This is a genomic window from Hyphobacterium marinum (assembly GCF_036330325.1).
Lineage (GTDB): Bacteria > Pseudomonadota > Alphaproteobacteria > Caulobacterales > Maricaulaceae > Hyphobacterium > Hyphobacterium marinum.
This window is the reverse complement of record NZ_JAZDRO010000001.1, coordinates 57,672-281,410: the sequence shown is the minus strand read 5'-3', so window position 1 is coordinate 281,410 and position 223,739 is coordinate 57,672. Positions and strand designations below refer to the sequence as shown.

Here is a 223,739-nt window from a genome sequence, read left to right as displayed (position 1 = left end):
GCCGCGCTCGATCCGAGCCTGAAAGTCATCGCCCCCTGGCGGGAATGGGACCTCAATTCGCGCACCAAGCTGATCGCCTATGCCGAACAGCACGGCATTTCAGTCCCCGTCGACAAGCGTGGCGAGGCCCCGTTCAGCGTCGACGCCAATCTCTGGCACACCTCTTCGGAAGGAAAGGCGCTGGAAGACCCGGCCGAGGAAGCACCTGATTTCGTCTATCAGCGCACCGAGGATCCGCAGTCCGCTCCCGATACGCCGGAATACGTCACCGTCGGCTTTGAGCGCGGCGATGCGGTTTCGCTCAATGGCAAGGTGATGAGTCCGGCCGAACTCCTGACCGCCCTCAACGAGATAGGCCGCAAGCACGGCGTTGGACGGCTCGATCTCGTCGAGAACCGCTTCGTCGGCATGAAGTCGCGCGGCATCTATGAAACGCCGGGCGGGACGATCCTGATGGCGGCCCACCGGGGTATCGAGCAGATCACGCTGGATCGCGGCGCGATGCACCTGAAAGACGAGCTGATGCCGCGTTATGCGCGCCTCGTCTATGAAGGCTTCTGGTTCTCCCCCGAGCGCGAGATGCTCCAGGCCGCCATCGACGAAAGCCAGCGTCACGTCACCGGCGAGGTCCGGGTCAAGCTCTACAAGGGTTCGGCCAATGTCGTCGGGCGGTCCTCGGCGGAAACCCTCTACTCGCTCCAGCACGTCACCTTTGAAGAGGACGAGGTCTATAACCAGAAGGACGCGGAAGGCTTCATCCGCCTCAATGGCCTGCGTCTGCGCCTGATGGCGGATCGCAAGAAGCGGCTGGGGAAGAACGACTAGGTCCGGACTTGGCGGGATATCTCCCCCGTGAACGGGGGAGTAAACCGGAGCTTCCCCAACTGACATCTGACGAAATCGTCAATCGCCATTTCCGGGCAAAGCGGCCAGTCTCTCCCGCCTGAGGGAATCAAATTTGGGGAGCCCACCATGATCCGCCATTTGCTGGCTTCGGCCGCCTGTGTCCTGTCCGTGTCTGCCGCACCCGCGTTTGCACAAGACGATGAGGCTGCCTTCTCGCCGCAAGCCACGGCCACTGCGCTGGCGGGCGAAGCGCGCCGCGCGCTGGGCGCGGGCGATGCCGAAAGCGCGCGCCGGGCCATGGAGGCCGCGCTGGCCTTGAAGCCTGCCCACCCGTCCTACCTGCTGGGCCTGGCCCAGATTGGCCTGACCAGCGGCGACCAGGACCTCGTCTTTACCGCGCTGGAACGCTATGCGGCGGGCGGCATGGCGTTTGACCTGTCCCGTCTGGGAGAGGCCGACGCCGCGATGCGCGAGGCCCAGCCCGACCGCTATGCCGCGCTTGATGCCGCGCTGTCACGCAATGCCAGCCCGGTGGGGCAGGCCGAACGCGCCGCGCGAGTCGATCTGGGCGGCACGCTGATCGAGGGCGTGGCGGTCGATATCGAGACCGACCGGATATTCCTTTCCGATGTCACCGGACGTGCCATCCACCTGGTTGAACCCTTCGACCGGGAAAGCGCGAGCGTCTTTGCCGACCGCGAGGACGGGCTGCTCTCGGTATTCGGAATGACGGTCGACAGCGTCAATCGCCTCCTGTGGGCGACGACGGGCGTCCTGCCCCAGACCGGTCTCGCCGAGGGCGAAGAGGGGGGTACGGCCATCGTCGCACTCGATCTTGTGACAGGCGATCTCTACCGGCGCTTCGAAATCGAAGGCGCGGACCGCTTCGCCGATGTCGTGGCGCGCGACGGATACGTCTACATATCCGATTCCGGGGCCAATCGCGTCTACCGGCTCTCCAGCCTGTCGGACGGGTTCGAGCTGTTGAGCGACGATCCGCGCTTTGCCGGTCTGCAGGGCATCGCCCTGTCACACGGCGCACTCTACGCGGCGGATTATGCGCTGGGTCTGTGGCGGATCAGTCTCGACGACGGCTCGGCAAGCCTCGTGACAGCGGGCGATGAAAGCCTGATTGGCATTGACGGTCTTGGCCATACCCGCGAGGGTCGCTTGATTGCCGTCCGGAACGGCATGAATCCGAACCAGGTCTTCGCCATTGACCTCAGCGAGGATGGCCGTTCGGTCGCCGGGACCGAAACGCTGCTGCGTGGTCACGGCGATTTCGGAGAGCCAACGCTGATCAGCGTCAATGACGGCCGGGTGTGGCTGGTCGCCAATTCACCCTGGCCGCTATATCCCGAAGACGGGTCGGGCCCGACGGAGACGCCGGACCCGCTCACCGTCCTGGAAATCGATCTGGACTAGCTGGCGTCCTCGATCCCGCACTCGTCGCGCATGCGCGGCGAGAGGGCCTGCATCTTCTGGCCCATCATCATGATGTCTTCCATCGTCATTTCGTGTTCGGCGGCGATGGCCATGACCGCGTTCGGGTCATTCTCGCCGGCATCCATGGCGGCGATCATGAAGTCCATTTCCGCATCGGTCAGCTCGTCGCCGATCAGTTCCGCCGCACACCGGCAATCGCCGGCATCATTGCCGGCTTCGGTGCAGGCCGCGACCATTGTGTCTTCGGCATCTTCGGCAAGGGCGGCAGCGGGCAACGCCGAAAGGGCGAGGGCGGCAACAAGGATACGGACCATATCTAGAAACTCCGGTGGGAAGGATGGATTGCAGGCCGCCACCATGCCCGCTTCAATCTGAACGGACAATGACGGGGTTCGCCTGACTGGTGAAAATGGAACGACAGGCGCATAGTATCCGTTGCAGGGACGGCACAAAACAGGGAGCACGCCGATCATGACCAGGACATTTGTGGCCGGCGCGGCGCTGATCGCACTCGCGGCCTGTGCCTCGCCCACCCCCTATCAACAGGCCGGAACACCGGGTGGCTATGGCTTTGAACAGAGCCAGATCGAATATGACCGCTACCGGATTTCCTTCTCCGGCAATTCGCTGACCGACCGCGACACGGTGGAGACCTACCTCCTCTACCGCGCTGCCGAACTCACCCTGGAAAACGGGTACGACTATTTCTGGGTGACCGAACGCGCGACCGACGAGGATACCCGCCGCTACGGCACCGGGCCGGACTATTACGGTCCGTGGCGGGCGCGCGGCTTCTTCGTCAATTACAGATACTACCACCCGGCCCATGGCTGGTACGGATGGGACGACCCGTTCTGGAATCCGCGCCACTACCGCGAAGTCACGCGGTACGAAGCCAATGCCGAGATCGTCCTTGGCCGTGGCCCGGCCCCGGATGAACGCGCGGCCTTTGACGCACGCGACGTGCTCGAAAATCTCGGCCCGGACATCGTCCGGCCCGCGCCTGACGCCTAGTCCGGCCGGTCAGAACTCCGCCGATATCCCGAACAGGACGGCGCGGGGTGCGCCGGGGCGAAGCCCGGCCGGACGGCGGGCGACGGCATAGGTCTCATCGGTGAGGTTGCGGACCGACACCCGGGCGCGCACGCCGTCGGTCAGGCCATACCAGGCCGACACGTCGGCGACGGCGTGGCTGTCGATCAGCTGACCAGCCGGAATCGCGCCCTGCCCAGCCGTTGCGCGGGTTTCGCCAACCCAGCTGACGGCGATTTGCCCGCCGAACCGGTCCGCCTCGACGCCAATGGCGGCGTAAAGCTGGTTTTCCGGGATGTAGGGCAGTTCGTCGCCGACCTGGACATTGCCCCAGGGGCCATAGGAGGAATTGAAGGCGGTCTGGAATTCCGCATTGGTGTGCGTCCAGGCCAGTCGGACCGGGATCGAGACCGGTGCATCGGCCGCTTCGCCAAGATCGGCTTCGACGGCGAATTCGAGGCCGGTTACGTCAACCTCGCCACCATCGAACTGGGCCCCGATCGTGCAGCCGCCGCCTGTGGAATTGGTGCAGGCGCCCAGGAGGTTGGTATAGGCGTTGTGGAAGCCGACCGCTTCCAGCGACCAGAACCCGTTCTCGTATCGCGAACCGAATTCGAAATTGATCGCGTCTTCAGGTTCCTGCGTGACCGAGCCAGGCGCGGGCGGGGCGAAACCGCGATGCACGCCGCCAAAGACGGCAAGACGCTCATTGACGTCATAGCGCACGCCAAGTCCGGGGATGATCGCGTCGACCGTGTTCTGCGTCACCGTCGGGGCCCCGGTACGGGCCAGATCGCCGCCCCAGTTCTCGCGCTGCAGCTCGACCGTTTCAAACCGGACACCCGGAACGAAGGTCCAGCGCCCGGTCATGATTTCGTCCTGGATATAGATCGCCACGGCGTCAGCGGAATCGATCCGGTTGGAATCGCTGCCCGGCAGACTGGCGCTGGTGAACACCATGGATCCATTGTCCATGCGGAAGCGCTCGACCCATTGATAGCGGTCCATCTCGTCATGGTGGAGACGTGCGCCGACGCGCCAGTTGTGGACGGTTCCGCCGATTGAAACCTCACCAGAGAGCTCGCCCTGGAGGCCTTGCGCATAGTATTCGCGGTTGTTGTGCTTGACGATCAGCGCATCATCGGCGGACACGAAACCGGCATCGCCGCGCACGATCTGGAAGGCCGCCGCATTGCCTGCCGGATTTTCCAGAAGCGAGGAAATGCTCACCGAGCCGAGCGGTCCGGCCCCGTCCGGGTCAACCCGGTCAAGCTTGAACCAGTCGCGCGCGAAATCACTGCGATACCCCACGACCGCCAGGCGCGTTCCGCCGTCAAAGCGGGCATTGTAGGTCAGCGACCACAGCGAATGTTCGGCGTCCATCTGGTCGAGCGCACTGCCGGCATAGCGCCGGAAAGGGTCGGCGGCGAAATCGGCTTCGGTTAGCCCCAGATAGGTCTCGTTGGAGAGCTCATCGGAATACTGGCCGCGCAGTTCAAAGCTGTGATTAACCGCACCGCCATCGATTTCGAGGCGCAGCTTGCCGACATAGTCCTCGATGTCATAACCGCTGTCCTGACCGGACGGGCCGTCAATATCCTTGAAGCCGTCTGCGGAGTCGGTGAAGGCTTCCAGAAGCCCGCCAATGCGCACACCGGTGCCGACATCGTGCATGCCGCCGGCAAAGGCATGGACACGGCGGGTATTCTCATCACCGAACCAGACATCGACCTGGCCGCCCGGCGCGTCAGGCACCGGCGTCGACAACAAATTGACCGATCCACCCTGGGTGCGCGGTCCGTAAGGCACGCCCGCCGCGCCCTTGATGACCTCGATACCGGCCATGCGGCCGGCATGCGGGAAATAATAGGCTTCCGGCGCGGCGTAAGGGGCCGGAGCGATGAGGATGCCGTCTTCCATCAGCGTGATGCTGGCCGAACGGTCAACGCCGGTTCCGCGCAAACCGATATTCGGACGCAGCCCGTAGCCGTCCTCTTCCTGGATATTCACGCCCGGTACGGCGCGCAGCGCGCGGGTAATATCGGAATAGTCCTGGACGTCCAGATCCGCAGCGGTCAGCACTTCGGCCGAGCCGGGCACGTCACCCGGCGTACCCGACAGACCGATGACAACAATCGTGTCCTCGCGCGGCGCGGCGGAGTTGGTGGAGGCGGCTTGCTGGGCACCGGCGGGGGCGGCCAGCACGGCCAGGGCCGCACCGGACAAAAGGACAGAACGCATGGGCTGGGAAACTCCGGTATGAGAATGCGAATGGCACGCACTTACCGGAGGGGCCACCTCGAGTCCATCCTTCTAAGAATGATTGTCAGTTGCTGTTGCAGTTGTGCCGCGCCCCTTGCGCGGATGCGCAAGGGAAAAGCCGGTCATGCGGCCCGTCTATTTCGGGGGCATGCGGGCACCCGCATCGAGGCGGACGCATTCGGCATTGATATAGCCATTGGTCACCATGAAGGCGACGAGGTCAGCGTATTCCGCCGGAGTCCCGAAGCGCTGCGGGAATTGCAGATGGCTGGCCAGGTTGGTTTTCACTTCCGGCGGCATCTGTTCGTAGATTGGGGTCTCGAAGAAACCGGGAAGGATGGTGTTCACCCGAACGCCTTCGCGCGCCAGGTCGCGCGCCATGGGCAGGGTCATGCCGTAAATCCCGCCTTTCGAGGCCGAATAGGCGACCTGGCCGATCTGGCCGTCCTGCGCCGCGACCGAGGCGGTGTGAATGATGACGCCGCGCTCGCCGCCATCCATCGGGTCGGTCGAGAGCATGCCTTCTGCCGCAATGGCCGCGCAGTTGAACGAGCCGATGAGGTTGATGTTCACGACCAGGGCAAACTTGTCGAGCTGGTGACGGACGATATCGCCGGAGGAGGAGCGCCGGGCGGTTTTCTCCGCCCAGCCGATCCCGGCGCAATTGACCATGATGCGTTCCTGCCCGTGGGCGGCGCGGGCCTTCTCGAACCCGGCCTGGACGCTGGCGGCATCGGCGACATTGACCTGGCAGAAGACGCCGCCGAGTTCTTTCGCGACCGCTTCGCCGCGTTCCGCATTGAGGTCGAACAGCGCGACTTTCGCACCATCGGCGGCCAGGCGGCGGGCGGTTCCCTCACCGAGGCCGGAGGCCCCTCCGGTAACGATGGCGGCGATATCCTTGGACAGTTTCATGGGCTCTATGTCTCCCTCGAGGTCTCGGTCAGTGTGCCTGCGCTTCAGGCCTGTCCTGCGGGATAGCCCGGACGGCCCGAAAAGGAAACGGTCCAGCGGTTGCGCCGGGGCCGGTATGCGCGAACGGAGGCTTGATCGCGGACGCGTCCGGGACTAGCGATCAGGCGAGCCGGGATTTACCCGGCCGCTTATCGGAGTCCAATGGTCCTGCCATGACCCAGTCAAAGACAGCCCTCGTCCTGCACGGCGGTGCCGGTGTGCTCGCCAAGCGCAGCTATGACCGCGAGGTCGAGCACATGCGCGGCTTGGCCGAGCGCGGCCGCACGCTTCTAAAGGACGGCATGTCCGCCATGGATGTCGTCACCGACATCATCAAGGCGCTCGAGGCCTCCGGGCTTTATGTCGCGGGCAAGGGCTCGTCGCCGAGTTCCGACGGCCGCTATGAACTCGATGCCGCGATCATGGACGGCCCGACCCGCATGGCCGGGGCGGTTGCCTCCATTGAAGGCTTCATCCATCCGATCGAAGCGGCCCGCACCGTGATGGAAAACACGCCGCACGTCCTAGTCGCCGGCGATGGCGCAGCGCGTCTCGCCCGCAAGCATGGCATGAAGGAAGTGTCCGACCCCGTGAACTATTACAAGCCGGCCGCCGTGCCGGACGGACGTGCCATCGCGACCGGTACGGTCGGGTGCGTCGCACTGGATACGCAGGGCCGGCTTGCGGCCGGAACATCCACGGGCGGAACGCTCAACAAGACGCCGGGCCGGGTCGGCGATTGCCCGCTCATCGGTTCGGGGACCTGGGCGGATTCCTATGTCGCGGTCTCCTGTACCGGCCAGGGCGAATATTTCATCCGCGCCCTGGCGGCCGGTACTGTCGCCTCGCGCATTCGCTATCTGCACGAAAGCCCGGAAGAAGCTGCGATCTATGCCCTGAAAGACGTCAAACGCCTGGGCGGCGACGGCGGCATCATCGCGGTCGGCGCGGACGGGCGCATCGCCTTCCCCTATAATTCGCAAGGCATGAAATTCGCCGCCGTCTTCACCGACGGGCATATCGAGGCCGGAGTGCGCGCGGCGTGACCCGCCCGGTCAAGGCGGTCCGCGGCTATTTTGGGGTCGGCGTCGAGGGAATTTCCAAGCCGATGAATCTCGGTGCGATCCTGCGCACCGCCCATGCCTTCGGGGCCAGCTTCGCCTTCACCGTCGACGCCCATCACAAGGCGCGCGACGTCTTCCGCTCCGATACGGCGAAATCGCTTGATCATGTGCCCTATTATGGCTGGGACAGTCTTGATGACATGGTGCTGCCGCAGGGCTGTGCGCTGGTCGGGATCGAGCTGACCGATGACGCGGTCGAACTGCCAAGCTTTCGCCATCCGCGTGCAGCGGCCTATGTGCTGGGCCGCGAGCGCGGCTCACTGACCCCGGAGATGCTGGTGCGCTGCGAGCATGTTGTGCGCATCCCGACCAAATTCTGCGTCAATGTCTCGGTCGCCGCTGCGCTCACGCTTTATGATCGCACGATCTGTCTGGGCGGTTATCCCGACCGTCCGGTCATGCCCGGCGGGCCGGAACTGGGAGATGCGGAGGGTTGGGCTGCGCCCAAGTCGCGTTGAATTGCCCCCCACCCCAACCCTCCCCCGAGGGGGAGGGAGATTCGTATTTTTCCCTCCCCTTGAGGGGAGGGTAGGGGTGGGGTGGGAAGATCAACCGCCAAACAGGCGCTGGACCGCGCCCAACGGGCCCTTGAATTTCAGCGACCCTTCCGTCACGGCGAGCGCATAACAGACCTCGCCGGGGTCGGCGATCGGACGGTGGGTTGTTTCCGGCCCCGTCTCGCAGACTTCTCCGGCGCGATAGCGGTTGTGGCCGTCAAAGAAGGAACCGGTCAGGACCAGCGTAAATTCACGGCCTGTATGGGTGTGACTGGGCGAGCCATGACCGGGCTCGATGCGCAACAGCTCCGCCTTGGCGTCCCCGGTTTCGTCCAGCACCAAGCGGCGCACGCCCGGCGCGGCAAAGCGCCAGTCAGCCCCGGATTCCACAATCCGGTCGCGCAGGCTGTCCGGCAGGCGGATCAGCTCCGCGCTCATGTCCGCGGCCCGGCCGGCGGCAGACAGGCGATCGGGCGCGGTAGCGGATCCTGCTTCTCCAGCCCCGGCTTCGAGCGCGTCGATCATCGCCAGGGCCGTCGCCAGCGCATCATCGTCCAGCTCGGCCGGCTCCGCTGATTCGAGCAGGGCCGCCCCGGCGGAGTCCAGGCGCGACAGCGCGTCACCCGCGGCCGGATTGGCCTCGGCATAGCTGCGCGCCAGCAGGGTGAGCGGTGGGGACAGACGCCCCGCGGCAAGTCCTTCGATCAGTTCCATATGCACGTCCGGGCGCGTCATGACCCGGTCCTCGTCTTTGCGGGGGAGGACATGGCGCAGCGAAATAAAAGATCAAGGCGGCGTGCGCGATCAGATATCATCGGCATCAAGGCCTCCCCTCAACTTGTCGAATGCGAGCCTCAGGCGGGATTTGACCGTGCCCAGCGGCAAGCCCTCCCGCTCGGCGATTTCGGTGTGTGACAGCCCGTCAAAGAAGGCCAGGCGCAAAAGCACGACCTGTTCTCCGGGCAGGGCTTTCAGCGCCTCGCGCACGCGTGCCTCGCGCTCACCGGCGTGGGCGGCGTCATCCGGCGCGGTCTCAGCGGTCGGCTGCAACAGCGGTTCTTCGGGGTCGAGGGCCGGCTTGGCGGCGCGCCGGGCCGCGTCTATGCGCCGGTTGCGCGCAATCCGGAAAATCCAGGTCGAGGCCGATGCCTGGCGCGGGTCAAACAGTTCGGCCTTGCGCCAGATGGTCAGCATGACTTCCTGTGTCATGTCCTCGGCCGCCGCATCATCGGTCGCCAGCCGTTTCAGATAGTTTTTGATTCGCGGGGCAAAGTGCGCGAACAACCGCGCAAAGGCTGTACGGTCCTTGTTCGCGCAGCCGGAGACCCAAGCGTTGAGCGCATCGCGGTCGGGCGTATCGGGCGGACCTGTCATGAAGCGCTGTATCGGGCCTGTCGCGGAAAAGGGAAAGCGGCGAAGCGGAATTGAACCCTGTTTGGGGGCGTCAGATCAATGGCGGACCAGATGTTCCGCCTTGAATCCGCCGCGAATTCTGCGTTGAGATGGCGCAACACGCCCATCCCCGCCAGCCGCCGAGTTGCCAGACCGATGATCCTCGTCAGAACTGTAATTGCCGCCGCCTTGTCCGCGACCGCCATCACAGCCGCAGCCTCGGCCCAGACGCCGACCTCACGCGGCAGTTTCTCCGACTGGCATGTCTTCACCGTGGAGAGTGACCGGGGCCTCGTATGCTACGCGCTGACACAGCCAACCGATTCCACCCCGTCGAATGTCGACCATGGCGAGATTTTCTTCATCGTCTCGACCTGGGCGTCCGGCGCGGCCGAGGAGCAGCCACGCTTCGCCGCCGGCTACGTACTGCGTCCGGACAGCCCGCCGACCGCGCGGGTCGGGTCCGACCGCTTCCCGATGTTCGTGACAGAAAGCGACGGCTTCATCGAGGACCGCCAGGACGAAAGACGGCTCGTCAGCGCCATGCGACGGGGTGCAACCATGCGCGTCGAAGCGACCTCCCAGCGGGGCACGGCCACGGCCTATGAGTTTTCCTTAAGCGGCGTCACGGCCGCGCTGGAGCGTGTCGAAAGCCTCTGCTGACATGTCCTGTCATGGCTTGAAGGGTTTGACGCGCAACTTGATTTTGTGGTCGGGCGGGCCTTTCCCGCCATCGGGGTTGAGACCGCGATAATAGGTTTTCTGCCATTTCTCGCCGACCGCCTCGCTCTCCTTCATCGCCAGTCGCTGGGCGAAATCGCTGCGCTGCTCGCGCCACAGCATGAATTGCTCATAGGTGTCGGTCTCGTCGTGCAGGCTGCCGATTTCCGGCTCGACGGACTCGAACAGGTCGCGCCGCACCGGGAAGAATGTGGCGATAGCATCACCGGCGGAAAACCGGACCTTGCCGGGCCGGGTGAAGCGCCAGTTCATGGTGAAGGTATAGGGTGACCAGTCGGTCTCGATCACGCCCGACAGTGGTGCAATCCCGTCTTTCACTCCGTTCAGCGGGCCTGTGAGGAAGATATTCCAGCCCTTCGGCGTGCGCAGCATCACCGACAGTTCGAACGTCAGAACGCCTTCGCCGAAATTTGCCATCGGCGCACCCGGCGCGCCCGGCGCAATTGGGGTCTCGGACCGGACGATGACGTCCTGGGGCAGGACGCCGCCAGTCCACTCCGCCTCGAAATCGAACGGGGTGAAAAACTCCCAGCCGTGCTGGTTGGCGAGCGCCAGTGGCAGGCAGCGATAGGGAAAGGCCTCACGCGCGCTGTCCATCCAGTCGCGGCGGGGGTCAGCCGGCCGGACGGGTATCTCGCCGGTCGTCAGGGGATAGAGTTTCAGCTTCATGGGGAGGAAGTTAGCGGCGTCCGCGTTGCAGGTGAACTGTGGAGCGTCACTCCACTGACGTTGATGTCATCCCGGCTGACCCGTAGGGGCAAGGCGGGACCTGAACATGAAGCGCCTGGGTTTCGGGTCCCGGATCGCGTCGCGTCCGGGATGACAGGCTCTCCGATTTGCGGCGCGAACACCCCGCCCCTCGCAAAATCGCCTGATTTGCATTAGATGACGCCCGCCATGACGACGACGCTTGATCTTTCTGCGGCCAACCGCCCCGCCCCGCCCCGGCCATCGCTCGCCGGGCTGGACCGCACGCGCCTGCGCGATGCGCTGATCGGCTCGGGCTTGGTTGAAGAGCGCAAGGCCAAGATGCGCGCCGACCAGATCTGGCGCTGGGCGCACCATTTTGGCGTCACTGATCTCGACGCGATGACCAATGTGTCCAAAGACCTGCGCGAGCAGATGAAGGATCATTTCACGCTCGACCGCCCGGAAATCGTTGAACGCCTCGTCTCGGTCGACGGCACGCGCAAATACCTCATCCGCCTCGCCCCCGGGGTGGAATGCGAAACCGTCTTCATTCCCGATGTCGGCAAATCGGGTGCGCTCTGCGTGTCGAGCCAGGTCGGCTGCACACTGAATTGCACCTTCTGCCATACCGGTACGCAGGCGCTGGTGCGCAATCTGACGGCCCAGGAAATCGCCGCCCAGGTAATCGTCGCGCGCGACGATCTGGCCGAATGGCCGACCTCGAACGAGAACCGCAAGATCACCAACATCGTCTTCATGGGCATGGGTGAGCCGCTCTACAACCTCGACGCGGTTTCCGACGCGATCGACACGATTTCGGACGGGGACGGCATTTCGATCGGGCGGCGGCGTATCACCGTCTCGACCTCGGGCGTGGTGCCGAAAATCAGGGAGCTGGGCGAGCGCACCGCGTCCATGCTCGCCATTTCGCTGCACGCGACGAATGACGATCTGCGCAACGAGCTGGTCCCGCTCAACAAGAAATATCCGCTCGCCGAACTGATGGACGCGATCCGCGCCTATCCGGGCCTCGGCAATGCGCGCCGCGTCACCTTCGAATATGTGATGCTGAAGGGCGTGAACGACTCACTCGCCGAGGCGCGCGCGCTGGTGAGCCTCCTCAAGGGCGTGCCCGCGAAGATCAACCTCATCCCGTTCAATCCCTGGCCGAATTCGCCGTATGAATGCTCGGACTGGGAGACGATCGAGGCCTTCGCCGAAGTGGTGAACCGGGCAGGCTATGCCAGCCCCATCCGCACGCCGCGCGGCCGGGACATTTTCGCCGCCTGTGGCCAGCTGCGGTCAGAATCCAAGAAAATGCGCGCGAGCGAAAGGAAGAAGCTGCAGGACGCCACATGAGCCAATTGTTGTTTCATTACACGAGTGATATTGGGCTCAAAGGTATCATTGAGAGCAACAAAATCTGGGCGACAAGCTTTAAAAACAAGAATGACCTTTCCGAGTTTGACTATGGTTCGAGGTTGTTTTCAGAGACCATTATATCTATTTCGGAAAAAAACTTATTTATTGGAGAAAAATATAGAACCCTTTTGTTCGAATACCTTTCGACGGAATTAAAAAAAATTACGCATAATTTTACAACATCATTTTGTACACACAATGATCATATAGAAAAACAGTATGGCATTCTATCTCAGTGGAGAAATTATGCTGGAATTGGAGGGTATGCTATTGGTTTTGACCAGGAAGCAATAATAGAAAGATCAGGCGATTACACCAATCGATTCATATCGAATACTGAATCAGCGCTTGCGTGGACGATGGAAGAATTTTGCACGTATGGCACGGTTCCACACGCGTATTTGAGTAATTTTTACCATTTTATTCCTAATATTGTACACTCAATAATTAATAATAATGTTGACCCTATCAGAAACGAGGCTTGGTTTCAAAATTTTGTTATTTCCGGTATTAAATGTGCTTCTCTAATTAAACACCCGGCTTTTCGGGAAGAAGCAGAATTTCGTATTTCTTATGGTATATTTAATAATCGCCAACTAGTAGATCTTCATCAAAAGAATTTTAATGGAAATGTTATTCCAGTTTTAGAATTGTTTGGTAGTTGTGGCGTTGTTGATTTGATTCGTGAAATCATCGTCGGTCCTCATGTCGATTCTGGTGCTAAAGTTGATTTACTCGATGATTTTTTGAAAGGGCATGGAATTGATTGGGTTCGTATCCGGGAAGTCGACTTGCCGTTACGGGTATGACCTCAGCCGTTCAGTATCGCTGGCGATTAAGCCGATTTAATCGTCAATTCACGCCGACCCAGCCCTCGCCGCGCTATTGACCGCTTTCGGCATCGGTCGGAAGGGACAGGCTTGAGCGGTCACACACGCATACTCGGAATTCTGGCAGCCTGCCTCATACTGTCCGCCTGCGGCGACCCTGTGACCGACGCCGCGCGCGACATCACCGATGCCCGCGTCGACGGCCGTATTGGCGGAGACGCCGTGATCTGGACCGGCGACGGACCGGTGCATGTCGACCCTGCGCCCGGCCATGACCCGGAAGGCGCAACGGCCTTCCGCGCCGGCTCGCTGACCAAGGTCTTCACTCAGCTTGCAATCCTGCGGCTCGTTGACGAGGGCCGGCTTGATCTCGACCAGAGCCTCGCCTCAGTCCGGCCCGGATTTAACGCCGCCTGGGCTGAAGCCGTTACGCTGCGCCAGTTGCTGACCTTCTCTGCCGGCCTGCCCGGCGAAATTTCGGACGATCCGCTCAACGGCGTCGTATTGGATAGCGAAGGCCGGGGCCTCGCCTTCATGGACGGTCTCGTCGAGCCGGGCCCCGAAACCGGGCCAGGCGAACGCACGCGCTACTCCAACCTCTCCTACTTCCATCTTGGCGCGGTGATCGAAGCGGTCACCGGCCTCGCCTATGCCGAAGCCGTGTCGCAGCTCGTCATCGAGCCGCTGGGGCTGCGCGATACCGGCTATGGCGGTCCGGCGGACGGTCAGGAGGGCCGCGCCGGAGGCTATGTGTTGGCTGAAACCGGGCGGGAGCTGGTTTCGGACCACCCCGTCGAACAGCGCTATGCCTCGGGCGGGATGCATGTCTCGGTGCGCGATCTCGCCACGACTTCCCAGGCGCTGGTCGTACCCGGCTTCCTCTCAGCCGGCTCACTGGACGAATATTTCACCCAGTTCGGCAGGCCCGGTGGTGAGAACCCCGCCTTTGTAGAGGCGGGCGGTCATGTTCCCGGCTTTGCAAATGGCTGGATCATCTCGCGCGAGCCGGTTTTCGCCGTGGCCGTTCTGAACAATGTGCTGTCAGAAGACCCGCGCGAAGTGGTTGCGTTGACCCGCCGCATGGCGGGCCGTCTCGGCGCACCGGTCGAGACCGGTGAACGCTATAGGCCGACGACGACTGATGGCTGGACGTTCGTGGAGACGCCGGAGGCCATACCCGCTCGGGCCTTTCTTCCCGCGGCGCTCGACTTCATCGCGGCGCTGCAGGCCGGTGACGCGGAGGACCAGACACGGGCCTATACCGCCCTTGTTGAGCTGACCCCGGACGCCCTGACGGGCGAGGAACGCAACGAGATGCGCGATGTCGCAGCCTTCTACCGGGGAATATTCGACCGTTTCGGCCCGTTCCATATCGTTGCGTGGCGCGAGGACGGGGACCGGCTGCTCGTCTTTCTTGAAGGTGACACCGGTGAACGCGCCATCCATCTCGGTTTCGAGGCCGATGCCGACGCGCCCGCGCGGGTGGAAACCATATCGCTGGGCACATACGGCTTCCGGCCATAAGAGAACCCCGGCGCGAGGGGAGGAGACGCGCCGGGGTCTGACCGGCGGGCACGCTCCCTCTCTCGGGAAGCGGCCACGCCGTGCCATCGTGCAGATTGTCCAGGACGAGTGCCCGCTTACTGCGGGTCGTCGTCGTCCTCGTTGCCGGTCTCGATGTCCGTCTCGATCTCGATGGCCGGATCCGGATCAGTGGTCAGGTCCGGTTCCAGAACCGGCTCGGGGTCCGCTTCGAGTTCGGGCGCGACCGGTTCGATATCGAGATCGATGTCGCTCTCGATATCCAGGTCCGGCTGCGGGCTGTTCTCGCCCGTCATCCCGTCTTCAACCGGCGTCGGATCGAGGGGCGCGTCCGCGTCGGTCGAGACCTCGCTCTCGGTGGTGATCGCCTCGTCCTCGGTCACGACAGATGCGTCAGTGTCGATTTCGGCGTCTATCGTGGCGCTGGTCCGGTCCTCGTTCCAGGCCGCGTATTCAGTCGCGGACAATTCGCCATTGGCGTCGAGATCATACAGGTCGAAATCCGTCTGCGTGACCGCGGGGTCCGCAGCCTGCGCTTCGGCCAGCGAGACCGTGCCATCAAGATCGGTGTCGATGTCGATGGCGCTCTGGGCCTGGGCGGCCGCCGTGCCGATCAGGGTTGCGGCGGTAAGCATGAGAAGGCGTTTCATGGTGCATACTCCGTGTGGGGCCGCCCCGCCGGTAGTCAGACAGGGGCAAGGGGCGGCAGACGGACATCAAAGCGCGCCAGGGCCCGTACCGGTTCCCTGCGCAATCGGGGCGATTCCGTGGCGCACCGGAACGGACCACCCGCTGACCACTCGGGCGGTGTTCAAATCGCGAGGGTCTGCCTAGTCTCCTCGCAGACATTAAAAAGGGGTCCCGTCATGAGCGCAGCCGTCCTCTATCGCTGGCAGATCAAGCCCGGCCGCGAGGACGACTTCCGCGCGGCCTGGACTGAGGGCACGAAGCTCATTCACAAGACCTGCGCCTCCTATGGCGCGCGCCTGCACCGAGCGTCAGACGGCCAGTTCTGGTCCTATGCCCGCTGGCCGGACGAGGCGGCACGCAAGGCCTGTTTCGACAGCCACGACTTCTTCTCGATGGACTGTTTCAAGACCATGCAGGACTGCATCGAGACAAGGTTCGATGAGGTTGTGCTGACCCTCACCGATGACGAGCTCGCCGAGCGCGGCAAGACCCACCCGGTCCCGGAACTCGAGACCGGCCGCCTGATCCTCCGGGCGATGCGTCCCGAAGACGCCGGACCGCTCTTCCCGGCGCTCAGCGATGCCGCCAACATGCATTACTGGTCCAGTGGCCCGCTGGAGAGCGTCGACGCGGTTCGCGACTATCTCTCGTGGAATATCCATGGCGAGGGGGTGCAATGCTTCGTCTTCGCCCCGAAATCCGATCCCGATGACGCGCTGGGTTGGGTAATCCTGATGGACCGCAAACCCGGCACGGCCGAGCTGGGCTATATGCAGCGCCCCGATGCGCACGGGAAAGGGTTCGCGCGGGAAGCCGCGGCGCGCGTGATCCGGCACGGCTTCGAGACGCGGGGGTTCCGGCGCATCTGGGCGGATGCCGATATCGACAACGCTGCGTCCATTCGCCTGCTCGAAGCGCTGGGATTTGAACGCGAGGGCCATCTGCGCGGCGAGTGGGAGACCCATATCGGTGTCCGGGATTCGCTGATCTTCGGCCTGATGCGCCCATAATCTCGCCATAAGGGCGCGCATAACCGGCTCTGATATGACCGGGACACCGCCAAAACCCGTTTTCGGACCGCCCCACCGTGCGTCGGAGCCGCGCCGCAAGCCGCCCGCGAAGAAGCGCTGGTCGGGTCTGCCGCTGGCTGCGCATATCGCCGCGCGCGGGTCGATCCTGATGCTCGGGATTCTCGGCGTCATCGCGGTTATCCTGCATATCGACCGCTTGCCCGAAGGCGACAAGCCCTGGGGCGAGGCCCGGCTTGATGAAGGGATTGGCACCTTTACCTATGCCCATATCGCCGCCCTGCGCGACGACCCGACGGCCTGTTTCGCCGCGCTCGACGGGTCGGAGATGGATTTCACCCCGGCTGAACCTTCAGCCCAGACGGTCCGCGCCGAATGCCGGGTCGACTCCGGCGTGAGGATCAACCGGTCCAATATCGGATACGCGGTTCAGCCCGAGGTCGCGTCCTGCGCGCTGGCGGCAGCGCTTTATGTCTGGGAACGTGAAGTCGTCCGGCCTGCCGCGCTGGAACATCTCGGCAGCGAGGCCGTCGAGATCATCCACTACGGCACCTACAATTGCCGCCGGGTCAACAATTCGGCCCGGGGCCGCTGGTCGGAACACGCCGGGGCGAACGCCATCGACATTGCCGGTTTCCGTCTTGCTGACGGCCGGCAGGTCCCGGTGACCGACTGGGACAGTGATGATGCCCGGTCAGCCTTCCTCGAAGAGGTGCGGGACGGGTCCTGCCCGCTATTCCGGGGCGTGCTGGGGCCGGACTACAATGCCGCCCACCACGACCATTTCCACCTCGACATGGGCCGCTGGACTATCTGCAGCTAGCCGGGCGGGGTACAGCCCAGCTCGGCCCGCCTTGTCTCGACGCCGGCCAGAGAATCGCTGTTTCCCGATCGCTGGTAGAGCTCCCGGGCATTGGCGAGATGCGCGCAGGCCGTGTCAATCTCGCCCCGCTCCACGGCGAGCGTGGCCAGCCGCCGGTCCTGTTCGGCGGTCTCACCGGCCAGCCCGGCTTCGGCATAGGCCGCGCGTGCAAGGCGGGACTGGTCAAGCGTCTCGGCGGCATCACCATCGCGCCAGGCCATCAGGCCCAGCGCCGAATGGACATAGCCGCGCGTATCGGGTGGGGCATCAACAGCATCAAACAGCTCGAAGGCCCGCATGGCATGGCTTCGCGCCGCGACGTGATGGCCGGTCTCGCCATTGGCCCCGATCAACAGAACGCGCGCATCGGCTTCTGCCGCATCATCGCCCATACGTTCGGCGGCCTGTAGGGCTTCCTCGCCCAGAACAATCGCTTCTGCGGCATTGCGGCGCTGCATCTCGACCCAGGCCAGCCGGCGGGCCGATGACTGGATGAAGCGGACATAATCATACTCGCGCGCCCGCTCGAGCGCACGCCGGTAGAAACGTGCGGCCTGGTCGAAATCACCCCGGTCTTCCGCCGTTGAGCCGAGATTCTGCAACACCAGTGCGCCCAGTGGGCGCCGGCCCGCGGACTCCAGCGCGGCGAGCGCGATCCGGTAATTGTCTGCTGCGGTGTCGAACTCACCTGATTCCCGCTCGAAATTCGCCAGATTGTTGCGCGCCAGAGCCGCCCCGACCGGATCGTCGGCGGACTCAAACAGGGACAGCGCCCGTGTGTAAAAGCGACGCGCGGCCTCAGACTCGCCCCGTCCCTGCGCGACATAACCGCGATTGCCCAGCATGTTCGCTGACAGGCGCAGATCGCCAACGCTGTCAGCGAGTTCCAGCGCCTCCTGATAGCGGGCATCCGCCTGGTCATACCGGCCGGTATTGGAGTCCAGCGAGGCCAGCCCGGCCAGGGCGGCGATTTCCTCGCGAATATTCCCGGTCTCGCGGGCGCGGTTCAGTGCCTCGGTGTGCACATTACCGGCCGCGTCCGGTAAGCCTGTCCGGGCATAGGCGTCGCCCAGCCGGTTCAGCGCCCGCAACAGGGCGGGATCGGTATCCAGTGCACGCCGGTAGAAGTCGATGGCCCGGCCCGAATCGACCCCTTCCGCGATGACGCCGAGATGGACGAAGCGCTGGGCGGCCAGTTCCGGGTGCCGGCGCAAAAGCCGGCTTGCTTCGGCGTCCAGCCTGTCCAGCGCCTCCTGTCCATTGCCGGCGTCGAGCATTTCCAGGGCGTCGCGCTCACGGCGGCTTCCGTCGCGGGCGATGACATGAAGGGCGTCGGCCAATTCATCACCGCTTGCCGCACCGGTATCCATGCGGATGGCGACCCGGTCGGCCAGCATTTCGGCCTCGGCGGCGGACATGGTCGAACCGAAGATCAGGCCCTGGATGTCGGCGAAAAACCCCAGCGTTGCGGCCAGCACCGCAGCTGAAGCCGCTGCTGCGCCCCAGCGCCGCCGCAGCCAGTCCGGTGTCAGTGCCGTCAGCCGGTTGGCGAATGTTGGTCCTGCCACGTGCCCTCCTCCCGCTGGGCCCAGTGTGCCGTCTTTTCGCCTCGCAGGCGAGCCAAATACACGTGCGTCATGCTCCCGTGTTAACTATAACACCCGCGTCGGGAGGGGTAGGCGAATGCATCTGATGTATGTCGACGAGTCGGGCGACCCCGGTCGCTCCACCGAGCCGACTCCGGCATTCGTGCTCGCCGGTCTGATCGTTCCGGGCAATCGCTGGAACCAGACCGAGGCCGCCATCCTGAAATTGCGCCGCGACCTCAATGCCCAGTACGGGCTGAAACTGCGCGACGAAATGCGCGGCTCGAACATCATGAAATCCGGCCCCGGCCCAATGGATGCCCGGGTGGCGATGATCGAGACGGCGCTGCAGCGGATCGGCAAGCTGCCGGACGTGAAAATCCTTCTGACCGTGGTCCGCAAGAAGAGCCTCCCGCCCGAAACCGACGTTTTCCGGGCCGGCTGGGCGGCCCACCTCGCCCGCTTCGATGCCTGGCTGGCGCGGACCAATCAGAACCGTCCGCCGGAAAAGTCCACGCCGGGTTTCATTGTCAGCGACGATACCCATGGCGGCCAGCTCAACAGGCTGGTGCGCGGCCTGCGCAAGGAGCGCCCGGTTCGGGTCACGCGCGGTATGTGGTGGTGGAAGCGGTCCGAAGTGGTCAACCGCCCGCTGCGCTATGTGATCGAGGATCCCCAGCGCAAGGATTCACGGCAATCCCTGCTGATCCAGGCTGCCGATCTGTGCGCCTATGCGGTCTACCAGACCGAGAAACCCCATGGCGCGGTTCGCGAACACAAGGGCATGACGCGTTTCATGAAAGCGCTCGCCCCGGCCATAGACCGCACCGGCGGCACCGACGATCGCGGTGTCTTCGTCATCAGGTACGACTGAGGCCAGTGACAAGAACGGGCGGCTCTGGGTTCACCATGGCCGCCCGCTCGATTGTCGAACCTAAGCCGGATCGGGTCCGGTTCAGTCCACGGGACCGACTATAGCATCACGGCCCATTCGCCTCAATTCGGTTTGCGATAGCGCAGGACAAAGCGGTCCGTCCGGCCCCGGATCGAGGGGTCAAAAACGCCGATATCGCGCGTGTCCTCGGCATTGGAGAGCAGGTCGCTTTCCCCGTCGAGCTGGAAGCCGGCGGCCTCGATCTCCTCGCGCACCATGGCCTCACCGATGCGGTGAAAGGCGTCGACATCCCGGTCCATCGATCCATCCTCGGCGCGGTGGTCGATGATGATCAGGACCCCGCCCGGACGGAGTGCGTCATAAATGAGCCGGTTGCTGGCGATCCGCTCTTCGCGCGTCAGCGTCTGGATATCCGGCTGTTGCCAGATCAGGTCATGATAGCCCAGCACGATGAAGGCGGCGTCGAGAGGCGCGTCCACACCCGACATCACGTCTGCGGCTGTCGCGACGTAGTAGTCAACATTGTCATATTCGCCAGCAATCGCGGTCAGGGCGGTGTCGGCATTCGGGAAACGGTCAACGACCCATTGATAGTTATGGGCATAGACCGTGCCGTTGGCCCCGACCGCACGCGACAGGATGCGGGTGTAGTAGCCGCCGCCCGCGCCGATGTCCGCGATCGCCCAGCCCGGCTCGACACCGGCGAAATTCAGTATTTCCGCCGGATGCCGCGTGGCGTCCCGCGCACGGTCCTGTTCGGGGCGGGCCGCGTCATTGACGGCGGCCTGGTTTGCATTGGCATACTCGGCCTGATCGCCGGAACCGGGCGCGCTGTCGCCGCTGTCTTTTGCAGTGTCCTCTGCCGCGGACTCGTCGATGGCGGCATCACGTGTATCGGCCGCGTCGTCTGCCGGCGTACAGGCCGCGATGGCAAAGGCGGCCATCAGGCTGATCAAATAGCGCATGATATTCCCTCAGATAGCTCCGGCCCTCCCGCCGGAGACTGCGATGATGACCGCTTTGCCCGCCGAGGCAACGGCATCACGCAAATGTCAGGGCCGATTGCCGCTTCCCGATCCGTATAACCGGGGCTAGATTGGCGCACGGGGAGGGTGTGCCATGCATGTGATACTCGCGATTTTCAGGGCGCTGGGCGCGATCGGCGTCATCGTCTGGCGCATTTCCATGGCCATCCAGGGGGCCCGCGTGATCGGCGAAGCGGCCGGCGAGGTCGCCAATTTGCCGCGCAAGATGCGCTTCCGGTCAAAAGCGAACCGCAAAGGGCTCGCCGTGGTTGACGATCCGCGCGAGGCCGCCGCCATCCTGCTGTTGGGGATTGCCCGGACGGGTGGCGAAGTCACGGCCGAGGACAAGGCGGCCATCCGCGGCGAAATGGTGCGCCGTTTCGAGGTCGACGAGGCGCGCGCCGAGGAATTGCTTTCCCGCGCGGCCTGGGCGTCGTCGGGCCTGTCCAACCCCGAAGACGGCATCGCCCGCATGACCAACCTCATTGCTCAGCGCCTGTCGCCGCGCGAACTGGGCGAACTCGCCGCCATGCTCGAAGTAGTCGCCGCTGCGGACGGTCGCGTCAGCCCGGCCCAGGACTCCTATCTGGCGTAATACCGCCGCCGCGCCGGTCTCGCCTGAAGGCTTGCGCCGCAGGGCCCGGCCCGGTTACCTCTCGCGCAGACAGCACGACAGGACGAACACCCATGCAACTCCATCAGGCCAGCTGGCCGGAAATCGAAACTTATCTGACGCGGTCAAAGGGCGTCATCGTGCCCATTGGTTCGACCGAACAGCATGGGCCGAACGGTCTACTGGGCACGGACGCGCTGTGCCCGGAAATCATTGCCAGGGAAGCCGGGGACGAGTCCGGCATGCTGATCGCGCCGACCTTCAATGTCGGCAATGCCCAGCACCATCTCGGATTCCCCGGGACGATCACGCTGCGCCCCTCGACCATGCTGGCCGCTCTGCAGGACTGGATCGATTCGCTGGCGCGCCACGGCTTTGAACAGATATATTTCCTCAACGGCCATGGCGGCAATGTGCCGACCATCAACGCCGCCTTTTCAGAGAGCTATGCGCGCTGGTCACTGACCGGAGAGCCCTGCCCCTACAAGCTGAAAACGCGGAACTGGTGGGAATTGCCGGGTGTGATGAAGACCTGCCGTGAGATATTCCCGGTCGGTGACGGCTCCCACGCGACGGCCTCGGAAGTCGCGGTGACCTATTACGGCTATCCGGACTCGGTGAAAAACGTCGAGATGACACCGAAAATCGCGCCCGAAGGTGATTTTTCCGACGCCGACAATTACCGCAAGGTCTTTCCCGATGGCCGGATCGGATCCGACCCGGCGCAGGCGACCCCGGACAAGGGCGCGGTCATCGTCAAGGCCGCGAAGGATGCGCTGATTGCCGAGGCCCGTGCCTTCTTCGGAGCCAATGCGTGAGCAAGCCGCCCGTCTCCGACGCCGCCATAAGCGAGGCGACGGGACGGGATTGGGCCGGCTGGCGCGCCGAACTGGACGGCTGGGCGGGCGAACTTGATCACCGCGAGATCGCGAAACGCCTGAAGGATGACTACCGCCTTTCGCCGTGGTGGGCGCAAACCGTGACCGGCGGCTGGGAAGTCCTCACCGGGCGGCGCGAGACCCATGAAATGCCGGGCGGCTATCAGGCGACGGCGTCGAAGATCATCGCCGCCGACCCTGAAGTCATTACCGCGGCTTTTACCGAGCCCGCCGTCTTCTCCGGCTGGGGGCCGGACGGAAAGCTGGCCGTCTCCACCTCGAAGCCGGGGCGCACGGTCAATGGCCGCTGGGAAGCGCCGGAAGGCGGGCGCGTCTCGGTCCATCTTGCGAGCGCGGACGGCAAGACCAGGATCACGCTCAGCCATGAGAAACTGGCGAATGCGGCCGACTGTGAACGGCTCAAGACGGCGTGGCGCACCGCGCTGACCACGCTGAAGGAAAGACTGGAATCATGATGTTGCGTCCCCTCGCCCTTCTGGCAGCCCTGGCCGTTTCCCTGTCGGCCTGCGCGGAAAAGGGCAGCCGCCCGTCTACCAGCCGGGGCAGCGACGAGGCCTGGGCGCATCTGCCCGAATCGGTGACCAACAATGCTGTCGCCGCAGCCGAGGTCGACGGGCGCACCATCGCCTATTCCTTTGCCGGGCTGCATGCAGGCAAGACCTGGGAAGACGTCACCGCCGACGCCTATGCCTGCGACCTCGAAGCGCGCGAATGCCGGGGCATCGCCGGCCTGCCGGACGGCATCGGACGTCTGGCGAGCGTCGCCGCGACGGTGGAAAACCGCATCCATATTTTCGGGGGCTACACGGTGGCCGAGGATGGAACGGAGCATTCCACGCCCGAAGTCTGGATATTCGACCCGGTCAGCGAGACCTATGCGCGCGCCGCCGACATGCCGGTCCCGGTCGATGACAGCGTCGCCTTCGTGCTGGACGACCGCTACGTCTACCTCGTCTCGGGCTGGCACGAGACCGACAATGTCGATCTCGTCCAGGTCTATGACTCCGCCGAAGACCGCTGGTTCCAGGCGACGGCCTTCCCCGGCGACCCGGTCTTCGGGCATGCGGGCGGTATTGTCGGGCGGGATATGGTCGTTTGCGGCGGCGCAGCGGTCGTCCCGCCGGAAACCGAGGGCGGACGGCGCAGCTTCGTCCATTCGAACGCCTGCTGGCATGGCGAGATCGACGTGTCTGATCCGGCCGTCATCACTTGGACCGAATTCTCCGGCCATCAGGGCCCGGCCCGCTATCGTGCGGCGGCCACCGGGTCGGAACGAGCCGGCAGGGTCTATTTCTCCGGCGGGACCGACAATCCCTATAATTATAACGGGATCGGCTATGACGGCGTGCCGTCCCGCCCGCTCGATTCGGTCATGTACCCCCGCGAATTGCGCCCCGGTGCGGAATGGGGGTTCGATATCGGCTATGCCACGTTCGGCACGATGGATCATCGCGGCCTGGTCGAATGGAACGGGGCCTTCTTCACGCTCGGCGGCATGAATGACGCGCAGGAGGTGATTTCCGACGTCCGCGCGATAAATTTCGACTAGGCTGCGAGGATCAATCCGTTTTCAACGCGCACCGGAACGGGTTTCAGGGCGTCACCGCCCACCAGTGCGCCATCGCCCTTGCCCGTCAGAATGTCGAAAATCGCGCCATGGGCGGGACAGATCAGGTGGGTGCCGGCGTGGGCGATGACCCGCCCGTCGGGCAGGTTCAGCGGCCGTCCCGCATGCGGGCAGACATTCACATAGGCCCGCACCTCATCGCCCTTCCGTGCGAGGATGATGGGCAGGCCGGGCCAGTCCGCCACCCGGCCGCCCGGGTCGGGAATGGCGTCAACCCGCCCCAGCTCGGTACCCGCAGGCGGCAAGGTCATAGGGCCGCGGCCATCGGGCCGAAGAGCGGCTTGACCGCCCGGATCGTGACGCGCTCGAAGAGGCCGGCCGCGCTGTAGGGATCATCCTCCAGCCAGCGCGCCAGAGTCGCCCTGTTCTCCGCCTCAAGGATGAGCAGCGAGCCGCACATCCCGCCTGCGTCGTCGAGCAGCGGCCCGGCGAATTTCAGCCGGTCACCGGCATCGGTGAGAAAGGCGATATGCGCCTCGCGATGCTGTGCGCGCAGGGCGAGGCAATTTGGCCGGTCGAGGGCGTGAACTGCGAACAGCATGGGCTTAATCCCCCTCGCTGGTGAAGGGGCGGGCGAGCAGCGCCTCGAGCGCGTCATCGACGGTCAGATCGCCTGACAGGATGGCGTTGACGGCCTGGCAGATCGGGAGATCGGCCCCGTGCTTCTCCCCGAGCGCGACGATAGCCGGGGCGCTGGCGACGCCTTCAGTGACCGCCCGGCGTCCCCCGAGAATGGATTTCAGGCTCTCCCCGCGCCCCAGTGCCAGGCCGCAGGACATGTTGCGGGACTGCTCGGACGAACAGGTCAGGACGAGATCACCCAGCCCGCAAAGCCCGGCGAGGGTTTCGCGTTCCGCTCCCATGGCCAGGGCCAGGCGCGTCATCTCGGCAAACCCGCGCGCGATCAGCGCGGCATGGGCTGAACGCCCGAACCCCTTGCCTTCGGAAATCCCGCAGGCAATGGCGAGCACGTTCTTTACTGCGCCGCCAACCTCCGCGCCGATGAGATCGCCCGACCAGTAGGGCCGGAAGCGCGGCGTGCCGATGGCGTTCATCAAGGCCACACCGAGCGGTTTGTAGCGCGTGGCGAGCGTAACAGCCGTGGGCAGGCCCTTCGCGACATCGGCGGCAAAGCTGGGACCGGAGAGCACGGCGGGAATGGCCGACGGGATCGTCTCGTCGAGCACTTCGGTCATCATTTTCAGACTGCCCTGCTCGATGCCCTTGGAGCAGAGCAGGACCGGCTGCGCATTCCCGGAATGGGGCGCGAAGGCTTCCAGGACACCGCGCATGTGCTGGGCCGGGGCGACGGCAAGAATGGCGTCGCAGTCTCCGAGTTCGGATATATCGCCCGTCGCGGTGACGGTATCGCTCAAGGTAATACCCGGCAGGTAGAGCGTGTTCTCGTGCGCCGCATTGATCGTGTCGGCGACGTCGGCCTCGTGCGCCCAGAGCGTCACGTCGCGCCCGGCTTTGGCGCAGGTTTCCGCCAGCGCCGTGCCCCAGGCTCCAGCACCCAGGACGCCGATATGTTGCAGCTCGCTCATGCCTTGGGCCCTTTCCGTCCGGCACCGATCACCGGATCCAGCTTGGCCGAGGCCGCGTCCAAAGGCCAGCGCGCCCGTGCCGGGGCGTCGAGACCATCCGTGTCCCCGCGCGCCAGCCGTTCGACACCGGCCAGCGCGATCATCGCCGCATTGTCTGTGCACCATTTCATCGGCGGCGCGGAAAGCGTGAAACCGTGCTCTGCTGCTTCGGCCTCAAGCGCGGTACGCACAGCCGTGTTCGCCGCGACCCCGCCCGCGACCACAAATGTATGCGAACCCGGCCCGAACTCACCGGCGAATTGCGCCATCGCCCGGCCCGAACGCTCGGCGAGGGAGCGCGCAATCGCGGCCTGCACGCCGGCGGCGAGATCGGCGCGGTCCTTGTCGGTCGGTGTATCCAGCCCGTCCCAGATCTGACGCGCCGCGGTTTTCAAACCTGCAAAGGAAAAATCGCAGCCCGGACGTCCGGCGAGCGGGTGCGGAAGCTCGAAACGGGACGCGTCCCCGTCCTTCGCACAGCGCTCCAGTGCGGGTCCTCCCGGAAAGCCAAGCCCCATCACCTTGGCCGTCTTGTCGAAGGCCTCGCCCGCCGCGTCGTCGAGCGTCGAGCCGAGACGCTGATAGTCGCCAACGCCGCGCGCGGCGAGGAGCTGGGTATGGCCGCCGGAGACCAGCAGGAGGAGGTAGGGGAATACGAGCGCGCCCGACAGACGCGGCGAAAGCGCGTGTCCTTCCAGATGATTGACCGCGATCAGCGGCTTTCCCGCCCCCAGTGCCAGCCCCTTGGCCGTCATCAGCGCGGCCATGACCCCGCCAACGAGGCCCGGCCCGGATGTCGCGGCAATCGCGTCCATGTCATCGAGCACCAGGCCACTTTCGGCCAGCGCCCGGCGGGCGAGATGGTCCATCGCCTCGGCATGGGCGCGCGCGGCGATTTCCGGCACCACGCCGCCATAGGGCGCATGGGCGTCTTCCTGCCCCAGAACGCAATCGGCGAGTACCTCGATCCGGCCATCGGCATTACGGCGCACGATCGCCGCCGCGCTTTCATCGCAGCTGGATTCCAGTCCCAGCACGGTGAGCGCTTGCGCCGGGGGGAAGGCAGGGGCTAAGTCCGTCATTGCCGTTCGATACTCCCGCCGAAGGGACAAGTGCAACTTGCCGACACTGTCCGCTGCCTCCCCGCTGCCGATCGCCACGCGCGGTTCACCCTTGGCGCTTGCCCAGGCGCACCTGACGCGCGACCTTCTGGCGCGCGCCCATGGCCTGTCCGCCGACGAGGCCGAACTGGTCTTTCCGGTGCGGACCTATCTGACCACAGGCGACAAGCTGACCACCCAGCGCCTGACCGAAGCGGGCGGCAAGGGGCTCTTCACCAAGGAAATCGACACCGCCATCCTGAACAAGGAGGCGCGTATATCGGTCCATTCCATGAAAGATGTGCCGGTCGAGCCGCCCACCGGAATCGACTTTGCCGCCGTGCTGGAGCGCGAAGATCCGCGCGATGTGCTGCTGACCGCCTCGGGCAGTGCGGCGCTCGCCGATCTGCCGCAAGGCGCAACGCTGGGCACGGCGAGCCTGCGCCGGCAGGCCCAGGCCCTCCACGCCCGGCCCGATCTCAACGTCGTCACCCTGCGCGGCAATGTCGGCACACGCCTGTCCCGGCTGGAGGCTGGAGAGATCGACGCGACCTTCCTGGCGCGCGCCGGGCTTAAACGCCTCGGACGTCCCGAAGCGAAGCTCGGTCCGGTCGATGTCGATGCCATGCTCCCGGCGGGCGGGCAGGGCGTCATCGGTATCGCTGTCCATGCTGAAGATGAGGATGCCCGGGAGATCGTTGCAGCCCTCAATCACGACCCCACGGCGATTGTCCTGGAGGCCGAACGCGCGGCTCTGGCGGCCCTGGATGGGTCCTGCCGCACGCCAATCGCGATCCACGCCGTCCGCGAGCGTGAGACGCTCTGGCTGCGGGCCGAAGCGCTGATGCCGGACGGGACCGACCGCTGGCACGCCGAAGGGCGGTGCGCATTCGCGGCGGACGCGGCCCGCGCGCTGGGCACGCGGATCGGCAGCGAAATCCGGTCGGCCGGCGGTGACAAGCTCGCGCGCGCGGTGGCGGCGTCATGAGGGCGCTTGTTACCCGCGCCGAACCGGGGGCATCCCGCACCGCCAAGGCGCTGACAGCGCTGGGAATCGAGCCTGTAATCGCGCCCTTCCTGACCATTCGCGAAGCGGAAGCCATCATCGCCGATTTGAAGCGGGTCCAGGCGCTGGTCTTCACCAGTCCCAATGGCGTGCGCGCCTGGGCCGCGCTGCGCCCTGAACGCAAGCCGGCGGCCTGGTGCGTCGGCGATGCCACCGAGGCCGCCGCGAAGGACGCAGGCTTTGAAAAGACCCGCTCGGCCGGCGGCGATGCCGAAGCGCTGATCGAACTGATCTGCAGGGGTCTCGAGCCGGAAAAGGGTGCGCTTCTGCATGTGCGCGGCGCGCATACGGCTGGCGACGTCTCCGGCACGCTCATGCGCAAGGGCTATCACGTCCACGAAACCATCGCCTATCGCGCCGAGGCGGCACCGGTCCTGCCGGCGGCGGCGAAAACCGCACTGGAAGACAAGCGCCTCTCGGCGGTACTGTTTCACTCGCCGCGCGCGGCGGCTGCCTTCACCGCGCTGGTGGACGATGCCGAACTCAATGCCAGTCTCAAAGGCCTGATCGCGGCGGCGATCAGCCTTGCTACCGCCGACAATCTGATCGCCTCGGACTGGGGCGCTGTGCGCATCGCCGATACACCCGACGAGGCTGCGCTTCTTGATCGCGTTGGCTCAACGCGCCGCGCCCCCTAGACTGACCGGGCAGACGCGAATCAACGCCTATCGCCAAGACGGGGAAAATGACCAAGTCCAGTGAACCCGAACCGGTCGACGCCGAATTCGAACCGGCTCCGGTCGAAGACAACGACCGGCCCCGCCGCGGCGGGTTCGGCGGTGGTCTGTTGCTTTTCCTGACTGCGGCCATCGCCGGCGGCGCGCTGGGCCTTGCCGGGGCTTGGTGGCTCGACGGGCAGCAGGCAATACCCGAAGCCACCGACCCGTCCGGCACGCTGGCCGCGCTAGAAACCCGCCTTGCCGCGCTGGAATCCGCCGACCCGGCAGGCGATATCGCCAATGACTATGCCGCGCTGCGCGATCGTGTGGAACGGCTGGAATCGGCACCGCCCGTCGTGATTGGCGAGGGCGATCCGGAAACGATTTCTGCACTTGAAACCCGTATCGCGGCGCTTGAAGCCGCCGGGTCCGGTGACGCGGGACCGGCCTATGACGACAGTGCGCTGACCGAGCGTCTCGATACCGTCGCGCAGACTGCCGAACGGGCCGAAACGCTCGCCAACCAGGCGCTCGACGGCGTCTCGGCCTTACCCGAAGGCGGCGGCGATTCGTCTGAAGCCATCACCGCGCTTGAAGCCCGCATTGCAGCGCTGGAGAGCGCCGAACCGGATGAAAGTCCGGCGGTCGACCTGTCGGGTCTCGAAGCCCGCATAGCGGCCGCCGAGACGCTGGCGCAAGTAGCCTCGGACCGGGCAGCCAGTCTGGAAGCCACCCGCGAATCCGGTGGCGACAACGACAATGCCCGGACGCTGGCCGCCCGCACGCTTGCCCTGATGGCGCTTGCCGAGATCGCGGAAACGTCCGACCCGTTCGAGGCTGAACGCGCGGCGCTGGCCCGCCTCTGGCGCGGACGGACCGAGCTGTCGAGTCTGCAATCGCTGGCGCGGGCCGGTGTGCCCGACCGCGAAAGCCTTGCGGCCGATTTTCCGCGCGCGGAGATCGAGGCTGCCGCCGGACCCTCGCGCGCCTTTTTCGGCCTCATTGAGGTGCGCCGCACGACCGGCGCGGAAGACGGCGACGGACCGCTTGCACTTGCGGCGCTGGCCGATGCGCGTTTGCAGCGCGGCGACCTGGAAGGCGCGGTCGCGGCCACCGAACGCCTTGAAGGTGAGGCCCTGGACGCGGCGCGGCCCTGGCTTCTCTCCGCGCAGGCCCGGCTCCAGGTCGAGTCCGCGCTCGATAGCCTTCGCGCCGCACTCGTTGAGGATGCCGCCTCGCAGGGGGAGGACCCGCGATGATCCGTCTCATTCTCGTTGTCCTGGTGATCATCGCGGCCTGTGCGGTCACCGTCTTCGTCACGCTCAATCCCGGCTCGGCGAGTTTCGAATTCATGGGCGTGGAAGGCCGCATGCCCTTCGCACTGGCCGCGGCGGGCCTGCTGGTCCTGACCTTCATTCTCCTCGTCATCTGGCGGCTGGTGCTGGGCGTGTGGACCGCGCCTGACAATCTCCGCAAGTTCAACCTTCGCCGCCGCAAGGAGAAGGGATTCGATGCGCTCGAACGCGCCCTCATCGCTGCGGCCGCAGGGGAAGGCGAGAACGCGGTGCGCCAGGCCGCGCGCGCTGATGCCCTGCTCGACCGGCCGGCGCTATCACGTCTTCTGGCCGCCCGCGCCGCGGAAGCGGCTGGAAACCTGCCCGGGGCCGAAGCGCATTACGAGGCGATGCTGGAAGATCCGAAAACGCGGATCGTCGCGCGCCGGGGCCTCGCGCAGATCGCCCATGAGCGCGGCGAACATGCCACCACCGCGGCCCATGCCGAGGACGCGTTCAACCAGTCTAAATCGGTCCGCTGGGCGTTTGATGCCCTCTTCGATGCGCAGGTCGCCCAAGCCGACTGGCTGGCGGCCCTGGCCACACTCTCGGAGGGCGAGAAACGCAAGCAGATCGCGCCCGATCCCGCCCGCCGCCGTAAATCGGTACTCCTGACAGCTGCTGCCATGGAGCGGGAGGATTCCGATCCGGACAAGGCGCGCAGCCTGGCCGAGCAGGCCGCAAGCGCTGCGCCCTCCTTTGCCCCGGCGGCCGCGCTGGCCGCGCGCCTGCTTGCGGCGAACCGCAAGCATTCGAAAGCCGAAAGCGTTCTGAAAAGCGCCTGGTCGGCGGCACCCCACCCGGCGCTGGCCCGCGCGCTGGCCGAATTGCGCAAGAGCGACACCAAGGCCAAACGCGCCGAACGACTGAAGGCGCTCGCCGCCATTCGTGCCGAACACCGCGAATCCCGCCTGCTCCTCGCCGAGGCCGCTCTGGAAGGCGGGGAGACGGGCGAGGCCCGCGCCGCGCTCGACCCTCTGCTGGAATTCGGAACCCCCTCGGCCCGGCTGTGCGCATTGGCGGCGCGTCTGGCCCGGCTGGAGGATGACGACAAGGCGGCCCGCCGCTGGATGACGCGCGCGGCCCATGCACCCGGTGAAGCCGACTGGTCGGACATTGATGGCGAGGGCCGCGCCTTTGCCTTCTCGCCCGATGACTGGAAGCGCATGGTCTATGCGTTCGGTGATGAGGGCCGCCTCCTCCACCCCCGCTATGAGCGTTTCGAAATCGCGGCCGAGGCCGTCCCGGAAACTGCCCTTCTAGAAGCCCCGAAACCCGTGCGGGTACGCCCGGCACCGGGTAAAAAGGGCGAGACCGTCTTCCATGATACGCCGCGTCCGCCGGACGATCCCGGCGTGGGCGATGATGACGACGACGATGATGACGACATCGAGTCCATCGCGGCACGGGGTCATCGGTGAGCCGGCTTCTCGTCGCCATTGCGGGCGGATCGGCCTCGGGCAAGACCACGCTCGCCGAAGCGATCCGGAGACTGCTCGAACCGATGGAGGTCCGCCTCATCCGTGAAGACGAATATTATCGCGATCACGGCTACGACCCGGCCTTCGACCCGCTGCGCTATAATTTCGATGATGTGACCGCGCATGACCACGCCCTGATGGCGAAACAATTGTCATCGCTCAAGAAAGGCAAGGCGGTCGACGCCCCGCTTTATGATTTCGCCACGCACAGCCGGAAAGACGAGACCCGCCGCGTTCAGCCCGCCGACATCATCATCGTGGAAGGCATCCACGTCCTCGCCGATCCGGACCTGACGCCGCTCTACGATCTGACCGTCTATGTCGATGCGCCCGCCGACGTGCGCCTGGCGCGCCGTATATTGCGCGATGTGCGCGAGCGCGGCCGCAGTGTGGAATCGGTGGTGATCCAGTATCTGCGCTCGGTCCGCCCGAGCCATCTCAAATTCACCGAGCCCGGCAAGGCTATCGCCGACATTGTCGTCACCAATGACGCGGCGGCCGCCGAACCCGAGCTTGAAGCCCTGCGCCCATCCTTCAACGCGCTCGCCGAACCGGTCGCAGCGCGGATCAGCGCGATGCTGAAAGAAGGCTGACTTCCGCGGACAAAGTGATATTGCGCTGGCCAAGGTTCGCGGTTAGGTTCCGCGCCCGCATGTCCGGGGCCGCTTTAGCTCAGCTGGTAGAGCACATCATTCGTAATGATGGGGTCGCGTGTTCGAGTCACGCAAGCGGCACCACTTCCCCACCCCTTGGGCAGACCATATCTCGAATCACAACGGGATTTCTTGGGGTCGGGCGATTGGTTCCAGAACAGAGACTTCGCGGAATAATAGTCTCGATTTTTGATTTGCCGACTATGTAGGGTTAGTCTCTCTCTAAGGGAGGTTGCCATGTTCAGAGCGATGTTGGTCTTGGTATTTGTTTTGGCGACGAACGAAGTTGCGGACGCCAGAGAGAGTGGATGCTCGCCCGCCGATATCAATTCTCTGCCGGATGTGCCTGAAGAATATGAAATCGATGATTCACTGACCCAGTATATTGGGTTCTTCGTCTATGTCCCGGTCTGCATGACCAATATCAACCGGCAAGTTGAACACATTGATCTGGATTGCCGGGCCACTCACATGGACAATACTCAGATCGCGTCCGAAACGATAATGATCTGGCGACAGGGAGATGGTGAAGAGGAGCCTGCCTCCCGCGACGTTGATGCACTGGTACGCGTGGATTTCCAGAACGATATTGCAAACCCCTTGCTGATTGAACGTATCGAGTGCTTTGCCACTTTTGATACGCCTTATCAAAGGTTTACAGACTGGGATACGGTCGATTACTGCGCAGTCGATGTATCCGACGCGGAAACGGTGTGTGCGCGCCCGGGCACCACGCGCCGCCGGGTGTCCAACTGGATCCGCGGAGTGGAGTAGGCATTGACGATCCGCTCTGCCTTTGCCGTCCTCCTGCTATCTGCGTCTGCATTGGCACAGGAGGTCGTGCCTGTCGGGCCGCCTGCGACCCTGTTCGTTCTCGAAGACCCCATTGAATTTCACGGCGAGCGATTTGACTTCCCAGTCTACCTGCTGACAGACCCGGTCGAGTTCCACGGTGATCGATTTGACTTCCCAACCTACCTGCTCACAGATCCTGTTGCCTTTCACGGTGCTCCCGAACTTGATCTTGCGAGATTGAGAGACATGCAGGCCGAGGTCGCTAGGCTCGATGGATTGCTCGAGAACTGGTATACGCAGCATTCCATGAGTGTGAGCCTGACCGGCTCCGAACTGGCCCCGGAAGATGCCCAAACACCAGAATTCCGATCCTGGTTGAGAGGCTACGTCGGCGCTGCCTTCTGGGATTACAGTCAGGAATCGAATGTCCGGTCGTTTTTCTGGGGCCACCATGAGGCCCTGCAGGCTGCCATCGACGAGTTAGATCGGAGCCGCGACCCGGAAGGATTGCGACGGGCTATCGACTATTTTGACCGTGGAATGGAACGCTGGCGCGAGCTTCGCGCAACATTCGATGGTTTTTACTTTGACTGTTATCTCAATGGTATGCTTGAAACTCGCGGACTCTTCGAAACCTACGACGCCTTGGACTGGAATGATGATCGCCGGGACCCGGCCTATGAAACCTTTCGGGCAACCCAGCGATACTCGAATGCCTGTGTCTCGGCCGAAGCCCTAGCGAATCTGACGGAAACACCGGCCTTCACCTGGCCGCCTAATTGAAGGTGTTCGTATTGTTCGGACGGAACGCGGCTCACACCGTGCGGATCACGCATACACAACGCTGACAAAGACGATGCCGGCGATCTGGGCGCTGATATTGGCGATGACGTTCAGCGTCAGGATCGCGACTGCCAGCAGCCCGGCGCGCCATAATCGCGCGAGCCCGTCGACGGCGGGAAACGCGCCCCGAAAACCTGTCACCGTATCAAGCAGCAGGGTCAGAAGGCCGATCAGATAACCGAACGCCGTCAGGAGACTGACCGGGATCAGGGCCATGGCCGGAAGAAGGAGCGTCATCGCGGTCGCGCTCGGCATCATGATCGCGAACAGATTTCGGAGGCGCAGGCTGTAGCTGGTCCGTTCGCCCCAGAACGGAAAGAACCCCAGGACAGCGAGAAAAAGCACGAACTGGACCGCCGGCGCGAAGGCATAGATCCATAGCGCGGCGCGTTCGCCCAACTCCTGAAACGTCATGCCGGGGGAAGGCGTGACACCGGCGTCCTCGAACCCCGCCGCGTAAGCACTGACGAGCGGAGTGTCGGTGCCGATCCAGAGAAACTGCAGCAGCGACGCCAGCGCGATCAGCGACAGCCAGAGGCGGATGGACGGCGTATAACGATTATCCCAGTCCGGAGACCGCGCTGACTGAAAATAGCGGCGGGGATGGATCCAGATCGTGGCAATTGACCGAATACCGCGAATGTTCAGACCGAAGACATCTTCGGCCAGATCGTCAATTGCCACCTTGTTGGTCAATATGATGTCTCCCGCCCTCTCCCGAGTGTGGCGGCTTCTGGCACGAATGCCAGTCAATTATTGGCGGGGGACCCCCGGACCAGACAGGCTCTCGACACATCGGGTGGGTGTCGTGGCCTCGCGCCCGGTCTTCGCGTCGCCGTCACGGATCCACAGCAGACGAGGGGGTCTCATGTCCGGGGTCGAAGGCTTAATTGTGCGCTCCCGCTCCCGGGCTGGACGGATCCTGTAGCGATCGACCCTGCCAATGCCGCCTCCCAATTTCTTGAATTCAAAAAATAAATTACGATTTCGGCGTGAGACGTGCCCAAGTTTTCGCTGGACTCACCCCCTGTCCGGTCGTCTCCTGCCGGACCAGAACAGCCGAAAAAGCATCGGGGGGTGGCCATGTTCGCACGAATTTTCCTGTTATTGGCGTTGGCAGCGGCCGGTACGCCAGCCGGTGCCCAGTCCCTGTTCGAGGCCGGCGACGGCCTGATCGCCGAGGCCCACGCCACGGCACCAGACCGCCCGGCCGGCCAACATTTCACCCGGCTCAATCCCGCCGTCATGGAGATGCAGCCCGGTGAAACGGTTGCGATTAATCTCGGGCCGGGCGGCGAGGCGGTTCTCGACCGACTCAATGTCACCGAGGCGGGAACGCTGGTCTGGACCGGGCGCATGGATGGCGGCGGGCTGGACAACCGGGTGATCCTCACCCGCACGGGGCGCGATGTCTTCGGCCGCATCCAGACCGATAGCGGGATGTGGGCGATTGTGCCGGATGGTGCGGGCGGGCATGTCCTTTTTCAGCATGGCGAGAACGCCGTGACCCCGCCCTGGGGCGATGACGGGATTTCCCTTCCGGCGGCCAACGACCTGATCGCGGCCCGCGTACCGGTCATGCAATCGGATGGGACAGGCAGTCCAGCGGTCGATGCCGGGTCACTGGGGACGATCGACATAGCGGTTTTCTATACGTCCAGCGTCGTCGATACGTGGGGTACGGCCACAGGCGGGCGGATCCAGTATTTAATGGCGCTGCTTGACCAGGCGCTGATCGATTCCGATACCGGTCTGCGCGCGCGGCTGGTCCATACCGGCCTTATTGCGGCGAACAACACGACCGGCAATTTCCCGACCGTAGAGGACATGCGGCAGGGCGCCGGCCTCAATGAAGCCGGTGATAACGGCCAGGACTTCCGGGCGATGTACCCGATCCGCAACGCCAAGGGGGCCGACCTTGTCGTCCTACTGCGCAACTACCGCCTGCCCAGCATGGCCAATTGCGGTAATGCCTTCATCCCGAACGGGACGGGTGATTCCATTACCTTCCAGTACAATACGCTCGGCGTGGCTGCGGTCAGCGACTGGATCGACGGCAACGACGGAGACTTGTCCGATGGCTACGGCTTTTGCGCGGACTTCACCTTCGCGCACGAGATCGGCCACAATCTCGGCCTGGCCCACGATGAAGCCAACGCGGCGGGCACCAATGAAGGCGTGCGTGACTATGCGCGCGGCTATCGGCGCAACTGTTTCACACGCACGATCATGGCCTATGATTCCACGAATAATTCATTTCCCTGCCTGGGCGGTGGCGCGCCGGGTTCGGGGCCCGGCAATGAAGCCGAAGCGCCATACTTTTCCAATCCCGCGATAACGGACTGCTATGGCGGTATTTGCGGTGTCGCCGATCAGGCTGACAGCGCGCGAACCCTGCGTGAGGAAGGCCGGAACGTTCAAATCTTCCGCGACCCGGCTGGAAACCTGCGCTCGGCTGTCCTGCCGCTGACGCGGGCGGTCGGGATTGGCCAGACGGCCACGGCCTTCGCGACCGTCATCAACCCGGCCGGCAATGGCGACACGGCGACCAATTGCGGTCTCCAGGTCCCGGGCGCGGGCACCCGCTTTTCCTATCAGACGACGGATGCCACCAACGCGCTGACCGGCACGGCGAATACGCCCGTCGATATTCCGGCGGGCGGCGCGCAGAGCTTCCTGTTCTCGCTGACAAGCCCGACGTCTTTCATCGACAATTCCCAATCCTCGGTCGATTCCGGCAATGACGAGACCGCGATCTTCATCGAAGCGTTTTGCGACAATCGCCGGTCAGCGGATTACACGGCGGGCGTGAATTCCTTCCGTTTCCAGTCGGAACTCTTTCCCGGCCCCGATATCGTCGCGGTCGCTGGAACACCCAGCGTGCCGGGCATTGTCGAAGTGCCCCAGACCGGCAGTTTCGTCGGCTTCTTCGTGGTTGCGATATCCAATCTGGGCGCAGCCTCCATCGTCACAGCGGAGGCCGTCGCGGGGCCGAACGCCAGCAGCGAGATCGCCAGCGTGGAAATCTGTCAGACTGATCCTGTGACCAGTGCCTGCCTCGCACCGCGCGGAGATTCGGTAGCGACCAATCTCGGGCAGAATGCCACGGCAACCTATGCCGTTTTCGTGCGCGGCAACGGAAATGCGATTCCGAACGGCCCGGCCGACAACCGCATCTTCGTACGGTTTACCTCGCCCGGAACGCCGATCCAGGCTGGCGGTCTGCGCGGTGAAACCTCTGTGGCTGTCAGGACGCCCTGACGCCAGGACCTTGGTGATCTACCGCTCCGGCATGGCCGTGGCCGGTGTTGACCGCGCACCGTCGTCGGGCGTGCGCATCGAGCAGGACCCCGAACAGATGCGCCCGCCATTGCCGTCATAGGGCGAACAATGCAGCGCGTCGTCCTCAACATAGGAACCGCAACTGCCCGCCCCGCTGCACTGGCAAAGATACTCGCCGCGGTCGCGGATCATGGCGTCCTGGCCGTGAGAGGCAGCACGTCGGTCAGCATCACCCTGCACTTCCCAACCGGGATCACCACCGCCGAGCGAGGCGTCCGATCCGTCCGGCTGACGCGCCCAGCTAGGCTCGTCGCCCCCGAATTCGTCGCGGGCCTCGCCGCGCACCTCCCACCCTGGGTCGCCCCCGCCAAGTGAGTTGGTGCCCGGATTGTCGACACCTCTTCGGCGCAATGGCTGGCTGCGCGCATCACGGTCCGCGTCGGGCCTGGCGCGCATGGCCTCGCCCGTCTCGCGCTCTTCCTCGGCCTGGCGCGGCATCTCTGCGTTATCGTCGCGCCCTGCTTCTGTCTCGGTGTGGCGCAGTGAATTCGATTGTGCGTCCAGCGCCGGGGCGGACGGGGGCGTCAGGGTATCGGCCTCCTGTGCGCTGGTGGACAGCATGGCGGCGGCAAACAGGCTGATCAGATTCATGATGGCTTCCCCTTGTTGGACCGCATTGTAGCACAACAGGCCGGTTATCCGGTTGCGCCCTGCCACGCCACCTTGCGGTCTCGTCATGTGACATGATTACATTGTCTGTGCGATAGTGACCGTGTGCACGTAAGACTGAACTGGATGTCATGGCCCGAGCCATTGCCCATCGCCGCATGCTGACACCCGCCCGATGGCGGGCGTTCTCCGTTGGGCTGCTGGCAGCACTGGCGCTCTGCCTTCAGGGCGGGGCGGCCCTGGCCCACACCCATTCCGGAGACTACCAGTTTGCCGGCCCGGCGATGGCCGAGATCCTGACTGCCATGGACAGGGATGGCTCTGGCGGGCCGCATGTGCCGTCCGAAAGCGGGACTCCATGTCCGCTGAGCCACTCTCCGCTGGGCCATGGCGGGCTGCTCGCCCCCGCGGAAACCTTGCTGGAAAGCGGCGTTCTTTATGCCGCCGACAATGTCGCGCCACCTGGGCAGGCTCCGCCTGCTGCCGCCGAAGCGCCGCGCCCGCCTGCGCGTGCACCGCCCCAAACCATCTGACGCGCCCGACGGTGCGCTGAATTCACGCCGCTTCGTCCCGCCCGGCTCTCCGGCGGTGTCGCGGCCTGATCCGTCACCCGTCCGCCCATGTCCGGCCCTCCGGACACGGCGCGACATACGACGCGACAGTTTTCAGATGGACGACCTGACCCATGACCCGAGTTTTCAAGACCTCCCTCCTGTCCGGGGCCGCAGCCCTGGCCTTCACCGCCCCGCTTGACGCCCAGACCGCGCCGCAACCCGAGGAACGCGACCGCATCGTCGTGACGGGCAGCGCCATCGAGACCGCGAGCGGCGAAACCCTTCAATCGGTCGATGTGCTCGATATCGACGATATCGCGGACTCGTTTGACGGGTCCCTTGGGGCCTCACTCGCCGATCTGCCGGGCATTTCCACCACCTCCTTCGGCCCGGCCGTCGGCCGGCCGATCATCCGGGGGCTGGGCGGTGATCGCATCCGCATCCTCAATAACGGTGTTGGCTTGGTTGATGCCTCCGCGATCAGTGTCGACCATGCCGGCACCAGCGAAGTCCTGGATGCCGAACAGATCGACATTCTGCGCGGCCCGGCGGCCATCGCCTATGGCGGCGGCGCGATTGGCGGCGTCATCAATGTCATCGACGGGCGCATCCCGTCGCGCCCCATTGACGGCCCCGTCGAGGGTCAGGTCTATGCCGGCTATACCAGTGTCGATGACGGCTTCCAGTTCGCTGGCCGGGCGCGCGTTGGCACCGGCCCGATCTCCTTCCAGTTCGAAGCCTCTCATCGCGAAGCGGATGATCTTTCCATTCCGGGCTTTGCCGAATCCGCCCGCCTGCGCGCGCTGGAAGACGATGATCACCACCACGAAGATGATAACGACGATCATGATCACGACGACGAGGAAGAAGCCTACGGCTCGGTCCCCAATTCCGGCTTTACCTTCCAGACTGTCGGGGGCGGAGCCGCACTGAACGGCCCGTGGGGTTATTTCGGGATTTCGGTTCGCAGCTATGAGGCCGATTACGGTCTGCCGGGTCACGAGCATCACCATGATGACGACGATCACGACGATTCCGCCCCGCTTTTCGCCTTCGATGACGATGACGAGGATCATGACGAGGAGGGCGATGCCCGGATCGACATGGAGCAGACCCGATGGGATGCGCGCGGCGAATTCAATCTCGCCGTCGGCCCGTTCGACCATCTCGACGTCTCGGTCGGCGTTGCCGACTACAGCCATGCCGAGCTGGAGCCCGATGGTGCGATCGGCACCCTGTTTGAAACCGAGGGCTGGGAAATGCGCGCCGCGCTCGTCAACGAACGCGGCGAAGGGCCGTGGAACGGGTCGGTCGGCGTCCAGGCCTTGCGCACCGATTTCTCGGCCACCGGCGAGGAGGCATTCGTTCCGCCCGTGGAGTCCCGCGACTTCGGCGTTTTCGCCGCCCAGAGGCTCGACCTCGACACGCACGGGTTTGATTTCGGTCTCCGCTTCGAACATCGCGAACATGACGCGCTGGCCAACCCGGATCGTGACTTTGACACGGTGAGTGCTGCGGCAGGGGTCTTCCTGCGCCCTGCGGACAACCGTTTCGTTGGCTTTTCGTTGGCCCGCACCGAGCGTGCGCCGACGGCCGCCGAGCTGTATTCCGATGGGCCGCATGCGGCGACCGAAACCGTTGAAGTCGGGGATGCCGATCTCGGCGTCGAAACCGGCTGGGCGTTTGATTTCACCTACCGGGCGACCGGGGCGGCCTGGCTTGTCGAGGCGGGACTCTTCTATTCCATGTTCGATGGCTTCATCTATCTCGCGCCGACCGGGATGGAAGACCCGGTCGAGGAGTTGCCGATCTTCCAGTATCTCCAGGATGACGCGACGCTGTGGGGCGGCGAGATCTATGTGGAACGCGATATCACCGAAATCGGGCCGTGGGCGCTGGTCGGCGATCTGACGGTCGAATATGTCCGCGGCGAGACCGACAGTTTCGGAAACCTGCCGCGACTGCCCCCGCTGTCAGCGACGGTCGGGGCCGAGCTGCAGCGTGACATCGTCGATCTGCGCGGTGAAGTCGTCTGGGCCGCCGATCAGGACCGGACCGCCGCGTTCGAGTTGCCGACGGACGGTTATACGCTGGTCAATTTCTCGGCGACGGCGCATCCCTTCGGCGACAACACACGCCTGATGGCCGAGGTCCGCAATGTGACGGACGAGGAGGCTCGCCTGCACACCTCACAGCTGAAGGACATGATCCCGCTCGCCGGGCGGTCCTTCCGCCTTGCGGTGCTGCACAGCTTCTAGACAGGAGATCCGGCCGGACCGTGTTCGTACGGTCCGGCCGCGCTCTGTAATGAGGCCTAGAAAATCGAGGACTGTGTCGCGTCGGTGAAGGCTTCCAGCGCGGCCGTGCCCGGCAGGGAATTGCCCAGCTCATCCAGCTCGGGCGACCAGACACAGATCGAATACCGGCCCGGAATGACGGCAACGATCCCGCCGCCCACCCCGCTCTTGGCGGGGATCCCGACCCGGAAAGCGAAATTCCCGACCCCGTCATAAAGACCGCAGGTCAATAAAAGGGAATTGACCCGCTTGACCCGAAGGGGCGGGATCAGCGACCGGCCATCCAGCGTCTGTCCCTTGTTGGCCAGCGGAAGGAAGGCGCGCGCCAGATCGAGACAGGACATGGCCAGTGCGCACTGCCGGTAATAGACGTGCAGTACGTCCTCGACCTTTGACTTCAGATTGCCCTGGCTTTTCAGGAAATGCGCGATGGCGGCATTGCGATGGCCGTGTTCGGCTTCGGACCGTGCCACGCTTTCATCAAAGGCAAGATCCGGATTGCCCGACCAGCGACGCGCCATGGTCAGAAGCTGGTAGGCCGGTGAAACGGTCTGGGCGGTCAGGCAGTCTGTGACGACCAGCGCACCGGCATTGATGAAGGGGTTGCGCGGAATCCCCCGCTCGCCTTCCAGCTGGACCAGCGAGTTGAACGGCGTGCCCGAGGGTTCGCGGCCCACCCGCGACCACACGGCATCCGGGCCGATTGTCTCCATCGCCAGAAGCAGGGTCAGGACTTTCGAAATACTCTGGATAGAAAAGGCTTCGCGGGCATCGCCGGTCGTCCACTCCGCGCCATCGACCGCGCAGACCGCTATGCCGAACTTGCCGGCCGGAATGCGGGCCAGCGCCGGAATATAGTCCGCGACCTGCCCCTTGCCGATTTCGGCGCGCGCGGTCGCGGCGATCCGGTCAAGCAGGACGTCAAAGTCCGCTGGAGTCTGTTCGGGCATTCAGGCCCGTTCGCGCAGCCACAGGCTGGCCAACAGCTTCAGGCCCCGCGTGACTTCCTCGCCCGAATGCAGCGTGCGGTCATCGCCCGTTCCATCGGAATGGACATTGGCGAACGTCAGCGCCTCACCCGGTGCCCCGGCCCAGTTCAGGTCAAGCTTGGGAAAGACCGTCGCGCCGCCTTCGAAGCCGTCATTGAGCCGGATCAGCGTTGTCGCGATGCGCTGGCCCCGCCGATCCAGGTCGGCCGAAACCGGCCCGTCATCGGCGGTCATGTAGTCGAAATGCGGCTTGTAGGCATCGCCCGGCCGGTAAGCCAGCACGCTCAGCGCTTCGCCTTGCTCATACCCGCAGCCGGCCAGCGCGGCCATGCGCGCCTTGATCGCCCACAGGACGATGTCGAACACGCCATCAGGCAGGCTGGCGGTCAGCGAATTGCGATAGGGATCTTCCCGGCTTTCGCCCGTACCCGGGTCAAGGATGCGGGCAGGCTGCAGGTGCGGGGCCGCATTCGCAACCAGGTAATCGCAAATGGCGGGCGGCATGAAATGCGGTGCCCGCGCCACGGGCGGATCCTCGCTGAGGACCCGCGTCTCTTCAGGCGCGCCGGGCAGCCAGCGGGAAATCGCCGCAATGGCCGTCTCGTCGAGATCGGGAATGGTGTCCGCATCGGCCAGTTCGCGGACTTCGAGGTCTGCTGTCGTGGCTTCAAAGGCTGCGCCGAGCGGGTGGCCGCTGCGCGCCAGGGCCGGGGCCTTGGCGTGGGCGACGCCAGGCACATGACCGCGCTGAAAGCCAAGGCGGAGCAGCGCCGCGATGGCGTGGGCCTGGCCCTCATTGGCCGCCCGGATCAGGGCTTTCTCGGCGATCGTATCCTCACCGGCCCACAGGGCGAGCAATGCCAGCTCGGTCAGCGCCTGCATGTCGCCGTCCTCGGCGTCGCCGAGACGAAGCGCGAGCGCCTGATCGATATCCGTCTTGCCACCATAACCGGACGCCAGCAGGAAGGCGTGGTGGCGGTGGATGACAGCACCGGCGGGGGCATCCTCGATGGCCTTTCGCGCGGCGTCAGTTGCCCCTTCGGGGGCTTCGGGTTGACCTGCGAGGGTCAATAGCACGCTGGCAGAAGCCAGGTCGCCACCGCGGGTCGCGGCGGCAAGATCGTCGAGGGCGGGGCCATGACGTCCGGCGAGCCAGTCATCATAGGCTTTGCGTGCCGCGTCCTGGACGGGTTTGGATCGTGTTGTCATGAGGTCAGCTTATGACATTGCGGCCAGCGAAGCGCAAAGCCCGGCTGTCAGCCCCGGCGATAGCGCCCGATCCGGCGGACATGCCTGTCGAGATAGTCCGGTCCGACACGGACCGAGAAGGGCGGGCAGGCACAGCCCGACGCGCTGAGATGGGCAATCAGTCCGCCCGTATTGCGTCCGAAATCGATCATCGCCTCGTCCAGCCGGATGATGATCTCGTAGTGCCGCGAACAGGTCTCCGGGCAGAAGGTTTCGGCCTCGGCCATGCGCAGCACTTCGCTGTCGATCCCGCCGATCTCGGCGCGGTCATACCGGCGCGGCGCGAAACCGGGATAGACATCGTCATCCTTGCGCACGACCAGGACATGGTCCCAGCCCTGATCGCCGTAACGGGACTCGATCCGGAACGCCCCCACGACCGGATTGCCGACCTGCGGCCCCGAAATGACCAGATCCGAACCCCTCCCGGGATGGGAGGCGCACCCCGGCAGCACGCCTGCGGCCAGAAGGGCCAGAAGCGCGGCGGCCAGCACATGGGGTCGAAATCCGCTCATGACCGCTTAAGTCTGCGCTCGCCGCCCCGGACGGCAAAGCGGCTTCCCCTGTGGCGCTAACTGCCCTAGGCCGGTTCGCGCCTGTTGCAGCACGACGAAGAGGCCCGAAACCCCATGACCTCAACCATGCCCACTAAGGCCGATGTGGTCGTCATTGGCGCGGGTGCGGCCGGCCTTTTTTGCGGTGCCCGAATTGCCGAAGGCGGGGTTTCGGTCCTGGTGATCGACCATGCGAAGAAGCCGGCGGAAAAGGTTCGCATCTCCGGTGGTGGTCGGTGCAACTTTACCAATATCCACACCGGCCCCCACGCCTTCTTGTCGGACAATCCGCATTTCGCGAAGTCCGCACTGGCGCGATATAGGCCAGCGGACTTTATTGCCCGGCTCGACGCGCGCGGTATTGGCTGGCACGAGAAGACGCTGGGCCAGCTCTTCTGTGACGGGCGTTCGGGTGCGATCATCGACATGCTGACCGGTGATCTGCTGGCCGCCGGTGGTCAGCTGGCGCTGTCGACACCCATTACCGCTCTAGACCGGACCGAAGACGGATTTTCCATCGCGACCCGTGCGGGCCCTGTCGAGGCCCGGCGGCTGGTCGTCGCCACCGGCGGTCTGTCTATCCCGAAAATGGGCGCGACGGGTTTTGCTTACGACATTGCCCGCCGGTTCGGCCACGACGTGATCGACCCGCGCCCCGCACTCGTGCCCTTTGTGTTCGAGGGCCGGGACAAGACGGACTTCGCATCCATTTCGGGCGTCTCGCTGCCGGTTCGCGCCCGCTTTGGCGACACGGTGTTTGATGAGGCGATGCTGTTCACTCATCGTGGCCTTTCTGGCCCGGCCATCCTGCAAATCTCGTCCTACTGGCGCGAAGGCCATCCGGTCGCCATCAACCTGTTGCCGGGGAATGAGGCCGCCGCCGCGCTCAAGTCTGCCAAGGCCGCGCATCCAAAACAGTCCCTCGCCACGGCCCTGGAATCGCTCTTGCCCAAGCGCCTCGCCGGAATGCTGGCCGCGCGCGGCGACCTGCCGGACATACCCCGCCTGGCCGATCTGTCCCACGACCGGATCGAGGCTCTTGTCCGGACGCTCTCGGACTGGATGCTGAAACCGGCGGGGACGGAAGGCTGGCGCACGGCGGAGGTGACGGCAGGCGGGGTCGACACTGCTGGCCTGTCCTCGCGGTCGATGGAAAGCCGGACCGTGCCGGGCCTCTACTTCATCGGCGAATGTGTCGATGTGACCGGCTGGCTCGGGGGCTATAATTTCCAGTGGGCCTGGGCCAGCGCCCAGGCGGCCGCCGCCGATTGCCGCGAACAATTGGGCGGATATCCCTTGACGGAGTGAACGTTACGGCCCTGTAATGAGCGCCACTCTTGGGGAAGGGGCTGAACATGAAGGCGATCCTGGGGCTCGTCGGCCTCGGATTTGTGTGCGCAGGCGTGATGGCCTGCCCGGCACATATCCGGGCGGAAGCAACCGAAACCGTTCAGATATCCGACGCGACGCTCGATGAATTCGCGCGTCAGCTGGACCTGTTTACAACCTACATGCAGGGCGAGACGCCGGATTTGCCGGCCGCTCAGCGCGGTGAGACTGTCACCGAATAGCCGCTGAACCGCGACGCCAGGCGCGGCTCGCGGGTTTCGATACGGACCAGAACCGGTCCTTCTGCCTCGACATCGAGCGAAACGGCATGGCCGTCTTCACGGGACCGTGCCAGACGGCGCCCGGTCTCCGCGTCGTAGACCTCGACGCCGTAGCGCATCTCTTCGTTCTCGAAAGATACCGCGACGGTCACCGGGCCACTTGTCCCCGCCCGCCAGATATCAGCGAGATCGTCATGGCCGACATGGCCCGCTCCGGTCTCGCCGGGCTGCAGGACCGGGTGCTCTCCGTCCCGTGTGTCATCCGCGTCGCCTCCTGTCCCGTCATGGGCGGGTTCGATGGCGATTTCGAACAGGGCGTCGGCGGCGGTGCGGTCGTAATTGTCGCCCACTGCGATGATGAAGCCCTCACCCGTCGTATCGGCATAATAGCCGGTCAGGCCCTCGCCCGGCAGGTTGCGGACACGCGGGAAGCCCGACCCGGCCCGCTCGCCATCGGGGTTCAGCATCCGGATCGTCATCGCGCCGAGCGCTGCGCTGGATTCGGTCAGATCGTCGCCCTCGCCGTGCCAGGCATGGGACTGTAGCAGGCCGCGCACGACACCCAGCTCACCTTCCTGCGTCGCGATCCGGTAATAGCGGTACTCGCCGCGCGGTACGAATTCCCCCAGCGTGTAGATGCCCGGCTCCAGCGGAATGGCGTCCGCCGCGCTGTGGCCTCCGAGAACCGGGTTCTCGCATTTCAGGACCGTGCGCTGCGACCGCCGTACCGTCATGCCCACCGCTTCGCGCATCGCTTCGGCAAGGGCGTCCGCGTCCGGCGCGTCCAGATAGCGGCCGCCTCCGGCCTCAGCGATGGCGCGCATCTGGGCTTCCTGGTCGGCATCGAGGTCGAAGCCGACGACATAAGCCGACAGGTTGATGCCCTGCTCACGCAAGGAGGCCGCCATGGCGACCGGATCACCGCCACAGGTTTCCTCGCCATCGGAAATCAGCACGATCAGACGTTCGCGCGCCTCGACGCCCGCCAGGTCCGCGCCCGCCGCCTCCAGACTGCCGGCGATCGGCGTGTAGCCATAGGGCACCAGGCCGCGTGCCGCTGCAGTCAGGCCGGATGCGTTGTCGCGCGCAAATTCGGTCAGCAATTCGGTGTTGGGACAGGACGCCTCGGCACTGTGCTCCAGAGAGCTATCGAACCCGTAGGCGCGCAGTGCCGCGGTGACATTCGCCCCATCGAGGGCTTCAGCGGCGGCTTCGAAGGCCGCCAGGGCAATGGCCATTTTCGACCGGCCCCCGCCGTCCGCGCCCATCGAACCACTGGCATCGAGAATGAATTCGGCGGCTACCGGACCGTCTCCCTCCGGTGAGACCTGCCCGGTACCCGGCGTGACGGTCCCACGAACGACTTCGAGAATGCGTTGCTGGATGATGTCATAGGCCGGACAAGCTTCGACGCCGGACTCCGCGTCGACAATCTCCGTCTGCGCCAGCGCGGTGCTGGCAAAGAGCCCAGCGGCAACAGCTCCAAACGTCCGCGTCAATACTGTCATGATCGCCCTCCCTTTGTCCTGACAGACAACCTAGCACGCTTCACCGGCAATGCGTGTCTCCAAAGAGACCCGTCGCGCCACTGACATAAAACTCCGTACACCCCCTAAAGAGGGTTCCACGCCAGCACGGCAAGTTGTTGATCCATCGCGGTAAATTAGATCGTCAAAAAAACTTCACAAAGCCGCTTTCCAAATTTTCCGCGTTATATTACAGTCCTGTGACAGTTTGTTGTCGGAACGATAACACCCAATGGGAGGACACCATGAAATTCAAAGCCGCTCTCGCCGCCGGGGTCCTTGCCTTGGGCCTGACAGTCCCCGCTCTCGCACAGGACAGCGGGTTCAACCTGTCCATCGACTCTGCCGCGCTGGCGACCGAAGCGTCGGCGCGCGAGGCCTATGACCGCCTCGAGACCCGCATTGCGGACTATTGCAGCCAGTTCGTTGAAGCCGAACAATGCACCGACCAGGTGATGACGGCCGCACTCGAGCAGATCGGCAGTGACATGCTGACCCGGATCCATGCCGAGGCTGTGGCAGCGGAGTCCGAACCGGTTATCACGGCGGCGGTCTACGAGACCCGCTAGCCGGTAACGCCATCACAGGCCAGTTCAGGGGCCTTCCACCGGCGGTGGAGGGCCTTTGCCGTTCTGGCGGACTTCGTTCCGTCCGCTCTCCGCGCTAGTCTGTCACCAGACCGGGACGGAGACCGCTCATGACGCAACATTCACACGTGCTTGTTACAGGGGCGTCAGGCTTTATCGCCCTGCATTGCCTCGCCCAGCTGCTGACGGCCGGGCATCGCGTGCGCGGCACGCTGCGCAGTCCCAAGCGTGAGGAGGAGGTCCGCCGCGCCCTCACGGCCGCCGGGTGCGACGTGTCTAGCCTGGACTTTGTTCATTGCGACCTGATGGAGGACGCCGGCTGGGATGAAGCCGTTGCCGGTTGCGACTATGTTCTGCACGTCGCTTCACCCTTCCCGGCGGTCCAGCCGAAGGACGAGAACGAGCTGATCATTCCGGCGCGCGAGGGCGCACTGCGTGTGCTGCGGGCTGCTGCGAAGGCCGGGGTGAAGCGGACGGTGATGACGTCCTCGGTCGCGGCGGTGTCCGCCGGTCACGACAAGTCGGGCGGGCGCGTCTTCAATGAAGACGACTGGTCCGACCTCGATGGCCCGGGGGTCAGCCCCTACGAGAAGTCCAAGACGATCGCCGAACGCGCGGCCTGGGACTTCATGGCAACGCCGGACGCCGGTGCGATGGAACTCGCCGTGATCAACCCCGGCGCGGTCCTGGGGCCTATCCTGTCGCCGGACAGCGGGACGTCGGTTGAAATCGTCCGCCGCCTGATGGCGCGCGACATGCCTGCCGTACCCCGGATCGGCTTTGTCGTGGTCGATGTCCGCGATGTGGCTGCGGCCCATATCGCGGCCATGACGGCACCCGGCGCGGCGGACAAGCGCTATATCTGCGCCCTCCCGCAAGCCTGGTTCAGCGATGTCGCCGCCATTCTTGACCGCCATTTTGGGCCGCGCGGGTTCAAAATCCCTACCAAGCAGCTACCTGACTGGGTGGTGCGGCTGATCGCCGTCTTCGACCCGGTTATTCGGGGCATTACCCCGCTTCTGGGCGTGGAGCGCAAGATCGACAATTCGCGCACCCTGGCGGATCTCGGCTGGCAGCCGCGTGACCTCGACACCATGGTCGTCGACTGCGGCGAAAGCCTGATCACCCAGGGTGTGATCAAAACGCCCTAACGGTTTTTCGCTCGGTCGAGAATCGAACGAGCGGCCTCGCTGCCCGGATCGAGACGCAGGGCGAGCCGCGCGCGGGCTTCATCCGCCCCGTCCGAAGCCAGCAGATCGTTCGCGAGATCGCGATCCCGCGCCAGCCCGGCGCTGACGGTCGCATAAAGTTCGCTGGCAAGCCTGTCCCGCTCGGAAAGCTGCGGCAGGATGCCGGCAAGGTAGTCTGCCATGGCCTTGTCCGGGCTGACCGGATGAACCGGTTCCAGACCGGGCAGACGGCGATAAATCTCCTCCCAGGCCTCCACCACCCGGTCGAAACCGGCTTCGGCGCGGATCCGCGCCGTGACCAACGCGGCGTCATTCCAGTCAATCGCCTCCAGCCATGACCGGATGGAGTCCCGCCTTGGCTCGTCCGTTATCCGGTTGAGGCCAAAATTATAGGCGCGCAAATCGTCGAACCGGTCTGAGGTGACAAGGCCCCCGGTCCGGCCGTAGTCGGCCAGGATCACCGCACACCCCATTGCCAGGGCTTCGATCGCCGCCCGGCCCTTGGCGAAGACAACGCCATACCGGGCAAATTCGGTTTCCGGGCTCTCCAACACGCGCCCGAGCTTGGCGCCGGCAAGGTCGAGCGTGAAACCGGCCTGGCGGCAGGCCTGTTCGAAGGGCAGGACCAAGGCGCGGTCGGCGACATTGGAGAGGAGCAATGCCCGTGTCTGCCGGGACGGGTCATCATGGGCGACGCCTCGGTCCGCGAATCGCTCGAAATCAACCCCGTTCAGGATCCGCACGATCCGGTCCGCCGGAATCCCGTCACGGGTGACCAGCGCGTCACGGCAGGCTTCGTCGACAGCCGTATAAGTGCGGATAGTGGGGAAACGCGCCAGCGCCGCCTCCTGCCAGGGCAGAACACCGTGACAGACCTGCACGGCAGGGACATCGGGAAAGGCCAGATAGGCCAGCACGGCGGCATTGTGATGCTGGCCATGGATCACGCCGGGCCGGGTCATGCCGTCCAGCGTGTCAGTCACGGCTATGCCGGCTGTGCGAATCTCCTCCGCCACCTCGCCCAGGACTGGCGCGAAACAAATGACGTCGTGCCCGCGTGCTGTCAGTCCGAATGCCAGGTCGCGCACATAGAGCTCGGTACCGGCCCGCGCGGCGAGCCCGTGATTGGTGATCAGGATACGCATACGGGCGACAGCAGTGTTTCCAGAACCGGCTGCAAATGGGTCTCGAGCGTCAGCGCCTGCTTGTACTTGCCTTCGGCGACCCGGGCGCGGCCATGGCGTTCGAAAAAGGGCGGGGTACCGGAAAACGCGTTCAGATAGGCGTCGAACCCAAGGGCGGGCCGGAGGATTTCGCGGGCTTGGCCGGCCGCGCCATACCGGTCGAGAAGCTCGACCGCCTCACGCCGCAGGAACGGGCCGGCGCGCTCAGTGTAATCCTCGATCGCCGCCAGCTTGCGGGCCTGATCCTGCGCATCGAGATCGAAGACGCGGCAGTCTCGCGGCCGGGCATGGGCGAAGTCTGAAGGGTCGTCATTCAGCGCGATGTCGAAGACCGGGGCGTTCAGCCGGGCGCGCTGTGCCGCCGCCAGAACGAGGAAATGGCACAGATCGTGTGCCGGATTATAGCCCTCTGCGGAATCGGTGATCAGGAGGGCAGGAACCTCCCGCGCAATGAGGCTGGTCAACTGGGTCAACACGCGTTCCAGGACAGCGGCGTCGCGGTCCAAAAGGGCGTTATAGAGCGCGCGGTCCGGCAGCGGCTCGAACCCGCAATGCCGGGCAATCTCAGCGCCCGCCAGCGTGGCATCGGACAGGTGGAGGCGTGACTCTCCTGTACTCGCCGATGCATCGGTCAGGAAAACAATGCGCGCATCAAGTTCGTGAAGGGCATGCAGCGCCCGCAATTCGTGTCCCGGATGGGCAAAGATGGCGAGGGCGGGGGGCTTGTCGTCACAGGACATGCCGCTCCTTATGGCAAAACCGGTCCGAAGGGGCCATATGCCCAACCGTATTTCCCGGTGTATGGCCGGGCAGGCAGCAGGGAACACTGTGATGGGCGCGATCTGGCATGGCGGGACATTTCCGCTCGACGACTTCAATCACCGTGCGGCGGGATGCCTCAACGGGCATCTGGGCATGGAAATCATCGAGGCCGGGGATGACTGGATCAAGGCCCGCATGCCGGTCGACGAACGCACCAAACAACCCTTCGGCCTCCTCCATGGTGGCGCATCCGTGGCGCTCGCCGAGACGCTGGCCTCGCAAGGGGCCTTCGCCACGGTGGATCCGGCGACAAAGGCCGTGGTCGGCATGGAGATCAACGCCAATCACGTCCGCCCGGCGCGCGGCGGTTTCGTCTTTGGCGAGGCCCGGCCCGAAGCCATTGGCCGGACGACGCAGGTCTGGTCGATCCGCATCACCGATGAACGCGGAAAGCTGGTCTGCATCTCACGCTGCACGCTCGCCGTGATCGACCGGCCGAAAGACTGATCAGGCGGCATCCGCGATTTCGCCGGATCCGTCGAGAACGAAGCTGGGTGGCAAGACCGCCTTGCCGGGCTTGCGCCTTTCCAGGGCCTTGAGCGCCCGGGTGAAAGCGAACTTCCAGACCCAGGACGGGGAGAATCGGTCTTCCAGGCCGCCCTGATATCCAAACCGGTTGCGCAGCCACGCATTCGCATGGACCGCATTGGCGCGCATCAGGGCCAGCGGCGTCATGAATTCGATCGACAGGGAAACATTCAGGCTATTGCCATTATCGATCCGGTGCGGAGCGTTCTGAGGCCAGTGAACCATGTCGCCGGGCTTGAGGTCGAAGACGCAGGCACCGGAATCGAGGTTCGCTGAATAGGGAATCTCTTCTTCGGTCTTCCGGGATACCACGTTTTCAAGAGCGGTCGGGCCGACATAGGGCTCGCGACGCGGATAGATCCAGACCCGCTTTTCGCCGCGCACGTGCCAGAGCATCACGCGCGGCGTATCAAGGTGATAGAAAACGCGGGCGTTGGGCGATGAAATCAGCAGACCAAGATCGGTCCGGAAGGGGTGGAAGTTTCGGACCTTCGTCTTCAACTCGGCAAAGATGCGGCGGTTGAGTGTGCCAATCTCGGCATCATTGTCGCTCGCGCCCCGCAGGTTGAGCCAAACCCGGCCTGATTTCACGGCGTCCAGCAGGCCGGGACCCGTCACATCGCCCAGACGCCCCCGGCGCCAGCTCCCCGGTGCATCACCCATGGTGAAGACACCGATCCGGTCTTTCGGATAGCGGTCGAGCAATGCTGCCAGCCCGTCATCGGTAAACAACGCGTCTGTGTGCAGCGTGTGGCGGAAGGCCTGAACCTCCCGGCCAAAGTCCCTAACGGCGGAATCAGGAAACCCGCCGGGCGCAAAAATACTGCCGTTGATGTCAGGCATGGGCAACTGTCCCGTGGCTGGACGACCGGGTCCGGGACCCGGATTCGAGATGCAGAAGGAACAGGAAGGCCGCGAACGCCACGACAAATTCCGAATACTCCTCGAAGAGTTCGTGTTGCAGGAGGACTCCGGCCGACAGTGTCAGGACAAGGCCGGATCGGCTGTCGCGCAACCAGCGCCCGGCGGTGCTCAACATGCGGACAGGAAACCATTGGTCAGCCGCGGGTGCACGGCGGAAGCCGACATAGGCCAGCCCTGCCGCGAACAGAATGCCAAATCCGATAACCGAATAGATCAAATCATAGATGCGCGGATCGACGAGGTTGTGGGCATTGGTCTCGTTCTGAAGATTGACGGCGGCGAGCGCATCGGGCGTGTCCCAATGGAATATCCACTGCCCCCAGCTCAGTTCTTCGCCGGCTATGACAAGACAGGCGGCTGCGGCGGCGGCAAAGGGCAGCCGATTCCAGCCAGCCTCGCGGCTGCCGGTTACCCCAAACAAGACGGCGCAGCCGGCCAACAGGACGACAACACCGTATTCGGACAGGCCGACATCCCGGGTTTCTGATCCAAACAGGAATCCCAGCACTTCGCCGTTGCGGTTATGCCAGATACTCAAGCCGGCAATGACAGCCAGGACCAGACCGGCCAGAATCGGAACCGCGAGCCGGACCGCGCTGTCGCCTTGCCGGTGCCGTTGCCACAAATGCCAGAAGCCGAACAGGGCGGCGATGAACGCCGCACCAGTAAAGGCGAGAAACGGCCCGGCATGCTCGATGTCAAAGGTCATGATTTATCCTTTCCGGGTGATCAGCCCGCGCGCGGCCTGGGCTGCTCCGCCGATCCGTCCAGGCAGGCCGGTTTCACTGAGCAGGATCTGCTCCCAACGGCGCACGACCTTGCCGGCCAGTCCACCGGTACCAGGCTGGAACAGACCGGGCGCAAGCCGGGGCCGGGCCGCGAAGGCCCGCCCGCTTGACAGGCCGATGGTTTCATTGGCGAACAACGACTTGTGAGGCTCGTCGCCGCTGCCCAAATCGTAGACGGCAAAGGGGGAGGCCGGTAGCGCCTCCAAGAATTCACACACCAGAAGGTGGCCTGGCGAATAGGGTTCAAAAGCCGGATCAAAGGCCGCGATCCACGGATGAAAAATACCGTTCCAGCTGAGCCCGAATTCCGACGCGACGGGCCGGCCAGCCACAGTCAGCGTCATCTGGAACGGGCTGATATCGCCAACGCCACCTTTGCGGAGCAAGCCCAGCATCTGGCGAGTCCACCGTGTCTTGAGAACATTGTGACGCCCGGAGCGCGCAAACTGGCGGTCTTTCCAATCCAGCAGCGTGTCGAATGCGCCTTGTGACCTGTCGTCGAGTACGAGCGCGACGTCACCATGCTCGCGTTCCAGCTTGCGTTTCAGTCGCCGGAAGGTCTTGGCCCGCCTCGGATGGCAATCCTTCAGGTCCGCCAGCGGGTCTGTTCCGGATGAGAACCGATACCGGTGACCATATAGGTCGCCACCGCCCGGTTCGATCAGATTGAAATACCGGAATCCGCGCAGACCGGCAGTACCCAGCACATGCTCGATCGTCCCGTCAAAACCGGGCTCTGCGATCAGGGCGTGATAGTCGGAAAAGGTCGAGCCGATGGGCCGGGCAAGACCCAAAGGGCGCTTGTGAATCGGCAGAAAGGCGCGGCGGCCAAACCGGTCCTCGGCGCGGACTATACGGACATCGCTGCGGCAGCTGGCCACCAGGCGTGCGAAATCGGGATGGAGCAGTGGCGACGGCCAGTCTGAACTCCGGACCAGATCGATCCACAGTGCGCGATCGGCACGGTCAAGTCTGCCGGGATGAAATGTCTCTGCTTGGCGCATCAGCGGCGGCCTCCCCGGCATGCGTTGCACCATCCGGGCCAGCTATCAAATCAGTTGGTACTGTGGATGCCATAGAATTGCTGCGAGAACGGACCGCCCCAGAAAACCTTGCCCAGACCGCGCATAGCCTTGTCGAGCATGCGGGCCCGGCGCGGTGCGCGGACCAGCCACAGCGCCAGGGCGGCGATCCCGTAGATGGCGAACTGCGCAGCTCCGACCAGCATCCAGAAAACGACGCCGAGCGGATTGGCCGGGCGCGACGAGGCGCAGGCCGCGCTGGGGCCCTGGCCATAGGCGAAGGCGCGGCGCAGCGTGTATTTCAGGCTGGCGCGCGACAGGGACGGGTCTTCCCACACCCAGGCTTCCTCGCACCAGACAAAGCGCGCATGAGCCGCTTTCATCTGGCCGAAGAGGAGGTCGTCCTCACCGCCAATGGCATTGCGTTCCACCGCGAACGGGGCCTCGGCGTTCGGCAGGGCGGCGCGGCGGACGAGAGAGTTGCCGCAGCCATAATAGTCCGCAATCGGCCCACTTTCCTCAGGCCCGAAGCGGGAGAAGAATTCCGCGTAATAGTCTCGGTGGGCGCGCACATCCTCCGGCACGCGGGCACGAACGGGCCCGAACACCGCGTCCGCGCCGTGAAAACGCTGCGCCCCGACCAGCTCACAAAGCCAGGTCCGGGGGGCTTCCTCGTCATCATCAAGAAACGCAATGAGCGGAGCCGAGGAGGCGGCCACGCCGGCATTGCGCGCATTGGCGACACCGGGTTCGGGCATGTGGACATAGTGGACCGGGAAGGGCGCATCTGCGGCGATGGCCTGACTGCGCTCGCGGGCCGAGCCCGCAGGGTCATTGTCGACGATCAGGAGTTCCAGCGACAGCCCGCACGGATTGGCCTGGCCGATGACGCTGTAGGCCGCTTTCGACAAACCTCCGGGGCGGCGGAAAGTCGGGATGATGATCGAGACATCGGGGCTCATGCGGCGCTCTCCTGCGGACCATGGCGCGGAGCGGAAAACGCACGGAGCGTGCCCGCAATGCGGCCGGGAAAATCGAGATCGGCGGCGGAAATCTGGTCAAACCGGCGATGCAGGCTGGCAGTCCGTGCCGCCAGACCGGTGAGCGGAAAATGCTCGCCCGCTGTCCACAGCATCGTGCGCAGACCGGTGGCCCGGCGCGCGGCACCGGGCGCGGTTTCCAGCCCGGCCACGACCGGAATCGCGGCATTGGCATAGTATTTCTTGTAGTGGCCGTGACCGGCGCCGAGGTCGCAGCGTTTCAGCCCGAGAGCGGGCATGGCTTCGACAAGACCATGCAACAGCGTTTGTCCGGGGGACCACGGCGCATAAACGGGATCATAGGCGGCGACCCAGGGATTGTACCGGTCACCCGTGCGCACGCCGAACAGGCCTGCGACCATCCGGCCGCCGGCTTTCAGGCTGACCATCAGCCCGCGCGCCTCGCCGGTTCCGCCATTGAACAGGCCCGTCATCAGCTTGCCTGCCCAGGCCGGTTTGAGAACGTCATGCCGGCCGGTCCGCGCAAACTGGGTGTGTTTCCACTCCAGAAGCTGGTCGAAATGGCGCGGGTCGTGGTCGTCGGTAATAAGGTCGAGCGCACCGCGTTGCAGTTCCATCTGACGGGCCAGGCGCCGGTGATTCTTGAAACGTTTCGGGTTGGCCGCGCGCAGGCCTTCCAGGAAGGCATTGATGTCCGGTCCCGGTATAATGGCATGCACATGACCGCGCGCCGTGACGCCGCCAAACCGGCGGCGCGGGTCGGTCAGCGCGTCAAAACGATACGCCCGCAGACCGGCCAGGTGCAGCGCCTCGGCCCCGGACATCGTACATCCCGGCGCACAGACGAAGGCCTGCAGATCACTGAAGGGCGCAGCCAGGGGACGGGCAAGGCCTCCGGGCCGGGCATGGTAGGCGAGCACGGCTTCCAGACGCCCATTCTGCCGGTAAAGCGCGACGCGGGCATCGGCGCGAACCTGGCCCACGGCACAGGCAAAGTCGGGATGAAGCAGGGCCGAGCCGAATTCGGCGGACGCGGTCAGCGCGCTCCACGCCTTGCGCGTTTCTGCGTCCAGTTCGCCTGGGTGAACGACCTCGCAGCGATACATCAACTCGTCCCTCCACGGACCCTTGTCCGGGACAGAACGCAAGATTCACGCCACGATGGTGGTGTCAGGCGAAGAGGTCAGATGGCTTCAACGTTATTGGACTCGGCGGTGTTGCGGATCATGCCGGCAAGGTGGACCGGGGCCGTATCGCCCATGCCGCACAGATGCTGGTTCTTGTCCAGCGCCGCGACATGGTCGGGCAGGACGAAACCGTCCACACGCATTGATCCGGACAGAACCAGAACCGGCGTATCGCCGCAGCAGTCCACGACCAGGTCATAGGTCTCGCGCGGCTTTGCCGAATCGGGCAGGCGCAGATCGAGCAGAACCAGGTCAAAGCTCCCGCTTTTCAGCTTGCGCTTGGCTTCGCGCAGCGTCCGAGCCACTTCAAAGGAAATGTCGAAATCGCCGGCTTCGCAGACCGCATTCTGAACCAGAAGCGCGTCAGCGAAATCGTCCTCGACATGCAGGACGCGAAGCTGGGTCGGTATGGTCATGGCCTGTCCCCTTCGGCGGCAATGGGCTCGCCCTTCCGGAGATAGACCTGCTTTCTTAACTGGTCGTTACAATTGGCCCGGCGCTTCGAGCCCTTCACGGTGCGAGGCCGCTGTCACGGTATTGACCAGCAGCATGGCAATCGTCATCGGACCGACCCCGCCCGGGACCGGCGTGATCGATCCGGCCGTCTCCTTCGCCGCGTCAAAGTCAACGTCGCCAACCAGGCGCGTCTTGCCCGCGCCGCGTTCGGGCGCGTCGATCCGGTTGATGCCGACATCGATGACGCAGGCCCCCGGCTTGACCCAGTCGCCCTTGACGAGGCCGGGCCGCCCGACGGCTGCCACGAGAATATCGGCCTGGCGGCACAGCGCCGGCAGGTCCTTTGTGCGCGAATGGGCGAGCGTGACGGTCGCATTCTTTTCCAGGAACAATAGCGCGGCAGGCTTTCCGACCAGGATGGAGCGGCCGACGACGACGACATACTTTCCGGTCAGATCACCGACGGCCCGTTCGGCGAGTAGGACGCATCCCGCCGGCGTGCAGGGACGCAGGCCCCGCTCACCCAGCAGCAGGCGTCCGGCGCTGACCGGGGTCAGCCCGTCGACATCCTTGTCCGGGTCAATCCGCCCGATCACGGCATTGGTGTCGATATGGTCGGGCAGCGGCATCTGGACGAGGATCCCGTCGATGGCCGGGTCGGCATTGAGCCGGTCGACAATGGCCAGCGCCTCGTCAGTCGTCAGGCTGGCGGGTTTGCGGATTTCCACCGAGTGGAGCCCGGCGGCGGTGGCGCGTTTCACCTTGTTGCGGACATAGACATCACTGGCCGGATCGTCGCCGATCAGCACCACGGCCAGGCCCGGCTTGCGCCCGATGATCCGCGCGATGGCCCCGGCGGCCTCGCCCGCCTTGGCGTCGATCAGTTCCGCCGTCTTCTTGCCGTCGATCAGCTCCGCCGCCATCTCAGCCCCCGCTTTCCAGTCTCGCCCGCACCGTGTCCGGCGCGAGGTCTGCGTCCACCCGAACGGTCTTGATACGCGCCGTCGCGCCGCTGGCAAGCCCGAGCGCCGATTTCGGCACGCCGATTGCCTTGGCCAGAAGCTTGAGAAGGGCGGCATTGGCCGCCCCGTCTGCGGGCAGGGCACGGACCCGGGCTTTCAGCCAGGCGGTGCCATCCGCGCCGGATTCCACACCCTCGATCCGGTCGCTGGCGGATTTGGGCGTCAGCCGGACACGGATCAGAAGGCCGGAGCCATCAGACCGGAGCCAGCCCATCCTCGCGTCAGAAACCGGCGCGCAGATAGATCCACTGCACCAGGACTTTCAGGAACTGGATCAGAAGGAGCAACACGATCGGCGAGAAATCCATGCCGCCCAGTGCCGGCAGGATGCGCCGGATCGGCCGCAGGCCAGGCTCGACCAGCGCCCCGGTGCCGCGGATGATGCCGCTGACGATCTGGTTGTAGGGATTGATCACATTGAAGGCGACGAGCCAGCTGAGGATCACCCAGATAAAGATGATGAGCTGGTAGAGGCTGAGAATGTTCGTGATCAGCCAGTAGATCGGATAAGGCATCGCGCGCGGTCTTCCCTCTTGGATATACCGCCCTGTCTATCCTTCTGCGGCGTGCGCGGGCAAGCGCAGCCCTGTCGCTTTTTCAACCCACCGGACCGACAAATGCAGGTGTGCGGGTGCGCGGCGTGGACGCTTCGCCTCCGCCCCCCTAATCTCTGAAGCGACAAGAGGCGTGTGGCCTTTAAGGGGTGTGAGTACGATGCGTGTGTTTCTGTTTGTCGCCGGCCTGGGACTGATCGCGTCCGCCGCCGAAGCCCAGACCTCGTCCTACGAGGCCGTCGAGCGCGCGCGCTACGAGGCCTGCCTGCAGCGCGTCGAGACCGATCCGGAAAACGCCTATGAGGACGCGCTGGCGTGGAAATATGACGGCGGCGGCTGGCCGGCCCTGCATTGCGAGGCCCGCGCGCTCGTCACACTGGGCGAGGAAGAAGAAGGGGCCCGCCGCATGGAAGCCATGGGCATGGCCTCCGATGGCGGCACCGACGCCATGCGCGTGCTCGTGCTGGCCGAAGCCGGTGAAGCCTTCCTGCTCGCCAATGCACCCGAAGAGGCCCGGCGCGCCTATACCAATGCCTTGAGCTTCAATGAGAATTCCGCCCCGCTCTGGATGGGCCGCGCCCGGGCCGCGCTGGTCCAGGAGATGTGGACGGCTGCCGAAGCCGATGCAACCGCGGCAATCTCGCACAATGCCGGTCTGGCCGAGGCGTGGCGCACCCGTGCCGAAGCGCGGCTGGAACTGGGACGGCTCGACGGTGCGGAAAGCGACATGAACCGGGCGCGCGAGCTCGACCCGGCTGATATCGAAACACTCGTCATCCGGGGCCGCATCCTCGAAGCCCGGCGGCTCGGGGGTTAGGGCCCTTTTCTCCTTCCCCGTGAGGGGGAGAAGCGTGGATTACTCAAGCTTGCCTCTCCCGACGGAAGTCGGGGCCCAGCGGTCCTTTTCTGGATCCCGGCATTCGCCGGGAAAACAGACTAAGCGCGTCATCCGCCGGCTTGTCCGGGGGATCTTTCTTTCGAGATGCCCCGAATAAATCGGGGCATGACGCTTAAAGAACCACTTTCTCCTTCCCCTTGATGGGGAAGGCCTGCCCTCGACTGGATCGGGGGTGGCTGACGCGAAGCGTCAGACGGAAGGGGTGGACGAATACCAGCCTTTGCGTATCCCACCCTCTCCGTCCGCTGCGCGGACACCTCTCCCCTCAAGGGAGAGGAGGGTGTTCACCCGCACGCCCTTATTATTGTCATCCCGGCTGACCCGAAGGGACAAGCCGGGACCTTGAACGTCAAACTCCCGGTTTCGGGTCCCGGATCGGCTTCGCCGTCCGGGATGACAGGTGTCAGGGATACACACATCCCGCAAAGCCCTCGCGGCGGACGACGCCGGCGCGGGCTTCCAGCGTTCCGGCCCGGCCCGCCACGTATTGGCCCGGCGGGTCGACACGCCATTCGTTCGGGTTGGGCAGGACCGCGGCGAGGAGTGCCGCTTGCCGGGGGCTGAGATCGGCGGCGGACACGCCGAACCTTGCCTGCGCAGCGGCTTCGGCCCCAAAGAGCCCGTCGCCCCATTCGGCGATGTTGAGATAAGCCTCCATGATCCGGCGTTTCGGCCAGCCGGTCTCGATGAGCAGGGTGAACCAGGCTTCCATGCCTTTGCGCACCCAGCCGCCGCCATTCCAGAGGAAGAGATTCTTCGCCGTCTGCTGGCTGATTGTGGAGGCCCCGCGCCGCCGCGCGCCGGAGCGCAGATCGGCGAGCGCCTCGCGGATCGCCTCGGTATCGAACCCGTCATGACTGCAAAAGCGGGAATCCTCCGCGCCGATGACGGCATGAACGAGATGCGGGCTGATCCGTGTCAGCTTCACCGCCTCGCGGCGCACGTCCTGACCCTGCAGGGCGCGCTGGCCCATCAGGATGGAGGGCGGCACGCCAAAACTGCCCGCGAGATCGACCAGCAGGACAGAGCCGAGCATGAAGACGCTCGCCGCCAGCGCGCCGCCGCGCGCCAGACGCAGCGTGAGCCAGCCCAGCGAGCGCCAGGGCCGCCGCGGACCGCGTCGCCGCAGATAGCTGAGGCGGCGGGCTAGCGAGACCATTCCGCCCTCACGTCGGGATCGGTTTCGGCCTCCAGCGCGCCGGTCTTCAGTGCCGCGAACCGGGCTGGATCAAGGCGTGACAGCGCCCACACCGCTGCGCCGCGCACCAGCGCGCTGTCGTCTCTTGTCAGGTTCTCGGCGGTCGCCACCAGTCCCGGATCGTCCGAATTGCCGATGGCGATGAGGACGTTGCGGACAAAACGGTCGCGCTTGATCCGCTTGATCGGCGAGCCGGAAAAAAGCGCACGGAAGCCCGCATCATCCAGCCGGGCGAGATCGGCGAGGGCGGGTGATTTCAGGTCTTCGCGCGCGATCAGCATGGCTTCGGAAGCTTCTTCAGCAAACTTGTTCCACGGACAGACGGCAAGACAATCATCGCAGCCATAGATGCGGTTGCCCATCGCCTCGCGGAATTCGGGCGGGATCGGCCCGGCATGTTCGATCGTGAGGTAGGAGATGCAGCGCCGCGCATCGAGCTGATAAGGCGCGGGGAAGGCGTTCGTCGGGCAGATGTCGAGACAGGCCCGGCAGGAGCCGCAATGGTCGGCTTCGGGCAGATCGGGTTCGAGCTCCGCATCGGTCAGGATCACGCCGAGGAAGAACCAGCTCCCGAGATCGCGGCTGACGAGATTGGTGTGCTTGCCCTGCCACCCCAGCCCCGCCTTCTCCGCCAGCGGCTTTTCCATCAGCGGCGCGGTATCGACGAAGACCTTCACCTCAGCCCCCGTCCCGGCCGCGAAGTCGCGCGCGAGGGCTTTGAGGCGTTTCTTGATCAGGTCGTGATAATCGCGGTGGCGGGCATAGACCGAAATATTGGCGCTGGAGCGCTGCTCCAGATCGGCAAGCGGGTCTGTGTCCGGCCCGTAATTCATCGCCAGCACAATGGCCGATTTCGCCTCCGGCCACATCGCGGTCGGCGCGGTGCGGCGCTCCAGCGTTGTCTCCATCCAGCCCATTTCGCCATGCCGGCCCTGATCGACGAATTCTTTCAGCCGCGCGCCCGCCGCCCACGCCTCGTCCGCCCGGCACACACCCACCGCGTCAAAGCCGAGGGCTTGGGCTTGTGAAATTACGCCCGACTTATTCGTAGAAGGCATCAAGACGAGCCTGGGCATCATCTACAGCAGAACTGGTCCGGGATATCGCCTGAAAGGCGTCGAAGAACTCCGCCTGTGGCTCATCCATATGACCCAGAAATTCGTCGAGACCCGTTGCCTGTCGGCTAATCGACATCATCGACATAAAAAGCGGCGCAGTAGCCTCATAGGCTTCGAATAATTCGGCATAAGCTTCGGCGAGTTCAATGCTGGCTTGATGTTGATCTGGCCGGTCATTGTCTTCGTTTAGCTCAGACCGCCAACGCGTAGCCGTCATGGAAGCGAAATTTCCATAGCTTCTAGAAAGGCGGTTCAACCGTTCAGCATGATCGCGAAGTTCCGACGCAAGCACAGGAACTTGCTCAACATTGCCTGTCTGAAAGACCGCTTCAATTGCCCTCAACCGGTTTTGGCATTCGGTAAACTCGATATCGGCGATGAGGCCCCTGTGTAGGAACTGCTGATCATCGGTGAACAGTAACCACAATCGACTGTTTGCGAGATAGACATCCGCCGCAGTGCGGGCCGTGGTCAAATTTGCCGCCGCGTCTTGGCGTTCAAGTTCTTCGGGGAAGGAACGAAAATGCTCGGCCATCCGAGCGTCCAAGGCAAAAGCCTGTTCGGCTTCCACCAGAAACATGCGGCTAGCAGATGCGACGGCATCAATGCCTGAATCAAGCCGGGCGTCTCCCGTAGACGGTTCCTGCTCAAGCAGAAACTCGATCTGAGCCGTGAATTCCGCATACATGCGCTCACGTTGCTCGATGATATCTGCAATGGTTGCGCTCGCCTCGGCTTCGGTGATGTCGCCAGCTTCCAGCAAGTACCCTTCCTGAGCAATTTGCCAACGGTCTGAAAGCTGATCCGCAAAGTCCGAAATCGTATAGGAAAGCTCTCCTGACCAACTCAGCTCGGATTGATAATCCTGCCAATCATACTGCTGCGCAGCCGCTTCAACGTTCCCAAACACAAAAATGACAAGGGCGGCCAGGCGGAGCATCTGCACCCCCTAAAAATCCAGGTCCGCATAATGGCTCGCCGGTTCCAGCCCCGGCAAGCGGTCGGCGAGGAGGGCGCGGAAGGCCGGGCGGCATTTCACCCGCGCATACCAGGCGCGCACCGGCTCGAATTCCTCCCACGGCACATCGCCGAGATAATCCGCACACGAGAGATGCGCTGCCGCGACGACATCGGCGAGCGTGTAGCGCGGACCGGCGAGCCCGTCGCGCGCTTCGAGAAGTCCTGAGAGATAGTCGAGATGCCCGCGCAAGTGCTCGCGGCCTAGCCGCAGCATGGCCGGATCGGGCGCGCCGAGGCCCTGCGCGCGTTTTTCCAGCTTCTCATGCAGGAGATAGGCGTTGACCTCGCCGTCATATTTCCGGTCGAACCAGCTCATCAGGCGGCGCATTTCCGCGCGCTCCGCCACGCCCTTCGGCATCAGGGCGGGTTCGGGATAGGCCTCTTCGAGATAGGCGAGGACGGGGCCGGATTCGCACACGGTCAGGCGCGCGCCTTCGCGGTCATCGACCAGCACGGGCAGCGTGCCAGCCGGATTGACGGCGAGAATGCTCTCCGGGTTCGACCACGGTTTTTCGAGGCGCGTATCGATCTCCAGCCCTTTCTCGGCGAGGGCGAGGCGGACCTGACGGGAGAAGGGATCGAGCGGCCAGTGATGAAGGATGCGCATGGGGTGCAAGCCTAGTGTGCTTCGCGGCCCGGTTTAAGCGCTTTCGTCTGCCGCGTCGTGGTCGGCGCGGAAAAAGTCGGAACCGTGCGGTTCGGCGCGCCCCTTCGGATCGGGGTGGATGATGATGTCGGCGGCCGGATAGACCTCCATCAGCCGGCGCTCGCAGGCGACGAGAATCTGGTGGGCGGAGTCCAGTGTCAGTTCCGGATTGAGGTCGGCGTGGAACTGGATATGGACCAGAGGTCCGGCGGCTCGGGTGCGCAGCTGGTGAACGCCCAGCATTTTGGGGTCCTGCAGGGCGATCTCGCGAATGCGGTCGCGTTCCTCGTCGGGCAATTCGTGGTCGAGGAGGTGGTCGAGTGCGCCCTTTGCCACGCCCCAGGCCGACCAGAACAGCCACAGCGCCACCGCGATGGCGATGGCCGGGTCGGCGCGCCCGACGGCGAAAAAGGCGGTCAGCGCGATCCCCGCCATGACGGCGAGGTTGGAGGCAAGGTCGGCGACGTAATGGGCGCGGTCGCCGGTGACGGCGACCGAGCCGGTCTTGGCGATGGCCCGGCTCTGCGCCCAGATCAGAAGCGCCGTCAGCACGATGGAGAGCACCATCACGCCGATCGCCCATCCGCCATGGCGGATGGGTTCAGGATCGATGAGCCGCTGCCCCGCCTCCCACATCAGCCAGCCGGCTGACACGGCGATGAAAAGGGCTTGTAAAAAGCTGGCAAAGGCTTCCGCCTTGCCATGACCGAAACGGTGTTCCCGGTCAGCCGGCGAGGCCGCATAACGCACCGCGAAGAAGGTCGTCAGCGAGGCGGCAAGGTCGAGCGCACTGTCAGCAAGCGAGGCGAGCAGGGCGATAGAGCCCGAGGCGATCCACGCGGCGAGCTTGGCTGCGACCAGCGTCAGCGCAATCCCGACCGACAGAGTCGTGGCCGCACCGGTGATCTTGCGCGCGTCGGCCGGATCGAGCTTTCCCGGTCCGCCAGCGTCGTGATGGGGCGCGTCATGGGGCATGCCCGCGACTTAGGGCGGCGCAGGGCCGGGCGTCAATCGGGGAGGCGCGAGGAAATTATGCGGTTCTTCTAATGCGAATTATCGTCTAAGTTGAGATCATGCGCAGTTTTCTCGCCCTGATAATTTTTATTGTCGGTGTCGGATCGGTGTTCTGGATATACCCGGACCCAATAAACTGGCTGAGCAATGCAGGTGGAAACCTGTTAGCCGGCATACGCAGTTTCTGGGCCGGCTTGTCAGGGTCGGATCAGCAACTCGCTGTTGTTGCGTTGGGGGCCCCCCCTGCTCTGGCTGCAGTCATCGGCCTTTGGCGCATGTTTTTCCCTGCCCGGACCCGCGAAACCCGGCAAGTTGTTATCAGGGAGGGGAAGCCGGAATTTCCCTTTCACATTTACTCTACCGAACGGATTTCAGAACTGAAGAAGTCGCGTGGAGAGAAGCACGACGACTTCCCTTATCAGGAAAGATTTTCGGCGGGCCTCCAAGGCAAGTTTCTCGCAGAGATCAACACTCCCCTTCTCATGATGACCGGGCGGCGGGGCTTGGGAAAAACCCGCGAGTGCATTGAACACATTCAGCGGATCGCTGAGAGAAAAGGTGAAGAAGTATGCATTCTCTATCCCAAGGGCGAATTTGACCGTCCCAAGCCAGATTCCATTCCGGACGATTTCGTTCCACGCACGCTCATTCTGTTCATAGATGAAATCGAGACGCGCCTGGGTACGGATGCTCTTAAGAGCCAGACAGGGGATGAACAGTATCGGGGCTTTGAAGACAGGCTCGCCGCCACGATAGAATGGATGCGCGCTCGCCAGGGAAATCGCGACTGGCGCGTTATTCTCACGGCATCCGACGAGCCGGATTCACTCGAAAAAATAAACGCCGGATCCGGAATATTGTCCGAATTCAAAACCTATCAATTGCGGGCGATTCACAAGCGCGTCCGGTATCGTTTCATAAAGGCTGTAGCGACGTATTTCGGTTTTGAGATTGATACCGAAGCCGTGGCGGCCATCAGCCGAAAGAGCGACGGTACGCCGCGCGGCATCATGATTCCTTTCTCCGATCTCGCACGAAAAAAACAAGACCGGTCCCACCCGATACAATTGTCCGATACAGTCGATTACTCCTTCAGCTATCCGGCTGACTGGACCAACGAAGTCTATCGAACAGCGATTGCTCCCTATCCCGAGCGGGCCAGCGTCTTTCGGGCCCTGTCCATCCTGTACCGGTTACGGATTCCCCCCCAGCAGAAGCTCGCTGTCCATCTGGCAACTACATTGGGGCCCTCGGGTGGCGTATTTGCGCGATCAGGAGCGAAGATTCAGCGCGCAATTCGCCGGGATTTGCTGGCCTGGGTTTTCGAATTTGACGACGAACTGGTTTGTCCGTCGGCCTATTTGGAATCCGGCCAAGTCAGCCGCGATGATTTCACCAGCTTCCTGAAGTCGCTGGACTATGGGCTGCAACGACGAAGCCTGTCTCCGAAACTCCTAGCAGGCATCCCCGGATTGTACTCGGTCGCGATTTCTCTGGGGTTGGAGCGGGAGACCCTGTCAGTCCTGCGCCGGGCTGTGCGAAAGCGGCGCAATCGTTGTGCTGTACTTTGGCTATCCATTTCACTGATCCAAGAATCTCTCGGTGAACGGGATTCAGCCATTATCTCGGCAGAACAGGCGGTCAGGGTTGATAAACGGCATGTTCCGGCTCTGTTTCAACTCGCGTATTTGCAAGGCGATACGGCCAATCCACGTGCCAGCCTGGCAACAGCCCGCCAAGCGGCAGAAGTGGCCCCCGATAATGACTTCGTTTGGCTGAATCTGGGCATTCTCCAGGGCCGGTTCGGCAATCACAAGGAGTCGGTTGAATCCTTGAAAAAGGCCTGCGGCCTCAATCCCCAAAGCCCGCGCGCTTGGTACAGTCTTGCCATTGCTTATGAGCGCTCCGGGAAGCAGCCTCAATCAATTGATGCGGCGCGCCACGCCGTCAAACTTGACCCTGATGATGCGCGTGGTTGGCAGACACTGGGAATCGCACTCGATCGCGCCGGCAAACATAAGGAAGCGTTGCCAGCTCTGACGAAAGCAAAAAAACTGAATCCGGGGGATGGCGCGATATGCCTGAGTCTGGGACGGGTCTATGCGAGTCTTGAAGAGCGGGGACAAGCCGTCCGCCATTTTCGGCAAGCCGAAAAGCTGTCTGGTGACGATGCCGGTCTGTTGACGGCGATCAGCATAGCATTTGGAATCAATGGCTATGCCGAGGACGCGGTTGATGCGGCGCAGAAAGCACTTCGTATTAGACCCCGCGATGTAAATGCGATGCGCAGTCTGGCGCGGTCCGTTGAACAGATACCCGGCCGCGAGGGGGAGTCCATCGAACTCCAGAAGCGTCTCGCCGAACAGATTGATACGGCCGCGGAGTGGGCTGGCTACAGCGTTGCGTTGGGGAAGGCCGACCGTCACGAGGACGCAGTGAACGCTGCAGAATCTGCATTGGCGAAAGACCCGGATAATGAGGATGCCTTGCGCAGCCTGTCCATCAACCTGTCGCATCTGGAGCGCCCATACGCTGACCGCATAGAGGTGATGGCAAGGCTGGCCAAGATTGCTGATAGTGCAGGGGATTGGTCGCGGTTGGGCAAGGCCTATAATGCTATCGGCGTTTTCGATAAAGCCGCCGAAGCTCATGCACGGGCTGTTGAGCTCGACCCGGACAATATCGAAGCGCGCCGTCTTTTTGCCGTGCAGACCACGCGATTGCCTGATCGTGTTGAAGAAGGCATTCAGGCATTGAATGATTTAGCTAATGAAACAAACGAAAGTACGGACTGGTATCGGCTGGCCGCCACCCAGGGGCGCTCCGGTCAGTATCAAGATGCAGTCGATTCTGCGCAGAAAGCCGTGACGAATGACCCCGGAAATTTGGAAGCCCGTCGTGTCCTTGCTTTGAATCTGGCCAACATTCCAGGAAAAGAATCGTCGGCTGCACACCATCAAGAAATCGTTTGCGAACAAGGTAACCAAGCCGATGATTGGTACAGGCTGAGTGTAACTTTGGGGCGCCTTAGCCGAACAGATGAAGCCATTTTGGCAGCTGAAAAGGCGATCCAGATTGATCCGGAACATTACAGGGCTGGCGTGAGTCTGGCGATCAATCTGTCAAAATCGCCTGGCCGCGCCCATGAAGGCATACCCCTTTTGAAGGAGATTGCCCCACGAACGGGCCGTGCTGAAGACTGGATACGGCTGGCGGCGGCGCATCACGGCGCTGGTGAAACAGATGCTGCCGCTAACGCTTCGCGAAAAGCTGTCGATATCGATCCCGAGAATGAGTCTGCCCTTCGCATGCTGGCCCGCAATCTTGAGAAGCTGGATCGATTCGGAATGGAAACACTCGAAGCTTATCAAAAATTAGCAGAGGTGTCCGACAAACCTAGTGATTGGGAACGCTATTCACTGATCTTGGGAAAACACAACCGAAACCGGGAAGCGGTCAACGCGGCCAGTAAGGCTCTCGAAAAGGAACCGACCCGCGTTCTCGCCCGTCGAGTATACGTCAGCAATCTGGACAGAATGGAAGGGGAGGAAGCCGCCGCGCTCGAGGCCGCTCGCGAGTTAGCGAGTTTGACGGCTGCTGCACCGGACAATTACCGTTTGGCCAAAATGCTTGTGAAAGCGGGCGATGATGCCGGTGCTCTCAAGGCAATAGCAGCGGCGCGCTCCACCAAGCCCGGAAAACTCGAATTTCGTCGCTTTGAAATCTCTGTTCTTGTGCGGATACCCCAAGAAACGGAAAAAGGTCTGAGCTTGGCCCGTGGGCTTGCTGAAGAAACAGGCACACCGGGAGATTGGAAGCGGCTCGCAAAAGCTTGTGAGCATCTCCAGCGCCACGAAGAGGCGGCGAATGCACGGCAGAAAGCGCTTGAAGCCGAAGCGGAAACAGCCGGATAGATTGGGGAGTTGATCGGAAAACGAGAGTAAAGCGAAGTCCCCCATGGCCCTCTCCTACCTTGTCCTCCTCGCCCTCGTTCAGGGACTGACCGAGTTTCTGCCTGTCAGTTCCTCGGCGCATCTGATCCTGGCGGGGATCGTGGTCCAGCTGGAAGACCACAGCCCGCTGATCGATGTCATGGCCCATCTCGGCAGCCTCTTCGCTGTGCTGGTCTATTTCCGCCGCGATATCTGGGAGATCGGTCTGGGCAAGTTCGCCCTGCTGACCGGAAAGATGACGCCCGGCGGACGGCTGGCCCTGCTGGTCGCCGTGGCGACTCCGCCGGTCATCATCGGCGCGGGCGCGCTTTATTTTACCGGCATGGTCGAGGCGATCCGCACGCCCGCCATCATTGGTGCCGCAACACTGATCTTTGCCCTGCCGCTCTGGCTCGCGGATCGCTATGGCCGCCGCGTGACAACAGCGGAGACGCTCTCCTGGCGCGATGCGTTTCTCATTGGCGTGGCGCAGGTCTTCTCCCTCATTCCCGGCGCGAGCCGGTCAGGCACGACCATGACTGCGGCGCGTGCGCTGGGCATGACCCGGCCCGAAGCGGCGCGCTTTTCCATGCTGATGGCGATCCCCGTGATCGCCGCCTTCGGTCTCGTCGCGGGGTTTGATCTTTTCCGTGGGGTTGATACGGGCGCGAGCTTTGCCGACGGCCTCGTCGTCGCAGGCCTGTCCTTTGTCTCGGCGCTGGCCTCGATCTTCGTGCTGATGCGGGTGGTGGAACGGCTGGGATTCCTGCCCTTCGTCCTCTACCGCCTCGCACTCGGCGCAGCGATTTTCGTCTTCCTGGTTTAGGGGCTAAATTCAGTTTCCTCCCCCGTTCACGGGGGAGGTGTCAGCGAAGCTGACGGAGGGGGGATAGAATAAAAATCCCCCCCTCGGCCTTCGGCCACTCCCCCCGCAAGCAGGGGGAGAAAACAGAGCTAGGCTTCCCGCTCGTGGAACTGGCCGTGGCGGCGATAGCGCCCGAGATAAGTCGGCACGATGGATTCCACCGTTTCGGGCCGGACACCGAGATCTTCCAGGCCGCGCGCGCGCGGATGCACGACATTATCGACCTTCAGCTGGCGAACCTGGTCGCGGGTCAGGAAGGGTTCGGCAAAGGGCAGCGCGCCGAACATCTCCCCGCCCATCCCCATGACCGTGGCGATCGGGAAGGGAAGCGGCACCAGGAAGCGCTGGCGGTCCACCGTGTCGAGCAGATAGGCCATCAGCTCCTTGAACGTGTAGACTTTCGGTCCGCCGAGTTCATAGACCTGACCCATTGTCTTGGGGTCGGCGATGGCATTGGCGACCGCCTCGGCGACATCCCCGACAAAGACCGGCTGGAATTTCGTCTTGCCGCCACCGATCAGCGGCAGGGCCGGCACGAAACGCGCCATGGCCGCGAAGCGATTGAAAAACTCGTCCTCGGCCCCGAATATGATCGAGGGCCGCATGATGGTCGCGCCCTTGAAGGCTTTAGCCACGGCGGCCTCGCCTTCGGCCTTTGACCGGGCATAGCGCGACTCCGATCCGGCATCCGCGCCGATGGCCGACACATGGATCAGGCGCTCGACGCCCGCGCGATCCGCGGCGGCGGCGACGGCTTTCGCCCCGGCCGTGTGCAGACGGGTGAAGGTCTGGCGGCCGGATTCTGACAGCACACCGACCAGATTGACCACGGCATGCGCGCCTTCGACGGCGCGATCGACAGAGGACTCAACGCGGATATTGGCCTGGGCCAGCTGGATCTGGCCGACCACGCCCATGACTTTCAGATCGCCAGCCAGATGCGGGCGGCGGGTGGCGACGCGGACGCGATAGCCGCGCCGGGCGAGCGCACGCACCACATAACGTCCGACAAAGCCCGATCCGCCGAAGACCGTGATCATCTCGTCGCGCAGCATGGAGGCCCCCTGGATATGGTCCGGAGCCCGCGAGCGGCCCCGTTTCTCACCCCGCATAGACCAAAATTTGCGCCGTCTGTCCATGCGCGGTTGCGCCTGGCTGCGTCCCGCTTCGCGCCAGACGCGAACCGACTCCCCAGCCCCGCGTGCGCGCGCTAGTAAGGGTTAACGCGTAAAAGTCTCCGGGGGGAATGGGCGGGATGACCGCAGAAGTCGCACTTCTGAACAAGCAGGCGACCGCGCTTGCGGCCGATTCGAAGGCGACCTTCGGATCGGGCATGACGGTGAAGACCTATGACAGCGTGGACAAGCTGTTCGCCCTGTCGCGCAATCATCCCGTTGGCGTGATGATCTACGGCAATGCCGAGTTCATGCGCGTGCCCTGGGAGGTGATCATCAAGGAATACCGCGAGCGTCACGGCGCGCGGTCTCACGCCACGGTTCAGGCCTGGGCGGACGATTTCTTCGCCTTTGCCGGCAAGTTTCACGATTATTCCAAGCGCGACATGGAGCTCGCCGCGCTGACCAAGACCGCCCCCTTCCTGAAAGCGATCGAGGCCTGTGCGCTGGTCAACCGTTCGCTCGAGCCGCTCATTCGCGATGTCGCCGCACGGGCGCCTCACCCCGCCCTCGCCGACATCACCGAGGCCGAATTCGTGCGCGCCTATCCCGGGCTGATCGAACGCTTTGAGGACATCTTGCGCAGCCATATCGGCGACAAGCTCGACAAGGCGATGCGTGACCAGCTGCGCACGCTGCTGCATCGCATCACCATCGCCGATATCGAGACCGTGGCGCGCTCCGGCGTGGTCATTTCCGGGTTCGGGGAGCGCGAGACCTTCCCCGCCCTGGTCAATATGGAAAGCGACGGCGTCATCGCCGGCCGGCTCGCCGTGTCGAAACGCACCACCAGCGAGATCACTGTGGATCACCCGTCCGATGTGCTGCCCTTCGCGGTGCGCAATGTGATGATCTCGCTCGTCCACGGGGTCGATCCGGCCTTCCTCGATTATGCGCTGACCGTCTTCCGCGACCTAATCCGTGCCAATGGCGAGCGGGTGATCGAGGAATTGGCGCGCGGCGAGGAACAGCGCGCCCGGATGTATGCGGAAAATATCGGCATGTCGGATGATTTCATCCGCGTCTTCCTCGACTATCTGCGTGATTACATCCACGATATGCATCTGGGACCCTTCGCCGCGACGCTGCAGGGCATGCCGCCCGACGAGATGGCCTGGCTTGCCGAATCGCTGGTCCATCTCACCTCGGTGAAGATGCGCATGTCGCTGGGGCCGGAAGGCGTGGGTGGCCCGGTCGATGTCGCCGTGATCACGCGGCGCGAAGGGTTCAAATGGATCAAGCGCAAGGCCGATGATGGTTTCCATCCCGGCCGCGACGAGGAGGCCGACTAGGATGATCAGACGCCGCCGCTACCGCCACGGGGCCGCTTCGAACGAAGCTGCCTCCGCCACGAAAGCCCCGGACCGGGCCCGCGAAATCACGCAAGGCACGGGCCGTACGGGCTTCTACAATGATGCGCCGAAAGCCCTGTTCCAGGACGATCTCGCCGCCCAGCGCCTGTTCAACCGGGCCGCGCTCGAAGAGATGGGCGATTATGGCGCGGTGATCCTGGCCTCGGACTCGCTGCGGCCTGCCTGGTCGGAACCGGGCGATCTCGTCCATGTGCGCCGGGGTGCGGAAGATGCCCGCGCCATCACCCGGAAAGTCTCCGGCAAGGGGCTGAAGGACTGAGCCAAAACGGGCGCGGAAATTATCCTGCGGGGCTGCGTTGACAGGCCCGCATGGAAAAGCGTATTCCCCGCCTCCTTGCCGAACACCTGCCCAGGTGGCGGAACTGGTAGACGCGCCAGCTTCAGGTGCTGGTTTCCGTATGGAAGTGGAGGTTCGAGTCCTCTCCTGGGCACCATTCCTTGAGGGTTGGCCAAAGGCCAAAAAATCGATCCGGCGGAACGATTTTAGTCAAGGAATGCCGCAGTAGGGGCCTTGTGGTGGGGCACATCGCTATTTTCGGTTTGGTAGACCATTTTATTTCTTCGAGTGAATTTAACAAATTTCAGACTGATTTTAGGCAATGACCTAGCTGTCGCCTATCGCTGTAGAAGGCTCATTGTTACCGGACTATCGGGCGGTCTTTGTTGAATGTTGCTGCACGAAATGCTACCTAAGGTCGAGACGGTTTTCGCTAGGAAAATAGCAGCAAAATCAACTAGAACAATTCGACTGGCCATAACATAAATAAGCGAGCCGATGAGGTTGTCGAGAAAACCGGCATTAGCGTGTTTGCTGAAATCAAGGTCTTTCCAGAAGCGATGATTCGTGAAGGTACGATGCCATTTGAAGCCGAAACAGGTCGATCACCACTAAAAACGAAACCTGGAAACGCGACGCTAAATCGAGCGTTCCTTGTGAAAAAAGATGACTTCTATACGCAATACGATGATATCGCGAAGGAGATGTCGCAGCATCAAGATCAGTTCAATGGCAAAGTTGTCCTCTGCAACTGCGACGACCCTTACGAATCCGCGTTCTTTCGGTTTTTTGTATCCAACTTTGAAAAATTTGGTTTAGCCAAACTGATATCTACCTGTTACGCAGGGTCTTCACTTGCAGGAAAAGAGTGCCCGCTTAAAGAATCGACCACCGCCTACAAAGCAGTCGTAACTGACACTCCAGACATCCCTCTGACAAGGCCAGATGGCTCGTTGGACATAGAGGCTTTGCTTGCTCTAGAAGGGAACTCTTTCACCTATTTAGCTGGTGATGGCGATTTTCGATCTGAAGAGTGCAAAAATTTACTTCAAGAGGCCGATATTGTTGCGACGAACCCGCCTTTCAGCCTTTTCCGAGAGTTCATAAACCAACTTGAGCAGTACAAAAAACAGTTCGTAATTCTTGGAAACATGAACGCTGCAACTTACAAAGAAGTGTTCCCCCTCTTTCGCGACAACAGAGTATGGTACGGAGAATCTATTCGTTCCGGAGATCGAAAGTTCCATGTGCCAAATGATTACCCTCTCAACGCCGCTAACTGCGGCGTGGACGAACTAGGCCGTAGGTTCATTAGGGTGAAAGGCGTTCGCTGGTTCACAAATTTGGAGTCCAAAGAACGAAAGGGTTCGATAGAGCTGACCCGCAATTATACGCCGGACGCATACCCCTCTTATGAGAACTACGATGCTATCGAGGTCGGACGCACCCAAGACATTCCTTATGACTACGATGGGGTTATGGGAGTGCCGATCACCTTCCTAGACAAATATAACCCGCGGCAATTCCAGATAGTGATGCTAGCTAACGGCAATGCACGAACCAACGTGCCGGCTGAAACCCTCGCTGAGGTCAATTATCGACCACACACTGACGACAGAGGAGGGGTTGGGATTGTCAACGGACGCAGATCCTATGCTCGTATCCTGATACGTAGGAAAACGCTGTGACCCAACAACTACGTGTGCCCTGTGCCTATCAGGGTGGCAAACAGCGAGTATCTGCTCAGATTGTTGACCACCTTCTCAACGCCGCACGGGGGCCGAATACAAGCTTCTACGATCTCTGCTGTGGATCGGCAGCTGTATCAATTGAATTGGTCAATAGAGGCGTCTCTCCTTCGCAGATATGTATGCTCGACATCAGCTCTTGGGGGACGTTCTGGTCAGCCATCGGATCGGGCAGATTTAGCCAAGACGTTTTCAAGCAAATTCTGCGGGGATTGCCCCAAGACAAGCGAGCACTAAAGGCGCATGTGTCAGAGTTGGCCGCACTGCCGGTAGGCGACAATGAAGCGGAACTCTATCCTGTTCTCCAAGCTTGCTCATTTGGAGGCAAGCAGATTTGGCGAAAAGGTAATAGTTGGGCAAATGCTTGCTTCCGCGACTATTGGGAGCCAACAGCAACAAGCGTTAGACGTAGCCCCGCAAATCCGATGCAGCCGTCGCCAAAGGAACTTCAACGCCGAATTGAGGCCCTCGTAGTAGGGATGAAAGGCGTGACGTGCCTCAACGATGATATCATAACCACACTCGATAAGGCATTTCCTGAAGACGCCGTCGTTTATGTTGACCCTCCATATCAAGGTTCAACAGGATACGCTTTCGGTTTCGATGTGATACGATTCATAGAGCGTTTCAGCGAATTGAATGCGGCCCCTCTGTTCGTATCCGAAGGTGTTCCCCTAAATGCTGACGCCATAATGCTTACATTCGGTGGGGCAAAAGGCGGAATAAGCGGCAACAAAAAGAACAAGCATGAAGAATGGCTTAGCCGATTCTAAAGCAGCCCGAGCAGCCTGGCGTCGGCTGTTTGGCCATTGCGGGCTAGAATGTAAGAAGCGGATTTGAAATGCTCTAGGTCGTTTTCGGGGAACACCGACATAAAGTAATAATCGCCCACCACCTTTGTAAAAGTTATTACCTTCCCGACCAAATAGTGTTCCTCACCCTTAGCCCTAAAAGCTTCAGTGATTTTGACTCCGGATGAGCTTTCGCCCTTGATTTGAATTCGCCATGTACCGTTGGCTTTGTCGCCGTCAGGGTACTTTATCGTGTTACCAGCGTAATCAACTCCATCAAAATTGATTGTTATGTCTTTCGATTCATGAGTTGAATCAGGATCTAAGCCAAAAAACTCAACGCCGCCGCGCATGAATTTTTTGTCGCCCAGGTCGAAAGCCGTATTGGTCGGGTCCCCGATTTCTATTAGAGATTTCTTTGATAGGTCGAGGATGTTTCGCGATCCGCCAGTCATTTTTCTTGTTTCAAACCATATGGTGTCGCCCTCATCACCTTGAGGAACGAAGATTAGGTTTGGCGAAGGGTCGCTGACTTCTTCTTTCTTCTTTTTCGTGGCTACTATTTTGGGGAGTTTGACAGGAATTCCTTTTCCAAATAGCTCTTTCTGCGCTCCCTTCTTTGGTTTGGATTTTGCGTGACGAACCCGTTCTGCAATCTCCTTAGTAATATAATTGTTTGCTAGTAGAGCCTCGATGGCGTCTTGATCACCTATCGGCATAAACGATTTATCTAATTGTCCCAGTTTTTCGAAGTGCTTCTCCACAGCTTTGAAGGCTTTAGCTTCATGATCTGCAACGAGAATGGAGGCTTCGAAGTTGGTCCATAGGCCGCCGCCCGTAAGATTGTGAGAACCCACAACAACTAGACCCTCGCCATCGCCTACAAACTGATAGACCTTCACATGAAACGTCTGGGCCTTCTCTGCGTGGACTACACTCAATGTGTCGGTATAAAGGAGCAGGGCTGTGAGGGCTTCATAAGAAGTGCCACCAAGGTCAACACCTACAATAGCGTTTATCTTTCCACCGCGCGCTCTAAATCTTTGAAAAGAATCTTTTAATCGGAGGACGCCGCTATTCTTTGCAAAAGCCACGGCGATATTCATGGTGTGATACTTGTCAGATTCGAGATTTTCTATCAGCCGATTTCCAAGATACCCGGTAAAAGGCTGGCTCATTAGCTCCATGTTCCGTTCCTCCACAGACGGAAGCTAGAAGAGGCTAGAGGCGGCAGCCTCGAATCAAAACTTCTCTCGCGCAATCTCACACTTTTGCGGATAAGCGTCGAGCCGTACTTCGTACAGGTGAAGCCATCCACCTCTTGGGCTGAGTGCGGTTCAAAGCGTCGTATAAAGCCTTCGTGCCAAGGGCGCTAAGGCTCCCCAAAAAAAATGCGGCGGTAGGGGCCTTAACGCTCGCCTCTAAGACCGCAAGATTTTCTCCATCGCCTTGCCGCGAGCGAGTTCGTCGATGAGTTTGTCGAGATAGCGGATCTCGCGCATGAGCGGTTCCTCGACCTCCTCGACACGGACACCGCAGACAACGCCCGTGATCAGGGCGCGATCCGGGTTTGGGCGCGGGGCCTCGGCGAAAAAGCTCTCGAAGTCACTTTTGTCGTCCAGCACTGTTTTCAGACCGGCCCGGTCATAGCCGGTGAGCCATTCGATGATGGTGTCAACTTCGGCCTTTGTGCGCCCCTTCTTTTCCGCCTTGGCCACATAGTGCGGATAGACGCTGGCAAAGCTCATTGAATAAATGCGGTGCGCGGCCATCCCCCTAAACCCCCAACCACTTTTCCGCATCTTCCTGCGTGCCGAACACGTCGACCTCGAGACCTTTGGCGAAGGCAGCGGCACGGATCATCATGAAGTGGCGCGCGATGCGCATTTCTTCGGAGACATAGGCGATCTTCATGCCCGTGGGGGCATGGTCGGCGAAGTGTTCGACTTCCTCGATCAGGGCGCTGGGCGGGAAGTCCGGCGTCGCCTTGTCGACGTCGAGCAGGATGCGGCGCACGCCGTCTTCCCGGGCAAGGCGCACCATTTCCAGCATCCATTTGCGCGTCGTGGGCAGATCGATATCGTCCAGATAGACCGCGCGCAGATAGGTGTCGCTCTCGCGAATATGGGTCACCGAACCCCGCTCTCCATCCGGAGCCGGTGCGGGACTGGACTTTCCTCTGGCCATGGCGCGGTCCTGCAGCGGCCGGACCCGTTTTGTCCGGCCATTCCGGCACTTTAGCCCTAAAAACCTCTGATGTGGCCCCCCGGTCCGGAAGAGCAGCCTTGCGGGATTTCAGGACTCCAGGATGACCTCGAACCCGCCGAATATCATTCGCTTGCCGTCAAAGGGCATATCGGCGGGCGCATTCATGTGCTTGCTCTCCATCATCTTCTTGTGTCCGGCCTCGCGCGTGGCCTTGTCCGGCCACCAGATCCAGGAAAACAGGACCGTTTCGCCGGGCTCGGCTTTCACCGCCATCGGGAAGGAGGTTAGCTTGCCGTCGGGCACGTCATCGCCCCAGCATTCCACCGTCTTCGTCGCGCCCCAGTCGCGGAACAGGGCCGCCATTTCAGTGGCAAGTTTCAGATAGGCGTCCTTGTTCTTTTCCGGCACCGCCAGAACAAACCCGTCGACATAGGCCATCAGCTCTTCTCTCCTTCAGTGTGTCCGCTTGCGACGATTGCGGCCAGCTTGATGTGGTCACTGCCGACCGTCAGCCGGCGTGAAATTCAGGACAACATCGTCGGGCAGAAACAGGTCGTGAACCGCGTCTCCGGCCACCCGCGTCCAGACGGCCGTCACATCATGGAACCGGCCGTCGGCATAGCGACCTGACCACACAACGATATCGCCCTCCGGTGTCATGTGTTCGGCGTGAAATTCTATCACCCCGGTACCCGGCCGGGTGCTGTAGGGGCCGGAATCCACCTCTCCGCGGGTCGCCCAGAAGAGGTCTCCGTCCTCAAAGGACAGCGTGCCGGGAACGCTGAACAACCCGATGATGCCGCGCGCCCGGATACGCCCGTCTACAGAGAGTCCGTCGAGACTGCCGTGCGCTTCATCCGTGGATGCCGCGGGAACCTGGCGGCCGCGATCATCCGCGAAAGACGATGCAGGGCCAATTGCAACGCCGGAGATCAGGGCAAACAGCAAACGGCAGGGCAAAGCCGGACGGTTCATGGCGCAATGTATCATTTTTCCGGTGAAAATGTCGATGTCCGACCCGCCCGGAGAGAACAGCGCTAGCGCGTCTTGAGCGCACCCATGCGTTTTTCCAGCCGAGCCGAGAACCAGTCGATCAGGGCGCGCCAGAGCGCGTCCTTCAGGACCGCGCCTTCGACCTCGGTGTCGAGATTGGGATTGTCGTTGACCTCGATGACGAAAACGCCGCGCTCGTTTTCCTTCAGGTCGATGCCGTAAAGCCCGTCGCCAATGAGGCGCGCGGCCTTCAGCGCGGTCTCGATCACGGCCGGCGGGGCATCGTCCACGGAAAGCGTTTCCGACCCGCCCTCGGTCACCTTGCCGTCCGCGCCATGGCGCATGATCTGCCAGTGCCCGCGCGCCATCTTGTACTTGCAGGCATAGAGCGCCTTGCCGCCCAGCACGCCGACGCGCCAGTCATAGGTCGTCGGCATGTATTCCTGGGCGATGACGAGGGCGGTGTCCTTGAAGAGGGCCTTCGCCCTTTCGGCCAATTCGGCCTCGGTCGAGACCTTGTGGACCTGACGCGAGAAGGACCCGTCAGGGGCTTTAAGGACCACAGGACTGCCCAGCCGGTCCATCAGCCCGTCGAGTTTCGCGCCCTCGCCGATGACCTCGGTGCGCGGTGATGCGACCCCGGCGAGATCGAGGAGCTCTTTCAAAAACACCTTGTTGGTGCAGCGGATCATCGAGGCGGTGTCGTCGATAACCGGCATGCCTTCCTGTTCGGCGCGGCGGGCAAAACGGTAGGTGTAATTGTCGATCGCCGTAGTCGCGCGGATAAAAAGCGCATCGTATTCGGCCAGGCTCGCCAGATCGCCCGGTCCGATGGGTTCGACCTCGACACCCATCTTGTTCGCGACGTTCGCCAGCCGCTTGATCGAGGTCTGGCTCGAGGGCGGTGTCTTCTCTTCCGGGTCCAGCAGAACGGCGAGCGACCAGCGCGCCTGCGCCTTCTCCTTCGCCGGTGACCATTTACGCCGCGTATGGCGCTCCAGGCTGTCGAGGAAAAAGTCCCGCGTCTCGCCTTTCAACGTATGCGGCGAGACGGCGCGGATACGGTCGATCTCGGCTTTGCCGGCGGCGAGCGTGACTTCCAGAACCGGGACCCGGAACCAGTCAAAGAGAAGTTTGGAAAACCGCCCGATTCTGTCGTCGCGGCTGCGACCAAAGGCGACCAGCAGCGGACGCTCCGAGACGTCGCTACCTTCCAGATCGCGGGTCAGCGCGGCGTTCAGTTCCGGCAGGGCCTGGGCGTAGAGCGTCTTGCGCGACAGTTCGACCATCGCCTGGACGCTGGGGGCAACGCGGTGACCGCGCGCCTCGGCGAGCAGCGAGGCGTAATAGCCTTCGGACTGATAGCCATAGGTCCGCGCCAGGTTGAGAATGTTCGGCCGCCGTCCGGAAAACAGGCCCGGATTCGTCAGGTAATCGCGCACCCGCATCACCTTGTGCGGCGTCTCGTGCTGGGCCAGGTCGCTGGCATGGTCGACAAGAATGAGCCAGTCGCTCAAGGGGCGGACTCCTTCACGGTCCCGCTGATCGCGCGCTCGTAAAGAAGCGCGGCTTCTCCGTCCTCGTAGTAGGCATTCCGCCTGCCGCGCAAGCGGAAATTCTCACGTTCATACAGGCCGCGCGCCGCCGTGTTCGATGCGCGCACTTCCAGACGCAGGACGGTGCATCCCGCCTCCGCCCCGAGGTGCTGTGCGCCCTCCAGCAGGGCGGCGGCGACACCCTTGCCCCGCGCCTCAGGTGTCACCGCCAACGAATAGAGCCGGGCCACCCGGCTGCCGCGTTTCAGGCTGATCGCGGCATAAGCGGCGGGCGCGTCCCCGAGCCGCGCGAGCAGAAACCGCGTGCGCCCGCCGGTGAGCATCCGCGAGAGATTGCGGCGGGGAAATCGATCCCGGTCAAAGGCTGCCGTCTCGATGGCATCGATCACATCGAGGTCGTCAGGACTGGCGGTGGCAAGGGCGAGTGTCAGGTCCGGCTCCGCTTCGGGGCTGCGCGCCACCATGACGCGGCCGCATTCTGCGAACAAGCGGGAGACAGGCGCGGAAAACTGTTTCATCTTCGCGCCCGACCATGCGCCGCTATGCCCTCATCTTCACCGCTGTCGCCTTTGGCGTCCTCGTCCTCTTCGCCGGGTTCAACCTTCTCGTGGACCCGTTTGCCGTCAGCGGTGCGCCACGGATTGCCGGGTTCAACGCCGAGAAGACACGCCTCTATCAGGATGGCGGCCGGATATACGCCGCCGATGCGCTGGCGCGTGGCAGTGCAACCAGCTTCATCCTGGGATCCTCGCGGACGGTCGACGGGTTCCCGGCCGAGCCGGAAAACTGGCCGGGCGGCATCGTCAATGCCGGCATGCGCGGCACCAACATGTTCGAACTGGCCCGGGCGATGATGCTGGCCGCGCGCGATCCGGACCTGCGCTGTCTCGTCATCGGCATCGATCTCGACGAGTTCGGCACGCATTCGAAAAGCAAGGCGAGCTTTGCCATTTCCGCCCTCGCCGACGGCAACCGGCCCCTGTCACTTCTGCGCACGGCGCTATCGCCAAACACCTTCGCCGCTTCGGTCCTGACCGTGGCCGACAATCTCGCCGGAAATGGCCCGGATACACCCTGGGCTGACCAGTATGAGCCCGGCGTTCAGCGGGGGCGATATGAAAGCGGCGCGCGCGGCATATACAGCTATTATCTTGGCTATCACTATGACGGCGAGCGGGAATGGTATTTTAATTCAGCGCTTTCATCGTTGACGAGAAATGGCGTTCAGGTCGTGGCCTTTATCCATCCCTATCATGCGTGGCGGGAAGAGGCGCTCTTCCGCGCCGGTCGCGAAGACGCGTATTTTGCCCTGCGCCGCGACCTTGCGGACCTATTCGCCACCCAGAACGACCGGCAGGCCGCCAACCCCTGTATCGACGGCGGCGCGGCTGTGCTGTGGGATTTTTCCGGCTTTCAGGGTTTCGCGACCCGGCCCGCCCCATCTTCCGATGCAACCGATCCGCACGAAACGTTCTACGAGCCCTCTCACTACCTGCCCGATATCGGTCAGGCCATGCTCGACCGGATGCGCGGTGAGCCGGGTTCGGAAACGCTATTCGGCGAGCCCTTCGGTCTGCGTCTGACGCGGGAAACGGCCCGGGAGAGCGAAGCGGACATCCGCGCCCGGCGCGAAGCCTGGCTGCAGACCCCGGATGGCCAGGCGGCGACCGCGTTTCTCGATCAGGTGATCGCCGGCGACCCCGCACCGGAATCTCCGCCGCCGCAATTCTTGAACCGCGATGACTGGAACGCACTTGAGCGTCGCGCCGAACGCTTGCCCGACCGGGGCGAGGCGGGCTAGACCGGCCTGAGGCCTTCAAAGCCGGGCTGACAATTCGGAACACATCCATGACCGTGCATTTTCACAAACATGACCTGCCCGCCGGGCTCAATCTCGGCAAGGCGGTCGCGGTCGACACCGAAACGCTCGGCCTCTCGCTGACGCGCGACAAGCTCTGCGTCGTCCAGCTCTCGGCCGGGGATGGTGACGCCCATGTCGTGCAGATGGACCGGCAGTCCTATGATTGCCCCAATCTGAAGGCGTTGCTGGCAGATGGGGCGGTAGAAAAAATCCTGCATTTCGCCCGCTTCGATCTCGCCATGGTCGAACACTATCTCGGCGTGACGATGGCCCCGGTCTTCTGCACCAAGATCGCCTCGAAACTGGTGCGCACCTATACCGACCGGCATGGCCTGAAGGACGTGACGCGCGAGCTTCTGGGCATTGACCTGTCCAAGCAGCAGCAATCCTCCGACTGGGGCGCAGAGAGCCTAAGCGAGGCGCAAATCGAATATGCTGCCTCCGACGTCCTTCACCTGCACAAGCTGCGCGATGGGCTGGCAGCGATGCTGGAGCGCGAAGGCCGGATGGAGATGGCGAAGGCCTGTTTCGACTTTCTGCCGTGGCGCGCGCGGCTCGATCTGGCCGGATGGCCGGAGACCGACATTTTCGCGCACAGCTGAGATGCGATGACGTCCCGCCTTGAAACGGCCCTTGTGACCCTCTTCCCTGCCAATCGGCCAGCCAGAAGGCAAAGATGACCACGACGACGGCAGACGGTTACGGCGCATTCGGCACGTCCCATCACGGGGGGTGGGAGCCGAAACGCGCGACGACGCTGGCGCAGGCGCGCCGGAGGACCGCATTCGTGCGTACACTGCGCTTCGCGCTGATGGCCGCCGTTGGGGCGATTGCCGGTCTTGTCGTGGTGCAGATTGCCCTGTCGATGATGGGCGAGGTCGAGCCGGACGCGATCACGGTTGGCGAGGATGCGCGCATGATCAATCCGCGCTTTACCGGCCGGGACGACGGCGGCTCCCCCTTCACGGTGACCGCCGACGCGGCCATCCGCCGACAGGGCGATGCGCTGAACCTGACCGAGCTGGAAAACCCGCGTCTCGATTATGTCGCGATCGAAGCGCTGGACGCGGCGGCTGACGGCGTTCTGGCCGAGCGCGGCTATTACGATTCGGAAAACCGGGTGCTGGACCTGGAAACCGATGTCCGCTTCCGCACCCAGTCCGGCTATGAATTCATTTCCGAAGCCGCCCGCATTCTCCTTAGCGAGGATCGGGTGGTCGGCGAGTCCGAAGTCGAGGGTACCGGCCCGATGGGCGATATCCGGGCCGATTCATATGAAATACTGGACGGCGGCGACCGCGTCGTGTTCACAGGGAATGTGGTCGCGCATATCGAGAGCCGCCGCACGCCCGATCAAGGAGACCAGCCATGATGTCCCGCCTCTGTCTTGCCCTTGCGGCCCTGGCAATGTTTGCCGCCTCCGCCGAGGCCCAGATCGGCCGCCAGGGCGGCCCCATGGATATCACGTCTGACCGGCTGGAAGTGATTGACGCGGAAAGCCGCGCCATTTTCTCGGGTAATGTCGATGCGGCCCAGGGCGATACGCGGCTGCGTGCTGACGAAATCCAGGTCTTCTTCGACCAGAACAGCCGGTCCGCGGCGTCGGCGGCCAGCGGCTTTGGCGAGGTGCAACGCGTTATCGCCACTGGCGAAGTTTTCTACGTGACGCCCGAGGAAGTCGCGCGCGGTGATCGCGCCGTTTACCAGATCGCGACCGAGACCATCACCATGACCGGCAATGTCGTGCTGACGCGTGGCGAGAATGTCATCACCGGCAGCTGCCTTGTCGCCGACCTCGCCACGGGCCGGTCCCAGGTCAATCCGCCGCAATGTGGCGGGTCGGACGGTGAACCCGCGACAACGTCCGCGGGCCGCGTGCGGGCCGTGCTCTTCCCGTCCAGTAGCGGTGAAGAGGAAAACGAGTCCGACGGAGACACCGGCGAGTGACCGATTTCGCCCAGACCCTCGTCCGCGATGCCGCCGCGGATGCCGCGGCCGGTCTTTATGTCGAGAATATCGGCAAGACCTACCGCAAGCGTCCGGTGGTCAAGGGCGTGTCGCTGCGCCTCAACCGGGGCGAGGTTGCGGGCCTCCTGGGCCCCAACGGTGCCGGCAAAACCACCTGCTTTTACATGATCACGGGCCTGGTCGAGGCCGACTATGGCCGTATCCTCCTTGATGGCGAGGACATCACCCGGCTGCCCATGTACCAGCGTGCCCGGCTGGGGATTGGCTATCTGCCGCAGGAAGCCTCGATCTTCCGCGGCCTGACGGTGTTCGAGAACATCATGTCGGTCGCTGAAGTCGTCGAACGCGACCGCACGGCCCGGCGCGAAATCGTCGACCAGTTGCTGGAAGAGCTGCGGATCGCCCATCTGCGCGACGCGCCGGCCTTGTCGCTGTCTGGCGGTGAGCGCCGCCGCGCGGAAATCGCCCGCGCGCTGGCAACCCGTCCGTCCTTCATGCTGCTCGACGAGCCGTTTGCCGGGATCGATCCGCTGGCCATCACCGATATCCGCGACCTCATCCGCTTCCTGAAGGACCGTGGTATCGGTATCCTGATCACCGACCATAATGTCCGCGAAACGCTGGAGATCACCGACCGCGCCACCATCATCCACGAGGGCGAGGTTCTGTTCGAGGGCGCGCCCGACGCGATCCGCAACGATCCGGACGTGCGCCGCGTTTATCTCGGTGAAAGTTTTCGCTGATTAGACTGGCCCCGATTTCGCAATTCGCGTGAGGGGCGCGGTCAAACGTGGCGTCACAATACCAGAAACTGGAGATGCGCCAGGGTCAGTCCCTGGTGATGACCCCGCAGCTGCAACAGGCGATCAAGCTGTTGCAGCTCTCCAATATCGAGCTGACCGCCTTCGTCGAGGAAGAACTCGAGCGCAATCCGCTCTTGGAACGCGACGATCGCGATTCGGCTGGCGAGGGTGATTCGCAGGAGCTTCCCGCCGCTGACAGCGGCGAAATGAAGGAGCTTTCGCTCGACCATTCCTCCTCCCAGGCCGCCGATGATGCTGTCGATGCCGACCGCGAGGTGATGAATTCCCATGTCTCCGGGTCTGACCTCGCCGGGGCAGGCGGTCCGTCGACCGACTGGTCCCGCGCGGGCAAGGGCGGCTCCTTCTCCGATGGCGAATATGACGCGGCGGCTAATACCAGCCGCGAGATCTCGCTCGCCGAACACCTGCACGACCAGCTGACCATGGCGACCGCCGATCCGGTCGAGCGCCTGATCGGTGCCCACCTGGTCGATCTGGCTGACGAGGACGGCTATCTGCGCGCCGATCTCGATGAAATCACCGAGCGTCTGGGCGTCGATCGCGGCCTTGTCGAGCGGGTGCTGTCCCTGACCCAGACCTTCGAACCCGCGGGCGTGATGGCCCGCACATTGCCCGAATGCCTGGCGCTGCAGCTCAAAGAGCGCGACCGGCTCGATCCGGCCATGGCGACCCTGCTTGATCATCTCGGCCTTCTGGCCAAGCACGACTACACCACGCTGCAATCGCTGTGCGATGTCGATGCGGACGATCTCGACGACATGGTCGCGGAAATCCGCGCGCTGACGCCGAAACCCGGCCTCGCCTATGGCAGCGACACGGCCCGCGCGGTCGAGCCGGATGTCTATGTGCGCGAAAACCCCGATGGCAGCTGGCGGGTGGAGCTGAACTCGGAAACCTTGCCGCGCGTCCTGGTCAACCAGCAATATGCCGCCGAAATCAACGCCGTCGCCAAATCCGACGCGGACAAGACCTTCATCTCCGAATGCTCCCAGAATGCGTCCTGGCTGGTCAAATCACTCGACCAGCGCGCCCGGACCATCCTGAAAGTCTCCAGCGAGATCGTCCGCCAACAGGATTTGTTCCTGGCCAAGGGTGTCGCCTATTTGCGCCCGCTGAACCTGAAGACCGTCGCCGATGCCATTGGCATGCACGAATCAACGGTCAGCCGGGTGACGTCGAACAAATACGTTGCCACGCCGCGCGGCCTGTTCGAGCTGAAATACTTCTTCACCTCGGCGATTCCCTCCGCCGGCGGCGGCGAAGCCCATTCCGCCGAAGCCGTGCGCCATCGCATCCGCATGCTGATCGAGGCGGAAACCCTGGCCGAGGTCATGTCCGACGACGCGCTGGTGGAGCGGCTTCTCGGCGAAGGCATCGAGATCGCCCGCCGGACCGTGGCGAAATACCGCGAGTCCATGAATATCCCCTCTTCGGTGCAACGCCGCCGCATGCTGAAACGCGCCGGTTGATTGCGCTTGATCCCGGGCCTCCAACGCGATTGACTGATCCCTCCACGCACACGGGTGTCGCTTGCCCCGTGCGTTCGCGAAATGGGGGAGTGTGAAGCCATTGCCAAGGCCGCGCCGGGCGCGGCGGAAAGGACCCATGCAAATCCAAGTCGTCAGCAAAGGCATTGATGTTTCCGAATCGCTCCGCGAGGAGATTCTCGGCCGGGTCGAGGAAGGCGTCGGAAAGTATTTCAGCCGCCCCGGCGAGGCCTATGTCGCCGTATCGCGCGACGGACCGCTCTTCCGCGTTGACTGTTCGGTCCACCTGCCATCGGGCGTCATGCTGCAGGCGTCCGATACGGACGGCGATGCCTACAAGGCGTCCGAAGGCGCGATGGAAAAGCTGGAAAAACGCCTCCGCCGCTACAAGCGGAAACTGAAAAACCACCACAACACACAGAAAAAGGAACTCCCGGCCGAAAACACGCCGATCGTGGTGCTCCAGGGGCGCGGGCTCGACGACTGGGACGATGACGGCGACGATGCGCCCACCGGTGGCGACGAGCCTGTAATCGTTGCGGAAAAGCCCGGTGAGTTGCGGGCCCTGACCGTCGGCATGGCGGTGCTGGAGCTCGAGGCGGCCGGTGCCCCCTTCATGCTCTTCCGCAACATCGCTCACAACGGGGTGAATGTCGTTTATCAACGGCCGGACGGTAATGTGGGGTGGATTGATCCGGACCGGGGCGCTAAAGGCTGACCCGAATCCGCGACAGGGGCGGTTCAGTCGAGCCGCCCCGCCAGAAGAAACCGTGACATGATGGCGTTATCCGATCTGCTTCCCGACGACGGGGTGAATTCCGACCTGGCCGTGTCGAGCCGCAAACAGGCGCTCCAGGCTCTCTCGGAAATTGCCGCGAAATATGCCCCGGTGAAGGCCCGCGACATCCTCGAGCGCGTGCTCGAGCGCGAGCGCCTCGGCTCGACCGGTGTCGGCCATGGCGTCGCCATTCCGCACGCCCGCATTGACGGGATTGACCGCGTCTATGGCGTCTTTGCGCGCCTGCGCAATCCGGTCGATTTCGACGCGGTGGACGCCAAGCCTGTCGATTTGATCTTCATGCTGCTGGCTCCGGAAAGCTCCAACGCCGAACACCTGAAAGCGCTCGCCCGCGTGTCGCGCCTTCTGCGCCGTGAAGACATGCGCGAACGCCTGCGCAGCGCGCCCGACGAGGACGCCCTCATCGCGGTTCTGGGCGGTGAGGTCGACACCGACGCGGCTTAAAGTGTTGCCCGTTTCCGGGTCGGTACGCCTTGTGCAATTCGGCCCTTGAGACGACGGAGTTATGCAAGCGCAATCACTTCCGCCCGGCGCGCGGTTCATCCCGCACTTCGTCACCGAGACAGTCGCGGCACGCTTGCTCGCCGCGATAGATGGCAATTCGTGGCAATCCGATCTGAAGCGCCGGGTCCAGCACTATGGCTGGCGGTATGATTACCGGGCGCGGGCCATCGACCGGAGCATGCGGCTCGGCCCGCTGCCGGACTGGCTTCTGCCGCTGGCCGCGTCAGTTTGCAGGGCGGGCGGTTTTGACCGGGAACCCGACCAGGTGATCGTCAATGAGTATCTGCCCGGGCAAGGCATCTCGGCCCATATCGATTGCAAGCCCTGTTTTGGCCCGGTCATCGCGTCGCTGAGTCTGGGCGGGCGTGCGCAAATGGTGTTCCGGCACCGCGGCACAGGGGAAGTCGCGAACCACATTCTCGAGCCGCGCTCGCTGCTGGTCCTGTCCGGTGCCGCGCGCCATGACTGGACCCATGCGATCCCGGCCCGAAAGTCTGACCTGATAGAGGGTGTGCGCCGGCCCAGAACCCGCCGCGTCTCACTGACTTTCCGCACGGTGAGGGTTTAGCGCCTAGTCGGGCATCTCTTCGCCTGTGCCGTCTTCAGGACGGCGAAGCCATCCGAAGCCGGAGGCGAAGGCCCCTGCCGGGGCATTTCGCGCCTAAAATCGATTCACTGGATCGATTTTTCTGCCTCCGGCAGATCGGCTTGAAATGGTGGAGCCAGTCGGAATCGAACCGACGACCTCTTGCATGCCATGCAAGCGCTCTCCCAACTGAGCTATGGCCCCATCTTTCGTGCCGCCGGACATGGGTGCTCCGGCTGCGAGGCGCGGAACCTAGTCAAAGCCCGCGCCGCGATCAAGCGGTTATGTGACTAGAGATCGTCGTCCTCGTCATCGTCGAGATCGAAGTCGTCATCATCCTCGTCATCCTCGAGGAGAATGTCGTCATCATCGTCGTCGTCATCGGGCAGATCGTCGACATCCTCGCCGTCCGAATCGTCGTCGTCATCGTCCGTGGCGGGGATGGTCGCGGCGGCGGCCTCTTCGTCCAGCTCGCGCGGATCGTCAGGACTGGTATCGTCCTCGTCATCATCCTCGTCGGTGGTTTCCGCGTCGTCGGCCGCGTCTTCCTTGTCGTCGTCCTTCAGGTCCGCCTTGGAGGCCTTGGGCGGTGTGGCACCGTCCTCGAAGAAGGAGCGCGGGTATTCCTTGCCGGTGAAGGGAGAGACGATCGGATCCTTGTTCAGATCGTAGAACTTCTTGCCGCTTTCGGGGCAAATCCGCTTGTTGCCGAGATCAGGTTTAGCCACGGGTCACCCCCACTTGAATAAAGGCCGGTTTTCGCGCGCCCCGTTGCCACGTCAGCGCGGCGCTGTCAAAACCCCAAGAGCACATCAGTTTCCGATGGCATATTTCGCGCAATGACCGTCCCGTCAACCTCTTCTCCGCAATCGCTGCGCACGCGGCCCGGCCACGCCTTGCAGGGCGTGCTGGGCGCGCCTGGCGACAAGTCGGTCTCTCACCGCGCGCTGATCCTCGGTGCGCTGGCCGAAGGCCGCACACGCATAACCGGTCTGCTTGAAAGTGCGGATGTGCTGGCCACGGCCGATGCGGTCCGCGCCATGGGCGCAGCGGTCACGCGCGAGGCGGATGGCATCTGGTCGGTATCGGGCACGGGCGGAGAGTTCCGCAATGATCGCGAAACCCTCGATTTCGGCAATTCGGGGACCGGCGCACGCCTGATGATGGGCGCGATTGCCGGCGCGGGCGGATCGGCGCGCCTCGTTGGCGACGAAAGTCTCTCGGTTCGCCCGATGGCGCGTGTCCTCAATCCTCTGGCGAAGATGGGGGCCGTGGTGCGGGCCAATGACGGTCACCTGCCGGTGGAGGTGTCGGGCGCGGACCTCGCCGCCATTGATTACACGCTGCCGGTGGCGAGCGCGCAGGTGAAATCCGCACTGCTGCTCGCCGGTCTCGGCGCTGAGGGCGGCGTCACCGTGCGCGAGGCCGAGCCGACCCGCGACCATACCGAACGCATGCTGCCGCTCTTTGGCGGCCGGATCAGCGTCACCGCCGAAGACGGGCTGACCGTGATACGCCTACCCGGACCGCAAGCCCTCAAGGGTGCGGATATAACTGTCCCAGGCGACCCCTCTTCGGCGGCCTTCGCCTGTGTCGCAGCCCTCATTGTGCCGGGCTCCGAGATCACGATCGCGGGCGTCATGGACAATCCGGCCCGCTCCGGCCTTTACGCCGTGCTCGAACGCATGGGCGCAGAGCTGAGCGATACGCCGTCCGGTCACGCCGCCGGTGAAGCGCTGATCGATCTAGAGATCACCGCGTCGCTTCTGCACGGAATCGACCTGGAAGCCGAAGTCGCGCCCAGCCTGATCGACGAATACCCGGTCCTCGCCGTCGCCGCGGCCTTCGCCGACGGGCCGACGCGCTTGCGGGGTCTTGCTGAGCTGCGCGCCAAGGAAAGCGACCGGCTGGCCGCCACCGCCGCCCTCCTGACGGCCAATGGCGTCAAGGCGGCCATCGAGGGCGATGACCTGCTGATCGAGGGCCGTGGCCCCGGCGGGGTTCCGGGTGGCGCGACGATTGAAACCCAGGGCGACCACCGTATCGCCATGGCGGCGCTGGTCATGGGCATGGCCGCGCGCCAGCCGGTGACAATCGACGATGCGCGCATGATCGCGACCAGCTATCCCGGCTTTGCTGCGGACATGCGCAGGCTCGGGGCCAGGGTGGAAACGCTGTGATCATTGCCGTGGACGGAACGCTTGCCTCGGGTAAAGGCACGATCGCGCAGGCGCTGGCGAAAGCCTTCGGCCTGCCGGTGCTCGATACCGGCGCGCTCTATCGCGGTGTCGCGGTCGCGGTTCTTGAAGCCGGAGGTGATCCCGGCGATGCCGAATTTGCGGCGCGCATCGCCTCTGAGCTCGACCCGGCCACGATTGATGATGCGAAGATACGTACCGCCACGGCCGGAGCGGCGGCCTCGCGGGTTTCGGCCCACCCGGCAGTGCGCCAGGCCCTGTTCGACCTGCAGCGCCGTTTTGCCGCGCAGGACGGCGGCGCGGTTCTGGACGGGCGCGATATCGGCACGGTCATCTGTCCGGACGCGGATGTGAAGCTGTTCGTCGATGCCGAACCGGGCATTCGCGCCGAGCGGCGCTGGCGAGAATTGCAGGCGCGCGGTGAGGATGTGGCGCTCGACACCATCGTCCGCCAACTCGCCGAACGGGATGCTCGTGACGCCGGCCGCGAGACCGCGCCGATGAAACCGGCCAGCGATGCGGTCTTGCTGGATACAAGCCAGTTGAGTATAGACGCCGCGATCGGCAAGGCCGTCCGGATCGTCTCGGAACGGACCGGAGCCAAACCGGTCGCTTAGCCGGGCGCTGTTCCTGACAGACGGGCTGTCCGTACCACGAAGGGGTGAAACCGCCCTGACGGGGTACGCATGGCTTTGAAGGGACAGGGTCCATTGTTGAAACCATTCCGGCCGCTTTTTTCGTGAAGCGGCATGCCCGATGACCGGGTCCGCTTTGAAATGACAGCGGCAAGACCGCCGGAACCAACCGGCCGGCCGGAATATAACGGACTACCCCTGGAGTATCTCCCGACATGACGAATACCGATACCGCGTCGCCCTCGCGCGACGATTTCGCCCAGATGCTGGAAGCCAGCTTTGCCGGGCGTGACCTTGCCGAGGGCTCGGTCATCAAGGGCCGCGTCACCGCGGTCGAAAACGATTTTGTGACCGTTGATGTGGGCCTGAAGACCGAAGGCCGCATTTCCCTGCGCGAATTCACCGGACCGGGCTCCACCGCCCCCAAAGCCGGCGACGAGGTCGAGGTTTACCTGGAGCGCATCGAGAATGCGCTCGGTGAAGCTGTCATCTCGCGCGACAAGGCGCGCCGCGAGGAAAGCTGGGACAAGCTGGAAAAGGCTTTCGAGGCCAAGGAACCGGTCAACGGTGCCATCGTCGGCCGGGTCAAGGGCGGTTTCACCGTCGATCTGGGCGGGGCTTCGGCCTTCCTGCCGGGCTCGCAGGTCGATATCCGTCCGGTGCGCGACGTCGCGCCGCTGATGAATATGGAACAGCCTTTCGCGGTCCTGAAAATGGACCGTCCGCGCGGCAATATCGTTGTCTCCCGCCGGGCTGTCCTGGAAGAATCCCGCGCCGAACAGCGGGCGGAACTCGTCGGTCAGCTGGCCGAGGGCGAAGCACGCGAAGGTATCGTCAAGAACATCACCGATTACGGTGCGTTCGTTGACCTCGGCGGCATTGACGGCCTGCTGCACGTCACTGACATGTCCTGGAGCCGCGTTGGCCACCCGAGCGAAGTGGTGGAAGTCGGCCAGACGGTCAACGTCCAGATCATCAAGATCAATCCGGAAACCCAGCGCATCTCGCTCGGCATGAAACAGCTCATGTCCGATCCGTGGGAAGGCGTTGCGGCGAAATACCCGGTCGGCGCGACCTTCAAGGGCCGTGTCACCAATATCGCCGAATACGGGGCCTTCGTGGAACTGGAGCCGGGCGTGGAAGGCCTGGTCCACGTCTCCGAAATGTCCTGGACCAAGAAGAACATCCATCCGGGCAAGATCGTCTCCACCTCCGAAGAGGTCGAGGTCATGGTGCTCGACGTGGATCCGGACAAGCGCCGCATCTCGCTGGGTATCAAGCAGACCCAGGGCAATCCGTGGGAAACCCTGGCCGACAACTATCCCGTAGGCTCGGTCATCAAGGGCGAGATCAAGAACATCACCGAATTCGGCCTCTTCGTCGGTATCGACGACGAAATCGACGGCATGGTCCACCTCTCCGACCTGGACTGGAACCGGTCCGGCGACGATGCGGTCAAGGACTACAACAAGGGTGACGTCATCGAAGCCAAGGTGCTCGACATCGACGCCGAGAAGGAGCGCGTCTCCCTCGGTGTGAAGCAGCTTGACGGCGATCCGATGGACTCCTCCGGTGCACGCCGGGGCGAAACCGTCACTGCGACCGTGACCGAAATCACCACGGGCGGCATCGAAGTCAGCTTCGGTGAAGGCGACGCGCAGATGAAAGCCTTCATCCGCAAGTCGGACCTCGCCCGCGACCGCGGCGACCAGCGCCCCGAGCGCTTCGCCGTCGGCGACAAGGTCGATGCCCGCATCACCAATATCGACAAGGCGGCCCGCCGTGTGTCGATGTCGATCAAGGCGCTGGAAATCGCCGAAGAGAAGGAAGCCGTCGAACAGTACGGTTCCTCCGACGCGGGTGCCTCGCTGGGCGACATTCTCGGCGCGGCCCTGAAGGAACGCGGCGAAGCCAAGACCGAGCCGAAGAAATCGGACAAGTCCGCCACCGCAACCGGTTCGGGCGAAGCCGAGAAAATGGTCGACAAGAAAGTCGAAAAAGCCGCCGCGTCCGATGACGCGCCGGACTTCGACAAGATGACCAAGGCCGACCTGGTCGCCTATGCTGAAGAGCATGGCATCGAGATCGTGAAAAGTGCCAAGGTCGCCGAAGTCCGCGACGCGGTGAAGGCAGGAGCCAAGGGCTAGTCCCGGGCCTCTTCCAGAGCTTGAAGGGCCGGATGCGCATCGCGTGTCCGGCCTTTTTTTCGAAGACAATTCAAGGTGGCGCATTGACGGAGCGGTTCAAGGGGGGCAATCTCCCGGTCCGCTTGGCAGGGAGACATCAGCCGATGATCAAGTCCGAACTCATCACCCAGCTTGCGGAAGCCAATCCCCACCTCTTCCAGCGCGACGTGGAACGCGTCGTCAACGCCGTGTTCGACGAGATCACCAATGCGCTCTCGCGCGGCGACCGGGTCGAGCTTCGCGGCTTCGGGGCTTTCTCCGTGCGGCACAGGCCAGCCCGGGACGGGCGCAATCCGCGCACTGGCGATGCCGTTGCCGTGCGGGACAAATACGTGCCCTTCTTCAAGACCGGCAAGGAATTGCGCGAACGCGTCGACGCGTCGCGCAAGGGATAGGGCTTCCCTCCGCCTGACAGCGGGTCTAGGCTTTTTCCGGGAACACCAACCGGGAAGGGCTATCCATGTTCAATGAATTCAAGAAATTCGCCATGCGCGGCAACGTCGTCGATCTCGCGGTCGGCTTCATTCTGGGCGGGGCGTTCTCCACTATCGTCAAATCTTTTGTCGATGATATCCTGATGCCGCCACTGGGCCTGCTTTTGGGCGGCGTGGACTTCACCAACCTGTTCATCACCCTGGGCGACGCCGAATACGCGACACTGGAAGCCGCCCAGGAGGCGGGTGCCGCGACGATCAATTACGGCCTCTTCATCAACAATGTCATTGCTTTCGTCATCCTGGCGTTCGCGCTCTTCATCATGATCCAGGGCATGAACAAGATGCAGGAGAAGAAGGCTGACGACACGCCTGAAGCTCCGCCGGCCAAGCCGCGCAACGAAGAGCTGCTGGAAGAAATCCGCGACCTTCTCAAGAAGGGCTGAGCGGACTATCTCCACTCATGGTGAGGGCGGGGCCTTGAGCCCCGCCTTTTGCTTTTGGGGATCCACCATGCCGGCCGATGTCAAAATCTGCGGACTGACCACACCCGAAACCGTTGATGCGGCACTCGCTGCGGGCGCGCGCTGGATCGGCTTTGTGATCTTTGAGCCCAGCCCCCGCCACCTTGATCCGGCAAGGGCCGCAGAGCTGGCCGCGCGCGCCGCCGGCCGCGCCGCGACCGTGGCCGTTACGGTCGATGCCGATGATGCACTGCTATCCGATATCCAGCGGCAAATGCGGCCCGACTGGATCCAGCTGCATGGCTCGGAAAGCCCGGACCGGGTCCGCGCAGCCAAGACCTATGCCAGGCGCGGTATCATCAAGGCCCTCCCCGTCGCCGAAGCCGCTGATCTCGACGCCGCCCGCACCTATGACAGCAGCGCCGACATGATCCTCTTTGATGCGAAACCGCCCGCCGGGGCCTCGCGTCCGGGGGGCTGGGGCGAAGGTTATGACTATGGCCTGCTCGCCGGTCTCGACCTCGGCGTGCCCTGGATTCTCTCCGGTGGACTGACGCCCGCCAATGTCCGCGGCACCATCGCAGCCTCCGGCGCAGGCGCGGTGGATGTGTCCTCCGGTGTAGAAAGCGCGCCGGGCGTGAAGGATAAGGACCGGATCAGGGCTTTCATGGACGCGGTCGCATGTTGAAAAGACACCCCACCCCTACCCTCCCCTCAAGGGGAGGGAATCGCACACCCTTCTCCCTCCCCCAGGGGGGAGGGAATCGCACACCCTTCTCCCTCCCCCCTGGGGGAGGGCCGGGGTGGGGGGCAATGCCATGACCAAGCCCAACACGTATTCCAGCTGGCCGGACGCGAAGGGCCTGTTCGGGGCCTATGGCGGGCGTTTCGTCGCCGAAACGCTGATGCCCAACATCCTGGCGCTGGAAAAAGCCTATGAGGCGGCGAAGGCTGACCCGGATTTCACGGCCGAGTTCGAGGATTTCCTCAAACACTATGTCGGCCGCCCGAGCCCGCTCTATTTCGCCGAACGCCTGACCGAACATTTCGGCGGCGCGCAGATCTGGCTGAAACGCGACGAGCTCAATCACACCGGAGCGCACAAGATCAACAACTGCCTCGGCCAGGTCCTGCTGGCCAAACGCATGGGCAAGACCCGCATCATTGCCGAGACCGGCGCGGGCCAGCACGGCGTCGCCACGGCGACCGTCGCGGCGCGCTTCGGCCTGCCGTGCGAGGTCTTCATGGGCGCAACGGACGTGGAGCGCCAGAAGCCCAACGTCTTCCGCATGAAGCTGCTCGGCGCCAAGGTTCACGCCGTCACAAGCGGTCGCGGCACGCTGAAGGACGCGATGAACGAGGCGCTGCGCGACTGGGTGACCTATCCGGACGAGACGTTCTATGTCATCGGCACGGTCGCCGGTCCGCACCCCTATCCGGCGATGGTCCGCGACTTCCAATCGGTGATTGGCCGTGAAGCCCGTGCGCAGATGCTCGACCGGATCGGACGCCTGCCCGACGCGGCGGTCGCCTGTATCGGTGGCGGCTCGAACGCGATGGGCCTCTTCCATCCCTTCCTCGAAGACGAGAGCGTGCGTCTCATTGGCGTCGAAGCCGCCGGCAAGGGCCTCGAAACGCCCGACCATGCCGCCAGCCTTAATGGCGGCGAGCCGGGCATCCTTCATGGCAACCGCACCTATCTCCTCCAGGACGATGACGGCCAGATCGTCGAGGGTCATTCCATCTCCGCCGGGCTCGATTATCCCGGTATCGGCCCGGAACACGCCTTCCTGCACGATGCGAAACGCGCCGAATATGTCTCGGCGACCGACGCCGAGGCGCTGGAGATGTTCCAGCTTTGCTCGAAGCTCGAAGGCATCATCCCGGCGCTTGAACCGGCCCACGCTCTCGCCCGCGTGCGCGATCTGGCTAAGGAGCTGGGTCCGGATGGCGTGATACTGATGAATATGTGCGGCCGCGGCGACAAGGACGTCTTCGCCGTCGCCGGTCATCTGGGGGTGGAGCTGTGATCCTTCCCCCCTCCGCCTCGCTTGCGCTCGGCACCTCCCCCGTAAACGGGGGAGGAAAACGCGTTTTTTTCTCCCCCCGCTTGCGGGGGGAGTGTCCCGAAGGGACGAGGGGGGGAATATGACCTCCCGCCTTACCTCCACCTTCGCCCGCCTGCGCGAAGAAAATCGCGCCGGTTTCGTCGCCTATGTCATGGCGGGCGATGGCGATACGGAAGCGCTGCTGGACGCCTTGCCCGGCGCGGGCGCGGACGTGATCGAGCTGGGCATGCCGTTTACCGATCCGATGGCCGACGGTCCGGCGATCCAGGCCGCCGCCAATCGCGCGCTGGAAAGCGGCATGACGGTCAAAGGCACGCTCTCGCTCGCCAAGTCCTTCCGGTCAAACCATCCCGATACGCCGCTCGTCCTCATGGGCTATGCCAATCCGATCCACCATTATGGCTGGGATGCCTTTGCGCGCGACGCCAGCGACGCAGGCGTGGATGGTCTCATCTGTGTCGATCTGCCCCCCGAGGAAGACGCGCCGCTGCGTGTAGCCCTGTCGCAGAAGGGCATCGCCATTATCCGGCTTGCCACGCCGACGACCGATGACAACAGGCTCAAGACGGTGGCACAGGGCTCGTCGGGTTTTGTCTATTATGTTTCGACCACGGGCGTGACCGGGGCCGGGATGGGCGCAGCCACGGATGTTGGCGCGGCGGTCGCGCGGGTCCGCAAGGCCACCGGCCTGCCGGTCGTCGTCGGCTTTGGCGTCCGCACCGAGGACGCGGCGGCGGAGATCGCCAGCGCCTCGGACGCGGTCGTGGTCGGTTCGGCGATTGTCAGCGCCAACCATGACGGCGGCGCACAAGCTGCTATAGACTTGGTCAAACGCCTCTCGGCCGCCACACATGGCGCAGAACGGAACGGCTAGATGAACTGGATTTCGAAACTCACGCCTCCGGGCGTCTCGAAAATGTTCGCCAAGCGCGACACGCCGGAAAATCTCTGGGTGAAATGCCCGGTCTCCGGCGAGATGGTCTTCAACAAGGACCTTGAAGCCGGCATGTATGTGACGCCCGCCGGGCACCATATGCGCATCGGGCCGGATCTGCGTTTCAAATTCACCTTCGACGGTGAGTGGACGGAAATCGACCTGCCGCCGGTTCCCAAGGACCCGCTGAAATTCAAGGACGACAAGCCCTACACCTCGCGCCTCTCCGCCGCCCGCAAAAAGACGGGCCGCGAAGACGCGATGGCGATCGGTGTCGGCCATATCGGCGGGGTGGAGAGCACGGTGCTGGTCCAGGACTTCGCCTTCATGGGCGGATCACTGGGCATGGGTGCGGGCGAGAGCTTCATCAAGGCGGCTGAAACCGCGGTGAAGCGCAAGACGCCCTTTATCGTTTTCACGGCAGCGGGTGGCGCGCGCATGCAGGAGGGCTGTCTTTCCCTGATGCAGATGCCGCGCACGACCCTGGCCATCCAGGACGTCAAGGACGCCGGCCTGCCCTATATCGTCGTGCTGACCGACCCGACGACGGGCGGGGTGACGGCGAGCTATGCCATGCTGGGCGATGTCCACATTGCCGAACCGGGCGCGCTGATCGGCTTTGCCGGCCCGCGCGTGATCGAGGCGACCATTCGCGAGAAATTGCCCGATGGTTTCCAGCGCGCCGAATACCTCCTCGACAAGGGCATGGTCGACAAGGTCGTCCACCGCCGCGACTTGCGCAAAACACTGGCGCGTATCCTGCGAACGCTGACGAAGCGGCCCGGATCGACGCCGATGATCGAAGGCCCTGATGAGGGCCGGGCCCTGACTGCTGCGGGGGCCGGGGAGGACGACGATTAGCCTGCCGCCCTCCCGGCTCGAGGCCGCGCTGGCGCGCCTCGCCGGACTTCATCCCAAAAAGATCGACCTGTCGCTGGGCCGGCTCGAACGCCTGCTCGAGGCGCTGGGCCGCCCGCAGGACCGCTTGCCGCCGACTGCCCATGTCGCCGGAACGAACGGCAAGGGTTCGGTCTGCGCCTATCTCAAAGCTATCGCCGAAGCGAGGGGCGAGCGCGTCCACGCCTATGCCTCGCCGCACCTGGTGCGTTTCAACGAGCGTATCACGCTGGCTGGCAAGATGGTCTCCGACCGCGCTTTGCTGGACGCTTTCGCCCGCTGCGAAGCCGCCAACAAAGGCGCGCCGATCACTTTTTTCGAGATCACCACGGCGGCAGCCTTCCTCCTCTTTTCCGAAACACCTGCAGACCGCCTGATCCTCGAAGTCGGTCTGGGCGGCCGTTATGACGCGACCAATGTCATCGCCAGACCGGTGGTCACGGCGATTACGCCCGTCAGTCTCGATCACCAGGATTTCCTCGGTGATACGCTTTCGCTGATCGCGCCGGAGAAGGCGGGCATTCTCAAAGCTCACATCCCGGCCGTAATCGGCCCCCAACCCGCCGAGGCCGAAGAGGCGATCCTGAGAATTGCCGAGGCCGTGGGCGCGCCCACCGCGCTCTGGGGGCGGGATTATCGCGCCTATTCGGAACATGACCGTCTCGTCTATGAGGAGGAGAATCTCGTCTGGGATTTGCCGCGCCCGTCGCTCATCGGCGAGCACCAGATCGTCAATGCCGGCATCGCCATAGCTGCCGCACGCGCCATGAACCTGCCCGAGACCGCTGTCCGTGACGGACTGACCCGGGCTGAGTGGCCGGCCCGCCTGCAACGTCTGAAATCAGGGCCGCTCTTCGACATCGCCGCGCGTGCCGGGGCGGAACTCTGGCTTGATGGCGGGCATAATCCGGCCGCGGGCGTGGCGCTCTCGCGGGCCATGGCCGACCTTGAATCCCGCGATCCACGCCCGCTCGTGCTGGTCTGCGGCTTCTCCCCGAACAAGGACGCGGCAGGTTATCTCGCTGCCTTCGCCGGGCTGGCCCGGCGCGTGGTGGCGGTCGCTTTCGCCAGCGGCCGCAACGGGTCGGCTCCGGCAGACGTGATTGCCTCTGCAGCACAGGGCGAGGCGATAGATGCGGTCACGGCGGGCAGTCTTTCCGCCGCAATCCGCAATGCCGCCGAAGGCACGCCGCCGCCCCGCATCCTCATCTGCGGCTCGCTCTATCTCGCCGGTGAAGTGCTGGCGCTCTCCGAAGGCATCCGGCCCCAGGCGACGCCGGGTTAGCAGCGCACATGAAAACGGCCCCCGGCAGGGATGCCGGAGGCCGTCATACGCGCGTCTGTTGTAGCGATCAGGCCGTGGCGGTTGCCAGCGTTTCCTTGATCCATTCCTCGATCTTGCCCTTGGCCATCGCGCCGATCTTGGTGGAGACGACTTCGCCCCCTTTAAAGATCATCAGCGTCGGGATGCCGCGCACACCGTATTTGCCGGGCGTTTGCGGGTTTTCATCGATATTGACCTTGGCAATGGTGATGTCGCCGGAGAGGTCCTGCGACAGCTCGTCGAGCGCGGGCGCGATCTGTTTGCACGGGCCGCACCATTCCGCCCAGAAATCCACCAGCACCGGGCTGTCGGCATTCAGGACATCGGCCTCGAACGAATCGTCGCTCACCGCTTTGGTCGCCATGGTCTGCTCCTTGAAGAGTGCGAATCGGATGGGATCATCCGGTCCGGAAAATTCATCGCCCGTGACCTAGGAAGGCGTGGCGCTGGCGTCAAGATGCCGGGCGCTGCGGCAGTGCGGCATCCAGCGCCTCCGCCGGGAGTTCCATCAGGCGCGGTCCATCCGTCCACAGCAGCGCACAGCGCACGGGCCGGCCGGGATGAATCGCCTGCAGGAGCGCCCGGTAGGCGGCCATCTGCGCCAGATAGAGCGGGGCGACATCCTCCACCCGGTGCGGCGGCGGACGGTTGGTCTTGTAGTCGATGATCAGAACCGCGTCGGACGTGACCACCAGCCGGTCGATCTGACCGCGAACCGGCAGGCCCGCCACCGTACCCGATATGGCGACTTCGGCGCGGCTGCCCGGCCCGAACAGCGGCGCGAATTCGGCATGGTCGAGCACGCGGAGCGTTTCCGCTGTGATCGCGCGGACATCGCTGTCCGTCAGGTCCGGCTGGCGTTCGAGATAGCGCAGCGCTGACGCCTCGCGCGCATCGGGGGCCAGATCGGGCAGGGTCTGCAACAGCTTGTGAATCAGATTGCCACGCCGGAATCGGTGATCGTCGGCGGCCAGCAGGGGCGACAGCGCGGGTGGTTCCTCGTCTTCTGCGAGGCGCGAGGGTGCGGACGGGCGCGGCCCGGCATGCTCTTCCGCCGCTTCGGTGAGGGCCCAGTCCGGCAATTCGGTCTCGCGGTCCACGGTCTCGGTCCGTCCCAGGCAGTAGGGCGTTTCGCCGCAGCGCCGTCCGTGCAAGGCCTTGCCATGCTCATCGACGATCGGCGTGTCGATAGGCGTCCAGCCGTCTCCGTTCCAGAGCGTCCACAGCCGGTCATGCCAGCTGCGGTCATCGATCCGCCCCGGTGCCGCGCCATGTTTCCAGCCGCAGACGAGCAGGCGGTCGCGCGCCCGTGTCAGGGCGACATAGAGCAGCCGCGTATACTCGCCCTCCGCCGCCGCATCACCCTGCGCCCGTAATTCAGCCAGCAAGGGCGGATCGGTATCCTTACCCATCGGCCACAGCACGCCCAGCTCGCCATGGGGGACCAGCCCGCCCTCGCTGCGGCTGCGCGGCGCGCGCGTCGTGTCGGGCAGAATGACAATCGGGGCTTCCAGGCCTTTGGACGCGTGCACCGTCATCACCCGCACGTCGCTGCGCGCCTCTTCCATTTCGCGCTTGATCTTGCCGTCATTGGCCCGCACCGCCGCGACAAAGCGGGTGAGTGAGGGCGCATCCTCGCTCTCATGGGCGAGCGCGCGGGAGAGGAATTCCTCGACCGGGTCGCGCGCCTCTTCACCCAGGCGGGCAAACAGGCGTTTGAGCCGGCTTTCCCCGGTTGCCGAGGTCTCGGTCAGAAACTCCGAAAAGAAGCCATAGACGCCGGCCGTCTCGATCCGGCCACGGGCGGCCCGCATCGCGTCTGCGGCCTCGGCAAAGCGGGGGTCGGAACTGTCCTCAAGCGCGCTCCACAGCGTGCCGGGACGGTCATGGGCCAGGTCAAATAGGGCGTCCTCGGTGAACACCGGCTCCCCGCCCGCCGGCTGGAAGAAGGGCGATTTCAGCACCTCGGCCAGCGCCAGATCGTCATTGGGGTTGAGCGCGGCGCGCGCGACACCGAGCAAGTCCTCCGCCGCGATCTGGTCGCGCAAGACCATCTGGTCGGCGCCCGCGACGGGGATCGCACGCAGTTTCAGCTGCCGGATCAGCTCGTCAAAGAAGCCCGCTGTGCGTTCACGCACCAGGATGATGATATCGCCCGGTCCGGCAGGACGGCGCACCCATGTCTTGCGGCCGTCGATCTCGGCTTCAGCCCAGACCGCATCGCCATCGGCGAGGATCCGCGCCACCTCGTCGGCGACGAGGCGCGCGAGCGTGCCGCGCGAGCTCGACCGGCTCTCCCGGTCGACCGGCCCTGTCGGGTCCTCGTCTTCGAGGCGCGGGGGCACGGTGACCGGCGGCCAGATATCGATCGTGCCCGGTGTTCCGGCGCGTGCCGCTTCGTGATTGCGATAGGCGGCGAAGGCTTCGCTTGCGGCGGTGAAGGCCGCGGCCGCGCCGGCGGGCGCATTGTCATTGCCCGGCGGGACAAACTTGGTCTCCGGTGCTCCGGAAACAGCTCGGACCTCACCGAGTGTGTGTTCCGGTGTGAAGGCGCGGTCGACGGCCTCCAGGATTTCGCTGGCCGAACGGAAAGAGACGGCCAGCGGCGGGCTGTCATGGTCGAGACCGGCCAGTTCGGAATCGCTGAGCAGCCGCGCCCCGCGCGAGATGAAGCCTTTCGGGTCCGCGCCCTGGAAGGAATATATGGATTGCTTTTCGTCACCTACGCAGAAGAGCGTCCGGATACCGCGGTCCGGATCGCCGCCACCGAAGAATTCGTCGGCCAGGGCGTCGATCACGGCCCATTGGTCCGGGCCAGTGTCCTGCGCCTCGTCAACGAGGATGTGGTCAATCCCGCCATCCATGCGGTAGCGCACCCAGTCGGCGGCTTCGCTGTCGCGCAGCAGCGCTCCGGCGCGGTCGATAAGGTCCGAAAAATCCAGCCGCCGCGCGGCCTCCAGCCGCGACGCATAGGCCCGGATGAAGGCATCGGCAAAGCGCAGGGCAGCGGCGCTGCCTTCCGCGATCTGTGCAGCCCGGACCCGCGCCCGCGCCGCCTCCATGCGGTCCGTCTCGCTTGTCAGAAAGTCAAACAGGCCCGGATTGTCGGCGGCGAAGTCCTTGGTCAGCAGCGTCTTGTGCGGGTTTCCCTCACCCTTCGCGATAAAGAAGACCCCGAGATAGGCCGCATAGGCCGCTTCGGGCGACGCGGCTGTCAGCGCTTCCGCGATGGCCTTGCCGCGATTCCGGTCGGTCACTTTTTCAGCGTGGTCAAGCGTCTGCGCTGCCGAAACCAGCACCTCCTGCGGAGCCCTGTCCCACGCCGCCGTCATACAGGCCTGCGCGCTTGTACCGGGCTCAAGACCGAAAGCGCGGTATTGCCGCGCGATCACTGCGTCGAGCCCGGCCTCCGCGATCAGCGGGCCGAGCGTATGCCGGTTGTTGCGCGCAAAGCCGAAGACGGCTCCCAGCCGGTCTGCACCCCGGGATGCGATGACGGCAAGCGCGTCGGCGAGTTCCGGGTCATCCTTCACCGCCAGCAGCACATCGGCGCGCGCCGCCTTCAGCACTTTGGCCGTGGCAATGTCGTCGGCGACCTCGAAACCGGGTGGCACGCCGGCCTCCAGCGGGAAGCGGCGCAACAGGGATTCGCAAAAGGCGTGGATGGTTTTCACGGCCAGCCCGCCGGGCGTTTCGAGCGCGAGGGCGAAGAGCTTGCGGGCTTCGGCGAGCTCGGCCGGGCCGGTGCCGCCGCCGAATTTTTCCAGAATGGCGGACAGTTCCGCGTCGGGCATGACCGACCAGCTGCCGAGGCGGTCAAACAGGCGTGATTTCATCTCGCCGGCCGCGGCCTTGGTGTAGGTCAGGCAGAGTATCTTGTCCGGCGCGGCCCCGGCGAGGAGCAGGCGCGCCACCCGGTCAACCAGCACCCGCGTCTTGCCGGACCCGGCATTGGCCTCGACGAAGATCTGGGCACCGGGATCGGCAGCGCGGATCTGGGCGAGCGTGGCGCGTTCAGCCGGGGTCATGCCTCCCCTCCCTCGCCATCAGTTGCGGCATCGGCCCACTCCTTGCGCCGGGCCAGCCGGTCATAGTCGCCGTACTCGTCGACATACTGCGCACGCGGCTGCGAGCGATAGGCCATCTCCGGATCGGCATAGGTCTCGATCAGCTGGCGCAACAGGTCTTCGTATTGCGCGGCATAATCCATTGCGCTGACAGGCGGTTTGCCGCGCGACGGCGGACCATCGATCCGGGCTTCCCCCCCGGCTGATCGTCCCCCTGACAGACGCAGATAAATGAGGCCGGATGTCTCCGAGGGGTCGAGACCGGGAAAAGCACCGGCGGCGGCCATCGCGGCTTCCAGCGGTAGCTGGGGCTCATAATTGGCCGCAGTCGCAGCTTTGGTTGGCGGAGCGCCGGTCTTGTAGTCGATGATATCGAACGTGCCGTCCGGATTGAAATCGATACGATCGGCGATCCCCGACACGGTGAGGGGCGTTCCGGGCACATCCCATTCGCCCTTGATCTCGAGGGGGCCGGGTCGGATACCCTGACGCCGCCGCCCGGCCTCCCATTCGAGAAAAATCTCCACTGACCGGGCAAAGCGGACGCGTTCCTCGACGCGGGCGGCTTCATCGAACCCGGCTTTCTCCAGCGCCGCATCACCGAGCGCCAGCAGGCGTTCCGCCGCGTCTTCCGGCAAATCGCCCTCGGGATACGCCTCGATGAAGGCTTCCAGTGCGGCATGCAGCGCCGAGCCCCGCTCGCGCGGGCCGATGTCCAGATCGGCATCGTCCCGGGCGACCAGTTTCAGGACATGGCGGGCATGAATGGCGTACGGGTCTCGGATCCATTTGCGGACATCGGTGACCGACAGCCGCTTCGGCCGCGCCGCGACAGGCGGTCTTGCATACGGTTCCCCGACCGGCGCGGCCGAAGCGGCATGATCCAGCGCTTCGGCGAGCCCGGTGTAGTCAAGCGCAGGCGAGAGCGCCTGCTTGGCACCCTCTTCGCCCAGCGCCCCGCGGGCCAGCGTCTGCAGCCGCCAGATCCAGCGCGAGGCGACGGTGGGGGCTCCATCGGCTTTCAATGACCGGGTCAGGATCGCCTCCTTTGCTCCGGCGAGCTGGGCAAAGTCATGGGCGGCCAGGCCGAAACGGCGCTCTTGCGGTGGCAGACCGGCCTCTTCACGCATGCCGCGCGACAGCCAGGGATCGCTGCCCAGGCCAGCCGGCCAGACGCCTTCATTCAACCCGGCGAGAATGACCCGGTCGGCGGTCAGCAGCCGCGCCTCAAGCGGCCCGAACAGGCGCAGGCGCGGATGCAGATCGCCTTGCGGCCTCACCCGCCGCGACCCGGCCAGTTCACCGAAGGCCGCCGCGAATTCCGCCAGCGTCAGATCAGGCAGCACCTCCGCTTCGGTGATGAACTCCCGCAGCAGCGTGGCAGCGGCCTCTCCGCCTTCCCCGGCCCACAGCCGGTCCGCCCCGGCCTGCCGGTCGCTGGCGGCCAGCGCCTCGGCAGCTTCGGCGAGGGCGCGCGCCCAGTCCGCCGCCGGGCGCGTGCGCTCGGTCAGCAGGGGGGTAAGCGCGGTTTCGATCTGACCCGCCAGTGCTGTCAGCCGCGCGCGGTCATGGTCGCGCACATTGCGGTTCTCTGGATCGGCGAGCCGTTTGCGGATGGCGTCGAAATCATTGCCGGGCCGCGCCCCGCGCAAGGCGAGATCGAGCAGGTCGAGCTCGCGCTTGAGTGGGCCCCGCGCACGGCCGAGCGAAAACAGCGGTGATGCCCAGAGCGCATTGAGCGCCAGTGCCGAGCCGGGGTCGCTGGCGACATCGAGCACGAGGCGCAGAAAGCCGCCTGGCAGGGTCGCGGTGAGCGCTGTGCCCGCCGAATCGTCGAGCTGGACCCCGAAGCGCCGCAACTCCGAGGAGATACGCCTTGCAAGGCCCCGGTCCGGCGTCACCACCATGGCGGTTTCGTCATCGCGGCTCAGCGTCTCGCGCAGCATCAGGGCGATGGCGCGGGCTTCCGCGTCGGGATTGCGCGCTTCAACAAGGCTGAGGCCGGAAAACCCGGACGCGAAGAAATCTCCACTCCATTCCTTGAGCGCGTCGATGCGCTTGAGCCAGTCGGCGGTTTCCTCGGCCGGACGCAAGGCCTCAGCGATAACCCTCTGGCGGGCCAGTGCCGGGGTTTCTGCTTCGGCTCCGGGCCAGTCGCCAATGTCGGCGCGGTCAAGATCAAGGCGTTCCAGGAAATCTTTCAGCGCCCATTGCGGGTGGGCGGAATCGATCTTCTCCCAGGCCTTGTCGTCCATACCCCGGTCGAGGCCGGGCAGGACCACCGCCCCCTGAGGCAAGCGGGCGACGACCGCCATCAGTTCCGCGGCGGCCGGGATGGACCCGGTCGATCCGGCAGCGATGACCGGCCCCTCCGGCGGTGTCTCGCGCCAGCGGTCAGCCAGTGCGTGGAGCAGGGCGGACCGGCGCTGGGCGGCATCGGTCAGTTGCAGTTCGGCGAGCCTTTGCGGCCAGGCGCGATTGACGATGGACAGAAAGTCCAGCGATTCCTGCAAATGCCCGGGCAGGCGGGCGCGCAGCGCGTCGCCGAAGGCGGCGAGGTCGCCGGTCTCCTCGGTCCACAGATCATCGATCAGTACGGCAAGCGGCTCGGCCAGCGCCATCGCGCCGGCAATCCCGATGCGCCGCCCCAGCGCTGCTTCCTTGGCGAGGATCAGCCGCGCCAGCTCGAATTGCCGCCGGGCCGGTTCAACGGCGGGCGGTGCAATCCCGGCGAGTTCGCCCGGTTCGAAGGGCGGCTCGTCGGCATCGACATCGCCGATCGGCCGGATCAGGGGCAGGATCAACGCACCGCGATCGGGGCCGGCCGCACGGGCAAACGCATCCATCAGGGCGCGGCCTGCGCGCCGTGTCGGCGTCAGGATGGTGACGTCGGCCAGGGCTTCGGGGTCGTCACCGCCGAATTCGGCCAGCACGTGCCGGGCAAGCGCGTCCAGAAAGTCTGCCTGGGGCGGCATGGTGAAGACGCGGGGCGCGCCGGTATCACCCCATGCACTCACGCGCGCATGGCCTTCAGATGGGCCTCGGCGGCCTCACGCGCGTCAGGGTCGCCGACATGCATCCAGAAGGAATCCATCGGCAGCCCATGCAGGCGGCCTTGCGCTGACAGCTTTTTCCACGTCTCGACCAGCGAGAAACGCCGGATTGCCTCACCCCTGAAGATGGCCGGATTGACGATATGCGCCCCGGCATAGGCGAAAGGGGCCTTGTCACGGTCGCCGCGCCATTCCAGCCCGCCTGTCGGATCGACGAAAAAGTCGCCCGGCCCGTCAAATCCCAATGTGCGCTCAATGGGGGCGAGCAACAGCAGCACGTCCATCTCGGCCGGGTTCCAGTGCGCGGCGAGACGCTTGAGTTCATTGCCCCATTCGTCGACCCAGACCGCGTCGATATTGGTCACGAAAACCGGGTCGTTTCCCAGAAGCGGGAGCGCCTTGACCAGACCGCCCCCGGTTTCGAGGAGTTCATCGCGCTCGTCGGAAATCGTCACTGCGGGAGCACCTTCGCGCCGGGAAAGATGGTCCTCCATCTGATCGGCGAAGTGATGGATGTTGACGACGGTGTTCTCCACGCCCGCATCGGCAAAGCGGTCAAGCGCCCAGTCGAGCAGCGTCTTGCCGCCCACCTCAACGAGTGCCTTGGGCCGCGTATCGGTCAGCGGTTTCATCCGCGTGCCGCGCCCGGCAGCGAGCGCCATTCCGGTCCGGATCGGAGTGGTCATCGTTTCGCCTCCTCGAAAACATCCGGCGTGTGGGTTTCGACCCAGGCCCGGACGTCGCCAAGCGCCGGATGGGCCAGATCATTGACGAAATGGTGGGCGACACGCGGCAACAGATCGAGATATTTCGGTTTCCGGTCACGTTCAGCGAGCCGCACGAAAATCCCCAGGATTTTCGCGTTGCGCTGGGCCGCGGTGACGGCATAGGCGGCGTCGAACGCGTCCTCGCCAGAGAGGCCAGACTTTTCGATGAAGCGTCGTTTCAGGGGCGCGGCGAGGTCTGGTGACACGTCACGGCGCGCATCCTCGATCAGAGAGACAAGGTCATAGGCCGGGTGCGCAAAAAGCGCGTCCTGGAAGTCTATGAGACCGACTTTCGCGGGCCCCGCCCGTTCCGGCAGCCAGAGCAGATTCTCGGCGTGAAAATCGCGCAGGGCCAAACCCTTGGGATGGGCGTCGAGCGCGGCGAAGGCCGGTTTCCACGCGGCATGCCAGTCGGTCCGCGCGGCATCGCTGACCGGCTTGCCCGAGCGCTTGTCCGCATACCAGTCGACAAAGAGATCAGCCTCGGCCTGCAGCGCCAGCCGGTCATAGGGCGACACGATCCAGTCCTGCGAGAACGCGCGCATGCGTTCGGGGAAGCTCGACCGGTAAAGCGCGGCGAGTACATCGACGGCCTGTTCATAGAGCGGGGCTTCGGCCTCGCCCCGTCCAATCGCCCGCACGAAGAGGTCATCGCCGAGATCTTCCAGCAGCAGGAAGCCGGTCTTGAAGTCGGCGGCAAGCACACGCGGCGCGGAAAACCCGCGTGCGGTCAGCGCCGCAGCGATACCGGAAAAGGCGGCGAGATTATTCCCGGCCAGACGCGCCACGGCGTTGTAACCGAGCGCCTGGCGTTCGCGGGGGCTGGCCCCGGCGGGACAGGCCGGTGCTTCGGACCGCGCCGGCGCGTCCATCAGGATGGCGGTCTCGCCCTTGCGGGTCAGGCGCGCATAGCGGCGCGTCGAGGCGTCGCCGGGAAATTCCTGCAACGCCGCGTCGCGCCATCCCGCGCCGACGAGAAACGCCATGCGCTCAGATATCCGCGTCGAGTCTTTCAAGCCGGTCCTCCCAGTCGCCGTGCGCGATGATACGGGCTTCGCGCGGCGCGTCACCTGCCGTCATCACGATGTCGAGCCTCCGCTCCGGCGCGCGTCGCCCCAGCCGGTCCGGCCACTCAACAAGGACGATGCAATCGGCAAAGGCGTCCTCCAGCCCCAGCTCGTCGAGATCGGCCTCGTCATCGATCCGGTAGAGGTCGGCATGCAGAAGCGGCGTCCCGTCTTTTGTTTCGTAGCTTTGCACCAGCGTATAGGTCGGGCTTGGCACGTCATCGATCCCGCAGGCCGATGCGATCAGGCCGCGCGCCAGCGTCGTCTTGCCCGCACCGAGATCGCCGATCAGGAACACCGTGTCACCCGCCTCCAGGCAGTCCGCCAGCGCCGCGCCGAGCGCAAGGGTCGCGTCCGGATCGGTCAGGGAAACAGAAGTGAGCGTGCGCGGTGTCATGCCCCCAGCGCTTAGCCAAGCCCGGGCGTGCGGGCAAGCGGTGGCAATGCGGTGCTCCGGTACGCGGGGTCAGCCGCCGGGTCCGCGCCGTCCGCCCCCGCCGCCACGCCGTCCGCCGCGCCCCCCTCGCGGGCCATCACCGTTGCCGCGCCCCTGGGGTCGGCGCGCTTCAACCAGCCAGGGCTGACAGGACAGCTCGCTTTCCTGCCGCTCCAGGGGTTGCAGCCGGAAATCGCCCGCCTCCTGCTCGCCGGCAGCCAGCCGGTCCGGGCCTATGCTGGACTCGATGACAACGCGCCTTGCCACCGGGATGCGTTCGAGCCCGAGGGCAAGGTCGCGGGGATTGGCGTCGAGCACCGCCAGCCAATAGGCGGCCCGCTCCAGCCCGGCTTCATCTCCGCGCGCCGCGAACGCCATGGCCAGTTCAGCCTGTGACGCCGGCCAGCCGGCATTGGCAGCCGTGATCAGTTCGAGCAGCCCGCGGTCGCGCAGCCCGTCGGCAACCCCGGCTTCAGGACTGGCCGCATCAGCCATGGAGAGCGAAGCCATACCGGCCGAATGCCAGGCGATTTCATATCCCGGCCCTTGCGAGGCAATGCACAGGAAGCCGGTGTGAGCCGCAGCGGCGTTACCTCGTTCGAGAAGGGCGGTGGCGCGATCAAAGCCGGATCCTCCGCCCATGCCGCTCCGTTCGCCGCCTCCGGGGCCGCGGGCCCCCCCACGGGGATCGGGGTTGGACGCGCAGGCGGTGACCGCCACGCTCAGGGTGGCGAGTATTGTCAGTGCAAGCTTCGAATTCATGATCGATCCGTTTGCGGCAGGTTCAAGACCCGGCTTCAACGGTCACGATGTCGATGATCCGTCGCCTTCGACTGCGGTTGCCCTTCCGTTTGCGGAAACGGCGTCAGGACGCGGCGGCCTGCCGGGCAAGATCCAGCTCGGGCGCGGCGCTTTCCGCCGGGGCTTCCGGCGGCAGGTGGCAAACCACGGTCGTGCCTTTCTCCGGCTCGGAGATGAGATCGACCCAGCCGCCATGCAGCTCGATGATTTCCTTGACGAGGGCGAGACCCAGGCCCGCTCCGCCGCGCACGCCGCGCTCAAAACGCTCGAACACTTTCGCCTGCCGGTCAGGTGCGATGCCCTCGCCGTCATCGGAGACCGAAATCGTCGCGCCGCCATCGCCGGACGTCTCGACGCTGAGCGAAACCTTGCCGCCTTTGCCGGTGTGGCGCAGCGCGTTGGAGAGCAAATTCACCATCACCTGACGCAGGCGCTTGGTGTCGCCGCGCAGCATGGCGGCATCGTCCGGGGCCTCGACCGACAGCTTGATTTCGCCATGCTGGGCCTTGGCGGCGAGCAGCGCGGCGCAATCCTCGGCCAGCGCGCCTAGATCGACATCGCCCAGTTCGAGTTCCAGCTGTCCGGCATCGATGGCCGCCACATCCAGGATATCGTCGATCAGCTTGGCAAGATCGTCTGACGCGGTGCGGATGGCGGTCATCGGCCCCATCTGCTTTTCGGTCAATTCCCCGGACATGCCCTGCATCAGCATGTCGGTATAGCCGCCGATCGTGGTGAGCGGGGTACGCAGCTGATAGCTCACATGTTCGACGAATTCGCTCTTGATGCGTTCGGACGTTTCCAGTGCCTCGGCGCGGTCGCGCAGCGCTTCCTCGATCCGGCGGGAGTCCGTGACATCATCCCAGGCGATCAACGTCGCGCCATCGGGCAGCGGCCGCGACAGCCAGGTCAGCGTGCGGTCGTCGACGCGCTGCATCTCGCCGGTGACGTGCTTGCGCGCCTGCGGGCTGGGATCGGTCGCGCGCGCCTTCATCGCGCTCCACACCGCATCGTCGGCATAGAGCGTGGCGCACTTCTCCGCGACAGCGTCGAATTCGGGCTGACCTTCCAGTTCAGCAGGCGTGAGGTTCCACAGCGATTCAAACGCGGTGTTGTGCAGGCGCAGCCGTCCGTCCGATCCGAACACGGCGACCGCCTCGTGCAGCTTGTCGAGCGTGGCGCGCTGGACATTGATCAGCGTGTTGAAGCGGGCACGCAGGGCGAGCTCGTCGGTCTTGTCCTCGAAAATCATCATCACACCGCCCAGCGGGTGGCGCTGGCGGGCAACGCGCAGCGTCCGGCCATCGGGCAGCGGCCACAGCTCGTCGGGCCATTCCTCGTTCGGCGCGGCGTCGTAGCGTTTCAGCTCGTCCTTCTTCCAGGCGGCATAGTCGGCCTGTTCGGGCAGCAGGCGCTTCTCGCGCAGACGGTCGAGGACCTCACCGTGGCCCGGCCAGTCATCCAGCCATTTGGTGTCGAGGCCGAACAGGCTTTCAAACGCCGTATTGCGGAAGACGAGGCGCTGGCTGCGGTCGAACACCGCGACCGATTCGGCCATGTGGTTGAGCGTGTCGTCGTGCGCGCGGCGGAAACGTTTCAGCGCCGCCTTGGCTTCCTCGCCATCGGTGACGTCGATGGCGAACCCGGCCGCGCCGCCCGATATCGGGAAAGAGATGAGGTCGAGCGCGCGGCGCTTGCCGCCCATCACCACCGGGCGCACGCGGGCGACCGCCTCGCCGGACTTTGCCGCTTCGGCGGCCTGACCCTTCTGACCAGGATCGAGCGTGATCTGTTTGGAAAGCGCGGTTTCGGCGTCCTTCGCCTCGACGGCGTCGGCATAGGCGGCATTCGCCCAGACGAGCCGGCCCGTCGCATTCATCCGCCAGGCCGGGAAGGGCGCGCGTTCGAGCGCGTCGAGATAGGCCGCCGGATCCGCCTCGATCAGCTTGCGGCTTTCCTCGATGCGTCCCCGCGCCCCGGATTCCTCCATGCCGCGCACGGTCGTGTCGGCAAGCCAGAGGATGAGCTGGGTTCCGGCAGCCCGCCCGTCGGCTTCGAGGAACCGGCCTTCCGGCCCCAGAATGGTCAGCGAGAAGGGCTGGCCGTTCTCGACCAGTTCTGCGAAGCGGCGGCGCAGCGTGGTTTCTTCACCGCCCGCGGCACGGGCTTCATAGTCGGCAACGCCTTCCAGCAGCAACCCGCCCGGTTCGGGACCATCGGTGGCTTCGGCGAATTTCAGAAGCGAGGCCAGCGCAGACGGCGCGCCGAAAATGCGCGGCCGGCCCCAGCTTTCACTCGCGCCTTCGGATGGCGCGGGTGCGTCGTCCCACACGAGGACCAGACCCGGGAACGCCCCGAAGGCGGCATCGGCGCGCGCGACCTTGCCTTCCAGGTCCTGCACGCGCTTCTTCCAGATGGCCTGGGCCAGGCGCGCACCCACGGTCAGGCGATAGGCCCAGAAGCCCGCCGCCAGCGCGAACATCACCGCCCCGGCGGTAATGATCAGCGTTATCACCTGGATGGTCTGCGCCACGCCGGACTACCCCCGTCCTCTTCACGCTTACGGATCGCCATGCCCCGCACGTGATTCGTCCGAATCAGGACTGTAAACCCAACCGGACTCGCGCGCGAAGCCCTCAAACCCGCAGGCTGTCAGCAAAGGGTTAACGGGATGATGAGGAATTGCGTCTCAGTCGAGGCGGAACTGCACCGTCATGCGCTGGTCTGTCCGGCCGATATCGGACGATGTGCGGCAAGGCCTGAGGGCATCCTGCATTGCGGATTCAAAGCGCGGGTGGCTCGCCGATTCAATGGTAACATTCACCATCTCTGCATCGTCGGTTCGATCAAATCTCAGAATAACGTCTCCGTCTGCAGGACCGTCGCCATGGGGATAGGCGGGCGGGAGAAAGCAGGGGTGAAGCCTCGCTTGGTGGACCCTTCGAATAGGAAGAACCCGCAAGTTCAGTGACGCGTTATTGAGAGTGGGAATTGCGGCTTCCGGTCTCATTTCCCGGAAAAGAATAGAGTTCCTTTGAAGCCTCTCGGCCTCAGACGGCGGCCAACCATAGGTCTCGTGGGTGATCGGATTTACTCTCAAGTCTTGCTGTCGTCTGGCTTCCCGATAGTTGATGTCTTGCAGCAGCAAGAAGCGCCCAGTTGGGGGCAGATGGTACTCTGGACACAAGCAGCGCCATGTTTCGAGGATCGGCCAGCCCGCCCCATGTAACAACGGCATTTCAAAGTACGCATAGGCGCTCACAGGCGGCAATGCGGTCGCCAACTCCTCACCCGCCTCGGTACTGTTCATCCGCAGAAATACCGGCATTGCCGCGAACAGCGCCAGCGTCAGGCCGGCGGCGGCCACGAAGGCCAGTATCCAGCGTAGGAGGATCAAACGGCTCTGGCTCCCTGTGTTCGGCGTGATTTCATAACACTGATCGGAGGGGTTTGACCATTTCTGCCTTACGGCCCTTGGACTTGATCCAGTGGCGCGCGCTTGGAACCCTCTTAAACTGAGCGGTCAATTATTTAGGGGTCCCAGCGGACGCTGGGATCCAGTACAGGATCGCTGGATTCCTGCTTTCGCAGGAAGCCCGGGTATGGCTGGTTCGAAAAGTGAGGCTTCAACCGTTGCCAAAAAATGCCATCCCGGCCAAGCCGCATCAGCGGCGTGAGAGCCGGGATCTTGAACATCAGGTGCGTCCTGGTTTCGGGTCCCGGATCGCTGTCGCGTCCGGGATGACAATCAGGTGGGTCCGCGAAACCTACCGGATCCGGACCCGGCCCATGCGGTATTCGAACATGACGACGCAGTTCGACAGCGCCTGTCCGGGCTGGAGCGTGCGGAAGAGCCAGTCCTCGACCGCGTCGACCGAGGCTTCGCTGAAATGTCCCGACGGTACCGCGCGGGCGACGCGCACCCGGTGCGTCCGCCCGGTGTCATAGACGTGGAAGCGCACCACGACCCAGCCTTGCAGGCCGCGCGCATAGGCGCGTGCCGGATATTCGGGCAGGTCGAATTGCTGCGCCGCCAGGGTTGCGCCCTGGCAGTCTTCCGGCCCGATCAGCGCCTCGACATTGGGCGTGACCGGGAAGTCCGAGGTCGGGAAGAAGGGCTGGGAACGCGGGTCGAGCCGCTCGCTGCCCGGCACGTCGGGCAGGGCCGAACAGGCGGCGAGCGCCGCGCAGGCAATCAGGACGAGACAACGCAGACCAAGCATGAGGCGGCTTTCGCGGATGGACGATCTCCCCACCCTAGCCCTCCCCTCAAGGGGAGGGATAGGTCCCCCAAACTCCCTCCCCCTTGGGGGAGGGCAGGGGTGCGGGGGGGCGGGCCGCCTAGTAGCGGTAATGTTCCGCCTTGTAAGGGCCGTCCTGTTCCACGCCGATATAGTCGGCCTGTTCGGGCGAGAGCTTGGTCAGCTTCGCGCCGAGTTTGGGCAGGTGCAGCGCCGCGACCTTCTCGTCGAGATGCTTGGGCAGGATATAGACCTTGTTCTCGTAGGCATCGCCGCGCGTCCACAGCTCGATCTGGGCCAGCGTCTGGTTGGTGAAGCTGGCGCTCATCACGAAGCTGGGGTGGCCGTTGGCATTGCCGAGATTCACCAGGCGGCCTTCCGACAGGAGAATGATCCGGTTGCCCTCGGGGAACTGGACCATGTCGACCTGCGGCTTGACGTTCTTCCACTGGAAGTTCTTCAGCGACTCGACCTGAATCTCGTTATCGAAGTGACCGATATTGCAGACGATTGCCATGTCTTTCATGGCGCGCATGTGGTCGACCGTGACGATGTCCTTGTTGCCGGTGGCGGTGACGACGATGTCGACATTGGAGATCGCGTCTTCGATCGTGGTCACTTCAAAGCCGTCCATGCAGGCTTGCAGGGCGCAGATCGGATCGATCTCGGTGACCGCGACGCGCGCGCCGGCCTGGGCCAGCGATTCCGCCGAGCCCTTGCCGACATCGCCATAGCCGCAGACGAGGGCCGTCTTGCCGGCCATCATCACGTCTGTGCCGCGGCGGATGGCGTCGACCAGGCTTTCCCGGCAACCATAGCGGTTGTCGAATTTCGACTTGGTGACGCTGTCATTGACGTTGATCGCCGGGAAGGGCAGCTCGCCGCGCTTCTGCATCTGGTAGAGCCGCATAACACCGGTCGTCGTCTCTTCCGACACGCCCTGGATCGCGGCCTTGGCCTTGGCAAACCAGCCCGGTGTTTCCTTGATGCGCTTCCTGATTTGGGCGAAGAGGTAGGTCTCCTCTTCCGACTTCGGCTCGCCGAGAATGGACGGGTCGTTTTCCGCCTTCTCGCCGAGGATGAGATAGAGCGTCGCGTCGCCGCCATCGTCGAGAATCATGTTGGCGGTTTCGCCATTCGGCCAGGTGAAGATCCGGTCAGCGAAGTCCCAGTATTCTTCCAGCGTCTCGCCCTTGTGGGCAAAGACCGGCACGCCCGTGGCAGCGATCGCGGCAGCGGCATGGTCCTGGGTCGAGAAGATGTTGCACGACGCCCAGCGCACTTCCGCGCCGAGCGCGGTCAGCGTTTCGATCAGGACGGCGGTCTGGATGGTCATGTGCAGCGAACCGGCAATCCGCGCGCCTTTCAGCGGCTGGGACGCGCCATATTCCTCGCGCAGCGCCATCAGGCCCGGCATCTCGATTTCCGCCATTTCGATCTCGGTCCGGCCCCAGTCGGCCAGGGAGAGGTCTTTCACGGCATGGTCTTGGGTCTGGCTCATCGGCGCTGATCCTTCGTGTCTCGTTGGGGAGGCGGTCGCGATTTGTCGCGGCGGTTTGGTTTCACTGTTGCGCGGGCGCATAACACCTTCCCCCGCGGCGGGCAATCTGTCGGGGCGTCCCGGACCGTCCGGCGCTTGAAGAATTCATTAACGGGAATGACTCTTCAGGCCCCGTTCTTGTATGGTGGATGCGGGAGAGGCTGGCCGCCTGTGCCATAAAAAGACGCGCGGGCCGGACAGCGAGGATCAGAGTACAGGGGTGTCAGCCGGTTATGTCGAGTTTGCCCAGCGCGCATGCGAGTCAGCGTTTCGGACGCCGTCAGATCGAATTCTTTGCCGTTTCGGGCCAGGTGTCCGGCACGGAAAACCGGATGCGCGGCAATGAGCGGCGCATTCAGGATCTGGACGGGGCGAACCACTCGGTTCGCCTGGCTGATCGCGATGGCGCGCTGGACGAGGGTGACAGCGTTGCCCTTCTGCGGCTGCAGGCCGGACCGGAACGCGGCTCGCGCCCGGTCTCGGCCATCAACTATACCCAGAATACATGGGTCGAGATCGGCCGGGGGGCATCGGCCAGCCTGGCACGGACGGGCGTCTCGCGTGGCGGTGTGTGGTGGTTTGCCATGTTCGCCTTCATGCTCACCGCGCTGGCCATTGTCTGGAGTGATTTGCGGACTTTCCTGGTCGAGGTGAATGCCGAAATTTTTAGTGTCCTGCCGGACTTTCACCTGTTTGCATGGCTGGAGTCCACGCTTCCGTCCCTTCGCGGATATGATTTGGCGGCCCAGATACCGGGCCTGACCGATCTCATCGCGTCGTCCGGCGTCGTCGCGGCCGACCAGGCCAATTGGGTTGTGGCGGGAACCCTTCTCGTCGTCCTGGGGCTTGTCGCCTATGGCGCGCGGACCTGGCGTGTTGTCTGGGTGCCGGTCTTCATCGCCGCTGCGCTCGCAGCCGGTCTGATGCTGGGCGGAGAAGCCGTCGCCGGTACGGCCCTCGCCATTCTCGGTATCGCCGCGCTCGTCTTCGTGCTGGCCGGATTCGTGAACCGTATTCGTGACGCGGCCCGCCTGCGTGGCCGGATTGCCCGGCTCAGCGAGCATCTGCTGCGTCACCCGCCTGTGGAAAGTGTCACCACGCCGCCGCCGCCCCGGACCGAACCGGTCATGGCCAGCCCCGCTGCCGCGTCCGTTCCCGATGCGGCGACCGCTGCGGGCATGGCCGCTGTCGCTGCTGCAGTGGCGGACACGGAAAACCCTGTTGATCCTGCAGACGCAACCGAAACGGCCGAGCCGGCGGATGCTGACGACGCCGACGCAGCTCCTGCGCCTCGGGCTGATGCCGATGCGGATACCGACGACGACCTGCCGTCTGATGCCGAGCTGGAAGCGGCGCGGGCCAGCCTGACCGAAGACGATCAGCCTGACACGGCCCCGCTGTCGAACCGGTCCGCGCCCGAAGCCACATCGCTGGACGTCGAGGAAACGCGCGACCGCGACATGATCATGCCGCCGCCGCCGCCCATGGCCGGACCATCGGCGACCGCCCAGTCGGGCCAATCCGACGATGATGTCACGGCTGAAGCTGGCGATGCGGACCCGGTTGTGGCCGAAGACGCACCGGCGGCGACAACGCTGCGCGCAAGCGATGCGAATTCCGAGAACGCCGCGGAGTCCATCGCCCTGCCGGACTCAACCGAGCCGGAGGCTGACGAACCCGAAGCCGTCCCGGCAGCAGAAACCAGCCAGACGCCGGCACCGCTGGCCGACGCGGCAGAGGCTGAAGATGCCGGCGACGCGCCGGACCTGCCCGATCTCGATGGGGATGACCCGATGATGGCGCAGACCGAAGCGTCCCCGGACGAGGGTGACGAGGCCGGGGACGATCCCGAACGCCGCTAGAGGGTCGCCCTAGGGCGCGATATCGGCGAGGTCTTCGTGAAAGCCGGCCTCGACGAGCTGACGCAGCGCGTTGGCCGCTTCCCGGGCGTCCGGACCTTCGGCGCGGATGTCCAGATGGGTTCCCGGGCCGGCGGCGAGCATCAGCAAATCCATGATGGACCCGGCGTCGATGTCGGCGCTGTCGCAATCGCGGCGGACCGTGACGTTGGCCTCGAAACTGTTCACAAGCGCGACGAATTTCGCCGCTGCCCGTGCATGCAGTCCCTTGGAATTGCAGATCCGGACGCGTTCCTGGACTGTGTCCATCAGGCCGCGCCGTCGAGCACGTCCGACGCAACGGCGACATAGCGGCGTCCGGCCTCGGCGGCCATCTGCGCGAGATCGTCCAGTGGTGTCTGGCCGCGCGCTTCGGCGAGCTTGATCATCATTGGCAGATTGACCCCGGCGACGACTTCGACCTGGCCCTTGTCGATGAGGGAGATGGCGAGATTGGACGGGGTGCCGCCAAACATGTCGGTCAGGATTATGACGCCATTCCCGCCATCGACGGTTTCAACCGCGTCCCGGATATCATCGCGGCGCTGTTCGACATCGTCATCCGGTCCGATGCAGATGGCTGCGCACTGGTCGAGCGGGCCAACCACATGCTCGGCAGCGGCGACGAATTCCTCGGCCAGACGGCCATGGGTCACGATGATGATGCCGATCATGTCCAAGCTCCCTGCCGCGCATCTAAGCGCGGGGGGCGGCGCGCGAAAAGCCCTTTTCGCAATTGCACACTGCTATCCCTAGGGAATCGGCCCTGCCGCGGGCAGCCTGACCACGAAGCGGGCCCCTTGCGTCTTGCCGTCCGGTCCGGTCCGGTTCTCGGCGTGGATCCGGCCGCCATGGGCCGTGATGATCTGGCGGGCAATGGCGAGGCCGAGACCGGAATGGGTCCCGAAAGCCGCGCCTTTCGGGCGCTCCGTGTAGAAACGTTCAAACACGGTTTCCAGATTGTCCGGCGGCAGGCCCGGCCCGTCATCCTCGACCGCCGCGATCAGCACCGGCTGGCCATCGGCATGGTCGCGCTGCAACGACAGCTGCACTGTGGCTCCGTCTCGGTCTGGCGAGAAGGTGATGGCATTGTCGATGAGGTTACGGAAGACCTGCCCGATAGCCCCGGCGCGCCCGTCAATGGCGGTTTCGCGCGCCTTGGTCTCGAAGCGGATATCAGGCCCGTCGGTCCGTGCGGCGCGATAGCCTTCAACAATGTCGCCGAGCAATTCGGACAACTCGATCCGCTCGACAGTTTCGCGGGCGAGCTCGGCGTCCAGTCGCGAGGCCTTGGAAATGTCCGTGATCAGCCGGTCGAGCCGGTTCACGTCCGAGGCGATCACGGCCAGCAACTTGTTGCGACGTTCCTCGTCTTTCGCCTTGGGCAGGACTTCGGCCGCCGAGCGGATCGAGGTCAGCGGGTTTTTCAGCTCATGGGCGACATCGGCAGCAAAGCGCTCGATCGTGTCCATGCGATCATAAATCGCCTCGGTCATCGCCGAGAGGGCCCGGCCCAGCTCACCGATCTCGTCGCGCCGGCCGCGCAGGGCCGGCATCCGGACGCGCTTGCCGCTGGCCCTGCGCGCGGCATGGGCCGCTTCGGCCAGCCGGCGGATCGGTCGGGCGATGAAGATCGTCAGCAATAGCGACGACAGGATCGACACCAGGATCGCCATGAAAATGAACGGGAAGAGCGCGCGGCGTTCCGACTGGATCAGCGCGTCAAGATCGAAGGATTCCAGCATCACCGCCCCGACAACGGCGCGCACCGGCTGGATCGGGATCGTCACCGAGACAAAGCGCGCGCCATTGTCCTGCCGCCGCACGCCGGTCGAGGTGATGCCCAGCATCGCGTCCTCGACATCCTGGTGCGGCTTGCGCTCCAGCGCGACGCGTTCCTCATAGGTCCGGAACAGGCCGGTAAACCCGTCGAGTGCCCGGCTCATCAGGCTGCGGGCGCTGCGCGCGAAGCCCGGCCCGCCTTCACCCGGCGGCGGCAGGTCGCGTACGTCAAAGCGGCTGGCGAGCAGGTGGCTGTCGGCGACGACTTCGCCATCGCGACCGAAAATGCGCACCCGCACGTCTTCCGGGACGTAGAGCTGACGCAGGATCGCCCTCGCATCTTCGTCGATCAGTTCCGGGGACGGGTCGCTGATCGCCGCGCTTTCGGCCAGGATATTGGCAATCAGCTGGCCTTCGGCACGCAGCGAGTCGAGCTTGGCTTCAACCAGGCCCCGGCGCGATTCCGAGACCGCCAGCATGCCGATAATCAGGACGAGCAGGGCCAGCCCGTTCGCCGCCAGGATGATCTGCGCAAGCCGCGAGAACGCGAAAACGCGAAAGCGGGGCCAGGCCGGGTCAGGCTTCCTTGTAGCGATAGCCGACACCATAGAGCGTTTCGATGGAATCGAAGGTCCGGTCCACTTCGCGGAATTTCTTGCGGATCCGCTTGATATGGCTGTCGATCGTCCGGTCGTCGACATAGACCTGATCGTCATAGGCCGCGTCCATCAGATTGTCCCGGCTTTTCACGTAGCCGGGCCGCTGGGCGAGCGATTGCAGGATCAGGAATTCGGTGACGGTCAGGCGCACCGGCTCGCCGTCCCAGGCGCAGGAATGCCGGTTCGGATCGAGCAGGAGACGTCCGCGCATGATTGGCTTGCGGTCACCAGGTTCGGGCTGTGCGCCCTCGCCGGGCACGGCCTGGGCGCGGCGCAGAACCGCCTTCACCCGCTCACCCAGCAGGCGCTGGGAGAAGGGTTTGGTGATATAGTCGTCCGCACCGAGATTGAGCCCGAGGGCCTCGTCGAACTCGTCATCCTTCGAGGTCAGGAAGATCACCGGCAGATTGGATGACTGGCGCAGGCGGCGCAGCAATTCCAGCCCGTCCATGCGCGGCATCTTGATATCGAAAATCCCGAGGTCAGGCGGATCGTCGGCCAGCGCCGACAGCGCCGACGCCCCGTCATTGTAGGTGCGCACGTTGTAGCCTTCGCCTTCGAGGAAAATGGACACCGACGTGATGATGTTTTCGTCGTCGTCCACGAGCGCGATGGTTGTCATGGGCACCCCTTTTTCTGATCTGGCGATTCCCGTCCGGACGAAAGTGTAGCCAAGCCCGGGCCGCGCGACAAAGCCTTATGGTTCACCGTGTCTTAAACAACTCCGGCGAGTGTGGCGACCGGTATCAAGACCGGAGCAGGTCATGGCGGGCGGCAAGATTCATTTCGAGGTCTTCGTGAAGAAGCACCGCAAGGCGGGCTGGACACTCGCCGATGCGCGTGATGATCGCGAGGAAGCCATTGCGCTGGCAAAGAAACTGCTCGACGGCTTGCCGAAAGGATCGGTCCGCGTTTCCAAGGAGCGTTTTGACGAGGACGCGCGTGTCTTCCGCTCCGCGACGATCTTCGAGGAGGGTGCGGAGAAATTCGCGCTCGACGAAGACAAGACTGGCGACGGCTCGCTGCCCTGCCTGACACCGGATGATCTCTCCAACCCGTCCGCCCGGGACACGATCCACCGTGTTCTCGATGGCTGGCTGGAACGCCAGCAGGTCACGCCGATGGAATTGCTGCACCGGCCCGACCTGGTCGAGATGCTCGAGACCGGCGGCACCGAGATGCAGCACGCCGTCCAGAAAGTCGCGGTCGCCAGCGCGAAGGAGGGTGATTCCTCCGTCCACGCCTACGTCAAGCAGCTCAACGAACTGGTCGGAAAGGCGCTGACCCGCGTCTATCAGGACGGCCGGGCCGGCAAGCTGCCGAAATTCCCGGCTTCGAAATCCTTCCGCGCGGTCGTCGAGGACATCTATTCAAAACCCAGCGCCTACCGTCTCCGGGCCGCGATTGCAGACCGGCTGGGCGAGGCACGGTCCTATCGCGACAAGGTCCAGCTTCTGCTCGACTTCTCCGATGATTTGCCAACCGATCCGGCAACGGCCGAGGCGGCGATCAGCGAAGTGGATGCCTTCCTCGCCGAAATGCTCGGCTTTGACAGTGGCCTGTCCGGTCTCGTCGGTCAGACGGCCGATCTCGGCGAGGAAATCCAGCGGCTCGCCGACATCTTCACCGGCAAGCCTGATGCAGATTCCCTCGTGACCGCCCCCAAGGCTGCGTGGCGTCTGGCCAACAGATTGCCCAAGGGCGATCTGGAGTGGACGAAATCCGCCATCGCCCAGCGCATCCTCGCCCAGCTGCGCAAGCCGCGTCGGATGAAGCCCGACGATGTCGCCGCCGAGGTCAAGCTGGCACGCGCGCTCGCCCAGCAACTGATCATGGCGCAAGGCCCCGACCTGCCCGCCCAGTCCCTCCAGGATGCCTTCTCGCAGCGCTCCTCGCGCCTCCTGACGCCGGAAACCATTGGCGACTATCTGGTCGAAAGCGCGGACGCGGGGGTCGAGATCGACCGCCTTCTGGCGCTCGAGGAGAACATCGTCGGTGCCCAGAACAAGCGCAAACTGGCGGGCTATATCCGCGCCGCGCTCGGGGCGCACAAGACCGAGACCTATTTCCTGCGCGGGCCCGGCGGTCCCGCCGAACGGCTCGCCGGACTGGTCGCGCGCCAGAAACGCGTCGAGGCGGGACATTTCCCGCCCGAGGACGAAGCCGAGCTGATGGCCGCGTTCGACGCGATGGGCGTGCGCATCCTCGAAGAAACCCGCCTGCTCGAACGCGTCGCCGATGGTGACAGACCTGCGCTCGACCGCGCGGCTGCACTGCTGAAGCTGGCGACCACCGGCATTCTGCCCAAGGGCGACTGCACGACCTTCGCCCAGACCAAGGCGCTGCGCCTGTTACGCTCTGACACGGGTCTGAAGGAGGCCCAGGCCGACACCGACCGCGCCAAACTGTCGGAAATCGAAACCCTGCTTAAAACCCTCGCCCCGAAGGACGAAGCGGCGGCTTGATTCAAGAATTTCTGCCCCGGATTCATTCCGGGGCCTGCGGGTGGGGCAGGTAAGGGCTCATTCAAGACGTGCGTCATTCCCCGACTCGTTCGGGGAATCCCGATGCAGAGATGCCCCGCATGAAGCGGGGCATGACGCAGGTTTGCGAAACAGGGACTGCCAGTGCCTTCCTCATGCTGAAGTGCTGACCGCAGGTCAGCCTCGAAGCACGCAAGGAAATCCCTAGTGCGCCTCGCCCCAGTGGGTCCCGGCTCCGGCTTCGACATCGAGCGGGACGCTGATCTCCAGCGCCGGGCGGGCCGCGCCGCTCATCACCTTTTTGGCGAGCGCGATCAATTCATCGGCCTGGCTTTCCTTGACCTCGAAGACCAGCTCGTCATGGACCTGTAGCAGCATGCGCGCTTCCAGACCCGCCGCTGAAATCTCGCCGGGCAGGCGGATCATGGCGCGCCGGATCACGTCGGCAGCCGAGCCCTGGATCGGCGCATTGATCGCCTGACGCTCGACGAACTGGCGCATGTTCGGGTTCTTGTCGCGGATGCCGGGCATGTGCATGCGGCGGCCGAAAATTGTCTCGACATAGCCCTTGTCGCGCACTTCCTCGCGCTTGGCGTCCATATAGGCCTTCACGCCGGGGAATTTCTCGAAATAGCGCTCGATGAAATCCTTGGCCTTATCGCGCTCGATCCCGAGATTGTTGGCGAGGCCGAAAGCCGATATCCCGTAGATGATGCCGAAATTGATCGCCTTGGCCTGGCGGCGCACCATCGGGTCCATGCCCTCGACCGGCACGCCGAACATTTCCGAGGCCGTCATGGCGTGAATGTCCTCGCCGCGCTTGAAGGCGTCTTTGAGCGCGCCGACATCGGCGATATGGGCGAGCAGGCGCAATTCGATCTGCGAATAGTCCGCCGAGACCAGCACATTGCCCGGTTCGGCGATGAAGGCCTCGCGGATTTTCCGCCCCTCCTCGGTCCGGATCGGGATATTCATCAGATTGGGGTCGGTCGAGGCCAAGCGTCCGGTCGAGGTCGCGGCGAGCGAGAACGAGGTATGCACCCGCCCCGTCGCCGGATTGATCGCGGCTTTCAAGGCATCGGCATAGGTCGATTTCAGCTTGGCGAAAGTGCGGTAGCCGATGATCGCCTGGGGCAGTCCGTGGCCTTCTGCGGCGAGGTTTTCCAGCGTCTGCGCGTCGGTCGACCAGGCTCCGCCCTTGGTCTTCTTCCCGCCGGGCAGGCCCATCTCGTCGAACAGAATTTCCCCCAGCTGTTTCGGGCTGGCGAGGTTGAAGGGTTTGCCGGCGATGCTGTGCGCCTCATCCTCATGCTCGGCCATTTTCTGCGCGAAGTCGGACGACAGCCGCGCCAGCTGGGCCGGATCGACCTTGATCCCGGCGCGCTCCATGTCGGCGAGCACTGAGGCGAGCGGGCGCTCCAGCGTCTCGTAAATCGTGCGCTTGGCCTTCGCCGTCACCGAAGGCGAAAGAATCTCCCACAGGCGCAGCGTCACATCGGCATCTTCCGCCGCGTACTCGGTCGCCTTGTCGAGGGCGATCTGACCGAAATGTTTCTGCTTCTTTCCGGTCCCGCACACCTCCTTGAAGGGGATGCACTGGTGGCCGAGATGCATCTCGGCGAGCTCGTCCATGCCGTGACCGTGCAGCCCGCCGTCGATGACATAGGAGAGCAGCATCGTGTCGTCGTAGGGCGCGACCGCGATGCCTTCGCGCGCCAGCACCGAGAGGTCGTACTTGATGTTCTGGCCGACTTTCAGGACGGCGGGACTTTCGAAGAGCGGTTTGAGCGCGGCAATCGCCTCGGTCTTGGCGATCTGATCGGGGCGTTTGGACTCACCCAGAAGGTCGCCGTCATCCTCGCCCACGTGATCGAGCGGGATGTAACAGGCCTTGCCCGGCGCGGTGGCGAGCGAAATCCCGACCAGGCCCGCCGCCGTCGACGACAGCGCATCGGTCTCGGTATCCACCGCAATAACACCGGCCTTGAACCCCGCCTCGATCCAGTCATTCAGCGCCGCCATCGTGGTGACGCATTCATACTTGTCGCGCTCGATGGGCGCAGTTGCGTCCCCGCTCTCGTCCGCCGCAGGCCCGCCGAGCGCTTCCTCGACCCGGCGTGTCAGCGTGCGGAATTCCATGGATTTCAGAAAAGCGACGAGCTCGTCGGATTCCGGATCAATCGTCCCGAATGCCTCCAGCGCTTCCGGCACGGATTCCATGTCGGTCTTCAGCGTCACCAGCGTTTTCGAAATCCGTGCCTGGTCGGCGAACTCGATCAGGTTTTCGCGGCGCTTGGTCTGCTTGATCTCCTCGGCGCGTGACAGCAGCGTTTCGAGGTCGCCATATTCGTCGATCAGCTGCGAGGCCGTCTTCGGGCCGATGCCCGGCACGCCCGGCACATTGTCCGAGGAATCGCCAATAAGGGCCTGCACCTCGATCACCTTCTCCGGGCCGACGCCGAATTTCTCGCGCACGCCCTCGGTGCCGATCCGCTTGTTCTTCATCGTGTCGAACAGCGTGACCTGCCCGTCCTCGACGAGCTGCATCAAATCCTTGTCGGACGAGACAATCGTCACCTTCGCGCCCTTGGCGCGCGCCTGTTTGGTATAGGTCGCGATCAAGTCGTCGGCCTCGAACCCCTCCATCTCGATGCAGGGCGTGCCGAAGGCGCGCGTCGCGTCGCGGATCAGGGGAAATTGCGGCACCAGGTCTTCGGGCGCAGGCGGGCGGTGGGCCTTGTATTCGGGGTAGATCTCGTTGCGGAAGGACTTGCCCGAATAGTCGAAAATGACCGCGAGATGGCTCGGCTGGTCCTCGCCTTTCAGATCCTCCAGCAGCTTCCACAGCATGTTGCAGAAGCCCTGCACCGCGCCGACCGGCGTGCCGTCGGACCGCGTCAGCGGTGGAAGCGCGTGATAGGCGCGGAAGATATAGCCCGACCCGTCGATCAGATAGACGTGGGAGTCCTTGTCGATGGGGCGTGTCACGGCCATGGCGCGTCCTTCCTTGGTAGCCGCGCCAAGCTAGGCGGGGTCGTGATTGAGGGAAAGGGGCGGGGGTGTGGATAGGCCGTTTTCCGCGTCATGCCCCGCTTCATGCGGGGCATCTCACCGCTCCCGAGATTCCCCGGACAAGCCGGGGAATGACGCTTTCTCCCTCATCCTGAGGTGCTGCGTAGCAGCCTTAAAAGGATGGGAAGACGGGCTGTGCGTGCTTCGAGGCTTTCCTGACGGAAAGCACCTCAGCATGAGGAGGGCATCGGTCCCGGCCACCGTGCCGGGACCGACAGCGGCCGCAGAACTGGAAGCAACACGGCCGCCCTCATCAGGCGGACCGGTTTGCGGTCCCTCTTGGACCAACCGGTAGGCCCCGGAACCGCCGCCGAGCGGCGTCCGGGGCGGAATACCCAACGCGTCATGCCCCGCTTTATGCGGGGCATCCCACGACTCACGAGATTCCCCGGACACGCCGGGGAATGACGCGCGATTAAGCTGACGCTCCCCGGTCTGGCGCAGCCGGGACCCAGAATCCCTAAAACACCACCGGGCCCAACAGCGCCGCGAACACCGTGAGGATCACCGCGCCCGCCAAATTCAGCCGGAAACCCGCCTTCATCATCTGGCGCTGGGTGACCTCACCCGAGGCGTAGACGATGGCATTGGGTGCGGTCGCGACCGGCAGCATGAAGGCAAAGCTCGCGGCAATCGCGATCGGGACGATGAGCTGCTGCGGCGGTACGCCCGACCCGGCCGCGATGGCGGCGAGGACCGGCAGGAAGGCGGTCGTGGTCGCGACGTTCGAGGTCAGCTCGGTCAGGAAGACAATGACGAGGATCAGCGCCAGCAGGAGGAGCGGGAAAGGCAGGCCGTTGAGGAAACTCATCTGCCCCCCGAGCCACGCGGCGAGCCCGGTCGCCGACAGCGCCGCAGCGAGCGACAGCCCGCCACCGAAGAGGATGACCACATTCCAGGGCAGGCGCGATGTCGCCTCCCAGTCCATCAGCATCCGGCCCTTGCCCTCGTTCCCGCCCGCCGGGATGAGGAAAGCCGCGACCGCCCCCAGAAAGGCGATCTGCGTGTTGGAGACGGAAAGCGTCATCGGCAGGCCCACCGCCTCGCTGATCCAGGCGAGCAGCGGATTCCACAGATAGGCTTGTCCCATCCAGAGAATGGCGACGCAGGAGAAGAGAATGGCGACGCGCGCTTCCGGCGCACTGACGCGTCCCAGCGCGGCGAGTTCGGTCTTCACCGTGGCTTGCGCAGCACGGCTCTCCACGTCGGTGCGCAGCTTGAAGGCGAAGCGCGTCAGGATGAACCAGGCCGCCGGGATGAAGACGAGCACGACCGGCAGGGCGAAGGCCGACCAGGTCAGCGGGTCCATCACATAGTCGAATTCGCGATTGAGAAATCCGATGGCGATGAGATTGGTCGGCGTGCCAACAAAGACCGCCGTCCCGCCAATGGACGCCGCATAGGCGACGCCGAGCGCCAGCGCCGCGGCGAAAGCCGGGCTGGCCTTGCCTTCCTTCGCGACGCTTTCGGCGACTTTCAGCGCGATGGGGATCATCATGATCGTCGTCGCGGTGTTGGAGATCCACATCGAGAGCAGGGCCGAGGCGGCCATGAAGCCTGCGACCAGCAACGCCGGGCGGCCGCCGAAGGCATTGACGACATTCAGCGCAATGCGGGCGTGAAGATTCCAGCGCTCCACCGCCAGCGCGATGATGAAACCGCCGAGCAGCAGAAGCACGATGGGGCTGGCATAGGGGCTGGCCGTCTCCCCGATGGTCGCGATACCGAAGAAGGGGAAGAGCGCCAGCGGGACCAACGCGGTCGCGGCGATGGGCAAGGCCTCGGTCGCCCACCAGCACGCCATCATCACGCCGATGGAAGCCAGGAGCCAGGCTTCACGGGAGAGATCGTCCGGGACCGGGATGAACTGGATCAGCGCGGCGAGCGCGAGCCCGGCGAAAAGGCCAATGCGTTTGCCGGTCATCTCCCCCAAGCGACCGGCCTAGGTGCGCTTGGCGTTGGGGTCGGCAGGGCTGCCGATGAGGATGAAGCGGCGGTCGCAATAGCCGCACTCCACCATACCGTCCACGCCGGTCTCGAGCCAGACTTTCGGATGACCGAGCGCGCCTCCGCCACCGTCACAGGACACGCGGTGGTCGGTGGTCATGATGATTTCCGGCTCGGGCGCGGTGGTTACGGCCATGGATGATGTCCCCAAAAGCAGGCTGCGCCAGCGGGCGCAATTGGTGTTGCGGGCAGTGTTATGGCCCCGGCCCGGCAGCGTCAATCGACCGGCGCGCCTTGCGCGAGATAGTTGACCAGAAACAGGACCTGACCGAGTGCGAACGCGCCGAGCCCCAGGCTGAACGACCAGCGCTCGAAGGACGTCAATCTCAGAATACGTTGGCTGAAGAGCCGGCTCGCCTTGGCCATGGGATCACCCGAGGTCTTGCTGGCGGCCTTGGTGCGGGCCTCCCCCGCGCGCAGAGGCAACAAGACCAGCGTCGGGACTGCCATGGCCAGACTGCCAACAGCACTCAGCAGGAAGCCGGCGAGTTCAAGAGTCATGACGGGGCTGCAGGTGCCCGATCCCCGTCTGGGGGTCGAAAATGATCTCGGTCGGGTCAGACCGGATATCGGTCACGTCCTTGATGATATCGCTGCGTTTCTGACCCTTGCGGGCCTTGGCGGTACCGAGTCCGTACAACACGACCCGTTGCCGCCGGGTGCGGCCCCGCGTCAGGGGCTTGGACAGTTGGACTTCCACGACCTGGCGGTCAGCGACACTCCCTTCGATGACAGGGGCGGCGTGCGTGCCCTGAGCGACCTGCATCATCGCCAGCGGCCAGGCGTGTCCGCAGGCGAGGGCGATCTTTTTCAAAGTGGCATAGCTGGGGCCTTCCGCGCCGCGCGCGCTTTCAATTGCGCTGACCCGGGCCTGGGTGACGCCGAGTCGTACTGCGAGGTCCTTTTGCGTCAGTTCGCCTTCGGGCGCGGTTTTGCGCCAGGCGCGAACGAGATCACCCGCCTCAAGCGCGGCAAGCTTGTTGTCGAAGGCTGTTTCAGCCTTGCTCCCGGGTTTGAAGTGGGTACGGGGATTGCGCTGGTAGGTACCGGCATTCCTGGAGGGCTTGGCGGGGCTCATGGGAACTGCTTTCTAGATGCCGGCCAGGGCGCGGCGTCTGGCGATCTCGGCGAGGATTGCCAGGAAATCAGGTTCATCCTTGACGATACCGGTGAAAACGACATGGACCGTGCGCGGGGATGTCGCCTTGCACACGCAGAAAATTGCACGCGGCGAGGCATTGATCTTATACAGGTCGGGCTGACGCCAGATTCGTCCCAGGACGCGGCGCCCCGCCAGCGGGACGTGTGCGATCCGCGACATGGCCGAGGCGAGACGCAGGGCGCTGGGCGTTTCGTCCTTGAGCAAGGCATCCAGTTCGGCACCGGAATCGAAAAGGTCACCAGCTTTGGCATCCGTGTTGCGAATGTATTCGATCAAAAGTCATGCCCCAATATAATGAATATATTGTATTTCGCAACGCGCAGCCCCGTCCTGTTTGCATTTAAAGGTTGATTGTCATGAGCGCAACAAGGCCCGGACCCGGCACCATGCCCGAATTTGCCATCGAGGCGCACGACCTGCGCAAGACCTATGCGGGCTCGAAGAAAAGCCCGCCGAAAGAGGCGCTGAAAGGCGTTGATCTGAAGATACGTCGCGGCTCGATCTTTGGCCTCTTGGGGCCGAATGGCGCGGGCAAGTCGACCTTCATCAACATCTTCGCCGGTCTCGTGACCAAGACGTCGGGCACCGGCGCGGTCTGGGGCCGCGACATTGACCGTGACCCGATCGGCGCGCGCGCGGCGATCGGCGTGGTGCCGCAGGAAATCAACATGGACGTCTTCTTCACGCCCTTCGAGGCGCTGGAGATGATGGCCGGCTTCTACGGCGTGCCCAAGGCCGAACGCCGCACCGACGCGATCCTCGAAGCCGTGGGTCTTTCCGAGAAGCGCAACGCCTATGTCCGCCAGCTCTCGGGCGGGATGAAGCGCCGCCTGCTCGTTGCCAAGGCGCTGGTGCACAACCCGCCCGTCCTGGTACTCGATGAACCCACCGCCGGCGTCGATATCGAACTGCGCCGCCAGCTCTGGGACTATGTCCGCGAACTCCATGCCCAGGGCGTCACCATCGTCCTGACGACGCACTATCTCGAAGAGGCCCAGGAGCTGTGCGACGAGATCGCCATCGTCAATCACGGCGAAGTGGTCGCCTGCGAGCCCAAGGAACAGCTCCTCAAACGTCTCGACACCAAGACTCTGGTCATTGAACCGGCCAGCCCGCTCGACGCCGTGCCCGAAACGCTCTCGCGCTACAAGGCCGAGATCCGCGCCGATGGCGCGCTGGCGATAGCCTACAAATCCGGCAGTGATTCCGTCGCTGAAATGATCGAGCGCTACAATGCGTCCGGCGCGCGGATCGGCGATTTGCGGACCGAGGAACCCGACCTCGAAGACGTCTTCATGGCCCTGACCTACGGGCGCGACAACGCCGCCTGACGCGCGAATTCTTCCCCTGGCAGGCGTATGCGAACGCGATTCGCGATTTAACCCTGCCGCTTTTTCGCCTTCCGGTGCGTCCAGTATGGGTCTGAAACCGCTTAAAAGGGAGGCCCGCCATGCGCATGCTCCGCAAGATTTTCGCGATCCTCGTCGCCGCGCCGCTCTTCGTCTTTCTGGCCTATGTCTTCGGCGTGTTTTTAAACCCGCAGGGACAGGCCGGATGGATCGCGGCGATTGTCCTGATCGGTGTCAGCGCGATTGCCAGTCTCATCGTCTATGGCTGGATCATGCGCGGCGCGCGCGTTGCGCCCATGAACAAGGGCCATGACGACGGGCGCGGCGTGGGGCTGGGCCTCCTTGGCGCATCAGCGGCCGGACGCCGCCGCCGCGACGAGACCGACGGCGATGATTTCGGGTCCCGCCGCCGCGATAACGCGGATCAGGACAATGACGGTGACGGCGATGCCGGTGCGGGCCTCGCCGACCTGCACTAGCCGCCGCCTTCACCCTCCGTAAGCACCGGATCATACCGGTCCAGCCCGTCCGGCCCGGCCAGGATGGCCTCGACCTGGTCCACATAGGCCGGCCCGTCCGCGACGTAAGGCCCGATCTCGCCCGCCAGTGCCGTACCCGTGATCGCCGCGCCGGACGCGCGCAGACCGGCCCGCGCGTCGCGGAATCCTTCAAACGCCGGATGCGAATTGAGGTGCAGGACATAGTCCTCCGCTGACGCTGAGAGGCTGTCGAACCCGCCGCTCGGGAAGCGCCCGAAAAGCGCATTGCGGTCCTGCGCCGCATCGCTGAACCCCCAGCCCGTCGCGATGGCGGACTGCGCCACGGCGAGCGAGGGCGGGATGATGTCGGCCCGCGCCAGCACATCATCAAGATCCCCATACCGCCCGCCATAGCGCCGCGCGAGCGTATCGCGCCGCGCCTGTTGGGGCAGGCTGAAAGCCTCGCCCGCCGCCTCGCGTGCCTGCATGGTGAGAATTTCGCGCCGGTCGGCGAGGATGCGCTGATTTTCCTCTTCGATCAGGCCCGCGACGATCTGGGTGAAGAGCCGCCGGCGCTCGATGGCCGGAAGCGCGGCCCAGTCCTCGGGCAGGCCTGCGAGGCGCAATCGCGCCGCTTCACCCACGACACCGCCCACGATTTCGCGCAACTCACCCACGCTCGCGGTTTCGGTCAGGGGCGCGCGCGTGTCGCGCAAGGTCAGTCCCAGCGACAGGGCAAAAATGACGGCGGCAAACCCGCCGGCCACGCCTGCGACTGCACCGGCATTGCGCCAGCGGCCCTGGCCTTCCAGCGGCGGCGCGATCCCGGCCAGGCGCGAGACCGGTCCCGCGGTCCATCCCTGGATCACCAGCGAGGCGATGACGACCGCAAAGGCTGCCGAGAAATAAAGGTTGGCGTTCTCCACGCCCGCAATGACCGGAAACCCCCCGAGGAAGATCGGTGTCGCCCCGCGCAAACCCATCCAGGCAATGAAGGCGCGCTCGCTGCGCCGGTATTTCTCCGGGAAGAGGCAGAGCAGCACAGCCAGTGGCCGGGCGAGGAAGATCAGCACAAGGGCCACGCCGAGCGCGGGAAGAGCGACCGCAATCGCATGCGAGGGCGTGACCATCAGGCCCAGCATCAGGAAGAGGCCGATCTGCGACAGCCACGCCATGCCGTCGGAAAACCGCACCGTCGGCTCTTCCGCCCGCTTGTCCGGCGCGGCGGCAAAAGCAACCCCGGCGAGATAGGCCGCGAGGAAGCCCGACGCCTCGATCGCCTGGGCCAGCGAGAACAGGAAGACCGCCGAGGCGACGGCGAAGATGGGATAGAGCCCGATGGGCAGGCCGATCCGGCGCTCCACCCAGGCAATGGCCCGTCCGCCGAACCAGCCGATCAGGCCGCCGGCCACCAGCGCCCACAGGATCGCCAGCCCGGCAAGGAAAGGATTGGGTGGCCCGCCGCGCAACAGCCATTCGACCAGAGTCACCACCAGGATGACGGCCATCGGGTCGTTGAAACCGGACTCGGCCTCCAGCGTCGTCGCGACACGCGGGCGCGCCCGCACATCGCTGCCTGCAATCAGCATCAGCACGGCGGCCGCATCTGTCGAGGACACGATCGCGCCCATCAGAAGGCTTTCCACCCAGCCCAGATCAAACAGCAGGCGCGCGGCGACGGCAGTTATGCCCGCCGTGATCATCACCCCGGCGGTCGCCAGCGTCAGCGAGGGGCGCAGCACACCGCGAAGCCGCCGAAGCCGGGTACTCAATCCGCCGTCAAACAGGATCAGCGCTAGTGCGACCGATCCGAAGATATAGACCCCGTCCTGCGCCTCGACCCGCAGTGGCCCGGGCCCTTCATTGCCGGCCAGCATCCCCAGGCCGAGAAAGATCAGCAAAAGCGGGGCTCCGGCCCGGCGCGTGATCGCGGCCCCGGCAATGGCCAGAATGACGAGGCCGGTCGCGGCCAGAAGGATGAAATTGGCGGAGTCCATGATGCCGCAACATATAAGGTGTTGTGCCCCCGCGATGAAAGCCGGATTGAACAGGCTTCAGAAGGCCTGTATGTCACACCGGCTCCGGCATGCACCCATAGCTCAGCTGGATAGAGCGCTGCCCTCCGAAGGCAGAGGTCTCAGGTTCGAATCCTGATGGGTGCGCCATTCCCTTAAGAGACAGCCAGTGCGTGACATCGGGTGTCAGTGCATCGATTTTCCTTAACGGGCGGGCGGGATTGCGATACTCTCGCAATACATTGACTCTGTTCTGGCCGTGTCCGTTTTCGTAGGGCTTTGGGTAACGACGTGCCCGATCCGGCACGTGATCGCTTTTTTCAAGGTTCGCCCATGTTTCACCTGTTTGCTCGTGTCACACGGATTTCCACCGGCCGCCTTATTGGCAGCCTGACCCTGGCGGTCGGACTGGCCCTGTCGGCTCCGGCACTGGCCGCACCGCCCGTCGCCAATGACGATGCGTTCGTTTCGAACACATCGTCAGCGCCGATGGCGGGAAGTGAGCTTGTGCTGAGGCCAGCGGACTCGAATTTGAGATACCCCGAGTTCGATCTCGCCCCGACAAGTGATGGGGGGTTCTTCCTGGTTCTGGAAAAATACCGGGGCGGTTACCTGGCCGGCATCGACAATACTGATATCGTGGGTCAATTCTATGCAGGCGACGGGTCCTCGCAAAGCAGCGAACTGGCCATTTCCCCGGCAAGCGAGAACAACCACCCCGCCAGCGATCCCGCGGTTTCACTTCGCGACGACGGGGGTTTTGCCACTGCCTGGAGCCGGTTCATATATTGCGGGGCCAATTGTTACACGGGTGACTTGAGAACCCTGCAGTTTTCAGCGAACGCAGGCATCGCGAGTACAACCGCGCGCGCGGACGACGATACGCCCGGTATTGGCGGATATCCTGATGTCGCGGCCCTGGCAGGCGGGGGCCACGTTGTTGTCTGGCATGACCGCGGCAGCGGTGAACGGGTCCATGCCCGTGTTTTCGACAACAATGGTGTCGCGGCAGGGGCGTCCGTTCAGGTGGCCGATGGGGTCGAGTTCGGAGTTCGGCCTCGCGTGGTCGGCCTGCCCAGTGGCGGGTTTGTTGTTACCTGGTCGCAGGACCTTGCCAGCGGTGCAGATACGGACGGCACGGCTGTGCTGGCGCGCCAGTATGATGCCAATGCGGCCCCCGTTGGTGCCGCGTTCCTGGTCAATTCCGAAACGCAGCTCGATCAAAGTCTTCCCGCCATTACAGTGTTGGGAGATGGGGGTTTCGTCATTGCCTGGACCCACGTCGTTCCCATTGACGGAGGCCCGTTCGGTCAGGCCGACATTCGTGCGCAACGCTACGATTCTGCGGGTAGTCCTGTGGGGACCGAATTCACGGTCAACGTCGCAACAGCCACACAACAGATAGACGTCGATCTCGCCCCGTTGAGCAACGGGGGATTTGTTGCGAGCTGGAGTTCCAATGGAACGACAACCGACGATCCGGATGGATACGGCGTCCGCGCGCGCGTCTTTGATGCCGCTGGAGCCGGGTCGGCAGAGCTTGCTGTCAATGCGACGACCGCCGGGGATCAGGGCCGCTCGCGCGTCGCACCGCTGGCAGGCAATGGTTTTGTCGTCGCATTTCGCAGCTCCGAAGGCGCGACCAGCCAGATTCTCGCCCGTGTGTTCACCTATCCGCCGATCCCGGCGAGTACGTCGTCACCGCTCCCGGTTCTCGCCAATGACACGGACGCGGATGGGGACCCCCTGACGATTACAGCGGTCAACGGTACGGCGATCTCGGCGGACGCCGACTTTTCCGGCGCAGGACCCATCACGGGGCCGCTGGCCGGCCCTGTGACACTCCCCTCGGGCGCGGTGGTCTCGCTGGGCAGCGACCTGACGTATGACCCCACCGCGGCCCCCTTCGCCATTGCCCTGCCCGGCGGTACGACCGGGAGTGACAATTTCACCTACACGATCAGCGATGGTTCGCTGACCGATACGGCCAACGTGACTGTCACGGTCACCGGCGTGAATGACGCACCGTCGGCGGACAATGACACGCTGAGCGTGGGCGAGGACGCGGCCGCCGCCAATGTCACGGCCACGCTGCTGGACGGGGACACCGACCCGGACACGGGCGAGACGGCCCAGCTGGCCGTGACGGCGATCAACACGACCGGAACGCAGGGTCAGGCCGTGTTCAATGCCGGAACCGTGACCTATGGACCGAATGGCGCATTCGAGGGCCTGGCACAGGGCCAGAGCACGACGGATGTCTTTACCTACACAGTCTCCGACCCAGGCGGGCTTTCTGCCGTAGGGACGATGACCGTCACCGTCAACGGAGCCAATGACGCGCCCGTTCCGGGCGATGTCTTCGGTACGGTCAGCGAGGACAGCGTACCAGCCGATATCACGGCGGCTGTACTTGGCGGTGTTGCCGATCCGGACAGCGGCGACACGCACACGATCACGGCCTTCGACGCGACGGGGACGCAGGGCAGCGTGGCGCTGGCCGCTGGCCAGCTCACCTACGATCCGCGTGGCGCGTTCGACAATCTCAATGACGGGCAAAGCCAGCTTGATACCTTCACCTTTACCGTCACAGACGCCAATGGTGCGTCGGGCACGGCTACGGCGCGGATCACGGTGACGGGCCTTAGTGACGTCCTGACCGTCAGCACGAGCGGTCTGGGCACCGGTCAGGTGACCAGCGCGCCCGGCGGCATCACCTGCGGTGATGGCGGCAATGACTGTAGCGAGGAATACGACGCCGGCCTGTCGGTCGTCCTGACCGCAACTCCGGCCGCGGGCTCGGTCTTCGACCAGTGGACCAGCGGGCCGTGTACCGGCCAGTCAGGGACCTGCCAGGTCGATCTGGGCGGCGACGTGAGCGCCGATGCCCGTTTCGAGCTGGCCAGCCCGCCCGACGGACGGATCGTCGCGGCGACCCTGCCGGGCGCGCGCTCCGGCTATGTTGGCGGCCCCGATATCACGGCCTTCCTGTCGGTGGTCAGCCGGGCGACGACCCCGGCACAGGACTGCCGGGTCACGGCTCCCGGCACGCCGCCTTTCGCCTTTTCCTACCGCATGCTCGACGGATCGAATCAGCCCACCGGTCCGGCCGATCCGCGCTTTGACCTGACCAACGGTCAGACGTTGAGCTTCATCCTGGCGATGACGCCGCAAACGGCGACCGGCGACGGCGGCTATGTCTTCCAGCCCGCCATTGTCTGCGACAATGCGACCCTGGCTCCGATTGACGGGGTGAATTCGGTTCTGCTCTCGATCGGCGCGGCCCCGGTTCCCGACATCCTGTCGATTGCAGCGACGCAGTCCGGGGACGGTGTGATCCGGGTCCCGGCCTCGGGCAACCGGGTCGGCATTCTATCCGCGGCGGCGATCAATATCGGTGCGGGCGATGGGGTCAGTGGCCCCGGCGCAGCAACCATCACCGTCTTTCCGGACACCGGGACGGCAAGTCTGCCGCTCACAGTGACGGTTTGCGAAACCAACAGTATTGGCGTTTGCCTGGCACCCCGTTCGGCATCGGTCACCTCCGTGATCGCCTCTGAGGCCAAGCTCTTTGCCGTCTTTGTGCGCGTCGACGAGGGGGCTTCCATTCCCTTTGATCCGGCCAATGCGCGGGTTTTCCTGCGCTTTCGCAGCGAGGACAATGTCATCCGCTCCGTCACCAGCGCGGCGGTCACCTCTCCTGCACCGTCCTCCGACATCGCCGAAACGGTGCTCGCTGGGCGCTGGTCGATCCTCGTGCGGCAGGACACAGGCGACTGGCCGAGTCTCGAGCGCGGCTCGCTGCACGTGCTGGGCAATGGACGCGCCGTGCTGGCAAGCGGCGGCATGGCAAGGCTGATTGATGTCACGGCGCAGCCCGGACCGGACGGCACGGTGGTCTTCACGACCGGTGGCGCAGCAGGCGTGGCCCTGCTCTCCGGCACGATCCGTCTCGGCGATGCGCTCGCCGACCAGCCCGGAACCTTCTGGGGCGTGCGCGACGACCGTTCGACCACGGAATCGGACTGGTCAGGCCTTGCCGGCAGCTATGACGGGATCACGGTAGCGTCCGATGGCACGATCGCGGGGTCGTACCTCGGCTGCAGCGCGACGGGCAGCGCCACCCGGTCGCCGGACGGTGCGGCGGGTCTGCGCACGGGGGGAGTCAGCCTGTCGGGCTGCGCATTGCAAGGCAGATACACCGCGATCCTCGATCCGGCGGCGAACGACCAGGAGTCACCCGCGCTCATTCTTGCGAACGGAGACCGGGGCTGGCGAGTGACGCGCTGAGGCTCGCCATGCGGGGTGGCCGGGCCTAAACTCCTGGCTATCGGAGCAGAGGGGCGGACATGATCCGGACGGTAGTGATCCTGTTATGGGCGGGCGTTTTGGCAGCCTGCTCACCGGCAACTGGCGGCGGCAGGGATGCGCCCACCGGCGCAGTGTTGACCCTCTATGGCGACATCGAAACGGTTGATCGCGGGCCGTCGCAGGCCGCCCTGGAGCCGCTCTTCTTCGCCTATGGCATCGAGTTCGGCTCGGCCTGCGTTTTCTCGACGGCCAGCCTCGCCTCCCTCGATCAGCACGAGATCCGCGTCGATTTCCCCATGGGCGGTGATGAACGCCGCTTTTCCGGCCCGCTCCTGCGCGACGTGCTGGCGATTGCCGGGCCGCAGGGCACGCACCTGACCGTGACCGCGCTCGACGGGTATCAGCGCACCATTCCGCTCGAACAGGTTATGGCCCATGACGTCATCCTCGCCATTCGCGCCGACGGCGAGTGGCTCGGGATCGGCGGCTACGGCCCGGCCCTGCTGGTCTGGCCGCGCGGCACGGACCCCGATCTGGCCGGTCAGACTGACGATGACTGGGTCTGGGGCGTCTTCGCGATCGAGTCGGTCACGCCGGACGAGACCTAGTCCCGCCGCGACAGGCTGGGCGGGCCACCCAGTTGTTCAAGGGTCAGCGACACCACATCGCCCGAGGCATTGCGCTGAAAGGTCAGGCGGGCATCGTCCAGGCCTTCCAGGGCAAACCGGTCCGGGCCAAGCGGGGTCAACCGGCGGCCGCCCTGTTCGCCTCGGCGGTAGTGGAGCGCGCCGTTCTCGATGAAAATCTCGCGCGGCCCGTAAGTGCCGGTCAGTGTGTCGGCATTCTCAGGCAAAGGTGGCAAGGGATTGGCCCTGGCCCGCGCGGCTTCGAGCGCCCATTCCACACTGCGGCGCTGGTCAGCATTTTCGGCGGTTTCCAGGATCGCCTCATAGGCCAGCGCCAGCGCAGCATCGAGCGCCTCGGCGGCCGGAACATCGACATCGGGAATGACGCCGGTGCCTTCCCAATTCGTCCCGGTAATCGGATTGCGCGCCGATCCGGTCGAGACGAAGACGGCAAACCCGTCCCCGGCCGGGAAGAAGCCGCCCGGATTGCCCGCGCCATAGGTCGTTTCTCCGACAATCGTGGCGCGTTCCATGGCTTGCAGATGATAAGGGAAGGCTTCGCCGGCCGACCCGGTTCGGCTGCTGGTCAGCACATAGAGCGGGACGTCCGGGCGTGCCTCGCCCGGCAACCAGGCCAGCGACATCAGCTCGGACGGATACTCCCGCTCGCTCGAGACAAAGGTGTTGATCGGGCGCTGGTCGACCGGATCGAGAAAATGGCTGATCAGGAATTGCACCATCGACGGCGCGCCGCCCGAATTGCTCCGCATGTCGAAGATGACCGCGTCGGTGTTCTCCACGAAATTCAGTGCGGCCAGTGCCGTATCTCCGGCGATCTGGGCGGGAGCGAACTGGTGCAGATCGATATAGCCGACATTACCCGGCAGAATGGCGACGTCCTGGAATCCGAAATTCACCCGCGCCAGCGCGCCAATATCAATTCCGTCGTCCTCGCCGCCATCTCCATCGCCGGGACCTTCGGGCGGCGGACCCACATAACGCACAGAGAAGTGGTTGTCCTGCGGGCGCAGGTGCGCGGTCAGGGCATCAGCAAGCGACGCCGCATCACCGGCCCCATCGAAGTCACCTGCGGCGAGGGCTGCGCGCAGCCCCGCTGCGATTTCCGCACCGCGATCTGTATCGTAGAAATTCTCCTCGATCAGGCGCGCCGCGTCATTGACAGTCCGGGCACGGCTCTCGGCAGATTGCGCCGGATTGTCCTGGGCCAGCGCCAGGGGCGAAACAAGCAGGGCGGCACAGGCCGCAATGGCATGGAATAGTCGGATCATCGCTCGGTCCCTCCGGTCGGTTGATGAAGGCCGAGTCTAGCCTGCACCGGTCGCGATGAGGCGTTACAAAGGCGCAACGCGGCCGTCATCAAACCGAAAAACAATTTGCGTCCGGGGGTGAGGCTTCTAGGCTGCGCGCCAGCTAGAGAAGAGTCGGGGAGACTTATGGAAGGCTTTTTTGATGGCGCGACGACAGTCGCGGATTTTCTCTGGGGTGGCACCTGGGGGACGGTCGTTGATCCGGAAACAGGTGAAGACATTCCCAACCGGATCATGCCGGTCGGTATTATTGTTATCGCCCTTCTGGGGACGGGCCTCTATTTCATGATCATGCTGGGCTTCCGCCCGCTGCTTCGCCTGTTCCCGGCCTTCGGGGAGCTGTGGGGCGGACGCAAGGCGACCGGCGAGGGCGAGATCACGCCCTGGAACGCCCTGTCCACCGCCCTGTCCGGCCAGGTCGGGACGGGTAATCTCGCCGGTGTGGCGACAGCGATCACGCTGGGCGGGCCGGGTGCAATCTTCTGGATGTGGGTGACCGCGCTTTTCGGCATGGCAGCGGCCTATGCCGAGTCCAGCCTTGCCGTGCGCTTCCGGGAAAAGCACCCCGACGGGCATTTCCACGGCGGGCCGATGTACTACATCAAGAATGGCCTGGGGAAAGGCTGGGGCTGGCTCGCCATCCTCTTCTGCCTGGGCACGATCCTGTCAGCCATTGCTACCGGCGGCGCCATCCAGGCCAATTCCGTGACACAGTCCGCGGTCGAGGCCGGCACCTCGCTCGGCCTGAACATTCCGAACTGGGCGGTCGGGCTTGTGCTCGCCGCGCTGGTCTTCATCGTCATCATTGGCGGCATCAAGTCGATCGGTAATGTCGCGGGCAAGATCATCCCCTTCATGGCACTCGCCTACATCCTGGCCGCGCTCTATGTGCTGCTGACGCATGCCGACCACATTCCGGGTGCCTTCGCCCAGATTTTCGAGCATGCCTTCGGCTTGCGTGAAGCCGCCGGCGGCCTTGCCGGGTACGGGGTTCTGGCGGCGATCCGCGCCGGTGTGGCGCGCGGCCTTTTCTCCAACGAGGCCGGTCAGGGTTCCGCCCCGATCGCCCACGCGGCGGCGCAGACGAAGAACCCGGTCAAGCAGGGCGAAATCGCCATGCTCGGCGTGTTCCTGGACACGATCGTCATCTGCACAATGACGGCGCTGGTCATTCTCGTGGTCGAAGGGGCCTACCCGTCTGCAGGCGGTGTGGTGTCCTATGCCTGGCAATCGGCTGATCTCGAAGCGTCGGCCATCACCACGGCGGCCTATTCCGAAGGCATGATCGGCGGGGCCTGGGTCGTCCTGGCGGCACAGGCGCTTTTCGCCTTCACCACCATTATCGGCTGGTCCTATTACGCCGAGCAGTCGATCACCTATCTGACCGGCGACTGGGCGGCCAAGCCCTTCCGTTATCTCTGGGTCGGTGTGGCTTTCGCGGGAACGCTGGTGACCAATGTCGACGGGCTCTGGCGGTTTGGCGACATCGCCAACGCGACCATGCTTCTGCCGAACGTCGTGGCGTTGCTGCTACTGTCGGGCGTCGTATTCGTGATGACTCGCCGCTTCGACAAGACCGGTGAGTTACCGCCGAACTTCCATGGCGACACCTGGGGCACCGAACCGCCGCCGGGCACGGTCGAGAACAAGGACTAAAGACCGGTCCTGAACTGAACCGGATCGGCCCCGCCTAGCGCGGGGCCGTTTCGTATCGGGACGCGAGGCGCGCGGCCATTGTCACGCTGGCGAGGCCAAGCACGATGCCGGCTCCATCTGCGGCGAGGTCCGCCAGGGAGGGCGACCGCATCAGGCCCGGCGTGGCCTGCGCCAGCTCGATCATTCCGCCATACAGCAGCAGCGCGACACCAATTCCCCAGGCGCGGACGTCCGGCCAGGACAGGCGCGCGAATATGGCCAGCACGGCGAAGGCGGCGAGATGCTCGGCCTTGTCCAGCCCCAGAAGGCGCGGTGGCGCATTCGGGGCCGGGGTCAGGGCGATCACGGTGACAACACCGAGAATGGCAGCAAAGGCGAGACGTGACGCTTGCCGCGCCATCCAGCGCTTTCTAGGTTCCGGCCGGGCATGGAGTTTCAGACGCATGGACAACGGACTTTCCGATATCGACCGGCTGAGCCGGCCACGGCGGGGCTGGACCCCGGCCGAAGCCGGAGCGATCTACCGCGCACCGTTTTCCGATCTGGTCTTCGCCGCGCAGGGCGTCCATCGCCGCAAGCATCGGGCCAATTCGGTCCAGAAGTCCCAGCTGCTGTCCATCAAGACCGGGGGCTGTGCCGAGGACTGCGGTTATTGCAGCCAGTCGGCCTTCCACGAGACCGGCCTGAAAGCCTCCAAACTCATGCCGCTCGACGCGGTGATGACGGCGGCGGCTGCGGCCAAGGATGGCGGCGCGACGCGCTTCTGCATGGGTGCCGCCTGGCGTTCCTTGAAGGACCGCGATGTCGACGCCGTCTGCGCCATGGTGGAAGGCGTCAAATCGCTCGGGCTGGAGACCTGCGTTACGCTGGGCATGCTCGAGGACGGTCAGGCAGAACGGCTGAAGTCGGCCGGGCTCGATTATTACAACCACAATCTCGATACCAGCCGCGAATACTATGGCGACGTCATCACCACACGGACCTATGAGGACCGGCTCGATACGCTCTCGAAGGTCCGTTCAGCCGGGATCCATGTCTGCTGCGGCGGTATTATCGGCATGGGTGAGGGCGAGGCCGACCGGATCGGTCTGTTGGTCGAGCTCGCAAATCTCGACCCGCACCCCGAAAGCGTGCCGATCAACCGGCTTGTTGCCGTGCCGGGTACGCCGCTCGGCAATGCCGAACCGCTCGACGGGATCGATTTCGTGCGCACGATCGCCGCGGCGCGTATCATGATGCCGGACTCGGTGGTGCGGCTGTCGGCGGGCCGCGAGACCATGAGCCGGGAGCTTCAGGCGCTGTGTTTTCTGGCCGGGGCCGGATCGATCTTCGTCGGTGAGGAATTGCTGACCACGCCCAACCCGGACCGCGACGCCGATTTCGACATGTTCGAAGCGCTGGGACTGGAAGCCGCGGAGTAGGGGTTCAAGCGACGCAAACCCCTCATCCTGAGGTGCCCGCGTTAGCGGGCCTCGAAGGATGGGAAGACAGGCTCTCGCGTGCTTCGAGGCTTTCCTGCCGGAAAGCACCTCAGCATGAGAAGGGTTTGTGCGTTCCGGACAAGCAAGAGCATGACACTAAAACGGGATATCTTGATTTGATGCCCCCCGGTTTGGCGCAGCCAAGACCGGGGTCAAACCAAGACAATCTGGGTCCCGGCCCGCGCTGCGCGCGTCCGGGAGGCGTCGGGTTACCCTGTTCAAGGTCCCGGCTTGACCCTTCGGGGCAGCCGGGATGACAGCCATATCAGAGTCCAAGCCACTTCCTCCTCTCCCTTGATGGGAGAGGTGCCGATCCCGGACCTGTTCCGGGGGAGGCGGAGAGGGTGAGAAACATCAAACGGTGAGAGTGACCCACCCCTTCCGTCTGACGCTTTCGCGTCAGCCACCTTCCCCATCAAGGGGAAGGAGAATAGGTGCTCTTGTCAGCGTCATGCCCCGAATTATTCGGGGCATCTCCCATGCAAGATCACCCGGATAAACCGGGTGATGACGCAAATCTGTACGTATGGAGGGTGCCTACGCCACCCCGATGCGGGGAGCACCGCCATCCTGGGCTTCGGACGGGCCGAAGGCACGATCCAGGAGCACGGTGGAATCCTGGGCCAGTTCAATCGCGGCGGTAAGGTGTTCGAGCACCTTCACATTGTTGGCGAGGACATGGAGCGCCTCAGGGCGGTGGTCCTCGGCGATCTTGGTGCAGCGTTTCAGAACGTCACTGCGCAGATCAAGCAGGATGTCCTCCAGCTTGCGGCCGCCGGGATTGGCGTCGGAGATGAGAAAGCGGGTCATGGGATGCGCGCCTCCTTTCTGGTTTCAGGGTCGGACCCTGACAGAAACGCGTTAATTTTCACCTGACGCCTTGATCGTGATACCGGGTGCCTCCAGCTTCGAGACTGGAGCGCAGACACGAGGATACAAGCCATGCCGCAGAAAATCGGAGCCGAAGCCGCGCTCGCCCGCCTGAAGGGCTGGAGCGTGGTGGACGGCCGTGATGCCATCGAGAAGACATTCGAGTTTCCCGATTTCAAGGCGGCCTGGGCCTTCATGTCAGCGGTTGCGGACAAGGCCGACGCGATGGATCACCATCCTGAGTGGTTCAATGTCTACAACAAGGTGGATGTCACGCTGGCGACCCATGACGCTGATGGCGTGACCGAGCTCGACGTGACTCTCGCCAGCTTCATGGACGATGCCGCGCGCGGGCGCTGAACGCCTACTGGTCGTGGATGATGACCATGCCGAGCAGGAAATCCGCCCCGTCCTGACCGAGGATCTCGTCGGTGGTTTCCTGCATCACCAGTGAAATCCGGTCCGTGTCCGGCACGTCGCCATAGCGGTAATTCGCGCCGGCATAGCGGCTGAGCGCCGCGACATAGGCATCACGCAGGCGCGGCATCAGGCGCTGGGCCCGGGCGCGCAGGCGGCTGTCGGGAATTTCCAGACCCGCCTCGATCTGCAACACGCCGCGAATTCGGTAATCGGCATGCACGCTCGCCGTCAGCGGCGAGAGCGGCACATAGCCTTCAGACGAGGTGATCATGCGCCGGCGCTCACTGTCGCCGCCACCACTGCCATGCCCGTCGCCGCCCGAGGGCGGAGCGGCGAAAGCGGCGGGCGTTGCGGCCAGCATGGCGGTCAGAAGGATGAGGATCAGCCGTGTCATGGTGCGCAGCATAGGCACCAAGCGGTAAAGGAAGCGTTGGTGCCGCAAGCCGGCTTCGCGCTATGAGAAAGGCCATGTCCACGCCAGCCTCCATCACCGGCCTCATCCTCGCAGGCGGCAAGTCCTCCCGCATGGGAACAGACAAGGCCGCGCTGGTCCTTGACGGCGAGACACTGCTCGACCGCGCCCGCCGCATCTTGCGGGAAGCCGGGGCCGAACGCGTGATCGTCCTGGGGCGTTCGTACGAAGCAGACGGCTGGCCCGATCCGCCCGGTGGAAAAGGGCCGGGCGTGGCGCTGGCGTCGGCACTGAACCGGTTGGCAGACAGCGGTCCGGTCCAAGCGCTTGTCATCCCGGTCGACATGCCGTGCCTGACGCCGCACAGCCTGAAAGCCCTGATCCGTTCCGGCCCAAGCGCTCACTACCAGAACGACCCCTTGCCGCTTTACTTCGCGCCGGACGCGCGATTGCCGACCCCGGATACCGTCCGCTCTGTGCGCGATGTCGTTAAGGCGGTCGGCGCGCTGGCGCTACGCCGCCCCGGCAATGAGCGCGTTCTGGCGAATATCAACACACCCGATGCGTTCGCGGACCTGTCCGGCGGGACCGGACCGGACTAGTCTGTCTGCCATGATCGCCATACCGCCCATCGAGATTGAAATTGTCGACACCAATTTCGATCCCGCCGCCCGCCTTGCCGGGTTTGCGGGACCGGAGAGCGGCGCGGTCGCGAGCTTTACAGGCCAGGTCCGGGGCGGTTCGGACACGGTGCTGACACTCGAACACTATCCGGGCGTGACGGAAGCCGCGCTGCGGTCGATTGCCGAAACAGCTCACCAGCGCTGGCCGCTCGATCGGAGCCTGGTCATCCATCGCGTCGGTGCCATGTGGGCGGGCGAGGCCATCGTTCTGGTTGCCTGCGCTTCGGCGCACCGCCGGGCAGCGCTGGAAGCCTGCGCCTTTCTGATTGATGTCTTGAAGACCGAAGCCCCCTTCTGGAAGAAGGAAGCCGACGGGACCGGCGAGCGCTGGGTCGAGACCGGCACAGCCGACCAGTCCGCGGCGCGCGACTGGCTGGAGGAGACAGGATCATGAATACGGGCAAGCTCTCCCATATCGGCCCGGACGGCCGCGCGCGCATGGTCGATGTCTCTGACAAGGCCGCCACGAAACGCCGCGCCGTCGCCTCGGGACAGATCACGATGAATGCTGATGCCTTTGCCGCCGCGCGCGACGCCAGCGGCCCGAAAGGTGAAGTCATCGCGGTTGCCGAGATCGCCGGAACCATGGCGGCCAAACGCACCGCCGACCTGATCCCGCTCTGTCACCCTCTGCCCCTGTCAAAGGTCGAGGTCCGCATTGCGCCCCTTGCCGACGAGAGCGGCTATGGCATCGAGGCCGAAGTCGTCACCACCGGTCCCACGGGCGTCGAGATGGAAGCGCTGACCGCAGTGTCGGTCGCCGCGCTGACCCTCCACGACATGCTCAAGGCCGTCGACAAGGCGATGGAGATCGGCGCGATACGGCTTGAAGAGAAAACAGGCGGAAAATCCGGCGACTTTACGCGTAAAGGACGCTAGGCAGACGCCGGACGATTAGCGCGTGTTTCGACCGCTTTCCACACCCGGTATCCCAGCAGCAGCGCCAGAATTCCGGCATGGACCAGCGGGCCGGGCTGGAGCCCCTTTTCGGCGAAGAAATGGTGCGTCACCGCCAGAATGGCGATGGGATAGACCAGCATATGCAGCCGCTTCCAGCGCAGCGCCCCGAGCCGGCGGATCATCGAGTCAAAAGACGTCACAGCAAGCGGGATCAGCAGGGCCAGTGCGGCCATCCCGAAAGTGATGTAGGTCCGCTCGACAATGTCCTCCCACAGCTTCGGCAGCGAGAAGAAGAGGTCCGCGCCGAAATAGGCGGTCAGGTGCAAGAGCGCATACCAGAAGGCCGCCAGCCCGATCCGGCGGCGCACCTTCATGACCGGACCCCATTTCGTCAGGTCACGGAAGGGCGTTATGGCCAGCGAAATCAGCAGTATGCGGATTGCCGTCTGGCCCAGGAAATGATGCGTCGCCGCGACTGGTTCGAAGCCAAGATCATTGGGCTGTCCGGTCAGCAGCAGTACCCATTGAACCGTGATCCAGACCAGCGGCAGCACGAGCGCGATCAGCACCAGCGGTTTGAGCCAATGCTTGGCAAAGCTCCGCAGAATGGCTTTCCGGTCCGCCATCGGATCAGTAGTTTTCGTTGAGGTCCATGCCGGCATAGAGGTCCGCGACCGCCTCGCCATAGCCATTGAACATCTCGGTATCGCGCCGGGCGAAAGGCCCGGCCCCGATAATCCGCTCGCTGGCCTGGCTCCAGCGCGGGTGGGAGCGCTCCGGATTGACGTTGGAATAAAAGCCGTATTCGCGCGGCGCGGATTGTTTCCACGTCGTCACCGGCTCCTCGGACACGAAGCTGATCCGCACGATCGACTTGATCGACTTGAAGCCATACTTCCACGGCACGACGAGCCGCATCGGCGCGCCATTCTGGTTGGGCAGGACATTGCCGTAGAGCCCGACCGCCATGAAGGCGAGCGGGTTCATCGCCTCGTCGAGACGCAGGCCCTCCCGATACGGCCAGTCGAGCACCGGGAAACGCACGCCGCGCATTTCCTCGCGGTTGAGATAGGTCTCGAACGCCACATAGCGCGCGTCCGAGGTCGGCTCGAAGCGGTTCAGAATGGAACTTAGCGGCACGCCGATCCAGGGGATGACCATCGACCAGGCTTCAACGCAGCGGAGCCGGTAGATGCGCTCTTCCAGCGCACTGAAATCGACAAGATCTTCGACCGCGAACGTGCCGGTCCGTGCGGCATGACCCGTGACTTCGACCGACCAGGGATCGGTTGTCATCGCGTCGGCATAACGCGCTGGATCATCCTTGCCCGTACCGAATTCGTAGAAATTATTGTAGCCGGTCACCGCCTCGACCGGGGTCAGATCCCCATCCGTGATGCGGTAGTCCGTCGTCGCATAGTTCAGCGAACCGTCGGCATTGGCCGTGTGTGGCGCGGCCTCACCGCTGTCCTGCGCGGAGCAGGCCCCGGCGAAGGCGGTCGCGGCCAGTGCGCCGCCCGCTGCCATGATGGAGCGCCGGTTGAGATAGAGATGTTCGGGCGTGACGTCCTTGTCCGTCAGCTGCCAGCTCGGCGTATTCCGGATCAGCATGGGGGTCGCCTTTCTGCCACTTGCGCTCTGCTCGCCTCAGAACATAGGGCGCGGCCCCGGTCCTGTCCGCCCGGCGCAAGGAAACGTGACCGGCCGGGCCTGACATCTCCTTCGTCTGACAGAGCGGTTTGGTTACAGGCCGGATGGGCGCGGTTAGCCCAGCACGTCGCTCACGGCTTCGACGACGCGGGCTTGTTCGGCTTCGCCCATCCCGGTCCAGAGCGGCAGGCGGATGAGGCGGGCCGCCAGGTCTGCCGTCACCGGAAGCGGCGGGCCGGGTTGGGCAAACCGCCGTGCGGCCGGGGCCGTGTCCAGCGGCACGTAGTGGAAGACCGCCATGACGCCGTGCTCGCGCAAGGCCGACAATACCGCTGCACGGTCGCGCCCGGGCGGCAACAGCAGGTAATACATGTGCGCATTGTGCGTGCATCCGTCCGGCACGACGGGGCGGCGCAGGCGCTCGGCGGTTTCGAATGCGCCGAATGCGGCGTGGTAGCGCGCCCACAGCGCCAGACGGCGCTGCGTGATCGCCGCCGCGTCCTCAAGCTGGACCTGCAGGAAGGCTGCAGCGAGTTCCCCCAGTCCGAAGGACGAGCCGATATCCTGCCAGCAGTAGCGCCCGGTCTCGCCCCGCTCGAAAGCCCGGCGATCAGTGCCCTTCTCGTGGATGATGTCGGCGCGCGCGGCCAGGCCGGGCCGGTTGATCAGAAGGGCACCGCCTTCCCCGCAGGTCACATTCTTGGTTTCGTGGAAGCTGAACGCGCCGAGATCGCCCATCGCGCCGAGCGCCCGGCCCTTGTAGCCCGCCTCGATGCCCTGGGCGGCGTCCTCGATCACGGCAAGGCCGTGAATTCGGCCCAGGGCGAGGATCGCATCCATTTCGCACGCGACGCCTGCATAATGGACAACGCAGATCGCTTTCGTGCGCGGCGTGATCAACGCCTCGATTTTTGTTTCGTCGATATTGAGTGTGTCGGGCCGGATATCACAGAACACCGGCATTGCCCCGCGCAGCGCAATCGCGTTCGCGGTCGAGACATAGGTATAGGCTGGCATGATCACCTCCTCGCCGGGCTGGAGGTCGAGGAGAAGCGCCGCCATCTCCAGCGCGCCGGTGCAGGAATGGGTCAGCAGCGTGCGGGCCGTGCCGGTCCGCTCTTCCAGCATGGCTTCGCAGGCGCGCGAAATCGCACCATTGCCTGACAGGACGCCAGCGGCCTGGGCGCGTTCGATTCCGGCCAGTTCGCGACCGGTCAGATAGGGCCGGTTGAAGGGGATGAGATGGGTCATACGGGTTTGCTCAGCGTAACGGCCATAGGGCTGGCCCATTGCGGCGGGATTGCACGCAACCAGCCAGCGAATGGCCCTTTCGCGGTCCAGCCTGCCAACCGCCCGGCCAGCCCGTCATGCCGGGCCCGGAAGACCGGGTCGTTGTTCAGCCGCGCAAAGGTCGCGGCCATGACGCCGGGATGAAACCGCACCGACAGGCCTTCCGTTCGGGCGATGCGCGCCAGACGCCCTGCGCCGATGAAATTCAGCCCGTCCCAGACTTCGCGATGTGCCTCGATACGGCGGGCAAAGATCGCCCGGGTCAGAGCCGGCGACCAGAAGGGGATGGGAATGGCGAAATGCGGGTCATAGGCGAAGCGGTAATTGGGGCAGAGATGGACCATTGTGCCGCCGGGTTTCAGGACACCGTTCATCGCCGCAAGCGCGGCTTCGGGGTCGGGCAGGTGTTCGAGGACATGGACCGAATAGATGAGATCAAACGACCCGTCGGTATCGGGGTCCAGATCTTCCGCGCTGCGGGCCGAGGCCGAGAAGCCGGTCGTTCCCGCGGCCGCGCTGACCCGTTCCGCCAGCCGTGACATCCGGTCAAACCCGCTTTCGGCCGGCTCGATGCCGCGAATGTCGATGCCGCGGCTGGCGAGGTAATGGCCCAGCGCGCCGATACCGGAGCCGACTTCGAGTACCCGCAGTCCGGGCTCGATGACGGGCGCGATCAGGTCATGGCCAATGCGCGATTCGCCGAGATAGGTCTGCAAGGCGTCGTGGTCCGCCTCGTCGAGCCCGTTTATCCGGTCCGCCAGCGCGTCCAGCCAGCGGCCGGGAGACTCAGCGGGTATAGTCATGGATATCGCGGATGATGACGGACGGACGGCGCTTTACCTCGTCGAAAATCCGGCCCACATAAAGCCCCGTCACACCGACAGCCGACAGGATCAGCCCGCCCAGCATCCACACCGAGACGATGAGCGAGGTCCAGCCACTCGGGGCCTGTTGAAATCCAGTCCAGAGCAGAATGACCAGCAGGGACGCCAGGACCGACAGGACGAAGACGCCCACACCGAGATAGAAGACATAGCGCATCGGCGCGCTCGAAAACGAGGTGATCGCGTCAACCGCCAGCGAGCCGCGACGGCGCAAGGAATAGGTCGTCGAACCTTTCGATCCCTTTTCCACCGGCAAGGTGACATGGTCGAATCCGGCATAGGCGAACAGGCCCGGAAGGAAGAGCGCGCGCTCGTCGAATCCGTCCAGCGCATCGGCAAACCGCCGGGTCAGCAGCCGTGCGGTGACCGGATTGCGCGGTGTCTTTAACGCGATCAGGCGCTCATGGAGCCGATAGAAGGCCTCTCCGCTGATCCGTTCGAACCAGCCGCCCTTGCGGGTTTTCTGCACGCCGGAGACCATGTCGGCTCCGGTCTCGGTCATCATTGCGGACAACCGCGTCAGCCAGCCCGGGTCTTCTTCGAGGTCGGAGTCGATGAGGAAAATGCGCTCGCCTCGCGCCTGTTTCAGCCCGGTCAGCAGGGCGCGGTGATGACCGAAATTCCGCGACAGATCGACAATGACGAGATCGCTGTCTGTTTCGGCCAGGCCCAGGGCCCGCGCGAGTGACGCGTCGGGCGAGCCGTCATTGACAAGAATGATCTCGTAGGACCCGCCATGGTCCCGCGCAGCGGCACGAGCCCGGTCCACGAATTCCGCGACCGTGTCCTCGGACCCGTAGAGCGTGGAAACGATGGACAGGTTCAAGAGGAATACTCCTTCACCGGCGGCACGCCGAGCCAGACATGATACACATCCTCGCAAGCCGCGAGAGTCCAGCCCAGACGTTCATAGATCGCGCGGGCGAAGCGGTTGCGTCCCTGTGAGCGCAGCCGGCCCTTGACGATTCCGCGCTCGCGGTAGTGCAGCATCGAGGTCTGAAGAAAGCCTGCTCCGAGCGCGCGTCCGCGCAAACGTGGATCGACGGCCATCAGGTCAGGGACACCGAAACCCGCACTATCAATCCGTCCTGAATACATCGCGGCGATAACCCCGTCCGGATCGCGCGCCACCAGAACATGGTCGCCGAACTCCCGTGTCAGCGCCCGCCGCATCCAGGTAGTGTAGAGTGCTTCCGCCGCCGGACGGGGAAACAGCGGGTCGTTGAAGAAACGAGAATGTTGTCCCGAGAGCAGGGCCAGGCGGTCTAACTCTGGCAACGGATCGCGGCCCTCGTGAAACTCGATCAGATGGGCCGCTTCCGGCGGGCCGAAGGTGATCCGGGAGTAATCACAGATATAGGTGTGACGCACATCGACATGCGCCGCCCGGCCCGGCAGGGAAACGGGGCTTCCAGCCGGGACGGTATAGACCAGAAGCGTGGCTCCCATTTGGCAGGCGGCACCGACCACTCTATCGAGATCGCCCTCCCCGGACCGCGTGGAGTGGGCTTCCACGACGGTAAATCCGAAGAAGTCCGAATCCCAATCCAGCTTGCGTGGCTCGGCCATTATGCCGGATCCTTGCTGCCGGCCCGCCCCGCCGGCCGATCCAGCCAGACGTGGACGATGTCTTCCCGTCTTTCCAGCACCCAGCCCGCGCGTTCGTAGAGATTGCACGCGGCGCCCGCGCGAGCCTGCGTCCGGATGCGGGCCTCGGTCACGCCCTCATCGTGAAACCACATCATCATGGCCCGGAAATAGGCGCGTCCGAACCCGGAATTTGCCCGTCCCGGCAAGGCGGCCATCAACGAGGGTTGCCCGTGACCGTCCGTGCCGAGATAGGTCGCGCCCATGGCCGTGCAGCAGCCGTCGCCGCCGCGGGCGACCAGGACCAGGACACGCTCGGATAGTTCGCGCGTCACGATCCTCTCCATCCAGCGCGTGTAAAGCGCTCGGGCGGCGGGGCGCGGAAAATCCGGATCGCGGAAGAAGCGCGACTGGCGGCCGGACTGGACGGCCAGACGGGCGAGATCGGGAGCCATGACCCGGGCCGCGTAGGGCTCAAGCCCGGGCAGGCCATCGACTGGCCAGTCGGGCACGGGCCGGGTCGGCGGCATGGCATAGATATGGCGGGTATCCGCGAGCACACCGGGAAGGCTGGCAGGATCAACCGCTCCGGCCGGCATGCGGCAGACCAGCAGCGCCGCGCCCTGTTCGCGTGCGGTCGCTACGGCCGCCTCTACATCTGTGGGCTGTGCATGATCAAACACGCTTTCCGCGACCTCGAAACCGAAAAAGTCGGAATCCCAGTCGAGGCGTCGCGGCGTTCCGGTCACGGCTGGTCACCCATACCCACCAGTGGGTCACCGGCCCCATCAAGGCCCACCGCCTCAAGGCCGGCAATCTCCGCCGCTGGTCGCGTGAAGGCCGACAGGACGATCAGCGCCGCCAGGCCTGCCAGTGCCGGTCTGCGCCAGCGTGCCGGCGTCCACCGTTCCGCCGTGAATGCCGCCCAGGCGACGAGCACCATCATCGCCGCCGAGGCGATCAGCGCCTTGTAGCCCAGCATGGCCGTCAGGTGGAATGGCCGCATCTTGATCGGCAGGTAGATGACGAATCCGAGCGCGATGACGAGGAAGAGCGCAACCGGAACCAGGTCGCGCCGGTCTGCACGGGTCCAGGCCGCTCGGATCCAGCGCCAGCCGAGGAGGAAAAATCCGAGCACGAGCGCGCCGCCAACAAACCGCCAGGACGTCATCGCGCTGATCGGGATGAGGTGATTATAGGCGTCGTGATAGCCATTCTGTTCGGCGGCCAGGACCTCCGGCCCGTAGGCGGCGTAGCTGGGCGAAAAGACGAGGAAACCCGGCAACACGCTCGACAGCGCCATGTAGAGATAGGTCAGGTAATTGACCGCCATGTCCTCGGCCATCATCAGGAGATGGGGGTAGGTCACCACGCTCTCGCTTTCGAAACCCGGCTGGACCAGGGGCGCGGCGGCCATGAAGCGGACGGGCAGGTAAATCGCCATCGCTCCGGCAAGGACCGCTCCGGCGATCAGGCTGCGCCGGGCAAAGCCGGCGTCGCCGTGCCGCCGCCCCCACACAGTGGCGAACCCGCAGGCGAGGATGGCGGGCACGGCAAAGTTCAGCCAGTATTCCGCTGACAGGACCAGCGGCAGCAGCGCGAGCAGGAACACGCTCAGCCGGACCGCCTCTCCGCGCTCGGCGCGCAGATACGCCAGCAGCGCCGTCACCGCGATGGCCAGCCAGGCGATCACGAGAAATCCCAGCATCACATTGCCGTAGACGAAGCTGTAGCCAAGGAAGGTCGACAGGCCGGCCACCAGTCCCAGAATCGTCGCGAAGCGCACGGACCGGGTGGCCACGAGTCCGCAGACATAAAGCGTTCCGGTGCATATCCCGGTCACGACCAGATAGACGGCGGCGGGCGGCAGAGCCTGTTCGAGGGCGTAGAGCGGCAGCAGCGTCGTTGTCGTCCAGGCCCAGCGGTCGGTATCGAGTTCAATGGGGCCGAGCAGGGCCAGCGGATTGCTGGCCAGCAGCTCCGCGATCCGGTCCGATGCCGAGGGTGACAGGATCAGCGAATAGGGCGGGCGGTCACCAGGGGCCGGAATCGTCATCCAGCGGTAGAGCGTATTGACCGCCAGGGCCAGGCCCAACGGCCAGAGGGCGGTCACTGCCGCCGGCCAAGCTCCGTCCCGTCGTCCCATGCCGGTGGCATCCCCTTACGCCTGCCCGCCGATGGTGTAGGCGCGCGCGCCATATGCGGCAAGCGCGGAAGGAAATCAAAAAGGCGAAGGATGGTGGAGCCGAGGGGAATCGAACCCCTGACCTCGTCATTGCGAACGACGCGCTCTCCCAACTGAGCTACGGCCCCTTACCTTGGGAAGCGGACAGATACGGGCCGCGCCGGTTCCCGTCAAGCGCGTCTGACGGCGCGCCTAGCTGGTCGTCTCGGCCCGCCCGCACAGTGCCTCAAGCAAGGCGGTGACGCGCGCCAGGCTCGCCGGATCGGAAAGGCGGTGGTTCGCCCCCTTGATCAGCGTCATCTCGATATCGCGCGAGGTGAAGGCATCGATCAGCCGCGAGGCCTGCGTCCAGGGCACATCGGTATCGGCCAGCCCGTGCAGAAGCCGAACCGGGCCCTCATAGGGAAGGGGTGCGCCCAGCACGCGCTGAGCCCGCCCGTCCTCGATCAGGGCGCGGGTGATCACCGTCTCGCCTTCGGGGCCGGTCTGCACCCAGCGACCCTCGTTCTCAATCGCCTCGCGGACATGAAAGGGAAAACTCTCCCACATCAGATCCTCGGTGAAGTCCGGCGCGGCAGCCAGCAGGAGCAGGCCCGCAATACGCTCCGGCCTTGCCTGGGCAAGATGACAGGCAATCCACGCGCCCATCGACGAGGCCACGAGGATTTGCGGGCCTTCGGTACACGTGTCGAGTACGGCAAGCGCGTCGTGCGTCCACTGGCCGATCGTGCCGTCCTCGAAGGTGCCCTCAGAACGGCCATGCCCGGAATAGTCGAACCGCGTCAGGCCGCGCCCGGTCTCGGCTGCCCAGCCATCGAGAAATGTCGCCTTGGTGCCGCCCATGTCGGCCCGGAAACCGCCCAGCCAGAGAAGCTTCGCCCGGCCCGGTTGCGGCGCGCGGCGCTGCCAGGCGAGCGACGGAGCACCGTCGCGGCGCAGGACTTGCACATCGGTAGTGTTTGTCATCGGCTCGATCTCGTGAAAGAAAGCGGGGCTTTCCAGTAATGATGCCTGATTCATGATCATCTTGCAGGTCATTCCCCGGCTCGACACCGGCGGCGCAGAACGCACCACGATCGAGGTGGCCGAGGCGCTGACCCGCGCTGGCCACACCGCGCTCGTCGCCAGCGAAGGCGGCCGCCAGGAAGGCGCACTGGACGCGGCCGGAGCCCGGCTGTTCCGCATGCCGCTCGATTCCAAAACCCCCTGGGGGCTTGAAGCCAACACGGCCCGCCTGGTCCGGCTGATCCGGACCGAAGGCGTCGATCTCGTTCACGCCCGATCCCGCGCTCCGGCCTGGAGCGCGCTGCGGGCCGCCCGCCGCACCGGCATTCCCTTCGTGACCACCTATCACGGGGCCTATAACGCGCGCTCGGGCCTGAAGCGCTTCTACAATTCGGTGATGGCGCGCGGCGACCGGGTGATCGCCAATTCGAACTATATCGCGGCGCACGTGATGGAAGAGCATGGTGTAGGGCCGGACCGCATCGCCGTCATCCCGCGCGGCGTCGACATCGACCGCTTCGCCCGGTCGCCCGAAACGGTCGCGCGCGCCGCCACCCTGAAAGCCGCGCTGGGCGTGCCCGAGGACCGCATTGTCGGTGTCCTGCCCGCGCGGCTGACGCGCTGGAAAGGCCAGACCGTCGCCATCGAGGCGATGGCCGCGCTGAAGACTGAGGGCGGTTCGCTGCCCTATCTCCTGTTCGTGGGTGACGATCAGGGCCGCGCCGACTATCGCCAGGAGCTCGAAACCCTGATCGCGCGCTATGGGCTGGACTCCGATATCGGTCTCGCCGGTCACCAGGATGACATGCCGGCCATTTATGCGCTCGCCGACTTCGCGCTCAACCCGTCGACCGACCCGGAAGCCTTTGGCCGCACCGCGGCGGAAGCCTCGGCGGCCGGATTGCCCGTTATCGCCGCTGATCATGGCGGCGCGCGTGAGGTCGTCCTGTCAGGAAAGACCGGTTGGCGTGTTCCGCCCGGGGATGTCCCGGCGCTGGCAGGCGCGATATCGGAGTTGATGGGGCTCAATTTCGAGGCGCACCGGCGCATGGGGCGGGCCGGTGCCGCGCATGTCGCGGCGAATTTCACTGTCACCGGACTGCAAGACTCCACCTTGCGGGTCTACCGCGAACTCTTAAAGTGAACCGCCATGACTGACGCCGCGCGCGATACCATTTATATCCTCCTGTGGGGCGATCTTGTCGATACCGTGCGCGGTCTCGCCTCGGTCGACCGGATCAAGGCTGCGCACCGGCGGGCGCGTATCATCCTGCTGACCTCGCCCGACTACGAAGCTTTGCTCAAGCACTGCCCGCATTTCACCGGGGTCGAGACGGACGCGCTGGCCGAAGGTCCGGCGGGCCGCCTGATGGTCAAGCGGATCAAGATCTCCAAGCCTGTTGCCGTCTACGATCTCGTCGGCGGTCCGATAGCGCGCAAGATCAAGGGCGGGCTGCGCTTTATGAAGACGCGCTGGATTGACGGCCGGCCCGCCGAAGCAGGCGGGCACCCGATCGATACGGCTGCGGCCACGCTGGGCCGCGCCGGTCTCGGGCCGGATCGCTATGAGCTGGGGGCAGCACCGGGTCCGGACATCGCCTGGATCGATTATCTGGCGCGCTCCTCGCGCATGCTCGAGCCGGAATATTTCGGCATCAATGACGCGTTCGCCCTGCTGGCCCCGGCCGGTGACGAGGTAAAACCGCCGCTGCGCTGGCCGAAAGAGCGCTGGGCGACACTGGCGAGCCAGTTGCTCGACGCCGGCATTATCCCCGCCGTGGTCGGCGGGCCGTCCGCGAGGGAAGTGGGCCGCTTCATCGCCGAGGTAACCCCCGGTGCGCGCGACCTGACCGGCAAGGCCAAGCTGGTCCAGCTGGCCGGGCTGGGGCGCAAGGCCCGCTTTGTCTTCGGCGAGGACACGGGGCTGTTGCACCTGCTCGTCGCCGCCGGCCCCCCGGCGCTGGCGCTCTATCCCGATGGTGAGGGCGATCCGGCCTACCGGGCCCCGCGCGGTGCCTCGCCGGTCGTGATCATGCACGCACCGACCCTCGCCCAGGTCACACCGGAAGAGGCGATGCAGGCCATGCGCTATGCAGGCGGCTTTGATCGCGCGCCCCGAGCGGCTTGATTTGTGTTGCCATCTCGCCATAACACCCGTTTCCAGACACTGCCCGACCGAATTTGGCGCTTGCGCCGCGCGCTCCGGCAGGGTCTTGATACCGACTGACTACGTTCCAGAGGCTTTTCGAGGAGAAGACGCATAGCCCGCAGACCCCAAGCAGCGCCGCCGGCGAAAAAAGACGGCCCGCGCATCAATTCAGACATACGCGTTCCGCGCGTTCTGCTGATCGACGAACACGGCGAGAAACAGGGAATCATGCCCACCGACGCGGCGCTGGAAGCCGCGCAGGAAGCCGGGCTTGATCTTGTGGAGGTGTCTCCGAACACCGATCCGCCCGTGTGCAAGATTCTCGATTACGGGAAGCTGAAATACCAGGAACAGAAAAAGAAGACCGAGGCCCGCAAGAAGCAGCGCACCGCGCAGGTCAAGGAAATCAAGATGCGTCCGAATATCGACGTGCATGATTACGAGGTGAAGACCAAAGCCATGCACCGCTTCTTCGAGGAGGGCGACAAGGTCAAGGTCACCATCCGCTTCCGGGGCCGTGAAATGGCGCACCAGGATCGCGGCATGACCCTGCTTCAGCGTGTCAAGGAAGACTTCGACGAGGTCGCCAAGGTCGAATTCGAGCCCAAGCTCGAAGGCCGCCAGATGATCATGGTCATGGCCCCGCGCTAATCCCTGGCGCGAGTAATCTCCGCCCGATTCCCGTCACGCACGAATCTCTCGTTGAACCGGTCCGTTCTTGGCAAAAAAATGCCGGACCGGTTCAACTTGGGTTCACATCCGCGGGCTGTTTAATGCTACCGTTCGCAATGGGCGTGTTCGGGCCGTCAGGGCTACGAACGTCCGAAACGGAAGGGGATCCAAGAACATGACCATCAAAACCGCCATCGCGGCTGCCGTCAGTGCAGCGGCGCTTTCGCTGGCCTTTGGCGCGTCTGCCGAAGCCCAGAACTGGCAAGCCAACCCGAATTACGGTTCGGTGTCGCTGACCACCGGTTTCGCGCCGGATCCGTATGTCGTCAACGTCCTGTCGGGCGGGACGATCAATGCCGCCGGTATCGGCGGGTCCTGCCGGGGCTTCATCTCGAATGCACCGGACTTCGACCTGTATTTCACCGCTGGTTCCAGCCTGCCGCTGATCATTTCGGTGGCGTCCAATGCCGATACGACCCTGGTCGTGCGTGCGCCGGACGGGCTGTGGTATTGCGATGACGATTCCGGCCAGGGCCTGAACCCGTCAGTGCGGTTCAACAATCCGCGTTCGGGTCTTTATGACATCTGGGTCGGTACCTATGGCAATGCCAGCAATCAGCCGAGCCAACTGAACATTTCCGAACTCTACAGCCAGTAGGGTGCGGAAGGACCGGTGACCGGCAGCGTCCGGGGGTACGGGACCCCGGGCGATCTGCCCCGCCGGTGGCCTCGTGCCGGAATCGGGTCCGGCTGACCCGGCATTTGACGCATTTTCGTTGCAGTCTGGTGCCAATTTGGCCAAGCAATTCTGGATTCTGTCCGTGACGGCCCTGGATGGGGCCCCGGACAGGAAGGGGACCAGTATGAACCGCCAGACATACATTCCCGGCATGCTGGGAGCCGCGCTGGCCGTGCTGGCACTGACCGGTCCGGCCGGGGCGCAGGACTGGACGCTGAATCCGACCTATGGCGCGTCGAGCCTCCAGAACGGCTTTCGGCCCGATCCCCATGTCATCGACCTTCACTCCGGCGGCGAGATCAATGCCGCCCGCATGATCGGCGGGCACTGCACCGGCTTTATCGCCAATGCGCCGGATTACCGCCTGACTTATGAAGCCGGCGACCTCCCGCTGATCTTCGAAGTCACGGCGAATGTTGACACCACGCTCGTGATCAACGGCCCGGACGGGCTGTGGTATTGCGATGACGACAGCGCCGGAAATCTCAATCCGCGCCTATACTGGACCAGCCCGCCATCAGGTCAGTACGACATCTTTGTCGGGACGTATGGCAATGCCGGTATCCGGCCTGCGCAGCTGTCCATTACCGAAATTCCGCCGGAAGTCGCCGAGCCACCGGTGCCCGATTGGTCCCTCGACCCGACATTCGGCACCGTGTCTCTGGATTATGGTTTCCTGCCTGATCCATTCGAGATACAGCTGCAGTCAGGCGGTGCCATCGATGCAGCCGCCGCGATCGGCGCGCCGTGCGTCGGCTTTGTCGCCCAGGCTCCCGATTTCCGCTTTACCTACAATGCCGGATCGCCGCCGCTGATCATCTCGGTCGGGTCAGAGGCTGACACCACGCTCGTGATCAATGGCCCGGACGGGCTCTGGTATTGCGATGACGACAGCGGTGAAGGCCTCAATCCGTCACTGCGCTGGGACACGCCGCCATCGGGACAATACGACATCTATGTGGGCACTTACGGGGAAGCCGCCCTGCAGGACGCCACCTTGTGGATATCAGAAATCACCAGTCACTAACTCACCAGGGAAGGGGAGAATTTCCATGAATCGTATGCTTTTGGCCCTCGGCGCGGCGGTGGTCGCCGCGTCGCCCGCGGCCGCACAGACGATCTCGGTGCAGCCGCACTACGGATCGATCACGCTGGATTCCGGCTTCCTGCCGGACCCGCATACCGTCAATCTTCAGGCTGGCGGCAACCAGGATGCCGGCCGTCTCGGCGATGCGTGCTGGGGCTATATCTCCGATGCGCCGGACTACAATCTCTATTATACTGCCGGGGCTCTGCCGCTTTACATCTCGGCCACATCGGACTCCGACACCGTGCTGGTCATCAACGATGCGGCGGGCAATTGGCATTGCAATGACGACGCCGCGGAAAGCCTGAATTCGGGGATCCAGTTCGACCGCCCGTCCAGTGGTCTCTACAACATCTGGGTCGGCCGTTTCGGCGTTCAGGGCGAATTCGTTCCGGCGCAGCTGCACATTTCCGAGCTCGGCTTTGCCATGAATGGCTCGCTCGGTGGCGGCGGTGCGCTCGACTACTCGCTCCCGGCCAATTTCGGCGAACGGCAGCTCAGCGCCGGCTTCATCCCCGATCCGGTCAATGTCGAAATTCTCGCCGGCGGCAATGTCGATGTCCGCGAGGCTGACATGCCGGGCTGCTGGGGTTACGCCTCTTCCGCGCCCGATTACGAGCTGACCTACACTGCGGGCGGCTTTGATCTCTATCTCTCGGCGACGTCCAACCGGGATACGGTTCTTATCGTCAACGACCCGAGCGGCAACTGGATCTGCAATGACGACGGGGCCGAAGGCCTCAACCCGGGTATCCAGATCTCCGACCCGCAATCGGGCGTCTATGACATCTGGGTCGGCACCTATTCCCAGCAGGACGACTTCCCGCCGGCCATGCTGCACATCTCCGAGCTTGGCTTTGGTGGCGATTTCTCCAGCGCGACCGGGCTCGATACTGCCCTGCCAGCCAATTACGGCGCGACCGCGCTCAATGGCGGCTTCATCCCCGATCCGCACACCGTCGACATCTATGCCGGTGGTGACATCTCTGTCAGCGACTCGGTGAACGGTTCCGGGACGTGCCGCGGCTATGTGACCGCCGCGCCCGACTACGAACTCGACTTCACTGCCGGGTCTCTGGACCTCTTCATCTCGGCGGCCTCCTCCAGCGACACGACGATTGTCGTCAATGCGCCGGACGGTTCGTGGTGGTGCGATGATGACGGCGGAGAGGGCTCGTTCAATCCGGGTGTCCAGTTCAGCAATCCGCAATCGGGTATCTATGACATCTGGGTGGGCACCTATTCGCGGCGCGACCCGGTGCCGGCCCGCCTGAACATTTCCGAGATCGGCTTCTTCGACAACGACTGATCTGAGACCGGCAATCCGGAATGAATCGGGCGGCATTCCTTTGGCGGAGTGCCGCCCTTTTCATGCGGGCAGGCCTTCCCTTTTGAATAATGTAACACTATATCATCAGAAGCTGACACGCCGCCGCCCGGGACCGCGCGACCATGAATGACCGCCACGCCAAATTCGCCGACATGTCCGGGATCGGACTGTCGCTCCTGTGCATGGCGCATTGCTTCATCCTGCCCGTGATTGCCGTGCTTGCCCCGGCGCTTCTGCCCAGCCTGTCAGGCTGGCTGTTCACCGGCGAGTCCGCGCACATGTTGTTTTTCCTGATCGCCGCACCGGTCTCGATTGCCGCTTTTTTCTGGGGCGCGCGCCTGTCCGGGGCCGGCTGGAGGACCCTGACCGCAGCCGGTATCGGCCTGGTCCTGATGTTTGTCGGGGCGACGCATGTTTTTGGCCACCTCGCGGAAACCATCCTGACCGCTGCGGGCGTGACCCTTCTGGCCGGGGCGCATTTCGTGAACTGGCGGGCCCGCGCCCGGCAGGGGCATGACCACGAGGAAGACTGTGCGCTCTGCGACAGCGAGGCTCCGGCGTCCGCGCCGCCGCCCGAACCCGGTCATCGGCACGACGCGTCCTGCGGTCATGCCCATGGCACCGAAACCCGCAGCCTCGCCAGCCCGCCGGCTAATGACCGGCGTCCGGCATCCAGCGTCGCCTGACCAGCCGGTCCGCTACAGCGGGCTGACCTCTCCCGCTTGCCTTTCCTGTTCCGTGCGCGTATGACGCGCGCTCTTGAAAAACCACCCGTTCAGGCCCCCATCGACATGCCTGCCGGGTCCGACACGCAAGGAACCGTTCGCGGTTCCGCATCAAAGGAGCGTCAAATGTCGAAGATGAAGACCAAGAGCGGCGCCAAGAAGCGCTTCAAGCTCACCGCGACTGGCAAGGTGAAGGCCGGCCAGACGGGAAAACGCCACGGCATGATCAAGCGGACGCCCAAGCAGATCCGTGACAAGCGCGGCACGGTGGTTCTCGCCCCCGCCGACGCCAAGGTCGTGAAGAAGAAGTTTCTCCCGAACGGCCTTTAAGGTCGGTTCGCGATTTCAACGAGTTAGGAGCCTCATACTATGGCACGCGTCAAGCGCGGTGTGGTTTCCCGCCGCAAGCACAACAAGGTCATCTCCCAGGCGAAGGGCTATTACGGCCGCCGCAAGAACGTCTACCGCGTCGCGGTCCAGGCGGTCGAAAAGGCCGGCCAGTACGCCTATCGCGACCGCCGGGCCAAGAAGCGCAATTTCCGCGCTCTCTGGATCCAGCGGATCAATGCCGGTGCCCGCCAGCACGGCATCACCTATTCCCAGTTCATGAACGGCCTGTCGCGCGCCGGCATCGACATCGACCGCAAGGTCCTGTCCGATCTGGCGATCCGCGAGCCCGACGCCTTCAAGGCGCTGGTCGAACAGGCCCAGGGCGCTCTGGCGAACTAGAGACCGCAACGCCGATGGCCCTCGAGATGAAGCCCGCTTGCCAGAGCTGCGAGCGGGCGCTCGAGCCCACCGGCGAGGCCTTTATCTGCACCTATGAATGCACCTTCTGTGCGCCTTGCACGGAAGACACCCATGCCCATGTCTGCCCCAATTGCGGCGGCGAACTGGTCCGGCGTCCGCGCCGCAAGGCGAACTGACGCCGCCGGAGCGCTTGCCTTCCCGGCGCGGACCGGTAAACCGGAGGGCTGACAAACTCTCCGCCCCGCTTTGATCTTCCAGGGACAGGCCATGACGACGACCGGCGAGCTCGACGCCCTCGAAACCGAACTGACCGCAGCCGTCGGTGCCGCCTCTGACGAGGGTGCGCTGGAAACCCTGCGCGTCGAGGCGCTCGGCAAGAAGGGCAGGATTTCCCTGATGATGCGCTCGCTGGGTCAGATGAGCCCGGAAGAGCGCCAGGTCATGGGCCCGGCGCTGAATGGCCTGAAAGACCGGATCGGGTCCGCCATTGCGGCGCGCAAGGCCGCGTTGGAAGCCAAGGCGCTTGATGCGCGACTGGCTACCGAGCGCGCCGACGTCACCCTGCCCGTGCGCAACGAGCCGAAAGGCGCGCTACACCCGGTGACGCAGGTGATGGAGGAACTCGCCGTCATTTTTGCCGACATGGGGTTCGAGGTCGCTGAAGGTCCGGACGTGGAAGACGACTTCCACAACTTCACCGCCCTGAACTTCCCCGAAGGTCACCCGGCGCGCGATACGCACGACACCTTCTTCATGAAGCCGGAGTCTGACGGCTCGCAGAAAGTCCTGCGCACCCATACCAGCCCGGTGCAGATCCGCACCATGATGGAAAGGAAGCCGCCCATCCGCATCATCGCGCCGGGCCGCGTCTATCGCTGCGACTGGGACCAGACCCATACGCCGATGTTCCACCAGGTCGAGGGGCTGGTGATCGACAAGGAGGCCCATATGGGCCACCTGAAAGGCATCCTCATCGACTTCATCGCCGCCTTCTTCGAGACCGATGTGGTCGAGTCCCGCTTCCGCCCGCACCACTTCCCCTTCACCGAACCGTCGGCGGAGATGGATGTGCGCTATGAGCGCGTCGGCGATGCGGTGAAGATCGGCTCCGGCGATCAGTGGATGGAAATCCTGGGGTGCGGCATGGTCCACCCGAATGTCATCGCCAATTGCGGCCTTGATCCGGACGAGTTCCAGGGCTTTGCCTGGGGCATGGGCGTGGACCGCCTCGCCATGCTGAAATATGGCGCGCCGGACCTGCGCGACTATTTCGCCAATGATGTCCGCTGGCTGGCCCATTACGGCTTCTCTCCGCTGCTTCAGGCCAATCTCGCGAGCGGGTTGAGCTGACCCATGCTCCGCTGGCTCAAAACCAACCACCAGGCGCTCACCGCGGTCGGCGCGATGGTCGTCGGTCTTGCGGCGCTCTTCATCGCCTGGGACCAGGCGCGCGTGATGCGCGCCCAGCAACATGCCTCGGTCTATCCGGTGCTTCAGGTCGATGGCTATCAGAGTTCAGGCGACACGAATGCCAGTCTGGGTATTCGGGTGCGAAATACGGGTGTCGGGCCGGCACAAATCGAATCGGTCAGTCTCTACCAGGATGGCGAACGCCGCGCCGACATGTCGTTGTTCCTGGCCGAATTGCCGCCCGGCTACGACATCTCGTGGACGGCGCTGACCGGTCGTTCGGTTGCCGCGGGTGAAATGGTTCCGTCGGTCGATCTGACCTGGGCGCGTTCGGACGTACGCCTTGATGATCTTACAGCCGCTGCGCTGGAATGGGACCGGTGGGAAGTCGAAATCTGTTACTGCTCGGTCTTCAATCGGTGCTGGACGACATCGCCAATTGGCGGCGCACGCGCCGAGCGAGTCGCGCGCTGCGAACGCGATGATGCCGATCCCTTCCTGGTCCTCGGCACAGCTGCGATCGATGATCCGCAAGCCGTAACGATCGAAGCGGAGGACGCACGATGAATCGCCTGACATTCATTGCCCTGGGGATAGGCTTCATTCTCGGACTCTTTGCCGCCTTCGCGGTTGATCAGATCACTCAGGACGACAATGCGCCATGGGTTGGGATCCGCGAATTGCGCGGTTGCTGGTCGTCCGGGAGCGATACGCTGACCTTCCGCCAGGACGGGGAGCGCAGCCGCGAGCTCGAGGCCCGGTTTGGCACCGATGACCAATGGCGCGAAGTTGAGACAGCCCTTGATGGCGATCTGATAGTCGCGCATTTCAGCAACGATCCAGAACTGTATGAATTTCGTTTCGACGCTCGCCGCGAGGGCGATCGGTTGACAGTGACTTCGGCGCTCGGCGACGAAACCAGTTTGCGGCGCTGCGAGCCAACGGCCTAGGAGGCCAACGACTTGAGCTATTACATCTCGACCCGTGTGGACGGCCGTTTTGACGACGTCGTTGACCGCGTGATTGCCGCGCTCAAGGATCAGGGATTCGGTGTTCTCAGCGACATTGATATCGCCGCGACGATGAAGGCCAAGCTCGACAAGGACTTGCGGCCCTACCGCATTCTCGGGGCCTGCAATCCGGGATTTGCCTTCAAGGCATTGCAGGCCGAAGACAAGATCGGCGTGATGTTGCCCTGCAATGTCATCGTCCAGCAGCGCGAGGATGGCCGCATCGAGGTTTCAGCGGTCGATCCGGCGGCCTCCATGCAGGCGGTCGAAAACCCGGCGCTCGCAGACCTCGCCGGTGACGTCAAAGCCATGTTGGCCAAAATGATTCAGAGCCTTAACTGAGGGCGCATATCGCGCATATTCGACGATGAAATTCACTCTCTCCTGGCTGAAAGAACACCTGGAAACGGACAAGTCCCTCGACGAAATCGCCGAGGTGATGACGATGGCCGGTCTCGAGATCGAGGGTATCGACAACCCGGGCGAGGCGCTCGCTGCCTTTACCGTCGCCCATGTCACCTCTGCCGAGCCGCACCCGGATGCCGACAAGCTGCGGGTCTGCACGGTCGAAACCGTCGACGGCACCAAGCAGATCGTCTGCGGCGCACCCAATGCCCGCGCCGGGATGCAGGCCATCTATGCGCCGCTCGGGGCCTATATCCCGGGCGCGGATTTCTCGCTCGACGCCAAGCCGCGCAAGATTCGCGGTGTGGAATCCCACGGCATGCTGTGTTCAGCCAAGGAGCTGGAAGCCGGGGACGACCATGACGGCATTATCGACCTCAAAGGCGATTTCCCCGTCGGCACGCCGGCGGCCGAGGCGCTGGGTGCGAATGACCCGGTCATTGATTTCGAAGTGACGCCCAACCGGCCCGACTGGCTCGGCGTCCATGGCATTGCGCGCGATCTCGCTGCTGCCGGACTTGGACGTCTGAAAACCGCACCGGTAACGCCGGTCGAGGGGACCTTCCCCTGTCCCGTCACGGTTGAGCTCGACTGGCCAGAAGCCTGCCCGGTCTTCGCCGGGCGCGTCATTCGCGGGGTCAAGAACGGCCCATCCCCGGCCTGGCTGCAACAGCGCCTGAAAGCCATCGGTCTTCGGCCCATCAGCCGACTCGTCGACATCACCAATCTGATGTCGCACGACCGCTGCCGCCCGCTGCACGTCTATGATGTCGCCAAGCTCGATGGTCCGATCCGGGCCCGGCGCGGACGCGGAACGCCCGACGCTTTCGAGGCGCTCGACGGCAAGACCTATGAGCCCACCGCCGACCAGTGCGTCATCGCCGATGATGCCCGCTGCCTCGGCTTTGGCGGCGTCATGGGCGGCGAATATTCCGGCTGCACCGAGGAAACCACCGACGTTTTCGTCGAGTGCGCCTGGTTCGACCCGCAGATCACCCGCGCCACCGGCCGGGCGACCGGTATCGAATCCGATGCCAAGCACCGTTTCGAGCGCGGCGTCGACACCGGTTTCGTGCGGGGCGGGCTGGAGCTTGCGACCGCGTTGATCCTCGATCTGTGCGGCGGGGAGCCGTCGGAAATGTTCGTCGCGGGCGAGGAACCCGCTGCGCCCGACGCGATCAATTTCCCGACCGGCGAGGTGAAACGCCTGACCGGGCTCGACCTCTCCAACGAAGAGATCGTCGATATTCTTTCCGCGCTCGGCTTCGGCATTGCCGGGGCGGGCGACAGCCTCTCGGTCGAAGTGCCGACCTGGCGGCGCGATTGCGCCTTGAAAGCCGACCTCGTCGAAGAAGTCGCGCGCATCCATGGCTTCAACCGTATCGAGGCGATTTCCCTGCCGCGTCTTCCCGGCCGCCGCGAGGCTCCGGCGACGACCGGCCAGAACCGGGCCCGCTGGGCGCGCCGGGCACTGGCCCAGCGCGGCTATCGCGAGGCCGTGACCTGGTCGTTCGCGGAAAAATCCCGCGCGGCCCTGTTTGGCGGGCATGGCGAGGGGCTGGCGCTGGAAAACCCGATCAGTTCCGAACTCGACGTGATGCGTCCCTCCGCGCTCATCCATCTATTGACCGCCATCCAGGCCAATGCCGACAAGGGCGTCAGCGATCCGCGCCTCTTTGAAGTCGGGCCGATCTATCTCTCCGATGCGCCGGACGGTCAGGAAACCGTTGCCGCCGGTGTGCGTTTCGTCAAACCGGTGCGCTCCTGGCACGGCAGCCGGGAGGCCGACCTCTTCGACGCCAAGGCCGACGCGATGGCGGCGCTCGACGCCGCCGGTGCGCCGGTCGACTCGCTTCAGGTCGCTGCAGAGGCGCGGCCCTGGTGGCATCCGGGCCGGTCCGGCGTGTTCAAGCTGGGACCCAAGAATGTCCTTGCCGAATTCGGCGAGATCCACCCCGGAATCCTGCGCGAACTCGACATTGACGGCCGCGTCATCGGCTTTGAAGTGCGTCTGGATGCCATTCCCGAAGGGCGCAAAAAATCCGGCACCAAGGCCCGTCCGCCGCTGCAACGCTCCGAGTTGATGCCAGTGCGACGCGACTTCGCCTTCGTTCTGGATCGCTCCGTGGCCGCGCAGGACGTGATCCGCGCGGCGAAAGGGGCGGACAAGGCGCTCATTGCCGACGTCACCGTGTTCGACGTCTATCAGGGGGCCAATCTTGGCGCGGACAAGGTCTCGCTCGCACTCGAAGCCACGCTCCAGCCGTCAGACAAGACGCTGACCGACAAGGAAATCGAGGCGGTCGCGGCCAAAATCGTCGCGGCGGTTGAAAAGGCGACGGGCGGAGTGTTGCGAGGGTAAGGGATTCCCTTCGCTATCTGCCCCGGACCGCGTTCCGGGGCCTACAGATCGCGAAGGATGGAGAGCCATATTCGGTCATTTCGGTAGGTCCCGGAAAAAAAGTCCGGGACCGGCTTTTCAAGTTTGACCTTGATCCAACCCCTCAGTCGGCGCTTTGCGCCTCCCTCTCCCTTTTGAAAGGGTGAGGGACAGGGATCAGAACCCCGAAAACGCGCGGTGATAGCGGATGATGCCGGGCCCTTTGGGCAGGCGGTTCGTGTCGCGGACCAGCAAGCGGAAGGCGTCACCGGCCTGGTTCTCGACGTCGGCATCCCACCGGTAGTCAAAGCCGCTGGCCGGTTCAAAACCGAAGCGCGCGTAATAGTCCGGTTCGCCCAGTACGGCGAAGAAGGGCGGATCCAGCGCGGCGAGGAATTCCAGCGCGCTGTCGACCAGAGCCGAGCCGATTCCCCGGCCCTGCCGGGTCTCGACAACCGCGAGCGGGGCGAGGCCTAGACCGATCGCCGAGGATTTCCCTGCGCCAACCGCTTCGACCGGCGAGAACAGCACCATGCCGATGACGGCGTCATGGTCTTCGGCAACGAGTTCGAGACTGTCCGCGTCGGCCGCGCGCAGGGAATCGACGAGACGCGCTTCGGCATCGGTCGGGAAAGCCCCCCGCAACAATCGGCCGATGGCGGCGTGGTCACCAGCCTCGGCAGGGCGGATCTGCATCCGGGAGGCTCCCTTAGAAGGGCAACCAGTTGCGTTGGCGGGAATAGGCGAGATAGCCGACATTCGCCCCGGCCCGCAGGCCGACGCCTGAGCGGATCGGTGCCAGTGTGATCCCGTCGGCGCGCTGATAGTTCACGCCCATGCCCGCGACCAGATAGGCGGTGCCCTCCACGCCCGGAAAGCGCTGGTAGATGCGTTCGGCGTCGTGAAGATTATAGACGAGAACGAAGACGCGGCTGGCATTGCCGCCCGTGTCAAAACCGATGGACGGGCCTTGCCAGTACACCTTGTGCTGGCCGCCGGTTTTCATGGTCAGATAGCCTTCACCATAGCGCAGGCCCACACCGACCGCGCCGGCGATTTCCTCGCCCGCGATATAGCCGACCGGGCGTCCCAGATCGGAAAAGACCCGTTCCAGAACCGCCGCCGCAGCTTCCGCCGTCACGCCAAAGAAATCGGACACCGCCTCGACCATCTCGTCACGCGAGTAGGTCTCGACCGGTTCGGAATACTGGCTCGGCTGGCCGTAATCGGGATCGTCCTGCGCGCGGGCGGCGGGCGCGGCCAGGAGGAGGGCGGCGATCAGGGTGAGAAAGAGGCGCATGGGACGGCACTCCGGCTGTCAGGTCAGGTCTGAACGCGATAATCGCGCACGATTTTGACCACACCGCGGCGAAACGGTTAGCGCTTGGTTAAGCCCGCGTCAGCTCGTCGACGCTCAGGAAGCTGGTAAACAGGCTGCGCACCGTGCTGTCGGCATTCGCCGGCAGGGCCTTGTCCAGCAGCTTGCTGGTCAGCGGGAACCAGCTGTCGCCTTTCAGCATGCGCGGGTCGTGCGTCATCGAATATCCCATCGACCACTCCTTGAACTGCCGGGGGACATTCTCGTCCTGAAGGATACGCACGACATTGGAGTGGCGATTGTCATTGGCGATGTCGCGAAAAACCGCGTCGATGACCTCGGCTTCGCCTTCCAGCAACTGCATGAAGCTGATCCCGTCGAACACGAGCAGGCCAGTGACATTGTCACGCCCATTCCGCTCGCGCGCCGTATCGAGAATGCTCTCGATATCCTTCTTCGTCAGATCGGGCCGGGCTGTCGACACATAGACCAGTCGGGCAACGAGGCTCACGGGTCATCTCCTTCTCGTTCCCGACCGTCCGGACGGGCTGCGCTTCCGGTCGAGTTAGGCGGTATTCCGCAGCACAGTGCAAGCATTGGGTGAAATTTTACACGCGCAACGTGCAGGCGTGCAAATTTGCTGGCTGGCCATCACCGCCGAACCGGCTTGGCGAAAGGGCGTGGCGGTGATACCTCCCGCGCCCATGAGCACAGACCCGAAACATATCCGCAATTTCTCCATCGTCGCGCACATCGACCATGGCAAGTCGACGCTGGCCGACCGCCTGATCCAGAAGACGGGCGGGCTGACCGAGCGCGAGATGAAGGAACAGGTGCTCGACAATATGGAGCTCGAGCGCGAGCGCGGCATCACCATCAAGGCCCAGACCGTCCGCCTCGATTACAAGACGGCGAACGGCGAGACCTATGCCCTGAACCTGATCGACACGCCGGGCCATGTTGACTTCGCCTACGAGGTGTCGCGCTCACTCTATGCCTGCGAGGGTGCGCTGCTGGTCGTTGACGCCGCGCAAGGCGTCGAGGCCCAGACGCTCGCCAATGTCTATCAGGCCATCGACGCCAATCTCGAAATCGTGCCGGTCCTCAACAAGGTCGACCTTCCGGCCGCCGAACCCGACCGCGTGAAACAGCAGATCGAGGACGTGATCGGGCTCGATGCCTCCGACGCGCTGGAGATTTCCGCCAAGACCGGGCTGGGGATCGAAAGCGTCCTTGAAGCCATCGTCGAGCGTCTACCCCCGCCCGCCAGCGGCGATCCGGACGCGCCCCTGAAAGCCCTCCTCGTCGACAGCTGGTATGATGCCTATCTCGGCGTCATCTGCCTGGTTCGTATTATCGAGGGCCAGCTGAAAAAAGGCATGCGCGTACGCCTGATGGGCACCGGCGCGGCCTATGGCGTGGATGGCGTCGGCGTCTTCAAGCCAGCCAAGACCAATGTCGATGCGCTGGGGCCGGGCGAGATCGGCTTCCTCAACGCTTCGATCAAGCAGGTCCGCGATGCGCGCGTAGGCGACACTGTCACCGACGACAAGCGCCCGACCGACAAGATGCTGCCCGGCTTCAAGCCCGCCGTGCCGGTCGTCTTCTGTGGCCTCTTCCCGGTGGATTCCGCCGAGTTCGAGGATCTGCGCGATGCCATCGAGCGCCTCGCGCTCAACGACGCCTCCTTCAGCTTCGAGATGGAAACCTCCGCCGCGCTGGGCTTCGGCTTCCGCTGCGGCTTCCTCGGCCTCCTCCACCTCGAAGTCATCCGCGAGCGGCTCGAGCGCGAATACAATATCGAGCTGATCACCACCGCCCCATCCGTGATCTACAAGATCGGAATGACGGACGGTTCGGTGATCGATCTGCATAATCCCGCCGACATGCCCGACCCGGTGAAGATCGACACGATTTCAGAACCGTGGATCACCGCGACCATCCTCGTGCCCGACGAGTATCTCGGTGGCGTGCTGAAACTCTGCGAGGACCGGCGCGGGGTGCAGAAAGAACTCACCTATGCCGGCTCCCGCGCCATGCTGGTCTATGAGCTGCCCCTGAACGAGGTCGTCTTCGATTTCTACGACCGCCTCAAATCGGTGACCAAGGGCTATGCCAGCTTCGACTATCAGTGGAAGGAAAACCGCGAGGGCGATCTCGTGAAAATGTCGATCCTCGTCAATGACGAGCCGGTCGACGCCCTTTCCATGGTGGTCCATCGCGGCCGCGCCGAGATGCGCGGGCGGGCGATGTGCGAGAAGCTGAAAGACCTCATCCCGCGCCACATGTTCAAAATCCCGATCCAGGCCGCGATCGGCGGGCGCATCATCGCGCGTGAAACGCTCTCGGCGCTCAGGAAGGACGTGACGGCGAAATGCTATGGCGGCGACGCCACCCGCAAGCGCAAGCTTCTCGACAAGCAGAAGGCCGGCAAGAAGAAGATGCGTCAGTTCGGCAAAGTCGATATCCCGCAGGAAGCCTTCATCGCCGCGCTCAAGATGGATGGGGATTAGGGTCCTCACTGTCGACGTTCCCCGGCCTTGCGCCAGCAAGGACCGGGGTCCAGCAGCAATCCCCTTCCCTGGGTCCCGGACAGCGGCTCCGCCGATTCCGGGACGCGTCACATTTTGGCCCCCGCCCCTCAATCCCGTTCAAGACGGGCACGGCCTCGGTTTGCTTTCCTTGGCGTCATCGCGCTGGGGGGTGCGGCAGTGAGGAGCCGGACGTGACGAGATTGAGCAAACTGGCAGGCGCGAGCCTGCTCGCCATGACACTGGCGGCCTGCGGCGGCGAGACGGGAACGGCCGGCCGGGTCGAGCTGGTCTCTCATACCAGTAATCAGGCCAGCAATTCTGACGAGTCCGGGACGCAGCAGGCGGCTTCGACCGACTGGGTGATCAGCTGGGCGGTCGGGCTTGATGCGCTTCTCCTGATCGGCGCTGCGGCGGGCGATGAAATGCAGGCCGGTATCTATGGTGACGACATCACGCGCCTGCGTTCGGGCCTGTCGGAGCGGGGCAACGCCATTCTCGACCGGATGGGACAGCACGCGCGGGCCGATGGCCGCCTGCTCGGTCCGAATCTGGTCCTGTTGTTTTCCGGAGCCGATTTTTCCTCGCTCGACGCCGTCCTGACCGCGGCGCGCGACCCGGAAGGCATTCTGCGCCCGCCCTATGAAGCGAGCGCCTACTGGGACGATGAGGCCTGGCCGAACATTCTCGCGGCCATGCCCGGACTTGTCCTCGTGCTCGAGGAGATGCAGGCCAACGGGTTTGAAGCGGACTGGGCCGCGCGCTTTGGTGACGATATCGACGCGTCCATCGCCCGGATCGACGCGGCGGTCTCGCCCTATGACATCATACCCGAACAGTCGCGCCTTCTGGGCCGCACGCTCGACCCGCGCATCGATCTTGTCGTCGTTCACTACTCCCAGCCCTATGGCATACGCGTGCAGGGACAGCGTTTTCTCGCCCATCACAGCTATGACGCGCAAACCCAGCTGCGCATTGCCGCGCACGAGATTTTCCACCCGCCCTTTGCCCGCGATGACGCCGAGCTCGCCGCGCTGCTGGCCGATCTGCGCGCCGATCCGTGGGTGATCTCCATCGTCGAGGACCATGATCCGCAGTTCGGGTACAACTCCTTCAACGGCGTCATCAACGAGGATTCCACCCAGGCCCTCGACCAGATCGTGTCCGAACGCCTTGGCTTTGCGCGCGACCCGGCCGCGCGCTGGCAGCACGCCGATGGCGGCATGCACATGATCGCTGCCGCGCTCTATCAGGCGATGACCGAGGACGGGTTTGCCGAGACCGGGGGATCCTATTCGGACTGGCTGAAATCGGCGCTGCAACGCGGCCTGATGACGCCGGACGAAGTGCGCCGCCGTGCCGCGCTGATCGTGGGGGAAGACGCTGTCAATGCGTGGGGCCCGGACCGGCGAACGAATTAGCCCCGCCCCCTTCGCCTTTCCGGCTGACCGGCCTATATCTTCCCGGCGACCTTAAGCCGGAGAGACCACCATGATCCGCCAGACCCTGACTGCCGCCTTCGCACTTGCCGCCGCCCTTGCCGCTGCTTTCGCAGCTCCGGCACTGGCCGAACTGGAGCCGGGCGAGACTGCCCCCGACTTTACGGTGGATGGGTTCCAGGCCGGAGCACCGGTCAGCTTCCACCTCGCCGAGGCGCTGGAAACCGGTCCGGTCGTGCTCTTCTTCTTCCCGGCGGCTTTCACCTCGGGCTGCGAGGCGCAGGCCGCGAGCTTTGCCGAGAGCATTGCCGAGTTCGAGGCGCTGGGGGCGCAGGTCATCGGTATCACGGCGGGCAATACCGATCGCCTCGCCGAGTTCTCGACCCAGCACTGCGCCTCGGCCTTCCCGGTCTTTGCGCTGGGGGAAGGGATGATGGCCGATTACGACGTGCGCCTGGCGATCATGCCGGGCCGGACGAGCCGCACGACGCATGTGATCAATGCCGACGGTGTCATCACCATGACCCACAACGAGCTGAACCCGTACGAGCATGTCGACCGCTCGCTGGCGGCGCTGCGCGAAATGGCTCCGCAGGACTAGTCGACGACCGGGACAGGCGGGGCGGGGAATCCCGTTGCGCGTGCCCGGCGCTCGGCTAGGCTTGGGCCGATGACCCGTCTGCACGACATCGTTCCCGGCCATGACCGGCTTGCGCCACGCGCCAGCCTGACCCGTCATCGCCATGTGCGCGCCTACGCGGCGGTCGTCCTGGAGGGCGGCTATACCGAGACCGGAGATGGCGGGCGCATACGCGCGGCGGCCGGCGACATCATTGTCCATGGCGTGTTCGACGCCCATGCCGACCGCGTGGGCAAGACCGGCGCGCGCACCTGCAATCTGCCGCTGGCTGGCTCGCAGGCCGCCGGCGTGTTTCGCGCCGCAGATCCCGACGATTTCATTCGCATCGCGCACGAAGGCCCGAGCGCCGCGACCGGCTGGCTCGCCCGTCATGCCCTACCCCGTGCCAGAGACCGGGAAGACTGGCCCGACCTGCTCCTCGCCGCGATGGACGCCGAACCCGATTTGCGCTTCGACCGCTGGGCTGAAGCCACCGGCCTGCGGCCCGAAACCGTCTCGCGCGGCTTTGCATCTGTTTATGGCATCACACCCGCGCGGCTGCGCCTGGAACGGCGCGCCAAGGCGGCCTGGCGGGCCATCGTCTCGACGCGCGATCCGTTGTCGGCAATTGCACTGGATACCGGATTTGCTGACCAGCCGCATATGAGCCGCGCGGTGCGGGAGGTGACAGGCCATACGCCGGGCGCATGGCGCAAGGCGATGGTCTAGGCCGCCGGGTCGAGCACGCCGCCGACACCGGGATTGACCCGGAACCAGCCGGCAATGCCATAGCGCGGCTTCGCCGTTTCCCGCACGGCGTGGGGGATGGTTTCCGACATCATCAGGAGGAGGTCCCCGCCGCGCGGCGCGAACGTCCGGGCCGGTCCACCCGTCTCGGTATCCGACCCCCAGAGCTCCAGCTCGCCCCCATCCCCGTCCCGCCAGTCCGGATTGAGCCAGGCAACCAGCGAGACCACGCGCGAACGCCGCGCTCCGGCAAAGGCGTCGAGATGGCGCGCATAATGTCCGCCGGACGGATAGACGGCGAAATGCGCCTCGAATTCAAAGAGCCCTGCAAACAGGGCTTCATTGATCGCCCGGCGCAACGCCTCGGCCCCTTCCAGGAAGGCCGCCTCGTTGGGGTGCGTCCCGTCCATCCAGGCGATGCGGGCCCGGCGGATGGAAAGCGCCCGCATTTCCCCATCGCCCCGTCCGATCTTCCCGGCGGCCAGCGCATCGATCTCGCTCAAGACCCGTGCCCGGGTCAGCAGGGCGGCGGTCAGTTCGGCAGGCAGGGCATCGGCGGCATGGGCCCAGCCCTGCCGGGCCAGATCGTCTATCAGCGCGGCGGTGCGGTTCTCGCCGAAGAAGGGGCGGGGCGCGTCAAGCGCGGCCAGCACGCCCGGCGTCACCGGTTGCGGTGTGATGGGCTCGGCTAAGGGTGGCGCATCCAGCATGACAAGACCCAAAACCCCGCTCCCGGACATCCGGGGAGAAACGGGCCGCGCGCTTTAAGGCCAATGCCGCGCGCCCGCAAGCGGGATTTTAGGGGTGAGGTCTTTGACCCATTAAGACGACTGACCGCTGGTCTGTCCGGGTGAGCACGCCGTTTAAACCCTTAGTTGGCCTATTCTCTCATTTCATAGCTCAAGACCGTGCTGTCCGTCATGGTGACGCCCTCTCTGGGCCGGCATTGTGGGCGCCATTGCCAACGTCTCAGGGCACGTTCCGAATTGGGAATGAAGGCTCGATTGGTCCGGCCAACCGGTTCCGCGCTGATGATCTCGACCAGATGCCCGAACTCATCGACCCAAAAAGTCATGGTCACGGAACCGGTCCAGCCAAACTCAGCCGCGCGTGCCGGATATTGCGGAGGGGTTCGAATAGGAAGGGCACGACCGACCAGATAGGCACACCAGATTTCCAGGCTTTCATCCGGCCATCTCGCCGCCCCACTGGATTCGGTATCGTCAAAGCCACGGGCTAGAACTTCATGATAAATCGACAATATATTGGCCAGCGTATCGGGAATAGTTTCGTTCCGGCGGCCTGTCTCGGCGGCGGTCGCGAAGACAAGCGCTTCGGCGGTTGGCCAGTCCTGCCGGGCATAGGCGTCCACCACCAGCCGGTATTGTGCGATCAGATATTCGCGGCTTCCGCTCTCGGCCAACTCGAGCAGCCGTGCGACACGGGCACGGTCATCGTCGGAAAGAGGGGGCGCATAGAAGAAACTGGGCGGGCGCATTCCATGAAGGCGCATCGCGAGATATTGCCGTTCAAGGTCAGGGGCGTGGGTGCTCGATCGCGCCAGAGCCCGTTCGAATTCACCCATCCGGTCGAGCGCCAGCATGCCCTCCTGCGCGCTCAGCGCGGCTTCTATGAGACGGAAGCGAAGGCGGAGCGTGCCCGGCTCATCGCCAATCGCTTGCGCTTGAGTCAGGGCCTGTTCAAACGCCCGGTCCGCCAACCCTTCCGTTTCCGGCCGGATTCCATAGCGCAAATAGGCAATCCCGAGATTCTCCCAGAGCACCGCGCGCGTGGCGGCATCGGTGCCGTGCCGGTCGCCGGCTTCTGCCGCCGTGCGCGCTGCCCTGACGGCTTGCTCCCAGTCCGACGCCGCGACGGCGGCTTCATAAGCTGAGTAGGCGTCGAGGACTTCGGCCGGCAGAGTGCCGTCCTGTCTTGCCGCAGCCTGACCGGTCATCGCCATGACGCAGGCCAGAGCCGCAGCGAACACTTTCAACATCGAAATTCTCCCCGGGTACGCAAGCAGTAGCAACGCCCACACCAACGCGGTCAAGTTTCAATCGTCCGGTGTCCATCCCCAACCACTACCTCACGGCCTAACCTGCCGCTCCGGCCTCGCGCGAAGTCCGGAACGGGCAGGGCCGTCGTCGTGGAAGGAGTCCCGAAACCCCGGAAAACCTGCGCCCTTCCCGAACTACAGGAAGAAAAGCAGGTGCGGGGCTGCACGGGAGCGGGGAATCGCGCCTCTATAACGGGGATTACGGACGGGGCGAGGCTCTCATGAAAGCGCTGCTGGTCGAGAATATCCATCCCGATGCCGAGGCCGCCCTCTCGCGCTATGGCGCGGTCGAGGTGGAACGGCTGGACCGGGCCGTCGAGCCCGGCGAGCTGATCGAGCGCCTGAAGGGCGTCAATCTGCTGGGGATCCGCTCGCGCACCCGGCTGACTGCGGACGTCTTCGCGTCCGCGCCGGATCTGATCGCGGCGGGGTGTTTCTGTATCGGCACCAACCAGGTCGACCTCGAGGCCGCCGCCAAGGCGGGCGTCTATGTCTTCAACGCGCCCTTTGCCAATACGCGCTCGGTCGCGGAACTGACGCTCGCCTCGGTCATCATGCTGATGCGCGGCATCCCGGCCAAGACCGCCGCCGCCCATCGCGGCGAATGGCACAAGAGCGCGGCCGGGGCCCACGAGGTCCGTGGCAAGAAGCTCGGCATTGTCGGCTACGGCAATATTGGCTCCCAACTCTCGGTCCTCGCCTCGGGTCTGGGGATGCACGTCCATTATTTCGACATCGAGCCGAAGCTTGCCCACGGCAATGCGCGGGCCATGGCCTCGCTCGGCGACCTGCTCGAGATCTGCGATGCGGTGACGCTGCACGTGCCCTCCACGGACCAGACGCGCGGCCTGATCGGCTCGGCCGAGATCGCGCGAATGAAGCCCGGCGCGATCCTGATCAACCAGGCGCGGGGCGATCTCGTTGATGTCGATGCCCTCGCGGCCGCGCTGAAATCCGGCCATCTCGCCGGCGCGGCGGTGGACGTGTTTCCAAAGGAGCCGGCCTCGAAATCGGAAGAATTCCTCAGCCCGTTGCGTGGCCTCGATAATGCCCTCCTGACCCCGCATATCGGCGGATCGACCGAGGAGGCCCAGGCCGCCATTGGCGAGGATGCGGGCCTCAAGCTCTCGCGCTATGCCTTTGAAGGTGCGACGGCCAAGGCGGTCAATCTGCCCGAACTGGAGCCGGGTGCCCTGGTTTCGGGCCGGACACGTCTGACCAGCCTGCACACCAATGCGCCGGGCTATCTTTCCCGTCTCAACGAGTTGGTTGGAGGGGCGGGGCTCAACATCGCCGCGCAATATCTCAACACGTCGGGCTCGTATGGCTATGCCAGTGCCGACCTCGAAGGAAATATCCCCGCAGGCTTTTCCGAAAAAGTCGCCGCGCTGGGGGGCACGATCCGGGCGCGCCTGCTGACGATCTAGGCGAGGAGAAGGCGGCTCAATTCGTTGATCGAGGCGGCATACTCCCGGGCCCGATCCTCGACCGCCGTCCGCCGTGCCACGCCGCCAAATCCGACAAAGCGGTCCGCCGCACCGCTCTCGACCGCTTCAAGATCCGTAATCCCGTCCCCGACCATGACGACGCTGTCCGGTTTGAATGCGTTCCTCAGCTGGCTCAGGACTTCCGCCTTGCCGCCATTGTCAGAGAGCGGGTTGGCCGTGTCGAAGCCGCTGATCCGCCCGCCATCCCAAAGGAATCGGTTGGCGAAGATCGCGCTGTCGGCAAACCCCAGATCGCGCAGCGCCAGCCGGACCAGATCGCCAAACCCGCCAGAGACCGCGATGACACGATCGCCCTGGGCGCGCAGCGCGGCCAGCAGTTCTGCCATGCCCGGTGTCGCATAGGCTTTCAGGGCCACCGCCGCCCGCGCGACACTGCCGCGTTCAAACCGGGCAATGTCGAGCCGTGCCGCAATCGAGGCACGCAAGCCCATCGCGCCACTCATACCCGCATCCGTGATCGCGCGGACCTTCTCGGCCCCGTCGCTGCCCCGCGTCATCTCGATGGCGAAATCGAGGCTCTCGACCGCCAGCAGCGTCGAGTCCACATCGAAGGCGACAAGACGGGTCAAAATCCGGTCAGGCCGGGACGCCGCGGCCAATGGGACAGCTCACGCCCGTCCCGTCGAGCCCGCAATATCCGCCCGGATTCTTGGCGAGGTATTGCTGGTGGTCGTCCTCGGCCAGGTAGTACGGCCCGGCTTCGGCCATCTCGGTCGTGATCGCCCCGCGCCCGGCAGCATCCAGCGCTTTCTGGTAGGCGTCGCGCGACGCCTCGATCCGGCGTTTCTGGTCCTCATCGCGCCAGTAGAGCGCCGAGCGGTATTGCGTGCCGACATCATTGCCCTGGCGCATGCCCTGGGTCGGGTCATGGTTTTCCCAGAACGCCTTCAGAAGCTCTTCGAGCGGGACTTTCGCCGGATCGAAAATCACCCGGACCAGTTCGGCATGCCCGGTCGCGCCGGTGCAGACTTCGGAATAGGTCGGGTTCTTCGTGTAGCCGCCGCCATAGCCCACCGAGGTCGATGTCACGCCCGGTATTTCCCAGAACAGGCGCTCGGCCCCCCAGAAACAGCCCATGCCCAGGTCCAGCACCTCGTGCCCGGCCGGGATTTCGGTCAGCGAGGCTCCGCTGACGAAATGCGGCTGCGGGTCGAGAATGGGCGTGTCGCGGCCCGGTAGCGCATCACCGGCAGGGACGGGATTGGTTTTCCATGCTTTGTCGAACCACGCCATGGCCCGCACTCCTTGTGAAAAGAACCGGACTCCAAAATAGGGGTTCGGCGGCAAAGCGCCAGAGCGCGGTCACGGCTTCTTGACCGGCGGCAAGCCTTGGCTATGGTGCGCGCCTTCCGCGCTGGTGAGGTGGCCGAGTGGTCGAAGGCGCACGCTTGGAAAGTGTGTAGGCGGGAGACCGTCTCGTGGGTTCGAATCCCACCCTCACCGCCATAAACCCTTGAAAACAAAGGTATAAAGCCCTGCGCAGGGAATTGTCCCGCGTTTGCGGCGTTTGGCGTGCTGGGAAAATCCAGAGACCGGATGATCAGCGAGATGGCGACCAAAATTCGCGCCTGGTCTCTGCCCGCCTGTATTGGCGAAGCGGTTTGGGCCGTTTACAGGGAATTTACAGGGAAATTTCGCTAATTTGGGCATTCATCAAGCCGCAATTTGACTGGAAAAACCATACTGCATTGGCCTATCCAATAATCCGGTCACGCCAATAACAGGGAAGTGAGCAGGGAAATACCCTATCGTCAGGAGGGTGTTTTCAGGCCAAAAAGCCGCTCCTGGTCGGCCCAATCATGTGGAATCGGTGTTCGAAGGAGCCGCTCCAAGGTCAGGTCGAATGGTTGGCGACCTTCAAGAACGGCTTCAACGATGCGCGGTGAGATGAAAGCCACTTTCAATCTGTGCCGGATTGGGGGCTCGGTCCCCCCATTGGAGCGGGCTATGTCTGAGACCAATTCGCCGCTGCGAACCCGCTGCAAATAGTGATGGGATTGTGCCAGCCCGCGCACAAATACCTCATCAACGTTCGCACTTGTCGTTCCACAGACGATTTTAGCTTCGATCCCACGGCGCTTGATGGTGAAAGGGGCGGTGAAGGTGAGGCTATTGGGGTCGATCAGCGATGGCTCGACCCCGATTGCGTCCGCCAAGGCCCCGATGGGGATGTGCCCCCTTAATTGTCCGGTTTCGATGTCGATGCGGCCGCTGCTTGCCTTGCCTCATTCGCCGCGCTTCATTTGCTGCGGCGAAGATATCAGACGGTACAAACTATAAGCCTCCAGCCCTTCCCAAGGGGGCAAATGATGACGTGCTTGCCGCCAGACTGGCGGTCGCACGAGCCAAGGTCATGAGCCCGCAACAGTTCGAACGCTGGGTGCGGGCCGCCGGTCCGCTGCCCATAGATGCCGTGCGGCGAGCCGCTATTGTCGAAGCCGTTCGAACCGGTATTGAGGAACTCAGCACGTTCCTCGACGGGTTCAAATGGCGCTGATCGATCTTCATTGTCACCTCGACCTATATCCGGACCCAGAGGGAGTGGTTGCGGAAGCGGTTGAGCGAGGGGTCTACATCCTCTCGGTTACCACCACCCCAAGCGCGTTCAAAGGGACGCGAAAGCTCGCATCTCCAAGCAGCAGGATTCGAACCTCGCTGGGACTGCACCCTGAGATCGCCTCCGCTCGCGAACATGAATTAGCATTGTTCGAAAGCTTGTTGCCGCAAACGGATTACGTGGGAGAGGTCGGGCTGGATGGCTCGCGTCCCCGCCGCATCTCCTTGGATCGGCAAGCGTCAATCCTAATGGAGATTCTCATCCTGTGCGCGCGAGCGGGGGGACGGACAATCACACTTCACAGTCGCGGAGCAGAGAAGCTCGTCCTCGATGTACTGGAAACAGAGCCGCTGGCCGGACTCCCCATCCTTCACTGGTTCACTGGAACAAAGAGACAGATCGACCGAGCAGTTGAGCGCGGTTGCTGGTTTTCTGTGGGACCGGCGATGCTGTCGAGCGAACGAGGCCGCAAAGCAGTTGCAACCATGCCAATGGAACGGGTTCTTCCAGAAACCGACGGCCCATTCGGGGAGGCTAACGGGATCACTTTGATGCCTTGGCAAGCGATGGATATTGTGCCTGAGTTATCGCGCCTTTGGCGAATGAATATGACCGAAGTTTATCGGCAAATAGCGAACAATTTTGTTTTTCTTTTGGGCGCGGCCCCACGCTATGATCACGGCAGTTCAATTAGATGGTCTTGAAGTTGGAGAATCTTCTGCCTGTGCTGTCAAACGCAATTCGACGTCCGCAAGTTTGCAACCAATTTGGCTGTATGGGAAAACACTAATCTTGGTAATTCAAAACATTACCCTAGGTCATCCGCCTTACGTTGAACAAACACTTACATTTTGCTCTCCTTACCGGACTTCGAAGAACTTGACATTAGCGCATTGCTCGCTTGTCGATTTTGATCATCTGGCTCTTTCTGTTCGGCGTGCAATCGGTAGACCGTTGGAATTGAAACTATCGGCTAGCTCGGACAACTGGCGGGCAGCAGGCCCCATTTCGCGCCTAATTTCCCATATGAGACGCGCCAATTACGGTAATCCGACAATCGAGGCCTCTCATTTGGGCGGTCTCAGATCGATATGTTGGCCTGTTGTGCGTGTGCGACTCTGGGACGCCTTGCCCATATCTTGAGGGATATTACTTTAGCTGCCGTATCAGATATATCAGCCCCGAGAATGTGGGGCCGTTGACGGGGCACGAAACCACCGCATGGCACGACCGGCATTCAATCTGAGAGCGTTCATTTCGATGAGCTTTTTGACGTGGTTAGCGATCGCCATGGTCGCCATGCCTGTTGCCAGCGCGGGCGCTGTGGCTGATTTTGACAACCAAGACATGGCTCAAACGGAAATGCCCATGTCATGTGATCATGGCGATGGTGCTGGGACCGCCGCGTCCAGATATGGACATGTCGATGGGCAAGACCGCCAACCTTGCTGTGCTGATTGCGACATGCCCGATTGCGCGGCGGGTTCGGCTGGTCCTGTGCTGACCATCCTGACGGGAACGATACCCGAAGCATTTTTGTCAAACAACGGAACGCCAAATCTATTGGGTGATCTGACACATATTTCCATCGAAAACCATACGCCGCGAAAACCTCCACGCGTTTGATGGATCGCCCGCCAAGGGCATCCATTCCTGATAACGCCTGGAGAAAACTATGCTTGTGCAAATTCTGGCTCTCGCAGCCTCTTTCGCGGTCGTCGCCGATGACGAGCCGCGCCCGCTCAGCCTACCCGAAGCCGTGCTGATTGCTCAGGACGCGAACGAGCCATCATCATCTGTTTTCGATGCTCGCGCCGACGCGCTCGTACAACAGGGGGCCGCTGCGGACACGCTACCGGACCCTGTGTTCTCCGCTGCCATTGCCAATGTGCCGCTCTCGGACCTTGATCCGAACCGCGAACCAATGACGCAGGCGCGAATTGGTGTGCGCCAGATGTTTCCGCGCGGTGACACACGGCGTCTAACGCGCGAGCAGAGAACGGCAGAGGCCAGAGCCATGCAGGCTAGCCGCAACATGGCCGATCGGCAGATTACGCTGTCCGTTCGTGAGGCGTGGCTTGAGATATTCTATCTGGACCAATCCGCCGATCTGACACGTGAACGCCTCGCCGTTGTACAAGACTTGGCAGAAGTGGCGTTGTCGGCCTATTCGACGGGCCGCAATAATAGCCATGACGTGACAAGGGTTGATCTCGAAGAGAGCATTCTCGAAGCGCGCCTGATTGATATCGAACGTAGCCGGGATCAGGCGGTGGCCGATCTGTCGCGCTTTGTCACTCTGCCTGCTGCGCGCCGGCCCCTACCGGATGTTCTGCCCGTGCTCCCGCCGGTTCCCGAGCGAGAAGCAGCGCTGGAACGTCTCGCCGGCCATCCCATGATCCAGTCTCACAATGCGCGCATAGATGCACGTGAGCTGGGCATTGATCTGGCGCTTCAAGAATATCGCCCGGCCTGGGGCGTCGAAGCCGGATACGGGCTTCGCGGGAGCCGGTCGGATATCGCCAGCATCGGTGTCAGCGTTCAAATGCCGCTCTTCAGTCGCGACCGTCAGGATGAGACGGTCGCTTCTGCACGTAATCTTCGCCGCGCCGCCGAGCTGGAACGTGCCGCAACTCTGCTCGATATGGCGCAGCGCCTAGAACGTGAGCTGGCTCAACTAAACCGTTTGGGCGAAAGCGCGCGCTTGTATGAAGAAACAGTACTTCCCCGGGCCCGAGAAACTGCCGAATCCGTTCTCCTCGCCTATCAGAATGAAAATGCGGACTTCGCCGAACTCGTTCGGTCAGAACTCGCGCATCTCGATGCCGAACTCGCTCTTTTGCGCATTGAAGTCGACATGTTGTTGGCACAGTCGCGAATTCTCTACCTCACCGGAGATATCCAATGAAACGGACTTGGATGATATTTGGAGCCCCGCTGTTCTTGCTGGGTTTGCTGACCGGCATCGGCGCCACGCTGATATTACCCACTGAAGGCGGGGAAACCAGTTCATCGACTGGATCTGCCGCCAGTGATGAGCCGCGCATCCTTTATTGGGTTGCGCCGATGGATCCGAACTTTCGCCGTGACGAGCCGGGCCTTTCACCCATGGGGATGGAGCTCATTCCGGTCTATGAAGGCGAGGCAGCGTCTGGCAGCTATATCGAAATCAATCCTGCCGTCATCAACAATATCGGCGTGCGTACGGCTCGGGTCCACCGACAAGCGTTTTCGCAAACCGTCAACGCGGTCGGTTATGTCCGGCTTGTTGATGATCTGACGTCAGTTGTCGACGTCCGTTCAGAGGGTTGGATCGAAAATCTCCCGGTGGCCGCGATCGGAGATCAGGTCGAGGCCGGTGAACTACTTTTCTCAATCTACGCGCCAGATATCGCGACCGCACAAAGCGAATACCTGCAAGCTGTTCGAACGGGACGGCAGGTTCTCATTGACGCCTCTGCATCACGCCTGTTGGCGCTCGGTATGACAAGCGGACAAATCCAGGCACTGGCACGCCGAGGCAGGCCGGCGACCCAAACCAGCATTCTTTCGCCACGTTCGGGGATTGTCACCGAGTTGGCTGTCAGGGAAGGCGCGTTTGTGCGCCCCGGCAATCATATCATGACCATCGCTGATCTGAGCGAGGTCTGGGTGATCGTTGACGTGTTTGAGGACCGCATCGCCCAGATTGAACGTGGCCAAACCGTCCGGATCACAACCGGTGCGCAGCGCGGGCGCGAGTGGATTGGCGAAGTCGAATACGTCTATCCGACAGTCGACCCGCAAAGCCGAACAGTACCGGTAAGAATTCGCCTCGAAAACGATGACCTGAGCTTGCGGCCCGACACTTATGTGAATGCTGTGATTGAAGCGGAGCCGCGGACGGGCGTCTTGATGGTTCCGCGCGAAGCGGTGATACGAACCGGACAATCCGAACGCGTCATCATCCATGACGGAGAAGGACGGTTTCAACCAGCCCGGATCGTCACCGGTGCCGAATCCGATGGCATGGTGGAGATCCTGTCCGGGATTGGCGAAGGCGAGCTAGTCGTCGTTTCCAGTCAATTCCTGATCGACTCGGAAGCCAGCCTGCAGGGCGTGATGCTGCGCATGTCGCCGCCGGGTGAGATCGCTGGATCAGGCCACCAGACAGACCCCTCAGCACGCAATGAGCCGGTGGGTGGCGTTGGTGTCGTCGATGCCCTGATGGCCGGTCACGGTATGATTGACATCACGCATGAGCCGATTGAGGCGCTCGACTGGCCAGCCATGAGCATGTCCTTCCTGGCGCTCGAGGGTGTGTCCCTGGATGGAATAGCGATCGGTGACCGCGTGATGTTCACGTTGCAGCAGGACAACGGCAATTGGCGGATCAGCGCAATTGAGACGCTTGAGGATGACGCGATGGATCATAGCGGGCACCAGATGCCGGCCGATGAGGCAGAAGACGCTAATCCACATGCTGGTCACGGAGATCACCAATGATTGCCGCCATCATTCGCTGGTCGATCAGCAATCGGCTCATCGTTATTCTTATGGCGATCTTCCTGACGGCGGGAGGCATTTGGTCCCTCTCACGTACACCGTTGGATGCGATCCCCGACCTCTCGGATGTTCAGGTCATTATCAAGACGACCTATCCAGGCCAAACGCCGCAAGTTGTCGAAGATCAGGTCACTTATCCGCTGACGACAGCTATGCTGGCCGTGCCGGGGGCTGTGACAGTCCGTGGCTATTCCTTTTTCAACGACAGCTATGTCTATGTGATTTTTGAAGACGGAACCGACCTCTATTGGGCCAGGTCGCGGGTTCTGGAATATCTTAGTCAAGTTGCGCCCACTCTTCCTGACGGCGCTGCACCGGCGCTGGGGCCGGACGCGACGGGCGTGGGTTGGATTTACCAGTATGCTTTGGTTGACCGGACCGGGCAGCATGACCTCTCGCAATTGCGCAGCATTCAGGATTGGTTTCTACGCTACGAATTGCAGACCATTGAGGGCGTTTCAGAGGTCGCCACAATTGGCGGCATGGTCCGACAGTATCAGGTCATAGCTGATCCCGACCGTTTGCGCGCCTACGGCATCCCACTGTCGCATGTACGGATGGCAATTCAGCGCGGCAATCAGGAAACCGGCGGCCGCGTCATCGAAATGGCGGAAGCCGAATATATGGTCCGGGCATCGGGCTATATTCAGGGCGAGGACGATTTGCGCGCCATCCCCGTCGGACTTAGCGACAATGGCACACCCGTCTTGTTGTCTGATATCGCCGAAATACAAATTGGCCCGGAACTCAGGCGCGGTGTCGGCGAGCTCAATGGCGAAGGTGAAGCCGTCGGCGGTGTCGTGATCATGCGCTATGGCGAGAACGCCATGGCGACGATCGAGCGTGTTGAGGAACGTCTGCACGAGTTGCAGGCCTCCCTGCCAGACGGGGTCGAAGTTGTCGTGACCTACAATCGGGCGGGATTAATCGAGCGAGCTATTGATTCCCTGAAAGAGAAGCTCACAGAAGAGTTTTTAATCGTCATCATTGTCTGCGCGATCTTCCTTTTTCACTTTCGCTCGTCCTTGGTCGTTCTGTTCAGCTTGCCTGTCGGGATCCTGACAGCCTTCATCGTCATGTACATGCAGGGCATCAACGCAAACATCATGTCGCTGGGCGGAATCGCTATTGCCATCGGAGCGATGGTAGATGCGGCCATTGTGATGATTGAAAACCTTCACAAGCACATTGAGCGCGAGCCACTGACGCCGGAGAACCGATGGCGAATTGTCGGCGAAGCGGCAGGCGAAGTGGGGCCGGCGCTTTTCTTTTCGCTTTTGATCATCACTGTCAGCTTCGTGCCGATATTCGCGCTCGAAGCTCAGGAAGGGCGGCTTTTTCATCCTCTGGCCTTCACCAAGACCTATGCGATGGCGGCGGCGGCCGGATTATCGATCACGCTTGTACCGGTTCTCATGGGTTGGTTCGTACGCGGCAAGATCACTCCAGAGCACAAGAACCCGATCAATCGCGGCCTCATTGCCGGATACCGGCCTTTCATCAATGGCGTACTCAAACACCCCTGGCTGATGATCTCCGTCGCGGCGATTGCGCTTGCCAGCGCGATTATCCCTTATTCGCGCATGGGTAGCGAGTTCATGCCGGATTTGGACGAAGGAGACCTTCTTTACATGCCAAGCGCCTATCCAGGCGTATCGGCGAGTGAAGCGGCTGAAATCCTGCAACAGACCAACCAACTGATCATGACCGTCCCGGAAGTCCTGACCGCCTATGGCAAGGCTGGCCGTGCTGAGACGGCGACGGATCCAGCGCCCTTGACCATGATCGAGACGACGATCCAGCTTCGACCGCGCGAGGAGTGGCGTCCGGGCGTCACGATGGATGACATTCGGGCAGAGTTGGACGCACTAATTGATGTGCCCAGCCTGACTGACGTCTGGATCATGCCGATCCGCAACCGCATTGACATGCTGGCGACCGGGATCAAAACCCCGGTGGGCATCAAGGTGTCGGGTCCCGATCTGGATGTGATCGCCGAAATCGGTCAGCAGATCGAAGATGTAATCGGCGATGTTCCGGGTACGGCATCGGTCTATGCCGAGCGCGTGACCGGCGGACGTTTCATCAATATCGATGTAAACCGGACAGAGGCAGCGCGCTTTGGTTTGAATATAGCCGATGTGCATGACTTTGTTCGCACCGCGATCGGCGGTATGACGATCACTGAAAGCGTGGAAGGGCTTGAACGCTATCCGGTCAACCTACGCTATCCGCGCGATTATCGTGGATCACCCGATGAGTTGCGGGCTTTACCGCTGATCACGCCCACCGGCGCCGAAATCCCGCTCGGCCGTGTCGCAGACATATCCATCTCCGACGGGCCGGGTGTGATCAGAAGCGAGAATGCGCGCCTGAACGGGTGGATATATATCGACATATCCGGCGTGGACATCGGAACCTATGTCGCTGACGCCCAGCGGGCAGTGATCGAGCAAATCGACTTGCCGCCGGGCTATTCGATCAATTGGTCAGGCCAGTACGAGTTCATGCAACGCGCGCAGGCCAGACTGTCGCTCGTCGTGCCGGTAACACTGGCCATCATCATTCTGCTGCTTTTCCTGAACTTCAAACGCATCATTCCGGTTCTATTGATCCTGGGTACACTGCCCCTATCACTGGTTGGCGGTTTGTGGCTGCTCGATCTGCTTGGCTACAACATGTCGGTGGCGGTCGGGGTCGGCTTTATTGCCCTCGCCGGTGTTGCCGTTGAAATCGGTGTTATCATGATCGTCTATCTCGAACAGGCTCTGAATAAACGGCGAGAGATGGCTATCGGCGAGGGCCGCGATGTCACTCTGGATGATTTGCGAGAGGCGGTCGTTGAGGGGGCTCTGATGAGGGTTCGCCCGATCATGATGACGGTCGCCGTGATCATTGCCGGCCTTCTGCCGATCATGCTGGGATCAGGCACCGGTTCCGAAGTCATGCGCCGTATCGCAGCCCCGATGGTGGGTGGGATGACCAGTGCGACGGTCCTGACGCTGCTCGTAATCCCGGCAGCTTTTCTGATCTGGCAAACGATTGTGCTCAAACGTACCAAGCGGATCGACCAGGTCGGCCCGGATGCTGAAAGGTCGGTCCCATGAATGTGAAACAAGCTTCGGAGCACTCTGGCCTGCCCGCGAAAACGATCCGCTATTATGAGGAAATCGGCTTACTTTCGCCCGCAAGAGGCGACAATGGCTACCGTAGTTTTTCCGAATCCGATCTACACAAGTTGACATTCCTGGCGCGGTCCCGGTCGCTCGGGTTTTCTCTGGACGATTGTCGACAACTCCTTTCGCTCTATGACGACGATGCACGCAGCAGCGCAGATGTTCGTGATCTCGCGGTACGTCACATCGCGGATGTGGACCGCAAGCTCGCAGAGTTGAAGGAAATTCGCAGCGTTCTCTCAAAGCTAGTGAGTGCTTGTGAAGGTGATAACCGACCAGATTGCCCGATCATGGACAGCCTTTCGGGGCATGAAAATGTCATTTGAGCCAGGCTTGGGATTGAGGATTGGCAGGCCCTTGAAAATCCCCTTGACCTTCCAGCGACTGGAAGGTGCAGGGTCCCGATACCAAAGCCGAAACCGTCAGATTCTCGGCACCAAATCGAGGAATGCAGGTCATGACACACGAACACAAACACAAACACGAATGCTGCGGCGGTAAAGGCCAGTCCCATGACTTGGGCCAAAATCGCCCAGACACCCACGATCATTCAAGCTGCTCGACCGACAACAAATCATCTGGGGCGGCGAAGAACGGAAAATACGATACCGTTCCGCACGGCCATCAGGGTATTGTCTATACCTGCCCGATGCATCCGGAGGTCCGTCAGACCCACCCCGGCTCTTGTCCACTGTGTGGTATGGGGCTGGAGCTAGAATCGGCCACCATGGTTGAAGACGGGCCCAATCCGGAACTGGTCGATTTCACGCGACGTTTCTGGATCGGTACGATGCTGACCTTGCCGCTCCTGGTTCTGACCATGGGGCCGCTGATTGGATTTCCCGGGGTTCGCGAGGTTTTCGGAGAGCAGGCCACACTCTGGATCGAGCTGGTTCTGGGAACTCCTGTTGTCCTCTGGTGTGGTTGGCCGTTCCTTGAACGCGGCTGGAACTCGTTCCGGACGATGAATCTCAACATGTTTTCGCTCATCGCAATGGGCGTATCAGCGGCATGGATATTCAGCGTTGTTGCTGTGTTGACGCCGGGCATATTTCCGGACGGCTTCCGCAGCGCGGACGGCCATGTCGGGGTCTATTTTGAAGCCGCAGCAGTGATTGTTGTGCTGGTTTTGCTGGGTCAGGTGATGGAGTTGCGCGCCCGCGAGGGCACCGGCAAAGCCATTCGGGCTTTGATGGATCTATCTGCCAAGACGGCGCGTGTTATCCGTTCAGATGGTTCGGAAGAAGAAATCCCGCTTGAAGACGTCCAACTCGGCGATCATTTGCGGGTCCGGCCTGGTGACAAAGTGCCCGTGGACGGAAGGGTCGTTGAAGGGCGCTCGTCGGTCGACGAGAGCATGATTTCCGGCGAGCCGTTGCCGGTTGAGAAAACGACCGGCGATGCTGTGACTGGGGCGACGATCAACGGCACTGGCAGTCTTGTTGTTGAAGCGACACGTATTGGTGCTGACACAATGCTTTCGCAGATCGTGGAAATGGTGGCCAATGCTCAACGGTCCCGCGCTCCCATCCAGAAATATGCCGATCAGGTGGCCGGATTATTTGTGCCTGCGGTCATCGGTGTTGCGCTTATTGCCTTTGTTTCGTGGGCGATCTGGGGCCCGACGCCTGCGCTCTCCTATGCGCTGATTTCGGCAGTGGCGGTTCTGATCATTGCATGCCCCTGTGCGCTGGGACTGGCGACGCCGATGTCGATCATGACGGCGACGGGGCGCGGAGCCCAGGCCGGCGTATTGATCAAGAACGCCGAAGCGCTCGAACGGTTCGAGAAAATCGATACGCTGATCGTCGACAAGACCGGAACGCTGACCGAAGGCAAACCAAGACTTGTCGCGGTCCTTCCCGAAGACGGGCACGACGAAGCAGACGTCCTGCGCCTTGCGGCATCCCTGGAACGCGGATCGGAGCATCCGCTGGCCGAAGCCATCGTTAGCGGTGCCGACGAGCGCGGCATTGAATTGTCGAAAGCCGAGGACTTCGACGCGATCACCGGCAAGGGCGTAAAAGGCATTGTTGATGGTCGTGAAGTCGCGCTGGGAAATGCCCGTCTGATGGCCGACATGGGGCTGGAAAGCCAATGCCTTGCTGATACGGCCAATGCCCGCCGCGATGATGGTGAGACGGTCATGTTCGTCGTCGTGGATGGGTTGATCGCTGGCCTTGTCAGTGTCGCTGATCCGATCAAGGAGTCGACACCGGCAGCCCTCGAGGCCCTTCATGCACTGGGCTTCCGGATCATCATGGCGACGGGCGATAATGAACGCACCGCGAAATCTATTGGTGCCCGGCTCGGCATTGATGAAATCCGCGCCGATGTTCTTCCCGCAGACAAGGCGGAGATCATTCGTGATCTTCAGGCCAAAGGGCACAAGGTAGCCATGGCCGGAGACGGTGTGAATGATGCGCCCGCTTTGGCCCAGGCCGATGTTGGAATCGCGATGGGCACTGGCGCGGACGTAGCCATTGAAAGCGCCGGAATCACGCTTGTCAGAGGAAATCTCGACGGCATTGTCCGCGCAAGACGGCTGGCCCGAGCAACAATGGGCAATATCCGCCAGAACCTGTTTTTTGCACTGATCTACAACACGGCAGGTGTGCCCGTTGCGGCGGGCCTGCTGTTCCCATTCTTCGGCATTTTGATCAGCCCGATGTTTGCGGCCTTCGCCATGAGCGCCTCTTCGATTTCAGTCGTTCTGAACTCGCTACGGCTGCGTGGGGCGCGTCTGTGACAGACAGCAAAAGCACATACACGCCGCCATTGAGATATAATTGGCTGACGCCAATTTATGATACGGTGATCCGGGCTTTGACGCGGGAGACGGCGTGGCGTTCGGCGTTGATCCAACAGATCGACCCGTCGCCAGATGACAGGATCCTCGATGTAGGATGCGGAACCGGGACGCTTGCCGTCGAATTAAACAAGCTCGTGCCAGAGGCGGAGATCATTGGGATTGATCCCGACACCGCGGCGCTGGGACGTGCTCTCGCGAAGGTCGACCCAAGAACTCAATCCTTGCGCTTTTTGGAAGGGTTTTTATCTGAATTGTCTCTGCCTTTGAACTGGAAGCCGAACAAGATTGTTTCCAGCCTGGTGTTTCATCAGACGCCAGAGACCATGAAACGCGAATTGCTTTTTACGATGCGCGACCTGCTCGCTGAGAATGGTGAAATCCATATCGCCGACTATGGATTTCAAAAGGGCCCTGTCATGCGAGCTCTGTTTCGCATGACGGTCCAAATGCTCGACGGTGTCGCGGACACCCAACCTAATGCTGACGGCATTTTACCCGAACTTATGCGTGAGGTCGGGTTGACGGTCGACGCGGGACGAACATTGCCAACCCCCACCGGTTCGATTTCGCTCTACCGCACCACGCCGCGCGGCATGCAACAGCCATAAAGGGCTAAATGATGCAGGCACAATACAAAGCAGGCAGCCTGACTCTTGCCGGAGCCGTCGCGATGGGTACCGGTGTCATGATCGGGGCCGGAATATTCGCATTGACAGGTCAGGTTGCGGAGCTGTCTGGCCCGCTATTCCCGCTGGCTTTTCTGCTGGCCGCCGTAATCAGCGGTTTCAGCGCCTACACCTACATCAGGGTCTCCAACAAATACCCCTCAGCCGGTGGGATCGCCATGATCCTCAAGAAGGCTTATGGACCGGCCACCATTACGGGCGGCGCGGCATTGCTTATGGCTTTCTCGATGATCATCAATGAAAGCCTCGTGGCGCGGACCTTTGCCACTTATGTGCTGCGATTATTCGATCTCGAAAACACAGAGATTCTCGTTCCGGTCTTGGCGCTGGGCCTGATCGTATTTGCGTTTCTGGTCAATATTGCCGGAAACCAGATCATCGGTGGTCTGTCGAAGGTCGCCGCTATTGCAAAAATTGGCGGTATTCTGGTGTTTGCGACTCTGGTGTTGTGGGCAGCCGGATTCAGTTTTCAACCTGCGGCATCCGGCATTGCCGGGGAAACGTCTGCGACTGGATTCCTGGCAGGCGTTGCGCTGGCTATCCTTGCTTTCAAGGGCTTCACAACGATCACCAACAGCGGTGGTGAAGTGAAAAACCCGAACCGGAATGTTGGCCGTGCAATCATGATCTCCCTGGCGATCTGCCTTGTCGTCTACATGCTGGTTGCATTCGCTGTGGGATCAACACTCTCGATCAGTGAAATCGTTCAAGCGCGCGACTATTCGCTGGCCGAAGCCGCCCGTCCGGCCTTTGGCGAAGCGGGTGTCTGGTTCACGGTCTTTATCGCTATCATTGCGACGGCATCTGGGGTGATTGCGAGCATTTTCGCGGTGTCGCGCATGATCGCGATGCTGACAGACATGAAGCTTGTCCCGCACAAGCATTTTGGCATGCCTGGTAACATTCAAACGCACACGCTTGTCTACACCGTTGTCGCGGCGGGCACCTTGGCCGCCTTCTTTGATCTCGGGCGGATCGCTTCAATGGGGGCGATTTTCTATCTCGTCATGGATGTGATCATTCACTGGGGTGTCTTGCGCCGCCTGCGGGAAGATGTGGGGGCCAATCCGGTCGTATTGATCTGCGCCATTCTTTTTGATCTCGCTGCGCTGGGGGCTTTCCTTGTGATGAAGGCGATGAGCGACCCGGCCATCATTGTGATCTCAGCGACGGGGATAATCGCCATCTTCGTCTTTGAAAAATTCTATCTGTCACGTCGACGAGAGAAGCGCGAAACCCATGAAACCGGGCACCAAAAATGACAGCATTACAAGTCGTAGGGTGGCGTTCCCGGATGCAGTCATTTGCTGACGAGGCTCTGCCGTCCGTTTGAGGGAATGAACCCGTCATTGCGTAGTCCTCCATTCTGGCAGTGTGGAGTGACCAATTGACCATTCGCAGATTTCTGGGCGCGCTGGCGCTGACACTGGCGATTGGGCTCATGAGTCCAAATGCCATGGCCCATCCGCCTGCCGAGCACGATGAAGCCGAGCAAACCTCAGAAGCCGCGAGCGATACGCCGTCGAACGCCGTTGAGTCGCATGACGATGCGGGCTCGCCGCCCCATGAGCATGGTGACGCAGCCCCACATGATAACAGCGATAGCACGCCGCACGGACACGATGCGTCCGCAACGGCAATGGACCATCATGGTTCGAATCCGGAGGCGCGCGCAACTGACGATCACCACGCTGTTGAAGACGCCGGTCCCGCGGCGGACCACCATGGTCCCGGTGCAGAGACGGGTGGACACGCGCATTGGGGCAACAACGGTCCACAGACCGATCTGGAACGGGCAATCGCAAAGACCGGGGCGTTACATTCTGTTGCGGTCCACTTCCCCATTGCTCTGATCCTGGCGGCCGCTCTGGCGCAGGCGATGGGGTTGATCACAGGCCGCGCCGGATATGCAGATATCGTCCGCTTCCTTGCCTGGACGGCGGCCTTCGGAGGATTGGCGGCAGGATTGCTGGGTTGGGCGCATGCCGGGCCTATCGCTTCGAACGAAGACGGCATTATGTCCGTCCATCGCTGGCTTGGTACCAGCATGGCGCTTGGTCTGTTTATTGTGGCCGGCGCAGCGGAATGGAAGCATCGCAGTGGACAGCCGGTTGCGGCTTTGGCGCTGACAGCGCTGCTCTTCGGTGCCGCCATTGGCGTAGCCGTCAACGGATTTCTGGGCGGCTCTCTGGCGCATGGCGGTCTGGCCCATCTGATGGGCGGCTAGAAAGTGTCTGTTTATCCAGTCGATCTGCCATCACTAACCCGGCTCCGCTTTTTTGCGGCGCTCTGGGTGGTTTTCTACCACTGGCGCGAACCCTGGGCGGTGGATGTCGATGCGGTCACGGCTCTTTTCGCGATGGGCCGTTTTGGCGTCGACCTGTTCTTCATCCTGTCAGGATTCGTGCTGGCGCATGTCTATCTTGCGGCGCGTGAAAAAGGGCGGTTCGACTTTCCGAAATTCATCATCGCCCGTTTTGCCCGTATCTACCCGCTACATGTTGCAACAATAGCGCTGCTGGCCCTGGCGGCGCTGGGGGCCTGGTTAATGGGCGTGCCATTCAGCCCGCAAGACTTTCCGCTGGCTGACTTGCCGGCCAATTTCCTGATGGTTCATGCATGGGGCTTTGCCCCCAACCCTGGCTGGAATGGCCCGTCATGGTCGATCAGCGCTGAATGGTTCGCCTATCTGGCTTTTCCGGCCTATCTGATGATCGCCATTGCGCTGACCGGGCGACCGATCATCTTGTTGGGGATCGCAATCGCGTCATTTCTGCTCTTTGATCAGCTTCATCAACGTCTGTTCGGCGAAAGCCTGCCGATGGCGACCGAGCGATTTGGCGTTTTAAGGATCATTCCTGAATTTCTGATCGGAATAGCCATTTACCGGCTCGGTTGCCGCTTCACGCTTGGCCGGAATAAGGCTCTCGCAGGCTTTGCGGTAAGCCTCGTCGTGTATCTGATGTCAGCCCATTGGGCATGGGATGATCGGATTATTGCCCTTCTGGGCGCTCCGTTGATCTACACATTGGCTGAATTGGACCGGCAGGCCCGCCGAGCGCCCAAGCGGGACTCCGTGCGGTATCTCGGGGAGATATCGTATTCAATCTACATGCTCCATGTTCCGTTTTTCATGATCGCCTTCAATCTGCTGCAGGACGTGTTCGGCCTGATTGGGGAATCCATCTCGACTCTTGCCCTTCTGGCAATGCTCGCGGCCATGCTGGCAGCGTCCAGCGCCACCTATGAATGGCTTGAAAAACCATCAAGGCACGTCATTCGCCGCTGGGGCGATACCTGGCTCTCAAACCATCGCGCGAAATCAGTCGCGCGCTCACAAGGAGACTGAAATGATCAAACTTATTGTATTGACCCTCGCTGGAAGCCTTCTCGCCTCGGCTCCCGCATTCTCCCACGAGGCGCATGATATCGAAGCTGCGCTCGAGGCCTATTCAGGTGCTCTTGCTGCAGAAGACGTCACAGAAGCCGAAGCCTGGGTCTTGGCCGATGGCGAAGATTTCACGATCTTTGAGGGCTCGGGCACCAATATCGGCTGGGCCGATTACCGCGACCATCATCTGGCACCAGAGTTTGCCGCTGAAGGCTTTGATATCGATGTCTATGACTGGCACGGCTACGACATAGCGATCGATGGCGATCTGGCGGTTGCGACATTCACCATCCGGATGGAATATGTATCGCATGGCGAAGCCCGTGAACGCGACGCGCATGGCACGGCAATCCTGACGCGGACTGACAATGGCTGGCGGCTGCGCCATCTCCATACATCTTGAGGAATTTTAACACATGACGATGGATCCGATTGATCGACAATTCGAAAAAATGGCCGCAGCAAGGCCGGAGATTGACGAACGCGCCTTTGCCGCTTCGGTCTGGCAAAGCATTCACCACCGTCCGCAATATTGGCGCGCATTGGTGGAGGGTCTCAGGTCCGTCAGCCCCGGTATCGCCTGGCGGGCCGCCCCGGCGGCCATGGCACTTGTCGTCGGCAGCGTGTCCGGTGCGGCACTGGCGACAAATCGCGGTGTAGACGACTTTGCCGTATTCACCAGCCATGCGCCTTACTCGATTTCGGCTCTGGCAGATTTGCCCAAGGCAGGGTCCTGATGCTTCGGGCCGGTATCGTTGCTGTATCCCTGGGCATTCTCGGCGGGCTTGCCGGGGTCTGGATGGGTATCACGCTGTTTGCATCCGATCAGGACGATGCCCCCAGCCTGCATGCCATCGTCCATCATGAATTGCACCTGTCACCAGAGCAGGACGCCTTGATTGAGGAGTTGGAAGCCGCCTTCGCCATTCGGCGAAGCGCGCTGGAAGCCCGGATGGCGGACGCACGACAGGCTATGGGTGAGGCTCTATTGGAGGATCAAGCGCTGTCTGATCAGGTCTCCACACATGCTCAAGCCATCCACACTGCGATGGGAGAGCTACAGGTTGAGACGCTGAGCCATATTTTGGCGATGCGGGCCGTTCTTACTGACGATCAACGCGCATCCTTCGATGCCCGCCTGGCCGACGCTTTTGATGCCGGGCAGTAGTGCGTCTGCATCCGATGACAACGCTGTTGATGCTGACCTCGTTGCGCAGGCCCGCAAGGGCAAAAAGCAGGCCTTCGATATGCTCATGCGGCGTCACTCGCCCATGGTGGTGCGATATCTGACGCGATTGCTTGGAAACATGGATGACGCCCAGGACGCGGCACAGGAGACCTTTGTCGCGCTGCATCGCAATCTGCATCGTTTTGATCCCAACCGCACTTTCGTGGCCTGGTTGTTTCACATTGCCCGCAACAAGGGGCGTGACGCCTTGCGAAAGCGAACGGCCATGCGCTGGCTGGGCGGTGATGATTCCATTGAGCAGTTCGCAAGTACGACTCCTGCACCCGACATAGAGGTCGCCGACCGGCAGGCTCTGGAACAGGTTGACAGCACGATCCAGAACTTGCCGGAAGGGTTGAAGACCCCGTTGCTATTGTCAGCCATTGAGGGATTGACGCATGCGGAAATCGGCACGGTCATGGGGCTGACACCAAAGGCCGTTGAAGTGCGGATTTATCGGGCAAGATCCAGATTGCGTGACTCAATTGCAGCAAATAGTGAGGGACCTGATTAGCCTCAACGTATTCGGACACAGTTTGCGCCTGCTGGTGTTCCCGGTTTCCTCCCTCCCCCTGGATCAAGCCGCGCCAGTGGCGCAAACACCAGTTCAAGATTCGGAGTCAGGCCTTGTTTTCACGCCGTCACTTTCTGCAAACATCTGCTGCGTTGGGCGGAAGCCTGGCGGCGTCATCCATGCTGCCGGCCTGGGCCCAACCGGGTCCGGCGGCCAATCTGGCGGGACTTCAGCCTCTGTCGGGCACCGAGTTTGACCTGACGATCGGACGGTCGCAGCTGGCGATTGACGGACGAACGGGCCCGGCCATCACGGTTAATGGTCAGGTGCCGGCTCCGCTGCTGCGCTGGCGCGAGGGTGATGACATCACGCTCAGGGTCCACAATACGCTGGACACAGACACGTCCATTCACTGGCACGGCATCCTGCTGCCGAACGAGATGGACGGCGTACCGGGCGTCACCTTCCCCGGCATACGCCCCGGCCAGACCTTTACCTACCGCTTCCCGGTCACTCAGGCGGGGACCTACTGGTATCATTCGCACTCCGGCCTGCAGGAGCAGATGGGTCATTATGGTCCCATCGTGATCGAGCCGCGCGGCACCGACCCGGTCGGGTATGACCGCGAGTATGTGATCGTGCTCTCGGACTACACGTTTGAAGGGCCGCACCACGTCTTTCAGCGCCTGATGGCGTCGAGCGACACCTATAATTTCCAGCAGCGCACCGTACCGGAATTCTTCCGCGATGCGTCGCAGAACGGCTTCATGACAGCGCTGCGCGACCGGTTGATGTGGGGACAGATGCGGATGAGCCCGACTGACATCTCGGATGTCACGGCGGCGACGCTCGACTTCCTGATGAACGGGCATGGTCCCGGCGACAACTGGACCGGCCTGTTCGAACCCGGTGAACGAGTGCGCCTGCGCTTCATCAACGCCTCGGCAATGACCTTCTTCAATGTCCGCATTCCCGGTCTGCCGATGACGGTGGTTCAGGCCGATGGTCTGGATGTGCAGCCGGTTGAAACCGACGAATTCCAGATTGGCGTTGCCGAAACCTATGATGTGGTCGTCCAGCCTCGCGAGGACCGCGCTTACACGCTGATGTGCGAGACCATCGACCGCAGCGGCTATGTGCGTGCCACGCTGGCCCCGCGCATGGGTATGGTGGCTCCGGTCCCGGCCCTGCGTCCGCGCCCGACGCTGACGATGCGCGACATGGGCATGGATCACGGCTCGATGGCGGGGATGGACCATGGTGCCATGCCTGCGGCGGATCCTCACGCCGCGATGGGTCACGGCCGCCAGCCAGACCCGGACCCGCACGCCGCGATGGATCACGGATCGATGTCCGGCATGGACCACAGCGCGCATGGCGCACCGGCTTCACCCGCATCTGCTGCCAACGATCATGGGGCTCACGGCGGCGGTGAAACGATGACCCGCCACGACCATCCGCAAGGACCGGGGGTGGCGAACGTCGCCATGCAGCCCGTCAGCCGGCTGCATGAACCGGGTGCCGGTCTGGAGGACGTGCCACACCGGGCTCTGGCCTATACCCAGTTGCGCAGCCTGGCTCCCAATCCCGACCAGCGCGCGCCTGCACGCGAGATCGAGGTGCATCTGACCAGCAATATGGAACGCTATATGTGGTCGTTCGACGGCACCCGTTTCAGCGAGGTCGTCGAGCCGATCGAGTTCACTGAAGGCGAGCGCCTGCGTCTGACGATGGTGAATGACACCATGATGGTTCACCCGATCCATCTGCACGGCATGTTCTTCGAGGTCGTGAACGGTGAGACGTCCCACAAGCCGCGCAAGCACACGATCAATGTGAAACCCGGCGAGAAGCTGTCGGTCGATGTGACGCCCGAGCATGTCGGCGACTGGGCCTTCCACTGCCATCTGCTCTACCACATGCATGCGGGCATGTTTCAGGTGGTTTCGGTGCGGCCCGGCGAGGCGCCGCCCGCGCTTTCCGGTCACCATATGCACCACGGAGATCACTGATGCGCGCGACCCTTCTTTTCACCGCCGCTGCCGTGATTGCTGGCTCAGGCGCCGCCCATGCGCAGGATTATGCGCACCAATTTTATCCGCCCGAGGAGATGGAGCAGTCGTTCGAAGAGCTTCGCCATGAAACCGGCGGGCAAAGGCAATTCTTCTTTCAGACCGACCGGTTCGAGTATCAGGTCCGCGACGATGAAGAGACGCTGCTGTGGGACATCAACGCCTGGTATGGCGGCCGTCTGAACCGCCTCTGGATCAAGAGCGAGGCCGAGTATTCTTTCGATCATGGCGCGTTTGAGGAAGCGCGCGTCGAAGCGCTGTGGTCGCGCGCGATCTCGCCCTATTTCGATGTGCAGGGCGGGCTTGCCCATGACTTCGAGGATGGAAACGGACGCACGCATGCCGTTGCCGCCCTTCAGGGGCTGGCGCCTTACTGGTTCGAAGTGGATGTTTCGGCCTATCTGTCCGACCGGGGCGAGCTGACCGGCAGTGCGGAAGCCGAATACGAGCTGCTCTTGACCCAGCGCCTGATTCTGCAACCGCGCGCCGAACTGGCGTGGTCGGCCGAGGATATACCGTCGCTGGAGACCGGAGCGGGGATCACCAGCCTTCAGGCCGGGCTGCGCCTGCGTTATGAGATTGTCAGGCAGTTCGCGCCCTATGTCGGCGTGGAATGGACGCGCCAGCTTGGCGAGACCGCTGACTATGCCCGCGCGGCGGGTGTCGATCCGGAATCAACCGCCATCGTGGCGGGCGTCCGGGTCTGGTTCTGACGACATTTTTCAACCCACTGGAGTACTGACATGAACAAGTTCACAATCGCATTCGGTAGCGCGACCTTTCTGATCGCTGCGGGATCGGCCTTTGCCGATCACCATGAAGAGGCGCAACCCGCCGCCAATGACAATCCGCAGCACACGGCCTGCATGGAAATGCAAGACTGGATGATGACCCGCCACGAAGCCGGCGAAGACCACGACACCATCATGAATGCCATGTCGGAAGAAGATCAGGCGCTGGCCGAATCCTGCCACGCCATGATGCACGCTGACGGTCACGGTGAAGGCCACGGGGACATGGAGCATGGAGCGGATCACGGCGACATGGACCACGGCGACGGTCACGGCGACGGTCATGGCGATGGACATGGTGATCACGCCGAGACCGATGCCGGCGCTGCGGGTCATGGCAACGAAGACTGATCGCCTCTGAGACAAACGCGATTTGATCCGCCGCGCGCTCCGGTCCGGGCGCGCGGCGGTTTTACGAGGAACTGACCATGACGGCATTGCTGCGCTGGACGATCCGGATCCACAAATGGGTCGCGTTGCTCGTCGGCATCCAGATCGTGCTCTGGGTGACGGGCGGCGTGGTGATGAGCGTCATTCCCATCGAGACCGTCCGGGGCGAACACAATATCGCAGCCCCGGCTCCGGTCCCGATCGAAGCTGCGGCGATCATTCCGATCGGGCAGGCCGCGGAGGCGGTCTTTCCCGGCCAGACGATCCGCGCCGCCACCCTGCAAATCTGGCAGGGACAGGTGGTGTGGAATGTCACCGGACCGAGCGGCAACAGTGAGCTCGTCGATGCGATTACGGGGGAGGTGATCACGCCGATCAGCCGGGAGCGGGCGATTGAAATTGCCGTCGCCGACTATGCCGGTGACCCGGAGATTGCCGAGATCGAGTATTTTGAGGATGCGACATGGGAGTCCCGCCGCCCCGGCCCGGCCTGGCGGGTCTCGTTCGATGATGGCGAAGGCACACGCATCTATGTGTCACCCGACTCGGGACTGGTGACGGCGCGGCGCAACAACGCCTGGCGCTTCTATGATTTTTTCTGGATGCTCCACATCATGGACTATGAGGAGCGGGAGAATTTCAACAATCCGTTGCTCATTTCGGCGGCCTTTCTGGCACTGTTGACCGTGCTCGCAGGCCTGCTGCTTCTGGTTCTGCGGATGCAACGTCTTGTCCGGATGGCACTCGCCCAGCGTTCGATTTCACGCGATTAGTTTGCCGGACATCAGTAGCGCCAAGACACTACACCCCTATGTTTTTGAAAGGGCGTCGATAACAGCGCAGTCAGGCGTGTTTCCGCGGTGGCATTGACGGGTGATCTTTGTCAAATTGCGTTCAAGCTTTTCGAGGTCATTGATCTTCGCCTGAATTGTCAAAATGTGCCGTTCGGCCACCTGGGCAATCTCGTTGCAAGAATAATCACCACTGTTGATTGTCTGGAGCAGGCTACGAATATCGCCGATGGAAAACCCAAGCTGCCTTAATCGCAGAACAAATCGCAAGCGGTCAGCATCGGCTTTGTTGTATAATCTGTGTCCGCTGGCGGAGCGATCAGCAGGCCCGATCAAACCAATGTTTTCATAGTATCGGATTGTTTCAATGTTGCAGCCGAGCGATTGGGCCAACTGTCCGCGTTTGAGGGCGTCTCTCATTTTTGTGATCGATCTTCCAAATTTTCCATCTTGCACCTGTACTAACTACAGGGAGTAGGACTCCTTTATGTCAAGGGACACGTCATCTTCGGCCAAAGCCATACCGCTTCTTCACGGCGGCGGTGTGTTCGGCAGTTTTCTGGCCCTGATTGGAGCATCCTGTTGTGTCGTTCCGATCCTGCTGGTAAATCTGGGTGTGGCGACCAGTCTTGTCGCAAAGCTGGCCTGGTTGACTCGGATACAACCTGTCCTGTTCGGCATATCGACAATTATCCTGATCGTAGCTGCTGTGCTGGCTCTCCGTCGTGGCAGCGCCCGATGGATGTTTTGGGCCTGGTGGAGCGTCGGTGCCCTTTTCCTGATCATGACAATGCTCCTTCCACTATATGAATTCCAGATACAACGAGCGCTGCTGGAATGGATGAGAGGATAGATGAGCCAATCATCGCCAACATTCGGGTTTGCGGAGCGCAACACCATTCCGCCACCGGGTCCGATTGGCCAGCTTAATAGGTGGGAGGTCTCAATGAGGTCGGGCAACCGCAATGAGTGACCAGCAGCGTTTGGCGATGGAAATGAATTTCAAGTCAACTCTGACATGCCCTGAATGCGAGACCATTCACCCGGATTTACTCATGCCAACAGACGCATGCCAGTATTTCTGGGACTGTCCGTCCTGCAAGATGGTCATCAAGCCGCTCGATGGCGACTGCTGCGTGTTTTGTTCCTATGGGAGCGTTGCCTGCCCACCCATCCAGTCTGGCACTTGTTGCGAGTAGTCGAGCGGTCACAGTCCCTGATTAGCCTAAACGGCAGACTCGACGGTTCATTCCGTTATTTGTGGAAGAAACCATGCAAGGGTACGAAGACGATGGCGATAAACCAGCCATAGGCAAAGGCCCCGATTGCGCCGAACAGGAAACCCGTTGGGGTCAACCACTCAAAGCCGGGCAATAAGGGGGCCCAAGCTTCGTGCATGTGGAATTGTTGTGGAGCGAGCAACCCAAAGCCGACACAAATCACAAAAGTGATCAGCAGAAATGTCGACAAGGTGAGCCCAAGCGGAATGATGCGCAGCGGCGCGCTGGTTGTATCAGACATGAGATAAGCCTCCCAATCGCTATGTTCTCAACCAAATACGAATAGCGAGCGATGAGCCCTCATTTCATGTGAAATAGGCCGCCATGAGGGATATCATGCTGAGCGGCGTATTCTTCTGTGTCAGCATATTGGGGGCTCGGGTCATAGCTACGTCGACTATCAGGAGCGCGTTCACCGGCCGCGACAACCGGTTCACGCCAATCCGCTTCGTGCTCGCCAGCATGGTCATGCTGGAACATGTTTTCGTGGTGATCCGGGGCCCGGAATTGTCGCCACTGATCGCGGCCAATGGCTGGTCCGCCGGATATCTCGCCGTGAACGGCTTTTTCATCCTGTCCGGCTTCCTGATCGCTGACAGCCTGGAGCGGCGCAGCGATGCCAAAGCCTTCGCGCTTGCCCGCTTTCTGCGGATCATTCCCGCGCTGGTCGTGCTGGCCCTTCTGGCCACGCTGGCAATCGGTCCGCTGGTGACCAGCCTGCCGCCAGCGCAATACTGGTCGAGCGCCACAACCTGGCTCTACGCGCCCAATGTGCTGGCCTTTGCCGACACATCCGGCGGTCCCGCCGGGATATTCACCAGCAATCCGGCCGAAGGCGAGTTTTCCGCCACGCTCTGGACGCTGCGGTATGAAGTTCTGGCCTATGCTGCGGCCGCCTTGCTCTTCTTCACCCGGTTTGTCTGGGGACGCTGGCCGATCCTTGGCCTGTTCATCGCCGGGACCGCCGTTTATCTGGCTATCCGCCTACTCTGGCCAGACGCTCCGGCCATGATCACCCATGGCGGACGGTTCGGCTCGGTCTTCCTGCTCGGTATGGTCATCCATCAGTTCCGCGACCGGCTGCCGATCACAATTCTGCCTGTGATCCTCCTGCTGCCTATCGCGATATTGATGGGCGATCATGCCCTGTCGGAACTTTTCTGGAATGGTGTGTTGGCCGTATTGATATTCTGGGCCGGATTTGCTGCGCTGGAACGCCTGCCATCCGGCGCACGCATCCCGGACTGGTCCTATGGCATTTATATCTGGCACTATCCGGTCATGCAGAGCCTGTGGCATTTCGATGTGGCGCGATCTCCGCTGGAACTGGCCGCTTACGGCATTCCGCTTTCGCTGGCTGTAGCTGCTGCATCCTGGCACTTGATCGAGCGGCCAGCGTTGGGTCTGAAATTCAAACTGGGCGGCTAATGACGCCAACTTGGTGGCTAAAACCAGCGAACCTTAGATAACTGAGACCGGTTCGCTTTTGTCTGTCAGCACCGCCATAAATTCCAATCAGGATATATTGCTCCCGCTCGGTTCAACCAGAACCGGCACGCCGCTCTGGCCGAGTGGCGGCAACTTGCCGCCTGATTCACCCAATTACCGGCAAACAGAGACCAGTTCGCTTTAGTCTGACGCCACCGCCATAGCGTCGAAATATATTCAATTAATTACATGTATTTATGGCGGCAATGTATTGCCTGCCCTAGCGTCTACCCCAGCGGAAGCTAAACGCTCGGCGAGTGGCGGGCCGTACCGTTTGACGGCGCGTAGGCGTCGAAACGGGCAGCCACGACCCGGGCGAGCATCCGGTTCTCCTCCAGCAGTGTTAGCTGATTGCCTTCGCGGTGCACAATTCCGTCTTCTAGTAGATCGTCCATTGACGGCATGGGGATGGTGTCCGGAATACGCGCGCTCAACGCGCTAATATCCACGCGAAGATCACACATCAGCCGTTCAATGATTTCGCCCCGCAGTCGATCTTCAGGACCAAGGGCGATACCGCGGACTGTCGCCAGCTGCTCGGACATGATGGCGCGGCTCCATTGCACGACATCAGGCGTGTTCTGGGCGTAGCCCGACGGTGTGCGGGTTATGGCAGAGGCCCCCAAGCCAAGGAGATACTCCGCCCGGTCGGTCGTATAGCCCTGGAAATTCCTGTGCAGGGTTCCGGTTGCAGCCATTTTTGCCATGTCGTCGTCCGGGCCCGCATAGTGGTCGATGCCAACCGGTACGTAGCCTGCCTCACGCGCAGCTCGGTTCATCGCCAGCGCCTGTTCAATCCGGGCTTCTGTGTCCGGTAAATCCTCGTCCCGGATCAGTCTCTGGTGCCGTTTGAGGTGCGGGACGTGCGCATAGCCGAAAATCGACAGGCGGTCCGGTTCGAAGGCCAGCGCCTGCCGGACCGTGTCCAGGCAGGATTGGATCGTTTGACCGGGAAGGCCGTAGAGGAGATCGAAGCTGACATGATCGATACCGGCGTCACGCAAGTCGCGGACACAATTGGCCACCGATTGCGCGGGCTGGATGCGATTGATCTTCTTCTGAACGGCGGGATCGAGGGTCTGAACCCCCAAGCTGGCACGGTTGACGCCAGCCGCCGCCAGTTCCCGGGCCTTGCCGGCCGAAAAGAGGCGCGGATCGACCTCGACGGCGATTTCCGCAGTCCCGGATATCTCGAATACCGCCCGTAGGCGCGCCATGATTGCAGAAAACTGAACTCCGGACAGGATGGTCGGTGTGCCGCCGCCGAAGTGGACATGGTCGATACGCGGGCGCGCAGCTAGGCGCTCAGCATAAAGTCCGATCTCCTCCAGGAGAAGCTCGGTATAGGTCGCGACCGGTCCGTCTCGCCGGGTCGCCCGTGTCGAACAGCCGCAATACCAGCACATCTCCCGGCAATACGGGATGTGCAGGTAGAGCGACCCGCGGGCATCCGGACGAAGATCGGTCAGCCACCGGGAAACGACCCGTGCATCAACGCCCTCATGGAAATGCGGAGCCGTCGGATAACTCGTGTATCGGGGCGTGTTTTGGCGGGCGTATTTAAGGAATGCAGCTGAGGGGGACATCACTCAATCCTCGAGGGTGCGCGGATATGTCCATTGACATTTATCAATGATGGGCGGTCTGAGGAGGTGGCAAGTCGCCGCATTTCTGGACAGGGAAATTCAACCATGTCAGACAAGACAGTCAGCGCCGGGGCCTATTTCCTCGGACCGAAATCGGAAAATGCGTCCTGGCTCCGGTCCGAGTTCCAGGCCGTCCTGGATCGCTGGTTTGACTGGCGCCGCGCCCTGTTTGCCGATGACCCCTCGCCCCTTCCGGAACAGGTGCGGTTGTCCCCGGATTTCCTGGCCGAGCGTGAAATCATGGCGCAGAGGGTTCGCGAGCTGACCGAACTCATGGCCGGCGAAGTCCCGAAATACACGCCGCGCTATATCGGGCACATGGTGTCTGAATTATCGGTGCCGGCCTTGCTGGGTCATTTCGCGACGCTACTGCACAACCCCAACAATACGTCCCGGGACGTGGCCCGCGTCAGCGGGAGGGTCGAGGACGAGGCGATTGCGATGCTGGCCGGAATGGTCGGCTACGACCCGGCGGCGGCACAGGGACATTTCACCAGTGGCGGTACACTTGCCAATTTCGAGGGCGTCTGGCGCGCGCGCTACCGGATGGACCATTGCCTGTCTCTCGGATTGTGCATTGCCGAGCGGAGTGGGAAGCCACTCGATCCGGTTGCATCAGCGCATATGGATTGGTCCCGGTTTTCCGAACTCGCGGCAGCGCATGACATATCGGAGGCCAAGTTGCGGGCGGCCAGCAGTGTTTTGGGCAATCCGTTCGAGATCGCAGCCCGGATCTCTGAAGCGTCCGGGCGTGACTGGCGGGGCCCGGTCCTGCTGGTTCCCGGGAACAAGCATTTCTCCTGGCTGAAAGCCGCCAATGTCTTCGGCCTGGGCGAAGAGGCTTTCTGGCCGGTCGCGCTAGATGCGCAGGGCCGGCTGAGCCTGCCGGCATTAAATGCCGCGATTGCCCGGGCCCATTCCGATGGCCGCCCGGTTCTGGCGGTGATCAGCGTGGCCGGGACAACCGAAGCCGGGGAAATCGACCCGGTCGATGCCGTCTGCGACCGGCTCGATGAATACCGGCAATCCGGCCTGCACATCTGGCACCATGTCGACGCGGCCTGGGGCGGCTTTCTGTGCGCCATGCTGGGAGGAGACGCAGAAGACCGGCTGGAGGCGGGCGCGCGATCAGCCCTGAAAGCCATACGGCGGGCCAATTCGGTGACGCTTGACCCGCACAAGCTGGGCTATGTGCCCTATTCCTGTGGCGCTTTCCTCGTCCGTGATCGCGACAGTTATGCCAACTCCCTGTTTGCCGCGCCCTATATCGACCGAGCTGCTGCCAATGACCGCTGGATGATGACCCTGGAAGGATCGAGAAGCGGGGCCGGCGCGGCTGCGGTATGGTTGACCGGAAAAACCCTCACCTTTGGGCCCGACCGCTTCGGTCGGATCATGGCCGGGACAATTGACAGCCGGGTCTTCTTCTCCAGGGCTCTCAGGGACGGAAACCCGTTGGTGCGGCTCCTTGAACCGGCCGATTCTAACATCGTGTGCTTTTCATTGGCGCGACCCGGCGACACGTTGAGCGAAGCGAACGCAAGAACAGCCCGGGCCTTCGCGGGTTTCGTCCCCGATCCGGCCTTCTCGGTGTCGCGCACTGTTCTGGCAGCCGAAAATTACGGGGAAATGATTAATACCCACGTGGTCGGATATGACGGGGTCGTGGATGCCCCGACCCTGGTCCTGATCCGCTGTGTCTTCATGAACCCGTTCTGGGAAAACGAGGATTTCCGCGCCGCCCTGATGCCCGAATTTCTTGCACGGCTGGAGACGCACATAAATTGATAAATGTCAAGTCGCTGGGCGTGCGGCCCGGTGCCGCGCGGCAGCCTGCCGCGCTGATTACGCACGATTTCCGGCACAATATGTTGAGGAGGGGAGACTGATTTCCACAATATATCGTTCCGAAAGGTCATCGCCATGGACACGGCGCTCGCGGACTGGACTCAGTCCGATCACGGCACTCCGCCCGTCACGCAGCCGCAAGTGACACTGCAAAAAATCTCCACCGATATCTGGGATATGAAGTACCGCTTCCGGAGTCCCAGCGGTGATGCAGGCGACGGGACAATCGAGGACAGTTGGGACCGGGTTGCGCACGCCCTCTCGCGCTGCGAAGGCCGGAAGGCATCCCATTGGCAGGGCCGTTTCCGAGACCAGCTTGACGACTTTCGCTTCCTGCCTGCCGGGCGAATCCTCTCGGGTGCCGGAACAGGCCGCAACGTGACGCTGTTCAACTGCTTCGTCATGGGGACTATACCGGACAGTCTTGGCGGAATTTTCGACATGTTGAAGGAAGCCGCACTCACCATGCAGCAGGGCGGCGGTATCGGATACGATTTCTCGACCATTCGCCCCAAAGGCAGCCGGGTCGCCGGTGTGGACGCCGATGCCAGCGGGCCGCTGAGTTTCATGGATGTCTGGGACGCGATGTGCCGGACGATCATGAGCGCCGGGTCGCGCCGGGGTGCCATGATGGGGGTCATGCGGGACCACCACCCCGACATCCTGTCCTTTGTCGAAGCCAAGCGGGATCGGGACCGTTTGCGCAATTTCAACCTTTCGGTCCTGGTCAGCGACGCGCTGATCAGGGCTGTCGACGCGGATGCCGATTGGCCGCTGCACTTTGATGGCAAGGTCCACGACACGCTCCGCGCCCGCGACCTCTGGGACGCGATCATGAAGGCGACCTATGACTATGCCGAGCCCGGTGTCATCTTCATCGACCGTATCAATGCGGCCAACAACCTGTCCTGGTTGGAGGACATCGCCGCGACCAATCCCTGCGGCGAGCAGCCCCTTCCGCCCTACGGGGCCTGCTTGCTGGGCTCGGTCAATCTCAGCCGCTTTGTCACGGACCCGTTCTCGCCTTCGGCCCGGCTGGATACAGACGGATTGAAATCCTGTGTCGCGACTGCGGTCCGGATGATGGACAACGTCATTGATGTCAGCAATTTCCCGCTCGAGGCCCAGCGCAAAGAGGCGGTCAACAAGCGCCGCCTGGGCCTGGGCGTAACCGGGCTGGGCGATGCGCTGGTCATGTGCGGGCTCCGCTATGGCTCGGAGGCAGCCGTCGAGGCTGTCGAGACCTGGATGGGCACGATCGCCAATGAGGCCTATCGGACCAGTGCCCGTCTGGCGGCCGAAAAGGGCGCTTTCCCGCTTTTTGAGGCCGACCAGTATTTGCAAGCACCGATGATCCAGGCGCTCGACGCCGATGTACGGGACCTGATCGCTCAACACGGCATCCGGAACAGTCATCTGACATCGATTGCGCCGACAGGTACGATTTCCCTGCTCGCCAATAACACCAGCGGCGGTGTCGAGCCGGTGTTCGGCTACAGCTTCGTGCGTACCGTCCGCCTTCCGGACGGTGGTCAGGTTGACGAGACGGTAGAGGATTATGCTTACCGGGTTTTCCGCACGATGTTCGGCCCGGACGCGGAATTGCCCGACAGTTTTGTCGAAGCCGATGCCCTGACACCGCGCGAACATGTCGTGATGCAGGCCGCTGCGCAGAAGTGGATCGACAGTTCAATCTCGAAGACGATCAACCTGCCGCGCGATATCGCGTTCGAGACATTCAAGAACGTTTACCGCCAGGCCTATGATCTGGGGTGCAAGGGTTGCACGACCTACCGGCCCAACGACATCACGGGATCGGTCCTGTCCAAACCCGAAACGGCGGAGCAGGCGAAACAGCGCGCGACTGCCGCTGCTCCAACCGCCATCGCCACCCGGCCTGTGGAATTGCCGGGGCAAACCTACAAGGTTCGCTGGCCGCACAGCGAACACGCCATCTATGTCACCATCAACGATATCATCGAGGACATTGATGACGGGGCTGGTGCCACTGAGCGCGTGCGCAAGCCCTTCGAGGTTTTCATCAATTCCAAGAACATGGACCATTATGCCTGGACCCTGGCGCTGACCCGCATGATCTCAGCTGTCTTCCGCAGAGGCGGCGACGTCCGTTTCGTTGCCGAGGAGCTAGGAGCCGTATTCGATCCTCAGGGCGGTGCCTTTGTCGAGGGACGTTATGCGCCCAGCCTGCTGGCCGTCATTGGAGGTGTGATCGAGCGTCATCTCAATGCGCTAGATAGCGGGGCGCTTCCGCTTACCCTGTTGAGTGAACAGGCGCGGGGTCGTGCCGGAACGGCCGAAATCGAGGAAATCGCTGCGCCGCCTCCCGGCCTTCTTTGTCCGAAATGCCACCAGCCGTCGCTGATCAAGCAGGAGGGATGCATCACCTGTTCGGGCTGCGGATATTCGAAATGCGGTTAGGCGAGCATTCCGCGTGACAATGCGCCTCATTCAGGGGCCGTGAATTGTCGATACACTTGAGAATTGTCAATTCTGTGGATCGAATGCTCCATGACCCAGTCCATCGACCGTGGTGCCCTGCGCCGGTCCGCCCCGCCCATTCTGCAGAATGCATTCCGGCCGTTCTTTCTGGGTGGAGCCGCCTGGGCCGCTTTGCTCGTACCTCTGTGGGCGGCTGAATATCTCGGGTGGCTCGGCCCGTCGCAGGGCGTGGCAGGTCACGCCCACGAGATGCTCTACGCGGTCCTTGCAGCCATTGTCTGCGGGTTCGCCCTTACCGCAATCCCCAACTGGACCGGCCGTGCTCCTGTCGCCGGGCAGGGGCTCGCGGCGCTTTTTCTTGTCTGGCTGGCGGGGCGGTTGGCGTTCCTTGCAGGCGACGCGACCTGGCATGTCCTGATCGATGGCAGTTTTCTGGTCGTCCTGGCCCTCATCGTGTTTCGGGAAATCCTGTCGGGGAAGAACTGGCGCAACCTGCCGATCGCTGTGCTGATCACACTATTCGCAATATCCCATGCGGCCTTCCATCACCCGGATCTGCAGGCCGGCGCAATCCGCGCGACCTTTGGTGTCGCCGCCCTGCTGATCGCCCTGATTGGTGGACGTATCGTTCCGAGTTTCACGCGGAACTGGCTGGCCGCAAACGCGCATCCGGCCTCTCAGCGCATGCCGTCGCCTATGCAGGTCCTCGACAAGATGGCGCTCGGCTTGACTGCCGTCGCTATACTGGCCTGGGTCGGCTTCCCCGGCCATTGGGCAAACGGCATCCTGATGATCGGTGCCGGCACGGCCCAGCTGGTCCGTCTCGCGCGCTGGCAAGGCCTGACGACGTTGCGTGAACCCCTCGTCTGGTCGCTTCACGCAGGCTTTCTGTGGCTGTTCGTGGCGCTGGTTCTCATTGGTAGCTCGGCTGTCTGGCCGCAAGCCGTTCCGGCCGCTGCCGGTGTGCATGCTCTGGCCGCAGGCCTGATCGGAAGCATGACATTGGCCGTCATGACGCGCGCCAGCCTGGGCCATACCGGCCGCCCACGGACCGCCAACATCCTCACAACAGCGACTTATCTGCTGGTCCATGCAGGAGCAATCATTCGGGTGATCGCGGCATTCGCCTACAATGATCCGATCTGGCTTGGAGCCGCAGCGGGACTTTGGAGCGCGGCGTTCGGGCTTTTCGCTTTGGGGTATGCGCCCATGCTGATTTCGCCGCGCCGCGCCTGATCCCGACTGGCCTCGGCAGGCGCGGGCAGCTCACCTGTGCCGTTTGAACAAGTGGGCGAGCCTGCCCAACAGACGGGACGGTACCGCGCGTGGCGTTCCCCGCGCGACGATCAGTTCCAGCGAACAAGGGCATTCCCTTGATTGACAACCGGGCAGAGGAAAATCTGGAAGGTCTGCGAGGCCATATATGTCCCCATCGCAGTCAAGGCTGTCGACACAGGACGTTTCGCCGGCATGAAGCCGGACATGGAGATTCCGGGTGCTCCGATCATGACGCGCGCCCAGAGCCCGCAGCATTGTACAGCGGTGCCGCGTTTGCAGTTGGGCAAATATTTGCCGGACGAACTCGATGGCGGCCGACCCGCGCATGTCGAGCACGCTTTCGGAGAAGTCCGTCCCCAGCCCAATATGGCGGCCCAGGCCGAGTCGCCCTTTCTCTTCACGGTTCGCCGCGGCTCCACTGGTCAGAACACGTTCAACTGTCGGTTCGATCAGTATGACGTGCGCAACGTGGTCCACAGCATCGGACCGGAAAAGCCCGGACTGGCGGACATTCTCCAGGATCAGATCCCGAACCTGGCTGTCTGCGAATTCGCGTTCTTCCTCGGTAAGCAAGTGCCGAACCTCGGTCACCGGCTCGAAACCGGTCGAATGCGCGGCGACATTTTTCCGTGCCCGTTCAATCAGATTCATGGTGTCCGCCCCGGTTTTCCCCGTGGGAACCCTAACTGAGGCCGGTGCATTATTGATTAATATCAAGTCAAAGGCTTCAGCCTCTCCGGCGCTCTGGGGGAACGGGGCGGGACAGGATGAAGATCGCGCATGCCGACAGGACAGCCGCCTGGACCCAGATGGCGTGGATCGGCACTCCGAAGGCAACAGACAGGATCAGGACGGCTGCCAGCGAAGCGACACCGAGCACCTTGGCGCGCCGGTCTATGGCTCCGTACCGATTCCAGTTGGCAATCGCGGGGCCGAACAAGCGATGACCCACCAGCCAGGCATGCATCCGCCGCGATGAACGCGCGAAACCGTAAGCGGCGAGCAGAATGAATGGCGTTGTCGGTAACAGGGGCAGAAAAACACCGAGCGCCCCGAGCGCCAGAGCCAAGACCGCGACAAGGAACCAGATGCTGCGTACGGCCATCGCGCTCAGCCGCCTCTGGCAATCGCGACAGTCGCGGTCATTCCGGCCCCAGGGGAAGGTATTCGACCGTGTCACCGGCCTTGGCGGCCCCGGCGTTGGCGGGACGCCGGATCAGGGCATTTGACGCGGCCAGCGCTGACAGGGCCGAGGAATCCTGGTTCACCAGCGGACCGATCCGACCGGTTTCCGGGTCGATCCGCGCGCGCATCATGGTTTCGCGCGGACCATTGGCGGGCAGGGCGGCATTGAGGCGCGCCGTTCGGAAAATGGCGGGATCGTGAACCCCCAGGAGGCTGTCGAGCACAGGCTTCAGGCACAGGCGCGCCATCACCATTGCCGAGACCGGATTGCCGGGCAAACCAATAACTGGGGTGGCATCGAGGTGTCCGAACCAGGTCGGCTTGCCGGGCTTGATGGCGATTTTCTCGAAGACCAGCGTACCGCCGAGTTCGGCGAAGACGGACCGCAAATGGTCATGGTCGCCAACTGAAGCGCCGCCAATGGTGACGAGCAGATCGAGGTCACGGGTGTGGGCCAGGCCGGCGCGGACGTCCTCGGGGGTGTCACGCGCAATCCCGAGATACCGAGGGAGTCCACCCCATTCGGTCACCAGCCGGGCGATCCCCGGGGCCAGCGAGTTGATGATCTGGTCGGGACGGGCCGTCTCGCCGGCCTCGACGAGCTCGTCCCCGGTTGAGAGAATGCCGACGCGCGGCTGCCGGATGGCAGTCAGGTCGGCCAGTCCCGCGCTGGCAGCCAGTGAGATCGCGGTCGCGGAAATTCGCTGTCCTGCGTCGAGCAGTCGGTCGCCCCTTGTGAAATCGATACCGGCCCGGCGGATATGCGCGCCGGGCTGTCCCGGCTGCCCGGTGGTGATCTGCCCGTCCTGGCGCGCGCAATTCTCCTGGATGACGACCTGGTCAGCCCCAGCCGGCATCGGGGCACCGGTCGAAATCCGGAAGGCCTCGCCAGCCTCCAGCATGGTCTTGCTGGCATGACCGGCTGCAGACTCGCCCGCCAGCCGCAATGTGACCGAGGCACCGGTCAGGTCGGCGGACCGGACCGCATAGCCGTCCATGGCCGATGCGTCGAAAGGGGGCTGGGTGCGGGCGGCTACGACGGGCGCGGCGAGATAGCGTCCGCCCGCCTCACCGACCGGAACGGTCTCGTACGGCAATGCGCTCAGCCCGTCCCGGATTCGCAACAGGGCCTCGTCGAGCGTGAGCATGCTATTGCTCCGTGAGCCGCGGAATGAGTTCAACGAGGTTGCAGGGGCCATGGGTACGATCAAATTCATCGCGCAAGACATGATTCCAGGCGTCGCGGCAGCCGCCGGTCGAGCCGGGAATGGCAAAGATATAGGTGCCGCCGGCAATGCCCGCGATGGCGCGTGACTGGATGGTCGAGACGCCGACCGACCGGAAGCTGACCTGGTGAAACACGGCGGCGAACCCGTCCATCTCTTTGTCGAACAGGGGGCGGCACGCTTCCGGTGTCACATCGCGGCCCGTCAGACCGGTTCCGCCGGTCGCGATAATGGCGTGGATGTCCGGATGGGCAATCCAGCTTTTCAACCGGGACTGGATGTCCGGGATATGATCCGGGACGATGGCATGGTCGATGACCGCATGGCCGTCTGCGGTGATCTGCTCGCGCAGCCAGGGACCGGTCTTGTCGGTCTTGCTGTCGCGCGTGTCGGATACGGTCATGACGGCGAAACCGACCGTCGAGGGAATGCCGGTCATGTGTCTGTCTCCATCCATGTGGCAGCCTTTTCGTGGTCGTCCAGTGTTGGTTCCACCCAGTCGTACTTATCGCCGCGCCATTCGCGTTTCCAGAACGGTGCTTGCGTCTTCAGAACGTCGATCGCATAGCTGACGCAATCCAAAGCGGCGCGGCGATGCGGTGCTGCGCCGGCGATGTGGACTATCGGCTCTCCAACCGCCATCCGGCCATATCTGTGGGCGATCAGCAGATCTGCAACGCCAAAACGGTTCATCGCGGCCTTCGCAATGCGCTGGAGCGCAGCCGGGGTCAGGACGCGATGATGCAATAGCTCCAGTGCGGTTAGCGCGTCGCTGCTGCGAACCAGGCCAGTGAAAGTCGAGACCGCTCCCGAGTGCACGCCAGACTGCAAGCGGCGATTAAGCGCTTCGATATCCAGGCATTCGCCGGTCAGAACGATGTCAGACCTGGTCATCATCCGCCGGAAAAGGGCGAGAGAAACGCCACGCGGTCATGATCGTGCAGCATCAAGTTCTCAGCGGAGCTACAAAACTGGTCATTGATGGCGACGCGCAAATGCGGGTCGCGCAACGCCTCACCCGACTCCAGCAGCGGAACCAGCGTTTCAATCAGGGCGGGGATGGATTGGGGGCGCTCAACAAGCGTGAGTACGGTTGATGCTTGCCCCACCCGGTCTCTTAACGGACCAAAGAATTCCAAAGTTAGTTTCATGTTCACCCCCCGGTGCGCGCCATATCACGCGTGACGGGCGACTTTGCGCCGGGCGAGACGTCGAAATCATGCTGCAATGGTTTGGCGGACATAGCCTCGTCGAGCAGCGCATCGACCGCACCGGGCTCCTCATTGCGGACAGCATCGCGCAAATCGACGGACCCGTTCTTGCCCAGGCACATGTAAAGTTGGCCGGTACAGGTCAGTCTGACCCGGTTGCAGCCGGCGCAGAAATTCCCCGTCAGCGGTGAGATAAACCCCAGCCGTCCGCCGGTCTCTTCAATCCGGACATAGCGGGAAGGGCCGCCGGTCGTGTCCGGCAGATCGGTCAGCGTCCAACGCGCTTCGAGTGTTTCGCGAACTTCTGCCAGTGACAGGAATTGGGTGGCGCGATCCACCCCAATCTCGCCAACCGGCATGACCTCGATCAGCGAGAGATCGTGGCCCTGGCCATGCGCCCAGGCAATCAGATCAGGCAGGTGCCGATCGTTCGTGCCTCTCAGCGCGACAGTATTGATCTTGATGCGAAGTCCTGCCGCTTGAGCTGCGGCAATCCCGGACAGGGTTTTCTGGATGTCGCCGCCACGCGTAAGCGTCCGGAATGTCTCGGGCTCCAGCGTATCAAGGGAGATGTTGAGCCGCTCGATACCTGAGTCGGCGATCCGACCGGCGAACTTGTCCAGCTGGGTTGCATTCGTTGTCAGGCAGACTTCTTCCAGCCCAGTCTTGCCAAGCCTCGCACCGAGATTTTCAATCAGTGAGAGGACGTCCTTGCGAACAAGAGGTTCGCCGCCGGTCAGCCGGATCTTGGTCACACCACGGGCAATGAAGGCATCACAGAGAATGGTCAGTTCTTCAAGGGAGAGAAGCTCGGATCTGGGCAGAAAGTCCGGCCGGGCTTTCATACAGTAGACGCATCGCAGATCGCAGCGATCGGTGACGGACAGACGCAGATAGGTAATGCGGCGGCCGAACTGATCCACCAGCGGTGGCTTCTGGTCTATGTAAAAGGTGCGATCCAAGACCCATGTCCTGCGTTTTGTTCGTCTTGACAAACATCAATCGAGCCGCATTGCAAGTGACGTGAGGTCGCAGCGTCTGAAAAACCGAATGACAGGTCAGGAACGGTCTTAACTGCGCGGGTCGTCGATCAGCGGGTTGGGCTTGCTGATGGCCTCCAGAGCCGCACGGTCAAGGATTTCTATTCGGGCTCCGTCCATCATTATGCCGTGCGACTGGAGCGCACCGAATGCGCGCGACAGGTTTTCCGGCGTCATGCCCAGGATAGACGCGAGGTTTCGCTTTCCGAAGGGCAGTTCGACGATGTCGGCTTTACCGGACTTGTCGTGCAGACGGATGATGTAATTGCCGACGCGTTCGATAGCCGTCCGCAATTTTAGATTCTTCATCGATTTCACAACAGACCGGTAGCAACTCGCCAGCTCGGTCACGATCGCCCGGGCGAAGGCCGGGTCGTCCCCGAATACCGTTCGCACATTCGACGACGGAATCAGCAAGAGCTTTGACGGTTCGAGCGTGCGCGCCGCCATAAGATAAGGAGCGTCCTTGATGGTCGCAGCAAGAATGAAGGTCGAAACGGGCGCGACGATGGCCATCGAGGTTTCGCGGCCATGACTGGTCGAGAAAAGCTCGACGCTGCCTTCAAGGACAATGTAGAGGAAATCGGCTGTCTCCCCCTCACGGATCAAATCGACATGCGCGGGAAAGCGCTGGGCATAGGCGGCCATCATCAGCGAGTCGAACTTGTCAGCCTCGACGTCCGCGAATAGCCGCAGGCCCCGTATGATGTCCTTGTCCGTGTCGCGCATGCCGCCCCCCTATCTGGCGTGACGGCATGGCGATACTACACGTCTTGACATTCATCAACTAACTATTTGATTTGAAACAAACAAACAAACAAAAAAGTTTAATTACTGAACCAAAAATAGTGCCCCCCACAATTATTGCTGCGTTGCTTTGACGCGCGACAAGTGTAGCCATTCCAGATCAGGTTTCGATGTGCCACTCCTTTGCAAGTGGAATGAATCAAGCTGCTCAACGATCTGGGGGATCCGATGGCTGCACTCGACAACGTCACGCAGGGTCAACAGCGTCAGGCGCTGGGGATGAGCACCTTGGCCTTTACGGTCTGTTTTGCCGTCTGGACGATATTTTCCATCATAGGCGTCCGCATCAAAGCCGAGTTGGGCCTGTCGGAAACACAGTTCGGCTTGCTTGTTGCGACGCCGGTTCTGACTGGATCCATCAGCCGCATATTCCTCGGCATCCTGGCTGAGAAATATGGCGGGCGGATCATGTTCCCGATCCAGATGGTCACGACTGCGGTCGCGGCCTTTCTCCTGTCCATGGCATCGACTTACCCGATGTTCCTGATCGCGGCCCTGGGTGTCGGTCTTGCCGGCGGGTCCTTCATCATCGGCATAGCCTATGTCTCGCGATGGTATGACGCCCGTTCGCAAGGAACCGCGCTGGGCATTTTCGGCGTCGGCAATATGGGGGCGGCGGTTACCAATTTCGGGGCTCCGTTTCTGGTAGTGGCCTTCGGCTGGCAGCAAACCGCCCAGATCTACGCCGGTGCCCTTCTGTTGATGGCGGCCATCTACTGGCTGTTCACCAAGGATGATCCGGTTCTGGTCGAGCAGCGCCGGACCGGCGCGAAGAGTCCGTCGGCCCTGATGCAGCTTGAGCCGCTCAAGAATCCTCAGGTCTGGCGTTTCGCAACCTACTACTTCTTTGTGTTCGGGGCTTTTGTGGCGCTCGCCTCCTGGCTGCCGCGCTACTATGTCGGGGCATACGATCTCGACTTGCAGACCGCCGGAATGCTGGCGGCGGCCTACTCGCTGCCAGCGTCGATCTTCCGGGCGCTGGGCGGCTGGATGTCGGATAAGTGGGGTGCGCGGTTTGTGATGTATCTCACATTCCTGGTGTCACTCGTCTGTCTGTTCATCCTGAGCTATCCCGAAACGCGCTATATCGTCAGCGGAATCGACGGTCCGATCGAGTTCAGCTTTGGAATTGGCGTGCCGCTCTTCGCGGTCCTGACCATCGGCCTCGGCTTTGTGATGTCGCTCGGCAAGGCCGCCGTCTACAAGCACATCCCGGTCTACTATCCGCACCACGTCGGTGCCGTGGGCGGGCTCGTCGGCATGATCGGCGGCCTGGGCGGTTTCATCCTTCCGATCAGCTTCGGCATCATGAACGACCTGACGGGCGTCTGGACCAGCTGCTTCATGCTGATGTTCCTCATCGTGCTCGTCTCGACCGTCTGGATGCATGTCGCCATCCGGCGGATGGAGCGCCGCAAATACCCGCAACTTGCTGACGAGACACACCTCAGTGATGTCCCCGACGGGCCGCTTGCGGCACCGGGAACCCACTGAGTCAGGGCCGTGGTGACGCAACTCCCCTCCGCGGTGTCACCACGGCATCCCTGCTGAACAGGATAACGGACATGGCCAAAGACCTTCACAACTGGAACCCCGAAGATGCGGGGCAGTGGCAAGAGACCGGCAAGGCAATCGCGAACCGGAATCTCTGGATCTCGATCCCCGCCCTGCTGTGCGGCTTCGCCGTCTGGCTCTACTGGGGCATCATCACGGTCCAGATGATCAATCTGAACTACGGCTTCAGCCAGGCTGAGCTCTTCACGCTGACGGCGATCGCCGGCCTGTCCGGTGCGACTTTGCGGATCCCCTCGACCTTCTTCATCCGCCTCGCAGGCGGCCGCAACACGATCTTTTTCACAACGGCCCTGCTTCTGCTGCCGTCCGCCGGCACGGCCATCATTTTGCAGAATCCGGACACGCCACTCTGGCAGTTCCAGCTGATGGCGCTGTTGTCGGGTTTCGGTGGCGGCAACTTCGCCAGTTCTATGTCGAATATCAGCTTCTTCTTCCCCAAGAAGGTGCAGGGCTACTCGCTCGGCATGAATGCAGGGCTGGGCAATTTCGGCGTCACCACGATGCAGATTCTCATCCCGCTTGTGATGACGGTCGGCATTTTCGGCGGCACGTCGATGATCCTGCAGAACACGTCGGGCACACTGATCGGACGCATACCGGCGGGTACCGAAACCTTCCTGCACAATGCCGGCTTCGTCTGGGTCGCGATCCTCGTTCCGGTCGTGCTGGCGACCTGGTTTGGCATGAACAATATTCGCGACGAACACGTCTCGCCCAATATTGGATCGCCGCTCGTCGCCTTCGGTAAGATCGCTGGCATGCTCTCGATTGGTCTGGTCATGGCGGCCGCAGGTCTGTGGCTGATGTTGCCCGCGGAAGCCAACGGCTCGGGCTGGGGCCTCTCGAAATGGCTGGTCCTGCCCGCTGTCATTGCTGCCACGGTGTTCGCCCTGAAAGCCATTCCCGGCGCGATCCGGAAGAGCCTTGATCGCCAGTACCGGATATTCCGGAACAAGCACACATGGGCAATGACCGTCATCTACACGATGACCTTCGGCTCGTTCATCGGGTATGCGGCCGCCTTCGGCCTCGCGATCAAGGTCATCTTCGGCTTCCAGCACTTGATGGTCGACGGCGTGATGACCCACGACACGATCAACACGAACGGACCCAGCGCATTGATGTTTGCCTGGACCGGTCCGTTTATCGGCGCGCTGATCCGTCCGATCGGCGGCAAGCTGGCTGACAAGTTCGGCGGCGCGCTTGTGACCCAGATCATTTCTGTGGTCATGGTGGTCTGCGCGCTGGGCGTCGCCTGGTTCATGAAGCAGGCCTACAGCTCGGCAACGCCGGAAGAGTATTTCCTGCCCTTCCTCGTCCTCTTCCTTATCCTGTTCGCGGCGTCGGGGATCGGAAACGGATCCACGTTCCGCACGATCGCCATGGTTTTCGATCGGGAACAGGCTGGTCCGGTCCTGGGCTGGACTTCAGCGGTCGCCGCCTATGGGGCCTTCATCATCCCGCAGGTCTTTGGCGAGCAGATCCGCGCCACCACGCCGGAATACGCCCTGATCGGCTTTGCCATTTTCTATGCCGTCTGCATTGCCATCAACTGGTGGTTCTACCTGCGCCCCGGCGCTGACGTGAAAAACCCGTAAAGGATTGTCATCATGAGTCATCTTCTCGACCGCCTGACCTTTTTCACGCGCAAGACAGAGCGGTTTTCAAACGGCCACGGCATCACCACAACCGAAGACCGGAAGTGGGAGGATTCCTACCGGAAGCGCTGGCAACACGACAAGATTGTCCGTTCGACACACGGGGTGAACTGCACCGGCTCGTGCAGCTGGAAGATCTACGTCAAGGGCGGTCTGGTGACCTGGGAAACCCAGCAGACCGACTACCCGCGGACCCGGCCCGACCTGCCCAACCATGAGCCGCGCGGGTGCTCGCGCGGCGCGAGCTATTCCTGGTACATGTATTCAGGCAACCGCCTGAAATACCCGCTGATCCGCTCACGCCTGCTCAAGGCCTGGCGCAAGGCGCGGGAAACCCGGACGCCGATGGCGGCCTGGCGGTCGATCCAGTCCGATCCGATTGTCCGTACATCCTATGTTTCCAAGCGCGGCAGCGGCGGGTTCGTGCGCGCGACCTGGGACGAGGTCAACGAGATCATTGCTGCGGCCAATGCCTATACTGCGAAGGAATACGGTCCCGATCGTGTCTTCGGATTCTCACCGATCCCGGCCATGTCGATGGTCTCCTATGCAGCCGGATCGCGCTATCTCTCGCTGCTCGGCGGCGTCTGCATGTCCTTTTATGACTGGTATTGCGACCTGCCGCCGGCCAGCCCGCAGACTTGGGGAGAGCAGACCGACGTCCCGGAATCGGCCGACTGGTACAATGCCGGTTTCCTGCTGATCTGGGGCTCGAATGTCCCGCAGACGCGGACGCCGGACGCGCACTTCTATACCGAGGCGCGCTATCGCGGCACCAAGAGCGCGGTGATCTGCCCGGATTATTCCGAAGCGGCGAAATTCGGCGATATCTGGCTCAATCCCAAGCAGGGCACCGATGCCGCCCTCGCCATGGCGATGGGGCACGTGATCCTGCGCGAATACCATCTCGACCGGCAGGCTCCTTATTTCGAGCGCTATGCGCGCGAAAATACCGACATGCCCAACCTGGTTCGCCTGGAAGAAAAGGACGGGCGCCTGGTGCCGGGACGGCTCGTGCGGGCGTCCGATTTTTCCGACGGGCTGGGTGAAGACAACAATCCGGACTGGAAGACGATCGCCTATGACCGCAGGACCAGCCGCTATGTCGCGCCGCGCGGCTCGATCGGCTTTCGCTGGGGCGAGAAGGGCAAATGGAATCTCGAGCAGAAGGACGGTGCTGGCGAAGAGGTTGAGCTCGAACTCTCCTTCATCCTCGACGACCGGCATGATGAGGTCGTTGATGTGGCCTTTCCCTATTTCGGGAACAAGCACCATGACCATTTCTCCGGAACCGATCACCCCGATCTGCTGATGCGCAAGCTGCCGGCCCGACGCGTGGCACTGGCCGATGGCGATGCGCTGGTCGTGACGGTGTTTGATTTGTTGTGCGCGAACTACGGCCTCGATCGCGGACTGGGCGGCGACCACCTGGCGTCGGGCTACGACGATGTTGAGCCCTACACGCCGGCCTGGGCCGAAAAGATCACTGGTGTCGATCACAAGAAGATCATCGCCACGGCGCGGGCATTTGCGACCAATGCCGAGAAGACCGAAGGCAAGTCCATGGTCATTCTCGGGGCGGGCCTGAACCACTGGTACCACATGGACATGAATTACCGCGGCATCATCAATCTGCTGGTGATGTGCGGGTGTATCGGTCAGTCAGGCGGCGGCTGGGCGCACTATGTCGGCCAGGAAAAACTGCGGCCGCAGACAGGCTGGCAACCACTGGCCTTTGCGCTCGACTGGAACCGGCCACCCCGTCACCAGAATTCGACCTCATGCTGGTATGCGCATACCGACCAGTGGCGTTACGAGACGCTGGATGTCACCGAGATCGTGTCGCCCACCGCGCCCGCAGGTGACTGGTCGGGCGCGATGATCGACTGGAATGTGCGCGCCGAGCGCATGGGCTGGCTGCCGTCCGCGCCGCAATTGCAGACCAATCCGCTGGACATTGCCAAGGCTGCGAAGGCGGCCGGCAAGGACCCCAAGGACTATGTCGTCGAAAGTCTGTCATCGGGCGCGATGCGGATGTCGTGCGAGGACCCGGACAATCCGGCGAACTGGCCGCGCAATCTCTTTGTCTGGCGCTCAAACCTTCTGGGGTCGTCTGGCAAGGGGCACGAATACTTTCTCAAGCACCTGGTCGGTGCTCGCCATGGTGTCATGAGTGCGGAAGCTGACCCCGAGCATCGCCCGTCTGAAGTCGACTGGCACGATGAAGCACCGGAAGGAAAGCTGGATCTCCTCGTCACGATCGATTTCCGCATGTCAACGACCTGCGTCTATTCCGACATCGTGCTCCCGACCGCGACCTGGTACGAGAAGAACGACCTCAACACGTCGGACATGCATCCCTTCATCCACCCCCTGACGGCCGCGGTGGACCCGGCCTGGGAAGCGCGCAGCGACTGGGACATTTTCAAGGGCCTGGCCCGCAAGCTGTCGGAGATCGCACCCGAGGAACTGGGTACCGAAATAGATGTCGTCCTGACGCCAATCCTGCATGACACGCCGGGAGAGATTGCCCAGCCTTTCGACGTCAAGGACTGGCGCAAGGGCGAGACCGATCCGGTTCCGGGCAAGACCATGCCCCAGATCGCCGTGGTCGAGCGCAACTATGCGGATATCTACCGCAAGTTTACCTCGCTCGGTCCGCTAATGAATTCACTTGGCAATGGCGGCAAGGGGATCAATTGGAACACCGACCATGAGGTCGAGAACCTGGCCGCGCTCAATGGTGTGGTGCTCGAAGAGGGGGTGTCCAAGGGACGACCCAAAATCGAGACCGCCATCGATGCGGCGGAAACCATCCTCATGCTGGCCCCGGAGACCAATGGCGAAGTGGCCGTGAAGGCATGGGATGCCTTGTCGAAGAATACCGGGCGCGATCACACCCATCTGGCACTGCCCAAGGAAGACGAGAAGATCCGGTTCCGTGATGTCGTGGCGCAACCGCGAAAGATCATTTCGTCACCGACTTGGTCGGGCATCGAAAGCGAGAAGGTCTGCTACAATGCCGGTTACACGAATGTGCACGAGCGTATTCCGTGGCGGACACTGACCGGGCGGCAGCAACTCTACCAGGATCACAAATGGATGCTGGTGTTCGGCGAGGGCCTGTGCGTCTACCGGCCGCCAATCGATACGGCGACCATTGCGCCGGTGATCGATTCCAAGCCCAACGGCAACAAGCAGGTCGTGCTGAATTTCATCACGCCGCACCAGAAGTGGGGAATCCACTCCACCTATACCGACAATCTCCTGATGCTGACCCTGTCGCGGGGCGGCCCGATCGTCTGGCTCTCCGAAGAGGACGCTGAAGCGGCCGGCATTGTCGATAACGACTGGGTGGAAGCCTACAATTCGAATGGTGCCCTGGTGGCCCGGGCGGTCGTCTCGCAGCGGATCAAGTCCGGTACGCTGTTCATGTATCACGCCCAGGAAAAGATCGTGAATGTGCCGGGGTCCGAAATGACCGGTCAGCGCGGTGGCATCCACAATTCCGTGACGCGCGCAACGCTGAAGCCGACCCACATGATTGGCGGGTACGCGCAGCAATCCTACGGGTTCAACTATTACGGCACGGTCGGATCGAACCGCGATGAATTCGTGGTCGTCCGGAAGATGGACAAGGTGGACTGGCTGGAAGGCCCGGCTGATGACGCCATGGAGGCAGCAGAATGAAGATCCGCGCGCAAATCGGCAAAGTCCTCAATCTCGACAAGTGCATCGGCTGCCACACCTGTTCGGTGACCTGCAAGAACGTCTGGACCAGCCGCGAAGGTGTTGAATACGCCTGGTTCAACAATGTCGAGACCAAGCCCGGGGTTGGCTATCCGAAGGACTGGGAAAACCAGGGCCGCTGGAATGGCGGCTGGAAACGGTCCGGCAATGGCAGCCTTCACCCAAAGATGGGATCGAAATGGCGGATCCTGGCGAAGATTTTTGCCAATCCCGACCTGCCCCAGATCGACGACTATTACGAGCCCTTCACCTTCGATTACGGCCATCTTCAAACGGCCGGGGAGTCGAAAGCCTTCCCCACGGCCCGTCCGCGCTCACTGATTTCCGGGGAGCGCATGGAAAAGATCGAATGGGGTCCGAACTGGGAGGAAATCCTGGGCGGCGAATTCTCCAAGCGCTCCGAAGACTACAATTTCGAAGGTGTCCAGAAGGAGATCTACGGCCAGTTCGAAAACACCTTCATGATGTACCTGCCGCGCCTGTGCGAGCATTGCCTGAACCCGACCTGTGCGGCGGCCTGTCCGTCGGGAGCGATCTACAAGCGGGACGAGGACGGTATTGTTCTCATCGACCAGGAGAAGTGCCGCGGCTGGCGCATGTGCGTGTCGGGCTGCCCCTACAAGAAGATCTATTTCAACTGGTCGAGCGGCAAGTCCGAGAAGTGCACCTTCTGCTATCCGCGGATCGAGGCCGGCCAGCCGACCGTGTGTTCGGAAACCTGCGTGGGCCGAATCCGCTATCTCGGCGTGATGCTCTACGATGCGGACCGTATCGAGGAGGCCGCGTCGGTCGAGAATGAGCAGGACCTCTACCAGGCCCAGCTCGACATCTTCCTCGATCCGAACGACCCGGAAATCCAGGAACAGGCCCGCAAGGACGGCGTGCCAGATGCATGGATCGAGGCCGCCAAGCAATCGCCGGTCTACAAGATGGCCATCGACTGGAAGGTGGCGTTCCCGCTACACCCCGAATACCGGACCCTGCCCATGGTCTGGTATGTCCCGCCGCTCTCGCCGATCAAGAATGCCGCCGAGACCGGTGCCATCGAATCCGACAACGGCATGCCCGACGTCCGGTCGCTGCGCATTCCGCTGCGCTATCTCGCCAACCTCCTGACGGCGGGTGATGAAGCACCGGTGGCGGTGGCGCTCGAGCGGATGCTGGCGATGCGGGCCTATATGCGCGCCAAGACCGTCGACGGCGTGGTGGATCCCTCCATCGCCGAAGCGGTCGGTCTCGATCAGGCCCTGATCGAGGACATGTATCAGATCATGGCCATCGCGAATTATGAGGACCGCTTCGTCATCCCGACCTCGCACCGGGAAGAGGCCGAAGAGGCTTTCGATATCCGCGGCGAATGCGGGTTCAGCTTTGGCAACGGATGTTCGGATGGGTCGAGCAAGACGTCGTTGTTCGGCGGACCGCGCCGCCGGGCCCAGGTTACACCGATGGAGCGCAGCTGATGACTAAGACCTTCAAGGTACTTGCCGCACTCCTGTGCTACCCGACACGGGAAATCTGTGACGCGGCCCGGGATTTCCGGGGCGTGCTCAACGAGGAGGGGCTCGTTGCCGGGCCGGATCTGACCGCGCTCGGCGAGCTGGCGGCCGAGCTGTCCGAACGGGACCTCTATGCCTTGCAGGAACGCTATGTCGAGCTGTTCGACCGGTCGCGTTCCCTGTCGCTCCACCTGTTTGAACACGTCCATGGTGAAAGCCGCGATCGCGGACAGGCCATGGTCGATCTCAAGGCGCTGTACGAGCAGTCCGGGCTGGAACCGCCGGCCAACGAATTGCCGGATTTTCTGCCGCTTTTCCTCGAATATCTTTCGACGCAGGAACTGGCAGACGCCCGGGCGCTTCTGGGCGAGGCGGTGCACGTTCTCGATGCCCTCGCCGACCGGCTTCGCAAGCGCGAAAGCGTTTACGCATCGGTTTTCGGTGCGCTGGGTCAGATCGCCGACCGGCATGCCGCCCTTGATGACGCCGAGGTGGAAACACCGGCCGAGGAGGACCAGTCGCTCGAGGCCATCGACAAGGCCTGGGAGGAAGAACAGGTCATCTTCGGTCCCGATCCCAATGCCGGCTGCCCGGTCGCCAAGGACATGCTCAGCCAGATGGCGGTGCCGCCTGCCACAAATCCATCGAAAGGAGACCGGCCATGACCGAGTTCCTGCACAATTTCGTCTTCGGCATCTATCCCTATATCGCCATCGCCGTGCTCATCGTCGGGTCGATCATCCGCTATGACCGCGAGCCCTACAGCTGGCGGGCCGGGTCAAGCCAGCTTTTGCGCCGCCGCCAACTCGTGATTGGCTCTGTACTGTTCCATATCGGCGTGCTGCTGGTCTTCATGGGGCATTTCGTTGGCTTGCTGACGCCCATCGAACTGTTCGACTGGATGGGGGTCAGCCACCCCTTCAAGCAGATGGTGGCCATTGTGGTGGGCGGGTCGGCTGGTCTGGTCGGCTTCATCGGCGCAACCATTCTGATCCACCGGCGTCTGACCGATTCGAGAATCCGGTCGACAACCAGCTTCTGGGACATGGGCATCATTCTGCTGCTCTGGGCCCAGCTCCTGCTTGGTCTCGGGACCATCGGTGCATCGATGGAGCATCTCGACGGCGCGGAAATGGTCCGTTTCATGGCTTGGGCACAAGCCATTTTCAAATTCGATTTCGCCGCGGCGTCCTATGTCGAGGGCGCACACTGGATCTATCAGCTCCACATTTTCCTCGGCCTGACGATCTTCCTCGTCTTTCCCTTCACGCGGCTGGTCCACATGTTCTCCGCGCCGGTCCGCTATGTCTTCCGGAGCGGCTATCAGGTCGTCCGCCGCCGGGCCCCCAAGGGAGCGGGCAAATGAGTACCGCGACCCTGATATCGAATGCGCCCGAAAAAGCCGTTCCGGTCACCGTCAATGATGTGACGATCCCGGCACAGGACATCGCGGCCGAAGCGCAGAACCACAGCGCAGATCGTCCTGAGAAAGCGTGGGAGGCCGCGGCCGAGGCCCTGGTGATCCGGGAAGCCCTGCTGCAAAAGGCCCGGGCCATTGGCCTGTCGCCGCAGCCGGCCAAGGACGACTCTGGGCGGTCGGAACCCGACGCCGATGCATTGATCCGGCAATTGCTGGAGTCGGAAGTCTCGGTGCCGGAGCCTGATAAAGACTCCAGCCGGCGCTTCTTTGAAAACAACCAGTCGCGTTTCCGTTCGCCGGACCTCTTCGAGGCGTCCCATATCCTGCTGCAGGCCGACAAGCGCGATGCGCTGGCCTATGCCCGCGCCCGCCGCGAAGCCGAAGCCCTGATCGAAGCCCTGAAAGACAAGCCGGGCCAGTTCGAGCGCATGGCACGCGACCGGTCAGATTGTCCGTCTGCCAGCGAAGGCGGCCGGCTCGGTCAGATCACACAGGGACAAACCACTCCGCTGTTCGAGGCGGCCCTCAAGGCGATGAAGCCGGGCGACATCACCACCACGCCGGTCGAAACACCCTACGGCTTCCACATCATCCGGCTGGAGCATGTGGCCCGGGGTTCGGTGCCGGATTTCGACACGGCCCGCCCGCTCGTCGACGAATTCCTGCGTGACGCCAGCTGGCGCCGCGCCGTTTCCCAATTCATCTCGCTGGTGCTGGGAGAGGCCCGCATCACCGGGGTCAAACTGAAAGGCGCGTCTTCGCCACTGGTCCAGTAGCGGCGGCACGTGAAAGAGCCATGACCAAACTGATCGGACGAATGTGGCCAACTGCCGGTAAAACGGCGTTGATTCTGACCCTGCTTTCGCCGGCCCCGG

The 223,739-nt window shown here is 63.3% G+C and carries 221 protein-coding genes and 6 tRNA genes (2 of these 227 cut by a window edge); 128 read left to right on the top strand and 99 right to left on the bottom strand.

The window, feature by feature from the left end; genetic code table 11:
- Both V0U35_RS01350 and V0U35_RS01345 read left to right on the top strand, forming a co-directional pair.
- Positions 1 to 825 carry the 3' portion of an argininosuccinate synthase gene (locus V0U35_RS01350; protein ID WP_330194847.1) on the top strand. It extends 405 nt beyond the left edge of the window, so only the last 825 of its 1,230 coding nucleotides appear in the window; its start codon lies beyond the left edge, outside the window; it ends in the stop codon at positions 823 to 825.
- 147 nt (positions 826 to 972) lie between these two features.
- The gene (locus V0U35_RS01345; RefSeq protein WP_330194846.1) at positions 973 to 2,271 is read left to right on the top strand and encodes a hypothetical protein; all 1,299 of its coding nucleotides are present in this window, start codon (positions 973 to 975) and stop codon (positions 2,269 to 2,271) included.
- Here the strand turns inward: V0U35_RS01345 and V0U35_RS01340 are convergent.
- Positions 2,268 to 2,606 (bottom strand): hypothetical protein, encoded by a 339-nt coding sequence (locus V0U35_RS01340; protein ID WP_330194845.1) that lies wholly within the window; start codon positions 2,604 to 2,606, stop codon positions 2,268 to 2,270. The two genes, V0U35_RS01345 and V0U35_RS01340, sit on opposite strands and share 4 nt — an antisense overlap.
- A 157-nt stretch (positions 2,607 to 2,763) precedes the next feature.
- Between V0U35_RS01340 and V0U35_RS01335 the strand changes: the two genes are divergently transcribed.
- Positions 2,764 to 3,306: a CC0125/CC1285 family lipoprotein gene (locus tag V0U35_RS01335; RefSeq protein WP_330194844.1), complete on the top strand. Its 543-nt coding sequence runs from the start codon at positions 2,764 to 2,766 to the stop codon at positions 3,304 to 3,306.
- 9 nt (positions 3,307 to 3,315) lie between these two features.
- Here V0U35_RS01335 and V0U35_RS01330 read toward each other — a convergent pair whose 3' ends face one another.
- Both V0U35_RS01330 and V0U35_RS01325 read right to left on the bottom strand, forming a co-directional pair.
- Positions 3,316 to 5,565 (bottom strand): TonB-dependent receptor family protein, encoded by a 2,250-nt coding sequence (locus V0U35_RS01330; protein WP_330194843.1) that lies wholly within the window; start codon positions 5,563 to 5,565, stop codon positions 3,316 to 3,318.
- A gap of 156 nt (positions 5,566 to 5,721) precedes the next feature.
- Positions 5,722 to 6,501, bottom strand: coding sequence for an SDR family NAD(P)-dependent oxidoreductase (locus tag V0U35_RS01325; RefSeq protein WP_330194842.1), 780 nt, complete (start codon positions 6,499 to 6,501; stop codon positions 5,722 to 5,724).
- Between the two features lie 212 nt (positions 6,502 to 6,713).
- Between V0U35_RS01325 and V0U35_RS01320 the strand changes: the two genes are divergently transcribed.
- Together V0U35_RS01320 and V0U35_RS01315 are read left to right on the top strand one after the other, a co-directional pair.
- The gene (locus V0U35_RS01320) at positions 6,714 to 7,586 is read left to right on the top strand and encodes an isoaspartyl peptidase/L-asparaginase family protein (RefSeq protein ID WP_330194841.1); all 873 of its coding nucleotides are present in this window, start codon (positions 6,714 to 6,716) and stop codon (positions 7,584 to 7,586) included.
- On the top strand, positions 7,583 to 8,122 hold the full coding sequence (locus V0U35_RS01315) for an RNA methyltransferase (protein WP_330194840.1): 540 nt from the start codon (positions 7,583 to 7,585) through the stop codon (positions 8,120 to 8,122). The genes V0U35_RS01320 and V0U35_RS01315 overlap by 4 nt, the downstream gene beginning before the upstream one ends.
- A gap of 90 nt (positions 8,123 to 8,212) precedes the next feature.
- Here the strand turns inward: V0U35_RS01315 and V0U35_RS01310 are convergent, their stop codons facing one another.
- Both V0U35_RS01310 and V0U35_RS01305 read right to left on the bottom strand, forming a co-directional pair.
- A complete protein-coding gene (locus tag V0U35_RS01310; protein WP_330194839.1) occupies positions 8,213 to 8,896 on the bottom strand; it encodes a cupin domain-containing protein in 684 nt (227 codons plus the stop codon).
- 69 nt (positions 8,897 to 8,965) lie between these two features.
- Positions 8,966 to 9,535 carry a sigma-70 family RNA polymerase sigma factor gene (locus tag V0U35_RS01305; protein WP_330194838.1) on the bottom strand — a complete coding sequence of 190 codons (570 nt, stop codon included), beginning with the start codon at positions 9,533 to 9,535 and terminating at the stop codon, positions 8,966 to 8,968.
- A gap of 78 nt (positions 9,536 to 9,613) precedes the next feature.
- Between V0U35_RS01305 and V0U35_RS01300 the strand changes: the two genes are divergently transcribed.
- Positions 9,614 to 10,216: an invasion associated locus B family protein gene (locus V0U35_RS01300; protein WP_330194837.1), complete on the top strand. Its 603-nt coding sequence runs from the start codon at positions 9,614 to 9,616 to the stop codon at positions 10,214 to 10,216.
- A gap of 9 nt (positions 10,217 to 10,225) precedes the next feature.
- On the opposite strand, the gene V0U35_RS01295 is transcribed toward V0U35_RS01300, so the two are convergent.
- Positions 10,226 to 10,963: a DUF6065 family protein gene (locus tag V0U35_RS01295; protein ID WP_330194836.1), complete on the bottom strand. Its 738-nt coding sequence runs from the start codon at positions 10,961 to 10,963 to the stop codon at positions 10,226 to 10,228.
- 228 nt (positions 10,964 to 11,191) lie between these two features.
- On the opposite strand from V0U35_RS01295, the gene rlmN reads away from it, so the two are divergent.
- The 3 genes from rlmN (at position 11,192) to V0U35_RS01280 (ending at position 14,760) form a co-directional block, all read left to right on the top strand.
- A complete protein-coding gene (gene rlmN, locus V0U35_RS01290; RefSeq protein WP_330194835.1) occupies positions 11,192 to 12,343 on the top strand; it encodes a dual-specificity RNA methyltransferase RlmN in 1,152 nt (383 codons plus the stop codon).
- On the top strand, positions 12,340 to 13,215 hold the full coding sequence (locus V0U35_RS01285; RefSeq protein WP_330194834.1) for a DUF2971 domain-containing protein: 876 nt from the start codon (positions 12,340 to 12,342) through the stop codon (positions 13,213 to 13,215). Before rlmN ends, V0U35_RS01285 begins: the two co-directional genes overlap by 4 nt.
- 111 nt (positions 13,216 to 13,326) lie before the next feature.
- Positions 13,327 to 14,760, top strand: a complete 1,434-nt coding sequence (locus tag V0U35_RS01280) for a serine hydrolase domain-containing protein (protein WP_330194833.1) — start codon at positions 13,327 to 13,329, stop codon at positions 14,758 to 14,760.
- A 116-nt stretch (positions 14,761 to 14,876) separates the two neighbouring features.
- On the opposite strand, the gene V0U35_RS01275 is transcribed toward V0U35_RS01280, so the two are convergent.
- A complete protein-coding gene (locus tag V0U35_RS01275) occupies positions 14,877 to 15,428 on the bottom strand; it encodes an EF-hand domain-containing protein (protein WP_330194832.1) in 552 nt (183 codons plus the stop codon).
- 216 nt (positions 15,429 to 15,644) lie between these two features.
- On the opposite strand from V0U35_RS01275, the gene V0U35_RS01270 reads away from it, so the two are divergent.
- Together V0U35_RS01270 and V0U35_RS01265 are read left to right on the top strand one after the other, a co-directional pair.
- Positions 15,645 to 16,478, top strand: a complete 834-nt coding sequence (locus V0U35_RS01270) for a GNAT family N-acetyltransferase (RefSeq protein WP_330194831.1) — start codon at positions 15,645 to 15,647, stop codon at positions 16,476 to 16,478.
- 34 nt (positions 16,479 to 16,512) lie between these two features.
- Complete coding sequence (locus tag V0U35_RS01265) at positions 16,513 to 17,319, top strand: extensin-like domain-containing protein (protein WP_330194830.1); 807 nt, start codon at positions 16,513 to 16,515, stop codon at positions 17,317 to 17,319.
- On the opposite strand, the gene V0U35_RS01260 is transcribed toward V0U35_RS01265, so the two are convergent.
- Positions 17,316 to 18,926: a tetratricopeptide repeat protein gene (locus V0U35_RS01260; RefSeq protein ID WP_330194829.1), complete on the bottom strand. Its 1,611-nt coding sequence runs from the start codon at positions 18,924 to 18,926 to the stop codon at positions 17,316 to 17,318. The two genes, V0U35_RS01265 and V0U35_RS01260, sit on opposite strands and share 4 nt — an antisense overlap.
- Before the next feature lie 115 nt (positions 18,927 to 19,041).
- Here V0U35_RS01260 and V0U35_RS01255 point away from each other — a divergent pair, with 115 nt between their 5' ends.
- Complete coding sequence (locus V0U35_RS01255; RefSeq protein WP_330194828.1) at positions 19,042 to 19,818, top strand: DUF3800 domain-containing protein; 777 nt, start codon at positions 19,042 to 19,044, stop codon at positions 19,816 to 19,818.
- A 122-nt stretch (positions 19,819 to 19,940) separates the two neighbouring features.
- Here V0U35_RS01255 and V0U35_RS01250 read toward each other — a convergent pair whose 3' ends face one another.
- Positions 19,941 to 20,804, bottom strand: a complete 864-nt coding sequence (locus V0U35_RS01250) for a class I SAM-dependent methyltransferase (protein ID WP_330194827.1) — start codon at positions 20,802 to 20,804, stop codon at positions 19,941 to 19,943.
- Between the two features lie 154 nt (positions 20,805 to 20,958).
- Between V0U35_RS01250 and V0U35_RS01245 the strand changes: the two genes are divergently transcribed.
- The 4 genes from V0U35_RS01245 (at position 20,959) to V0U35_RS01230 (ending at position 23,925) form a co-directional block, all read left to right on the top strand.
- The gene (locus V0U35_RS01245) at positions 20,959 to 21,459 is read left to right on the top strand and encodes a TerB family tellurite resistance protein (RefSeq protein WP_330194826.1); all 501 of its coding nucleotides are present in this window, start codon (positions 20,959 to 20,961) and stop codon (positions 21,457 to 21,459) included.
- Between the two features lie 92 nt (positions 21,460 to 21,551).
- On the top strand, positions 21,552 to 22,295 hold the full coding sequence (locus tag V0U35_RS01240) for a creatininase family protein (RefSeq protein ID WP_330194825.1): 744 nt from the start codon (positions 21,552 to 21,554) through the stop codon (positions 22,293 to 22,295).
- Positions 22,292 to 22,831, top strand: a complete 540-nt coding sequence (locus tag V0U35_RS01235) for a hypothetical protein (protein WP_330194824.1) — start codon at positions 22,292 to 22,294, stop codon at positions 22,829 to 22,831. Before V0U35_RS01240 ends, V0U35_RS01235 begins: the two co-directional genes overlap by 4 nt.
- Positions 22,828 to 23,925 carry a Kelch repeat-containing protein gene (locus V0U35_RS01230; protein ID WP_330194823.1) on the top strand — a complete coding sequence of 366 codons (1,098 nt, stop codon included), beginning with the start codon at positions 22,828 to 22,830 and terminating at the stop codon, positions 23,923 to 23,925. Before V0U35_RS01235 ends, V0U35_RS01230 begins: the two co-directional genes overlap by 4 nt.
- Here the strand turns inward: V0U35_RS01230 and V0U35_RS01225 are convergent.
- From V0U35_RS01225 to tsaD, 4 genes are read right to left on the bottom strand one after another with little or no spacing between them, the layout of a single operon-like run.
- Positions 23,922 to 24,254 carry a Rieske (2Fe-2S) protein gene (locus V0U35_RS01225; RefSeq protein WP_330194822.1) on the bottom strand — a complete coding sequence of 111 codons (333 nt, stop codon included), beginning with the start codon at positions 24,252 to 24,254 and terminating at the stop codon, positions 23,922 to 23,924. The genes V0U35_RS01230 and V0U35_RS01225 overlap by 4 nt on opposite strands.
- Positions 24,251 to 24,544, bottom strand: a complete 294-nt coding sequence (locus V0U35_RS01220; protein ID WP_330194821.1) for a YciI family protein — start codon at positions 24,542 to 24,544, stop codon at positions 24,251 to 24,253. Before V0U35_RS01220 ends, V0U35_RS01225 begins: the two co-directional genes overlap by 4 nt.
- A 4-nt stretch (positions 24,545 to 24,548) precedes the next feature.
- Positions 24,549 to 25,550: an NAD(P)H-dependent glycerol-3-phosphate dehydrogenase gene (locus V0U35_RS01215; protein WP_330194820.1), complete on the bottom strand. Its 1,002-nt coding sequence runs from the start codon at positions 25,548 to 25,550 to the stop codon at positions 24,549 to 24,551.
- Complete coding sequence (gene tsaD / locus V0U35_RS01210; protein ID WP_330194819.1) at positions 25,547 to 26,671, bottom strand: tRNA (adenosine(37)-N6)-threonylcarbamoyltransferase complex transferase subunit TsaD; 1,125 nt, start codon at positions 26,669 to 26,671, stop codon at positions 25,547 to 25,549. The genes V0U35_RS01215 and tsaD overlap by 4 nt, the downstream gene beginning before the upstream one ends.
- Before the next feature lie 37 nt (positions 26,672 to 26,708).
- Between tsaD and hemC the strand changes: the two genes are divergently transcribed.
- From hemC to V0U35_RS01170, 8 genes are all read left to right on the top strand, one after another.
- On the top strand, positions 26,709 to 27,677 hold the full coding sequence (hemC, locus tag V0U35_RS01205; RefSeq protein ID WP_330194818.1) for a hydroxymethylbilane synthase: 969 nt from the start codon (positions 26,709 to 26,711) through the stop codon (positions 27,675 to 27,677).
- On the top strand, positions 27,674 to 28,393 hold the full coding sequence (locus V0U35_RS01200) for a uroporphyrinogen-III synthase (protein ID WP_330194817.1): 720 nt from the start codon (positions 27,674 to 27,676) through the stop codon (positions 28,391 to 28,393). The genes hemC and V0U35_RS01200 overlap by 4 nt, the downstream gene beginning before the upstream one ends.
- A gap of 47 nt (positions 28,394 to 28,440) precedes the next feature.
- Positions 28,441 to 29,673 (top strand): hypothetical protein, encoded by a 1,233-nt coding sequence (locus tag V0U35_RS01195; protein WP_330194816.1) that lies wholly within the window; start codon positions 28,441 to 28,443, stop codon positions 29,671 to 29,673.
- Entirely contained in the window at positions 29,670 to 31,169 is a 1,500-nt protein-coding gene (locus tag V0U35_RS01190; protein WP_330194815.1) for a heme biosynthesis protein HemY, read from the top strand. The genes V0U35_RS01195 and V0U35_RS01190 overlap by 4 nt, the downstream gene beginning before the upstream one ends.
- Positions 31,166 to 31,822, top strand: a complete 657-nt coding sequence (udk, locus tag V0U35_RS01185) for a uridine kinase (protein ID WP_330194814.1) — start codon at positions 31,166 to 31,168, stop codon at positions 31,820 to 31,822. Before V0U35_RS01190 ends, udk begins: the two co-directional genes overlap by 4 nt.
- Positions 31,823 to 31,890: 68 nt before the next feature.
- A tRNA-Thr gene (locus tag V0U35_RS01180) sits at positions 31,891 to 31,966 on the top strand.
- Between the two features lie 153 nt (positions 31,967 to 32,119).
- A complete protein-coding gene (locus V0U35_RS01175; protein ID WP_330194813.1) occupies positions 32,120 to 32,656 on the top strand; it encodes a hypothetical protein in 537 nt (178 codons plus the stop codon).
- Positions 32,657 to 32,659: 3 nt separating this feature from the next.
- Positions 32,660 to 33,460 carry a DUF305 domain-containing protein gene (locus V0U35_RS01170; protein ID WP_330194812.1) on the top strand — a complete coding sequence of 267 codons (801 nt, stop codon included), beginning with the start codon at positions 32,660 to 32,662 and terminating at the stop codon, positions 33,458 to 33,460.
- Positions 33,461 to 33,505: 45 nt separating this feature from the next.
- Here V0U35_RS01170 and V0U35_RS01165 read toward each other — a convergent pair whose 3' ends face one another.
- On the bottom strand, positions 33,506 to 34,216 hold the full coding sequence (locus tag V0U35_RS01165; RefSeq protein ID WP_330194811.1) for a hypothetical protein: 711 nt from the start codon (positions 34,214 to 34,216) through the stop codon (positions 33,506 to 33,508).
- A gap of 387 nt (positions 34,217 to 34,603) precedes the next feature.
- On the opposite strand from V0U35_RS01165, the gene V0U35_RS01160 reads away from it, so the two are divergent.
- Positions 34,604 to 36,781 (top strand): reprolysin-like metallopeptidase, encoded by a 2,178-nt coding sequence (locus V0U35_RS01160; protein WP_330194810.1) that lies wholly within the window; start codon positions 34,604 to 34,606, stop codon positions 36,779 to 36,781.
- Between the two features lie 18 nt (positions 36,782 to 36,799).
- On the opposite strand, the gene V0U35_RS01155 is transcribed toward V0U35_RS01160, so the two are convergent.
- Positions 36,800 to 37,453: a hypothetical protein gene (locus V0U35_RS01155; protein ID WP_330194809.1), complete on the bottom strand. Its 654-nt coding sequence runs from the start codon at positions 37,451 to 37,453 to the stop codon at positions 36,800 to 36,802.
- A gap of 149 nt (positions 37,454 to 37,602) precedes the next feature.
- Here V0U35_RS01155 and V0U35_RS01150 point away from each other — a divergent pair, with 149 nt between their 5' ends.
- Both V0U35_RS01150 and V0U35_RS01145 read left to right on the top strand, forming a co-directional pair.
- The gene (locus V0U35_RS01150; protein ID WP_330194808.1) at positions 37,603 to 38,004 is read left to right on the top strand and encodes a hypothetical protein; all 402 of its coding nucleotides are present in this window, start codon (positions 37,603 to 37,605) and stop codon (positions 38,002 to 38,004) included.
- Positions 38,005 to 38,156: 152 nt separating this feature from the next.
- Entirely contained in the window at positions 38,157 to 40,283 is a 2,127-nt protein-coding gene (locus V0U35_RS01145) for a TonB-dependent receptor (protein ID WP_330194807.1), read from the top strand.
- A 56-nt stretch (positions 40,284 to 40,339) separates the two neighbouring features.
- On the opposite strand, the gene V0U35_RS01140 is transcribed toward V0U35_RS01145, so the two are convergent.
- The 3 genes from V0U35_RS01140 to V0U35_RS01130 are packed head-to-tail and all read right to left on the bottom strand — an operon-like array spanning position 40,340 to position 43,074.
- Positions 40,340 to 41,272: a glutaminase gene (locus tag V0U35_RS01140; RefSeq protein WP_330194806.1), complete on the bottom strand. Its 933-nt coding sequence runs from the start codon at positions 41,270 to 41,272 to the stop codon at positions 40,340 to 40,342.
- A complete protein-coding gene (locus V0U35_RS01135; protein WP_330194805.1) occupies positions 41,273 to 42,520 on the bottom strand; it encodes a prolyl hydroxylase family protein in 1,248 nt (415 codons plus the stop codon).
- 47 nt (positions 42,521 to 42,567) lie between these two features.
- Entirely contained in the window at positions 42,568 to 43,074 is a 507-nt protein-coding gene (locus V0U35_RS01130; protein ID WP_330194804.1) for a hypothetical protein, read from the bottom strand.
- A 126-nt stretch (positions 43,075 to 43,200) separates the two neighbouring features.
- On the opposite strand from V0U35_RS01130, the gene V0U35_RS01125 reads away from it, so the two are divergent.
- Positions 43,201 to 44,421 (top strand): BaiN/RdsA family NAD(P)/FAD-dependent oxidoreductase, encoded by a 1,221-nt coding sequence (locus V0U35_RS01125; protein WP_373696356.1) that lies wholly within the window; start codon positions 43,201 to 43,203, stop codon positions 44,419 to 44,421.
- A 47-nt stretch (positions 44,422 to 44,468) separates the two neighbouring features.
- Positions 44,469 to 44,684, top strand: a complete 216-nt coding sequence (locus V0U35_RS01120) for a hypothetical protein (protein WP_330194802.1) — start codon at positions 44,469 to 44,471, stop codon at positions 44,682 to 44,684.
- On the opposite strand, the gene V0U35_RS01115 is transcribed toward V0U35_RS01120, so the two are convergent.
- Positions 44,657 to 46,231: a vWA domain-containing protein gene (locus tag V0U35_RS01115; protein WP_330194801.1), complete on the bottom strand. Its 1,575-nt coding sequence runs from the start codon at positions 46,229 to 46,231 to the stop codon at positions 44,657 to 44,659. The genes V0U35_RS01120 and V0U35_RS01115 overlap by 28 nt on opposite strands.
- Positions 46,232 to 46,494: 263 nt before the next feature.
- On the opposite strand from V0U35_RS01115, the gene V0U35_RS01110 reads away from it, so the two are divergent.
- Together V0U35_RS01110 and V0U35_RS01105 are read left to right on the top strand one after the other, a co-directional pair.
- Positions 46,495 to 46,818, top strand: a complete 324-nt coding sequence (locus V0U35_RS01110; protein WP_330194800.1) for a UrcA family protein — start codon at positions 46,495 to 46,497, stop codon at positions 46,816 to 46,818.
- Between the two features lie 128 nt (positions 46,819 to 46,946).
- Positions 46,947 to 47,987: an NAD-dependent epimerase/dehydratase family protein gene (locus tag V0U35_RS01105; RefSeq protein ID WP_330194799.1), complete on the top strand. Its 1,041-nt coding sequence runs from the start codon at positions 46,947 to 46,949 to the stop codon at positions 47,985 to 47,987.
- On the opposite strand, the gene V0U35_RS01100 is transcribed toward V0U35_RS01105, so the two are convergent.
- Positions 47,984 to 49,171 carry a glycosyltransferase gene (locus V0U35_RS01100; protein WP_330194798.1) on the bottom strand — a complete coding sequence of 396 codons (1,188 nt, stop codon included), beginning with the start codon at positions 49,169 to 49,171 and terminating at the stop codon, positions 47,984 to 47,986. The genes V0U35_RS01105 and V0U35_RS01100 overlap by 4 nt on opposite strands.
- On the bottom strand, positions 49,159 to 49,950 hold the full coding sequence (locus V0U35_RS01095) for a PIG-L deacetylase family protein (RefSeq protein WP_330194797.1): 792 nt from the start codon (positions 49,948 to 49,950) through the stop codon (positions 49,159 to 49,161). The genes V0U35_RS01100 and V0U35_RS01095 overlap by 13 nt, the downstream gene beginning before the upstream one ends.
- Before the next feature lie 91 nt (positions 49,951 to 50,041).
- On the opposite strand from V0U35_RS01095, the gene V0U35_RS01090 reads away from it, so the two are divergent.
- Positions 50,042 to 50,479, top strand: coding sequence for a hotdog fold thioesterase (locus tag V0U35_RS01090; RefSeq protein ID WP_330194796.1), 438 nt, complete (start codon positions 50,042 to 50,044; stop codon positions 50,477 to 50,479).
- On the opposite strand, the gene V0U35_RS01085 is transcribed toward V0U35_RS01090, so the two are convergent.
- The 9 genes from V0U35_RS01085 to V0U35_RS01045 form a co-directional block, all read right to left on the bottom strand.
- Complete coding sequence (locus V0U35_RS01085) at positions 50,480 to 51,403, bottom strand: hypothetical protein (RefSeq protein ID WP_330194795.1); 924 nt, start codon at positions 51,401 to 51,403, stop codon at positions 50,480 to 50,482.
- Positions 51,396 to 52,193 (bottom strand): hypothetical protein, encoded by a 798-nt coding sequence (locus tag V0U35_RS01080; RefSeq protein WP_330194794.1) that lies wholly within the window; start codon positions 52,191 to 52,193, stop codon positions 51,396 to 51,398. The genes V0U35_RS01085 and V0U35_RS01080 overlap by 8 nt, the downstream gene beginning before the upstream one ends.
- Before the next feature lie 3 nt (positions 52,194 to 52,196).
- Positions 52,197 to 53,276 carry a GNAT family N-acetyltransferase gene (locus V0U35_RS01075; RefSeq protein ID WP_330194793.1) on the bottom strand — a complete coding sequence of 360 codons (1,080 nt, stop codon included), beginning with the start codon at positions 53,274 to 53,276 and terminating at the stop codon, positions 52,197 to 52,199.
- Positions 53,277 to 53,326: 50 nt separating this feature from the next.
- Positions 53,327 to 54,256, bottom strand: a complete 930-nt coding sequence (locus V0U35_RS01070; RefSeq protein ID WP_330194792.1) for a glycosyltransferase family 2 protein — start codon at positions 54,254 to 54,256, stop codon at positions 53,327 to 53,329.
- Positions 54,253 to 55,401: a GNAT family N-acetyltransferase gene (locus V0U35_RS01065; RefSeq protein WP_330194791.1), complete on the bottom strand. Its 1,149-nt coding sequence runs from the start codon at positions 55,399 to 55,401 to the stop codon at positions 54,253 to 54,255. Before V0U35_RS01065 ends, V0U35_RS01070 begins: the two co-directional genes overlap by 4 nt.
- 77 nt (positions 55,402 to 55,478) lie before the next feature.
- Entirely contained in the window at positions 55,479 to 55,898 is a 420-nt protein-coding gene (locus V0U35_RS01060; protein ID WP_330194790.1) for a response regulator, read from the bottom strand.
- Between the two features lie 66 nt (positions 55,899 to 55,964).
- Positions 55,965 to 56,861 (bottom strand): bifunctional methylenetetrahydrofolate dehydrogenase/methenyltetrahydrofolate cyclohydrolase FolD, encoded by an 897-nt coding sequence (gene folD, locus V0U35_RS01055; protein WP_330194789.1) that lies wholly within the window; start codon positions 56,859 to 56,861, stop codon positions 55,965 to 55,967.
- Between the two features lies 1 nt (position 56,862).
- On the bottom strand, positions 56,863 to 57,174 hold the full coding sequence (locus V0U35_RS01050; RefSeq protein ID WP_330194788.1) for a DUF167 family protein: 312 nt from the start codon (positions 57,172 to 57,174) through the stop codon (positions 56,863 to 56,865).
- Positions 57,175 to 57,181: 7 nt separating this feature from the next.
- On the bottom strand, positions 57,182 to 57,475 hold the full coding sequence (locus V0U35_RS01045) for a YggT family protein (RefSeq protein WP_330194787.1): 294 nt from the start codon (positions 57,473 to 57,475) through the stop codon (positions 57,182 to 57,184).
- Between the two features lie 199 nt (positions 57,476 to 57,674).
- Here V0U35_RS01045 and V0U35_RS01040 point away from each other — a divergent pair, with 199 nt between their 5' ends.
- On the top strand, positions 57,675 to 58,331 hold the full coding sequence (locus V0U35_RS01040; RefSeq protein WP_330194786.1) for a tetratricopeptide repeat protein: 657 nt from the start codon (positions 57,675 to 57,677) through the stop codon (positions 58,329 to 58,331).
- A gap of 484 nt (positions 58,332 to 58,815) precedes the next feature.
- Here V0U35_RS01040 and mtgA read toward each other — a convergent pair whose 3' ends face one another.
- From mtgA to V0U35_RS01015, 5 genes are read right to left on the bottom strand one after another with little or no spacing between them, the layout of a single operon-like run.
- Positions 58,816 to 59,505, bottom strand: a complete 690-nt coding sequence (gene mtgA / locus V0U35_RS01035; RefSeq protein WP_373696355.1) for a monofunctional biosynthetic peptidoglycan transglycosylase — start codon at positions 59,503 to 59,505, stop codon at positions 58,816 to 58,818.
- Positions 59,506 to 59,558: 53 nt separating this feature from the next.
- The gene (queG, locus tag V0U35_RS01030; RefSeq protein WP_330194784.1) at positions 59,559 to 60,668 is read right to left on the bottom strand and encodes a tRNA epoxyqueuosine(34) reductase QueG; all 1,110 of its coding nucleotides are present in this window, start codon (positions 60,666 to 60,668) and stop codon (positions 59,559 to 59,561) included.
- Positions 60,652 to 61,668 (bottom strand): hypothetical protein, encoded by a 1,017-nt coding sequence (locus V0U35_RS01025; RefSeq protein WP_330194783.1) that lies wholly within the window; start codon positions 61,666 to 61,668, stop codon positions 60,652 to 60,654. Before V0U35_RS01025 ends, queG begins: the two co-directional genes overlap by 17 nt.
- Positions 61,669 to 61,677: 9 nt before the next feature.
- A complete protein-coding gene (fzlA, locus tag V0U35_RS01020; protein WP_330194782.1) occupies positions 61,678 to 62,355 on the bottom strand; it encodes an FtsZ-binding protein FzlA in 678 nt (225 codons plus the stop codon).
- A 33-nt stretch (positions 62,356 to 62,388) separates the two neighbouring features.
- A complete protein-coding gene (locus tag V0U35_RS01015) occupies positions 62,389 to 63,369 on the bottom strand; it encodes a cation diffusion facilitator family transporter (protein WP_330194781.1) in 981 nt (326 codons plus the stop codon).
- 98 nt (positions 63,370 to 63,467) lie between these two features.
- Between V0U35_RS01015 and V0U35_RS01010 the strand changes: the two genes are divergently transcribed.
- Both V0U35_RS01010 and V0U35_RS01005 read left to right on the top strand, forming a co-directional pair.
- Positions 63,468 to 67,322 (top strand): tetratricopeptide repeat protein, encoded by a 3,855-nt coding sequence (locus tag V0U35_RS01010; protein ID WP_330194780.1) that lies wholly within the window; start codon positions 63,468 to 63,470, stop codon positions 67,320 to 67,322.
- A gap of 43 nt (positions 67,323 to 67,365) precedes the next feature.
- Positions 67,366 to 68,166, top strand: a complete 801-nt coding sequence (locus V0U35_RS01005; protein WP_330194779.1) for an undecaprenyl-diphosphate phosphatase — start codon at positions 67,366 to 67,368, stop codon at positions 68,164 to 68,166.
- 128 nt (positions 68,167 to 68,294) lie between these two features.
- Here V0U35_RS01005 and V0U35_RS01000 read toward each other — a convergent pair whose 3' ends face one another.
- Positions 68,295 to 69,260 carry a complex I NDUFA9 subunit family protein gene (locus V0U35_RS01000; RefSeq protein ID WP_330194778.1) on the bottom strand — a complete coding sequence of 322 codons (966 nt, stop codon included), beginning with the start codon at positions 69,258 to 69,260 and terminating at the stop codon, positions 68,295 to 68,297.
- Positions 69,261 to 69,460: 200 nt separating this feature from the next.
- On the opposite strand from V0U35_RS01000, the gene V0U35_RS00995 reads away from it, so the two are divergent.
- The 5 genes from V0U35_RS00995 (at position 69,461) to V0U35_RS00975 (ending at position 73,551) form a co-directional block, all read left to right on the top strand.
- A complete protein-coding gene (locus tag V0U35_RS00995) occupies positions 69,461 to 70,672 on the top strand; it encodes a hypothetical protein (RefSeq protein ID WP_330194777.1) in 1,212 nt (403 codons plus the stop codon).
- Position 70,673: 1 nt separating this feature from the next.
- Positions 70,674 to 71,012: a hypothetical protein gene (locus V0U35_RS00990; RefSeq protein ID WP_330194776.1), complete on the top strand. Its 339-nt coding sequence runs from the start codon at positions 70,674 to 70,676 to the stop codon at positions 71,010 to 71,012.
- An 88-nt stretch (positions 71,013 to 71,100) separates the two neighbouring features.
- Positions 71,101 to 71,187: transfer RNA gene (locus V0U35_RS00985), tRNA-Leu, on the top strand.
- Between the two features lie 370 nt (positions 71,188 to 71,557).
- Complete coding sequence (locus V0U35_RS00980; protein WP_330194775.1) at positions 71,558 to 72,718, top strand: adenine-specific methyltransferase EcoRI family protein; 1,161 nt, start codon at positions 71,558 to 71,560, stop codon at positions 72,716 to 72,718.
- A gap of 182 nt (positions 72,719 to 72,900) precedes the next feature.
- Positions 72,901 to 73,551 (top strand): DNA adenine methylase, encoded by a 651-nt coding sequence (locus tag V0U35_RS00975; protein ID WP_330194774.1) that lies wholly within the window; start codon positions 72,901 to 72,903, stop codon positions 73,549 to 73,551.
- On the opposite strand, the gene V0U35_RS00970 is transcribed toward V0U35_RS00975, so the two are convergent.
- From V0U35_RS00970 to V0U35_RS00940, 7 genes are all read right to left on the bottom strand, one after another.
- The gene (locus V0U35_RS00970) at positions 73,548 to 74,756 is read right to left on the bottom strand and encodes a phospholipase D-like domain-containing protein (RefSeq protein ID WP_330194773.1); all 1,209 of its coding nucleotides are present in this window, start codon (positions 74,754 to 74,756) and stop codon (positions 73,548 to 73,550) included. The genes V0U35_RS00975 and V0U35_RS00970 overlap by 4 nt on opposite strands.
- Positions 74,757 to 74,990: 234 nt before the next feature.
- Complete coding sequence (locus V0U35_RS00965) at positions 74,991 to 75,341, bottom strand: DUF2200 domain-containing protein (RefSeq protein WP_330194772.1); 351 nt, start codon at positions 75,339 to 75,341, stop codon at positions 74,991 to 74,993.
- Positions 75,342 to 75,345: 4 nt separating this feature from the next.
- Positions 75,346 to 75,756: a hypothetical protein gene (locus V0U35_RS00960; protein WP_330194771.1), complete on the bottom strand. Its 411-nt coding sequence runs from the start codon at positions 75,754 to 75,756 to the stop codon at positions 75,346 to 75,348.
- Between the two features lie 108 nt (positions 75,757 to 75,864).
- Positions 75,865 to 76,215, bottom strand: a complete 351-nt coding sequence (locus V0U35_RS00955; RefSeq protein WP_330194770.1) for a DUF1428 domain-containing protein — start codon at positions 76,213 to 76,215, stop codon at positions 75,865 to 75,867.
- 57 nt (positions 76,216 to 76,272) lie between these two features.
- Positions 76,273 to 76,752, bottom strand: a complete 480-nt coding sequence (locus V0U35_RS00950) for a hypothetical protein (protein ID WP_330194769.1) — start codon at positions 76,750 to 76,752, stop codon at positions 76,273 to 76,275.
- 62 nt (positions 76,753 to 76,814) lie between these two features.
- A complete protein-coding gene (locus tag V0U35_RS00945) occupies positions 76,815 to 78,287 on the bottom strand; it encodes a RimK family ATP-grasp domain-containing protein (RefSeq protein WP_330194768.1) in 1,473 nt (490 codons plus the stop codon).
- Positions 78,284 to 78,844, bottom strand: a complete 561-nt coding sequence (locus tag V0U35_RS00940; RefSeq protein ID WP_330194767.1) for a GNAT family N-acetyltransferase — start codon at positions 78,842 to 78,844, stop codon at positions 78,284 to 78,286. The genes V0U35_RS00945 and V0U35_RS00940 overlap by 4 nt, the downstream gene beginning before the upstream one ends.
- A 14-nt stretch (positions 78,845 to 78,858) precedes the next feature.
- Here V0U35_RS00940 and V0U35_RS00935 point away from each other — a divergent pair, with 14 nt between their 5' ends.
- From V0U35_RS00935 to V0U35_RS00895, 9 genes are all read left to right on the top strand, one after another.
- Positions 78,859 to 80,127, top strand: coding sequence for a hypothetical protein (locus V0U35_RS00935; protein WP_330194766.1), 1,269 nt, complete (start codon positions 78,859 to 78,861; stop codon positions 80,125 to 80,127).
- Between the two features lie 47 nt (positions 80,128 to 80,174).
- The gene (locus V0U35_RS00930; protein WP_330194765.1) at positions 80,175 to 80,789 is read left to right on the top strand and encodes a ribonuclease D; all 615 of its coding nucleotides are present in this window, start codon (positions 80,175 to 80,177) and stop codon (positions 80,787 to 80,789) included.
- A 74-nt stretch (positions 80,790 to 80,863) separates the two neighbouring features.
- A complete protein-coding gene (gene lptC / locus V0U35_RS00925) occupies positions 80,864 to 81,559 on the top strand; it encodes an LPS export ABC transporter periplasmic protein LptC (protein WP_330194764.1) in 696 nt (231 codons plus the stop codon).
- Complete coding sequence (locus V0U35_RS00920) at positions 81,556 to 82,134, top strand: LptA/OstA family protein (protein ID WP_330194763.1); 579 nt, start codon at positions 81,556 to 81,558, stop codon at positions 82,132 to 82,134. Before lptC ends, V0U35_RS00920 begins: the two co-directional genes overlap by 4 nt.
- Positions 82,131 to 82,898 (top strand): LPS export ABC transporter ATP-binding protein, encoded by a 768-nt coding sequence (gene lptB / locus V0U35_RS00915; protein ID WP_330194762.1) that lies wholly within the window; start codon positions 82,131 to 82,133, stop codon positions 82,896 to 82,898. The genes V0U35_RS00920 and lptB overlap by 4 nt, the downstream gene beginning before the upstream one ends.
- Positions 82,899 to 82,972: 74 nt before the next feature.
- On the top strand, positions 82,973 to 84,448 hold the full coding sequence (gene rpoN, locus V0U35_RS00910) for an RNA polymerase factor sigma-54 (RefSeq protein WP_373696354.1): 1,476 nt from the start codon (positions 82,973 to 82,975) through the stop codon (positions 84,446 to 84,448).
- 136 nt (positions 84,449 to 84,584) lie between these two features.
- A complete protein-coding gene (gene hpf, locus V0U35_RS00905) occupies positions 84,585 to 85,184 on the top strand; it encodes a ribosome hibernation-promoting factor, HPF/YfiA family (protein ID WP_330194760.1) in 600 nt (199 codons plus the stop codon).
- 57 nt (positions 85,185 to 85,241) lie between these two features.
- Positions 85,242 to 85,709, top strand: coding sequence for a PTS IIA-like nitrogen regulatory protein PtsN (ptsN, locus tag V0U35_RS00900; RefSeq protein WP_330194759.1), 468 nt, complete (start codon positions 85,242 to 85,244; stop codon positions 85,707 to 85,709).
- 61 nt (positions 85,710 to 85,770) lie between these two features.
- Positions 85,771 to 86,337, top strand: coding sequence for an alpha-ketoglutarate-dependent dioxygenase AlkB (locus tag V0U35_RS00895; RefSeq protein WP_330194758.1), 567 nt, complete (start codon positions 85,771 to 85,773; stop codon positions 86,335 to 86,337).
- A 146-nt stretch (positions 86,338 to 86,483) separates the two neighbouring features.
- On the opposite strand, the gene V0U35_RS00890 is transcribed toward V0U35_RS00895, so the two are convergent.
- Positions 86,484 to 86,559: transfer RNA gene (locus V0U35_RS00890), tRNA-Ala, on the bottom strand.
- 86 nt (positions 86,560 to 86,645) lie between these two features.
- Positions 86,646 to 87,083: a TIGR02300 family protein gene (locus V0U35_RS00885; RefSeq protein ID WP_330194757.1), complete on the bottom strand. Its 438-nt coding sequence runs from the start codon at positions 87,081 to 87,083 to the stop codon at positions 86,646 to 86,648.
- Between the two features lie 111 nt (positions 87,084 to 87,194).
- Between V0U35_RS00885 and aroA the strand changes: the two genes are divergently transcribed.
- From aroA to V0U35_RS00835, 10 genes are all read left to right on the top strand, one after another.
- Positions 87,195 to 88,535 (top strand): 3-phosphoshikimate 1-carboxyvinyltransferase, encoded by a 1,341-nt coding sequence (gene aroA, locus V0U35_RS00880; protein ID WP_330194756.1) that lies wholly within the window; start codon positions 87,195 to 87,197, stop codon positions 88,533 to 88,535.
- Positions 88,536 to 88,543: 8 nt separating this feature from the next.
- Complete coding sequence (gene cmk, locus V0U35_RS00875; protein ID WP_330194755.1) at positions 88,544 to 89,170, top strand: (d)CMP kinase; 627 nt, start codon at positions 88,544 to 88,546, stop codon at positions 89,168 to 89,170.
- 233 nt (positions 89,171 to 89,403) lie between these two features.
- On the top strand, positions 89,404 to 91,335 hold the full coding sequence (gene rpsA / locus V0U35_RS00870) for a 30S ribosomal protein S1 (RefSeq protein ID WP_330194754.1): 1,932 nt from the start codon (positions 89,404 to 89,406) through the stop codon (positions 91,333 to 91,335).
- A gap of 143 nt (positions 91,336 to 91,478) precedes the next feature.
- On the top strand, positions 91,479 to 91,769 hold the full coding sequence (locus V0U35_RS00865; RefSeq protein ID WP_330194753.1) for an integration host factor subunit beta: 291 nt from the start codon (positions 91,479 to 91,481) through the stop codon (positions 91,767 to 91,769).
- 65 nt (positions 91,770 to 91,834) lie between these two features.
- A complete protein-coding gene (gene mscL, locus V0U35_RS00860; RefSeq protein WP_330194752.1) occupies positions 91,835 to 92,254 on the top strand; it encodes a large conductance mechanosensitive channel protein MscL in 420 nt (139 codons plus the stop codon).
- A gap of 67 nt (positions 92,255 to 92,321) precedes the next feature.
- A complete protein-coding gene (locus tag V0U35_RS00855) occupies positions 92,322 to 92,960 on the top strand; it encodes a phosphoribosylanthranilate isomerase (protein WP_330194751.1) in 639 nt (212 codons plus the stop codon).
- 130 nt (positions 92,961 to 93,090) lie between these two features.
- Positions 93,091 to 94,302 (top strand): tryptophan synthase subunit beta, encoded by a 1,212-nt coding sequence (gene trpB / locus V0U35_RS00850; protein ID WP_330194750.1) that lies wholly within the window; start codon positions 93,091 to 93,093, stop codon positions 94,300 to 94,302.
- A 118-nt stretch (positions 94,303 to 94,420) separates the two neighbouring features.
- The gene (trpA, locus tag V0U35_RS00845) at positions 94,421 to 95,215 is read left to right on the top strand and encodes a tryptophan synthase subunit alpha (RefSeq protein WP_330194749.1); all 795 of its coding nucleotides are present in this window, start codon (positions 94,421 to 94,423) and stop codon (positions 95,213 to 95,215) included.
- Positions 95,216 to 96,136 carry an acetyl-CoA carboxylase, carboxyltransferase subunit beta gene (gene accD, locus V0U35_RS00840; protein WP_330194748.1) on the top strand — a complete coding sequence of 307 codons (921 nt, stop codon included), beginning with the start codon at positions 95,216 to 95,218 and terminating at the stop codon, positions 96,134 to 96,136.
- On the top strand, positions 96,132 to 97,457 hold the full coding sequence (locus tag V0U35_RS00835) for a bifunctional folylpolyglutamate synthase/dihydrofolate synthase (RefSeq protein WP_373696353.1): 1,326 nt from the start codon (positions 96,132 to 96,134) through the stop codon (positions 97,455 to 97,457). Before accD ends, V0U35_RS00835 begins: the two co-directional genes overlap by 5 nt.
- Before the next feature lie 67 nt (positions 97,458 to 97,524).
- Here V0U35_RS00835 and trxA read toward each other — a convergent pair whose 3' ends face one another.
- From trxA to ahcY, 11 genes are all read right to left on the bottom strand, one after another.
- The gene (gene trxA / locus V0U35_RS00830) at positions 97,525 to 97,860 is read right to left on the bottom strand and encodes a thioredoxin TrxA (protein ID WP_330194747.1); all 336 of its coding nucleotides are present in this window, start codon (positions 97,858 to 97,860) and stop codon (positions 97,525 to 97,527) included.
- An 88-nt stretch (positions 97,861 to 97,948) separates the two neighbouring features.
- Positions 97,949 to 101,524: a UvrD-helicase domain-containing protein gene (locus V0U35_RS00825; protein WP_330194746.1), complete on the bottom strand. Its 3,576-nt coding sequence runs from the start codon at positions 101,522 to 101,524 to the stop codon at positions 97,949 to 97,951.
- Positions 101,521 to 104,580 carry a double-strand break repair protein AddB gene (gene addB / locus V0U35_RS00820; RefSeq protein ID WP_330194745.1) on the bottom strand — a complete coding sequence of 1,020 codons (3,060 nt, stop codon included), beginning with the start codon at positions 104,578 to 104,580 and terminating at the stop codon, positions 101,521 to 101,523. The genes V0U35_RS00825 and addB overlap by 4 nt, the downstream gene beginning before the upstream one ends.
- Positions 104,577 to 105,302, bottom strand: a complete 726-nt coding sequence (locus tag V0U35_RS00815; protein ID WP_330194744.1) for a nucleotidyltransferase family protein — start codon at positions 105,300 to 105,302, stop codon at positions 104,577 to 104,579. Before V0U35_RS00815 ends, addB begins: the two co-directional genes overlap by 4 nt.
- On the bottom strand, positions 105,299 to 106,369 hold the full coding sequence (locus tag V0U35_RS00810) for an aminoglycoside phosphotransferase family protein (RefSeq protein WP_330194743.1): 1,071 nt from the start codon (positions 106,367 to 106,369) through the stop codon (positions 105,299 to 105,301). Before V0U35_RS00810 ends, V0U35_RS00815 begins: the two co-directional genes overlap by 4 nt.
- Before the next feature lie 4 nt (positions 106,370 to 106,373).
- Entirely contained in the window at positions 106,374 to 106,847 is a 474-nt protein-coding gene (tsaE, locus tag V0U35_RS00805; RefSeq protein WP_330194742.1) for a tRNA (adenosine(37)-N6)-threonylcarbamoyltransferase complex ATPase subunit type 1 TsaE, read from the bottom strand.
- A gap of 69 nt (positions 106,848 to 106,916) precedes the next feature.
- Positions 106,917 to 107,528, bottom strand: coding sequence for a hypothetical protein (locus V0U35_RS00800; protein WP_330194741.1), 612 nt, complete (start codon positions 107,526 to 107,528; stop codon positions 106,917 to 106,919).
- Positions 107,529 to 107,751: 223 nt separating this feature from the next.
- A complete protein-coding gene (locus V0U35_RS00795) occupies positions 107,752 to 110,220 on the bottom strand; it encodes a PAS domain-containing sensor histidine kinase (RefSeq protein ID WP_330194740.1) in 2,469 nt (822 codons plus the stop codon).
- A gap of 156 nt (positions 110,221 to 110,376) precedes the next feature.
- Positions 110,377 to 111,054 (bottom strand): hypothetical protein, encoded by a 678-nt coding sequence (locus tag V0U35_RS00790; protein WP_330194739.1) that lies wholly within the window; start codon positions 111,052 to 111,054, stop codon positions 110,377 to 110,379.
- Between the two features lie 400 nt (positions 111,055 to 111,454).
- Entirely contained in the window at positions 111,455 to 111,910 is a 456-nt protein-coding gene (locus V0U35_RS00785; RefSeq protein WP_330194738.1) for a TonB family protein, read from the bottom strand.
- Between the two features lie 118 nt (positions 111,911 to 112,028).
- The gene (ahcY, locus tag V0U35_RS00780; protein ID WP_330194737.1) at positions 112,029 to 113,429 is read right to left on the bottom strand and encodes an adenosylhomocysteinase; all 1,401 of its coding nucleotides are present in this window, start codon (positions 113,427 to 113,429) and stop codon (positions 112,029 to 112,031) included.
- Positions 113,430 to 113,701: 272 nt separating this feature from the next.
- Between ahcY and V0U35_RS00775 the strand changes: the two genes are divergently transcribed.
- A complete protein-coding gene (locus V0U35_RS00775; protein ID WP_330194736.1) occupies positions 113,702 to 115,330 on the top strand; it encodes a hypothetical protein in 1,629 nt (542 codons plus the stop codon).
- A gap of 9 nt (positions 115,331 to 115,339) precedes the next feature.
- On the opposite strand, the gene V0U35_RS00770 is transcribed toward V0U35_RS00775, so the two are convergent.
- The 4 genes from V0U35_RS00770 to V0U35_RS00755 all read right to left on the bottom strand — a co-directional run bounded on the left by V0U35_RS00770 (position 115,340) and on the right by V0U35_RS00755 (position 118,429).
- Positions 115,340 to 115,636, bottom strand: a complete 297-nt coding sequence (locus V0U35_RS00770) for an HPr family phosphocarrier protein (RefSeq protein WP_330194735.1) — start codon at positions 115,634 to 115,636, stop codon at positions 115,340 to 115,342.
- The gene (locus tag V0U35_RS00765; protein WP_330194734.1) at positions 115,636 to 116,040 is read right to left on the bottom strand and encodes a PTS sugar transporter subunit IIA; all 405 of its coding nucleotides are present in this window, start codon (positions 116,038 to 116,040) and stop codon (positions 115,636 to 115,638) included. The genes V0U35_RS00770 and V0U35_RS00765 overlap by 1 nt, the downstream gene beginning before the upstream one ends.
- A 78-nt stretch (positions 116,041 to 116,118) precedes the next feature.
- The gene (locus V0U35_RS00760) at positions 116,119 to 117,756 is read right to left on the bottom strand and encodes a sensor histidine kinase (protein WP_330194733.1); all 1,638 of its coding nucleotides are present in this window, start codon (positions 117,754 to 117,756) and stop codon (positions 116,119 to 116,121) included.
- Positions 117,725 to 118,429 (bottom strand): response regulator transcription factor, encoded by a 705-nt coding sequence (locus tag V0U35_RS00755; protein WP_330194732.1) that lies wholly within the window; start codon positions 118,427 to 118,429, stop codon positions 117,725 to 117,727. Before V0U35_RS00755 ends, V0U35_RS00760 begins: the two co-directional genes overlap by 32 nt.
- Before the next feature lie 142 nt (positions 118,430 to 118,571).
- On the opposite strand from V0U35_RS00755, the gene V0U35_RS00750 reads away from it, so the two are divergent.
- Positions 118,572 to 120,272, top strand: a complete 1,701-nt coding sequence (locus V0U35_RS00750) for a hypothetical protein (protein ID WP_330194731.1) — start codon at positions 118,572 to 118,574, stop codon at positions 120,270 to 120,272.
- 222 nt (positions 120,273 to 120,494) lie between these two features.
- Here the strand turns inward: V0U35_RS00750 and polA are convergent, their stop codons facing one another.
- The 6 genes from polA to V0U35_RS00720 form a co-directional block, all read right to left on the bottom strand.
- Positions 120,495 to 123,284 carry a DNA polymerase I gene (gene polA / locus V0U35_RS00745; protein WP_330194730.1) on the bottom strand — a complete coding sequence of 930 codons (2,790 nt, stop codon included), beginning with the start codon at positions 123,282 to 123,284 and terminating at the stop codon, positions 120,495 to 120,497.
- Positions 123,285 to 123,822: 538 nt separating this feature from the next.
- On the bottom strand, positions 123,823 to 125,286 hold the full coding sequence (locus V0U35_RS00740) for an SLC13 family permease (RefSeq protein ID WP_330194729.1): 1,464 nt from the start codon (positions 125,284 to 125,286) through the stop codon (positions 123,823 to 123,825).
- A gap of 18 nt (positions 125,287 to 125,304) precedes the next feature.
- Entirely contained in the window at positions 125,305 to 125,505 is a 201-nt protein-coding gene (locus tag V0U35_RS00735; protein ID WP_330194728.1) for a zinc-finger domain-containing protein, read from the bottom strand.
- Between the two features lie 80 nt (positions 125,506 to 125,585).
- Entirely contained in the window at positions 125,586 to 125,870 is a 285-nt protein-coding gene (locus V0U35_RS00730) for a hypothetical protein (protein WP_330194727.1), read from the bottom strand.
- Complete coding sequence (locus V0U35_RS00725; RefSeq protein WP_330194726.1) at positions 125,860 to 126,447, bottom strand: helix-turn-helix domain-containing protein; 588 nt, start codon at positions 126,445 to 126,447, stop codon at positions 125,860 to 125,862. The genes V0U35_RS00730 and V0U35_RS00725 overlap by 11 nt, the downstream gene beginning before the upstream one ends.
- A 12-nt stretch (positions 126,448 to 126,459) precedes the next feature.
- Complete coding sequence (locus V0U35_RS00720; RefSeq protein WP_330194725.1) at positions 126,460 to 126,807, bottom strand: hypothetical protein; 348 nt, start codon at positions 126,805 to 126,807, stop codon at positions 126,460 to 126,462.
- Between the two features lie 110 nt (positions 126,808 to 126,917).
- On the opposite strand from V0U35_RS00720, the gene V0U35_RS00715 reads away from it, so the two are divergent.
- Positions 126,918 to 127,862: an ABC transporter ATP-binding protein gene (locus V0U35_RS00715; RefSeq protein ID WP_330194724.1), complete on the top strand. Its 945-nt coding sequence runs from the start codon at positions 126,918 to 126,920 to the stop codon at positions 127,860 to 127,862.
- Between the two features lie 119 nt (positions 127,863 to 127,981).
- The gene (locus tag V0U35_RS00710; protein WP_330194723.1) at positions 127,982 to 128,359 is read left to right on the top strand and encodes a hypothetical protein; all 378 of its coding nucleotides are present in this window, start codon (positions 127,982 to 127,984) and stop codon (positions 128,357 to 128,359) included.
- Here V0U35_RS00710 and V0U35_RS00705 read toward each other — a convergent pair.
- The gene (locus tag V0U35_RS00705; RefSeq protein WP_330194722.1) at positions 128,356 to 130,356 is read right to left on the bottom strand and encodes a potassium/proton antiporter; all 2,001 of its coding nucleotides are present in this window, start codon (positions 130,354 to 130,356) and stop codon (positions 128,356 to 128,358) included. The two genes, V0U35_RS00710 and V0U35_RS00705, sit on opposite strands and share 4 nt — an antisense overlap.
- Before the next feature lie 91 nt (positions 130,357 to 130,447).
- Here V0U35_RS00705 and V0U35_RS00700 point away from each other — a divergent pair.
- From V0U35_RS00700 to V0U35_RS00690, 3 genes are all read left to right on the top strand, one after another.
- A tRNA-Arg gene (locus V0U35_RS00700) sits at positions 130,448 to 130,524 on the top strand.
- A 183-nt stretch (positions 130,525 to 130,707) separates the two neighbouring features.
- On the top strand, positions 130,708 to 134,664 hold the full coding sequence (locus V0U35_RS00695) for a beta strand repeat-containing protein (RefSeq protein WP_330194721.1): 3,957 nt from the start codon (positions 130,708 to 130,710) through the stop codon (positions 134,662 to 134,664).
- A 59-nt stretch (positions 134,665 to 134,723) separates the two neighbouring features.
- Positions 134,724 to 135,293, top strand: coding sequence for a putative pterin-binding protein (locus V0U35_RS00690; protein ID WP_330194720.1), 570 nt, complete (start codon positions 134,724 to 134,726; stop codon positions 135,291 to 135,293).
- Here V0U35_RS00690 and V0U35_RS00685 read toward each other — a convergent pair.
- Positions 135,290 to 136,600: a S41 family peptidase gene (locus tag V0U35_RS00685; RefSeq protein ID WP_330194719.1), complete on the bottom strand. Its 1,311-nt coding sequence runs from the start codon at positions 136,598 to 136,600 to the stop codon at positions 135,290 to 135,292. The genes V0U35_RS00690 and V0U35_RS00685 overlap by 4 nt on opposite strands.
- Before the next feature lie 165 nt (positions 136,601 to 136,765).
- On the opposite strand from V0U35_RS00685, the gene V0U35_RS00680 reads away from it, so the two are divergent.
- The gene (locus V0U35_RS00680; protein WP_330194718.1) at positions 136,766 to 138,295 is read left to right on the top strand and encodes an alanine/glycine:cation symporter family protein; all 1,530 of its coding nucleotides are present in this window, start codon (positions 136,766 to 136,768) and stop codon (positions 138,293 to 138,295) included.
- Between the two features lie 34 nt (positions 138,296 to 138,329).
- Here the strand turns inward: V0U35_RS00680 and V0U35_RS00675 are convergent, their stop codons facing one another.
- Positions 138,330 to 138,740: a VanZ family protein gene (locus tag V0U35_RS00675; RefSeq protein ID WP_330194717.1), complete on the bottom strand. Its 411-nt coding sequence runs from the start codon at positions 138,738 to 138,740 to the stop codon at positions 138,330 to 138,332.
- Between V0U35_RS00675 and bioB the strand changes: the two genes are divergently transcribed.
- Positions 138,739 to 139,716 (top strand): biotin synthase BioB, encoded by a 978-nt coding sequence (gene bioB / locus V0U35_RS00670; RefSeq protein WP_330194716.1) that lies wholly within the window; start codon positions 138,739 to 138,741, stop codon positions 139,714 to 139,716. The genes V0U35_RS00675 and bioB overlap by 2 nt on opposite strands.
- Positions 139,717 to 140,313: 597 nt before the next feature.
- On the opposite strand, the gene V0U35_RS00665 is transcribed toward bioB, so the two are convergent.
- The gene (locus V0U35_RS00665; RefSeq protein WP_330194715.1) at positions 140,314 to 140,586 is read right to left on the bottom strand and encodes a histidine kinase; all 273 of its coding nucleotides are present in this window, start codon (positions 140,584 to 140,586) and stop codon (positions 140,314 to 140,316) included.
- Positions 140,587 to 140,718: 132 nt separating this feature from the next.
- Here V0U35_RS00665 and V0U35_RS00660 point away from each other — a divergent pair, with 132 nt between their 5' ends.
- Positions 140,719 to 141,006: a 4a-hydroxytetrahydrobiopterin dehydratase gene (locus V0U35_RS00660; RefSeq protein WP_330194714.1), complete on the top strand. Its 288-nt coding sequence runs from the start codon at positions 140,719 to 140,721 to the stop codon at positions 141,004 to 141,006.
- A gap of 4 nt (positions 141,007 to 141,010) precedes the next feature.
- On the opposite strand, the gene V0U35_RS00655 is transcribed toward V0U35_RS00660, so the two are convergent.
- The gene (locus V0U35_RS00655; RefSeq protein ID WP_330194713.1) at positions 141,011 to 141,460 is read right to left on the bottom strand and encodes a hypothetical protein; all 450 of its coding nucleotides are present in this window, start codon (positions 141,458 to 141,460) and stop codon (positions 141,011 to 141,013) included.
- Positions 141,461 to 141,534: 74 nt separating this feature from the next.
- Between V0U35_RS00655 and mobA the strand changes: the two genes are divergently transcribed.
- The 3 genes from mobA to moaC are packed head-to-tail and all read left to right on the top strand — an operon-like array spanning position 141,535 to position 143,040.
- On the top strand, positions 141,535 to 142,080 hold the full coding sequence (mobA, locus tag V0U35_RS00650) for a molybdenum cofactor guanylyltransferase (RefSeq protein ID WP_330194712.1): 546 nt from the start codon (positions 141,535 to 141,537) through the stop codon (positions 142,078 to 142,080).
- Positions 142,081 to 142,090: 10 nt separating this feature from the next.
- Complete coding sequence (locus tag V0U35_RS00645) at positions 142,091 to 142,555, top strand: molybdenum cofactor biosynthesis protein MoaE (RefSeq protein WP_330194711.1); 465 nt, start codon at positions 142,091 to 142,093, stop codon at positions 142,553 to 142,555.
- Positions 142,552 to 143,040: a cyclic pyranopterin monophosphate synthase MoaC gene (gene moaC / locus V0U35_RS00640; RefSeq protein WP_330194710.1), complete on the top strand. Its 489-nt coding sequence runs from the start codon at positions 142,552 to 142,554 to the stop codon at positions 143,038 to 143,040. Before V0U35_RS00645 ends, moaC begins: the two co-directional genes overlap by 4 nt.
- Here the strand turns inward: moaC and msrQ are convergent.
- From msrQ to V0U35_RS00590, 10 genes are all read right to left on the bottom strand, one after another.
- Positions 143,037 to 143,687 carry a protein-methionine-sulfoxide reductase heme-binding subunit MsrQ gene (gene msrQ, locus V0U35_RS00635; RefSeq protein WP_330194709.1) on the bottom strand — a complete coding sequence of 217 codons (651 nt, stop codon included), beginning with the start codon at positions 143,685 to 143,687 and terminating at the stop codon, positions 143,037 to 143,039. The genes moaC and msrQ overlap by 4 nt on opposite strands.
- 4 nt (positions 143,688 to 143,691) lie before the next feature.
- Positions 143,692 to 144,672 (bottom strand): protein-methionine-sulfoxide reductase catalytic subunit MsrP, encoded by a 981-nt coding sequence (gene msrP, locus V0U35_RS00630; RefSeq protein ID WP_330194708.1) that lies wholly within the window; start codon positions 144,670 to 144,672, stop codon positions 143,692 to 143,694.
- A 153-nt stretch (positions 144,673 to 144,825) separates the two neighbouring features.
- On the bottom strand, positions 144,826 to 145,962 hold the full coding sequence (gene rffA / locus V0U35_RS00625; protein ID WP_330194707.1) for a dTDP-4-amino-4,6-dideoxygalactose transaminase: 1,137 nt from the start codon (positions 145,960 to 145,962) through the stop codon (positions 144,826 to 144,828).
- Positions 145,959 to 146,804, bottom strand: coding sequence for a class I SAM-dependent methyltransferase (locus tag V0U35_RS00620; protein ID WP_330194706.1), 846 nt, complete (start codon positions 146,802 to 146,804; stop codon positions 145,959 to 145,961). Before V0U35_RS00620 ends, rffA begins: the two co-directional genes overlap by 4 nt.
- On the bottom strand, positions 146,788 to 147,711 hold the full coding sequence (locus V0U35_RS00615) for a glycosyltransferase family 2 protein (protein ID WP_330194705.1): 924 nt from the start codon (positions 147,709 to 147,711) through the stop codon (positions 146,788 to 146,790). The genes V0U35_RS00620 and V0U35_RS00615 overlap by 17 nt, the downstream gene beginning before the upstream one ends.
- Positions 147,708 to 148,454: a GNAT family N-acetyltransferase gene (locus tag V0U35_RS00610; RefSeq protein ID WP_330194704.1), complete on the bottom strand. Its 747-nt coding sequence runs from the start codon at positions 148,452 to 148,454 to the stop codon at positions 147,708 to 147,710. Before V0U35_RS00610 ends, V0U35_RS00615 begins: the two co-directional genes overlap by 4 nt.
- Complete coding sequence (locus V0U35_RS00605) at positions 148,454 to 149,221, bottom strand: GNAT family protein (RefSeq protein WP_330194703.1); 768 nt, start codon at positions 149,219 to 149,221, stop codon at positions 148,454 to 148,456. Before V0U35_RS00605 ends, V0U35_RS00610 begins: the two co-directional genes overlap by 1 nt.
- Positions 149,218 to 150,618 (bottom strand): hypothetical protein, encoded by a 1,401-nt coding sequence (locus V0U35_RS00600; protein WP_330194702.1) that lies wholly within the window; start codon positions 150,616 to 150,618, stop codon positions 149,218 to 149,220. The genes V0U35_RS00605 and V0U35_RS00600 overlap by 4 nt, the downstream gene beginning before the upstream one ends.
- Before the next feature lie 91 nt (positions 150,619 to 150,709).
- Positions 150,710 to 150,785, bottom strand: a tRNA-Ala gene (locus tag V0U35_RS00595).
- 64 nt (positions 150,786 to 150,849) lie between these two features.
- A complete protein-coding gene (locus V0U35_RS00590) occupies positions 150,850 to 151,623 on the bottom strand; it encodes an alpha/beta fold hydrolase (protein WP_330194701.1) in 774 nt (257 codons plus the stop codon).
- Between the two features lie 52 nt (positions 151,624 to 151,675).
- Here V0U35_RS00590 and V0U35_RS00585 point away from each other — a divergent pair, with 52 nt between their 5' ends.
- From V0U35_RS00585 to pheT, 15 genes are all read left to right on the top strand, one after another.
- The gene (locus tag V0U35_RS00585) at positions 151,676 to 152,806 is read left to right on the top strand and encodes a glycosyltransferase family 4 protein (protein WP_330194700.1); all 1,131 of its coding nucleotides are present in this window, start codon (positions 151,676 to 151,678) and stop codon (positions 152,804 to 152,806) included.
- Positions 152,807 to 152,812: 6 nt separating this feature from the next.
- Positions 152,813 to 153,790: a glycosyltransferase family 9 protein gene (locus tag V0U35_RS00580; RefSeq protein WP_330194699.1), complete on the top strand. Its 978-nt coding sequence runs from the start codon at positions 152,813 to 152,815 to the stop codon at positions 153,788 to 153,790.
- 132 nt (positions 153,791 to 153,922) lie between these two features.
- Positions 153,923 to 154,462, top strand: a complete 540-nt coding sequence (gene infC / locus V0U35_RS00575; protein ID WP_330195562.1) for a translation initiation factor IF-3 — start codon at positions 153,923 to 153,925, stop codon at positions 154,460 to 154,462.
- Between the two features lie 196 nt (positions 154,463 to 154,658).
- Positions 154,659 to 155,141 (top strand): peptidase S1, encoded by a 483-nt coding sequence (locus tag V0U35_RS00570; RefSeq protein WP_330194698.1) that lies wholly within the window; start codon positions 154,659 to 154,661, stop codon positions 155,139 to 155,141.
- Between the two features lie 205 nt (positions 155,142 to 155,346).
- Entirely contained in the window at positions 155,347 to 156,249 is a 903-nt protein-coding gene (locus tag V0U35_RS00565) for a hypothetical protein (RefSeq protein ID WP_330194697.1), read from the top strand.
- 25 nt (positions 156,250 to 156,274) lie between these two features.
- Positions 156,275 to 157,618 (top strand): hypothetical protein, encoded by a 1,344-nt coding sequence (locus V0U35_RS00560; RefSeq protein ID WP_330194696.1) that lies wholly within the window; start codon positions 156,275 to 156,277, stop codon positions 157,616 to 157,618.
- 143 nt (positions 157,619 to 157,761) lie between these two features.
- Positions 157,762 to 158,325 carry a MerC domain-containing protein gene (locus tag V0U35_RS00555; RefSeq protein WP_330194695.1) on the top strand — a complete coding sequence of 188 codons (564 nt, stop codon included), beginning with the start codon at positions 157,762 to 157,764 and terminating at the stop codon, positions 158,323 to 158,325.
- Between the two features lie 165 nt (positions 158,326 to 158,490).
- Positions 158,491 to 158,694, top strand: a complete 204-nt coding sequence (gene rpmI, locus V0U35_RS00550; protein WP_330194694.1) for a 50S ribosomal protein L35 — start codon at positions 158,491 to 158,493, stop codon at positions 158,692 to 158,694.
- Between the two features lie 39 nt (positions 158,695 to 158,733).
- Complete coding sequence (gene rplT / locus V0U35_RS00545; RefSeq protein ID WP_373696338.1) at positions 158,734 to 159,093, top strand: 50S ribosomal protein L20; 360 nt, start codon at positions 158,734 to 158,736, stop codon at positions 159,091 to 159,093.
- Positions 159,094 to 159,107: 14 nt separating this feature from the next.
- Positions 159,108 to 159,290 (top strand): DUF1272 domain-containing protein, encoded by a 183-nt coding sequence (locus V0U35_RS00540; protein WP_330194693.1) that lies wholly within the window; start codon positions 159,108 to 159,110, stop codon positions 159,288 to 159,290.
- Between the two features lie 91 nt (positions 159,291 to 159,381).
- Positions 159,382 to 160,464 carry a phenylalanine--tRNA ligase subunit alpha gene (gene pheS / locus V0U35_RS00535; protein WP_330194692.1) on the top strand — a complete coding sequence of 361 codons (1,083 nt, stop codon included), beginning with the start codon at positions 159,382 to 159,384 and terminating at the stop codon, positions 160,462 to 160,464.
- A 3-nt stretch (positions 160,465 to 160,467) separates the two neighbouring features.
- The gene (locus V0U35_RS00530) at positions 160,468 to 161,091 is read left to right on the top strand and encodes a DUF8453 domain-containing protein (RefSeq protein ID WP_330194691.1); all 624 of its coding nucleotides are present in this window, start codon (positions 160,468 to 160,470) and stop codon (positions 161,089 to 161,091) included.
- The gene (locus V0U35_RS00525; RefSeq protein ID WP_330194690.1) at positions 161,088 to 161,474 is read left to right on the top strand and encodes a hypothetical protein; all 387 of its coding nucleotides are present in this window, start codon (positions 161,088 to 161,090) and stop codon (positions 161,472 to 161,474) included. The genes V0U35_RS00530 and V0U35_RS00525 overlap by 4 nt, the downstream gene beginning before the upstream one ends.
- A 12-nt stretch (positions 161,475 to 161,486) precedes the next feature.
- Positions 161,487 to 161,876: a DUF302 domain-containing protein gene (locus tag V0U35_RS00520; RefSeq protein ID WP_330194689.1), complete on the top strand. Its 390-nt coding sequence runs from the start codon at positions 161,487 to 161,489 to the stop codon at positions 161,874 to 161,876.
- 25 nt (positions 161,877 to 161,901) lie between these two features.
- A complete protein-coding gene (gene pheT / locus V0U35_RS00515) occupies positions 161,902 to 164,301 on the top strand; it encodes a phenylalanine--tRNA ligase subunit beta (RefSeq protein ID WP_330194688.1) in 2,400 nt (799 codons plus the stop codon).
- 195 nt (positions 164,302 to 164,496) lie between these two features.
- On the opposite strand, the gene V0U35_RS00510 is transcribed toward pheT, so the two are convergent.
- The 3 genes from V0U35_RS00510 to V0U35_RS00500 all read right to left on the bottom strand — a co-directional run bounded on the left by V0U35_RS00510 (position 164,497) and on the right by V0U35_RS00500 (position 166,148).
- Complete coding sequence (locus tag V0U35_RS00510) at positions 164,497 to 165,015, bottom strand: GNAT family N-acetyltransferase (RefSeq protein ID WP_330194687.1); 519 nt, start codon at positions 165,013 to 165,015, stop codon at positions 164,497 to 164,499.
- A gap of 13 nt (positions 165,016 to 165,028) precedes the next feature.
- Entirely contained in the window at positions 165,029 to 165,619 is a 591-nt protein-coding gene (locus V0U35_RS00505; RefSeq protein WP_330194686.1) for a DUF1134 domain-containing protein, read from the bottom strand.
- Positions 165,620 to 165,707: 88 nt separating this feature from the next.
- Positions 165,708 to 166,148, bottom strand: a complete 441-nt coding sequence (locus V0U35_RS00500) for a BLUF domain-containing protein (protein ID WP_330194685.1) — start codon at positions 166,146 to 166,148, stop codon at positions 165,708 to 165,710.
- A gap of 193 nt (positions 166,149 to 166,341) precedes the next feature.
- On the opposite strand from V0U35_RS00500, the gene lepA reads away from it, so the two are divergent.
- From lepA to V0U35_RS00480, 4 genes are all read left to right on the top strand, one after another.
- Complete coding sequence (gene lepA / locus V0U35_RS00495) at positions 166,342 to 168,150, top strand: translation elongation factor 4 (protein WP_330194684.1); 1,809 nt, start codon at positions 166,342 to 166,344, stop codon at positions 168,148 to 168,150.
- Positions 168,151 to 168,362: 212 nt separating this feature from the next.
- A complete protein-coding gene (locus V0U35_RS00490) occupies positions 168,363 to 169,589 on the top strand; it encodes a hypothetical protein (protein ID WP_330194683.1) in 1,227 nt (408 codons plus the stop codon).
- Positions 169,590 to 169,659: 70 nt separating this feature from the next.
- On the top strand, positions 169,660 to 170,208 hold the full coding sequence (locus V0U35_RS00485; RefSeq protein ID WP_330194682.1) for a peroxiredoxin: 549 nt from the start codon (positions 169,660 to 169,662) through the stop codon (positions 170,206 to 170,208).
- Positions 170,209 to 170,277: 69 nt separating this feature from the next.
- The gene (locus V0U35_RS00480; RefSeq protein ID WP_330194681.1) at positions 170,278 to 170,955 is read left to right on the top strand and encodes a helix-turn-helix domain-containing protein; all 678 of its coding nucleotides are present in this window, start codon (positions 170,278 to 170,280) and stop codon (positions 170,953 to 170,955) included.
- On the opposite strand, the gene V0U35_RS00475 is transcribed toward V0U35_RS00480, so the two are convergent.
- Together V0U35_RS00475 and V0U35_RS00470 are read right to left on the bottom strand one after the other, a co-directional pair.
- Positions 170,952 to 171,695: a 2OG-Fe(II) oxygenase gene (locus V0U35_RS00475; RefSeq protein WP_330194680.1), complete on the bottom strand. Its 744-nt coding sequence runs from the start codon at positions 171,693 to 171,695 to the stop codon at positions 170,952 to 170,954. The two genes, V0U35_RS00480 and V0U35_RS00475, sit on opposite strands and share 4 nt — an antisense overlap.
- 158 nt (positions 171,696 to 171,853) lie before the next feature.
- Positions 171,854 to 173,026 (bottom strand): energy transducer TonB, encoded by a 1,173-nt coding sequence (locus tag V0U35_RS00470; protein ID WP_330194679.1) that lies wholly within the window; start codon positions 173,024 to 173,026, stop codon positions 171,854 to 171,856.
- Between the two features lie 227 nt (positions 173,027 to 173,253).
- Between V0U35_RS00470 and serA the strand changes: the two genes are divergently transcribed.
- Positions 173,254 to 174,459 carry a phosphoglycerate dehydrogenase gene (serA, locus tag V0U35_RS00465; RefSeq protein ID WP_330194678.1) on the top strand — a complete coding sequence of 402 codons (1,206 nt, stop codon included), beginning with the start codon at positions 173,254 to 173,256 and terminating at the stop codon, positions 174,457 to 174,459.
- On the opposite strand, the gene V0U35_RS00460 is transcribed toward serA, so the two are convergent.
- Together V0U35_RS00460 and msrA are read right to left on the bottom strand one after the other, a co-directional pair.
- The gene (locus V0U35_RS00460; RefSeq protein ID WP_330194677.1) at positions 174,456 to 175,109 is read right to left on the bottom strand and encodes an HAD-IB family phosphatase; all 654 of its coding nucleotides are present in this window, start codon (positions 175,107 to 175,109) and stop codon (positions 174,456 to 174,458) included. The genes serA and V0U35_RS00460 overlap by 4 nt on opposite strands.
- Positions 175,110 to 175,116: 7 nt before the next feature.
- A complete protein-coding gene (gene msrA / locus V0U35_RS00455) occupies positions 175,117 to 175,773 on the bottom strand; it encodes a peptide-methionine (S)-S-oxide reductase MsrA (RefSeq protein WP_330194676.1) in 657 nt (218 codons plus the stop codon).
- Between the two features lie 123 nt (positions 175,774 to 175,896).
- Here msrA and V0U35_RS00450 point away from each other — a divergent pair.
- Positions 175,897 to 175,986: transfer RNA gene (locus tag V0U35_RS00450), tRNA-Ser, on the top strand.
- A gap of 305 nt (positions 175,987 to 176,291) precedes the next feature.
- On the opposite strand, the gene V0U35_RS00445 is transcribed toward V0U35_RS00450, so the two are convergent.
- Entirely contained in the window at positions 176,292 to 176,696 is a 405-nt protein-coding gene (locus tag V0U35_RS00445; RefSeq protein WP_330194675.1) for a hypothetical protein, read from the bottom strand.
- Between the two features lie 158 nt (positions 176,697 to 176,854).
- On the opposite strand from V0U35_RS00445, the gene V0U35_RS00440 reads away from it, so the two are divergent.
- From V0U35_RS00440 to V0U35_RS00345, 20 genes are all read left to right on the top strand, one after another.
- Positions 176,855 to 177,037 carry a hypothetical protein gene (locus tag V0U35_RS00440; protein WP_330194674.1) on the top strand — a complete coding sequence of 61 codons (183 nt, stop codon included), beginning with the start codon at positions 176,855 to 176,857 and terminating at the stop codon, positions 177,035 to 177,037.
- Positions 177,028 to 177,801, top strand: coding sequence for a Qat anti-phage system TatD family nuclease QatD (qatD, locus tag V0U35_RS00435; protein WP_330194673.1), 774 nt, complete (start codon positions 177,028 to 177,030; stop codon positions 177,799 to 177,801). The genes V0U35_RS00440 and qatD overlap by 10 nt, the downstream gene beginning before the upstream one ends.
- Before the next feature lie 517 nt (positions 177,802 to 178,318).
- Positions 178,319 to 178,723, top strand: coding sequence for a hypothetical protein (locus tag V0U35_RS00430; protein ID WP_330194672.1), 405 nt, complete (start codon positions 178,319 to 178,321; stop codon positions 178,721 to 178,723).
- A gap of 49 nt (positions 178,724 to 178,772) precedes the next feature.
- Complete coding sequence (locus V0U35_RS00425; protein ID WP_330194671.1) at positions 178,773 to 180,005, top strand: TolC family protein; 1,233 nt, start codon at positions 178,773 to 178,775, stop codon at positions 180,003 to 180,005.
- The gene (locus V0U35_RS00420; protein WP_330194670.1) at positions 180,002 to 181,582 is read left to right on the top strand and encodes an efflux RND transporter periplasmic adaptor subunit; all 1,581 of its coding nucleotides are present in this window, start codon (positions 180,002 to 180,004) and stop codon (positions 181,580 to 181,582) included. The genes V0U35_RS00425 and V0U35_RS00420 overlap by 4 nt, the downstream gene beginning before the upstream one ends.
- Positions 181,579 to 184,749 (top strand): efflux RND transporter permease subunit, encoded by a 3,171-nt coding sequence (locus V0U35_RS00415; RefSeq protein ID WP_330194669.1) that lies wholly within the window; start codon positions 181,579 to 181,581, stop codon positions 184,747 to 184,749. The genes V0U35_RS00420 and V0U35_RS00415 overlap by 4 nt, the downstream gene beginning before the upstream one ends.
- A complete protein-coding gene (gene cueR, locus V0U35_RS00410; protein ID WP_330194668.1) occupies positions 184,746 to 185,144 on the top strand; it encodes a Cu(I)-responsive transcriptional regulator in 399 nt (132 codons plus the stop codon). Before V0U35_RS00415 ends, cueR begins: the two co-directional genes overlap by 4 nt.
- Before the next feature lie 122 nt (positions 185,145 to 185,266).
- Positions 185,267 to 187,567 carry a copper-transporting P-type ATPase gene (locus V0U35_RS00405; protein ID WP_373696337.1) on the top strand — a complete coding sequence of 767 codons (2,301 nt, stop codon included), beginning with the start codon at positions 185,267 to 185,269 and terminating at the stop codon, positions 187,565 to 187,567.
- Positions 187,564 to 188,238, top strand: coding sequence for a class I SAM-dependent methyltransferase (locus V0U35_RS00400; RefSeq protein ID WP_330194666.1), 675 nt, complete (start codon positions 187,564 to 187,566; stop codon positions 188,236 to 188,238). The genes V0U35_RS00405 and V0U35_RS00400 overlap by 4 nt, the downstream gene beginning before the upstream one ends.
- An 11-nt stretch (positions 188,239 to 188,249) precedes the next feature.
- Complete coding sequence (locus V0U35_RS00395) at positions 188,250 to 189,578, top strand: APC family permease (protein WP_373696352.1); 1,329 nt, start codon at positions 188,250 to 188,252, stop codon at positions 189,576 to 189,578.
- Between the two features lie 125 nt (positions 189,579 to 189,703).
- A complete protein-coding gene (locus V0U35_RS00390; RefSeq protein WP_330194664.1) occupies positions 189,704 to 190,543 on the top strand; it encodes a DUF2231 domain-containing protein in 840 nt (279 codons plus the stop codon).
- A 3-nt stretch (positions 190,544 to 190,546) separates the two neighbouring features.
- Positions 190,547 to 191,665 carry an acyltransferase family protein gene (locus V0U35_RS00385; protein ID WP_330194663.1) on the top strand — a complete coding sequence of 373 codons (1,119 nt, stop codon included), beginning with the start codon at positions 190,547 to 190,549 and terminating at the stop codon, positions 191,663 to 191,665.
- 1 nt (position 191,666) lies between these two features.
- Positions 191,667 to 192,110, top strand: coding sequence for a nuclear transport factor 2 family protein (locus V0U35_RS00380; RefSeq protein ID WP_330194662.1), 444 nt, complete (start codon positions 191,667 to 191,669; stop codon positions 192,108 to 192,110).
- Between the two features lie 13 nt (positions 192,111 to 192,123).
- Positions 192,124 to 192,444 (top strand): hypothetical protein, encoded by a 321-nt coding sequence (locus V0U35_RS00375; RefSeq protein WP_330194661.1) that lies wholly within the window; start codon positions 192,124 to 192,126, stop codon positions 192,442 to 192,444.
- Complete coding sequence (locus tag V0U35_RS00370) at positions 192,444 to 192,875, top strand: Spy/CpxP family protein refolding chaperone (protein ID WP_330194660.1); 432 nt, start codon at positions 192,444 to 192,446, stop codon at positions 192,873 to 192,875. Before V0U35_RS00375 ends, V0U35_RS00370 begins: the two co-directional genes overlap by 1 nt.
- Positions 192,838 to 193,449, top strand: a complete 612-nt coding sequence (locus V0U35_RS00365) for an RNA polymerase sigma factor (protein ID WP_330194659.1) — start codon at positions 192,838 to 192,840, stop codon at positions 193,447 to 193,449. Before V0U35_RS00370 ends, V0U35_RS00365 begins: the two co-directional genes overlap by 38 nt.
- 113 nt (positions 193,450 to 193,562) lie before the next feature.
- Positions 193,563 to 195,461, top strand: a complete 1,899-nt coding sequence (locus V0U35_RS00360) for a copper resistance system multicopper oxidase (RefSeq protein ID WP_109261381.1) — start codon at positions 193,563 to 193,565, stop codon at positions 195,459 to 195,461.
- Entirely contained in the window at positions 195,461 to 196,234 is a 774-nt protein-coding gene (locus V0U35_RS00355; RefSeq protein ID WP_330194658.1) for a copper resistance protein B, read from the top strand. The genes V0U35_RS00360 and V0U35_RS00355 overlap by 1 nt, the downstream gene beginning before the upstream one ends.
- 30 nt (positions 196,235 to 196,264) lie before the next feature.
- A complete protein-coding gene (locus V0U35_RS00350; protein WP_199288388.1) occupies positions 196,265 to 196,663 on the top strand; it encodes a hypothetical protein in 399 nt (132 codons plus the stop codon).
- A 77-nt stretch (positions 196,664 to 196,740) separates the two neighbouring features.
- Positions 196,741 to 197,475 carry a PepSY domain-containing protein gene (locus V0U35_RS00345; protein WP_330194655.1) on the top strand — a complete coding sequence of 245 codons (735 nt, stop codon included), beginning with the start codon at positions 196,741 to 196,743 and terminating at the stop codon, positions 197,473 to 197,475.
- A gap of 36 nt (positions 197,476 to 197,511) precedes the next feature.
- On the opposite strand, the gene V0U35_RS00340 is transcribed toward V0U35_RS00345, so the two are convergent.
- Positions 197,512 to 197,913 carry a MerR family transcriptional regulator gene (locus V0U35_RS00340; protein ID WP_330194653.1) on the bottom strand — a complete coding sequence of 134 codons (402 nt, stop codon included), beginning with the start codon at positions 197,911 to 197,913 and terminating at the stop codon, positions 197,512 to 197,514.
- 67 nt (positions 197,914 to 197,980) lie between these two features.
- On the opposite strand from V0U35_RS00340, the gene V0U35_RS00335 reads away from it, so the two are divergent.
- Together V0U35_RS00335 and V0U35_RS00330 are read left to right on the top strand one after the other, a co-directional pair.
- Positions 197,981 to 198,346 carry a hypothetical protein gene (locus tag V0U35_RS00335; RefSeq protein ID WP_109261377.1) on the top strand — a complete coding sequence of 122 codons (366 nt, stop codon included), beginning with the start codon at positions 197,981 to 197,983 and terminating at the stop codon, positions 198,344 to 198,346.
- A 112-nt stretch (positions 198,347 to 198,458) separates the two neighbouring features.
- Positions 198,459 to 198,692, top strand: a complete 234-nt coding sequence (locus V0U35_RS00330) for a GDCCVxC domain-containing (seleno)protein (RefSeq protein WP_330194650.1) — start codon at positions 198,459 to 198,461, stop codon at positions 198,690 to 198,692.
- Positions 198,693 to 198,747: 55 nt separating this feature from the next.
- On the opposite strand, the gene V0U35_RS00325 is transcribed toward V0U35_RS00330, so the two are convergent.
- On the bottom strand, positions 198,748 to 199,014 hold the full coding sequence (locus tag V0U35_RS00325; protein ID WP_330194648.1) for a hypothetical protein: 267 nt from the start codon (positions 199,012 to 199,014) through the stop codon (positions 198,748 to 198,750).
- A 95-nt stretch (positions 199,015 to 199,109) separates the two neighbouring features.
- On the opposite strand from V0U35_RS00325, the gene V0U35_RS00320 reads away from it, so the two are divergent.
- Positions 199,110 to 200,201 (top strand): acyltransferase family protein, encoded by a 1,092-nt coding sequence (locus V0U35_RS00320; RefSeq protein WP_330194646.1) that lies wholly within the window; start codon positions 199,110 to 199,112, stop codon positions 200,199 to 200,201.
- A gap of 302 nt (positions 200,202 to 200,503) precedes the next feature.
- On the opposite strand, the gene hemN is transcribed toward V0U35_RS00320, so the two are convergent.
- Positions 200,504 to 201,847, bottom strand: a complete 1,344-nt coding sequence (hemN, locus tag V0U35_RS00315; protein WP_330194645.1) for an oxygen-independent coproporphyrinogen III oxidase — start codon at positions 201,845 to 201,847, stop codon at positions 200,504 to 200,506.
- A 105-nt stretch (positions 201,848 to 201,952) separates the two neighbouring features.
- On the opposite strand from hemN, the gene V0U35_RS00310 reads away from it, so the two are divergent.
- The 4 genes from V0U35_RS00310 to V0U35_RS00295 all read left to right on the top strand — a co-directional run bounded on the left by V0U35_RS00310 (position 201,953) and on the right by V0U35_RS00295 (position 208,183).
- Positions 201,953 to 203,695, top strand: a complete 1,743-nt coding sequence (locus tag V0U35_RS00310; RefSeq protein ID WP_330194644.1) for a pyridoxal phosphate-dependent decarboxylase family protein — start codon at positions 201,953 to 201,955, stop codon at positions 203,693 to 203,695.
- Positions 203,696 to 203,830: 135 nt separating this feature from the next.
- Complete coding sequence (locus tag V0U35_RS00305) at positions 203,831 to 206,194, top strand: adenosylcobalamin-dependent ribonucleoside-diphosphate reductase (RefSeq protein WP_330194643.1); 2,364 nt, start codon at positions 203,831 to 203,833, stop codon at positions 206,192 to 206,194.
- Positions 206,195 to 206,284: 90 nt separating this feature from the next.
- Complete coding sequence (locus V0U35_RS00300) at positions 206,285 to 207,451, top strand: NnrS family protein (RefSeq protein WP_330194641.1); 1,167 nt, start codon at positions 206,285 to 206,287, stop codon at positions 207,449 to 207,451.
- Positions 207,452 to 207,685: 234 nt separating this feature from the next.
- Positions 207,686 to 208,183, top strand: a complete 498-nt coding sequence (locus V0U35_RS00295) for a hypothetical protein (protein ID WP_330194639.1) — start codon at positions 207,686 to 207,688, stop codon at positions 208,181 to 208,183.
- 37 nt (positions 208,184 to 208,220) lie between these two features.
- On the opposite strand, the gene V0U35_RS00290 is transcribed toward V0U35_RS00295, so the two are convergent.
- The 7 genes from V0U35_RS00290 to V0U35_RS00260 all read right to left on the bottom strand — a co-directional run bounded on the left by V0U35_RS00290 (position 208,221) and on the right by V0U35_RS00260 (position 212,884).
- Entirely contained in the window at positions 208,221 to 208,598 is a 378-nt protein-coding gene (locus V0U35_RS00290; protein WP_330194637.1) for a YbaN family protein, read from the bottom strand.
- Between the two features lie 37 nt (positions 208,599 to 208,635).
- Positions 208,636 to 209,826 (bottom strand): molybdopterin molybdotransferase MoeA, encoded by a 1,191-nt coding sequence (locus V0U35_RS00285; protein WP_330194635.1) that lies wholly within the window; start codon positions 209,824 to 209,826, stop codon positions 208,636 to 208,638.
- A 1-nt stretch (position 209,827) separates the two neighbouring features.
- Positions 209,828 to 210,343, bottom strand: a complete 516-nt coding sequence (locus V0U35_RS00280; protein WP_330194633.1) for a molybdenum cofactor synthesis domain-containing protein — start codon at positions 210,341 to 210,343, stop codon at positions 209,828 to 209,830.
- Positions 210,340 to 210,798, bottom strand: coding sequence for a molybdopterin synthase catalytic subunit (locus V0U35_RS00275; RefSeq protein ID WP_330194631.1), 459 nt, complete (start codon positions 210,796 to 210,798; stop codon positions 210,340 to 210,342). Before V0U35_RS00275 ends, V0U35_RS00280 begins: the two co-directional genes overlap by 4 nt.
- Positions 210,798 to 211,055, bottom strand: coding sequence for a MoaD/ThiS family protein (locus V0U35_RS00270; RefSeq protein ID WP_330194629.1), 258 nt, complete (start codon positions 211,053 to 211,055; stop codon positions 210,798 to 210,800). The genes V0U35_RS00275 and V0U35_RS00270 overlap by 1 nt, the downstream gene beginning before the upstream one ends.
- A gap of 2 nt (positions 211,056 to 211,057) precedes the next feature.
- Positions 211,058 to 212,077: a GTP 3',8-cyclase MoaA gene (gene moaA / locus V0U35_RS00265; RefSeq protein WP_330194627.1), complete on the bottom strand. Its 1,020-nt coding sequence runs from the start codon at positions 212,075 to 212,077 to the stop codon at positions 211,058 to 211,060.
- A 108-nt stretch (positions 212,078 to 212,185) separates the two neighbouring features.
- Positions 212,186 to 212,884, bottom strand: a complete 699-nt coding sequence (locus V0U35_RS00260) for a helix-turn-helix domain-containing protein (RefSeq protein WP_330194625.1) — start codon at positions 212,882 to 212,884, stop codon at positions 212,186 to 212,188.
- A 246-nt stretch (positions 212,885 to 213,130) separates the two neighbouring features.
- On the opposite strand from V0U35_RS00260, the gene V0U35_RS00255 reads away from it, so the two are divergent.
- The 8 genes from V0U35_RS00255 to V0U35_RS00220 all read left to right on the top strand — a co-directional run.
- Positions 213,131 to 214,456, top strand: a complete 1,326-nt coding sequence (locus V0U35_RS00255) for an MFS transporter (protein WP_330194623.1) — start codon at positions 213,131 to 213,133, stop codon at positions 214,454 to 214,456.
- 71 nt (positions 214,457 to 214,527) lie between these two features.
- Positions 214,528 to 216,135, top strand: coding sequence for an MFS transporter (locus V0U35_RS00250; protein ID WP_330194621.1), 1,608 nt, complete (start codon positions 214,528 to 214,530; stop codon positions 216,133 to 216,135).
- 12 nt (positions 216,136 to 216,147) lie between these two features.
- Positions 216,148 to 219,885, top strand: coding sequence for a nitrate reductase subunit alpha (locus V0U35_RS00245; RefSeq protein ID WP_330194619.1), 3,738 nt, complete (start codon positions 216,148 to 216,150; stop codon positions 219,883 to 219,885).
- Positions 219,882 to 221,408, top strand: coding sequence for a nitrate reductase subunit beta (narH, locus tag V0U35_RS00240; protein ID WP_330194618.1), 1,527 nt, complete (start codon positions 219,882 to 219,884; stop codon positions 221,406 to 221,408). Before V0U35_RS00245 ends, narH begins: the two co-directional genes overlap by 4 nt.
- Positions 221,408 to 222,109: a nitrate reductase molybdenum cofactor assembly chaperone gene (narJ, locus tag V0U35_RS00235; protein WP_330194616.1), complete on the top strand. Its 702-nt coding sequence runs from the start codon at positions 221,408 to 221,410 to the stop codon at positions 222,107 to 222,109. The genes narH and narJ overlap by 1 nt, the downstream gene beginning before the upstream one ends.
- A complete protein-coding gene (narI, locus tag V0U35_RS00230; RefSeq protein WP_330194614.1) occupies positions 222,106 to 222,810 on the top strand; it encodes a respiratory nitrate reductase subunit gamma in 705 nt (234 codons plus the stop codon). Before narJ ends, narI begins: the two co-directional genes overlap by 4 nt.
- Entirely contained in the window at positions 222,807 to 223,640 is an 834-nt protein-coding gene (locus V0U35_RS00225) for a peptidylprolyl isomerase (protein ID WP_330194612.1), read from the top strand. Before narI ends, V0U35_RS00225 begins: the two co-directional genes overlap by 4 nt.
- 20 nt (positions 223,641 to 223,660) lie before the next feature.
- Positions 223,661 to 223,739 carry the start of a hypothetical protein gene (locus V0U35_RS00220; protein ID WP_330194610.1) on the top strand. 1,130 nt of this gene lie beyond the right edge of the window, so the window shows 79 of its 1,209 coding nt (coding positions 1-79); its start codon is at positions 223,661 to 223,663; its stop codon lies beyond the right edge, outside the window.

Excerpts from the sequence above, each read along its gene's own strand:
- V0U35_RS01310 (WP_330194839.1), bottom strand. The coding sequence starts at position 8,896 with ATGACGCGCCCGGACGTGCATATGGAACTGATCGAAGGACTTGCCGCG.
- rpsA (WP_330194754.1), top strand. The coding sequence starts at position 89,404 with ATGACGAATACCGATACCGCGTCGCCCTCGCGCGACGATTTCGCCCAG.
- V0U35_RS00705 (WP_330194722.1), bottom strand. The coding sequence starts at position 130,356 with ATGGACTCCGCCAATTTCATCCTTCTGGCCGCGACCGGCCTCGTCATT.
- V0U35_RS00730 (WP_330194727.1), bottom strand. The coding sequence starts at position 125,870 with ATGACTCTTGAACTCGCCGGCTTCCTGCTGAGTGCTGTTGGCAGTCTG.
- V0U35_RS01015 (WP_330194781.1), bottom strand. The coding sequence starts at position 63,369 with ATGCCCCATGACGCGCCCCATCACGACGCTGGCGGACCGGGAAAGCTC.
- V0U35_RS00930 (WP_330194765.1), top strand. The coding sequence starts at position 80,175 with ATGACCGTGCATTTTCACAAACATGACCTGCCCGCCGGGCTCAATCTC.
- V0U35_RS00565 (WP_330194697.1), top strand. The coding sequence starts at position 155,347 with ATGAACCGCCAGACATACATTCCCGGCATGCTGGGAGCCGCGCTGGCC.
- trpA (WP_330194749.1), top strand. The coding sequence starts at position 94,421 with ATGACCTCCCGCCTTACCTCCACCTTCGCCCGCCTGCGCGAAGAAAAT.
- V0U35_RS01130 (WP_330194804.1), bottom strand. The coding sequence starts at position 43,074 with ATGAGCGGATTTCGACCCCATGTGCTGGCCGCCGCGCTTCTGGCCCTT.
- V0U35_RS00570 (WP_330194698.1), top strand. The coding sequence starts at position 154,659 with ATGACCATCAAAACCGCCATCGCGGCTGCCGTCAGTGCAGCGGCGCTT.
- V0U35_RS00995 (WP_330194777.1), top strand. The coding sequence starts at position 69,461 with ATGACCGCAGAAGTCGCACTTCTGAACAAGCAGGCGACCGCGCTTGCG.
- V0U35_RS00290 (WP_330194637.1), bottom strand. The coding sequence starts at position 208,598 with ATGGCCGTACGCAGCATCTGGTTCCTTGTCGCGGTCTTGGCTCTGGCG.
- V0U35_RS00975 (WP_330194774.1), top strand. The coding sequence starts at position 72,901 with ATGCTCGACATCAGCTCTTGGGGGACGTTCTGGTCAGCCATCGGATCG.
- V0U35_RS00965 (WP_330194772.1), bottom strand. The coding sequence starts at position 75,341 with ATGGCCGCGCACCGCATTTATTCAATGAGCTTTGCCAGCGTCTATCCG.
- narI (WP_330194614.1), top strand. The coding sequence starts at position 222,106 with ATGACCGAGTTCCTGCACAATTTCGTCTTCGGCATCTATCCCTATATC.
- aroA (WP_330194756.1), top strand. The coding sequence starts at position 87,195 with ATGACCGTCCCGTCAACCTCTTCTCCGCAATCGCTGCGCACGCGGCCC.
- V0U35_RS00785 (WP_330194738.1), bottom strand. The coding sequence starts at position 111,910 with ATGCTTGGTCTGCGTTGTCTCGTCCTGATTGCCTGCGCGGCGCTCGCC.
- V0U35_RS00295 (WP_330194639.1), top strand. The coding sequence starts at position 207,686 with ATGAAGCCGGACATGGAGATTCCGGGTGCTCCGATCATGACGCGCGCC.
- V0U35_RS01040 (WP_330194786.1), top strand. The coding sequence starts at position 57,675 with ATGCGTGTGTTTCTGTTTGTCGCCGGCCTGGGACTGATCGCGTCCGCC.
- V0U35_RS01265 (WP_330194830.1), top strand. The coding sequence starts at position 16,513 with ATGACCGGGACACCGCCAAAACCCGTTTTCGGACCGCCCCACCGTGCG.
- qatD (WP_330194673.1), top strand. The coding sequence starts at position 177,028 with ATGGCGCTGATCGATCTTCATTGTCACCTCGACCTATATCCGGACCCA.
- V0U35_RS00255 (WP_330194623.1), top strand. The coding sequence starts at position 213,131 with ATGGCTGCACTCGACAACGTCACGCAGGGTCAACAGCGTCAGGCGCTG.
- V0U35_RS00555 (WP_330194695.1), top strand. The coding sequence starts at position 157,762 with ATGAATGACCGCCACGCCAAATTCGCCGACATGTCCGGGATCGGACTG.
- V0U35_RS00245 (WP_330194619.1), top strand. The coding sequence starts at position 216,148 with ATGAGTCATCTTCTCGACCGCCTGACCTTTTTCACGCGCAAGACAGAG.
- V0U35_RS00940 (WP_330194767.1), bottom strand. The coding sequence starts at position 78,844 with ATGAAACAGTTTTCCGCGCCTGTCTCCCGCTTGTTCGCAGAATGCGGC.
- V0U35_RS00430 (WP_330194672.1), top strand. The coding sequence starts at position 178,319 with ATGGCACGACCGGCATTCAATCTGAGAGCGTTCATTTCGATGAGCTTT.
- V0U35_RS01240 (WP_330194825.1), top strand. The coding sequence starts at position 21,552 with ATGCAACTCCATCAGGCCAGCTGGCCGGAAATCGAAACTTATCTGACG.
- V0U35_RS00695 (WP_330194721.1), top strand. The coding sequence starts at position 130,708 with ATGTTTCACCTGTTTGCTCGTGTCACACGGATTTCCACCGGCCGCCTT.
- V0U35_RS01135 (WP_330194805.1), bottom strand. The coding sequence starts at position 42,520 with ATGACAACACGATCCAAACCCGTCCAGGACGCGGCACGCAAAGCCTAT.
- V0U35_RS01160 (WP_330194810.1), top strand. The coding sequence starts at position 34,604 with ATGTTCGCACGAATTTTCCTGTTATTGGCGTTGGCAGCGGCCGGTACG.
- V0U35_RS00760 (WP_330194733.1), bottom strand. The coding sequence starts at position 117,756 with ATGGTGTCGGCTATCGCTACAAGGAAGCCTGACCCGGCCTGGCCCCGC.
- V0U35_RS01010 (WP_330194780.1), top strand. The coding sequence starts at position 63,468 with ATGCGCAGTTTTCTCGCCCTGATAATTTTTATTGTCGGTGTCGGATCG.
- V0U35_RS01250 (WP_330194827.1), bottom strand. The coding sequence starts at position 20,804 with ATGCGCTATTTGATCAGCCTGATGGCCGCCTTTGCCATCGCGGCCTGT.
- V0U35_RS00225 (WP_330194612.1), top strand. The coding sequence starts at position 222,807 with ATGAGTACCGCGACCCTGATATCGAATGCGCCCGAAAAAGCCGTTCCG.
- lepA (WP_330194684.1), top strand. The coding sequence starts at position 166,342 with ATGAGCACAGACCCGAAACATATCCGCAATTTCTCCATCGTCGCGCAC.
- V0U35_RS00960 (WP_330194771.1), bottom strand. The coding sequence starts at position 75,756 with ATGGCCAGAGGAAAGTCCAGTCCCGCACCGGCTCCGGATGGAGAGCGG.
- V0U35_RS00825 (WP_330194746.1), bottom strand. The coding sequence starts at position 101,524 with ATGACCCCGGCTGAACGCGCCACGCTCGCCCAGATCCGCGCTGCCGAT.
- V0U35_RS00655 (WP_330194713.1), bottom strand. The coding sequence starts at position 141,460 with ATGACACGGCTGATCCTCATCCTTCTGACCGCCATGCTGGCCGCAACG.
- V0U35_RS00540 (WP_330194693.1), top strand. The coding sequence starts at position 159,108 with ATGGCCCTCGAGATGAAGCCCGCTTGCCAGAGCTGCGAGCGGGCGCTC.
- V0U35_RS01110 (WP_330194800.1), top strand. The coding sequence starts at position 46,495 with ATGAAATTCAAAGCCGCTCTCGCCGCCGGGGTCCTTGCCTTGGGCCTG.
- pheS (WP_330194692.1), top strand. The coding sequence starts at position 159,382 with ATGACGACGACCGGCGAGCTCGACGCCCTCGAAACCGAACTGACCGCA.
- V0U35_RS01025 (WP_330194783.1), bottom strand. The coding sequence starts at position 61,668 with ATGCTCCGCCTGGCCGCCCTTGTCATTTTTGTGTTTGGGAACGTTGAA.
- V0U35_RS01075 (WP_330194793.1), bottom strand. The coding sequence starts at position 53,276 with ATGCGCCAAGCAGAGACATTTCATCCCGGCAGACTTGACCGTGCCGAT.
- V0U35_RS00660 (WP_330194714.1), top strand. The coding sequence starts at position 140,719 with ATGCCGCAGAAAATCGGAGCCGAAGCCGCGCTCGCCCGCCTGAAGGGC.
- V0U35_RS00935 (WP_330194766.1), top strand. The coding sequence starts at position 78,859 with ATGCGCCGCTATGCCCTCATCTTCACCGCTGTCGCCTTTGGCGTCCTC.
- V0U35_RS01190 (WP_330194815.1), top strand. The coding sequence starts at position 29,670 with ATGATCCGTCTCATTCTCGTTGTCCTGGTGATCATCGCGGCCTGTGCG.
- V0U35_RS00510 (WP_330194687.1), bottom strand. The coding sequence starts at position 165,015 with ATGCAGATCCGCCCTGCCGAGGCTGGTGACCACGCCGCCATCGGCCGA.
- V0U35_RS00375 (WP_330194661.1), top strand. The coding sequence starts at position 192,124 with ATGACGATGGATCCGATTGATCGACAATTCGAAAAAATGGCCGCAGCA.
- lptC (WP_330194764.1), top strand. The coding sequence starts at position 80,864 with ATGACCACGACGACGGCAGACGGTTACGGCGCATTCGGCACGTCCCAT.
- V0U35_RS01230 (WP_330194823.1), top strand. The coding sequence starts at position 22,828 with ATGATGTTGCGTCCCCTCGCCCTTCTGGCAGCCCTGGCCGTTTCCCTG.
- V0U35_RS00280 (WP_330194633.1), bottom strand. The coding sequence starts at position 210,343 with ATGACCGGCATTCCCTCGACGGTCGGTTTCGCCGTCATGACCGTATCC.
- V0U35_RS01005 (WP_330194779.1), top strand. The coding sequence starts at position 67,366 with ATGGCCCTCTCCTACCTTGTCCTCCTCGCCCTCGTTCAGGGACTGACC.
- V0U35_RS01340 (WP_330194845.1), bottom strand. The coding sequence starts at position 2,606 with ATGGTCCGTATCCTTGTTGCCGCCCTCGCCCTTTCGGCGTTGCCCGCT.
- V0U35_RS00380 (WP_330194662.1), top strand. The coding sequence starts at position 191,667 with ATGATCAAACTTATTGTATTGACCCTCGCTGGAAGCCTTCTCGCCTCG.
- tsaD (WP_330194819.1), bottom strand. The coding sequence starts at position 26,671 with ATGACGGACTTAGCCCCTGCCTTCCCCCCGGCGCAAGCGCTCACCGTG.
- V0U35_RS00685 (WP_330194719.1), bottom strand. The coding sequence starts at position 136,600 with ATGATCCGACTATTCCATGCCATTGCGGCCTGTGCCGCCCTGCTTGTT.
- msrA (WP_330194676.1), bottom strand. The coding sequence starts at position 175,773 with ATGGCGTGGTTCGACAAAGCATGGAAAACCAATCCCGTCCCTGCCGGT.
- V0U35_RS00505 (WP_330194686.1), bottom strand. The coding sequence starts at position 165,619 with ATGCGCCTCTTTCTCACCCTGATCGCCGCCCTCCTCCTGGCCGCGCCC.
- V0U35_RS01195 (WP_330194816.1), top strand. The coding sequence starts at position 28,441 with ATGACCAAGTCCAGTGAACCCGAACCGGTCGACGCCGAATTCGAACCG.
- V0U35_RS00300 (WP_330194641.1), top strand. The coding sequence starts at position 206,285 with ATGACCCAGTCCATCGACCGTGGTGCCCTGCGCCGGTCCGCCCCGCCC.
- rpoN (WP_373696354.1), top strand. The coding sequence starts at position 82,973 with ATGCGCCAGGGTCAGTCCCTGGTGATGACCCCGCAGCTGCAACAGGCG.
- V0U35_RS00810 (WP_330194743.1), bottom strand. The coding sequence starts at position 106,369 with ATGGCGTTTCTCGTCGGCGCGGGATGGCGCGACGCGGCGTTGCAGGAA.
- V0U35_RS01100 (WP_330194798.1), bottom strand. The coding sequence starts at position 49,171 with ATGCGTATCCTGATCACCAATCACGGGCTCGCCGCGCGGGCCGGTACC.
- V0U35_RS01175 (WP_330194813.1), top strand. The coding sequence starts at position 32,120 with ATGTTCAGAGCGATGTTGGTCTTGGTATTTGTTTTGGCGACGAACGAA.
- V0U35_RS00600 (WP_330194702.1), bottom strand. The coding sequence starts at position 150,618 with ATGGGACGACGGGACGGAGCTTGGCCGGCGGCAGTGACCGCCCTCTGG.
- V0U35_RS01070 (WP_330194792.1), bottom strand. The coding sequence starts at position 54,256 with ATGAGCCCCGATGTCTCGATCATCATCCCGACTTTCCGCCGCCCCGGA.
- V0U35_RS00560 (WP_330194696.1), top strand. The coding sequence starts at position 156,275 with ATGAATCGTATGCTTTTGGCCCTCGGCGCGGCGGTGGTCGCCGCGTCG.
- V0U35_RS00770 (WP_330194735.1), bottom strand. The coding sequence starts at position 115,636 with ATGGACACAGTCCAGGAACGCGTCCGGATCTGCAATTCCAAGGGACTG.
- msrQ (WP_330194709.1), bottom strand. The coding sequence starts at position 143,687 with ATGGCGGACCGGAAAGCCATTCTGCGGAGCTTTGCCAAGCATTGGCTC.
- V0U35_RS00335 (WP_109261377.1), top strand. The coding sequence starts at position 197,981 with ATGTCAAGGGACACGTCATCTTCGGCCAAAGCCATACCGCTTCTTCAC.
- mscL (WP_330194752.1), top strand. The coding sequence starts at position 91,835 with ATGTTCAATGAATTCAAGAAATTCGCCATGCGCGGCAACGTCGTCGAT.
- V0U35_RS00735 (WP_330194728.1), bottom strand. The coding sequence starts at position 125,505 with ATGGCCGTAACCACCGCGCCCGAGCCGGAAATCATCATGACCACCGAC.
- V0U35_RS00480 (WP_330194681.1), top strand. The coding sequence starts at position 170,278 with ATGACCCGTCTGCACGACATCGTTCCCGGCCATGACCGGCTTGCGCCA.
- V0U35_RS00530 (WP_330194691.1), top strand. The coding sequence starts at position 160,468 with ATGCTCCGCTGGCTCAAAACCAACCACCAGGCGCTCACCGCGGTCGGC.
- V0U35_RS00310 (WP_330194644.1), top strand. The coding sequence starts at position 201,953 with ATGTCAGACAAGACAGTCAGCGCCGGGGCCTATTTCCTCGGACCGAAA.
- V0U35_RS00750 (WP_330194731.1), top strand. The coding sequence starts at position 118,572 with ATGGCGGGCGGCAAGATTCATTTCGAGGTCTTCGTGAAGAAGCACCGC.
- V0U35_RS01145 (WP_330194807.1), top strand. The coding sequence starts at position 38,157 with ATGACCCGAGTTTTCAAGACCTCCCTCCTGTCCGGGGCCGCAGCCCTG.
- V0U35_RS01155 (WP_330194809.1), bottom strand. The coding sequence starts at position 37,453 with ATGAATCTGATCAGCCTGTTTGCCGCCGCCATGCTGTCCACCAGCGCA.
- V0U35_RS00715 (WP_330194724.1), top strand. The coding sequence starts at position 126,918 with ATGCCCGAATTTGCCATCGAGGCGCACGACCTGCGCAAGACCTATGCG.
- V0U35_RS00710 (WP_330194723.1), top strand. The coding sequence starts at position 127,982 with ATGCGCATGCTCCGCAAGATTTTCGCGATCCTCGTCGCCGCGCCGCTC.
- V0U35_RS00395 (WP_373696352.1), top strand. The coding sequence starts at position 188,250 with ATGCAGGCACAATACAAAGCAGGCAGCCTGACTCTTGCCGGAGCCGTC.
- V0U35_RS00725 (WP_330194726.1), bottom strand. The coding sequence starts at position 126,447 with ATGAGCCCCGCCAAGCCCTCCAGGAATGCCGGTACCTACCAGCGCAAT.
- V0U35_RS00325 (WP_330194648.1), bottom strand. The coding sequence starts at position 199,014 with ATGTCTGATACAACCAGCGCGCCGCTGCGCATCATTCCGCTTGGGCTC.
- V0U35_RS00320 (WP_330194646.1), top strand. The coding sequence starts at position 199,110 with ATGCTGAGCGGCGTATTCTTCTGTGTCAGCATATTGGGGGCTCGGGTC.
- V0U35_RS01080 (WP_330194794.1), bottom strand. The coding sequence starts at position 52,193 with ATGACCTTTGACATCGAGCATGCCGGGCCGTTTCTCGCCTTTACTGGT.
- V0U35_RS00955 (WP_330194770.1), bottom strand. The coding sequence starts at position 76,215 with ATGGCCTATGTCGACGGGTTTGTTCTGGCGGTGCCGGAAAAGAACAAG.
- V0U35_RS00275 (WP_330194631.1), bottom strand. The coding sequence starts at position 210,798 with ATGACCAGGTCTGACATCGTTCTGACCGGCGAATGCCTGGATATCGAA.
- serA (WP_330194678.1), top strand. The coding sequence starts at position 173,254 with ATGAAAGCGCTGCTGGTCGAGAATATCCATCCCGATGCCGAGGCCGCC.
- V0U35_RS00620 (WP_330194706.1), bottom strand. The coding sequence starts at position 146,804 with ATGACTATACCCGCTGAGTCTCCCGGCCGCTGGCTGGACGCGCTGGCG.
- V0U35_RS01060 (WP_330194790.1), bottom strand. The coding sequence starts at position 55,898 with ATGACCATACCGACCCAGCTTCGCGTCCTGCATGTCGAGGACGATTTC.
- V0U35_RS01150 (WP_330194808.1), top strand. The coding sequence starts at position 37,603 with ATGGCCCGAGCCATTGCCCATCGCCGCATGCTGACACCCGCCCGATGG.
- V0U35_RS00895 (WP_330194758.1), top strand. The coding sequence starts at position 85,771 with ATGCAAGCGCAATCACTTCCGCCCGGCGCGCGGTTCATCCCGCACTTC.
- V0U35_RS00425 (WP_330194671.1), top strand. The coding sequence starts at position 178,773 with ATGCTTGTGCAAATTCTGGCTCTCGCAGCCTCTTTCGCGGTCGTCGCC.
- V0U35_RS01045 (WP_330194787.1), bottom strand. The coding sequence starts at position 57,475 with ATGCCTTATCCGATCTACTGGCTGATCACGAACATTCTCAGCCTCTAC.
- ahcY (WP_330194737.1), bottom strand. The coding sequence starts at position 113,429 with ATGAGCCAGACCCAAGACCATGCCGTGAAAGACCTCTCCCTGGCCGAC.
- pheT (WP_330194688.1), top strand. The coding sequence starts at position 161,902 with ATGAAATTCACTCTCTCCTGGCTGAAAGAACACCTGGAAACGGACAAG.
- trpB (WP_330194750.1), top strand. The coding sequence starts at position 93,091 with ATGACCAAGCCCAACACGTATTCCAGCTGGCCGGACGCGAAGGGCCTG.
- V0U35_RS01330 (WP_330194843.1), bottom strand. The coding sequence starts at position 5,565 with ATGCGTTCTGTCCTTTTGTCCGGTGCGGCCCTGGCCGTGCTGGCCGCC.
- V0U35_RS01095 (WP_330194797.1), bottom strand. The coding sequence starts at position 49,950 with ATGTCCTGTGACGACAAGCCCCCCGCCCTCGCCATCTTTGCCCATCCG.
- V0U35_RS01325 (WP_330194842.1), bottom strand. The coding sequence starts at position 6,501 with ATGAAACTGTCCAAGGATATCGCCGCCATCGTTACCGGAGGGGCCTCC.
- V0U35_RS00765 (WP_330194734.1), bottom strand. The coding sequence starts at position 116,040 with ATGATCGGCATCATCATCGTGACCCATGGCCGTCTGGCCGAGGAATTC.
- V0U35_RS01200 (WP_330194817.1), top strand. The coding sequence starts at position 27,674 with ATGAGGGCGCTTGTTACCCGCGCCGAACCGGGGGCATCCCGCACCGCC.
- V0U35_RS00645 (WP_330194711.1), top strand. The coding sequence starts at position 142,091 with ATGATCGCCATACCGCCCATCGAGATTGAAATTGTCGACACCAATTTC.
- msrP (WP_330194708.1), bottom strand. The coding sequence starts at position 144,672 with ATGCTGATCCGGAATACGCCGAGCTGGCAGCTGACGGACAAGGACGTC.
- V0U35_RS00815 (WP_330194744.1), bottom strand. The coding sequence starts at position 105,302 with ATGACCACTCCGATCCGGACCGGAATGGCGCTCGCTGCCGGGCGCGGC.
- V0U35_RS00585 (WP_330194700.1), top strand. The coding sequence starts at position 151,676 with ATGATCATCTTGCAGGTCATTCCCCGGCTCGACACCGGCGGCGCAGAA.
- trxA (WP_330194747.1), bottom strand. The coding sequence starts at position 97,860 with ATGGCGACCAAAGCGGTGAGCGACGATTCGTTCGAGGCCGATGTCCTG.
- rlmN (WP_330194835.1), top strand. The coding sequence starts at position 11,192 with ATGACGACGACGCTTGATCTTTCTGCGGCCAACCGCCCCGCCCCGCCC.
- fzlA (WP_330194782.1), bottom strand. The coding sequence starts at position 62,355 with ATGCGCATCCTTCATCACTGGCCGCTCGATCCCTTCTCCCGTCAGGTC.
- V0U35_RS01050 (WP_330194788.1), bottom strand. The coding sequence starts at position 57,174 with ATGGGCTGGCTCCGGTCTGATGGCTCCGGCCTTCTGATCCGTGTCCGG.
- V0U35_RS01120 (WP_330194802.1), top strand. The coding sequence starts at position 44,469 with ATGAAGGCGATCCTGGGGCTCGTCGGCCTCGGATTTGTGTGCGCAGGC.
- V0U35_RS00420 (WP_330194670.1), top strand. The coding sequence starts at position 180,002 with ATGAAACGGACTTGGATGATATTTGGAGCCCCGCTGTTCTTGCTGGGT.
- V0U35_RS00665 (WP_330194715.1), bottom strand. The coding sequence starts at position 140,586 with ATGACCCGCTTTCTCATCTCCGACGCCAATCCCGGCGGCCGCAAGCTG.
- V0U35_RS00330 (WP_330194650.1), top strand. The coding sequence starts at position 198,459 with ATGAGTGACCAGCAGCGTTTGGCGATGGAAATGAATTTCAAGTCAACT.
- V0U35_RS00800 (WP_330194741.1), bottom strand. The coding sequence starts at position 107,528 with ATGGGCGGAGGATCCGGCTTTGATCGCGCCACCGCCCTTCTCGAACGA.
- queG (WP_330194784.1), bottom strand. The coding sequence starts at position 60,668 with ATGCCTTCTACGAATAAGTCGGGCGTAATTTCACAAGCCCAAGCCCTC.
- ptsN (WP_330194759.1), top strand. The coding sequence starts at position 85,242 with ATGATGGCGTTATCCGATCTGCTTCCCGACGACGGGGTGAATTCCGAC.
- V0U35_RS01140 (WP_330194806.1), bottom strand. The coding sequence starts at position 41,272 with ATGCCCGAACAGACTCCAGCGGACTTTGACGTCCTGCTTGACCGGATC.
- rpmI (WP_330194694.1), top strand. The coding sequence starts at position 158,491 with ATGTCGAAGATGAAGACCAAGAGCGGCGCCAAGAAGCGCTTCAAGCTC.
- accD (WP_330194748.1), top strand. The coding sequence starts at position 95,216 with ATGAACTGGATTTCGAAACTCACGCCTCCGGGCGTCTCGAAAATGTTC.
- bioB (WP_330194716.1), top strand. The coding sequence starts at position 138,739 with ATGGACAACGGACTTTCCGATATCGACCGGCTGAGCCGGCCACGGCGG.
- V0U35_RS00405 (WP_373696337.1), top strand. The coding sequence starts at position 185,267 with ATGCAGGTCATGACACACGAACACAAACACAAACACGAATGCTGCGGC.
- V0U35_RS00920 (WP_330194763.1), top strand. The coding sequence starts at position 81,556 with ATGATGTCCCGCCTCTGTCTTGCCCTTGCGGCCCTGGCAATGTTTGCC.
- V0U35_RS00990 (WP_330194776.1), top strand. The coding sequence starts at position 70,674 with ATGATCAGACGCCGCCGCTACCGCCACGGGGCCGCTTCGAACGAAGCT.
- V0U35_RS00590 (WP_330194701.1), bottom strand. The coding sequence starts at position 151,623 with ATGACAAACACTACCGATGTGCAAGTCCTGCGCCGCGACGGTGCTCCG.
- V0U35_RS01085 (WP_330194795.1), bottom strand. The coding sequence starts at position 51,403 with ATGCCTGACATCAACGGCAGTATTTTTGCGCCCGGCGGGTTTCCTGAT.
- mobA (WP_330194712.1), top strand. The coding sequence starts at position 141,535 with ATGTCCACGCCAGCCTCCATCACCGGCCTCATCCTCGCAGGCGGCAAG.
- V0U35_RS01125 (WP_373696356.1), top strand. The coding sequence starts at position 43,201 with ATGCCCACTAAGGCCGATGTGGTCGTCATTGGCGCGGGTGCGGCCGGC.
- V0U35_RS01245 (WP_330194826.1), top strand. The coding sequence starts at position 20,959 with ATGCATGTGATACTCGCGATTTTCAGGGCGCTGGGCGCGATCGGCGTC.
- moaC (WP_330194710.1), top strand. The coding sequence starts at position 142,552 with ATGAATACGGGCAAGCTCTCCCATATCGGCCCGGACGGCCGCGCGCGC.
- V0U35_RS00680 (WP_330194718.1), top strand. The coding sequence starts at position 136,766 with ATGGAAGGCTTTTTTGATGGCGCGACGACAGTCGCGGATTTTCTCTGG.
- rffA (WP_330194707.1), bottom strand. The coding sequence starts at position 145,962 with ATGACCCATCTCATCCCCTTCAACCGGCCCTATCTGACCGGTCGCGAA.
- V0U35_RS00740 (WP_330194729.1), bottom strand. The coding sequence starts at position 125,286 with ATGACCGGCAAACGCATTGGCCTTTTCGCCGGGCTCGCGCTCGCCGCG.
- rplT (WP_373696338.1), top strand. The coding sequence starts at position 158,734 with ATGGCACGCGTCAAGCGCGGTGTGGTTTCCCGCCGCAAGCACAACAAG.
- V0U35_RS00355 (WP_330194658.1), top strand. The coding sequence starts at position 195,461 with ATGCGCGCGACCCTTCTTTTCACCGCCGCTGCCGTGATTGCTGGCTCA.
- V0U35_RS00775 (WP_330194736.1), top strand. The coding sequence starts at position 113,702 with ATGTCGAGTTTGCCCAGCGCGCATGCGAGTCAGCGTTTCGGACGCCGT.
- V0U35_RS00610 (WP_330194704.1), bottom strand. The coding sequence starts at position 148,454 with ATGGCCGAGCCACGCAAGCTGGATTGGGATTCGGACTTCTTCGGATTT.
- V0U35_RS00260 (WP_330194625.1), bottom strand. The coding sequence starts at position 212,884 with ATGCGCGACACGGACAAGGACATCATACGGGGCCTGCGGCTATTCGCG.
- V0U35_RS00305 (WP_330194643.1), top strand. The coding sequence starts at position 203,831 with ATGGACACGGCGCTCGCGGACTGGACTCAGTCCGATCACGGCACTCCG.
- V0U35_RS00350 (WP_199288388.1), top strand. The coding sequence starts at position 196,265 with ATGAACAAGTTCACAATCGCATTCGGTAGCGCGACCTTTCTGATCGCT.
- tsaE (WP_330194742.1), bottom strand. The coding sequence starts at position 106,847 with ATGACACCGCGCACGCTCACTTCTGTTTCCCTGACCGATCCGGACGCG.
- V0U35_RS00865 (WP_330194753.1), top strand. The coding sequence starts at position 91,479 with ATGATCAAGTCCGAACTCATCACCCAGCTTGCGGAAGCCAATCCCCAC.
- V0U35_RS01255 (WP_330194828.1), top strand. The coding sequence starts at position 19,042 with ATGCATCTGATGTATGTCGACGAGTCGGGCGACCCCGGTCGCTCCACC.
- V0U35_RS01220 (WP_330194821.1), bottom strand. The coding sequence starts at position 24,544 with ATGCTGTTCGCAGTTCACGCCCTCGACCGGCCAAATTGCCTCGCCCTG.
- V0U35_RS00755 (WP_330194732.1), bottom strand. The coding sequence starts at position 118,429 with ATGACAACCATCGCGCTCGTGGACGACGACGAAAACATCATCACGTCG.
- V0U35_RS00285 (WP_330194635.1), bottom strand. The coding sequence starts at position 209,826 with ATGCTCACGCTCGACGAGGCCCTGTTGCGAATCCGGGACGGGCTGAGC.
- V0U35_RS01305 (WP_330194838.1), bottom strand. The coding sequence starts at position 9,535 with ATGACAGGTCCGCCCGATACGCCCGACCGCGATGCGCTCAACGCTTGG.
- cueR (WP_330194668.1), top strand. The coding sequence starts at position 184,746 with ATGAATGTGAAACAAGCTTCGGAGCACTCTGGCCTGCCCGCGAAAACG.
- V0U35_RS01115 (WP_330194801.1), bottom strand. The coding sequence starts at position 46,231 with ATGACAGTATTGACGCGGACGTTTGGAGCTGTTGCCGCTGGGCTCTTT.
- V0U35_RS01105 (WP_330194799.1), top strand. The coding sequence starts at position 46,947 with ATGACGCAACATTCACACGTGCTTGTTACAGGGGCGTCAGGCTTTATC.
- V0U35_RS00340 (WP_330194653.1), bottom strand. The coding sequence starts at position 197,913 with ATGAGAGACGCCCTCAAACGCGGACAGTTGGCCCAATCGCTCGGCTGC.
- V0U35_RS01065 (WP_330194791.1), bottom strand. The coding sequence starts at position 55,401 with ATGTATCGCTGCGAGGTCGTTCACCCAGGCGAACTGGACGCAGAAACG.
- V0U35_RS01225 (WP_330194822.1), bottom strand. The coding sequence starts at position 24,254 with ATGACCTTGCCGCCTGCGGGTACCGAGCTGGGGCGGGTTGACGCCATT.
- V0U35_RS00270 (WP_330194629.1), bottom strand. The coding sequence starts at position 211,055 with ATGAAACTAACTTTGGAATTCTTTGGTCCGTTAAGAGACCGGGTGGGG.
- V0U35_RS01090 (WP_330194796.1), top strand. The coding sequence starts at position 50,042 with ATGGGCGCGATCTGGCATGGCGGGACATTTCCGCTCGACGACTTCAAT.
- narH (WP_330194618.1), top strand. The coding sequence starts at position 219,882 with ATGAAGATCCGCGCGCAAATCGGCAAAGTCCTCAATCTCGACAAGTGC.
- V0U35_RS01345 (WP_330194846.1), top strand. The coding sequence starts at position 973 with ATGATCCGCCATTTGCTGGCTTCGGCCGCCTGTGTCCTGTCCGTGTCT.
- V0U35_RS01285 (WP_330194834.1), top strand. The coding sequence starts at position 12,340 with ATGAGCCAATTGTTGTTTCATTACACGAGTGATATTGGGCTCAAAGGT.
- V0U35_RS01215 (WP_330194820.1), bottom strand. The coding sequence starts at position 25,550 with ATGAGCGAGCTGCAACATATCGGCGTCCTGGGTGCTGGAGCCTGGGGC.
- V0U35_RS00855 (WP_330194751.1), top strand. The coding sequence starts at position 92,322 with ATGCCGGCCGATGTCAAAATCTGCGGACTGACCACACCCGAAACCGTT.
- narJ (WP_330194616.1), top strand. The coding sequence starts at position 221,408 with ATGACTAAGACCTTCAAGGTACTTGCCGCACTCCTGTGCTACCCGACA.
- V0U35_RS01300 (WP_330194837.1), top strand. The coding sequence starts at position 9,614 with ATGGCGGACCAGATGTTCCGCCTTGAATCCGCCGCGAATTCTGCGTTG.
- V0U35_RS00345 (WP_330194655.1), top strand. The coding sequence starts at position 196,741 with ATGACGGCATTGCTGCGCTGGACGATCCGGATCCACAAATGGGTCGCG.
- V0U35_RS00415 (WP_330194669.1), top strand. The coding sequence starts at position 181,579 with ATGATTGCCGCCATCATTCGCTGGTCGATCAGCAATCGGCTCATCGTT.
- V0U35_RS01335 (WP_330194844.1), top strand. The coding sequence starts at position 2,764 with ATGACCAGGACATTTGTGGCCGGCGCGGCGCTGATCGCACTCGCGGCC.
- V0U35_RS00250 (WP_330194621.1), top strand. The coding sequence starts at position 214,528 with ATGGCCAAAGACCTTCACAACTGGAACCCCGAAGATGCGGGGCAGTGG.
- V0U35_RS00365 (WP_330194659.1), top strand. The coding sequence starts at position 192,838 with ATGCCCGCCTGGCCGACGCTTTTGATGCCGGGCAGTAGTGCGTCTGCA.
- V0U35_RS01000 (WP_330194778.1), bottom strand. The coding sequence starts at position 69,260 with ATGCTGCGCGACGAGATGATCACGGTCTTCGGCGGATCGGGCTTTGTC.
- polA (WP_330194730.1), bottom strand. The coding sequence starts at position 123,284 with ATGGCCGTGACACGCCCCATCGACAAGGACTCCCACGTCTATCTGATC.
- V0U35_RS01295 (WP_330194836.1), bottom strand. The coding sequence starts at position 10,963 with ATGAAGCTGAAACTCTATCCCCTGACGACCGGCGAGATACCCGTCCGG.
- V0U35_RS00675 (WP_330194717.1), bottom strand. The coding sequence starts at position 138,740 with ATGCGTCTGAAACTCCATGCCCGGCCGGAACCTAGAAAGCGCTGGATG.
- V0U35_RS00525 (WP_330194690.1), top strand. The coding sequence starts at position 161,088 with ATGAATCGCCTGACATTCATTGCCCTGGGGATAGGCTTCATTCTCGGA.
- folD (WP_330194789.1), bottom strand. The coding sequence starts at position 56,861 with ATGGCGGCGGAGCTGATCGACGGCAAGAAGACGGCGGAACTGATCGAC.
- V0U35_RS01320 (WP_330194841.1), top strand. The coding sequence starts at position 6,714 with ATGACCCAGTCAAAGACAGCCCTCGTCCTGCACGGCGGTGCCGGTGTG.
- V0U35_RS00690 (WP_330194720.1), top strand. The coding sequence starts at position 134,724 with ATGATCCGGACGGTAGTGATCCTGTTATGGGCGGGCGTTTTGGCAGCC.
- V0U35_RS01275 (WP_330194832.1), bottom strand. The coding sequence starts at position 15,428 with ATGAAACGCCTTCTCATGCTTACCGCCGCAACCCTGATCGGCACGGCG.
- hemN (WP_330194645.1), bottom strand. The coding sequence starts at position 201,847 with ATGTCCCCCTCAGCTGCATTCCTTAAATACGCCCGCCAAAACACGCCC.
- V0U35_RS00485 (WP_330194682.1), top strand. The coding sequence starts at position 169,660 with ATGATCCGCCAGACCCTGACTGCCGCCTTCGCACTTGCCGCCGCCCTT.
- V0U35_RS00950 (WP_330194769.1), bottom strand. The coding sequence starts at position 76,752 with ATGAACCGTCCGGCTTTGCCCTGCCGTTTGCTGTTTGCCCTGATCTCC.
- V0U35_RS00970 (WP_330194773.1), bottom strand. The coding sequence starts at position 74,756 with ATGGAGCTAATGAGCCAGCCTTTTACCGGGTATCTTGGAAATCGGCTG.
- V0U35_RS00580 (WP_330194699.1), top strand. The coding sequence starts at position 152,813 with ATGACTGACGCCGCGCGCGATACCATTTATATCCTCCTGTGGGGCGAT.
- V0U35_RS00370 (WP_330194660.1), top strand. The coding sequence starts at position 192,444 with ATGCTTCGGGCCGGTATCGTTGCTGTATCCCTGGGCATTCTCGGCGGG.
- V0U35_RS01270 (WP_330194831.1), top strand. The coding sequence starts at position 15,645 with ATGAGCGCAGCCGTCCTCTATCGCTGGCAGATCAAGCCCGGCCGCGAG.
- hpf (WP_330194760.1), top strand. The coding sequence starts at position 84,585 with ATGCAAATCCAAGTCGTCAGCAAAGGCATTGATGTTTCCGAATCGCTC.